The following is a 213450-nucleotide window of genomic DNA, read 5'->3' as shown; positions in this document are numbered from 1 at the left end:
GCCGCCAGGGTCACGCGAGGCAGATCCATTCCCTTGGCGAGCATCTGCGTGCCAACCAGCACATCCGCCTCGCCGGCTGCAAAACGCTCCAACAGGCGCCGATGACCGTCACGCCCCCCAGTGGTGTCCCGGTCGAAACGCAACAGCCTCAAGCCCTCGAGTTCCTCAGAGAGGCGTTCAAGAACCCTCTGGGTTCCAGCCCCGAAGGGCTTAAACGCCAGGGAGCCGCAGTGGCCGCAGGCACTGGTGATCTCAGCGCGATGGTCACACCAGTGGCAGCGCAGCCACTGGCGACCTGGGCGCTGGCCATGGACGGTCAGTGCCACATCACAGTGGGGACATTGCACCACCTCACCACAGCTGCGGCAGCTGAGAAAACTGCTGTAGCCGCGTCGAGGCACCAAGACCACCGCCTGCTCTCCACGCTCCGGCAAGAGCGCCAGTCGATCCATCAGTGGGCGACTGAGGAGGCGTCGATGGCCATCCTGCAGTTCCTGACGCATATCAATGACATGCACCGGCGGTAGAGGCTGACTGGAGATCCGCCGGCTGAGACGAGCCAGGGCCAGCGGTCCCCGGGGTTCCAGCTGAATCCAGGTTTCGAGGGAGGGGGTGGCGCTACCGAGCAACACCCGTCCCCCCAGTCGACGCACCCGCTCGAGGGCCAGGTCACGGGCGTGATAGCAGGGCATGGGGGACTCCTGCTTGTAGGAGCTGTCGTGCTCCTCATCAAGCACGATCAGGCCCAGAGGATCCAGGGGCAGGAACACGGCCGAACGAGTCCCCACCACCACGAGAGGCGTGGCGGTGTCGAGAGTGCGACGCCAGGCGCTGACGCGTTCCCGGTCGCTGCAGCCGCTGTGATACTCCAGAACCGACGAGCCAAAACGGCGGCGACAGCGATCCACCAATTGAGGAATCAGACCGATCTCCGGCGTGAGGACCAGGGCATGGCGACCAGCTGCGAGCTCGCGGGCCACCAGCTGGAGATACACCTCGGTCTTGCCGGAACCGGTGATCCCCCACAGGAGCATGCCGCCACCGGCGGGCTGCGGAGCAAAGGCTTCCAGTACCCGCTGCTGTTCCTCAGTGAGAACTTGGGGCAACTCGGGATCCAATGGAGCAGCCGGCTGTATCGCGGCAGCGGTGACAGCTGGAGCCAGGCGCAGCTCGCGACGGGCAGCTCCGCGGCGCTCCAAGGCCTGCATGAGCTGGGAGCCAAAACCTTCCTGCTGCAGCTGACGCTGCCATTCGCCACTCCTCTCGAGCAGCAACGCATGCAGTGCAGCTTGGCGAGGGGGTAAGCCCACGTCAGACAGGGGCAGCGCCTCCACCCACCAGATCCGACGCCCCGCCGAGGAGGGCTGGACCCGCTGGCCAAGCCAGCCCGGAGGCAGAGCCGCCTTCAGCATGCGGAAGGGGCTGGTGTGACAACGGATCGCCATCGCATCCAACCAATCCCTCCAGGCGGGATCGACGGCAGCGGGCTGAAGCAGCGCTTGCACCGCCTGAAGGGACGTGCCGAGATCGGCATCGGTCGAGGTTGCAAGACGGCGGGCAATCACCAGCCCCTGCATCGAGCGACCGCGCAGGGGAACACGCACCAGATCACCAGGCGCAACCCCGAGCCCAAGGGAGTCGGCGTATGTGAACGAGCGGCCATCGCGCCCCGCCTCGAGCCAGACATCCACCACCTCCACCATCAGCACGGCCAGCAGGTGCGGCCTGCAGGGTAGGGGTTGCAGGGGCTACAGGTTTTTCTTAAGATAAGGAAGTTGGACAGCGATGAGCTGTCGTCGGAACCGTGCAGAGTTCCGTCCAGAGGGAAGATACGAAGCTCGAGCCAGGAGTTCTCCTCCACTACGGCCGACCGGTCTGCGAAAGCCCCTGACAGCCCTGCCCTAGTCCCGATCCTGTTATCACCTTGTCGATTTCTGTTCAGCTTCGCACCTGTCACGCAAAGACGGGTGCGCTCTGAAATAGATCGCTGTCAGTGAGTGTGTCGCGTCCGCACTCATGTTGTGACGTTCCTGTAGTCCGCCTCGATTCCCCATCCGCCATGAGCCCTGCTGCGACCAAAACTGCTGCGGCCAAATCGGCAAAAGCCGCTGCCGAAACGAAGCCCGCCATCGTGATGCTGGCTGACGCCAGCGGCAAGGCGAAGGAAGTGAAACCCGCGGCCAAGAGCACAGCTACGAAGAGCACGGCTGCGAAGGCCAAGAGCACTGCTGTGAAGAGCACAACGGCCAAGTCCACAACCAAGGCGAAAAGCAGCAGCACCAAATCAGCGACTGCCAAAGCAACCGAGAGCAAGGCAGCTGCTGCCGCCGCAGGCAACAATCTCGATGCCGCTGCTGATGCACTCCTGGCTGCGGCCGGCGCTGCCCCTGCAGCCAAGACTGATAGCAAGGCCGGCAGTGATGCCGCCGAGACATCCACCGCAAAAGATGCCAAGGCCAAGGCCTTGGCCAGCATCAAGATTGGCCCCAAAGGGGTCTACACCGAAGACTCAATCCGGGTTTACCTCCAGGAGATCGGCCGCATCCGCCTGCTCCGTCCGGATGAGGAAATCGAGCTGGCCCGGAAAATTGCCGACCTGTTGCTGCTCGAGGAGCTGGCGGCTCAATTCGAAAGTGACAACGGTCGCCTGCCTGACACCAAGGAATGGGCAGCCCTGGTGGAGATGCCACTGATCAAGTTCCGCCGCCGGCTGATGCTTGGCCGACGGGCCAAGGAAAAGATGGTGCAGTCCAACCTGCGCTTGGTGGTGTCGATTGCCAAGAAATACATGAACCGGGGCCTCAGCTTCCAGGACCTGATTCAGGAGGGAAGCCTGGGTTTGATCCGGGCCGCTGAAAAATTCGATCACGAGAAGGGCTACAAGTTCTCCACCTATGCCACCTGGTGGATTCGTCAGGCGATCACTCGCGCCATCGCCGACCAGAGCCGCACCATCCGGCTTCCGGTGCACCTCTACGAGACCATCTCACGCATCAAGAAAACCACCAAGGTGCTCAGCCAGGAATTCGGTCGCAAGCCGACCGAAGAAGAGATTGCTGAATCCATGGAGATGACGATCGAGAAACTGCGCTTCATCGCCAAGAGTGCTCAGCTTCCGATCTCTCTGGAAACCCCAATCGGCAAGGAGGAGGATTCCCGTCTGGGCGACTTCATCGAAGCCGACATTGAGAACCCCGAACAGGATGTGGCCAAGAACCTGCTCAGGGAAGACCTGGAGGGGGTGCTGGCCACCCTCAGCCCACGGGAGCGTGATGTTCTGCGTCTTCGCTATGGCCTCGATGACGGTCGCATGAAGACCCTTGAGGAGATCGGACAGATCTTCGATGTCACCCGGGAACGTATCCGCCAGATCGAAGCCAAGGCCCTGCGCAAGCTGCGCCACCCCAACCGCAACGGCGTGCTCAAGGAATACATCAAGTAAGCGAGACTTTCAGTGGATCCGCGCCGCCCTCGGGCAGTGCGGATGCGTTACCGCATCAGTTTTGCTGCGATAACGATGGGCCCTCTGCCAAGGGCCCAATTCAGTTGTCTATTGATCAACGCATCCCTCTCGACAACACCTCTATGACCACGCGATTTGTCGTGAAAACGTTGCTGGCCATCTCCCTTCTGGCTACAGCGACCGCCTGTTCCCAGGGCAAAGACAGCTCCACCACCCCCCAGCAGCTCAATTGCGATCTGTCCAGCATGAGCGAACCCACTGATCAACGCGCCTATGCCGCGATGGTGGAAGATCCGATCAAGCCGTGCGTGAAAGCCGGCAAGCTGAAGGTTGAAGAGGCCAAGCAATACATGCTGGCCCAGAAACAACGTCTGAATCTCGAGAATCCGACCAAGACCATACGGTTTGACGCTTGGGTCAAAGCCAACAACATCAGCAAATAAGCGCAAGCCGGCCAAGGTCGCACTTGCAGGTCAGTCATCGCCACCCCTGAATCTGATTCAGAGGCGGTTTTTTATTGTCAGGCTGACACCACTAACGAGCGCTGAACCGAGATCAGCTGCTGTTGAGGCTTCAGCCCTCGATGCTCTCTGTGAATTCCTGAAAAGCACGCTTGAGCCGCTCCACTGGGGTCTCGGCCGGAGGGCACTCCTGGTTGGTGCGGATGGTGTAGGCCTGAATCAAACGAGGCTCAGGCTCAAGAATCGACGCGATCGCTCCCTTGAACAGCACCAGATTCTTCTGAGCCGTGAGGCCATCGAGAAACGGTGCGAGGACCCAACCGCCACCGGCCTGGGTGCCATCGGCTGCGGTCTTCGCCTCCACCAGCAGGGGCCTCAGGAGCTGGTAGGCCCTCTCACCATCACCGTCACTGGTCTGGCGAAGGCGGGCCATCACCAGCTGACCACTGGTGAGCAGGAGCAATCGGATCGTTCCCTCCGCCAGCACCGGAAGGAAGGCCTGGGCTTCCCCGGCACCTGATGGGACTGTCGAGGGACGTGCTGCTGCAGCTCCAGGCTCGGTGGAGCCAGCGTCATGACGCACTCCGTTGACCACGGGTCCCGGCATTACAGCGGATCAACTGTCTCGAATCGTAAAGCTGCCGCTGGCCACTGGTGCTTCATGCGTTGTCAAACAGCGGCCTGAATGGAGGGCCGACTGCGTAGTCTTAGCGGCTGCAATCCTTTATCCATGGCCCTCGAGCACCTGCGCATCGCCTCCCGCCGCAGCCAGCTGGCCATGGTGCAGACCAATTGGGTGAAGGCGGAGCTTGAGAAAGCCCACCCTGGTCTGGCGATCTCCGTGGAAGCCATGGCCACCCAGGGCGACAAGATCCTGGATGTCGCCCTGGCCAAGATCGGCGACAAGGGTCTGTTCACGAAGGAGCTGGAAGCTCAGATGCTGGTGGGGCGCGCCGAGATCGCCGTCCACTCACTCAAGGATCTACCCACCAACCTGCCGGAAGGCCTGATGCTGGGCTGCATCACTGAACGGGAGGATCCCGCCGACGCCTTGGTGGTGAACGCCAACAATGCCGACTACAAGCTGGAGACCTTGCCGGAGGGATCCGTGGTGGGCACCAGTTCCCTTCGCCGCCTGGCTCAACTGCGCCATCACTACCCGCACCTTGAGTTCAAGGATGTGCGCGGCAACGTGATCACCCGTCTGGAAAAACTGGATGCCGGCGACTACGACTGCCTCATCCTTGCTGCAGCTGGCCTCAGCCGGCTCGGCTTCGGGGACCGCATCCACCAGATCATCCCCAGCGCCATCTCCCTTCATGCCGTCGGCCAAGGCGCCCTTGGGATCGAATGCGTGGAAGGCAAGCCGGAGGTGCTGGAGCTGATCAAGGTGCTGGAACACGGCCCAACCGCCTCCCGCTGTCTGGCGGAGCGAGCTTTTCTGCGTGAACTCGAAGGCGGCTGTCAGGTGCCGATTGGCGTGAACACCTGCATCGAGGGTGACGAGCTGATCCTCACCGGCATGGTGGCCAGCCTTGATGGCCTACGTCTGATCCGTGATGAGCGTCGCGGAGCGGTCAGCAGCGCCGAGGACATTGGCAAGGGTCTTGCCGACGACTTGAAATCCCGCGGCGCAGGAGAGATCCTGAAAGAGATTTTTGCTTCGGTGCGTCCCGAAGCCTGACTTGATGTCTCTGCTGCACACAGCGGTCGGAATTTTCACCATCTCCAATCCGATCGGCAACCTGCCGATCTACCTGTCCTTCACGGATGGGAATAAGCGCAAAGACCGGGCCATTGCCCGCAGCAGTGCCGTCACCTTCCTGATCGCCCTACTGCTGGCCACCTGGCTGGGGAATGACCTGCTGGGCTTTTTCGGAATCAGCAGACCGGCCTTTCAGGTCGCCGGCGGCCTGATCGTTGTGCTGATCGGCCTCTCAATGCTGCGGTCCGAGCCATCCAAAGTGCACCACGACCCTGCATCGGTGGAACGCGACCAAGACTCCGCCGTCAAGGGAATCGTGCCCTTGGGCATCCCTCTGCTGGCGGGGCCTGGCACCCTCACCGTGGTGATCGCTGACCCTGCGGCCGCGAGCATGGGCGGCAAGCTGGGGCTAAGCCTGGTGGTGCTGCTGCTCACCGTGGTGGTGTATTTGATCTTCGACGCCGGCGAGATGCTGTCTTCAAAGATCAGCAGTTCAGCGCTGCAGGTGCTCACCAAGATCATGGGCCTGCTGCTCACGGCCATCGCCGTGCAGATGCTCTTCAGTGGCCTGAGCGCCGGCTTCCCTGTGCTGATGCAGCACGCTCTCAACGGGTGATCACCACCGGCGTGCCCACCTCCACCAGGTCGTAAAGCTTTTGCACGTGCGCATTCAGCATGCGCACACAGCCATTGGAAACGGCAGCACGGATCTTCACCCAATGGGGCCAGGGAGTGCCATGAATGCCGAACTGGTTCGGACCCTGTTGCAGGAAACCGATCCAGCGATGACCCAGGGGCGCCTTGGGTCCGGTGACCGGGTGCACCTTGCCTGACTTCGTGCTCTGGTATTGCGGGTTCTTCCGCATGTTCTCCACCTGAAAGACTCCGGCGGGAGTCGGCGTTTTTGGATCGCCGATCGCCACCGGCCAGGGCCCGAAGCGCTGACCGTTGCGAAGCACGCTGATGCGACGCTGACGCAGATCGAGATGGATCTGCGTGTCCTCAGCGACCGGAGCAAGCGCCATCGAGGCCGTACCGGGAGCTGCACTGCCCAGGAGAACAGCAGTGACAGCAGCAACAGAGCAGGCTCCCGGCCTGAAACAGAAGTGTTTCATCTCGAGACACTCAAGACTTACTGGTCTCAAGCTATTCATTGGTCAGATCAAAAACCGTCCACCATCGGAGGACTTTCTGAAGAAACCGAACAGCTGGTCACCGCAACGACAACGTCATCCAAAACCTGGGTGCTATATCGCGGCACCCGATTCCGATCAATGCCCCAGCAACTTCAGTGGACGGACGCGGAAGCGCGACTCTTTCTGCAGGCGATCAAAACCGTTGGAACAGCGGGAGGCGTGCTTTCACTGGAGTCGATCACGCTGGAGATGATGGAGGCCATTCAGCGCCATGTTCTGCATTCCTCAGTGGATCTCGAAAGCCTTGAGATTCGCCATCCTCCCGATTACCCCGCGCTGATCACGGATCGAAGCAAGCGGGAACAGCTGATTCAAATCCTCGTGCTTATTCCCTATGTGGACATGAACGTGGATCCACGCATGGTGGGCGTTGTGGACGATTTCGCATCATTCCTCGAAATCGCCCCTCAGACTCTGCAAGACCTGCACCAGGTGAGAGACAACCATCTCAGACGCTTGCTTCTCGACTACGGGCGCAGAAGCATGGGTGAATTTTTAGGACTGGACACTCCCTCTCGCTTCGTTCGCGGCGTCATCACGGCCGTCCATCAGGCCATCGGGGATGCGTCCATCGCCAGCAGGTATGCCACTCTCAGCACGTTCGATGAGGGAACTCTCGGCCACACGTTCTTTCACTGGTACCGAGACCGCGGCTGGGCCTTACCAGGGGAGCACAAGAGCACCTCAGAGCTTCTGGTGAATCACGACTGCTGCCACATCCTGGGCGGATTCAACACAGACAGTGCTGGAGAGATGAATGTGGCGGCCTTTCAGGCAGGTCTATTCACTGATGGATTCGGATTTGAATCCCTGCTGGAGGTGATTCTCGACTTCCACCTCGGCAAGGCTTTCAGCACGAGTAACAGCATCATCCCTCCGAAAACTGGTCAATTCATTCCTGATGCGGCGATGGCTGGATATGAAAAAGGCTTGGCCTGCTCCGTCAATCTCATTCAAGACCTTGATTTCTGGGCGGTCGCCGATCAACCCGTTGCGGAGTTGAGGGCGAAGTACAACATCCCAGCCACTCCCGGCCCCTTGCTGATCAAACCCTAAGAACGATCAAACCCAAAAAATGCCGCTCACGCTTTCGCGAGCGGCATCAAGGATGTGGGGGATCTCAGAGGTCTCAGAGCCTCAAGCCGACTCAGTCAACGAGCTTGGGATCGATCTCGGCCATGTAACGAGCCTCGCAGCTCTTGATGATCTCCACGGCCTTCTCAGGACCAAAGAAGCCATTGACGCTGCAGGTGCCAGGCTTCTTGAGATCCTTGTAGTGCTCCCAGTAGTAGGTGGTTTCCTTCTTCCAGTGCTCGCCGAGATCCTCGAAGCTCTTGATGTGATCCATGCGCTTGTCATCGGCCAGCACAGCGATCACCTTGTCGTCCACCTCGCCGCCATCATCAAAGGTCATGATGCCGATGATGCGAGCTTCCACCACGGATCCAGGGATCAGAGGCTCGGTCACGTTGACGATCTCAATGTCGAGGGGATCGCCGTCCTCGTCCCAGGTACGGGGAATGCAGCCGTAGGCGAAGGGGTAAGCCAGGGAGGAGTAGCCGACACGGTCCAGCTTCAGATGACCGGTCTCAGTGATCAGCTCATACTTGTTGATCGTGTTGGAGTTGAGCTCCACGATCGTGTTCAGGCGGAGCTCCGCCTCATCGGCGAAAGCCGGAAGCACATGCAGCAGGTTGGGCATGCTGCGGCTCGGGGCCTGGTCAAGGTTGGCCATGGGCAGGGAGGATCGGCGCGGCGCATCCTACGAACCACAGATCGCATCGTCCTCCCCCTAGGGTCGGCGGGCGATCAGAGCTGCTTCCATGGTCGAGATGTATCTCGCCGCACGACTCCACAACAGGATCAGCACAGACGAATACAGGGCCGTTCTGCTGCAGCAGAACCTTGACGAACAAGAGCAGAAGCTCAAGACCACTCTGTTGCGCCTGGTGGAAACGGGCAGTGTGCGCCTGGTCTGAATCCCACTCGGATTTCAGTTCAGCACTTGCAGCCGGCTGAGCCCTGTCTTGTTGATCCAACGAGCCACAGCCTCCGTATCGGTCCGACTTGGCAGGCAGATACAACCGCTTCCCGGCAGACAAGTGTGAATCCCGAGAGCGCTGCGGGTCGTGGAGAAGCGAGGGTTGAGGTCAATCCACCAGGAGCCTGCCCAACGCTCAGGCAGCCCCACGTTGTAGTTGCCCACCGGCAGCGGCGCTCCATTTCCGGGAGACCAACGCCGGTCGGATGTCTGAGCCTGGCGAGTACCACTCACCGCTGTCCAACTCGCCAGGGTCTGACCGGCCCGACGCACCTGCAGAAGCCAGCGTCGATGCCCGGAGGGGAGAGCCCCCTTGGAGCGTTGGAACACCAGTGTGTAACCGCTGGCTTCAGCTGCGAGCCCAGGCGGCAAAGAGGAAACGCTCAAAAGGATGGACAGCACCACCAGGGAACGCCAAGGCATGGAGCGATGCAGCGCGCAGTTGACTTCACCATGCTGGCGAATCTCCAGGCCTCTCGGGCGGAATCAGTCGCTGGTGGAATCAGTCGCTGGTGGAATCAGTTGGCGCTGAGTTCAGGTCACCACCAACGGAAGAAGAGCGAATTCTCAATTCAAACCCTCCCTCTCGCTCGAGATATTCCTCAACCGCATCCTTGACTAAGGAGAGCATTGTTCGGTCTCTCTGCAGCGCCAAAAGCCTGAGGGCTTTGTGCTGCCGATCATCAAGAGTCAGCGTGAGCCGAGGCATTCAGACTGATTGAAACCATCACCATAACGGCCCAAAGAAATGCAAAAAGATGCACATGCACTCATGCACCAAGGCATTCATGCAGCGCATCAATGGTCAAGCAGAACGCCGCACTTCGCGGATCACAGCATCAATGCATTGGGGACGGTTACGGATATAGGCATTGAACTCAATGGCCAGCAATCGAGCCTCAAATGCATCACTGGCATAAAAGCAAGTTTCCAATTTATGGCCATCAAAGTTTTTGTAGCGAACCGTGTAGGGGTCGAGCGTGGAAAGACAACGCATGGCCATGCCTCATGTGCAACTTCATCATTGCTCAATCACGAGCACAACCGCCAATACCTGGCCTTGGACTGCTGCTAACCCAAGGTTAGGAAATCAGAAGCAAGCACCTAAGCAAAGGACGATGCAGCAGGATCCTTGAGGTTTGACGCCTCAGCAATGGACGCCAGCTGGCTGATCACCACATTCTTTTTGATCTCGGCCTCGGCCGCCGCACTGGGGCTGGTGACGTTGCTGGTTGGCCTGCAGCGCACCTTTGCAACGGCACCGGAACTGGATGCCGAATCCACGGATTACGGCGGCGATCCGATCGACACCAGCCTCACAGTGGTGATTCCGGCTTTCAACGAAGCCGCCAACATTGAGGCCTGCCTGAGAACTGTGCTGACCAGCGCTTCTCCCTGCCAACGGTGGAAGGTTCTGGTCGTGGATGATGAATCGAGCGATGCAACCCTGGCGATCGCCAGGGCAGAAATGAGCCAACTCGAGTGCAAGAGCTCGGGCGAAAACCCTGAAGGCCAGGTGATCGCAGCGGGCCCGCGGCCAGAAGGCGAGCGCTGGGTGGGCAAGAACTGGGCCTGCAGCCAGGCGATGCATGAGGTCTCCAGTGGCTGGGTGCTGTTCATCGATGCCGATGTGCGCCTGGCCCCTGACGCCATCCGCCGCGCCCTGCATCAGGCGATCAGAGAGGAGGCGGATTTGTTCAGCCTTGCGCCCCGCCTGGTCTGCAGCTGCCTGGCGGAGTGGATGGTCCAGCCCATCATGGCCAGCCTGCTGGGCCTGGGGTTTCCGATTCAAGAAACCAATGAACCCGACTCCAGCGTGGCCTTTGCCGCCGGGCCCTTCATGCTCTTCCGACGGGAGGCCTATGTGGCCATCGGAGGCCACCGTGCCCTTGCCGCAGAAGTGGTGGAAGACCTGGCACTCGCCCGCCGCATCAAGCATGGGGGCTATCGACTGCGTTACCGCCTGGGGCTTGATGCCGTGGAGCTGCACATGTATGCCAGCTTCAGCGCCCTCTGGGAGGGGTGGAGCAAAAACTGGTTTCTTGGCCTCGATGGAAGCATCCTCAAAGCCCTCAGTGCCGGCGGTGTGGTTCTGCTGATGTTCAGCACGCCCTGGCTGATGGTTCCGGGTGCCCTGGTGATGGATCGACTCCTGCCGGCTGGCCCTCTACAGACCTGTTGGCAGGCCATCACCGTTGTGGGCCTGGTGGGTATCGGCCTGCAGCTGGGGTTGAGGCTCTGGACCCTGAAGCGATTCGCCCTACCGCTGAAGCATTGGTGGCTGATGGGCGCCGGCGGTCTGATCGTGGCCGGCTTGGCACCGACATCGGTCTGGCGCAGCCTCACCGGTCAGGGGTGGACCTGGAAGGGGCGATCCCTCAGCTCATGATCAGGGCTGGATCGCTTGAGCCTGGATCGCATCCACGGTGTGCTGGAGCTGGGCGATGTCATGGAGACCGTTGACGTCGAACCAAGGCGCCGTGGCCCAGTCGAACCCCTCACCAAACGTGTTGTCAGGCGCCACCACATACCAGTGGCAATCGGCATCCGGCACATCCACAGCGCAATGGGACCAGTCGTTGCTCCACTGGGGCACCTGCACCCAAAGCACCGCGGCCATCAGCACGCCAAACAGACTGCGGAGCATGGGTCCAACCATGAGACAGGTGGAGCCTAACGGGTGTTCTGGCCGATCCGAACCGGAGCTCAGGCCCAGGGTTCGCAGCGGTAGGTCTCAACCCCACCACGCCGCTGGCGGAACTCAGGATGATCGGGGTCCTGGGCCCTCCACCACCAGCGACCATCGGTGTAACTGGGGGCACCGGCGTTGTTGGTGCGGGGTAGCTGCAGGGTGACGCCCCGCCAATGAATGAGAACGCCATCCCCAGGCAAGGTGCCCGCAGCCGTGTTGGGGATCGCGTCGGCCAGAGCCCCCATGGCCTCCCGGCCCAGATCAATCATCTCAACGCTGAGCCGATCGCCCTCGCAGATCCAGTCGGCGGACACCGGGCTCGGAATCGCCAGCATCAGTGGCAGGGTGAGCGCAAGCGTCAAGACGGCGCAACAGCAGCGCTTCAGCAGGGAGCAATCCACAGCGGGCTCAAGGGCGCGACAGAGTGACAGTGTGGCCTTTCCAGCAATGCTCCCCTTCAGTCCGTTCTGTCCGATCAGTGCAGCGAAGATCGCCGGCCTGAAGGCCACGGTGATGCTGCTGCTCGTGCTTCTGATCAAGTCGAAACTGCTGCGCGTGAAGATGTCACTGCTCGGCTCCCTGCTCGGCCTGTTCATGCTCACCGGATTTCTGCTGAGCACGGGCCTGCTCACCCTGATCGCCGGTGGCGCCGTGGCCTACGCCGCAACTCGCAGCAAGTGATGAACGACTCCTCCAACCAGGCCACAGCCTCTCCAAGCCGCGAACAGATCCTGGCCGCCTCCTCCGGCTGGGTGGCCGCTCTGCTCAACGTGATTCCTGGCCTTGGAGCCGGCTATCTCTACCAACGACGCTGGAAGGCCTATTGGATCACCTCGATCCTGGCCAGCACCTGGTTCATCGCCGGAGCCGTTCTGGGCCAAAACGCTGAGGCCAGTGCTGAGGCTCAGAACCAGCTGGTGGGCCTGATCGGCCTGGTGCTGCTCGCAGCGATCACGGCGACTGAAGCGGGGCTGGCCGTGAAGCGGGTGCGTCGCAACCAGGGGTGAACAACCAGCAGGCCGCTGCCGCTGTGCTGCGGTTCTGGTTTGAAGACTGCCGGCCCCGTCAGTGGTTCCAACAAAACGATGCCTTTGATGGGGAGGTTCGCCGCCGCTTTGGGCCCCTGACCATGGAGGCCCTTGCTGGCCAACTGACGGCATGGGGAGAGGAGCCGGACAGCGGGCTTGCCCTGGTGCTGCTGTTGGATCAGTTCAGTCGACAGCTGTATCGGGATCAGCCAGAGGCCTTCAGCGGCGATGCAGCGGCCCTGGCCCTGAGCCGTCAGGCGTTGGCCTGCGGCTGGTTGTCAGACGAAGTATCGCGCCCGCGACGACAGTTCTGGTTGATGCCCTTTCTGCACAGCGAAACCCTCGCTGACCTGGAGGAGGGGATTCCATTGCTCGAGCGCTTCAGCGATCCTGCAACTGCCGCCGTGGCACGAAGGAACAGGGAGCTTCTCCTGCGTTTCGGCCGCTACCCCCATCGCAATGCAGCCCTGGGGCGACTCTCCACTGCCGAGGAGGAGAGCGATCTGCTGACGCGTCACTTGCCCCAGTGCGACTGCTGCGGCAAGGCAGGCCCCCTCCACTACCGCGTGCGCAGCGATGCACGGCCTGAGTGGCGACTCGCCTGCCCTGAATGCTGGGAACCCATCAGCCGACAGCCCGGCTACCGCTACGGCGGCACCCGCAAGGCCAACCGCCGTCAACGCAAACGTTGAGGACAGGCGTTGCACCCAGGCATCGGAATTCAACCGAAGGTTGAACCGTTCCAGCCCCAGCAGCTGGCTTGCACATCGTCAAAGCCGATGTAGATGCGATTGGCGGGAATACCCGTGCGGGTCTGGATGAGCTCACAAAATGCGGCGGTCATCGCCGGCGGCCGCAGGGCACCGATCGACTTGACCTCCACATAGGCACAGGGGTCAGCGCTACCGGCGAAGGTCATGGGCACACCGGTCTCCAGCAGAGTCATCACATAAGCCTCCGGCTTGCCGGTCTGCTCGGCCAGCGCCGTCGACAGCTCCTGCAACAGCGCCGAGCCGTCCTTGACGGCAGGCAACGAGGTGCGCACGTTGATCAAAGGCATGACAGGGGAGCCGCGATGGGGGAGATGCTGCCACGTTTCAGGCTGGAAGCCTCAGGCCTCTCGCCGGAAGATGCGCTCCAACTCAGCGCGGAACTCACGGCTGCTCATCGGCTCCCCCGCACGGCGGCGACGGTTGCGCTGCAACAGGGAAGCGATCCACCACACCTGCAGGGCCGCGAAACAGGCACCAAACAACAGGAGACTGATGGTGGGCGTATCAAGAGCGGTGAGCATCGGTGCGTTGTCTCTAGGGTGCCGATCAGGCCTGAATCATCGCGATGACTGCTCCTGAAGTGCGTCAGCAGGACAAAGACGAATGGAGGGACTTCATCCTGCGCGAACTGGTGAGTTTTCTCTCAGCTCGTAAAGAGGAGATCTACAGCAATTACGCCCAGCGCAGCCAGGGCCAACTCCCCCTGGAGACGATCGAAGCCGCCGGGCTGATGGATTTCGAACTGGCGGTCACCTTTCTGCAGGACAAACGCTCCGGCCTGGGCCGCGGTTTCCTTGGCATGAACCTGATCCCCTGAGTTCAGGCCGCTCCCAATCAGTCAGCGCCAAGTCAGTCAGCGCCAAAGAGTGCGCATGAATACTGATTGCCGCGGATGGCGCCGCGATCAACAGTGTTGATGAGCTTGATCGCAGCAAGGAGGTTGTCCATGACGCGCACCCAGCTGAAATCACCGGCTTCGAGGCCGGCAGCAACTGGCAGCGAGGAATGCCGGCTTCGCAATGACCGTCAGTCGTACTTCCAGATGGTGCAGGCGTTGGTGGAAGCGCAGTTTGTGCTCGCGGATCAGGAGCTGGCCCACCGGCTCTGGCAGGAAGTCGCCGATCGCGACATGGACACCGGCAGGATCATCCATCTGATGTACGGCTGCTGGTTCCACGAAAACCTCGAGGAGATGCGAGAACTGGACGACGCTTATCTGAAACTGGAGCTGTGCTGAATCACCCCACCGATGGTCTTCCAACCCAGTGATCCCCGCTTCTGGAAGGCCATCGTTGGCGTGATCTCCCTGGTGGTGGGTTGCGGCCTGGCTTGGCTGGTGCTGCAGATGTGATGGGCGATGACTTAGCAGCAAGCCTGCGAGCTCGAGCAGTTGTTGCAACAGACCGCTCATCGGTGCCAGAACGAAACAGCGTCTGAACGCTTCCATGACAATCACCGCCGCGCCAGGCACCAGGGCCCCAGAAGACACCCTGATCGATGCTCTGCGGGGGTGTCGACACCAGGGGGCACTGCTGGACCTTCGCGATCACCTGCTGCAGAACCCCAGCAACCCTCCGTTGTTTGATTGGATCTGCCAATTGCTGGTGGCACGCCGCATTTCAAGGGGTCTGGCCGCGCGCCTGCTCAGCCAATTGCACTCGGCGGTGCTGGAACGCTGAAAAACGAACCGCACTGTCGCCATCGCGACGACCGGACTGGTGCAGGGGACCAAGCATGGCTGGCAAATGCCCCATCCCCATGACCACCGAACAGGCGATCGAACTGATCGAAGGCGCTGTGGATTACAGCCGACAACGCAGCAGGGTGCTCACGAGCCGCGATCGACTGGCTGATGCTGAGGCGGTTCACCAGGAATTCGAGGAGTGGCTCCACCCCAAAGGCGAGACCCTGCCTCTGATGCCCTGCCCGTTACCGGAGGGCAAGTGAAGGCCTCCAGACACGGTCGCTTCAGCTGACCTCCACCCCTTTGCCCCGATAAAACGCGAACCGCTCACGGATCGATTCGGCGTCGGGCTTGGGGGTGTCGTAGGCCCAGACAACATTGGCGACCGCTTGATCTCCGACCACCACATCCCAGTAGCGGGCGGTTCCTTTCCAGCCACAGACCGTTGTGAGACTGGATTGCCGGAAGAATTCCTCACACATGGAGGAGCGGGGGAAATAGGGGTTCCCATCGACCATGACGATGTCATCGCTCTCGGCGATCACGGTTCCGTTGAAGATCGCCTTCATCAAACAGTCGCTCCATGGCAGCCGGTGCAGCGTAGGGCTGGAGCACGGGTGGCCGCCGCACGGGAGCCATCGCTAGACAAGGTCGAACAGACGCCAGACCCTTGGACTCCCGGTCATCGTCCGATCGAGCCTTGATCGAGGAGATCCGCACGCTTCACCTTGAGGCGTTCTCCCGGGAACCGCTCTACGGCCCCGAGGAAGCAGGCACGATCGCCGACCTGGCCGAGACGTTGATCACCGAAGGGCAGGCCAGTTTCACGTTGGAGCGGGAGGGAACCGTGGTGGCCCATGCCTGCTACACCCCGCTCACACTGATTGCAGCGCCCCAGCTCAAGACGTTGGTGATGGCACCGCTGGCCGTGCTCCCCGCCTGGCAACGGCAGGGTCTGGCCACAGAGTTGATGCGTCAGGCGGAAGAGACGCTGGATGCGGATGCGATCTTCGTGCTGGGCAATCCCCTGCACTACGCCCGGCGCTTTTCCACGCCCCACCAGGTGAGCACCCCCCAACCCACGGAGCATGGTGACTGCTGGTTTGCCCGGGCGCTGACGCCTGGTGTGCTGAAGGGCGTGAGGAGCGGTTCACGCATCGAAGGCGCCCTGAACAATCCGGAGCTTTGGTGAGTGCTGGCGCGCAACCGAACAACCTGACCGAACCCAGGCCGATTGGATCTGTGCGATGGTGGAGATGTGAAACGAGCTCCTTAAAGACGCTCGGACGCCAAGTGAGCCTGAATATCCACTCCATTCAGCGCGATCCAGATAACGCCAAACAGGTGAACCACGATGAAACAACACACCGCTCCCAGGCGCGGCCCCAAGCCGTTGCCTGCGCATGAATCCGCGAGCCGCCCATCAAGCGGTCCCCGTCAGAACCGACAGCAAATCCAACAGAGCATCAGCAACGGTCAACTGATCAGCTGGGATGAACTGTTAGGGCAGCGCTAAGGCGCTGCAACTGCGCCGCAAAGACGGGGCAAAAGCCCGCTGAACATCAATCAAACCAAGTCAATATCTACCTTTCAGGCAACTGATCGCGAACCATCATGCAGCCTGGCGGCGTCAATTTTGTTCTGCAGTTGAACGATGCCTTTAGCAAGTCACTGTGGATCGACACCGCCGCCTTATTTGCAACGATTAATCTTCGTACTCTCCTTGCAGCAGCTCTGCTTCGCTGGCCTCTACGCCAGCCAAATCCACCGCTGAATACTGATATCAAAGGAGATACAAGGCTGGGCATTCTCTCCACAGCCGTTTTTGCTGTCGTCCTGGCAGGTGCGATCAAACTCCATGCCATGGGCCTGACCAGGATTTATCTGGATCCAGGGGAGCATGGCTGGATCTACATCCCGATCAGTTATCTGATTGTTCTGCTTGTGCAGGACACAGTGTTCTATTTCATGCATCGACTGTTTCATCAGCCGACGCTGTATGGGTGGACGCATCGAGGCCACCATCGCTCCAAGCAGCCATCGCCCTGGACCTCCTTTGCGCTGGACCCGATCGAATCGCTCGTGCATTCCCTGCTGCTGGTGATGGTGGTGGTGCTGGTGCCGCTCCATCTCGCCACTGTTCTGGCCGTGCTCACCACCATGACCGCCTGGGCCATGGTGAATCACCTGAGCCCTGAGGTGCTGCCGCAGCGGTTTCCGCATCACTGGCTGGGCGCCTGGATCATTGGACCAGCGCACCATTCGATCCACCACAAGCATCAGAACAGGCATTACGGCCTCTACTTCACGCTCTGGGATCACCTGATGAACACCCAGGACCGGCGCTACCGCAGCAGGATCCGGGCGATGGCTGGGCGCTCAATGGACACGCCGTTCTGACTCTCGGCGCTTCCGCCCCTGGAGGCAATGCGCCTTAACACCGATTGCCCTGGTCGCCGGGAACACCAAAACTGTGTGCATCGAGATCGGAGGAGCCCATGACGGCCGACACTCCACCGGAGCAAAACCGAGAAGCAGCCTGACTTTCCGGCCCCTGCTCCAACAGTTTCCACCCATCCGTGAGGTTGGTCCTTCGGCAGGCAACGACTGTGCGCCACGTCGATCGACACTCCACTGCACCGCCCCAACCGTGTTCCACGGAGTAGGTGCCCCGGAGCTTCATCAACCCCACCTCTGGATCCCCTGGCCCCAGGCGCCAACAGCCAGTCGCTTCGCACAGAACGCGAACAAGGCCGTCCCTTCCCATCGGAGGGGGCGGCCTTTGCCCATCAAGGCAATGCAGGCATGCCACGCGACACCCCACCCCAGGACACAACACAGAAGTGGTTCCGGAGTCACCTACTCGATCGGGAGGTGGAACTTCAGGAGCTCTACGAGCTCCCGCAGGGTGAGCTGGATCTGCTGATGGCGGAAACCGCTGAGATCCGCTCCGACCTGGAAAACCGGGCTCGCAACTACGGCCGCTGGTGCACAGCGGGCTACATGCTCGAGCTGGCGCGGATCATTGATGCCAGACGCATCAGTGGGTGATGGCAGCCCCAGTGCTGACTGAGGTTCTGGCTGTGGTTCTGGCCACCACTCCGATCGTGATCCAGAGGGCGCGTGTGCTGTCGATCGGCGATGGAGACACGCTGCGCGTGAGCGAAGCCGGCCGCACACTCACCCTTCGCCTGGCGTGCATCGATGCACCGGAACGGGCCCAGGCTCCCTACGGCGCGCGATCCAAAGCAGCACTGGTGCGACTCGTCCCCGTGGGCAGCGAGCTCAGCATCCGGGTGCAAACGAAGGATCGCTATGGCCGCAGCGTGGCGGAACTGTTCAGCTCGGAAGGGCGCAACATCAATCTGGCGATGGTTCAACAGGGCCAGGCGTTTGTTTTCCACCGCTACCTGAAGCGTTGTGATCGCAAGGCCTATCTGGAGGCAGAGCGGCAGGCCCAACGCCAACGGCTGGGGGTCTGGAGCCAACAGGGCATCACCCGCCCCTGGATCTTCCGCACTAGAGAGTGAGGGCTTTGGCGCTGGAGGGCAGCTGAAGCGTGCGCCAGCTGCCGGAATCGGTGCTCACCTCCACACCGATGGATGACTGGATCGGATCAAAGGCGAGCAACAGGCTCCAGTGAATCGCTGCATCCAGGGCCTCCGGCAGCGAGGCGTATTCATCGTCGAGATGGGGATGGGGCTGCAGGGCGGCATCAATCAGCCTGTAGCGGCGCGGAGCTGACATGCGCGGTGGCGCCAGAAATGATCTTCAGCTTTGGCCGGGCCGACGATCGGCGCTGTATCAGAGAGCACGCCCTGGTGTGACGATTCCAGAAGCGTCAACCCTCCGCGGGCACTCAGTTGTATTCGCCGGGGGTTTCCTGCTTGGAGACAGTGACCCGGCCCACCTTCTGGCCGGAGAAGCGCAGCAGTTCATCACCGGAGAACTCATAACCAAGCCCGGCAGCGATCTTGGCGACATCGTCAGCGGTGGAGGCGGCCAGCACGGTCTGCCTGATCTGCGCATCGTCTTGCATGCGCACAAGGAACGCCTTCAACTGATCGAGAGCCATTGCACAAAAGGCAGCGTCAGCTGCGGCTGCAGCTGATCATCATCACCCCAACGGATCAATCAGCCCGTAGAGCAGGCTCAGCACCGCCAGCTGGGTGCGATCGCTGGCGCCGAGCTTGTCGGAGGCGTTGCTCACATGGGTTTTCACCGTTTCCGGCGAGATGCCATACAGATCACCGATCTCTTTGTTGGAGAGGCCGCGGGCCACGGCAGCAGCCACCTCCAGCTCCCTGGCGCTGAGCTCCTCCACCAAGGGCGGCAGGCCTGGCCTGGGGCTGCACTGAGCCGCCAGGCTGCGGATCGCTTCGGGGTAATACACCCTGCCTTCGGCGACGGCGTTGAGGGCCTGGATGAAATCGCTCTCACCACTGCCCATGCTCGATCTGAACATCACCGCATCGGCGTGGGCCTCCATGGCCTCCTGCACCACCTCCCGGGTTTCACGCTCCAGGAAGATCAGCAAGCGCGTGGTGGGCAGCTCTGCCTTCACGCGGCGCAGCAAGCTGATGCCGTAGCCCGCTTCGAGACCATCGCAGGCGATCAGCAGATCGGGCTGGGTGCGCAGCACCAACTGCAGACCCTCGTCTTCGGTGGTGGCGGCACCCACCAGGCCGGGGCGCACGGGCCCGGCCAGGGCAAAGGCCGAAAGGGTGAGGCGATCGGCCATCACAGCCACCAAACGCTGATCGGCCAGCAGACGCTCGGCCGTCTCGAGGGCCCTCAGGATGGATGGGGATCCGAGGCGAAGTTCCATCGGCCAGCAGCACTCACTTGCGGGTCACGCAGATGTAGATCGCGTGAATCACCGCCACAGGCCACATGATCGCCAGCAGAGGCAGCCCCAGCCCCCCGAAACTGAGCAACCAGAAGATCAGATTGAGCCAGAACGCACCGGTGAGCCCCACCTGAGTCGCCACCGCCAGGGGCGGAAGGATGAAGGCAATGATGATGCGAACAATGTCGCCGACAGTCATGGGATTGCAGCAGGCAACCCATTGATAGCCATCAACCGCGCCACTGTTCCGATCTGGCGCGCAGATTGCTGAAGCTGGGGGCGGCGCCGGCGTTGCCGCGGGTGATCGCGAGGATCAAGCCGCCGATCAGAGCCAGGTTCATGACAAAGCCCTGATCGATGGGGAAGGTGTGAAAGATCAGCGTGGTGGGCACCAGGAACACCAGCAGCAAGGAGGCACCGAGCACGGTGGTTTCACCAAACACCAGCAGAATCGCCCCCACAATCAGCACAGCGATCGCGCACACCAGCAGGACAGCAGCCAGGGGAGCAGGGATGCCCTTGGAGGCGATGAAGCCAGCGGTGCCGGCGAAATCGGTGAGCTTGCCGGGCAGGGCATTCACAAACACGGCGGCCATCAGCACACGGCCGAGGAAGTCGACAACCTTGGAAGCTTTCATGACGCAGGCAGGCCGCTCAGGCGGGATCTGTATCGGATGAAACCTTAAAGGCCGAGGCGGCTTAACCCACCAGGGCCAGCCAGGCGCCAGCGGCAGCAGCAAGCAAGCCACAGATCAGCGCCTGCAGCACGGTGGAGGAGGGATCCGGCTTCTCCCAGCGATCGATCGTGCGGCAGGCGATCGCATAACACTCGCCATTGCGATCGAGCTTGGCGAGGTAGCGCTCAATGAAGCGCTCATCCAACTCCAGCCGGTGGAGCTTGGCGCGGATCTGGTTGCGCTCGAACTGGGTCATGGGCGCTCTTCTAACCAACGGCCGCCAAGGGTCGTGGAGGACATCCCCCGAATGGGGGATGGGGGATGCCGAGCAGAATCAGGGCAGCCAGAGTTGGCCAACAGGAGCGAAGGCACCAGACCAGATGAGACAGCTGCTGATCCTTGGCGCCCTGGCAGTCGTTCCCCAACCAGCAGCCGCCCAACCAGCGCAGATCCAGTGCCCCGGGGCAACCACTCCGCAGATGCGCTACTGCGCTGAAAAGTCATGGGAGCAGTCGGACGCCCAGTTGCGCCAGAAGGTGGGCACGCGATTGATGGAGCAGTGGCACGAGGCCACCAAGGCGCTCTGCAGCCACGCCTACGCCCCCTACAAGGGCGGCGCAATCTATCCGCAGATGGTCGTCGGATGCGATGACCGCCTCAATCGCGCCTTGCTCAAGGAGTTCAGACGAAGAGCTTCTCCATGAGACAGCCCGGGCATTCATTCAACAGAGCTGCAGAGAGAGCAGGCCCATGCCAATCGCTAGCGTTGACAGCAATGACAGCACTGCTGGCAGTGATCAAGCCTTGGAAGAGGAGGTGCGCCCGATTCTTCATCAGGTGGTTGAACCCACGAAACCAGCAGCAACCACAGAATGATTGGGCTCACGCATTCACAACCATTTCGCCCGCCTCGGGGGCGTCGAGTTGGAACTGCCATCACGGAATGGCATCCCAACCGCTGCAAGCTTTGAGCCGTGATCGCCGCCACAGCTCTTGCCCATGACGGGCAACTGGAGACACGCAACACTGCTGATTTCGAAGCCATTTCAGCAACGGCCAATGCGTCCTCGGAATCGCCAGAGGCCGGGCTGATCCTGTCTTCCAGGCTGATCTCCAGGCAGCGCGCCAGGAAGTGGAAGCGCTCAGAGCCCGGCAGGCCCGGCCCAATGGCGACTGCAACCTGGAGGAGGCTGCTCTAGCGAATCGTCAGGCGAACTTGCGGGGATAAGGGGTGTTCCCGGCCAGTTCAAGGTTGATCTCACGGCAAATGTTCAGCAAAGCGCCGGTCCCCATATCGGGACCGTTGGGGCCATCGATGAAGGCCTGGAATTCAACGTCGCTGATGCCATCACGCACTTCCCAGATGCAGAAGGCAGGTCCTTCTAGACCAGTGGGGTTGAAACAATGGTTGTAGTAGCCAGCTTCAAGATTGCGGGTTACGGCTTCGTCCCAGCCACCACCAGGGGCCAGGGCCTTTTGAACGGTCTCAAACCATTTCTGTGAGGTTCCGGCACGGAATTCGTGCTGAACATGAAAAAAGCGGGATGACATTGGTTGATACGGGATGGGGATGAATGGGAAAGCGGTGAATCAACCAGCGATGGTGACGCCTTCCTTGGTCACGATCTCGACCACCTTGGCCATGTCGTGAAGATCCTTTTCGTTGGCCTTCAGGCTCTTGAACACGGATTCGACACCGCCAGGCTGACCAACCATCACGTAGCGGCAGAAGTCGCCATTGGGTGTGGGAGCGTGAACGACACCAGCCTTGACCTGATAGCAACCACCCGTTCCCACAACGGTGGTTTCACAATTGATGTTGAGGTTGAGCTCCCCTTCCAGCACAAGATAGGTTTCATCCCAGGCGTGGGTGTGAGGGGGCTGGCCCACCCCACCGGGTGTTGCGAATTCGGCCACGCTGTATTTTCCGTCGGTCTGCTCGGTGGTGAGGCGCAGGGTGATGGAGTCCCCCAGCACATTGCACACTTCTGGTTCTTGGTTCAGCGGGCCGGGCACGTTGATCTTGTCAAAACTCACTTCTTTGTAAAGGATTCGCTCGTTCAGCGCTGTAAAGCACCGAACAAAAGCATCACCAGCACAATGCCTGCCTCGGGGGCCTCGAGCTTAAGCTGCCATCTCGGAACGATTCGGCCCTGAGCAGCTGTGCTGAATCCGTGGCCGCATTCGCCCTTCGTGGCGATGACAACGTGCAACTGGCTTCAGCTCACACTCTGCATGAACAGATCGAGCCTCCGCTGACATTGGCCTGCTACGACCGATGGCTGAATCAAGATGATGAGCGCAAGCCACGGCATCACGCACACGATGAAGCGCATTGCACTGGGTGTGAGTTGGGCACTCCTCGTCGGCGGGGTCAACGACATCGCGGTGAGCCATGCCGCAAAGGCCATGGCCGCCGAGCCCTGGGTGAACTGCCTCTACAACAACAAAAGCATCGCCTGCCGGCGCACCTTTCTCTGCACCGGTGCCCCCTGCAACCGTTTCAAGCTGGAGTGGAAGGACGGCATCCATGACACCTACACACGGCTGAGGAACGGCGCAGCACGCAATGTGGGCTTCTACAAAGACCAACGGGGAGGGGAATGGATGCTTCGGGGGTATGCCGACAGCTTCGGACTTGTCAATCAAGCCAACGGGAACACCATCATCGTTGGCATGACGATGGAGGAATGCCGCAACAGTTCTGGCCTGAGCGATCTCTGCGGACCGAAACAGAATTTGGCCAGGGCTGAGCCCCAGCAGGCCTTAGCAATCCTGCTCAGACAGCTGGATGCCAAGCCCCTGGGCCTCTACGACGGTGTGCGTTTGCTGCGGATCAACAGGCAGGGGGGCGGCAGCCTCACCGTGACGGTGAGCTGCGAGCGCGAGCAGTGGCGGGTTCAGAACAGCGACAACCCACAAGGTCGCCCCAGCTTCTACAACAACCCCTTTCTCTCAGCGAAGGGCATCAGCCGCACCTGGGTGTGCACCGGGCCGGCCAGGGTCCTGGAGTGATGGATCGAAGAGCGCAGGATCACTGATCGAGGCGGATGGACGCCGAGTCAGGCAATGGATGAAAAAACTTCGTCCAATACAAGACAAAGCAAAGTGTGCCATCCGCTCGCCTCTCAATCACCCAATCCTCCCCTACCACAGCCTTAATCACACCCGAGCCCGAAGCAGGGCTTTCGCGATAGCGAGCCTGCCAATACACCGTGCCAGAAGCATGAATACGGCAGGGATCATCGCATAGGGCAGTGAGAGCAAAATCACCCAGCTGATGCGATTCGTCGATCCATTGTTGATGCAGCAAACGGTGCTCCTCGAGAGAGAAAGCTTGTCCATCAGGCGCATGAATCCGCGCATCGGGATGAGAGAACAGCCTGGCAATACTGCTTGCGCATTCATCGGATGCGACTCCGCAAAACCAATCCTTTGCAAGAGCAGAAACTTCGTCAACTGTGATGCAATCGGACATTGAAACAGCCTTGCAATCGACACCACATTGTCAGAGAGCGGAGCCAGCCGGACTGCCAGGATGGCTTCCACTTCGTGCATCAGCGCAACAGCAACTGCATGGCCCCACCCCAGCTCACCAGGGCAGCGGCCCGCGTCCTGCCGCAGTGTTGCAACCCACCTGGGAGCCAAGCAGTGCCCCGAGAGGAATCGCCCAGGAGCGGCCGTCATCCCGAGACATGGCGTAGGCCGCAGCACCACCACCGAGGCCACCGATCAGGCGACCGAGATTGCAGCGCTGCACCTGTTGCTCCGGCGTGAGTGCTGGAGCGCCGTAGGCCTGATAGTCATTGCTGTAGCTCGTGCCGTTGCTTTGGCCTGCATGGCTCCTCCACCAGGGGCGCGCCTCGACCATCGGGGGGAACAGGGCGCTAATGGTTGCGGAAACGCCAAGGCAGCAGACAGCCACTGGCCGCAGCCAACGGTGCTGAAACGCGGAAAAGGTCATGACGCTTGAGAGAGAGTGTGTGTGAGGAGGTCCAACAGATGCCATGCCTGTCGACCTACCACCAGCCAACTCCGAGCCGACGGCGGAAGGGTGACTGAACCTGGAGAAGAATCTGACCGGATCTATCCAGCGCCGATCCGCCGACGGCTAAACACCACCAGCGTGAGGGTGAACCCACGCCACTCACCAAGGTGGAGAAGAAGAACACATTGCAGAAGCTGATCACTTCGATGCCCTCGTCCATGGCGATCAACGCGCCGCGGAGCTGAAGCCACTTGAGGAGGGTGCTGTCGCTTCCCCTCAACAGAACAAACAGCGCAAGGCTCAGAGGGCCAGAAAGCTGCTGGAAGCGATCCTCCCCCTTCACCTGAATTCCGCTCACAATTGGGAGCCGGGTCTGCTGGCGCTCAAGGCTTCAGCTGATCCAGAAGGGTCTGGGTGAGCGCCAGCTCGCAGCGCGTCGTGAAGATGCCGTATCCCGTGCTCTTAAACGCGACAGATTTGGCATAGGCGCACACCTTGCGGCGTTCATCCCTGAATGCCGCGGCCTGTTCCGCGGGATCGGCACTGGTTTTGTAGAACCCGGTCAGGTTGTCGCGCCAGAGAGTCTGAAACACTTCACTGGGCACCTCTTTGGCCTCCTTGGCCACCCGGGCGAGGGCCTTCTCCAGGGTCTGGTCCATCGTTTTCAGCGCGGCGATCACACACACGGTTTCAGCCACGGTGCTTTGCGATGAGCTGCACACCTCCGCCGCTGGAGCCGGCAGCGGCACCAGGGGCACGACGGCAGCGGCGAACAGCAGGGGAAGTGAAGCGCGCACGATCGAACCCTTTGTTCAAACTGGCCACCATCTTGGCTGAGTTCTGCCAGAACTCAGATGCGGCATCTATGACTGAGCTATCTCCCCCTGCCACTGGGCCGATGCTCCGCAGCGTTTGTCTCACATCAGCTCTGATCGCCGGCTCCCTGGTGGTTCCAGCCAAGACCGAGATCGTGAAATCCTTCTGCGTTCTCTCCCGGCACGACCACACCATTCCAGTGGAGGAGTTCGACTGCGAGTTCCGGCAATCCCAGGGAACGGTGCAGGTCACCTCCCCACGCTGGTCGTTTCTGTTCCCGGCAGCCGAGCAGGGCAAGACCTTCCAGCGCAACAACACAATCGAGCGGATCCGGTTGACCAGGGAAGGGGCGTACACCCTCAGCATCTATCAGGGTGGCAAGCCGGCTCCGACAACAGCCCCCAAGGTGTCCAAGGCCTATCCCCTGCTGTGCTGGCTCAACACAGTCGCCTCCACCTGTAAGACCACACCAACGGCGAATGACGGCTTCCGCCTTGAGTTCTCCCATGCAGACAAACCCACCTACACCCTCACCCCGGTGGGGCCTGCCACAACTGATCGGCGGGAGATGGTCGACAGCACCGGCACCCGCTGGGCGATGAGCGGCCATCACTCCTTCCAGTTGGTGGAGATCGGTGGCTACGGCAACAAGATCGAGGTGAGCGCCCCCTGAGGCGCCTGCATCGCTTTGAGGCCGCGGGGATCAAGCGAGCGCACTGTGAATCAAAGCTTCTGACAGGCGCCATAACGCAGTCGCCAGCTCGTGATCGGCGCCTGCCGCACTCGTGGCCGTGGCCTCAAAGCGATGCAGACCCGGGCGCACCAGTTGGTTGCTCCAGTAGCTGAAGCCAGGGCTCGAAAAGGCAGCATCGGTGGCCAGATCAGCCAGCAACCGACCGGCCGTCGGCACCGATTCGGTGAGACGCAGCAGATCCCGTGCCACCAGCGCAAACAACGCCATCCCGAGAGGGTTGTTCTGGCGGTTGTAACGGAAGAAGCCTTCGCTGCTGCGGGGAATCACCAACCCAGGGCTCCAGCTGATCACCGGCATGGAGCCCTCCAGTTGCCGATCGAGCTCACGCCCCAGCAGCAGATTGCAGAGCTTGCTGTCTTTGTAGGCCTTGTCGCCATCGAAGCGATCACTGCCATCGAGCATCACGAAGCCGGCACCCGCCCGAAGCCCCGCCAGATCCCCCAGGTCAGCCGATTGGCCCACACGCCCTCCGCCGCTGGCGGGGTTGTGCACCTCCGAAGCGGTGATCACGATCCGAGGCTGCATCCCCGCTTGCAACAGCGGCAGCAGCCGAGTGGCGATCAACTGGTGGGCCAGCTGGTTCACAGCGAAGGTGATCTCAATCCCCTGGGGCGTGAACACGGGCGCCGCGGCGCCGGCACGCTGCTGGCCCGCATTCAGCACCAGGCCATCCAGGGGTTGTCCCTGATCCAGCAGTTGTTGACAGGCCCTGTCCACACTGGCAAGATCCGCCAGATCAACGGCGATGCAGGCGAGCTGACTGGGCGCCGCTCCAGCAGCAAGCAGCTGCTGCTCCGTCTGCTCGGCTCGCTCGGCCGTGCGACAGAACACCGTGAGCTGATGGCCGCTGCGAGCGAGACGCCGAGCCGCTTCCAGACCGATGCCCGAACTGGCGCCGGTGATCAGGAGTCGTTTCATGGCAACCACGGCCAGCGCAGACCCAGCGCTTCCGCCGGGTTCATCACGTGAGCATTCAAGGCGCGACCGATCAGCACCTGCGGTTCATCAGCGCGGATCGGGATCACCCGGTGCTGATGCGTACCGGCAGAATCCCTTCCCTTCACCACCCTGCGCCGAATCAGGGAATTGGCGGCCTCCAGGCCACACACATAGGCCCGCTCCTGACACAACCCCTTGGCGCCATGCTCGCGGCTGCCCATCCGCACCCAGTCGCCGGCGCACACGATGGAAGGCAACGCAGTCTCCAGGGGCGGCCTCTGACTGAAGCTCCCTGGTGCAAACAGCGACACCGACGCCGGATAGCGCCTCACCTCCGCCTCCAGCACCGTGGCGGTGTGAAAGGCGGGATTGGCCACCGGCAACAGCTCCCGCATCAACAACGCCACGATCTGCTGATCGCTGAGGGCCGCGATGGCCGAAGCGTTGTAGAAGTCGCTGGCAATCACCGATCCCTGGGGTTGCTCCCCGCCCCACAGGGCTGCTTCCTCCCCCTTCTGCAGCTGATCGAGCATGAAGAAGGTGCCACCGGCTCCCCGCAACGCCTCAAAACGGGAGAACACATTGGCGGGATCGGCAACCTCCACATAGGCATCGAGCCACAGACGCACCGACACCACATCAATGGCACCAAGCCTGCCGGCCTCGACAAGCTCCGGAACGGCAGCAGCACAGGCCGGCGAGGCCGTCATCAACGCGCCCATCCCCTTGGCGCCCACTGCCAGAACCACCGCATCCACCGCTTCAATCAGCCCCTGCTCACCCGTTTCAACCGAATGGGTTGCCACCGAAGCAACCGCCGAACCATCGGGCGTGAGGTTCAACCGCGTGGCCAGCGTGCCCCCCAGCACCCTCAGGCCGTGGTGCTCGACAAGCCTTCGGGCCAGGGGTGCCATCAACTGTTCGGCAATGCTCTTGCTCTTGATCCAGCGCACATCAAATGAATCCTGATGGGCGAGGGCGTAGTAGTAGAGCAGCTCCATCGTCACCGCCGCCGAGAGCTCTTCGGGCGGCTTGAACAGTCCCACCAGAAGGATCGGCCGCAGGAAGTCTTGGATCATGCGCTCGCTGATGCCCAGCTTCTCGAACAGGGCCTGGGCGCTGATCGCGTCGTAGCGCCGGAACACCTGCTCGCTGCGCTGCAGATCCAGCATGGCGATCAGCAGACCGGCGATGCTCAACCGATCGGCGATCGGCAGGCGTTTGAAGTTGGTGAGCGTTGCTGCCACCTGTCCCAAAGGGCTCGGCCACTGGGGCGCATCCCCGAACACCGGCGCCGTGGCCTCCAGACCATCGGGCGACCAGAAGGCACTGGTGGTGAATTCGGTGAAAACATCGCTGAGGCCGAGCTCGGCGGTGAGGGCATTGATGTTGGGGTAGTCCCTCCAGAAGCCACGGGTGCCGGCTTCAAACGGCTTACCGGTGGCGGTGATGAGCGACGTGCTGCCGGTGGGATCCGCCATCCCATCCAGCAGGGTCACACGCACTCCGGCTTCGCCGAGGGCCTTGGCCGCTCCCCAGCCAGCCCAGCCTGCGCCGATCACCACCACGTGGGAAGGCCTGGATTGTTCCGTCATCGCCATCACTCGAGCGAAAACTCCCTGCGCAGAGCCCGGGCATCCTGAATGCGCTGCGCCGAGGCCAGCTGACGCAAACGCGTGTTCAGCCAGGCATTCAGCCGGGTGGACGCCACCGATCGGTTGAGCAGCCGATCACTCGGTTCGGGCTCGCCGAAGGGAATGGTCATCAGAACCAGAGGGTGCTTGAGGCTAGGCAGATCCGTGCGGCGGCCCGACGGCGGCGTGCTCAGGGTGTGCAGGGGCCGTTGGCCGTCACCACCACTTCATCCCCCAACGACACGATTTTGAGCAGGGTTTTGAGGATCGGCTCCTTCACATTCAGGCAGCCGCCGGTGACCTTCTCGCCGACACGCGCCTCGTTGTTGCTGCCGTGAATCGCAAAGCTGTACCAGCGGAACTTGCCGTCGTAGTCGTTGAATCGGAACGGCTGCTTCACGCTGTCGATCGGCTCCAGGCTGATGTAGCCGATGCCGTATTCCCCCACCTCGCCATCGCCACTGAAATCGATCGCGCTCATGTTTTTGAACAGCATCGTCTTGAGCTCGGCTTCGCTCTTGCCCGATTGCTTGATGAGTTGCGGGGCCATCACGAACTGGTCCTGGCTCAGAATCGCATTCACCTTGAAGCGCCCCAGCGGTGTGTAGCCCTCCTCGAATCGGGTGCCGGCACAGGTGACGCCATAACGGCCGTAGCCCACTTGAAAACTGGTGGGCTGATTGCCACGCACCAACGTGCCTTTGCTTTTGGCCGGATCGTTCAGATCGATCGCAATCCGGATCGGACCGTCTAGCGGTTCAGCGCTGCCCGAGCCACCGCCTGGCTTTGCGCCATCCCGCCCGCCGCAGCCCACCAGCAGCAGAGCGAGAGCAACCAGCGCAAAGGGAACACGGCGGTCCATCCCGAAGCAACAACCTGAGTGGACCCATGCTGGCCAGGCTCAACCCGACCACCCCCTGTGGCAGCTGACGTTCTGGCCCAAAGACAACTGGCACTGTGCCAGTTCATCCAGGTAGTATTCCGCTGTGAGGAGAAAAAACTCTTCAGGGTGGAAACAAGGTCACACTCCTGAAGCGTTTTCGGAACCCCTGCCTTTCGGCGGGGGTTTTGTTTTATCTGCCCACAGCGTCAGCCGCGACCAACAAAAAAGAGGCCCCTTGCGGCAGCCTCTCGGAGGGTGTGAGGAGAAAAGCCCTGTGAGGAGCTTTCCTGCCCACAGTCATAGATCCCAGCCGTCCCTCTGGGGAAGTCCCCACATCAGCCGTAACGACCACACGGCGAACGGTGTTCGCTCCCTCAAGGCGCCTTCTGGAATCCAGGGCCAGGCTTGACGGGGATTCCGCCGTTGCAGAAGTTGGAGGCAAACACCTCCTGGTCCTGCACGGTCCAGGCGGGCTTGTTGGCCTGATACCAACGGATGCTGTCGAGATAACAGGTGTTCCAGCGAGCCGACTGTTCCGCAATCGGGCGCAGAGACACGGCAATCGACACCGCACTGGCCGTGGCGATAATCCCCAGCACCGGCATCAGATGGGCATTGATCATGTCGCGTGCTTTAGACATCGCCAAGAGGAATCAACTGGTCTCAGTCTCACTCCATAGCATCGACCAACACGGAAGCCGGGCCCATGCCAACGCGAGACGAGAGCAGCGCCGAGGTGATCACCGACTTCAGCCAATTTGCCGAGCGGGTGGATTACTCGCTGCTGGAGGCCCTACGTCCGGATCCCGAGGCCACCAGCGACGGCAACGATCACCGGCCTCGCCAGGTGCGTTCAGGCCATTACGTACCGGTCACGCCCACCCCCCTTCCTGAGCCCGAGTACGTAGCCCACAGCCAGGGGCTCTTCGCTGAGCTCGGACTCAGCGATGCCTTGGCCCACGACGCTCGTTTCCGCCGACTGTTTTCCGGGGATGCCTCAGTGGCCACAGGAGCGATGCGTCCCTGGGGCTGGGCGACGGGCTATGCCCTCTCGATCTACGGCACCGAATACATCCAGCAGTGCCCTTTCGGCACGGGCAACGGCTACGGGGATGGCAGAGCCCTGTCGATCGTGGAGGGAGTCTACGTAGGCCGGCGCTGGGAGATGCAGCTCAAGGGTGGCGGTCCCACCCCCTACTGCCGCGGAGCCGACGGCCGGGCGGTGCTGCGCTCCAGTGTGCGTGAGTTCCTGGCCCAGGAGTTCATGCACGCCCTCGGTGTGCCCAGCTCCCGCTCGCTCACCCTCTACATGTCGCGCGCCGAAACCGTGCGCCGGCCCTGGTACAGCCCCCAGTCACGCTCCTTCGAGCCGGATGTGATGGTCGACAACCCCGCAGCGATCAGCACCCGGGTGGCACCGTCCTTCCTGCGCGTGGGGCAGCTCGAGCTGTTCGCCCGCCGCGCCCGCAGCCAGGCCCACCCGGAGGCCATGGCCGAACTGCAGTTGATCGTGGACCACCTGATCGAGCGCAACTACCGGGCCGAGATCGATCCAGCGCTGCCGTTCTCAGAGCAGCTGCTGGAGCTGGCCCGACACTTCCGCGCAAGGCTCACGCGACTGGTCGCCGACTGGATGCGCGTCGGCTACTGCCAAGGGAACTTCAACAGCGACAACTGCGCCGCCGGCGGCTACACCCTCGACTACGGCCCCTTCGGCTTCTGCGAACTGTTCGATCCGCGCTTCCAACCCTGGACCGGAGGGGGTGAGCACTTCTCCTTCTTCAACCAAGCTGCGGCGGCCGAAGTGAATAACGGGATGTTCTGGCGATCCCTGCGTCCGCTGCTCGAAGGCAACCGTGAAGCCCTGACGGAGCTCGATGCGATCCACGAAGGCTTCGCCGCCGTGATGCAGCAGGAACTCGAAGCGATGTGGGCCCGCAAGCTCGGTCTCGCCATCTACGACGAAGAGCTGGTGAGCAAGCTGCTGCAGCTGCTGATCGCCTCCCGAGCTGACTACACCCGCAGCTTCCGGCTGCTGTCTGCCATTCCTGAGCAGGCCTCCGATCTTCACCCCAGCTTCTATGTGCCCAGCTCCAGTGAGCTCGATCAGCAGTGGGAGAGCTGGCTGCAGCAGTGGCGCAAACAACTCCATGCCAACGGCACCCTGGAGGAGACATCAGCCGCGATGCGTCGCGTGAACCCCGCCGTCACCTGGCGCGAGTGGCTGATCGCCCCCGCTTACCAGCAGGCCGAACAGGGAGACCACAGCCTGATCCAGGAGCTGCAGGAGGTGTTCAGCACTCCCTATGACGATCTCTCAGAAGACCGTGCCGCCCGTTACGACCGCCTGAGGCCCCGGGACTTGTTCAATACCGGCGGCCTCTCCCACTACAGCTGTTCGTCGTAATCAGACAGCCTTGGATCACAGCAATTGATCAAGAAAGGCAAAGGCTCACGCTGCAATTCAGCTGCGAGTCAACGGTCAAAAGCACAGCCATGCAGGGATCGCCATAGCTTGAAATGAGCTGTCTGTGGCTGATGTTCACTCTCGACAAAGCACGTCAGATTTTCCCAGAAACCCGCACGGCTGATGCCGTTCCAGCGATCACAGCACGCTTCAGGTTGCTCAGCCCTGAAGACCAACTGGCATTGATCTGGTTTGCCTATCTGGAAATGGGTCAAACCATCACCGTGGCAGCACCTGGCGCCGCACGGATGGAGTTAGCCAAGCCCACCCTCAATGAAATCCTTACCATGAGTCACGAGGAGCAAACCAAGGTGATGTGCGATCTGGCCGCGAAAGTGCATGCACCAATCTCAACGCGCTACGCCTACTGGTCTGTGAACGTCAAACTCGGATTCTGGTATGAACTGGGTGAATTGATGCGTAAGGGCAAAGTTGCGCCGATCCCATCCGGATACAAGCTTTCAGCCAATGCATCCTCGGTTCTTGAGGCCATTAAGAGCGTTGAGCAAGGTCAGCAGATCACCCTGCTTCGCAACTTCGTTGTTGACATGGGATTCGACCCAAACATTGATGACTACAACGTGATCGCCGAACCCATTATTGCCCCGACCCCGCTTGAACAACGCGAGAGCATTCTGATTCCTGGAGTGCTCAACCAAACCGTTCTGAGCTACATGCAGCTCCTGAACGCTAATGACTTCGATCAACTGATCGATCTTTTTCTGGATGACGCGGCCCTGCAACCTCCCTTTCAAAAGCCGATTATTGGCCGTGAAGCAATTCTTCGCTTCTTCAAGCGTGATTGCCAGAACCTGAAGCTGCTACCCAGGGGAGGATTCAGCGAACCAGCGGAGGGAGGCTTCAATCAGATCAAGGTGACCGGAAAGGTTGAAACCCCTTGGTTTGGCAAGGAGGTTGGCTTGAATGTGGCCTGGCGCTTCCTTCTAGATCAGAACAACAAAATTTACTTTGCTGCCATCGATTTACTCGAATCACCGGAAGAAGTAAGCAAACTCGGTGACAAGTAATCCAATCACAAGACCAGGCCCTGGATTGCGATGGACCCTACTGATTGGATCCACCTGGCTCCTATCTCTGATCATGGCAGTTTTTCTAACTGCGGATCACTTCAATCCCGTGATCACAACGGTCTTTGTGATCTTAAGAACATTCCTACAAACCGGTTTATTCATCCTGGCCCATGACGCCATGCACGGCAGCCTGACACCCGGCCAACCAAGCCTCAACCGACGGATCGGCAACTACTGCTTGTTGGCCTATGCAGGCCTTCATTTTGAATCCTGCCGCCTCAACCATATGCAACATCACCTTCAACCGGAATCGAGCGACGATCCCGACTACTGCGAACCTGACAAGGCCGCCATCCTCGAATGGTACGCACACTTCCTCTCCCACTACCTTGAGCCCAAACAATTCCTCAAACTGACACTGCTCTGGTTCAGCCTTTACCTCCTCATGGTGAACCATCATCAGCAGGCGATGGCCTCACTGATTCTGTTTTGCGTGATCCCGCTGATCCTCAGCTCCTGGCAGCTATTTATCGTCGGTATCTGGCTTCCCCATCGACCTGGAGATGACACAACCGACAAGCATGGAGCCCGCAGCCTCAATCTTCATCCGGCATTATCTTTCGCGGCCTGTTATCACTTTGGCTACCACTTTGAGCACCATCAATCACCCCATACACCATGGCATCAATTAGCAGAACTGCGCGCCAGCAACTCGGTCCAATCCAGCCGCACCCAGCACTGAGCTCACGATCCCTCCCACACAATCATGTCGGCTTCAGACTGGACTCTCCCTGACCAATACATTGCCAGTCAAGCCTTTGAGCTTGGCAAACAACGCTTGATCACAAGCCTAATCAACACTCTTCAGCGCGAGTCATCCCAACTAAATACCGCAGAATCAATCTGGAGATTGCATGATTTCCTGAGCAGCGCGAGGTATCAATATGAGGGACGTTCAGATTTTGAATTCAGCACCATCCTTTTCCATCTCGCAGACATGCTCAAGCACAATCTGATTAGCCTTGAAGATCTCAACGGGCTCGAGCAGTCCAAGCTGAGCAAGGTGATTGCGATGGCGATGTTCTGATTCGCCTAAAGGCAGGTTTGCTCAGAGGGCCTGTCCAAAGGCGGCGATCTCTGCTGGTGTGGGATTCATCGCGATCGCCAGCAGCAGCAGGTCGGCCGCCAGCAGCTGATCCCCCTCAGCGAGCAGCAAGCGTCTCAACAGGATCACATCGCCGTAGTCAGCGGCAGCGTTCCCACTAAGGAAACTCCGGGCCGTACCTCGGGCAACCACCAACTGGAGAGACATGCTCATGGCTTCAAGCTGGCACCGCCAAGGATTCCAGTGATGAGACAGCAGATTCTCAGCTGATTTGCTGACCAGGCCCGGGCCGCTAGGCCATCAGTGATTGGTAGGCCTCGCTGATGCGCCGGAAGGCCTCTGCCGAGCCACCCATATCCGGATGGTGCTGTTTCACCAGGCGCCGAAACGCCTGCTTGATCGCCTCCTGAGACGCCCCGGCCTGAAGGCCCAGCACTGCCAGAGGATCCGAACCGGAGGTCCAGGCCTGGGCGTTGCTCTGCCGGCGATCACTGCTGCGTTGATCCGTGCTGCGTTGATCCGTGCTGCGTTGATCCGTGCGGGTGCGCCGGCTGCTGTTCGGACGCAGCCGCTGGCGTAGCTCCGCCACCACCCGGGCCGGATCCTCATCAAGCCACTCACTGGCCCGCACGCCATAGAGCGCGAAGGCGGCCAGCACGGCCATGCCCTTCTTGGTGGCCCTGCGCCCCACCGCCGACAGCAGATCGGTGCCCAGGCCGCTCACCAGCCGGTCAAGGCGCTGCTGGAGACTGAGCTGCGGGTGGAAGCTGCTGCGGTTGAGTCGATCCACCAGAGCCTCCAGGCCGCTCTGACGCAGGTCAGTCCAGCCCGCTTGCTGGGCCATGGCCTCGCCCCAGCGACGCACCTGGTCAGCACTCACCCGCGGCGGCGGACTGGCGGAAGGCTCCTGCCATCGCGGGGACTGCACCCACTGCTGACGCCTCTGCCGCTCAAGCTCCCGCTGCAGCCGTCGCACCTCCCGGCGCAGGGCCTCATTCTCCGCGAGCAGTGCCGTGAGGTTGACGGTGACACGGGGATCGGCCCCCGGGTCCTGAACGCGCGATCGAGAGGTCGACCACTGGCGCGGATCAAATCCCATGGGGTGCGCTCACCAGGGCAGCAGCTCACCGTTGGAGTGCCAGAAGCTGCCGCTGGTTTCCAGGGTGAGTGCATCGATGCGCGCCAGCAACCCCTCGACCGCCTGCTCCGGGGCTATGCCATTGGGATTGAAGTTGATCATGCGGGTGCGTACGAGGCCAGGATGCAGGATCGCGACTGCAATACCGCGGGGATGGAGGTCAATCGCCAGCGATTTGCCGGCCATGGTCAAGGCCACCTTCGACATCCGGTAGCCATAGGAGCCCCCGGAGCTGTTATCGGCGATCGAACCCATACGACTGGTCATCAACGCCAGCTTGGCCCCCCGCGGCATCTGATCCAGCAGCGCCCGCGCCAGCAGCAACGGCGCCAGGGCATTCAGCTCGAACTGACGGCGGATCCCCTCCGGATCGAGATCCTCCAGCCCCATCGACTGCAGGATGCCGGCATTGAGAATCACCACATCAAGACGCTGTCCCTGCAGGCGGGCCACCAGTTCAGCGGGGGTCCCAGACTCGGCCAGATCCAGCCCCGCTTCAATTCGCACCCCCAGGGCCTCCAGCTCCCGCGAGGGCTCGCGGCAGACCGCAATCACCTGCTCACCTCGCGCTTGCAACTGCCGGCAATACTCCAGACCAATGCCCCGGTTGGCACCTGTGACCAGACACGCTGCCATCCAACCTCAAAACGCTGGCTTGCCGCTCCCATCCTGGGGGATCGCCCCATCTCTGATCAGTCCAATCACCACGAAGCTGCGGCCGGGATGATCGGCCGCCGTGACCCGGCAGGCATCACTGCGGCTGGAGGCCCGCACCCGCACTCTCTGTTCACCAGCCGCCGACAACAGGCAAACCTCATAGGACCCACGCATCACGCCTCCGGAGCGCACCCTCATCCGATGTTGTGGCACAGGCGAATTTCATCCCGCCGGAGAGATGTCGAAATGAAATTCCCCTGACGGAAGGATCACAGGCAGGCCTAAACCGAATCCATCCGCACGATTCCAATGGCGTTCATCAGCCGCATTTGTGCCACCTCCCGCGGGACCACCATTGATGCCGTCGGCAACGGCCGCTATCGGGTCTGCGATCGCCAGTCGCACTGCGCCGAAGTGGATGGGCTCTGGAAGGCCTATGAAACCCTCCGGCAGCAGGAGCAGCGGTCCGACTGAAGCCGCGGCCCTGCTCCTAGAAGCTCTGCTCGCTCTGGCCAGCGAAACGCCCCGCATAGTGTTCATCACCCTCCATGCGCTGGAAGATGAACTGACAGATGGGCGTGCCCGGGGTGACCGCCAAGGGCGCCGGCCCGAAATTACTCATCTCCAGCACCTGCTGGCTGTCGATGCCTGGCCCCATGAACGGTGCACTGATGTGCACCATCAATCCGAGGCGTGCAAACCGACTCCGCCCCTCCAGCCAACCGCATAGCCCCGGGCCGAGCTTGAGACGCTCGCGCGTGATACCCAGCACCGTCTCGCCCGGCATGATCAGGAAGTGCTGCCCCTCAGGGACCTCCAGCTTGTCGGTGAAGCTGCGGTAATCGGTGTGTTCGCGCACCTCAATCACTTCATGCACCTTGCGGAACACCCGGAAGGTGCTGGCCAGGGTGAGATCCACAGAGGCCGGTCCCACATGCTCGGCCGTGAACGGGGTGATCGTGATCTGGCCGTGATCCATCGCCTCGAGAATGGCCCGGCGCCCTAACACCACCATCGGAACCCTTTTTGGGCGCTCAGTTTATGGGCTTTGCAGGGGTGGCCATCATGGAGACATTCGATCAACGCCATGCCGCTGCGCCGAACCAAGCGCTGGAATCTGATGGCCGCTGTGGCCCTGCTGCTGGCGGCGATGCTGGCGGTCTCGGGGATCAGCCAGCTTGATCTTCAGCGCGGTGCCGACGCCGATCGCCTGCAGCTCAGCGCCCTGCCCCACCGCAGCAGCATCCGCCTGGAGCAGCAGCGGCGCGACGGCTGGAGCTCCCTGCGTAGCGATCGACTGTCAGAACGGGAGTTGCAGCAGGATGCGGAGAACGCCGCTGCCGCGACCTATCGCGTCACGGTCGGGGTCTACGCCACCAACACCTACGACCTCGACCTGAGCGTTCCCAGCTTCGCGTCAAACGGCTACATCTGGCTGCGCTGGAAGGAGCCGCTGCAGCGCTACCTCGAGGAGCAGCAGCTGGGACTTGAGGATCGCGTGATCCTGCTCAATCAGCTGCTCTCCGATGCCGATCCGGGACTCCAACCGATCGGCGACCCAGAACGTCTCGACGATGGCAGTTATTACCAGCTCTTCTCCTACCTCGGACGCTTCTACATCGATCGCGCCAGTTTCCGACGTTTTCCCTTCACCACTGTGAGCCTGCCGCTGGTGCTGGAGGCCGATGACGTTGACGGGGTGTTCGAGTACGCCAATCTGCGCTTTGTTCCGGATGTGAAGAACAGCGGTGTCGGCCTGTTCTCAGGAATCATCGGCTGGCTGAAACGGGGCTGGTCCATTGCGGAATATCGCCATCAATACGCCACCAACTTCGGCCTCGGCGGTCCAGCAGCGGCCTACAGCACCCTGGTGTACGACATCGCCTTTGGCACCTCCTCCTGGTCGGCGTTCTGGCGCCTGATCCTGCCGCTGCTCGTGGTGATGGCGATGGTGCTGCTGGTGTTCAAGGTGCGTCCTGATGAGCAGGATGCACGCGCCGGTATTCCCGTGACCGTGCTGCTCACCCTGGTGTTCCTGCAGCAGACCTACCGGGATGAACTACCCCAGCTGCCCTTTCTCACCTTCCTGGATCAGGTGTATGTGGTGGCCTATGTGGTCACCCTGCTGGCCTTCGTGCTCGTGATCTGGATCGGACGCCGCTACAACGAACTCGAGGCCATGCCCGAGGGGCCACAGCGCCAGGCGCTCGCCCACCGCCTGCACACCCTCGATGAACTCTGGCCGCTCAGCGTGGTGGGATTCACAACCGTGAGCGTGGTGCTGTGCTGGCTCACCCTGCCGCCCCTGAGCTGAGGGTCCGGCGCAAGAAGATTCAGCGCAAGAAGATTCAGCGGATCAGAGTGAGATCGGGGTACTGAGCCGTGAGCTTTCCGTTGCGGTCGTAGGTGTTCATCGCCATCCGGTTGCTGCCGTCGAGAGGGATGGCCAACTGCACCACGGCATCTCCGGTGTGGCAGGGCTTCGGGAACAGGGTGAGGCGCGCAACACCAACCACCAGATCGCTGGGCTCACTGGGGGGCACCAACTGATCTGGGAAGGTGCCGTTGCGGCCCCAGGGCAGAATCTCGACGCTGTAGTCGCTATCGCAGATTCCGTTCAAGGGTGTGCCCCAGCGGAGGCGAGTGGGCTCCACTGTCAGAATGTTTACAACAGCACGACCGGCCGTGCTGTTGGCCTTCCAACGGCCCAGATAAACGTTGTCGCCAGCCCATTCGTCGGGCTTGATCGGCTCCTTGACAGACCGAACGTTCGATTCAGCGCTGAGCCGATGGGCGCGCATCGAACCGCCGTAGATCGCCCCGATCAGGTAACCACTCGCCTGATAGGCGATGGCACTGCCGACCCCGGCGATCAGGGCCGCACTCAGCAGGGCGTGACCAGTGGAGCGACGCATGACCCTCGCTGGATTCAATCCAGCAAGGCTAGAGAGATCATCGGAAAGTGAATCGTCAGGAACTCAACGCCGACACACACCCCATGGCCGTTTGAGGTGACGATGGGACGCCCGATCCCAACCGCCCATGTCCGGCGGCACCATGGCCTTCCCGGAACACCACATCATCCAGGAGATCCTCGAGGCCTATGCCGGTCGGGTGGCCGCGGACGTGGCCGATGCAGCGGACGAGCGACAACCTCTGATCGAGTCCTTCCACATTCAGCTGCTCACCCTCAGCCCCCAGCAACTGGATGTGGTGCATCAGGAGTGGTGTCCCTGAGGCCGAACCCGCCGAACTGGCCCTAGAAACTCAGGCGACAGCGGGCGGCATGCATCTGAAGCTCACCGGAAGAACTGCCATTCATGGGGTTGTAGGCATAGGGCGCCCGGTTGCCGGAACCCAGCTCTGCGACGCCGCAGTCCATGCTGCGGCCGTCAATCTGCAGCGAAAACTCCTCGATGGGTATCCCGGATTGCTGAGGGCTCTGCCGGCGAATCTCCACAGGCGGTAAGGGCGGAATGGGTGGTGGGTCCACGCGTGCCCTGAGCGTCAATGCCAGCCAGCATGCCCCGGACAAAAGCGGTTGGCCACTGCCAGTGCCGTGGGGTCGTTGGTCACGGGCTGCCAACCCTTCGGGACTGACCGGGGGATGCGCACATCACCGAGTCGGTCAAAGGTGCGGTCCTGACAGTCGAGGTGATACGTGAAAAAGGAGCGGGTCGACCCCGCGGGCGTCCCGCCCGTGAGGCTCGGAGCCACATAGCCATCACGCCAACACCGGTTGCGCTCGCAGCGCACCGTGCCGGGGTTGCCTTGATTCAGCCGAGCAGGGATGGATGGCCACTCGATCACCGTGTGGCCGACGAATTCCAGATATCGATCACGACGACCACTGAGCACAATCGGTCGCACGGAGGCATCGTCGTAGCTGTAGGGGCTTGGTAGCGGCACGGCAACCATCTCCGCCATCGCTGCACCCTCCAGGCCGGGTAGCACCTGAAGCAGGGCCGCTGCAGCGGTCATCAAAGGCAGACGAGGCATCGGTCTTCGCTTGGGCCCTCACTGTCGATGGCACGGAGCCCAAAGATCTCCCCCAAATGGGGGAGGGTTGTGACCAGCTGCAACTCAGGCTGCGGTATCAAGGCAATGACATTCGGCAGCACGGCATCGATGGCGAGCGCAGTGTTTCCCCAGGCATCGCTCGGACAACTGCTGTTCACCCTGCTGTTACTCGGCCTCGTCGCGCTGGTGATCGGCGTCCCCATCGCCCGCCAACGTCGCCACGTGCAGCAGTTTCAGAAGCGCGTTCAGGAGCGCGACAAACCGGACTAGAGCTCAAACACCTTTACAACTCAAACACCTTTACAACTCAAACACCTTTACAACTCAAACACCTTTACAACTCAAACACCGTGCCCAACAGGCTGGCCGGATGATCCACCCCATCCGTGCGCAGCAATTCCAATTGCAGCAGCAGGACGACATGAGCCGAGAAGCGAAGCGCCGAAACGATCGCGAGGCCGAGGCAGAGAGGGCAGTGCATCAATCCCATGGATGCAGCTTCGAGCGGTTATCCCTCCGCTGACGAGAACCGTGCGATTTCTTGACCTTGCTGTGAAGCAAGGAGGCCACAGGGTCTCCGCGCTGCGGTCAGTAGTAACGCCCGGGATACTCCCCGGGATGGTCCACCCGCGTCACCCGCACGCCGGCCACGGATCGCCCTGAGAGGCGCAGAAGGTCGCTCCCCGAAACGGCATAACCCAACTCTTGGGCGAGCATGGCCACCTGATCCGCAGTGATCGCCTCCTGCACCTGCCGCCGCAACTGCGGATCGCGCGCCAGCCGCTGAAGAAACTGCTCGAGCGGATTCAGAGGCCTGCCATGCAATCAAGGTAGACCCTACAGACAGCGATCAGCCTTAACCCTTTCTCCCTTGCACAGCACCGATCTCCCGTCTTAGTACATGCGTACTGATTCCGGGGATCATGGAGGACTGGGACTTCATTGAGCAGGGCGAGCTGCGCAGCAGCCGCTGCGCCAGCGTCTGCATCACCTGCCAACACTTTCGCTACAGCTGCGATCAGCACTGCCGAACGCTGCTCGCGTGCGGACTTCGCCAGCGCCTCTTGCCCCAGGGAGACCATCTCACCCGCACCTGTTCGTTCTGGGCCCCCACCTGGCAGCAACAGGCGGGTTGGGCACCGGAGGTGGCCTGAGGAGTCAGCGCTCTCGCCAGCGATTCCAGGCCTTTCGATGCCATGGGGTGACGTCCTGCAGGGGAGGCGGCGGCCCTTGCTGGACCCGTTCCATCCGCTCCAACTCCGCACGCAGCTCACGCAACACGGGGATCAAAAGAAGCGCTGCAACGAGTCCCACCACCAGGAGCACCGGCAGCAAGGTGACCAGCCAGATCGCAGCCACGGTCGCAGCCACAATCCCGGCGAGCATGGCACTCAGTCGCCGCAGCCATCGCGGCCGGCTTCGCCCAGGAAGTTGCTTCATGGCAGCAGCGCGTTTGCCGTCACTCTGCCGCGGGCACGCCAGATCCAATCTCGGTCAGCGCCAGCCGTGAGGCAATGCGCCTTTACACCGATTGCCGATGTGTTCCAGGCGACCAAGACTGAGTGCATCGAGATCGGAGGAACCGGATGACGGCAGACACTCCACCTGAGCAACTCCTAGAAGCAAGCTGACTTTCTGGCCCCTGCTCAAACAGTTTTCACACCCAAAGAAGGGCTCGTCACCTCATCAGGTCATCAACGCCTGAACGACCCTCCACACCGCACCGCCACAGGTGCCCTTCAGAGTCAAAAGCCCCTCACCTGGAACCATGGCCCCAGGCGCCACCAGCCAGACGCTTCCTGTTTCCTTTCGCTTCACACACTGTCCTTCGCAACGGAGTTTCTTTCTGATTCGCGTTCAGTTCAGTCGATGACAGGAAACTGATGAACAAACGAGCGACGTAGGCCGTCTCTTCCATCCGGGAGGGGCGGCCTCCTTCGTGAGCAGTCAGCCCAGCCAGCATGGTCATCGCAGCCAGCCGGGACCATGCTTTGAACAAACGGAGCGGCTGCCACCTTGATCACCACCAGTGCTCCACCGCCGATCGCCGGCCGCGAAGACGAGCTCCGGGCCCTGATGGAACAGCCCGCGCTCACACCACTCATCTCCTCAGAGCGACCGCTGGCGTCGAGCCGCTCCGCCTTTGCCTGTGCGCTGCACATGCATCAGCCCACGATCCCAGCCGGGCCCGATGGAGCACTGATCTCCCACCTGCAATACATGCTCGACCACCCCGGCGAGGGGGATAACCACAACGCCGAGCCGTTTGCCCATTGCTACCGGCGAATGGCCGAGCTGATTCCCGAGCTGATCGGTGAGGGCTGCGAGCCGCGGATCATGCTCGATTACTCCGGCAACCTGCTCTGGGGTGCCACCCAGATGGGGCGTGAGGACATCACTGGCGCGCTCCGATTCCTGACCTGCGACCCGCAGATGCAGCGCCATGTGGAGTTTCTCGGGAGCTTCTGGAGCCATGCAGTGGCCCCCTCCACGCCGATCCCGGATCTGAAGCTGCAGATCAGCGCCTGGCAGCATCAGTTTGCGGCGATGTTCGGTGATGAGGCGCTGCAGAGGGTCCGGGGCTTCTCGCCACCGGAAATGCATCTGCCCAACCATCCCGACACCCTGTTCAGCTTCATCACCGCCCTGCGGGAGAGCGGTTATCAGTGGCTGCTGGTTCAGGAGCACAGCGTGGAAACCCTCAGCGGTTCCCCCCTGAACAGGGAGCAGTGCCTGCTGCCCAATCGCCTGGTGGCCCGCAATGCTTGCGGTGAGGAGATTGCGATCACAGCTCTGATCAAGACCCAGGGCTCCGACACCAAGCTCGTGGGTCAGATGCAGCCCTGCTACGAGGCACTGGGGCTTGATCGCCTCCCCCTCGGCACCAAAACGGTGCCCGCCCTGGTGACACAGATTGCCGATGGTGAGAACGGGGGCGTGATGATGAACGAGTTTCCCGAAGCCTTCCGGCAGGCCCATCGCCGACTCCGTGAGAACGGAAACGGCTGCATCGCCCTCAACGGCACGGAGTATCTGGCGCAGCTGGATGCCGCCGGAATCGACACCAGTGCATTCCCAACCATTCAGGCCGTGGGTCAGAGCCGGCTCTGGGAGGCGGTGGGATCGGCACCGACGCCGGCAGCTGTGCAGGCTGCGATCGAGCGACTGCAGCAGGCCGATCCCTCCTTGGCGATGGAGGGATCCTCATGGACCAACGATCTCAGCTGGGTGCAGGGATACGACAACGTTCTGGAGCCGATGCAGGAACTCAGCGCCCGCTTTCACGCCCGCTTCGATCATCTGCGCGATCAGGATCCAACAATCAGCCGACGCGCCGACTACCAGGAGGCCCTCCTGCATCTGCTGCTACTGGAAACCAGCTGCTTCCGTTACTGGGGGCAGGGCACCTGGACCGACTACGCCAAGGAGATTCACCGACGCGGCATGGCGCTGCTGGAGGGGCAATCCGGCTGAGGGGCGTCAGCCGGCCGTACTGGAGCGGCGACGCACCACCCGGCGCCCATCCGGGGTCTGCTCCACGGTCGCGTCACCAGCGGGGGTGGTGGTCACGTCCTCGCCCTTCGGCTCATCTTCGGGAGGTTCCATCTCCGCCACCAGACCCACAATCACCGCAGCCTGAATCTGATCGGCGAGATCACCGATGGTCATCAGCGCCTTGAGGGTGAGCTCCAGGCGGGAATCACGGGGCAAGCCGGGGCGCAGCTTTTTCACGCTGGCCCAGAGCTCCTGAGCCACTTCCTTCAGCAGGGCCTTGTCAGACATCCCTTCTCAACAATCAATCGCATCAACCTACCCGGCTGCGAATCAGCCTCGGAAGCAGCGAGAATGATCCGATGCCTCTCACCCTTGTGTATGACGGCGGCTGCCCGTTCTGCCGTCATTTCGCCCTGCGCAGTGAACTGCTCGGTGGCATCCCCGATCTGGTGATCCGCGATGGCCGCGCTGATCACGGGCTGCGACGGCAGCTCCGCGAGCAGGGCCACGACCTCAACAAAGGCGCCGTGCTGATGGATGGTGCACGGGTCTGGCATGGCAGTGAAGCGATCGCTGTGCTCTGCCGCCAGCTGACGCCGACTGACCCACTGCTTCAGTTGCTGCACGGACTCTTCCGCGACAGCCGCCGCGCCAACCTGCTCTATCCAGGCCTGCTCGCCGCCCGGCAACTCGCTCTCGGCCTGCAGGGCCTACCTCTGGATCCGGATCGAGCCTGAGCTCAGCTGATCCGCTCAGATCAGACGGCTGCCCCGGGAGGGCAGTGGCAGCGCCAAAACAATCAGAAGTCCGGTGCGCACCCTTGGCTTCAAGTCACTCCCCGTGATGGTCGTGGTCCGTATGGCATGACTCTGCAGGGCAGGACGATCCCGTCCATCATCGGTGGGGTATTCGTCAGGCGCGCTTCACGATGAACGGCAAGTTGCTGGTGGTGACCATCCTGCTGGCACTGGCCGGGGTCGCCGCGTATGAATACGTGCTTCTTCAGGGCCTTGCGCCTGCCTGAGTTGGCTCCCATGGTTTCGCGTCTGTTTTTCGCCCTTCTGCTGGTCACGGCATTGCTTCTGGGCCCTTCAACGGCCTGGGCCGCCGACCTGAAACTCAGCGCCGTGGAGCTGGCCCCCTGCGACGCTGCCGATCCCGGGGCCCAGCCGGGAGCGACAAGCGCCGGCAACCGCGGCAGCATCAGCAGCCCGGAGGGAGCGAGCTGCTACGTGCTCACGGGCACCGTTGAGAACCCCGGCCGCCGTCCCGTGGTCGATACCGACGTCTACGCGCGCATCCTCGACAGCAGCGGCGAACCGGTCCTGCAGAACCGCACACGGGTGGGGTCCATCGGCGATGTGGAACCTGGCTCCCATCCCTTCGCCTTGCGTCTGGCCGTGCCCACCGGCACCCCAGGCCCCTTTGAAGTGAAGAACGCCCGCGCGCGCGGCTTCAGTGCTCCGGTGCGCAGCCGTGCCGGCGACGACGAAGAGCTGCTGCCCCTGGAGCAGGGCGTGGTCAGCAGCCAACCCGCCCCCGCCCCCCGCTGACGCCTCGATGGACCTCGTTCTGTTTCTCTGCACGGGCAACTACTTCCGCAGTCGCTTTGCGGAGCAGTGGTTCAACCACAGGGCACGTCAGCTCGGACTTGATGACCAAGTGCAGGCCAGCTCAGCCGGCCTGGGGGTGAGGCCTGACAGCGGCAACGTCGGAGCGATGGCCAAGGAGGCTCTGGCGGCCCTGCGGGAGCGCGGATTGGAGCTGGATCCAGCGGATCTGGCCCTGCCCCATCAGGTGAGCCGCCAGGAACTCGAGCAGGCCAGCTGCGTCATCGCCGTGGACGCCGAAGTCCATCGCCCCATGGTGCAGGCCCTGTGCCCTGACTGGGAGGAACAGATCACGTTCTGGAGCGTGAAGGACCTGGGCGAGGGGGAGGCTGATGCCGACCCGATCGTCCAGCTGCAGGGGCGGGTGGAGCAGGTGCTGCAGTGCTGGCAGGTGCAGCTGAAACGCATCGACCAGCCCCTGCTCGATGCGGTTGCCACCGAAGCGCGCCAGCGCGAGCGCCTGCGACGCAACCACAACCTTCACCGGGAGAGCGACCTGGTTCAGAGGTTTCTCAATTCACTGCAGCCTGGCACCTACGTGCGCCCCCACCGCCACGTGCGAGCCGAAGTGGGCACCGGGTTCGAATGCTTCCTGGTGCTTCAGGGGGCGCTCGGGCTACTGGTCTTGGATGCTCAGGGCCATCTGTTGAGGCAGGAACGGCTGAGCGCCAAGGGCTCCCTACGGGGTGTGGAGCTGGCGGAGAACCAGTTCCACACCCTGGTGGCCCTGGAACCCGACACGGTGATGTTCGAACTCAAGCAAGGCCCCTATCTCCCCACCGCCGACAAGGACTTTCTGCCGATGTTCCCGCTCGAGGGGACCCCAGAGGCCCAGGACCAGGAGCAGCGCTGGCGGGATCTGTTCAACGGAAGCGGCCCCAGCTCAGAACAATGAGCCCTGGACCGGCGCCTCAGCGGGAGCGCGCAACGGTGTGAGCGGTCGGACCTGCCAGCCGACTGGATCCCACCCCAGCAGCAAAGGCTCGAGGGCACGCAGCTCGGCACCATCGCTCGGAGCCATCCAGGCCTCCTCCAGTCCCGCGGGAATGAGCACCGGCATCCGGTCGTGGAGGGGGCGGATCAAGGCGTTGGCCTCGGTGGTCAGCACGGTGCAGGTATCCACCTCACTGCCATCCGCACCGAGCCAGCGCTCCCAAAGGCCCGCGATCCAGAAGGGCTGACCGTCGTCCCGGGCGATCTGCTGGCCCTTCTCAAAAAAGCAGCTGGCCGGCAGCAGGCAGCGCCGGTGCCGCCAGGCCCCACGGAAGCTGGCCTTTTCGGCAACGGTTTCAGCTCGGGCATTGAACGGCCTTGGTCCGGTGGATGGGTCCTTGACCCAGGAGGGGATCAACCCCCAGAGCATCAGGGCGGCTTGGTCCTTGCCTTCCTCGCGGCGCAGGGCCAGCAGCGGTTCACCGGGGCGGATCAGATCCCTTGGGGCGTAATGACGGCGATGGTCCCCATCAAGACGCTCCAGCAAGGGAACCGGCAAGTTGGGGAGGGCTGTGCTCAAGGCATAGCGACCACACATCAAGCCAGCTCCCGGCAGCCAAAGGCCTCCTCATTCAAGGAGACCCAGATCAGCTGGCAGACCCCACGGTTTCCACATCGGCTTGAGAACTGGCAGCAAAGGAGGCCTCCAAGCGGGTCTGCTGTTGGCTGAGTTCAGGAGCCAATCGCCGCACGATCAGTTCATCGGCAGCGAAGCGTCCGGGGCCCACGGTCAGCACAGCAGCGGCACTGGCGAAATAGAGGCCGAGCAGCTCCAACAGATAGATGTTGAAACCGTTGATCACGATCGCGTGGTAGATCGCAACACTGATCGTGCCCAGAATCGCCAGCGCCCCGAAACGGGTGAGGAACCCCGTGATCAGAAGCCAGCTTCCGGCGATCTCGGAAAACGCCGCCAGATAGGAGAGGGTGATCGGGAAGGGAAGGTGAAGCGGCCGCACAAAGGCGTCAGCAAAGTTGTCGATATTGGCCAGCTTTTCGTAGCCGTGATGGATCAGCAGTGAGCCGGTGAAAACCCTCAGCACCAACAAGCCGAGGTCGGCAAGAAACGGGCGCGTCAGCAGAGTGCGCAACACAAGAGAACAAGCGGGTTTACAAAACGTAAGGAGACCTCCATGGCAGCCGTGGACGCCGGGTGGTGCTCGCGAATGATTGAGCAGAAGTACCTAGGCGGCAGGCGGCACCACAGCCGACGCTTCGGCGCGCCAGGATGCATCAAGAAACGAAACATTTTCTTGACATGAGTACGGAATCCTTTCTTGCCATCGTCCTAAGCATCGGCGCTGCCCTGGCCAGCATCAGTTTCTGGAAGTTCAGCAAGGCCGACGCCAGTGCAGGCAAGGCTGAATAAGCTCAGCCACCCTCTGTGACCCCCATGCCGAACGATTCCGACTACCGCTACGAACCCCTGGAGGCCTTTGGGGAGAGCCTCACGACGCGGCGCCCCTGGAACACTCAGGCCCTCGTGGGCGTTGAACGCCTCAACGGGCGCGTGGCGATGCTGGGCTTCGTTGCAGCTTTGATTGGCGAGCGACTCAGCGGCGTTGGCCCCGCCGGTCAGGTGCTGGCAGCCCTGCGCTGGTATCTGAATCTCGGCTGACCCATGCACGCCCCGGATCGAAAGGAACTCCTGGAACTCGAGCAGGGCGCACGCCGCCATGGAAGCGGCATCACGGCCACGGAACTCGTGGGCTGCTGGCGGCTTCAAACCGTCTGGCCCCGCACAACCGGTGAGGCCAACGGCATGAGCGGTTGGCTGCTCAGGCAGCTCCAGGCTCGCCTGGAGATCGTTATCGATACCGATGGCCAATTAAGCCTCAGCAATGCGGTGAATCTGGGCGCCCTGGAACTGCGCTTTCGAGGCCCCGGGCAACTGATCGGGGCTCGTCCTTTGCTGCGCTTCCACTTCACGACCCTCTGCCTCTCCCTGGGAAAGCAGGTCCTGATCGAGCGGGACCTGCCCGCCCCGACAGCCCAGAAGGAGCCTTTCTTCGCCCTGATTCATCGCGACCGCAACGGTTCACTGACGGCAAGGGGACGCGGCGGCGGACTGGCCCTTTGGACGCTCAGGGATTGAGCCGCTGCTCCCGCCAACCCTGCCCCTGCTCCCAGCAGCGGCGCAGGTGAGGGTGTGGCTTGAGATCCAGCTGCTCGACGCGATCGATCACCACCTGCAGCAATCGAAACGCCTCCGGCAGTGGGCTGCCATCAGGCAGTTGCTCGGGCCAGGGTCCCTCCGGCACGAACGAGGCCCCGGGAGCGGGCCAGCCCCACACCGCCCTCCCCTGGGGCGACATCCCCTGCCAGTGCTGCTCGAGGGCTTCGATCGCTTCTGCGGCCCCGATCACCCTGGCTGTCCCCCGCAGCCGGAACTGCTCCCGAGCCTTGCGAAAGAGCCAACAGAGCTCCACCCGTGGCTGCTGAATCAGATCCTGCGGCTTCTCGCTGCGGGCATCCGTGAGCAGATCGAGCTGGGCAGGCGCCGACCACCCCCGGAACACCAGGGTGCGCACCCGGGGGGTGCCATCACTGGCCAATGTGGCCAGCTGCAGCCATCCGCCCCCGGGGGCACGCCCCTCCCGCTCACGGGCAGCGCGCAACAACGGTCTCCAGGGAGGCAGCCCACCACTCACTGCCCCATCACTGCGTTGCGAGATGACGCTCACGCCTGCGAGAGCCAGGGCTCGAGAAACGCCAACGGGTCATGCATGGTCTCCGAGAAGCCGAGGATGCCGCGATCGCGATGGCAGTAGAGCAGGCTGTCGTCGGAATCAATCAGGAAGGTGCCGCCCCGCTGGGTGATGAAGGCGTCATCCGGCACATAGGTGCGCCAGTGGCGCAGCACCTCATTCATGTTGCGCAACCGCAGGGTCGCCAATTCAAAGGGCCGCTGAAAGCCGCTGCCTCCAGCGCGCTGAAACAAAGACGCCGGGAAAGCAGGCAGCACCCCTGTATCGATCACGGCGTCGTCGGTGAAACGCTGGGCCGCACGACGATCACCGACATAGCCCCGCAGCACCTCAGCCAGAGTGCCTGGTGACCCGAAGCCGGCACACATCAGCAAAAGCCCTGGCCAGGGTCCGCCCGGCGTCCTGAGACCTGCATAAAGCCCCAAGGAACGATGCAGCTGCGCATCAGGCACCACCTCCAGCGCCGTGGGCGGGAAGCCAGTGAACGCACAGAACCTCTCGGCGCCTGCCTCATCTCCGATGGCGATCGCCAGGAGGCTGATGCCGGCACGCCTGAGCCTGGGTAAGACGGGCACCAGGGCCTGGGCGTACTCCATCGAATCAAAGTCACCGAGCTGGCTGAGCAACAACACCAAACGGCGGCCCGTCTGGCAATCAGCCGTCTGCCGCAGGCGAATCAGCAAGGACTCCGGAGCCTGCATCAGCGGGGGGGCAACAACTCTCGCTCGCCTGTCACAACCGCAGAGCAAGGCGACTCGTCCAAGCGATCCAGTTGATGAGCAAATTCCCTGAGCTCCGCATCGAGCTCAAGCAGCATCACGGCCAAGGCCTGGGCCAGCTCGCAGCTGAAGGATTGCGACATGCCAGGTCTCAGGCGGGACTCATCCGTTGTAGAGGGCAGGCAGCCACTGCCGTGGCTGCCGTTGCGGCTCAGACACAAAACGGTCCAAAGCCAGCCGGATCACTGATGCTCCCGCTGCCAACGGCTGAGGTTGGCCGGGGAGAATTTGTGACCGTGACGGAGCGCCACCTTGGCGACGCAGGTGTTGTCGCTGCCGCAGCTCTCCACCTCACGACGAATCGTGTCGTTGCTCTGAGCCTTGGAGAGGAACGTCTCCAGTTGTTTCATCGACATGGTCATGCCAGCGATGGGACTCCCTACCGCTAGACACCGGGCGCGTGTAAGCGACGACACATCGCTTTTTCTTCTGATCAGGGGGTGCTGGGAGCTGCTCCCAGAAGTCTGTGTAAGAAGGCGCCCAAAACCAGCGGGGGGTCTCCCGGATCGATGATGTCCGCCACCTGCCAGATGTCGATGTCTTCTCCAGTGCGATCCATCCGGTAGCGGCCGTTCCTGGATGGGGTGAGGGCAGTGGCCTTCTGCAACAGCGCGAAGAGAGGCGGACATGGTTCGAGCGACAGAAGGCCAGCAATTAACAACGCAGTTGTAGACAACATCAATCTCCGTTACTAGACATTCTCTAACGAGAATCACCCTTTTGAGCACCCTCACTTGGCCTGATGACTACGTCTCTGCCGATGGAAGCGGCCTCAATACAGCGGCCTTGCTGAGTGATTTCGAAGCAAGCAGCGGTCTCAGTGATCTCAGCCCGGCGGAATTGGAGATTTTTGACGCCACCCTGGAAGCCACGGTCTGGTCCTACCCCCTGAATGAAACCTATCGCTACTACAACCTTGACACCGTTGTTCAGGCGCCAGCAAATGAACTCTTCAAGCCCGATTTTATTGCCAGCTGGTTGAACGAAAACTCAGCACCAGCACCGAATGCCTCGCTTCTGTACATGACTGCGTGGCTCGACCTCAGCCAAGGGGAGCAGGTGTTGCAACTACCGGCGAATCCTAATGGCAATTACTACGTTGTCGCCATTCTCGACAGCTATATCAACACCAACGGTTCGTTTGGGCCAAGGCTCCAAGGAAACAATCCTGATCCCCAGTACGTGCTACTGGCAGGACCAGACAGCGATTACTACCGCAACATTGCATCGGGAAGCAACAGCACACAAACCACTGTCATCACCGACCAGGCTGGCAACCAGACCACGATGCATGTGCTGCAGGTCGACACCCCGAAAGCCTGGATCACCGCTCGAATCGACACCAATAGCCTGGACCTCGATTCGATGAATGCCACCCGGGACTTCATCAATGGCACAGAGGGGGTGTCCGGAAGTGGCTTTCAACTCTCAACCCTCTCCCAGTTCATCTCCCATGGAACTGGATCAGTTCAATACTCCCCGCCGAAGCCGCCAACAGCCACTGGAGATGCAGCAGATCAGGCTCGCTCCGCCTGGCTGTCGGTCCCAACAAAGGCCAGCGACTTCTTCACTCAAGTGGGCGAGGCGCTGGCTCTCAACCCTGTCCCTTCCAAACTGGATCCCAGCTTCACTCCCCAGCCTTACCAAATCTGGACCGGCAACCAGAACGTTCTGCAGAACTCCGCAACGCCCTACCAGCCGCCCTCAGCGCTTGGGCCTGATGAAGTTGCTCTGCTCGACAGACGCTTCGCGACGATCGGCCTGAACCTGAGCACCGGCTTCTCCCAACCATCCAGCTGGACAGCCGAAGAGAAGGTTGTCTTCCAGAAGTCCTACACCTTCGCCCTTGAGCTGCTCGACAAAGCCACCAATGCCCAGGTCACAGGCACGCAAGGAGTGAACAACGGTTGGAACATCACCAATGACAATATCGGGGTCTACCCCAACACCTGGAGGTCGTGGCTGGTGCGTGCAGGCACCGCCATTGATGGTGGTGCGGCCAATATCCCTAATGATGCCGTCTATCCGACAACGCAGATCGACGAAGACGGTCATCAGCTCACGAGCACTTACAACTATCGAATCGCACTGCCACCCACGGCAGGCGAACCGCCGCTGAAAACCGAAACCTACGCGCCCGCTCAGGGCTTCTGGTCCTTCACGGTTTATCAACCGAATCCAGGCAATGCCTACCAACCCTTCCTGATTGAAAACGCAATCAGCAATACGACATATACCCCCCTCAACTCCACGGCAACACTCACAGCCGACGGCAGGCTGAGAACAACGAAGCCCGATAACTGGAATCAAGGCATCGGCAACAGAACTGCTGGTCAAGAAGGCAATGGAGTCGCCCTGTTGACAGGGTCCTCAAGTGCAGTGACCGGTCTGCAGCCCAACTCGATTTATTACGTGTACGGGGCAGAAGAGGACGGGGATGATTTGCTGCTCCAACTCGCATCCGACTATCAACCCAGCTACAGCTCCAACGGCATCCCTGTGGGTGGTGAAGGCTTAGCAGGCCCTGCGCTTTCCCTGAGTGGCACCACTGGCAGCAGTCTGTCGTTCGGCTGGATCAATCCCGTGGCCCAGCTCGGTTCTAATCAGCTGTCAGGGGAAACCAATGCCTCCACGACTCTGGTTACGGAGAGCGATGGCTCCATCAACCTCACCCTGTCGAACCTGACGCCGCCGGCCAACCTGGAGAACTGGCTCCCCACCCCTCTTGTCACCGGTGCCGGATCCTCCAATCCCCAGGCGGCCAGTGAGTTCCTGTTGATGGCCCGCTACTACTGGCCCTCGAGCGACACCGCCAATGGAGCCAAATCGGTTCTTGCCGACCCAACATCCTCCGATGTTTACGCGCCGCCAGCAGTCGAACGTTTGGGGCTGAACCGCATCCAAGCCTGGGATCTACTCACGAATCAGGCCGAAGCCCTGGTGAAGACCATCGATCCAACCTTCGGATCCACCAGTCCACTCGACTCCCCCTCACCCTTCAGCAGCGATGTGGTTGGAGCCTTGCTCGACCTCCGCTTTCTGCCTGATGCTCTTGATGGCCAGTTGGCCACGGTGAACTACGGCTATTCCCGCAACGCTGACTACAACAATCAACTCTTCTTTTACGCCATTGATGACGTGACTGGCAGTATCAATGGCCTCTCACCCTCAGACAGCAACTACCTCAACGAGGCCTGGTCACGCAGGCTGCAGCCAGGCGCGCCGATTGTTGCCGATTTTGATTCCACCAGTACAGGATCAATCCAACTCACAGCCGGCCAACTGTTCGCTCCGATCGTCAACAACGGCAAAGGCCAGATGTTCACCGCTTTCGACAGTGCCAATGCCAGCGACTATCGCCATTTCGATCTGCTCAGCGGTAGCAGCTTTGCCTTTGAAGATCTGCTCAATGGCGGCAATGAACATGACCGGAACGACGGCATCCTCGCCATCACCTCGATCGACCTCTCAGCTCCCTGACAGCGCCGGTGACAACCGGCTGAGCTTCGCCTCGAGATAGGCGAGAAACGGCTCGGCCGACAGGGGGCTTCCACTCACCTGCTCCACCAGCTGCTCCGCATTGAGGGCACGGCCGATCGGGTGCACATGCTCGCGCAGCCAGGCGAGCATGCCGCCGAGATCGCCACGGGCGAGGTGGTCTTCAGGGGCACCGATCGCCGCGGTCATCGCCCCGCTGAGCTGGGCACTGATGAGATGCCCCAGCAGATAGGAGGGGAAGTAACCGAACAATCCCTCGCTCCAGTGCACATCCTGCAAACACCCCTCAGCATCATCGGCAGGCTTGACCCCAAGCAGCTCCCCGTAGCGACGGTTCCATTCCTGCGGCAGATCGTCCACTGCCAGCCCCTGCTCCAGCAGCGCCAGCTCCAGATCCGTGCGGATCAGGATGTGTAGCCCGTAGCTGAGTTCATCGGCTTCCACGCGATTGCAGCCTGGCGCCATCGGATTCATTGCCCCCCAGAACTCCCTGGCCGACCCAAGCGGGGCACCCGCCGCGGCGAACCGTTCCCACCAGCGCTCAGCGAAGGGGAGGCTGCGGGCCACCCGGTTTTCCCAGAACAGCGACTGGCTTTCATGCACGGCCATCGACGTGGCCTGCCCTAGGGGCCAGGCGAACCACTGATGACTCGCGGTGGGCAACCCCTGTTCATAGAGCGAATGCCCCCATTCATGCGCCGTCGCCAGGAAACAGGAGAGCGGCTGACCAGCCACCACCCGGGTGGTGATTCGGAAGTCGCGGGGGCCAAGGGTGATCGAGAACGGATGCGGGGATGCGGCCACGCAGGTGATCGCCGGATCCCGACCCCAGTCCTCCAGGAGCTGATCACAGAGCTGCTGCTGAGTCGCGGCAGGCAGATCCCAGCTGAGGGATGTGGGCCTCGGGCCGCTGCGCAGCTGATCCAGCAGTTCCGGCAACCGCTGGCGCAAGGGCGCAAACAACTGCTGAAGTCGCTCCAGGCTGAGATCGGGCTCAAAGGGCTGGGCAAGGGTCTCCCAGCAGCTGCGTGGTTCCGCCAGCTGACGGGCCTGCTCCTGACGCAGGGACACCATGCGGGTCAAAGCCGGCGCAAACAGGCTGAAATCAGACCTGACCTTTGCCTGTTGCCATCGGTCGTAGCCCTCCGCCTTGGCGGTGGCCAGGGCGCTGACCAGATCTGGATCCAGGGCTTGCTGACGACGTAAGTCCTGCTCCAGCAGATCCAGATTGCGCCCGCGGGCCTGCAGTTCGTTGTTACCTGCAGCTCCTGCTGCTGCAACGGCAACGTGCCAGTCCTGCCGGGCTTCGGCGATCAGATCCGCATAGGACGCAGCGCTCTGACGGGCATGGAGCTGCCGCGCCAGCAAGGCCAGCTGCTCGCCACGCCAGGCAGCCCCTCCGCTGGGCATGCGCGTGTTCTGATCCCAGTAGAGCGTGCTCTGGATCGAACCAAGCAGGTTGGTCTCCCTCAGATGGGAGCCCAGGCGCTGCCAAGCGCTGCTACGACCGCTCACTCCGATCAACACCAAGGTCTCACCACCCTCTCAAACAGGCCGCGACTTAGCGCCGCAGGTCACGGGTGCGACGCCGAGCCTGCTGCTCGCTTGTCCACGTGGCCCAGCGACGCCACTCCACCTCACTGGCGGGCTGAACCGCTGCCACCAGGGCGTTATCGGTCCAATAGTCGGGGGAGTCCAGGGTTCCCAGATGGATCGGACAGGAGGGTCCAGCCTTCACAGCAACGCCTACAGATTGTCTTAAGACTGGCCCACGGTGAGACCGACCTGCAAGCCCTACTCCACGGTTTCGCCTTCCACGGAAATCTCGAAATCGATGCCGAATCGATGGGCCGTCGCCCGAAAGCGCCGAGCCAACTCGATAAAGAGCCTCTTCACAAGCGCCTCATCGAAGTCATAGATCTCGAGGTTGGCGGTCTTGGCCACGGCCTGCAAATCTTCGATCAGCTTCTCCACCCGCGGCGCAAACACCTTGCCGAACCGGGCCCGCCGCTCGGCGGAACTGTTGAAATCAGGCGTCTCCGCCATCGCGATTAGAAGAGAATCCGGGCAGTTTGGCCCATTCCCCTCGCAGCACCCCTGCAGCTCTCGAAGTGCCCCTGCCGATCGTCTACCACCCCCGGTACTCGGCCCCTCTGCCCAGCAGCCATCGCTTCCCGATGGCCAAATTCCGTCTGCTCCATGCCCTGCTGCTGCAGCGACGCTGGATCCGACCGGAACAAGTGCACACGCCGCTGAGCATCTGCCGGAAGGACATCGAGCGCGTCCACGGGCGCCAATACCACCAGGCCTTCAGTCGCAATCAGCTCGACCGCAGCGCCCTGCGGCGAATCGGTCTGCCCGCAAGCCGGGAGCTGGTGCAACGCACCTGGCTGGCCGTCGGGGGCACCTTGCTCACGGCAAGGCTGGCCCTGCGCCACGGCATCGCCTGCCATCTGGCGGGTGGCACCCATCACGCCCACCCCGGCTATGGAAGCGGCTTCTGCATCTTCAATGACTGCGCCGTCGCCGCTGCTGCTCTTCTGGCGGATGGCGTGGTGCGGCAGCTGATGGTGATCGATCTTGATGTGCACCAGGGGGATGGCACCGCCGCCTGCTTTGCCGCTGATCCACGCGTGTTCACCCTTTCAGCACACGCCCAAAGCAACTTCCCCCTGCGGAAGGGTGAAAGCGATCTCGACATTCCCCTGCCGGATGGCACCGATGACGAGCTCTATCAACAGGCCATTGGAGACCGCCTGCCTGAACAGCTTGATGCCATCCGACCCGACCTTGTGCTCTACAACGCCGGCATCGACCCCCACCGGGACGACCGCCTGGGCAGGCTGGCTCTGACGGATCAGGGCCTCCTGCAACGAGACAGGCTGGTTCTGGATGCCTGCCTGCGACGCTCGATTCCCGTCGCCACAGTGATTGGCGGCGGCTATGACTCCCTTGAACCGCTCGTGGAGCGGCATGCGCTGATCGTGCGAGCCGCCCTGGAGCAAGCGAGGCTCTATGCCATCTGAGCCGAACGCTTCACTTCCGACGGCAGTAGCCGCCGCCCACATTCATCCAGCCGGAGGGGCAAGGCTTGCCATTGGTTGGCTTCACCGTGTAGGTCACCAGACCCAAGGTGCTGCACTTGCCGTTGAACGTATCGACGTAGCCCATGGGGCACAGATCGGCGATTTTGGGCACCACACGCTGGGCATGCGCCCGGAAGGGAAGCCCGGCAATGGCCGCACCGAACAAGGCAAGCGTGAGGACAGTCCGGCGCATCAGAGCTGACGGCGGGTTGTGAGCGCAAGACTAGGTCTGATCCTCCGTGCGTCACCGCGATGGCCGCCACCCTGCTCAGCCCAGATGCATGCGCAGCACTCAGCCATCAGCTGCCTCTTTGGGCGATCGTCGATGGCAAGCTGACCCGCCAATGGACCTTCGCCAATTTCAGTGAGGCCTGGGGCTTCATGAGCCGGGTCGCCCTCCTAGCGGAGGCCATGAACCATCACCCCAACTGGAGCAACGTCTACGCAACGGTGACCATTCAGCTGCACACCCACGACCTCGGGGGACTCTCCAGCCTCGACCGAGCCCTGGCCGAAGCGATCGATCGCATCACTCCTGCCTGAGGCCTGCCAGCATGGTGGGCTGGACTCCGTCGGCTTCCCCCGCAGCGACCATGACAGCCACCCCAACCAGCACAGCGATTCAGGCCGGTGGCGTGCCGGTGACGATCCTCACCGGCTTTCTGGGGGCTGGAAAAACCTCCCTGCTCAACCACATCCTCAGCAATCAAGACGGCGTCAAGACCGCCGTCCTCGTGAACGAATTCGGCGAGATCGGCATTGATAACGATCTGGTGGTGAGCACCGGCGAAGACATGGTGGAGCTCAGCAACGGCTGCATCTGCTGCTCGATCAATGGCGAACTGCTGGAGGCGGTGGATCGGATCCTGGAACGACCTGACCCGGTGGACTATCTGGTCGTCGAAACCACTGGCCTGGCCGACCCTCTGCCCGTGGCCATGACCTTCCTGGGTAGCGAGCTGCGCGACCAAACCCGACTGGATTCGATCATCACCTTGATTGATGCTGAGAACTTCGGCCCCGAGGTTCTCGACACCGAGGTGGGGCGCTCCCAGGTGATCTACGGCGACATCCTTCTGCTGAACAAGACCGATCTCGTGGAGGAGGAGCGTCTGCAGGCGCTCGAGAAAAGCCTCAAGGAGGTGAAGAAAGACGCCCGGATCCTGCGCTCGGTCAAAGGTGAGGTTCCACTGCCGCTGCTGCTGAGCGTGGGGCTGTTCGAATCGGACCGCGTGGTCAGCGCCTCCAGCAACCCGAGCCTCGATCACAGCGACTGCGATCACGACCATGGCCATTGCAGTCATGACCATGAGCATGACCACGGGCATCACGATCACCATGATCATGATCACCACGGTCATGATCACCACGGTCATGATCACCACGGTCAGGGCAACGCCGATCATCTAGCGATCGAGGGTTACACCTCCCTCTCCTTCAGCAGCGATGGCCCCTTCGCCCTGCGCAAGTTCCAGAACTTCCTCGACAATCAACTGCCGGCGTCGGTGTTCCGCGCCAAGGGGATTCTCTGGTTCAACGAAAGTGATCGCCGCCACGTCTTCCACCTGGCTGGCAAACGCTTCTCCATCGATGACAGCGACTGGCCCGGCGAGCGCAAGAACCAGCTGGTCCTGATCGGTCGCGATCTCGATCACGCCCTGCTGCGCAAACAGCTGCAGGCCTGCGTGGCCAAGGATGCCGGTCAGGGCTTCGGCTGAACACCGCAGTAGGGCTGTCAATCGCAGCAGGGCTGTAAACCGCAGCATTGGTCACAGGCGGAATCCCGCGAAGGTGATTAGGGTGGCCTTCTACCGGGAGAGGGAATGGTTGAACTTCTCACTGCAGGCACCCTGCTCATCGCGCTAGGTGTTGCCTTCTGGCTTCTGGTGGATTCCGACGATGACAACAGTGGAGGCGGCCTGATGGAGCCCGCCCTGGTTCCGATTCCGGTTCGTCAGCAGCGCCGCTGAGCCCTGAGAGCCCCACCTCAAATCCCCGCCAAAGCGGGGATTTTTTTTGCCCGCCGCCGGAGAGGGCTATTGAGTATCATTCGCAACCAGCAACCATTCGCAAATGCGGATCAGTCTCAATAAAGCCCGGATGGGTCGCCTCTCAGCCTTTGCCTTGCTACTGCTCAGCTCAGGGCTACTGGCCTCCTGCGGCAACCGAAGCGAACAGGAAATCGGCGTGTACTCCGGTCGCCACTACAACACCGACCAGGCGCTCTACGACCGCTTCACCACCGAAACCGGCATCAAGGTGAAATTGCTGGAAGCGAAGGACGACGCCCTGATTCAGCGGCTTCGCTCCGAGGGATCGGAATCGCCGGCAGACGTGCTGATCCTTGCCGATGCAGCGCGCCTGGATCGTGCGGCCGACCTGGACCTGTTCCAAGCCGTGGATTCAGACAAGCTCAAATCGGCGATCCCGGCCGATCTGCGGGATCCAGCGAACCGCTGGTTTGGCCTCACCCGCCGCCTGCGTGCCCCAATGATCAACCCGGCGGCTCTGCAGCCCTCCGAGGTCGACAGCTACGAGAAGCTGGCCCAGCCCGCCCTCAAGGGCCGCCTCTGCCTGCGCAATCGCCGCAGCGTCTACAACCAGTCTTTGGTGGCCTTTGTGCTCGATCGCCAAGGAGAAGCAGCCACAGCCGCCTGGATCCGCGGCATGGTGACCAATCTGGCGCAGCCGGTCTTCAGCAGTGACACCCCCATGATCAGGGCCGTGGCCCAGGGGCGTTGCGGTGTCGCCCTGGCCAACAGCTACTACCTGGGCCGACTGCAGGCAGGCGACTCAGGGGAGACCGATCGCAGCCTCTCCACCAAGGTCAAGGTGGTCTGGCCCGACCCGGTTCACGTCAACATCACCGGGGCCGGCGTCACCCGCGGCAGTCGCCAGCCAGCGGCAGCCCGTCGCTTCCTTGAATTTCTTGCCTCCAATCAGGCCCAAGGGGGCTACGCAGCCGCCAACCATGAATATCCGATCAAAGGCTTTGGCGATGACCCAGTGCTGAAGGCCTGGGGTCCGTTCCGGCAAGCTGATGTTTCCGCCGCCCGTCTCGGTGAACTCAATGGCAAGGCGCTCGAACTGATGACGGCCAACGGCTGGCAATGAGCAGCTCAAGGCTGACCGCAACCCAAGGGGGGCCTTGGCGGCCTGGTCGGCGTCTGCTGAGCGCAGGCGCCCTGCTGCTCGCCCTGCTGGCGCTGTGGCCTGTGGCCGGGCTGCTGCGCGAGGGCCTGCAGGGGCTGACCAACGGTTCCGCCCGGCTTGGAGCTGACGGGGGCCTGCAGTTGCGGGGAACCACCCTGCTGCTCCTGGGCACAGCGCTCCTGGGAGGGCTGCTGGGAACAGCCAATGGCTGGCTCCTGGCGAACTGCCGTTTTCCGGGTCGACGACTGTTACGGATCGCCCAGCTCCTCCCCCTGGCCAGCCCCTCCTATCTGCTTGCCGCCACCCTGATCGACCTGGGAAGCCGCCAGGGCCTCCGCATCCATGGACTGGGATGGGGGGTTCTTGTGATGGCCCTCAGCACCTACCCCTACGTTTTTCTGCTCAGCACCGAGAGCTTCACGATCTGCGGGCGTCGCCAACTGGAGGCCTGCCGCTGCCTGGGGGTCGGCCCCTGGAACAGCTTCCGACGGATCGCCCTTCCCATGGCCCTCCCAGCCATCGGTGCCGGGATTGCCCTGATGGGCATGGAGGTGGTGAACGAACTTGGCGCCGTGCAGCTGCTCGGCATCCCCAGCCTCTCGGCCGGAATCCTCCAGGCCTGGCAAGCGGAGGGAAATCCCACCGGTGCCGTGGGTCTTGCCCTGATCACCCTGGCGATCGTGATGGTGTTGCTGGTGGGTGAACGGCGGTTGCGACGACGCAGTCGTCGCTGGTCGGATGGGGTGGCCGGCGGTGAATCACCCGCCTGGCCCCTGCAGGGTCAGCGCGCCTTTGCAGCCCAGGCCCTGGCCCTGGTCCCCCCACTGCTCAGCCTGGGAATCCCGCTGTTCTGGGCTGCTGTCAACGTTGATCAGCTGAAGTCAGGGCTCAGTGCTGAACTGTTGCTGCTGGCTGGACGCAGCCTCGGCCTTGCCCTCGCGGCAGCTGGGCTAGCCCTCACGGCAGCCCTGGTGCTGGCCATCGCCAAACGCTGGAGCAGCGCTCCATGGCTGCGCAGCCTGACCTTTCTCGCTGGCATGGGCTATGCCGTTCCCGGAGCTGTGCTCGCCCTCGCCCTGCTGCTCCTAGGCGGTCCCTGGCGTCTCGCTCCTCTGCTCTTGTTGCTCTGGGGCTACTGCGACCGCTTTCTGGCCGTCGCCAAAGGCGGGCTGGACGCTGCCCTGGAGCGCCTCTCCCCCAGCCTTGATGAAGCGGCCACAGGCCTGGGCTGCCGCTGGCCAGATGTGCTCCAGCGGGTGCATCTCCCCCTGCTGCGTGGCCCCATGGCGGTCGGAGCACTCCTGGTGTTCGTCGACACGGTGAAGGAGCTGCCCCTCACCTTCGCCCTGCGCCCCTTCGATTTCGACACCCTGTCTGTGCGGGTGTTTCAGTACGCCAGCGATGAACGGTTGGCCGCCGCCCTCTGGCCCGCTCTGATGATCCTGCTTCTGGGTCTTGTTGCCTCCCTGGCCTTGATCCCAGGCCTGGAACGGCAGCAGCGGGATCAAGCACCCAGCAGAGGTTGACCGTCGAGGCGCTGCACCACCACCACCCCTGGACGGGGAGGGCGCCCCGGCGCCTGTGAAGGCCAATTGGAACCCAAAGGCACCCGGCGAAGCTGCTCGATCGTGACGCCATCTCGGTCTTGAAGACGGTGGGCCTGATACTCCTCAGCACCGGCCAGACGGCGCCCGTTCACCTCACCGGGGTGCTGCACCGCCAGAAACAGGGCCCGCTCCTGCCGATCGAGGCAGACTCCGGTGAGCTCAGATTCCATCGGACCGATCGCAAAGCAAGCCGCTGACTCCCCATCCCCCAAACGGGGGATGAACCAGCAGCTGTTATTGCCGAATTGATCACTGGCGGCGGACTTCGTGGAGCGGTCCGTCACGATCCAAAGGTTGCCCCCGCGATCAATCGCCAGGTTGTCGGGGTTGGTGAAACCAAGTCCACCGGCCCAGGGCTCCCCTCCGGTCACGGCCATGCGCCAACGGAACCGGGAGGATTCATCACTCAGGCGCATGACCCAGCCATGGCCCCAACTGGCCTCACCCCTGGGACCGCTGAAGATCGCCGGGTCGGCACCGCCGCTACTGCCAGGAGCACCAGAGGTGAACGCCACCAGCAGATCCCCTGTGATCGGATCGATCTCCGTATCTTCCGGACGGGCCGTGGGGGTTCCACCGATGGCCGAGGCAGCCAGATGGGCATCAATCAAGATCGCGCCCTGCAAGGCCTCCCCATCGCCGCGATAGAGGTCCGCCAGGGTGGAGAACCGCCGGGCATAGGCAGCCACCGCCGCATCGTCACGGAACAGCTCGGCACCGGCGCGAGCACGGTCGGAATGGGGCAGTTCCACTGGACAGCTGAGGCCAGCCGCCTGAAACCGCCCTGGCGCAAACGGCTGCACCGATGTCTGCGGCAGCAAGGGCAACCATTCGCCGGTGCCATCAGCAGCAAAACGGGCCACCTGGAGCTCCCCCGCCTCCAGCAGGCGGGAGTTAGCGGGATCCTCCGGGCGCGTCACGCGCCCCTCACTCACGAAGCGGTAAAGGTGGCCACCCCTGCGGTCACAGCCGGAATAGACCACCAGTGGCTCACCGGCCGTGGCCCGAATCGCCACCGCCTCATGGCGGAAGCGACCCAGGGCCGTGTGCTTTCGCACAGTCGAGCCGGGATCCGACGGATCGAGCTCCACCATCCAGCCGTACTTGTTGCCCGCCAGCCCGTAGGGATTGCCAAGGCCTGCCAGGGCGCCGGCCCGGCAGACCAGTGGCATGGCCCCGGGTTCCGAGGCGCTGCCATCGGCGTACACAGCCTCCGGCACCTGCGACTGGAAGTTCTCCTCTGCACTCAGCACTGTGCCCCAAGGGGTGGTGCCACCGGCGCAGTTGGCGAAGGTACCGATCACCGCCACCCCTAGGCCATCGTCGTAACCCAGACGCTGGGGTGCTGCGAACACCGCCGTGGCCGGCCCTGTGGCCTGCAGGCGCTGGGCGGGATCTCGCCAGCCGGCCAGCCCATCCACCCGCCGTTCCCGGCGGTCAACGCTCCGTCGCCAGATCCCCTGACCATCGCGCTGCAGGTGGATCACCCCCACACCCAGATCCGCCATCGCCTGATCGGTCACCGCGCGGATCTGGCCCAGCAGAGGGTCATCGGCGGGGAGGCGGCTGGCATCGATCAGACCATCACGAGCTGCCAGGGCCGACACCAGTGCCTGCCAGGGCAAGGGCTGATCCACCACCTCTGCAAAGCCATCGACCCAGGGAAGCGGGCTGATGTATTCGAAGTTCACGACCAGAAGCGCCTCGTTCTCCCCACGCGGCACAAAGCCCAGGTAGTCGTTGTTGAAGCCAAAGCGACCCTGCGCCAGGGGATCCCCCCAGGCGGCGAGCAGATCGCTGCGAAACCCCTCCGGCACCACCAGACGATCCTCGATCGCCAGCTGCCGGTAATGCTGCTGCTGCTGAGGCGCCGCCAGACCATCGCTGCTCACCGGCAGGGGGGTCGGCACAGGCTGAAAGGGCCAGGTCCCGGCCTGCACTGTTTTGGTTTTCCCAAGAGTTTTCGCCAGAGGTTTCGGCACACCAAGGCTTTGGGCTTCGGTGCGACTGGCCAACAGTCCGGCCCCAGCGAGGCCGAGCAGGCTGAGCACAGAGCGACGGCGCATGGGGAGAGAAGCGAATCAGAAGGAGGGAACAGGCGGCAGGGCCACAGAGCTGCAAGCTGCAGTACGCCGTGGCGCCAGCACCGCAACCCAGCTTCGCTGAGCAGGATTGAAGTTGTCGTCGCTCACCAGCACAAGAGCCCGACGACCATCAGCCAGCCGCGGCCCCCAGGTCATGCCCTCCCAGTTGTCCGGCGGCAGACCTGAGGCCAGAAGATCCCAGCCCGCCAGTGGGCGAAGCGGTGGTGCAGCCGGTCCGTCCGGCCAAGGCAACCACTGCAGCTGAGCCGTCCAGGCAGAGGGCGGAACGTAGCTGCGCAGCAAGGCCAGGAGGCCACGCGGCTGTTTCAGGGTGAGCAGTTCGGTGAGCCCCTGAGAGCGCAAGCTGGCGCTTCCGGCAGGACCGATCGACAACCGGCCGAGCTCCTGCATCTGCCCATCGGGTGCGCGGCGGGCAAGCCGCACAACGTCGACATCGTCCTGTGTCCTGTCCTGTCTCAGAGGAGCCTCAGCCCCCAGGAGCAAACCGCCATAAGGGTCGCGGCTGAGCGCCTCCGGTCCCTTGTTCGACTCCAGGCCCCGACCGGGGGCAAAGCGCCAGGCCACTGGCAGGGCTGCCTCCTGCTGCAGACGACCATCAGCCATCGAGAAGCGCAGCAGCTGAGGAGGACGCTGGCCCTGCCAACGCTTGCTGCGCCTGCCCTCGCTCACGATCCAAGCCTGATCGCCCCGCAAGACAAGCCCCTCCCCATCGAAACGCCTGGGCAGGGGCTCACCGCCACCATCACGAAGGAGCAGACGCGTCCCCAGCTGCAGAGGCGTGCCGGCGCGGATCCAGCGGGCCACACCACCAAAGGGCACCAAATGCCCCTGGGGGGCATCACTGAGCAGCCAGAAACGATCGGCTTCCGGCTGGTAGGCAATCGCTGAGAACCCACCGAGGGGCAAGCCATCATCTGCAGCACGCGGCAACTCCTGCCTGCGGATCAATTCCCAGCCGGCCTCGGGCGGACAGGGCAGGATCAGGGAAAGCGGCACGGGATGCGTGGCCCATCATCACCACCATGATCACGGCTCGGGTGGCCGTCGCGATGCCTTCAGGCTCACAGTGCTCCTCAATGGCGGGCTGAGCGGTCTGCAGATCGTGGTGGGGATCGCCTTCGGATCCATCGCGCTGATCGGCGATGCCCTCCACAACCTCGGCGATGTGGCCGGCTTGCTGCTGGGCTGGGGGGCTGAGCACCTGAGCCGACGCCCACCCACCGAACGGTTCAGCTACGGATTCGGACGGTCCACCCAACTGGCGGCAGTCAGCAATGCGGTGTTGATCCTGATGGCGTCAGCGGTGGTGTGCGTGGAAGCCATTCAGCGCTTCGGCCGACCAGAACCGCTGGTGGCAGGCCCGGTGGCCTGGGCAGCCTCAGCCGGACTGGTGGTGAATCTCGTTTCAGCGCGGCTGTTTGGCCATCACCATCAGCATGACCTCAACCGTCGTGCCGCCGTCCTGCACCTGCTCAGTGATGCGGCGGTCTCGGCGGCCGTGCTGTTGAGCGCCCTGCTAGCGGGAGCCACGGGCTGGACCTGGCTGGATCCGCTCACCGGCCTTGGGGTCGGGCTGAGTGTGGCCTGGCTGGGGGTGCGGCTGCTGCGGGATTCGCTGGCCGAAAGCCTGGATGCGGTTCCGAACCGCATCGATGCCGATGCCGTGCGCGAAACGCTGCGAAGCCTCGGCGCCGTGGAAGCACTCCATCACCTGCACATCTGGTCGATGGGAGGCTCCCGGGTGGCCCTCACCGTTCATCTGGTCCGTCCGGCGGATCACGCCTGGAACGACGACCGCCTACTCCAGGAGGCCAACCATGCCTTGGCCGACCTCGGAATCAACCATTGCACGATCCAGATCGAGAGCCCGGCAAGTCCCTGTGCGAGGGAAGGCTGTTAATGCGTGAGAAGGCTGTTGATCAAAAAGCTCTGAACGCAACAACTGCGCCTCAGATGCTCTCCATATCGCGGCCCTTGGGCTCGATCCGGTAAATCCAAGTGACCACAGCACCGAGCAGGGAGGTCACCACCAACACCATCAGCAGCTTTTCCGTGCCCCACACCTGAAGCAGAGTGGGAAAAAAGAACGCAGTCAACACGGCACCAACCTTGCCGCTGGCCGCAGCGAAACCAGCCCCGAGGCCACGAATCTTGGTGGGGAACACCTCGCCTGCCAACAGATAGGTGGTGGCATTGGGGCCAAAGTTGGTCATGAACTGGAACAACAGGAACCCTGCGACCACCAGCGGCAGGTTGATGGTGGAGCCGCTGCCGCCAAGGCCCGCAATGAAGAGACCAGCCGCACAACCGACAAACCCCGTCACCTGAAGCGGGATGCGCCCCCAGCGATCCGCCAGCAGGATCGCCACAGCGATGCCCACCAGGAATCCCACATCGATCAACGCCGTGCCCCGGGCACCGATCATGTCGTTGTGAATCAGGGCCGAAACAGTGTGCTCATGGCTCTGGGCCCCAAAAGCCGTGGCGATGATCACCGGCGTGAAGATGCCGATCCCGTAAGTGGAGAGATCCTGCAGGAACCAGGGCACCGAGGTGAGGATCGTCGAACGCAGATATTTGCCCCGAAACAACTTGGTCCAGTCATGGCTGCGCTGCTGGGCGTCGATCTCCTCAAGGCGGTCCACACCGGCAAGGGTGAGGTTCTGACGATTCAGCAGTTTGCGCAGCTGCTTCTCTGCCTTCTCGGGCAGACCGCGGCTGACCAGCCAATGACTGCTCTCAGGCAGAAAGAGACGCCCCCAAATCACGGCAGCCACGGGCACCACCGGCACCAGGAAGAAAATCCGCCAGGCATCGAGCGCATCGGGCGATGACGCCATCGAGCCGAGCACAATCGATGCGATCGCCGTCCCGAGCACGGCACCGATGGCCTGGAAGCTGAAAGCGCCGAGCACCAGTCGGCCCCTGATCGAGGCCGGGATGCTCTCCGAAATCACCAGATGAGCCGTGGGATAGTCAGCCCCAAGCGACAGCCCGATCACAAACAAACTGGCGATCAACACGCCCTTCGAGGGCGCCGCTGAAGCCACCAAGAGCGCGATCAGCAGCAGCACCATCTCACCGATGAAAACGGGTTTGCGCCCAAGCCGATCAGCCAGCCCCCCCAGCAGCAGCGCACCCACGAGGATTCCGGCCAGGGTGGCCGCCGTCACCAGACCCTTGTCGAAATCGGTAAGGCTGAACTCCCTGGTGATCAGGGGTAATCCCACCCCCTGCATGAACACGATCATCCCCTCGAAAAACTTGCCCGCCGTGGCCAGGGACCAGACCAGCCACTGCATCGAAGAGAGCGGTGGGCCAGCCAGCGGCGACCCGTCATCCCAAACGGGAACATCCTCGATGTAAGCCTGAACGGAATGCTTGTGTTTCACGAGAAGCGCAACACCACCACGGCATGCTGCTCAGCGATCGCCAACCCGAAGCAAACCCCTGGTTAAGGGTCGGCGCTCATCGAGCACAACTGCGCCTGCCGCCAGTGCGTCGGCAAGGGTGACGATCAATCGATAGGACAGCGCCACAGCAAGAAGCGGCGCCTCCGGCACGATGGCCCCCAGGCGCAGAATCAGCACGGCCTCAAACACCCCGAGCCCCCCCGGGGCAGCGGGTACCACCAGCCCGACGGTCCAAGCCAGCGCGAAGCCCGCCAGCCAGACCCCGATCGGATGCCCATCCGCCAGCGCAAAGGCCTTCACGCAGCACCAGAAACCACCGAAACGGCAGAGCACGAACAGCAGCTCCATGGCCAGCGGCCCCCAGGGATACCCACGACGGCCACTGCCCAGGACACCAGGGTCTGCACCCCCGAGCTCCGGAGCGGCCCGCTGCAGCTGCTTCCACTTCGCCCGCTCCAGACGCTGCAGCAGTGGTTCCCGCCAACGGGGCAGCAAGAGCAGGGCCGGCAGGGGTGTCAGCAGGGCGAGCCCCCCCTGCCAGCCACCGAAGGGCACCCAAAGCAGGGCAGCCACGGCCATCAGCATCGGTTCCAACAGCACCGACACCAGGGCTCGGTTGGTGCCGAGCTTGGGCTGAAGCGCCCGCAGACGATCGAGGAAATGGAAGATGCCGCCGGGCAGGTACTTGAGCAGATTGCTGCGGAGGTAGAGAGGCACCAGGGCAAGGTCGCCGGGCCTGTGGCCAAGCCAGTCGATCAGGGTGCGCCACGCCAAGCCATTGACCACCAAGCTCAGCCAACTCAGGCCCAGCCCCAACACCAGCCACCACCAACCGCGGCTACTAAGCCTGAGCTCCCTGAGGCCTTGGATATGCCCCGCAAGCGCCCAAACAATGAAGGCCAGGCTTGCCAGAGTCACCCAGAGCCGCAGGCCTCCGGGCAGCCCCCGCTTGGTCTGAAACACCCGCTTGGCCTGGTCGAGCCAACGTTTCACCATTGCCAGTCCTCCTCGGGCTCAAAGCAGTCCGCCGCTGACAAAACCACCTGCCGAACTGCATCAAGGGTCTGACCCGACTGAAGGCTGAGCCGTCTGAGTTCGTCATGCTCCACCTTGATGGTGCAATCACCACCAGGCCGCCGCACCTGCTTGACACGCACGGCTCCCCAGGGGGAGGGGCAATGACCGGACCGGCGGGCGAGCACCCAGCGTCCCTGAGGACGCTCCCTCAATCCCAGGGTTGGGCTGTCGCTGAGCCACAACCGTCGCAGCAACGGAGCCTGGGAGGGATGCACCAAGGCGGTGACTGCCATTCCCTGGCGGCCCTTCTGCATCTGTATCGGAGTGGTGCTCACCTCCAGGGCACCCGCCTGACGCAGTCGCTCAGCCAGCACCGCCAGATCTTCTGGGGTCTGATCATCCAACCAGGCCTCCTGCTGAATCAGGTCCTGCCAGTGGGCCTCCGGTGCGGCGGCCGACTGGGTGGAGCAGCGAATCAGGCGCAACAGGTTTGGACGGTCAAGACGACGCTGGCCCAGCCCCACCCCCACCGCCTCCACGGTGAACGCTCGAGGCTCCTGAAAGGCATCAGCCAGCACCGCCATCAACGCCAGGCCAGTGGGGGTGGTGAGCTCTCCTTCAGGGCACTCCTCACCGCCCCGGAGCGGTAGGTGATGGCAACGGGCCAACTCCAACACCGCCGGCACCGGTACCGGCAAACGCCCATGGGCGGTGGCCACCGAACCACGGCCGGCCGGCGGCGGCTTACAAAGCAGGCGCTCCGGAGCCAGATGCAACAGAGCGGCACAGACCCCCACCACATCCACAAGGCTGTCGATGGCTCCCACCTCGTGGAAGTGCACCTGGTCCTCGCTCACGCCGTGAACTCTGGCCTCGGCCGCGGCCAGGGCCGCAAACACCGCCAGAACCCGATCTCTGAGGGGCATCGCCAGAGCGGCTCCCTCGATCAACTGGCGCAGATCCCCCCAGCGGCGATGGGGCTGCGGTTCAGAGGTGAGGTCCACCGCTAGGCGCAGACCTCGCAAACCACCGCTGCTGGCCTCTTCAACCCGGAGCTCAAAGGCATCGGTCAGACCGAGCACGGCCAAAGGTTCCATCACCACAGCCCTGGGCACGCCGAGATCCAAACAAGCCGCCAGGAGCATGTCCCCCGCCAGACCCGTGGGGCAGTCGACCAGAAGCTCAGCCATCGCTTAGGCCATCGCCACTGATCTCATCCGTGGCCTGGAGGCTGACGGGTCCTGCGAGCAGCTGATCGCGCAGCAGCTCGAGCTGAGGCTGCTCTCGCCTCAGCTGCTGATCCACCTCCCGTCGGGCGCGGCGTTGTTCCCGTTGCGCTGTGTCGACATCGTGGCCAGACAGCCCCCAGAGCCGTCCGAGCAAGGCCCGATCATCGGCTCCACCGCGGGCCTTGCCGTAGAGCAGGGTCTCCGCCGCGATTCCAGCCTGCAGCACGCGACTCCAGCGCCGCAGATCCTCCAAGGGCATACGCACCGACTCAGGCAAGGCGAATTCCGTGGCTCCATTGCTCCGGAGCCCCGCTTGCAGACAGGCGCGGGTCCCCACCAGCACCCGAAGCACGGGCAGGGCCTCCGCCTGCGCCACCAGCAAATGGCCCGCCTCGTGGCTGGCGATTCGGCGCAACCGAGCCCGACCACCTGGAAGGGATTCCGCCAGCAGATGGCCGCCCAGCCCTTGCCACTGATAGGCATCAAGGGTGAGCCCCAGCAAACCAGCACCAAGACCGAGGGCGATCCAGGCGGGGGAAAGCCCGAGCAGCGGACCAAAAACAGCCAGACCGGTGGCCCCGGCCACGGCCACTCCGGCACTGCTGGCGGAAACGGGCGATGACGCCATCAGGCGCGGGCCGGTGGGCGGCTCCGTCCTCCCCCCTTCCGAGCCGCTCCGCCCCGCCCTTTGCCACCTCTGGTCGGCATTGGAGCGATCACCTCATGGGACTCCACATGCAGATCCTGCCCCTGACGGCGCACCTGCAGGCTGACGAAGTGGCGCAGAACATCCAGAGGGATCTCCCCCTTGAGCTGCAGTTTGAACGGAAGGGGGCGACTGCCGTCAGCACGTGGCTGCTGACGCACTTTCACCACCAAATCTCCCGTCTCCGGTTTGGTGAAGATCAATTCACCGCGAATTGAAAAGTAATCATCTCCCTCCGGAAGTTGATCAGCAGCAGCGGAGTCTTCAGGAGCTTCCTGGCCGGAATCGCCCGATTGGAGGGTGCTGGGTTCCCAGATCCCAGCAATCTGAAGGTGCAGATGCCCCGCTTCTCGGGACCGGGGATACACCACCCAGAGGTGAGGCACATCCATGGCCAGATGACGGCGCATCAGCGTCAGCATCCGACCGAGCACGACGGCTTCAAGCTCATGGCCCTGGTCATCCACCAGCAGGCCCCGGGTGAACTGATCGTCATCTTCCGGCCGATAGGTGGCGCGGACGAGACCGATGGCCCGGTATTGGAGCGGTTCGGTGACCGGGGGGATCGGATGGTCGCGCATCAGAAAAAAGGGCATCCATAAGCCCATCACAACTGTAGCCAGCACAGGAGAAGCCCCCCAGACTGAAACCGCTTTCATCCACCCAGCCAAGCGACGTGGCAGCCCGGCAACACAGTCGAAAACAATGGTTCCCATGGGCATGGGGTGCCGGGCTGGTTCTGGTGGCTGGCTGCGGCTGGATGCTCACCCAGATGCTGCAACCGCCCCCGTTGCACTCCGCCACCAGAGCCCAGATCGACCGTGAGGTCCAGGAGCTACTGATCCGCCGGCGCAAAGGCAGCCTTGATGGCGTTGAGGAGCGAAGACTTCTTGAACGCTTGATCGCCCTCGGCCGACATCCCGAAGCGATCAGCCTGGTGCGTCAGCAGCTGGAAAAGCAACCGAAACACTGGCGCTGGCGACTGCTCTACAGCCAGCTGCTGCTGCGTGCAGGCCAGCGGCGAGCGGCCGACCAGCAGCTGAACTTGCTGCTACGGCTTCAGCCCAACGAGCCTGACGTGCTCCAGATGAAAGCGCTGACAGATCTCAACCAGGGCAAAGGCAACGAGGCCATCGAGCTGATCAAGGTCCGAGTGCAAAGCCTCCCGAAACAGCAGCGGGTGCCCCTCGGATTGCTGTTGGCTGATCTCCAGCGCCAGACCGGTTCGCTCACGGATGCATCTGGCACCTACCTGACCCTGGCCCAGGACGCGCCAAACGATGCGCGTCCTCTCCTGGCCCTGGCGCTGCTGAGACAAGACCAGGGGAAATCCGCCGAAGCGCAGGAGCTGCTTCATCAGGCAAGCAAGCGTCAGACAGCTCAGGAATCAAGCCAACGACCGCTTCAGGGGTTGGCCACGCGCTGGGCCTTGGAGTCAGCTCGCAGCACCACCCCAGTGCGCATCGCCATGCCGGTGACGATCAAGGGTGCGTCCATCAAGGACGCATCGCAGGACCAACAGCAGGATTCTCCGTTGCATACCCCTTGAGTGCGGCATCGATCGCATCGGCCGGATCAGTCGCGTCGTTCATGGAGGTGGCCTGCCGCAGGCGATTCATCAGATCCATGGGATTGGTTGCCTCGATAGGAGATCCGCTATCGCGGTTGCCGGGAACCGTGTTGTAGATCTCCTTTTCCTGCTGGGTCTGATACCCACCGAGAGGACTCTGCGCCTGGGCTGCACCCCCCAGGAACACAGCTGGTGTGAAGACAACCACCGCAACGGCGGCTTGCAGAGCCTGCAGCACTCGCAACATCGTTGACCTGCGACGGTGCGGCAATGCTAAGGGTCTCCAACCGCGTCGGAATGCCCATGCAGATCGCCAGCTGGAATGTGAATTCGGTGCGCACCCGCCTGGAGCATGTGCTGCACTGGCTGGATCAGGCCCAGCCCGATCTGCTCTGCCTTCAGGAAACCAAGGTCGATGACCCTCAGTTTCCCCTGGAGGCCTTCACAGCCAAGGGCTACCACGTGGAGATTCATGGCCAGAAGGCCTACAACGGCGTGGCCTTGGTGAGCCGCACCGGGCTTGACGATGTGCGCTGTGGTTTCAGCGCCGAACTGAAGGAGGACGAGGAGGCTCTGGAACTGGGGGAGCAGAAGCGGGTGATCAGCGGAATGCTCGATGGTGTGCGCGTGGTGAACCTCTATGTGCCCAACGGCTCGGGGTTGAAGTCAGAGAAATACCCCTACAAACTTCGCTGGCTGGCTTGCCTGCAGCGCTATCTGGCGGCCATTCAGGCGCGAGAGGAACCACTTTGCGTCGTTGGGGACTTCAACATCGCCCTCGAAGCGCGGGACATCCACGATCCAGATCGGCTCACCGGCGGGATCATGGCGAGTGAGCCGGAGCGGACAGCCTTACGGAGCGCGTTAGGCGACAACCTCCAGGATGTGTTCCGCGTCTTCGAACCAGAGGCCGGCCACTGGAGCTGGTGGGACTACCGGAGCGGCGCCTGGGATCGCGACAGCGGCTGGCGAATCGATCACATCTATCTCAGCCCGGAGCTGCTCGCCCTCGCCAGAGGCTGCGGCATTCACAAGCGGGAGCGCGGCCGTGAGCAACCGAGCGACCATGCACCCGTCATGGTGGATCTTTGCTGGCCTCCGGAGGACGATGAGGAGGACGACAACGGCTGGAATGGCTAGTAGGCGATCAGCTCCACCCCCTCCCCCTGGGCAGGGGCTGAAAGCGTGACGCGCCGGCGAGCGGACTCCGCGCAGCTGCTGGGAGTCGGGAAGATTTTGCCTGGGTTGGCCAGGCCACTGGGATCGAAGGCAAGCCGCAGTCGACGCATCGTGGCCAGATCCTCCGGAGAGAACATCCAATCGAGGTAACAGCGCTTGTCAGCACCGACCCCGTGCTCGCCGGTGATGCTGCCGCCCACCGCAAGACAGGCCTCCAAAATCGCTGCCCCCAGCGCCTTGACCTTGGCATCTACGCCGGGTGCATCCCGCCGATAGAGGATGAGGGGATGGAGATTGCCATCTCCGGCGTGAAAGACGTTGGCAACGGGCAGCCCATGCTCCTTGCTGAGCCCCTCAATCGCTGCCAGCACGCTCGGCAGGCTGCTTCGCGGCACGACACCGTCCTGCACGTAATAGGTGGGCGAAATCTGACCCACGGCCGCAAAAGCCGACTTCCGCCCCTTCCAGAGCTGGGCCCGATCGGCAGCATCATCGGCACGTCGCACCCCCCGGGCCCCTGCCTCCCGGCAGAGGGCATCGGACTGTTCAGCAGCCACTGCCACCTCCTCAGCCTGACCATCCAGCTCGATCAACAACACCGCCGCTGCATCACGGGGGTACTCGTCATACCCAAACAGGTCATTGACGGCGTTGATCATGAAGTTGTCCATGATCTCCATCCCCGCTGGCAGCACCCCAGCGGCCGTGACCCGTCGCACCGCCTCGCCGGCTGACTCCATGGTGGGGAAATCGGCCAGAAGCACCGAGACGGTCTCCGGAGCCCTCAATAAGCGCAGGGTGATCGCCGTGGCGATGCCCAAGGTGCCCTCACTGCCAATAAAGGCACCACGCAGATCCAGTTCAGCGGCATCACTCAATCCACGACCCAACCGTGTGACCGTGCCATCGGGAAGCACCACCTCGAGCGCGAGGACGTGATTGCTCGTTACGCCGTACTTCAGGCAGTGCACCCCACCAGAGTTCTCAGCAACATTGCCGCCAATGCTGCAAACCACCTGACTGGAGGGATCCGGGGCGTAATAAAAGCCATCCCCGGCCACGGCGCGGGTGACCCAGCTATTGATCACTCCCGGCTCCACCGTGATCGTCTGATTCGGCAGATCCACCGCAAGAATCCGACGCATCCGGCTGGTGACCACCAGCAGGGCCTCCCTCTCAACGAGCGCACCACCCGAGAGCCCGGTCCCACTGCCGCGGGCCACAAAAGGGATCCGGTGCTGATGGCAGCAACGCAGGATCGAAGCGACCTGTTCTCTGGTCCTGGGAAGCACCGCCAGGGGAGGAGCCTGACGATCGATCGTGAGTCCGTCACAGTCGTAAGCCAGCAGCTCCTGACGACGACGAACAAGGGCATCCGGTGGCAGCAGACGGCTGAGATCACTGTCTAGAGCTGCCCAGTCGTGTGACAAGGGATCCACCGATTTCGCAGCCAACCTAGGCATTGATGGCCCCTGCACGCCTCCCCTCGAGTCACAGATCAGACGCATCTGACCGTTTTGGGTCAGGATGGCCCACGGTTTGCATCAGCCCGTTGGCTCCCGTCCCCGTGACAGCTCCCACCTTGAACACCTCCCGCTCCCAGGCCATCTTCAGTGCCGCTCAGGCTCTGATGCCTGGTGGCGTGAGCTCTCCGGTGCGCGCCTTCAAGTCGGTGGGCGGCCAGCCGATCGTGTTCGACCGGGTGAAGGGCTCCTATGCCTGGGATGTGGATGGCAATAAATACATCGATTACATCGGCAGCTGGGGACCGGCCATCTGCGGCCATGCCCATCCCGAAGTGATCAGCGCCCTGCAGGAAGCCATCGAAAAGGGCACCAGCTTTGGCGCTCCCTGCGCCCTGGAGAACACCCTCGCCGAGATGGTGATCGAGGCAGTGCCCAGCGTCGAGATGGTGCGCTTCGTGAACAGCGGCACCGAGGCTTGCATGGCGGTGCTGCGTCTGATCCGCGCCTTCACTGGTCGCGACAAGGTGATCAAGTTCGAGGGCTGTTACCACGGCCACGCGGACATGTTCCTGGTCAAGGCCGGTTCAGGTGTGGCCACCCTTGGCCTGCCCGACTCACCGGGGGTGCCCCGCAGCACCACGGCCAACACGCTCACCGCCCCTTACAACGACCTGGAGGCCGTCAAGCAGCTTTTCGCTGAAAACCCCGATGCCATTGCCGGAGTGATCCTGGAGCCGATCGTCGGCAACGCTGGTTTCATCACACCAGAACCTGGGTTCCTGGAAGGGCTCCGGGAGATCACCAAGGAACACGGCGCTCTTCTCGTCTTTGACGAAGTGATGACCGGCTTCCGCATCAGCTACGGCGGCGCCCAAGCCCACTTCGGTGTCACGCCCGACCTCACCACCATGGGCAAGGTGATTGGTGGCGGTCTGCCCGTTGGTGCCTACGGCGGACGCCGCGAGATCATGGAGATGGTGGCTCCCGCGGGGCCGATGTATCAGGCCGGCACCCTGAGCGGCAACCCCCTGGCGATGACGGCCGGGATTAAGACCCTTGAGCTGCTGAAGCAACCCGGCAGCTACGAGAAGCTCACCGCCAGCACCGAACGCCTGATCCAGGGCATCCTCGAGGCGGGCCGTGAAGCTGGACTACCGATCACTGGCGGCAGTGTCAGCGCCATGTTTGGCTTCTTCCTCTGCGAGGGTCCGGTTCGCAATTTCGAAGAAGCCAAGGCAGCTGATACCGAGCGCTTCGGCCGCCTGCATCGCGCCATGCTCGAGCGAGGGGTCTATCTCGCACCGAGCGCCTTCGAGGCGGGCTTCACCTCTCTGGCCCATAGCGATGCCGACATCGATGCCACCCTCGCGGCCTTCCGCGAGAGTTTTGCCGAAATCGCCTGAGAGCTGAGATCCTGGCGCTGCCGATCGTGCCTCACTCATGCAGCGCCTTCTGACGCGCCTTCTGGCGACCTCTTCAATTGGGCTGCTCAACCTCTGCTGTCCAGCGCAGGCAGGACCAATCCAGACGCTGCTTGGGCTTCCTGAATGGGTGGACTTCAGCGTCGACTACACAACAGAACCCATGGGGGGGCTGCTTGGGGGTGAGAACCCATCAGCCGCTACCTGGTTCCAACAGACGGTCGTGGGACTGACGATCGGCAGTGGTCTGGGCAAAGACACAAGCAACTGGCGCGAAATCGACCACTGGCAGGTGAACCTGGAGCTCACCAACGCCGCCGGCGACCCTGACCTCGCCACTGAACTGGGCTCCTTCTTCAACCCTCAGACGGTCGTGAATCCGGTGGGCACCTGGATCACCCAGGCGAGTGTCAGCCGCAATCAAGGAGATGGCTGGTGGAGTGCCCAGGCGGGCCTGATGTCGATTGGCCCTCAGTTCCTGACGGCACCAGCCCTGGACAACTACACCAACGCCACCCTCAACAACACCCTGAACGTGGCGATTCCCGGGGTGCCAATCAACCCTTTCGTGGCTCCCGGGATCACCGTGGCTGCCCACAGCAGCTCCCTAGGGGATCTGCGCTACGGCTACTACAACCTGGATTCTGAAACGGCCATTGCCGCCAGCCTCGGCGTGGATCCCGGGCAGCCTGATGTGCGCGGCAGCGTCCAGGTGCTCGAGTGGAGTCTCAATCCTCTGGCCCATCGGAAGGAGCTGTTGGCGCCGATCGAAGGCAGGGATGGCACCACGGTGGCCAGACAGCTGCCAGCACCGCTGCTGCAGCTGGGCGGAATGCTCTCCAACACCGCCTGGCCAGGAAGCGCAGGCACAGAGCTGGGTGAAGGGTTGAACCGGATCGTGTATGGAACGATCACCTGGCCCGTCACCCTGCCGATCGGGATCGATAACCGCCTCTGGCTGGCTGGCAATCTCGGCCTTGATCCCGCCAAGAACCCTGTGCCGAGCTTCGCCGCAGGGGGCTGGCTCTCCCAAGGTGTCCTGCCCAATCGTCCGGACGATGTGCTTGCGCTGGGTATCACCCGCAACAGCTTCAGCCCAACACTCAACCCCGGACTGACCTACGAAGGCGTGATCGAACTCAACTACTCCATCAACATCTCTGAGGTGGTGCAGGTGCAACCACTGATGCAGTGGCTGATCAATCCCTCAGGCAGCGGCACTGTTCCCGGAAGCTGGATTGGTGGTGTGCAGGTCAATCTGAACCTGTGACCAGGATCACAGGTCGCCTTCATGGAAGTCAGCGGAGCAAGGTGAGCATGAGAGGCAGACTGCAACACACCTCATGCAAAGATGCGGCCGTTGACGGAGAGTTCCCTGTCGTTCATCTGCCTGGACAGCCGCCCCTGCTTCTTTCACTGCTTGCTGACAGCAGGCCTAGCGATCACTGCGGCAACAGCCGAAGCCCATGCTGAAAGTGTGACCCTGCTGCTTCAGAACGGCGACAAGCTGACGGGAACACTGATCACGGAAGACAGCACCGAAACCGTCAAGGTGATTCTTCACCCCAACCTCGGGCGACTGGAGATTCAGGTCTCAGACCTGAAACCGACCGCAAAACCATCCCCTTGGTCGGGCAGCTTGGCTCTCGGTGTCAATGGCAGTAATTCCGACAATGACTTCTCAGCAGGGGGGACGGCCAGCCTCGCTACGCGCTACAAAACCAACAACGAGGAGCTGAGCTTCTCCGCCCAGGCCCAGCTTGAACTCTCCCGAGACAACGGCGAGACAACAAACACAACAGACACCAATCAGGGTGATGCGAACTTGCGCTACACCCGCCAGCTCAGTCCCCGCTTGAATGCTTACGCCGCCAGCGTCTTTGATTACGACACACTCAATGACGTGGGTTCCAACACCCTGACGAACAGCGTTGGGCTTGGCATCGATGTCGTGAAGACCAAAACCACCACGATCAATCTGTCGGCGGGCCCATCACTCCAGAGCATCTGGGGTGGCAGCAACTGCGACACCTCGGCGACCTGCGGAGTCAACCTGGCGGGTGGCAGTGCTCGGGCCAGTTTGAACTGGACACCAAATCAACACTTCAACCTGCTGGTAAGCAATCAGTTCAACGGGGCCTACCTCAATGGCATCTCCCCAAGCAACACCTTCAGCGGCACCTTAAAGATTTTCCCTACTGGAAGCAAAAAGCTCTTCACTGCACTAACCGGAAAAACAATCTACAACTCGTTAACGCTACCGAAAGTCAACAACAGCTTCTCCGTGCAGGTGGGCACACAATTCAACTGAATTCAAACCAGGCTCTCTCAGCGATAGTTCTCAAACTGCAGGGGAACATCCAACTCCTCCTCCTTCGTTTTCAGCAACTGAATCGCCTGTTGCAAGTCATCCTTGCTCTTTCCGGTGATGCGCAGGCTCTCTCCCTGAATCGCCACCGTCACCTTCTTGAGTTCATCGCGCACAATCTTGCTCAGTTTCTTAGCAATCTCCTGACTGAGGCCTTTGCGCAATTTCACCACCTGCTTCACCCGGTTACCACCCACGGCCTCCGGCGTCTGGAAATCAAAGATCTTGAGGGAAAGATTGCGCTTCGTGGCCTTGGTACGCAGCACATCCTCCACTGCCTGGAGCGTCATATCGCTGGCGGTGGTGATCACCACCTCGGTTTCCTCCAGCTCAATCTCCGTTCCCGAGTCCTTCAGGTCGTAACGGGTACCGATATCCCGACGCACCTGGTCGAGGGTATTCACCAGCTCCTGGCGGTCGAAATCCGAGACCACATCAAAGGAAAAGGTGCTGGCCATGGCATTCATCCGGTTGCCCGCAGCTTAGAAAAGGGCACTGCAACCGGCCGCCGATGCCTTTGACCAGCCTGTTCACCGCCAGTTCCGCGGCACCCTATGCCTGGTCGGTGTTGCTTTCAGGGGCCGTTGTCGTCCTAAGCATCGTGCCCCTTGGAGCCGCCCGCTCCCAGGCGGATTTCACCATGGCCGACATGGGTGCGCCCCGGGCGATGTTCGAACGCCTGCCCATTTGGGGACGACGGGCCAGCTGGGCCCACCAGAACAGCTTCGAAGCCTTCACTCTCCACGCTCCCGCTGCCCTGCTCTGTGTGATCGCAGCTCTGCACAGCGGATCACTTCCCAACACCGCGATCACAGCGGCTTTGCTTCAGCCGCTCCTTCGTCTCCTCTACATCGGGGCCTACGTCGGCAATGTGCCGCCCCTCCGTGGTCTCTGCTGGGCCAGCGCCTTGCTATGCACAGGCACGCTGTATGTCGAAGGTCTCCGCGCTCTGCTCGCCACTGCCTGAAGCCTCAACGGGTAGCTATCAGGCCGCAAGTCCATCCAGCCCGGAGTCACCGGCTTCGGCCTGGGCAGCCCGATGGATCGCTTCGATCTCAGCAGCTGCCGCGCAATAGGCAGTCCAACCGAGCATGCGCCGACTGTCAGCCCGACCACGATCATCCACCGCGTCCATCACGATGCTTCCCTGTACCTCAGCCTTATCAAAGGCTGCCAGCAGAGGGATCTCAGCCCTGAGAACTTGCAACCCAAAATCCACCAGGATTGCCTTGGCTTCGTGGGCTTGCCGCTGCTTACGCGAGTCGACTTTCACCATCAACACACAGGCTGGCACCTCTTTGCTGCGCAACATTGAGGCCAGCTCAATCGTGAGTTCAACCGATCGAGCCTGCGGGGTTGTCGGCAGAACAATCAGATCAGATCCCTCAGACAACCTGTTCAACTCGTCATCCTGACTACTGGCCTGACCATCGGTCACAACGATGTCGGCAGCACGGGTCGCCTTGGCCGCCGCCTCGATGGGAACCACCGAGAAATCAAGCAACCCCCTGGCTCCATAGGCCGTCGCTGATCGATTGCGATCAGCATCAACAAGGCAGACATTGAATCCTCGTCTTGCCCAGACCGCAGATAAATGCACACTTGTGCAGGTTTTGGCGACCCCTCCCTTCTGACCAAAGACGGTGAGAAACATAAAAAACAACTGCTTTGCAGCAGCCTGATGCGCCTGAGTTTCGAAATCTTGTCTAGCGGTTTTTTCTAAAGCGTGCGTAGCACAAACAACCAACCACCACCCGCTCTCTATCCCTGCTGAAACTGCTTGAGTGCCGCCAGCAAGGAGGCGGGCGACTGGGGATCCACCATCAGCACACTGCCGGCTGGGGCCTCGGCCAACTGTTCACCCATCGCCATCCAATCCTTCGCCAACATCAACCGCATCGCTTCGGCAGCCTTCGGGTTCGCTTCCAGGGCACGGGCCAGCTCCAGGGCAGCCTCCGCCTTGGCTTTCGCCAGCAGTTCCTGCTGCTTCACCTGGGCTTCTGCATCGAGCAGCAGCGCTTCTTTCTGGGCCCGGGCATCCAGCACCAAAGCCTCCGCACGGCCGCGGGCCTCATTCAGCTGAGATTCCTTCTCGCCCTCGGAGCGCAGGATCGCCGCGCGCTTCTCCCGCTCCGCCGTCATCTGCGCCTCCATCGCCTGCTTCACACCCGGTGATGGATTGATGTCGCGCATCTCCACCCGGGTCACCTTCACACCCCAGGGGTCCGTGGCCTCATCCAGTTCCTTCAGCAACAACTCATTCACCTCACTGCGGGTGGTGAAGGTCTGATCAAGATCCAGCTTGCCCATCTCGGCCCGGATCTGGGTGAGCACCAGATTGACCATCGCCGCCTGAAGATTGTCGACGGCGTAATAAGCGCGGGGGTGCTCGAGCAGCTGCCAATACACCACGGCATCCACTTCGATCGACACGTTGTCGCGGGTGATGCAGAGCTGAGGGGGGATATCCAGCACCCGTTCCTTCAGCGATTCATGGCTCACCACTTTCTCCACCACCGGCAGCACGAAGGACAAGCCCGGCTGCAGTTCACGGTCGTATTTGCCAAGGCGCTCCACCAGACGAGAACGGCCTCCGCTGGTGACCTTGACGCTTCCGCTGCCCAACAGGGCAATCAACACCAGCGCCGGCAGACCGAGAAAGGCTTCCATCCCTTGAGCACCCACTTCCCGGACCCTACGGACAGTGCCTCGAGCCGGCAACACTCTGCCGATCAAGGCCGGGGACTGCAGAGTGGGGATTCAGAACCACAAACCGCCCGCCGATGCCCCCGTTCTGGATTCCACTGATCTGGCTCCTGATCGCTGGGGGACTTCTAAGCCTGGAATTGGCCCAACCCAGCTTCGACGGCTTGATGGTCGCGGCCCTTGCAGCACTGCTGCTCTCTCTGCTGACGGCCCTGACCCCTCTGCCTCTGCTGGTGCAGATTCTGTTGTTCCTGGTGCTGACCGTCGTCGGCACCATTTGGCTCAGCCGCTGGTCGGCTCGCCGCAATCCACGTCCTGGCCAGGAGCGCCAACGGGAGGATCTGGCTGAAGTGATCAGTGCTATCCCCCCGGGCGGCGAAGGTCGGGTGCGCTGGCATGGTCAGAGCTGGGCCGCCAGCTCCTTGGATCTCGACCAGGCAATCAGCCACGGCGACCAGGTGCTCGTCGTGGGGCGGGACGGTACCCAGCTGCAGGTCATCGCCCGTTTCCGGCCCTGAACGTCAGTCGAAGAACAGAAGACTCACAACCTTGCCCATGTCCTCCGCACTGCGGCAGCTGTTCAGCAGGGTTTCGCTGTCATGGAAGGCCAGACAGATCAGCTGGTCACAGCGGTTGATGATGTCCTGATTGCAGAGACTGCTGGCCATCGGCAGGGGCAGATCGTCATGCTCGGGCTTCTCAATCAGATGCAGCACCCGTTCGAGCTGATCGCGGATCTCCGGTGATTGCCGATCGAGGCTCTGGGGCAGGAGCACCGTGAGGCGCGCGGGGTCGACTTCGAGCACACCGCGGATGACCGCGGCGTTGACCCCCTGGGCTCCTGAGGTCATCAGGGAGTGCCCCTCCTGGGCCAGAGAGCGGGCGATCAGTTCGATCAGATGGATGGCCACCACTGGCACATGGCGGCTCCCAAGAATTGCGATCCGCCGTTTTCCCTTGTCCTGAAGCAGGGCCAGTTCCTGGGCCAGGGTGTCCACCCGATCGAGGGCAGGTAGGTCAAGGGAGCGGCTCAAGGACATCCCGCCGATTTGAAATTGAAACTAGCAGTGCCAAAAGGATTGTCAGGCCGACTGGTCGAGGGCGGAGAAAATGCGATCCAGTTGACAGTGCTCCTCCACGAGCCGGAAGGCATACGTGGCCTTCACCGCCTCATGCAGACGGACATGCCCGAAGGCTTGTTCAATCACTTCCACTGTGGCGAGCGTGTCGCTCTCCACCTTCAGGAGCGGCACCTCCAATTCATCGGCGCGACTGATCAGCTGGGGCAGGGGCTCGCCGGCACCGGTCAAGATCAGACACTGGGTGGACGCCTCAAGGGCGGCCAGCTGAATATCGGTACGATCCGCGCCCGTCACCACGGCCATGTTGCGGCGTCGACGGAAGAACTCCATGGCGGAGTTCACATTCATGGCGCCAATGCTCAGGGTCTCCACCAGGAGTTCAAGCCGCTCCTCACAGCAGATCACCCTTGCATCGAGACGACGCACGAGTTCTCCGACGGTGACACTGCGCAGCAGGGGCGAACGAGGCATCACGCCAAAGACCTGCAGGCCAAGCCCCTCGAGGGCGGGCACCACATGACGCTGGAGTTCATCCACTTCATCAGGGGTGACGGCATTCAGCACGATGCCCATCAGGCGATCACCGAGCTGGTCACGGGCCGCGAGCAGAGCATCAACGCTGCGGCTGTCCTGCCAAAGATGCACGAGCACCACCGGTGCCTGAAGGCCCTGGGCCAGCTGCACAAGGCTGAGTCCATAAAGCAGACCTTCGTGAAGACTGCCTGCTGCCTCCAGCAAGGTGACCCCGTCCTGATGCTGAGAGAGCTCGTTCCGCAGCTGAATGAAACCATCACCGGCGGCGAGCTGGCCCTGGGCGAGGCGTGCATCCGCCGTGACCGGCGACAGCAGATGCAATGAGGGGATCAGCTGACCATCACCAAGACCCAAGGTGCTGCCGACGAAGCGCACATCGTCATCGATGAGCGGATCGGGGAGCGGCCCTGCGGAGGGACTCCACTCGAGGCTGGTGGCCAGCGGTTTGCCGAACCGCACCTGGCGGCCACCACTCGCGAGGGCTCTAGCCAAACCCAGCACTAAGGCGGACTTCCCGCTGAAAGGTTCACAGGATCCGATCAGCAAGGTGTTGCCCATGACCCGACCCGGCGCGCTCTTGGTGTTGCAATGTAGAGGTCTTCGCCTCCCGCTTCCAGCAGCAACCACTGCCAGAAGCGATCGGGGAGCTCAAGCCGATCAGAACGATCACCGCTTTCCATCAACCAGTCCATCAGCTGATGGGCGGGAACGGAGAAGCGGTAGGCGAGCGGCGGCTCCGCCTCAATGTTGAGTGTGCAAGCGGTGATTTCCAGCGGTGCCCGGACCGGTTGCCAGCGCAGATCGAACCGGTGAGGAGAGGCCTCCATGAGACTCCGCACACCGCGGACCTCCCCCCCCGGCCAATAGGCCAGAACCCGCAGCAGGTCTTGCTCTCGACTGCGACCGCCGCAGTAGGGAGCGAACAAAGCCATCTGAGCATCGAGGGATGGTGTAGGCACGAATCCCGCCAATCCCCCAAAGCATGCCCCAAGCTGGAGCAATGGCCCAGAGCAGCTCCCTCCCATCCGCCGTCGACCACCAGCGTTGGCAGGGTCGCCGGATTGGCATCACCGGTGCCCAGGGAGCCCTGGGCCAGGCCCTGAGCCGTCGATTTCAGGCCCAAGGCGCGCACGTGGTGGGCCTGACGCACCGAGAGCCCCCCTGCAATGCGGCAAGCGCAACCACGGCAAGTCAGAGCTGGGTGCAGTGGCACTGTGGCCGCGAGCAGGAGCTCGCACCCGTTCTGGCCCAACTGGATCTGCTGGTGCTCAACCACGGGATCAATCCCGGGGCTGACCAGCGCAGCCTCACCCTCAATCGCGCCCTGGAGGTGAACGCCCTGAGCAGCTGGCGACTGCTCGAGCACTACGAGCGGATCGCCGCGGAGCTGCCTCCCGGCTCCGAGCCACGGGAGGTTTGGGTGAACACCTCGGAGGCGGAGATCCAGCCCGCCTTAAGCCCCGCCTATGAACTGAGCAAGCGTCTGCTCGGACAACTGGTGAGCCTCCGCTGGAGTGAGCATCAGCGCAGCCCAATCCCAACCTTGCGCCTACGCAAGCTCGTGCTGGGACCGTTCCGATCCGAACTGAATCCCATTGGCGTGATGTCAGCCGATTGGGTGGCGGGACAAGTGATCCTGCAGGCCGGGCTCGGACTGCCACTGGTGATCGTGACCCCAAACCCCCTGACTTATCTGCTGATGCCCCTGAGCGAACTAGGGCGGGCCGCTTACAACAGGCTGATCAGCAATCGCCCCGATCGGTGAGGATCTCGCAGCCATCGGAAGTGACCACGATCGTGTGCTCCCACTGCGCGGAGAGACTGCCGTCCTGGGTTACGACGGTCCAACGGTCTTTCAAGGTTCGACAGCGCTTGCTGCCTGCATTGAGAATCGGCTCCACCGCAAGCGTCATCCCCGGCCGCAGGGTCACGTTGGGCAACTCATCGGTGCGGAAATTGAACACGGACGGTTCTTCGTGGAGATTGCGGCCAACGCCGTGTCCCGTGTAGTCCTCCACCACGCTGAATCCATTCGCCTTCACGTGGTCTTCCACGGCACCTGCAATGTCAAGCAGCGTGTTGCCGGCCTTGATCTGAGCCAGTCCAGCCATCAGCGACTCCTGGGCAACACGACTGAGAGTGCGGGCTTGCTCAGGCACCTCGCCGACGCAGATGGTGACGCAGCTATCACCGTGGTAGCCCTCGAAATACGCACCGGTGTCGACCTTGAGGAGATCCCCCTTGCGGATCACCCGTTTGGCACTGGGAATGCCATGCACCACCTCGTTGTTGATGCTTGCGCAGATACTGGCGGGGAACCCGTGATAGCCCTTGAAACTGGGGGTAGCACCGAGCTCGCGGATCCGTCGTTCGGCGAGGGCATCGAGATCAGCGGTGGTCTGACCGGGTTCCACCGACGCCATGATCTCGCGCAGCACGGACGCCACGATGCTGCTGGCCCGGGCCATGATCTTCAGCTCGCGGGCTGATTTCACTTCCACACCACGGCGCTGCTGGATCCGAGGTCCAGTCGCCGTGGCCTTGGCACCGCCAGAGGCTGCCAGCAGGTCAGCAAACAGATTCATCAAACGTTGGCGGTAACCCGCGACAGATAGTCGATTCCGTCACGCTATCAATGTTGAACGCGAGGAGGAGGTTGATTGGTCTGGCTGCGCAGCATCCGCCAATGGCATCGCTGGCTGGCGCCCTTCGTTTTGTTGCCACTGCTGCTCACCGTTGGCTCAGGGGTGGGCTACCGGTTGGCAAGAGACTGGGCAGGTTTCAGTCGGGACCAGGTGCACTGGCTGATGGTGCTGCATGAAGGTGAGTGGCTGGGCCCCAAGCTGGAACCCGTGCTGGTGCTCCTGAATGGCCTTGGGCTCCTCTGGATGCTGATCACCGGCGCGACGATGCTCGTTCAGCAGTGGAGACGACCGTTCGGAACGGCATCAAGGAAGCAAGGGGAGGCGAAAGGGTAAGCTGGTTGTTTGGCGTGTTTACCCGGAGCTGGGATGGCAGCGGATCCGAAAGAGACCTCCCCGAAGGAGGAAGCCACTGAGGTGGTGACAACCGAGAGCGAGGTCACTGCCACCGCAGTGGAAGAGCCTGCAGCCGTTGCAGGCAAGCCTGAGACTCCTGCAGCAAAAGCAGTGGCCAAGCTCGGAGCAGAAGCTCTGATCCGGGAGTTTGAAGCCGCACAACTGAAATCCGAGCTTCCTGACATCTACGTGGGCGACACCGTTCGCGTGGGCGTGCGCATCAGTGAGGGCAACAAAGAACGTGTTCAGCCCTATGAAGGTGTTGTGATCGCCAAGCGCCATGGCGGCCTCAATGCCACCATCACCGTGCGTCGGATCTTCCAGGGCATCGGCGTGGAACGTGTGTTCATGCTTCACAGCCCCCAGGTGGCCTCCATCAAGGTGGAACGCCGCGGTAAGGTACGCAGGGCGAAGCTTTTCTATCTGCGAGACCGGGTGGGCAAGGCCACTCGTGTGAAGCAGCGCTTCGATCGCTGAGGCTCCGGCCTCGTTCAATCCAATGCCATCGCTTCGCGGTGGTCGAGGGGTCCATCGCCTTGCGCCGTTAGTTCAGTTGGTAGAACGCAGGTCTCCAAAACCTGATGTCGGGGGTTCAAGTCCTCCACGGCGCGTCCGATGACCCCTCATGCAGTTTCCCGGTTTTGAGCATGGAGTTGGATCTACAACCTGGTGATGTCGTCAAGGTGCTTGAGTCAGCCGCTCTCGGCTGGGTTCGTGCCCGTGTGATCCGTGTCAAATCCGGTGGTCGCGTGGTTGTTCAAAGTGACCAGGGTCGTGAATTCACTGCCCGCGGTAACCAGGTGCGCCTGATTGAACCCGCCGGCTTCCGACCCTGACGGATCGGAATTCAAATCTCACGAGGTTCTGCCGCCCGGCAGGACCTTTTTTATGCCTGGTTTATGCCGTCATGCCTTGGGTCTCCAGGGGTTGTTCCGGCTGCTGAACGCTCAACTCTTCAGCGACTGGCAAGGTCAACGTTGGCCAGAGGTCAGGATGACGCTCAGCCAGCTGAAGGCAGCGTTGCCGCAGAGAAGCCAGCAGCTTTTGGATGAGGGCTTCATCCTTCAAATCACGCCGGACCACCAGAGCTTCACCGCTGGTCAGCCCTAGGTGGTAATCCAGCCGCACCAACCCCGGCATCACATTCAGTGCCAGACAGTTGGCGTAGGTCAACGTCACCTGATCTTCCGTGCGCCCTTGCCAGAACTCCGGCCTGTAGCGCTTCATACGCACACGGATCCGCCAAAGACCCTGACGGCGAAGAATCGCCTCAGTGCGAGGGAACATCCCTGCCGGCAGGGCAAGGCTCGGGAAAGCGCTCAGATCCTCCTCGGTCAGTTCAGCCTGATGCGCCAAGGGGTGATCCACGGCAGCAACCAAATGGACTGCTGTGGCACAGAGATCAAAGACCGCAAGGTCTGGATCATCCACTGGCAGATCGGGTTGATAACTACCGATCCAGGCGTCGATCACCCGCTCCCGCAGGAGTTGCAGCGGGCGAGCCATACCCACATGGGTTGCGACTCCCCCCTCCCAGCCTTCGGGGAGAGGATCGAGGAAGGCTGGGACTGCCCAGCAATTGGCCTCAATCCGTGCAGGAGCCATGCCGTGGCGCAGTCGCGACAGTTGATGGACGCGACGCTCCATCAGCAGCAGGCCCTGGTCGCCCCGGAGCTGCCACTCCCCAGCCTGGCGATGGCACGACAGGCCGAAGAGCGCCAGGGTCTGACTGTTGTTACGCGACACCGTGCTCTGAGAACAGTGCAGGCGGGTGGCTGCCTGCTCGCCGGAACGCAGCCAAAGCTGGTAATCCAGCATCCTCAACGCATCAACCGAGAGCATCCGAAAGCCGAGCAACCAGTAGCGCTTCCTTTATGTCACCCGTGCCCCCCTTCATCTGAATCGATGAAGGCGAATTCGCCGATTCATTCGAGATCTGCATAAAACCAGCGCTCGATTGCCCTCGAGACCGATGAGTTGACGGAGGGCAGGGCGGAGGTCGATACTTTCTTGGTCGCGCAGGCGACACAGGTCAACCGCTCAGGGCATGAAGTCCTGTCGATGGTCAGCCTGGGACCGTAGTTCAATTGGTTAGAGCACCGCCCTGTCACGGCGGAAGTTGCGGGTTCGAGCCCCGTCGGTCCCGTTCCAAACCTTCTGCCAGCAGTGTCCGTTCGCGTTCGTCTGGCCCCCAGCCCCACGGGAACCCTTCACATCGGCACGGCTCGCACCGCGGTGTTCAACTGGTTATTCGCTCGGCGGATGGGCGGCTCCTTCCTGATCCGCATCGAAGACACCGATCGCGAGCGCTCCAAGCCGGAATTCACCGCCAACATCCTCGACGGCCTGCAATGGCTCGGTCTCGATTGGGATGATGAGCCCGTGGTGCAGAGCACCAGGATCGAGGAGCACCGGCAGGCGATCCAGACCCTGCTCGAACATGGTCTCGCCTACCGCTGCTACACAACGGAGGAGGAGCTCAATGCCCTGAGGGACCGTCAACGGGCGGCAGGCCAGGCCCCGCGTTACGACAACCGCCATCGCAATCTCAGCCCTGAACAGGAGGCCGCATTCCAGGCCGAGGGCCGAACTGCTGTCATCCGTTTCCGCATCGACGATGGTGCATCGATCACTTGGACAGACATGGTCCGCGGCGCCATGCGCTGGAGCGGTGCTGACCTCGGCGGCGACATGGTGATCGCCCGACGGGCCCCCGCCGATGCAATCGGCGATCCCCTCTACAACCTTGTGGTGGTGGTCGATGATGCCGCCATGGCGATCACCCACGTGATCCGCGGCGAAGATCACATCGCCAACACCGCCAAGCAACTGCTTCTCTACGAAGCCCTGGGCCTCGAAGCCCCCCAGTTCGCCCACACCCCGCTGATCCTCAATGCCGAGGGGCGCAAGCTCTCCAAACGGGATGGGGTGACCTCCATCAGCGACTTCCGTGCCATGGGCTACACCGCAGAAGCCCTGGCCAATTACATGACCCTCCTCGGCTGGTCCGTTCCCGAAGGGATGGAGGAGCGTTTCAGCCTCGCAGATGCGGCCTCCGTGTTCAGTTTTGAGCGGGTCAACAAGGCCGGTGCCCGCTTCGACTGGGACAAGCTCAACTGGCTCAATGCCCAGGTGCTGCATGGATGGCAGGCGCCGCAGCTGCTTATGGCCCTCTCCCCCCTCTGGCAGGCGCAGGGATGGACTTTGCCTGCGGATCAGGCCTGGCAGGAGGCCCTGGCTGAGCTGCTGGGACCGTCTCTCACCCTGCTGAACGACGGCATTGAGCAGGCGCGGCCCTTCTTCATCGAACCCGACCTGGAGGCCGATGCCCTGTCTCAACTGGACCAGGAGGGAGCTCGACCGGCGCTGGCAGCCCTCAACGCGTTGCTGGAGTCAGCCCCCTGGGATGGTTGCGACAGCGAGCGCGGGCAAGCACTGCTGAAAGAGGCGGTTGACCAGGCCGGGGTGAAGAAAGGGCTGCTCATGAAGAGTCTGCGCGCCGCCCTGCTGGGACGGCTTCAAGGCCCTGACCTGATGACCACCTGGGGGCTACTGGCCAGGATCGGGCACGACCGGCAACGCCTTCAGCGCTGCCTCTGAATCGGCAGCTGCGGAATCGGCATTCGCACCCACCGTTTCGTCCTCGTCAGCAGCAATCAGACCAAGCATCCGAGCCAGCGGTTGAGCGGTCAGTCCCTGGAGGCCAACGGTCATCAGGATCGTCAGAAAAACAAGGCCCTGGAGTCGTCCGGCACCCAGCACACCGGCCTGCTCCAGGCGGATCGCAAACAAAGACGCCACCGCCGCGGTGACGATGCCACGGGGTGCCAACCAGCTCAGGAACAATCGCTGTCGCCAGTCGAGTGGAAGGCCAACCGTGGCCACGCTGACCGCCACCGGCCGCACTAGCACCATGAGCACCAGCACACAGCTGATGCCTCCCCAGCCGAGCGGGCTTAGCTCCGCCCAGGAGACATCTGCGGCGAGGAGTGGGAACAACATCGTGATCGCCAGCCTTGCCAGCTCACGGATCAGAGCATCGAGCTGGGCCGCATCGGTGGAGGGCCTGCGGCCCACGACCACGCCAGCAGCCACAGAAGCGGGGAGCCCGGATTCGGGCAGCAGCCATTCGCAGGCCCCAAACATCAGAAAGAGAACCCCCAGGGTCAGCTGCAGGCGCAACCCCACCGCCGGATCCGGTTTGAGCCGTTGCAGCGCCTCTGACAGCAGCCAGCCGCAGGCCACACCAATCAACACACCACCACCCAGTCGGGAGAGCAAGCCAATGGCCAACTCCCGCCATCCATGCAAATCACCCAGCAACAACTCCAGCAGCAGCAGGGCCAGCACCGCCCCAACCGGCTCAAGCACCAGCCCCTCCGCCTCCAAGACATCCCCCAGAGGAGGGGCGAGCCGAATCTGCTGCACCAACGGCGTCACAACGGTGGGCCCTGTCGCCAGCACGATCGCGCTGTAAACCGCTGCCACCGACCAACCGAGCCCAGCCAGCCAGTGGGCTGCCAACAGGCCCGCAGCAAGCGAAAGCAGCAGACGGATCAGAGAGATCCGCAACACGGTCGTTTTGATCGTGTCTCCCGGCAGCCGCAGGTTCAGCCCACCGTCGAAAAGCACCAAGCTGACCAGCAGCCCCACCACCGTCTCGAGCCCCTGGCCGAGATCGAGCGGTTCCACCAGGCCTAGGCCGGAGCGGCCAATGAGCAGTCCAGAGAGGAGCAGTAGGACGACTCCCGGCAACCCCGAAAGTGCTGACAGGAGCCTGGCAGCGGCACCCGCGAACACGGTGACGCCCCAGAGCAGTCCCAGCCGCTCAGGCGTCATCGATCGAGGTGAACTGAGGTTCCACCCGAAGGCCTATGACTGCGTCGGGACGCACCACCAGATACTCCCCCTCCAGATCTCCGAGCGGCACGTTCACGAATCCCCCATTAGGGGAAGCATTCACCAGCCCCTGGTACCACTGCTGGAACTGCTCCAGGCTGGGGAAATGGACCATCTCGGTCTGTCCCCCCATCAGATGGAGGGACACCGCATAACGACGGGGTTGACGAGTCATCTGCGAACCGTACCTCCCTGAGCCCTCGGCACAGGATGACGAACCTGCGGCTCCTCTGCCTGGATCCAAGGTTGCAGCAGCTGGCCAGCAGGGAGGTAGAGGGGATGGCGGGGATAGCCCCCGCGTGTGAGACCGAGCACACCAGGGGGGCCCCCACCGCATGCCTGACGCTGGGGGAGCAGGCCACGCAGCAGCGCGAGCAGCCTCTGATCCCGGTCATGGAGTCCACCGGCAGCCCCCCAGCCCAGCCAGAGATCCCACTGCTGCGGCGCCAGAGACCAGCGACGTAACCAGGCCTTGAGCACGGCATCATTGGCCCGCCCTACCGGTTCTGCGCTGCGTCGCAGCACCGCTGGTGAAGGGGTCACCAGGGCAAAAAGATTGAGCACCACGAGCCGTCCGTAGCCCCAGGACCGAGCGAAGCCTTGCAGTCGCCGCAAGGTTGGGTCATCCCTCTCTCCATCCGCACGGGAGGGGTTGAGGCCGATGAAGATCAGGCTGGGGGCCTGGCCGCCACCAAGACTGCGGCTCAGGATCCAGCGGTAGCGCCTGCAGGCACTGAAGACAGTTCCACTGACAGCCGTCCCACTCTCAGCGCTCGAGCAGGGCAAGCGATGCCTCCAGAATCCGGCGGCTGGCCTGACCATCGCCGAAGGGATTCACAGCCCGGGCCATGGCCTCATAGGCCTTGGAATCACTCAGCAGCCGGGAGGCTTCAGCGGCAATCGTGGCCGCGTCAGTGCCAACCAGGCGAGCGGTGCCAGCATCCACAGCTTCCGGTCGCTCGGTGGTGCGTCGCAGCACGAGCACGGGCTTGCCCAGGGCAGGGGCTTCCTCCTGCAGGCCGCCTGAGTCGGTGAGCAGCAGCGTGCAGCCCTTCATCGCAGCCACCAACCGGTCGTAGTCGAGCGGTTCAGTGAGCACCACGCGCGGATGCGCCCCCAGCAGTGCCTGCAGAGGTTCACGCACGGTGGGATTGCGATGCAAAGGCAGAAGCAGGGCCGCATCGGGATGGTCCTCCAGCACCTGCAGCATCCCGGCAGCGATCGAAGCCAGGCGATCCCCCCAGTTCTCACGACGGTGGACCGTGGCGAGGATCACCCGCTGCCGCTCCCAATCGATGGGCAGATCGGACAGGAGGGGAGCCCGCTCGGCCATCCGCAGCAGGGCATCGATCACGGTGTTACCGGTCACCATCACCTGGCCCACCACACCGGAAGCTTTGAGATTGGCTTCGGAGCGCGTGGTCGGGGCGAAGTGCAGCTGGGCGACCTGGGAGATCAAGCGTCGATTGGCCTCCTCAGGAAAGGGATCCAGCAGGTTGTCGGTCCGCAAACCAGCCTCCACATGGCCCACGGGGATCTGCTCGTAAAACGCAGCAAGAGCAGCAGCGAAGGCCGTGGTGGTGTCCCCCTGCACGAGCACCAAGGCCGGGGGGAACGCCTGGAAGTCGTCGCGGAGGCCCTGAAGTGCTGCACAGGTCACATGGGTGAGGGTCTGACGCGGCGCCATCAGATCGAGATCGCGGTCGGCCTTCAGACCGAACAGGTCCATGACCTGAGTCACCATCTCCCGGTGCTGCCCGGTGAGGACCACACGGGTCTCCAGGCAATCGCAGGCCTGAAACTCCTGGATCACCGGGGCGAGCTTGATCGCTTCCGGCCGGGTTCCCAGGACGATCGTCACCCGCGGCAGACCTGCCATACAGCGCTAAAGCCGATGAATCAAGCCGGATCCTATCGGTGATTTCAGCCCCCCTCAGCAGCAACGACTTGCCAGATGCGCTGTGCTGGCGAAGCTGAAGGGAGGTCCTCGATCAGGAATGGGAGCCGCCGACCACACGCAGGATCAACAACAGGGCAATGCCCACGGACAGGCCAAGCATCGCCAAGCGTCCGTTCCAAATTTCCGCCTGAGGCGTAAAGCCACGACGCCAGGCGTTGAGCTCACCACCAGCCACCGTGCTGGGCCCAGGTCCGCCAGCGTCAGTTGAGGAATGATCCTGCTCAGAAGGAGCGGAATCAGGTCTAGGTGCTGATGCCATGACTCCGCTTCGGTGGAAGAAATTCTAAGGACGACGGATCAGAACGGTGGTGGCGAAGCCATGAGGGCATCCGCATCCTCCAGCGGCCAGCGGGCTGCCACGCCGAGGCCAAGGCGACTGGCCGCAGTGGAGCGTTGCAGGCGCTGGAGCGCTGCTGCTCCCACCATGGCGGCGTTATCGGTGCAGTAAGCGAGCGGGGCGATCTGGATCGATACCCCCAAGGCCTGGCCCCGGTCGGTCATGAGTGCACGCAGACGACGGTTGGCGGCAACCCCACCGACCATCACCAGGCGATGAAGGCCCTGGTCGCGGCAACAGCGCAGGCTCCGTTCCACCAACACATCGGCTACCACCTGTTCGAAGCTGGCCGCGAGATCAGCCCAGGGAGGCTCGGCGCCATCGGCGCGGCAGGCCTCCACCTGCCGCAACATCGCCGTCTTCAAACCGCTGAAGGAGAAGTCATAGGGGTAATAGCCACCACCGGGTTTCGACACCCGACCCTTGGGCAGCTGAAAGCGGGAGGAATCCCCGGCCACTGCCAAGGCCTGGATCGCCGGCCCACCTGGATAGGAGAGACCCAGAAGGCGAGCCACCTTGTCGAAAGCCTCGCCAGCAGCATCATCGTGGCTGCGGCCAAGCCGATGCATGCGCCCCTCCAGATCCACCCGGATCAGCTCCGTATGACCACCACTCACAAGCAACACCAGGTAGGGAGGCTCTGGCGGAGCCTCCCCAAGGGCAGCGGATGCGAGATGAGCCTCCAGATGGTGAATGCCTAGAAATGGCAATCCGTGGAGAGCCGCCAGGGTGCGCGCCGTGATCGAACCGACCATCAGCGCCCCCACGAGCCCGGGAGCAACGGTCGAGGCCACAGCATCCATCGCATCCATGGAGAGCCCCGAGGACGCCAGCGCTTGCTCGACAAGAAAGGGCAACGCCTCCACATGCCTTCGCGAAGCGATCTCGGGCACCACCCCACCCCACTGGGCGTGCTCCTCCACCTGGGAGCTGATGCCGTGGGCCAGAACCTCGATTCCTACGTCTGTCTGCCGCACGATGGCGGCGGCCGACTCGTCACAACTTGTTTCGAGGGCCAGCAGTGTTGTCATCCGGTTGGTCAGCCTCCCCTACTGTCCGCTAGTGACATCCTGCCGTCTGGGGCAGGCCCAACCAGGAATCGATCCGATGCGTCGTCTCTTTGCCCTTGCGCTTTCGGCCCTGCTCGTTTTCGGCTTCGCCCCCGTTGCCAAGGCTGATGTGGCAGGTCTCACCCCCTGCGCTGAAAGCGCCCGCTTCCAGCAGCGTGCTGCGGCAGCCACCACCCCCCAAGCCAAGGCTCGTTTCGAGATGTACAGCGAGGCTGTGTGCGGTGACGATGGCCTGCCTCACCTGATCGTTGATGGTCGCTGGAGCCACGCCGGTGATTTCGTGTATCCCGGCCTGATGTTCCTCTACATCGCAGGTTGCATCGGCTGGGCCGGTCGCGAATACCTGAAGGCCACCCGCGGAACCAAGGAGCAGTACACCAAGGAGATCCAGATCGATCTCCCCCTCGCTCTGAAGAGCTGCATCGCCGCGGCCACCTGGCCCCTGGCTGCCTTCGGCGAGCTCACCAGCGGCAAACTGCTGGAAAGCGACAACAAGGTCACCGTCTCGCCCCGCTGAGATCTCCGTTTTTATTCCATCCAAGCGCCCTGATCCGATGCAGAAATTCCTCACCACCGCTCCCGTCGTTGCCGCGATCTGGTTCACCCTGACCGCCGGCATCCTGATCGAGTGGAACCGATTCTTCCCCGATCTTCTCTTCCACCCGATGGGTTGATCGCCCTTCGAGGCATCGAGCCAATTCCATCACGATGAAAGGAGGGCGAAGCCCCTCCTTTTTTCATGGCTCACTCAATGGCTGTCCATCCTCAATGGCTGTGCATCCCCATCAGCCGCTCAAGTTCGGACAGAGCCTTGTCCAGATCAGCATTCACCACCACGGCATCAAATTCCGACTGAGCGTCCAGTTCCTCACGGGCCCGCGCTAGTCGGCGCTGAATCGCCTCCTCAGCCTCTGTTCCTCGCCCACGAATCCGCCGCTCCAGCTCCTCCAGGCTGGGAGGGGCAAGGAAAATCTGAAGCGCATCTGGAAGGCTGCGTCGCACCTGGCGGGCGCCCTCAAGCTCAATTTCCAGCAGCACTGGCACTCCTGCAGCTAGACGCTCCTGCACCGGCTGCCGGGGAGTTCCATAGCAATGTCCTGCAAACTCCGCCCACTCGAGTAAGCCGTCGGCTTGCACCAGGGCCTCAAACCCGGCCCGACTGTGGAAGAAGTAATGAACCCCCTCCTCTTCCCCCGACCGCGGCGATCGGGTGGTGGCGGAGACGGAGAGCCAGAGATTGGGATGACGCTCCCTCAGACGGGCCACCAATGTGCCCTTGCCGACACCACTGGGCCCGGTGAGCACCGTGAGCCTGGCGGATGTGTCAGGGGGGACCATGGATTGCTTCCGATCGACCCGCAGGGTAGGAAGGCATCCGCTCGGCAGAACTCGGCCGCCGCCATGGTCAAGCCCTTTCCGCTCAGTGCCTCGCCCCAGGTGATGGACCTCACAGCTCTACGGGCTGTTCTGAGCGACCTACGTGGACGCATCCTGCCCAGCCGCTTTGAGAAGGCCCAGCAGCCAGACGCCCATGGTCTCCAGCTGGGCTTTCGCACGCTGAAAGGCATGGTGTGGCTCGAGCTGAGCTGGCAGGCGGAGCAGGCCAGGCTGGTGCAGATCCCCCCCCCTCGGCGCGAAGGCAGTGGCAGCACCCTGGCGCAACAGATCCAGCACAGTCTGAAGCAGCTGGCTCTCGTCAGCCTCATGCAGGACGGATTCGAACGGGTGGTGCGCTTCGGATTCGCGCCACGCCCTGGAGCTGAGATCCAACGCTGGCTTGTGTTGGAGCTCATGGGCCGCCACAGCAATCTGATGCTTCTCGACGAACAGGAGCGAGTGATCGCCCTGGGACGACAGGTTCGTGATCACCAATCCAGGGTCAGACCGATCAGCACCGGTGATCCCTACCTACCGCCCCCACCGCTGCAAGGAATCCCTCCATCGACGCAGGAGAGTTTCGAACGCTGGCATGAGCGTCTGATGCTGCTGCCGGTTCCCCTCGGGGATGCGTTACGCCAGAGCTACCAGGGCATCAGCCCCGCCCTGGCACGGCAACTGGCGCATGACGACCCTGAAGTGTCGAAGCAGCGCCTCAACCAATCGGTGCAGGAGCTCAGCGAGCCGGAATGGCGTGCTCTGCACAGCCGCTGGTGCAGCTGGCTGTGGCAACTGGAGGATGAGCACTTCCAGTTACGGATCGATCGTGCGGGCCGTTACCAGGTCTGGTCAGGGGAGGAGGAAGCCAATCCGGAGGCTGAGGAGCCGCTCAGCCTCCGCCTGGGACGGCACTACCGGGACCAACTGGAACGCCGACAGTTGGAGCAGATCGCCAGAGAGCTGCGACAAAGCCTCGACCATTGGCGGGAGCGGGAGGAGCGGCAGCTCGCAGAGCAGTTGATGAAGATGAAAGAAACCGAGCAGGCCACCGCCCTGCAGCATCAGGCTGATGCTCTGCTCTGCCTGTCGGAACCGAAGCGCACACAAATCGATGAAGCCCAGAAGCTCTATCGGCGCGCGCGCAAGCTCCGCCGTGCGGTTCCCCAACTTGAAGAGCGTGAACGGCACCATCAGCAGCGATTGCAGCTGATTGAAGGGAGTGATGGCTTTCTCGAGGATCTCCTCACAGCCAGCTGGGACGAAGCCCTCGAGCGGGTGAAACGCCTGAAGGAACTGAAACAAGAGCTGGAGGAGCTGCTTCAGCCACGCCAACGCAGCAAGCGCACGGGCTCCCCCCAGCGTCGGGACGGCAGCCCGGAGCCCCTGGAACTGCGCAGTCCCGCTGGCCTCACCATTCAGGTCGGCCGCAATCACCGCCAGAACGATTGGATCAGCCTGCGCCAGGCACGGCCAGGGGACCTCTGGTTTCACGCCCAGGAATGCCCAGGCAGTCATGTGGTGCTCAAGGCTTCCACAGGCCTCGCCTGCGAAGCGGACCTAGAGCTGGCCGCCGATCTGGCCGCCCTGTTCAGCCGTGCCCGCCGGAACCGCAGGGTGCCAGTGGTGATGGTGCCAGTGGAGCAGCTGCAGAGGATCGCTGGCGCTGGCCCCGGCACGGTGCGTCACCGAGGCGGAGCCGTGCGCTGGGCGGAGCCGGAACGGGCGGAACAGCGACTGAGCGCCGGAGAACTTCTAGCCTGACTCCAGCCAGAACCTGCCCTCCTGAGCCCCGTCGACCCGAACGAGCCCAAAGCCGCGGCAGCCTCCCCCCAGGCTCCCCCTCCGCCCATTCGGATCAGCAGGCCTGCGGCTGAGCTGCCCGGCGATGTGGAGATGCCGCTGACGGATCACCTGGAGGAGCTGCGCCAGCGGGTACTGAAAAGCCTGCTGGCCGTAGTGATCGCAGCCCTGGGATGCCTGGTGGCGGTCAAGCCTCTGGTCCGCCTCCTCGAAGCGCCGGCGGGGTCGATTCACTTTCTGCAGCTAGCTCCCGGTGAATTTCTGTTCGTGTCGTTCAAGGTGGCTGGTTACACCGGCCTCACCCTGGCGCTGCCCTTCGTGCTGTATCAGGGCCTGGCCTTCGTACTTCCAGGGCTCACAAGGAAGGAGCGACGACTGATCGCGCCGGCAGTGGCGGGATCAGCTGTGCTGTTCCTGGCCGGTCTTGCCTTTGCTTGGTGGGCCTTGGTGCCGGCAGCCCTTCGCTTCCTTGTGAGCTATGGCGCTGATGTGGTCGAACCCCTGTGGTCGATTGAGCGCTATCTCGATTTCGTGCTTCTGCTGATGCTGGCGACCGGTCTGGCCTTTCAGCTGCCTGTGCTCCAGCTGCTGCTCGGTCTCTTCGGCCTGATCACCTGGAAGCGAATGCTGGCGGCCTGGCGATGGGTCGTGCTGGCAGCAGCCCTCGCCGGCGCCGTACTCACCCCGTCCACAGACCCGATCACAATGCTGCTGCTGGGAGGAGCGATCACCGCCCTGTTTCTTGTCGGCGTTGGACTGGTGGCCGTCACCCAGGGCTTCAAAGCAGAAACTCTTCCAGACGCTCAGCCCCCTGCAGCTGAAGGCTGAGTGCCTTGCCAAGCCGGGGACGATCCCTGGTGTTCTCCAGCCAGGTACGCACGGCATTGGCTTGGGCCAAGCGATTGACCACCTCGATCACCTCAGCAAGGTGCTCCCGATAGGCAGCTTCATCGAGGGGAAACGATTGCTGTTCCAGATAAGCCCACATCACCTGGACATAGAGCCGGCCCTGGCGAACGACCAACTGAAGGTCGTAACTCGCTTGCCAACGCTGGCGTAAACAGCCAATCACCTCCTCGACCGTCAGAGGCTCAGGGGGACTGGAGGGAGATTCTTCAAGCACGGAAACAGGCCGTCAACACACGTTAAAGCCCAGTCGTTGCAAAGCGTGATGGGCACTTCAACGTCCATAATGGACGCCATTCAGTGACGGTTGCCTCCGCCATGACCCAAGCCTCCTCGAGCGATGTGCCCGGAATGGGTCGTCGGCAGTTCATGAATCTGCTGACCTTTGGATCTGTGACCGGTGTTGCGCTCGGCGCGCTCTACCCAGTGGTGAACTACTTCATCCCGCCCCGGGCGGCAGGTGGCGGCGGCGGCACCACGGCCAAAGATGAGCTCGGCAACCCGATCACCGCGACTGGCTGGCTGAGCAGCCACCCCAGCGGTGACCGCAGCCTGGTGCAGGGCCTCAAAGGCGACCCCACTTATCTGATTGTTGAAGGCGACGACGCCATCGGCAGCTACGGAATCAATGCCATCTGCACCCACCTGGGCTGCGTTGTGCCCTGGAACAGTGGCGCCAACAAGTTCATGTGCCCCTGCCACGGCAGCCAGTACGACGCCACCGGCAAGGTGGTGCGTGGTCCCGCTCCCCTGTCCCTGGCCCTCGCCAACGTCAGTGTCGATAACGACAACGTGTTCGTGAGCCAGTGGACCGACACCGACTTCCGCACGGGCGAGAAGCCCTGGTGGGTCTGATTCGTTCAGCGCTTCCTCCCTCTCTCCCGTCTCCCTGCTCTGATGCGTCGCCTCCTCTCCCCTCTCCTCGCCGCTCTGATCGTCGGCGTTTCCGTCTTTACCGCTCCGGCCGCCAGCTGGGCCTACCCCTTCTGGGCTCAGCAGAACTACGCCAGCCCACGGGAAGCTACCGGCAAAATCGTTTGCGCCAACTGCCATCTAGCCAAGAAGCTCACCCAGGTGGAGCTCCCCCAGTCCGTGCTGCCTGACACCGTCTTCACCGCAGCCGTGAAGATTCCCTACGAGCAGGGCCTGCAGGAAATCGGCGCCGATGGCAGCCAAGTTCCTCTGCAGGTTGGTGCCGTTGTGCAACTCCCGGACGGTTTCACCCTGGCTCCCCAGGATCGCTGGACCGACGAAATCAAAGAAGAGACTGAAGGCGTCTATTTCACGCAGTACAGCGACGACCAGCCCAACATTCTCCTCGTTGGTCCTATCCCCGGTGACCAGCATCAGGAGATCGTCTTCCCGATCCTCTCGCCTGACCCTGCTGCCGACAGCAACATTCACTTCGGCAAATACCAGGTTTTCGTCGGTGGCAACCGCGGACGCGGTCAGGTCTATCCCACCGGTGAAAAGAGCAACAACACCATTTACACCGCTCCTGCAGCAGGCACCATTAGCGCCATTGCCCCTGGCGAAAACGGCGCCAGCATCGTCACGATCCAAGCAGCTGACGGCAGCACAACCGACGAAACCATCCCTGTCGGCCCAGAGCTCATCGTTGCCGTGGGTGACCAGGTCGAAGCAGGTGAAGCTCTGACCAACGATCCCAACGTGGGTGGCTTCGGCCAGATGGACGGTGAAATCGTTCTTCAGAACCCTGTTCGCATCTACGGTCTGCTTGCCTTCTTCGCCGCGGTTGCACTGGCCCAGATCATGCTGGTCCTCAAGAAGAAACAGGTGGAGAAAGTTCAGGCCGCTGAGGGCGTCTGATTTCCGTGTCACTCCTCGCGATGTTCACATCACCCGGGCCCGAGCTGTTCCAGCTCGGGCCTTTTGCCTTGCGCTGGTATGGCCTGCTGATTGCGCTCGCCGTCCTGATCGGTCTCAACCTCTCCAGCTGGTTAGCCCGTCAGCGAGACCTGGAACAAGGTCTGATCAGCGACCTACTGCCGATCCTGGTGTTGGCGGCCGTTATTGGCGCCAGGATTTATTACGTGGCCTTTGAATGGCGCAACTATCAAGGCGCCTGGTGGGAAGCGTTCGCCATCTGGCGTGGAGGTATTGCCATCCATGGTGCTCTGCTAGCGGGCACCATGGCCGTGATCCTGTTCTGTCGATGGCGGCGGCAGTCGTTCTGGGATGTGCTCGATGTACTGGTGCCATCCGTTGCCCTGGGCCAAGCGATCGGCCGCTGGGGCAACTTTTTTAACTCGGAGGCCTTTGGCGTACCCACTGATCTTCCCTGGAAGCTGTTCATCGCCTATCCGCAACGCCCGGCCGTCTTCGCTGATGCCGATTACTTCCATCCAACGTTTCTGTACGAATCAATCTGGAACCTGCTGGTGTTCGCCCTGCTGATGACCTTGTTCCTGCAAGGACGAAAGCGGCGCATCAATCTGCCGGCGGGAGCGCTCAGCTGCGTCTACCTGCTGGCCTACAGCCTTGGCCGGGTCTGGATTGAGGGACTACGCATTGATCCGCTTTGCCTCGGAGGTCAACCACCCTTCTGCGATGGAGGCTTGCGCATTGCCCAACTCATGAGCCTTGGTCTCATGGGACTTGCCGCTGTTGGGCTCTGGTGGCTGTATGGACGCAAACGGGCCTTGCCCGATCTTGGCTCCACTCGACGGGGAGATCCGGCATGAACAGCTCGGTCTCACCCAACCCTGCGCAAGTTTCAATCGTGGGTGCCGGACCGGGTGCCCCCGATCTTCTGACCCGAAGAGCCGAGGATCGCCTGCGGGCTGCAGAGGTGCTGATCTGGACCGACTCCTTGGTCTCACCGCAGATTGCAGCCCTGGCTCCAGAGAGATGCGAACGAATTCGCACCAGCACTCTCACGCTTGAAGAGGTGCTGCCACTGATGATCGAGCGGGCCCAGGCAGGCCTGCGGGTCGTTCGCCTGCACGATGGTGATCCCTGTCTTTATGGAGCTCTCGCTGAACAGGTCTGCGGCCTTGCTGATGCAGGCATTGACGTGGACGTGGTGCCAGGCCTCAGCGCCTATCAAGCCACCGCTTCAGCGCTGAGTGCTGAGCTGACCATCCCCGGATTGGTGCAGACCATCGTGCTCAGCAGAGCCGGGGGACGCACTGGTGTTCCAGAGCGGGAGCAACTCGCCAACCTGGCCCGCCTGCAAGCATCCCTATGCCTTTATCTGAGCGCCCGCCACGTCGATGAGGTGCAGGCCACGCTGATGGAGCACTACCCCGCCGACACCCCGGTCGCTATCGGCTACCGCGTCAGCTGGCCCGATCAGTGGCTTCAGGTGGTCCCACTCCAAGAGATGGCAACCGTCTCGAAACAACGGGACCTCATCCGCACCACGCTCTACGTGATCAGCCCTGCCCTCAAGGCCCAGGGGCAGCGATCCAAGCTCTATTCGCCAGACCACGATCACCTCTTCCGCCCTGGGCGTTGAAGCTGAGAATCACCTGCCGGTGGTGGTTTAAGATTCCTCTGTGCGGGCGATTAGCACAGTGGTAGCGCACTTCCTTCACACGGAAGGGGTCACTGGTTCGAATCCAGTATCGCCCATCTGAACGCTCGTCTTGGTGGACTGACAAGCGTTGCCATTCGGACTAATCTCCGGTCGAATGATTGTTTCACCCAGATGGGACCGGAGCAGAGTGAGCCTATCTCTCTGAAGCCGAGCCACGGCTCCGAGCAATCGATCTCTCCTTTGGAGCTGGCAGGTCAAGTCCTGCGGCGTGCACGTGAAGCCAAAGGGCTGACCATCCATCAGCTTGCCGCCTCTCTCCACATGGGAGACGAGCAACTCGAAGCCCTAGAGGCAGCTCAGCTGGACAATCTGCCCGAGCCGGTCTTCATCAAGGCGATGGTGCGTCGGGTGGCGAGCAAGCTGGGGATCGACCCGGAGCCCTTGGTGCAGGGCCTCAATAGCAGCCCGAGGCTGACAACCAGTACAGCAAGCCGTTGGGACACCCAGGAAACCCAAGACGCAAAAGCCGGCCCGAATCTGCTGCTGCCCCTCTCAGGGCTGGCAGCGCTGGCGGCTGGCCTGCTGGCAGCCTTTCATCTTGATCAGCTGGGGCCGATCGCCAGTAAGTTCGCCGCGATGCCCAGCGCTCCGGAACCCAAAGCGCAGCCGCAGACCACCTCCGGAACGGAGGAAGTCTCCGCTGAGCCATCAACCCCAACCTCGACAGCAAGCAAATCGATCGTTGTGCGCTCACAGGAGCCCAGTTGGGTGGTGATCCGTGATGGTGCCGGTGCTGTGCTGTTCGAGGGGACCCTGAACACCAGCAAAACCTTCAATGGGGAGCGGGGGCTAGAGATCTATGCCGGCCGGCCTGATCTTGTGTCAACAAGCCAGGAGGGCGTCAGCCAGGAGGGGACGCCGCTCGGGACCATTGATCAAGTGCGTTGGTACCGCCTTACTGCCGCACCGTCACGTTCTGAGCAAGCCCTGTGACCTCACGGAGCACTGGCTCACAGCTTTCCAGGCTCCATTGCTCCAGGCTGATGTTTTGATTCAGCCGCTCCGGGACCAGCTCCAGGCTCAAGACACGCCCGGAGACGTCCGCACGGATTGAAGCCACCACCGGTTCAGGACGCCGATCAAGGGCAGCCGCAAGACGCAGCAGCAGTGCCATCTCCGACACGGTGGTTCGATTGGCCCTCGACTGCAGAGCTTGCCAAGCCTCGTGGCGTTTCTTCGGCAAGCTGCGGCGGTGGTAACGAGCGATCGCAGCCACCATCAGATGCTCGGCTTCTGAGTACCCGAGAAGCTCCCCATGGCGAATCAGATACCAAGAGTGCTTGTGATAAGCACTCAGGTTGATGTGTTGGCCGCAGGTATGGAGCATCGCCGCAGCCCAGAGAAGGTCGCGCCCAGCACCACCGTCTTGATGCAGCTGACCGCCCGTTGAGTCATAGAGGCTCAGAGCATGGGAAGCCACCCGCTCCGCCCGCAGCTGATTAACAGCAAAGCGCTGCACCTGATGGATCACCGTGCGCTGACGGATGCTGCTCTGGAAGCTAAAACGGTCCTCAAGCAATCCATGCCTGAGCATCCAATCCACAATCAGACCCTCGCGCAGGGCCCGCTCACTGAGCACCATCTCGTCAACCGCCAGCATCTGCATGGTGGTCTGGAGAATCAAGGCCCCGGGAACAATAATTTCCGCGCGACGGTCATTGATTGGGGCCAAAGCGCGACGCTGTTCCGGAGTCATCGAGACCAGCTTTTCCACAACCCGGTCCAGCCGCTGGCGTGAAATCCGGTAGCCATGCAGCTTGAGGGGAGGACGCTCCTCTTCATTGGCCGCCAAGGCACCGATCGCCATCGCCGTGCCGCTGGTGGCCACCATCACGGGGGTCTCCCCTGGCTTAATCCGCCTCCTCACCTTGTCGACTGCAGGCTCAAGGGAGCCCTGAATGAAGGCCTGCAGAAAGGCCCGGCGCTGGGCCGGAATCGGATCATCCTTGACGAAATCGCGCTGCAGGCGAACTGCACCGACGCGGGTACTGGTGAGGGCCCGGGCATCACGCCCATCCGCCAAGATCAACTCGGTGGACCCCCCCCCGATATCAAGAAGTAAGTGGGGGCGATCGCCGAAGGGCATGCCGGAGAGCACCCCCAAATAAATCAGTCGAGCCTCCTCCGGCCCGCTGACCAGATCCACATCCAGGTCCAGCTCATCCTTAATTTGCTGAAGAAAGTCCCGCCCGTTTGGCGCCTCGCGAACGGCACTGGTTGCCGCTGTGACGATCTGCTCCACTTGATGGCTGGAGGCCAACTCCCGGAAGCGTCGGAGGGTCTCGAGGGCGCGGGTCATGGCCCCATCAGTGAGGTGACCGCTGTCAGGGTCCCGCTCACCGAGACGGGTCGTTGATTTCTCCGCAAGCTCAACGCTGAACGTGCGCAGGCTCGGATCCACAGCCGCCACGAGCAAGTGGGTGGAGTTGGTCCCGATGTCGATAGCCGCCACCCGGCGAATCCGACGGCCATGACCCTGCAGCCCCTGAGCGCTTTCCGTCATCTCCACTCCTGGGGGCTCCAACTCGTGCAGCGCGGTGGGCTCGGCAGCCGCCATGAAGCACCGGGAGAGCAAACAGCACCACTTTGCCACCGCCTAAGGTTTTGCAGCTGCTCAGCGCTGTGACCGGCCCGACCTCACGCCCGGCTCTCACCCCCTGGGTTCAACTGCTTCGCTGGAACAAACCGAGCGGAAGGCTGATACTGCTGATCCCAGCGGGCTGGAGCCTTTGGTTGTCTCCTGCAGGACCACCTCCTGCATCGCTTGTGCTGTTGATCCTGCTGGGAGGTCTGAGCGTGAGCGCTGCAGGCTGCATCGCCAATGACCTCTGGGATCGACGCTTCGACAGGGAGGTGGCCCGGACCCGAGAACGCCCCCTGGCACAGGGAAAGATCCCGCTGCAAGCCGCCTTCGTCGCCCTCGTGCTGCTGCTGCTTCTGAGCCTGCTGGTGGTGCTGGCTCTCCCTGACCGGCATCGCCTCACCTGCCTGGGGCTGGCGCTGTTGGCCCTGCCGCCCATTCTTCTTTACCCCTCAGCCAAACGCTGGTTCGCCTATCCCCAGATGGTGCTGGCCCTTTGTTGGGGCTTTGCAGTGCTGATTCCCTGGGCAGCCACCGGTGCTCCGCTTGTCGGATCGATCACCCTCGTGGGCTGCTGGCTGGCCACGCTGCTCTGGACCTTTGGCTTCGACACGGTGTACGCCATGGCGGATCGGACGGATGACGCCCGGCTCGGCCTGCGCAGCAGTGCTCTCAGTCTTGGGCCGCACTGTGTCGTCGCAGTGCGCTGCTGCTACGCCCTGGCGGCACTCAGTCTGGCCTTCGCGGCCTGGGGCGCTGGACTCGCTGCTGGTTTCTGGCTCTGCTGGTTTGTGGCAGCCATTGGCATGGAACGATCCACCAACGACCTGCGCAGCACCCAACCCCAGCCAATGGCCATCTACGGCACCCACTTCCGCCATCAGGTGTGGCTCGGCTCCTTGCTGCTGCTGGGGGTGATCCTCGGCAGGATCGGTTGACCGTTGCGGAGATCCCTGGTGCCGACTCGCGGATCCAGTCAGCTCACCCCACCCCTTCAAGGCGGTGATGCTGTGGCTGTGGTGGCGGCCAGCTCAGCCATCGACGATGCGAGCCGACTGCAGGAGGGGCTGGAGCTCCTCAGCTCCTGGGGCCTTCAGCCTTTGCCCTGGGATGCCAGCAAGCGACGCTGGGGCTACCTGGCCGGCACGGATGATCAGCGCCGGACGGATCTGAATCCCAGCCCGACAGCCCCACTGCTGGCCTGCGCCCGCGGCGGCTGGGGCGCTGCCAGGTTGCTGGAAGAGCCCATCCGATGGCAACCGGGCTGGCTGCTTGGCTTCTCCGACGTGACAGCCCTGCTTTGGGCGCGCTTGGCAGCAGGCATCGATGGAGGAATCCATGGCCCATTACTCACCACCCTCGCGGGAGAGCCTCTCTGGAGTCAGCAACGTTTACAGGATCTTCTGTTCGGGCGTGCGCTGCCCGATCTCCGGGGGGACACCTGGAGCGCAGCATCTATGGGCACGGGTGCAGTCCGAGGACCGCTCGTGGCGGCCAACTTGACCGTGGCCACTCACCTGCTTGGCAGCCCACACGTTCCTGCCCTGCAGGGGGCGATCCTCGTGCTGGAAGATGTGGCCGAGGCCCCCTACCGGCTCGATCGCATGCTCACCCAATGGCGCTTGCTGGGGTTGCTGCAGAAGCTTGGCGGTCTTTGCTTTGGCCGCTTTAGCGATTGCAACGACCAAGATCCCAAGCGCGGCGGCTTCAGCCTCGAGCAGGTCCTGCGGGAGCGCTGCAGCGACTTAGGCATTCCTGTGCTCAGCGGACTGCCCGTCGGACATGGCCCAGGGGGGAATGCCGCCTTGCCGATGGGGCGGCTCGCTGAACTCGATCCCGCCCAGGGCTGTCTCAGACTGCTCTAAGAGCCAGAACCGCCTCCGCGACGGTGAGATCGAAGGGAGTGGTGACTTTGATGTTGGCGGGTCCAGCATCAAGCACCTGCACGTGCCATCCCAAGCGCTCATAGAGGGACGCGTCATCCGTCACGCTCCATCCCCTCGCCAGGGCCTGGCGGTGTCCCTCCCGGAGCTGCTCAACCGCAAACCCTTGGGGGGTCTGGGCGGCCCAGAGCTCCGAGCGATCAGGAGTGTCAAAGATCAACCCTTCCGTGTTGACCCGTTTAATCGTGTCGGTCACGGGGGTGGCCGCAATCACCGCATCACCCGACTCCACTGCAGCTGCACAGCGATCGAACAAAGAGGGCTCCACAAGACAGCGAGCCCCGTCGTGAATCAAGACATGGGTGGCTGCTGCCGGCAGGGCCGCCAACCCTCGCTGAACCGACTCCTGTCGGGTGCTGCCCCCCTCGATCCAGACCACCGGCTTAGCGACACCTTCCATCAAAGGGGCGATCTCAGCACGATCCACCGGCTGACCGACAAGACCGATCCAGGCAATCGCCTTGGCTGCCAATGCAGCCTCCAAGGTCCAAGCCAGCACCGGTCGACCGGCAAGGGGCAGGAGCAATTTGTTGCGGTCTGCGCCCATGCGACGACCACTCCCGGCGGCGGCGATCAACAGATGCACAAGCGACTCCTGCAACAGGCAGGGTGAAACGTCCTCCATACAATCAGCACGCAACGACCTGTGACGCTGGTTCATGCGCGTTCTCGCCCTCAGTCCAGGGACCGTTCAGCAGCAACTCGAACGGCTGCCGGCCTTGGCGAGCCTTGCCGAGCAACTCGATGCGACGCTTCAGGTGGCCTGCCCTGCCAGTACCCGCCAGGTCTGGAGCCTGCTGGCGGCGGTGGACAAGGTGATCCCCTTCGAATTTGAGGCGGGCTCGACCCTGGCCGACTGGGCCAACCTTCTCGGATCCGTGCGCGAACCGGATTTCCAACTCAGCCTCAACTTCGCCGAAGGCCGTCAGGTGAACCTGATGCTCTCCATGAGCCACATCCCCACGCGGGTGGCCACGAGCGGCTTCTCCGCTACGACCACCGCTCGTCCTGGCGAAGGCTGGCTCGCCCAGCGTCAGGAGGGCTTCCTTCAGGCCATCGGCCTGAGCCTCAATGCAGAACGCTTCCGCCTGTCACTGCCAGCCAAAGCCCTTGAGGAAGCGCGGAGCCGCCAGCCAGCCGGAGATGGTCCGCTGCTGCTGTTGGCGGCAAGCGGAATCAGCAGTGACTGGCCCCCCGAGCAATGGCAGCAGCTGCCGGAAACGATCCGATCAAAACTGGCCAGTCTGCGCACCGTCGTGCTTCCACCTGGTGGATCTGTGACGTCGAGGGCCGCTCAGGTTGCCAGCGCCGATGTCGTGCTCAGCAGCTGCCCGATCACCCAACTCCTTGCCGTCTACAGCGGAGTGCCGCTCGTCGCCCTGGGAGCGGACGCAGACCAACTGCCCAGCCGAGAAGGTCTGCGGGTGGTTCAAGCCCCAGCTGGAGGGCTGACCAACCTCACCCCGCAGGATGTGCTGAACGCCCTGGGCTTCTAATGCCCAGCCAACGCCGCGGACCAGGTCATCCGTCGCGACGGCATCGGAGCCCGCTCCAACCGAGGCTGCGGATGCTGGCCAGACCTTGGCGCCTGCCGGTGCTGGCGCTTTCGGCGGTGATCTTGGCGGGTGCCGTTGGTTATCGCATCACCGAGGGCTGGGACTGGGGTGACTGCCTCTGGATGGTGCTGATCACGATCAGCACCATCGGTTACGGGGAGGTTGAACCCCTCTCGCAGGCTGGGCGGCTGGTGACGGTGCTGATCATCGCCGGCGGTGTGGTGGTCGTGCAGCTCTCGATCCAACGGGTGCTCGGACTGACAGAATCGGGCTACTTCCGACAGGTTCGCGAACTTCGTTTCCGCCGGGTTCTGCGTCGCATGCATGATCACGTGATCCTCTGCGGCTACGGCCGCATCGGCCGGGAGATCGGAGCGCAGCTCCAGCTCGAGAATGTTCCGGTGCTGGTGGTGGAAATGGATCCGGAACGCCGGCAAGCCGCTGAGGACAGTGGCCTTCGGGTGCTTCAGGCGGATGCCACCCTCGATGAGACCCTCCTGGAGGCAGGCCTGGAACGCTGCCGCAGCCTGGTCGCGGCCCTGCCAAGCAATGCCGCGAATCTCTATGTGGTGCTCAGTGCCCGCGGACTGGAGCCCAATTGCCGCCTGATTGCAAGGGCCGACAGCGAGGAATCGGCCGCCAAACTCCGGCTGGCGGGCGCCAGCGTTGTGGTCAGTCCTTACGTAGCTGGCGGCCGGATGATGGCAGCCACAGCCCTGCGGCCACTGGCGGTGGATTTCATGGAGCTGCTGGCCGGATCCAATTGCGAGATCGAGGAATTTCGACTCAGCCGTGATCCACTTCTGCTTCACAACCTGCCAGGGAGGAGCCTGGCAGAACTGGAACTCGGTCGGCGCACCGGCGCGATGGTGATTGCAATCCGTGATGGTGGACGACTGATCGCCAATCCGGGCGGTGATGTGACGCTTCAACCTGGCCAACTTCTGGTGGTGCTCGGCAGCAAACAGCAGCTCTGCGAATTGCGTGACCTCCTGGGCGAAGCCGTGGACATGGTCGAGACGATGGGGCGTTAGACACCGCAGCTCAGGGGGCTGGATCCGGGTGCTGCCTACGATCAGCCCCGGTTCTTCCCTCCATCGAGGCCTCGCCCATGAGTTCGCCCGCTCCCATGACCGGCCAGACAGCGATCGTGACCGGTGCCAGCCGTGGCATTGGCCGGGCTGTGGCCCTGACTCTCGCTGAAGCCGGAGCGGAAGTGGTGGTGAATTACGCCAGCTCTCCTGATGCCGCAGAGGCTGTGGTGGCTGAGATCACTGCGGCAGGAGGCAAGGCCTATGCACTGCAGGCCAACGTGGCGGACGAGGAGGCTGTTGAGGGGCTGATCAAAACCGTGCTGGAACGCAGCGGCCGTATCGATGTGCTGGTGAACAACGCGGGCATCACCCGCGATGGACTGCTGATGCGCATGAAGACAGAGGACTGGCAGGCCGTGATCAATCTCAACCTCACCGGCGTCTTCTTTTGCACCCGCGCCGTCACCCGACCAATGCTGAAACAGAAGAGCGGCCGGATCATCAACATCACCTCCGTTGTGGGGCTGATGGGGAATGCCGGCCAGGCCAACTACGCCGCTGCGAAGGCTGGTGTGGTCGGACTGACCCGCAGTGCCGCCAAAGAGATGGCCAGCCGGGGAATCACCGTGAATGCCGTGGCCCCAGGTTTCATCGCCACCGACATGACGAAGGATCTGAATGCCAAGGGCATCCTTGCCGCAATTCCCCTCGGCCAGTTCGGTACCCCTGAGCAGGTGGCCGGTGCCGTGCGTTTCCTAGCGGCCGATCCTGCCGCTGCTTACATCACCGGCCAGGTGCTTCAGGTCGATGGCGGCATGGTGATGGGCTGAACCATCGATCACTGAGTGACGGGAGCTCAAGACTCCAAAGGCTGGCCAAGTTCATCCCGCAGGCGACGGATCCGCTGCAGCAGTCGCAACCTGCGGCTGCGGGCAGTGGCGGTCAGAAAAATCCTCAGCGGCACGTAAACGAGGGCCATGGCGCCAGCCAGACCCGCCATCAACACGAAGAAGAGGGTCCCTGATTCATTCATTCCCGGACCATAACGAGCGACAACCAAGCGAGCACGATTGAAACGGCCTCGATTCGGCTTTCCCCACCAATCCGCGGATTCGAATGGTCACCTCCCTGTGGGACATTGACCTGCGGGTATCAGACCACCATGGCCAAACTTCTACGTTTTTCGGATGACTCCCGTGCCGCCCTCGAGCGGGGCGTGAATGCTCTCGCCGATGCGGTGCGCGTGACGATCGGCCCGCGTGGGCGCAATGTGGTGCTCGAGAAAAGCTTCGGCGCACCCGACATCGTCAACGACGGCGACACGATCGCCAAAGAGATCACCCTCGAGGATCCGTTTGAGAACCTCGGGGCCAAGCTGATCCAGCAGGTGGCGGCGAAAACCAAAGACAAAGCCGGTGACGGAACCACCACGGCGACCGTGTTGGCCCAAGCCATGGTCGAGGAGGGCCTGCGCAACACGGCAGCTGGCGCCAGCCCGATCGAGCTACGTCGTGGCATGGAGAAGGCCGTCGCTCAGGTGGTGGCCGGCCTCAAGCAGCGCAGCCAGAGCGTCTCCGGTTCTGCCATCCAGCAGGTCGCCACCGTCAGTTCCGGTGGTGATGAGGAAGTCGGCCGCATGGTGGCTGAAGCCATGGAGAAAGTGAGCGTCGACGGTGTGATCACTGTCGAAGAATCGAAGTCCTTGGCCACCGAGCTGGAAGTGACGGAAGGCATGGCCTTCGATCGCGGCTATTCCTCCCCCTACTTCGTCACCGATGGCGACCGTCAGGTGTGCGAATTCGAAAATGCACTCCTGTTGCTCACCGACCGCAAAGTGAGCGCCGTAGCCGACCTCGTGCCGGCGCTTGAGACCGTGCAGAAGACCGGCTCCCCGCTGGTGATCCTGGCCGAGGAAGTCGATGGAGAAGCCCTCGCCACTCTGGTGGTCAATAAGAACCGCGGTGTGCTCCAAGTTGCGGCAGTCAGGGCCCCCTCCTTTGGCGAGCGCCGCAAGGCAGCCCTTGCGGATATCGCAGTGCTCACGGGCGGCACGGTCATTAGTGAAGACCGGGCCATGACCCTCGACAAGGTGACCATCGCAGACTTGGGCCGAGCCCGTCGGATCACGATCACCAAGGAGAGCACCACGATTGTGGCCAACGATGACCACCGGGACGCCGTGGCAGCACGGGTGGCATCCATCCGCCGTGAACTGGAGAACACAGAGTCTGAGTACGACCGCGAAAAGCTGAATGAGCGGATCGCCAAGCTGGCCGGTGGCGTGGCGGTGATCAAGGTGGGAGCTCCAACGGAAACAGAGCTCAAGAACAAGAAACTGCGGATCGAGGATGCCCTCAATGCCACCCGGGCTGCCGTGGAAGAAGGCATCGTCGCCGGAGGCGGTTGCACACTGCTCCAGCTCTCCCGGGAACTGAATGCCCTAGCGGATCAACTCCTGGGTGATCAGCGCACCGGCGTGGAGATCGTGCAAAGGGCCCTGTCCGCTCCCCTGCGTCAGATCGCCATCAATGCCGGCGCAAACGGTGATGTGGTGGTTGAAGAGGTGCTCCGAAACAACCTTGGCTTCAACGCCATCACTGGAGCCTTCGAAGACCTGCTGCAGGCGGGCATTCTCGATGCGGCCAAAGTCATTCGCCTCGCCCTCCAGGATGCGGTCTCCATCGCCTCCCTCCTGATCACCACCGAGGTGGTGATCGCCGACAAACCAGAACCTCCGGCCCCCCCGGCTGGCGGCGGCGATCCCATGGGCGGTATGGGAGGCATGGGCGGTATGGGAGGCATGGGCGGTATGGGAGGCATGGGCGGTATGGGCATGCCCGGAATGATGTGATTCAGAGCTCAGAGGTAATGCACCAGCCGAGCATGCAAACGGCAGACCGTGAGCGCTTCCCGAGGGGGGCGCTTGCACAGTCTTCCGAGCTCTGCATTGAGCGCTTGCAGCTCTCCCATAGGCAGACCTGCAATCGGCATCCCCAAAAGCACCCCTCCAAGCAGAAGTGGCGCAAAGAAACGATGACCCATCGCCCATCTCACGCGTCTTGACCCATTCTGAGCACGGGACAGGATGGGCAGGTCGCTTTTAGATCGGTCTTCGCTTGCCTAGGGCGTTGCAGTACCCACGCACCTGAAGATCAACACCCGTGATCGCCGTGCCCACGACCACCAAGTCGGCTCCAGCGTCAAGGGCCTGCACGGCAGCATCGGCTGACGCGATACCACCTTCACAAATCAAGGAAACAGTCTCAGGCAGCTTCTCTCGCAAGGGCGCAAGCAGATTGAATCCAGGCGGTCGACAGCTCTGGGTCGCTTCCGTGTAGCCATACAACGTGGTTCCGACCCAGTGAAATCCCATGGCTGCAGCCCTCAAACCGTTGTCCACATTGTCGACATCGGCCATCAGAGGGGCATCCAGCTCAGATCGGGCCCTCTGCACGAGATCAGCGAGCTCCTCCCCATCGGGTCGCTGTCGCTCGGTCGCGTCGAGGGCAATCACATCGGCACCAGCCGCCCAGACGGCACGGATTTCCTCCCAGCGAGGGGTGATGTAAACGCTGCTGCCCGCAAAGGTGCGTTTCCAGAGGCCAATGATCAGCGCTTCAGGGCAGCGGCGACGGACGGCACCGATGTGCTCCGGACTCTCAAGGCGAACGCCTACAGCGCCGTTATCGAGACTCGCTTCAGCCATTGCTGCAATCACATCCGGATGGCGCATGGGCGAACCTTCCGGCGCCTGCACCGACACGATGAGGCCGCCGCGCAGGGTTGCCGGATCAGGAAAAGCCATGGTTCAGGAGGCCTTGGGCAGATCGCGGCCGTCGGATGGCAACCAACGACGCAGGCGCTTCAGGCTCGGCGGCGGGGGAGGAGGCAATTCGGATCGCTCCATCTCCGTCTTCGACGTGACGTTTGTGGTGCTGATCGGATCAGCGTTGCGGGGAAGGGGTTGGACCGTGGCGCTGACTGAATCAAAGCCGTCACGCAGGAGCGAGCGGAAGCGATTCAGCGCTGAATCCATGGGGGCCTGGTCAGGAACCTCCTCCAGATCCATCTGAGCAAGAACCGCTTCTTGCTGAAGCGGTTCCTGTTCGTTCGGCGCCTTCTCAAGAGCGTTCTCCTCGCTCAGGGCCAACGAAGGGCTGACCAGTCCTGGAGTCTCACGTGCAGGGGGCTCCACGGCAGACGATTGCTCCGTCTGAGGACCCCATGGCTTGGTGGCGGCAGCGGGAGCGGCCTCAGCCCCTTGCAGGCTGGCGACTCCAAAGCGATGCACCCATTGCATCTCCAGAAGAGCGATCACGCGTTGATCGCCCTGGTCGCGAGCAACCAGAAGACGCCGACGCAGGGACTCCTGACGTTGATGGGGCTGACGGAAGGAGAGATCGGTCACGGGGTCAGGCAAGTTTGCGATTCAACAGGGGACGGATCAGGAGAAACAGACCCGCGGTCAGGGCGGTGAGCACCAGCAGGCAGGTTGTGCCGCTGACCGACCCATAAGGAGCCTCCAGCAGAACTGCTGAGAGGTCGAGGGGGCCTGCATAGGCCGCCCGAATGGGCTCAATCGCGAAGGTAAGTGGATTCAGCGCCGCAAGCCAGCCCATCCAGGGCGGCATGAAGGAGAGCGGGGCCAGGGCGGTACTGGCAAACAGGAGCGGCAGATTGGCCACAAAGATCACAGCGATCAGCTCGATGTGCCCTGGCAACGCAAAGGCAAGCCCAAGACTGAGGGCCGTGACAGCAAACACCAGCAGCAACAGAGTGAGTAACACCAGAGCCAGGCCTGCTGTCCCGGGCCAGCCATAGCCCAAGAAGAAGGCAGTCACCATGATCGCCAGGCTCTGAACAAGGCTCAAGGTGGTGATGTACAGAACCGAAGCGAGCACGATCGAGCTGCGACTGCGCAGGGGGGCGACCAGCAGACGATTCAGAAAGCCGAATTCCCTGTCAAACATGACCGGCAAACCGGCGTTGAGCGCCCCACTGAAAGCGGTGAACACAATCACACCGGCGCCAAGGAAGCGCCCATAGCTCATCCCGCCAGGGAGGAGCCCCTCTGGCGCCCTTGAGAAAAGTGCACCGAATAACACCAGCCAGATCAGGGGCTGCAGCACGCCAGCGACCAGCGTGGAGGGACGGCGTTGCAACTGCAGGAACAGGCGCCGGGTCAGGGCCATGGTTTCCTGCAGCAGTTCAGCGAGCGCGGATGGTTCGGGTTGGGTCATCAGTGGAAGCAGGCGGGGAACAGATCAAGAACGAATGAACTCAACGCATGGACTGCTTGCGCTCCTGCTTGGGGTCGCGTTGACCAGCGACGGCAAGCTCCGCATCCATCAGGGTCCTGCCGGTCGCCTGCAGGTAAACGTCATCCAGGCTCGGCCGGCTCTGGGCGAGAGCAAAGACGGGCAAGCCCGCACCCTCGAGCTTGGCCCGCAGGCCTTGCAGAACTGACTCACCCTCAACAACAAGGTTGAGCGAATAACCCTGGGAACGGTTCACGACGATCTGCCGCACCCCCTCCACAGGTTCGAGCAGCGCGCAAAGCTGATCAGCCTCCTTCTGATCACTGAACTCCCTGACACGCAGGGTGACACGATCACCACCAAGCTGCTGCTTGAGGGCCTCAGGGGTGCCCTCCGCAATCACCCGGCCGGCATCAATGATGGCCATTGCATCGGCCAAAGCCTCTACCTCCTCCAGGTAGTGACTGCTCAGCAACACGGTGGTGCCTTGCTGGCGTAGTTCCCGCAACACCTGCCAGATCGCAGCGCGGCTTTCGATATCCAGACCGACCGTCGGCTCATCAAGAACCAGCACCCGAGGCTGATGGAGCAGTCCCGCTGCGAGATCGAGGCGGCGACGCATGCCACCGGAATAGGTCCCGCAACGACGGTCAATCCACTCCGCCATGGACAGCCGCTGCACGAGCTCTGCGATCCGTGCATCACGCACACCGCGTTGCAGGTGATACAAGTCGCCCTGCAGCTGAAGGAGTTCACGGCCGGTGAGGATCTTGTCGATCGCCACCTCCTGGGCGACATAACCCAGCAAACGCCTAACCCCTCGGGGATCCTTAAGGGCATCAACCCCTGCAACGCTCACACGGCCTGCGTCGGGGGCCAGCAGAGTGGCCAGGATCCGCAGGGTAGTGGTCTTGCCGGCTCCATTGGGTCCGAGCAACCCGTAAAGACAGCCCTCAGGAACCGTCAGGCTCAAGCCATCGAGAGCCTTGACCGCCCCGTAGGCCTTCTCAAGCTGAGTGAGCTCCAACACGAGCATCGGGCCTTTGCCTGCAGCGAATTGGGTGGAATCTAGGCAGAGGTGGGCGAGAGGCTCACAAGCCAGTGACCGATCGCAGCCTGGAGCTGGGCATCGAAGTGAGCCGCAGCAGGCAGACGGCTGATCACCAGCAGCAAACAGATCCCAAAGAGATAAAGAATCGACCAGCGGAACAGCCCCTTGGCCCGCTCGATGCTGTCGGGAGCAGCCGCCAGGTTCTCCACCATCTGCAGCAGTCGTCCATTAAATGGAAGCAACAGCAGCCCGTAGAGCAGCCCCCCTTCCGGTAAGGCGAGAACGCCAAGGGTGCTCAGCAAGACCGTGGCGAGGCCGTAGCGGCGAATCGCCCTGGCTGTGACCACAGGCCCCTTCACCACCGGCAGCATCGGGATTCCAACCGCCCGGTAGTCCTCGCGGAGCAGCAGTGCAAGGGCCCAGAAATGCGCGGGAGTCCAGACCATGACAAGAGCGAACAGCCACCAACCTCCAAGACCCACATGACCGGTGGCAGCAGCAGCGCCCACGAGGGGAGGAATCGCCCCGGCCACCCCGCCGATGACGATGTTCTGGGAGGTTCTCGGCTTCAGCAGGGCGGTGTAGAGAAGCACGTAGCTGCAAAGCCCGAGCAGGGAGAGGCCGGCGGCGAGACAATTCACGCCACTCACCAGCAGCAGAGCTGCGGCCAGCGTGCAGGACACAGCACCGAAGAAAGCGGCGGTGGGAGACAGACGTCCGGAGGGGAGAGCTCGCCCGCTGGTCCGTTGCATGCGTCCATCGAGCTCCTGTTCCCATAGGCAATTGAGAACTCCGGCTGCCGCAGCGGCAAGCGCACCGCCTCCCAGGGTGCAGGCCAAACGGGGGGAGGAGAGAGGCCACCCCTCCGTGAGGGCCATCCCGCCCAAGGTGGTGGCCAGCAAAAGAGGGATCAAACGGGGTTTTGCCACTTCCAGCCAAGCGGGCAACTTGACCCGCCGGCGTGAGGGCACGACGTCCTCGCGCGTGAGGGCAGCGGATGCAGGTGCGGTGGAACTAGCCATGCGCGGGCTCCAGGGTGGAGGGATCAAGGACAACGGGGAGCGGCCCCGGGGACAAGCAGGTCTGCCGGCGGCAAAGCAAGGCCGCCAGCAGGGCCACCAGAAGGGAGGCGACCAGTTGATGGGCAACAGTTACGGCCGGCTGAGAGAGCCCCAGGCGGAGTGTGAGGACCCCGAGGGTGATCTGGGTGCTGACAAGAGCAGCCAGCCCCAGCAGCAGCGGCCACTGACGCCGGGCCCAGCCCCCTGCCAGCAGAGCGATGGCCACAAAACCCAGCACACAGATCGCCACGGGGGTGGCTGCACTGCGATGCCAGTGCAGCCATTGGCAGGACTGCCCGGCCTCGAGGCAGCGTTGGGCAGCCCAGGAGGTAGCCATACGGCCTCCTAGCAAGCACTGGCTGGCGACGGCCAGAAGACTGAGCGCGGCGAGACAACGCCACCACAGGGGGGCAGCCTCGAAACGTGAACCGTGGGAGACCTGATCGCTCGATACCTTGGGCTCGATGGGAGCAAGCAACAGCTGACTGCTGCCACTGACCAAGGCCAGGAGGGTCAGAGCCAGGGCCAGATGAGCGGTCACAACGCCGGAAGGCAGAAGCTGAAGCACCGTGAGTGCACCCAGGCCTCCCTGGGCAAGCACCAAAACCAGCAACAGGGCACTCAGGGGAAGGAACCATCCCGGCAACTGCCGGCGCCACCACCAGGCAACAGCGAGCTGCACCACTAGAGCCATGCCCACCACGAAGGCATCGAGCCGGTGAAACCATTCCAGAAACACCTGCACATTCATCTGCCGCCCCGGCAAGAAAGAGCCGTAGCAAAGGGGCCAATCAGGGCAGGCGAGGCCCGCCTCCATGACGCGAGTGGCACCACCGATGACCACAAGTGCAACCAGGGCAACGACGAGATGACAGGCGAGCAGTGCCAACCGGCGACGGATCGGAACCAGGGATGAGCTGATCAAGGATCGATCCCTCCTGGTAGGGAGTGGTGTGTTTCCGGAACGTAGCGATTGCCGTCCTGCGTGCACGTTGTGTGGCCTACTGCAACACCAAGACCACACAAACGTCTCTCTTCCCTGACAAGAGACCGTCGCTTGTTTCAATGAACAATCGGGGGCAAGGGCTCAAAACCGAAGCCACACAAGGGCTTGCCTGGGAATTTCCAACCGTCTTAAGAATCCACGCGTGGTGATCACCCGGCAGCCTCCATAGCCTGAAACAACTCACGGATGAGCCGTGCCGATCCCTCCATCGATCATCACGCTTGTGCTGGGGATGATCCTGGTGCTTGGAGGCCTGTGGATCGGACAGAACGTCAACCTTCTGCCTGTTGATGCAAGCGCGAATGCGCCGATTTACGACGAACTTTTCCGTGTTCTCTTCAGCATCGGCACGATCTTGTTCCTTGGGATCGTTGGCTTGGTGGTCTTTAGCCTGATCCGCTTCCGCAGACGCTCTGGCGAGTTGTCTGATGGTCTTGCGATCGAAGGCAATCTTCCGCTCGAAATCTTCTGGACTGCCGTTCCTGCTGTTGTCGTGCTGTTCATCGGACTGTTCAGCTACGACATCTATGAACGCATGGGTGGAATGGCGCCCTTGGACCATGCCGCCATGGGACACGCCGCTATGGATCACGCCTCCTCGAACCAAGGAAGCGGTGCTGAACAACGGGTATGGGGTGGAATCGGCACACCGGTACTCACCGCATCCGAGCAGGGCACACCTGTATCACCTCTCCCAGTGGAGGTGACCGCCATGCAGTTCGCGTTCCTCTTTCGCTACCCAAAAGGTGACTTCATCTCAGGCGAATTGCATGTACCCGTCGGCCAACCCGTCAGCCTCAGCATGGAAGCCAAGGATGTGATCCATGCCTTCTGGGTCCCTGAATTCAGGCTGAAGCAAGACGTGATTCCAGGACAGCCCACCGTGTTGAACTTCACGCCTACCAGGGCGGGGCGTTATCCGATCGTCTGCGCCGAACTCTGCGGGCCTTATCACGGCGGCATGCGATCCACGGTGGTCGTGGAGGAACAGGACGCTTTCGACAACTGGTTTGCTCAGAACAACAAGATCACAGCCACTGACACATGACCGCCACTCTTCCAGCTCAAAGCGAGCATCCATCACCTTCCCTGCAACCGCAGGGCTGGCTGCGATATTTCAGTTTCAGCGTTGATCACAAAGTGATCGGCCTCCAGTACCTGGTGTGCGGCTTTGCGTTTTACCTGATTGGTGGCGCCTTAGCGGGAGCGATTCGCACCGAATTGGTCAGTCCTCTCTCCGACTTCATGCCCAGAGAGGTCTACAACCAGGTGCTCACCCTGCACGGAACGGTGATGATCTTTCTCTGGATCGTTCCCGTGGTGAACGGTGCTTTCGGTAACTATCTGATTCCCTTCTACGTGGGCGCACGGGACATGGCCTTTCCAAGGCTGAATGCCGTGGCCTTTTGGCTGATCCCTCCAGCAGGCCTGCTGCTGATCAGCAGTTATTTCATCACCGGTGCCGCCCAGTCAGGATGGACCGCCTATCCCCCTCTTAGCATCACAACCCCAGCCAGTGGGCAGATCATCTGGATCCTGAGCGTGCTTTTACTGGGGGGGAGTTCCATCTTTGGCGGGATCAATTTCATCGCGACGATCCTGAAGCTCAGGCGCCCAGGCCTCAAGATGATGCAATTGCCCATGTATTGCTGGGCAATGCTGGGCACCAGCATTCTCGTCGTGCTCTCCACCCCAGTGTTGGCTGGCACACTGATTCTCTTGAGCTTTGACATCGTCGCTCATACCGGTTTTTTCAATCCTGGACTGGGGGGCAACGTCGTGGTCTATCAACATCTCTTCTGGTTCTATTCTCATCCAGCGGTTTACATCATGGTGCTGCCTGCCTTCGGGCTGGTGAGTGAAATACTGCCGGTGCACTGCCGCAAACCTCTGTTCGGCTACGCCACCATGGTGGTATCAATCATGGCGATTGTTGTGCTGGGGCTGGTGGTCTGGGCCCATCACATGTTCACGAGTGGCACACCACCGTGGATGCGCCTTTTCTTCACGATCGCAACAGCCTTCATCGCCGTCCCGACGGGAATCAAATTCTTCAATTGGCTTGCAACTCTCTGGGGTGGACGCATCTCACTCAACAGTGCCGTGCTCTTTTCCTGCGGCTTCATCATCAATTTCGTGCTTGGAGGCATCACAGGCGTGGCACTCGCCCAGGTGCCATTCGACGTGCATGTGCATGACACCTACTTCGTTGTTGCGCACTTTCACTACATCGTCTACGGAGGCTCGGTGTTTGTGATCTTCGCCTCGATCTACCACTGGTATCCCAAGGTCACGGGCCGGCTGCTGAATGAGTCGATCGGCCGCCTGCACTTTTTGCTCACATTCGTCGGCTTCAACCTCTGTTTCGCCCCCCAGCACTGGCTCGGTCTCAACGGCATGCCCAGACGCGTGGCCGAATACGACCCGCAATTCGCCTTCATCAATCAATTGAGCAGTGTCGGAGCCTTGCTGATGGCGATCAGCACCCTTCCCTTCCTCTGGAACGTGATCATGAGTGCCTTCAACGGGGAAATCGCTGGAGACAATCCCTGGCGGGCCCTCACTCCGGAATGGCTCACCAGCTCGCCACCTCCAGTGGAGAACTGGGAAGGGGAAGCCCCTCTGGTAACCGAGCCCTATGGCTACGGCGTTCCGGCAGAACAACTTGATCTTCAGGCCGCCAGCGGCCGTGACCTCTGGAGCAACGGCCGATGACGACACTCACCCCATCCGAAACCGACCTGAACCTCGACCATGCCGGCGAGACACACGCCGATCACCGCATGTTCGGGCTAGCCACCTTCCTGGTGGCGGATGCCATGACCTTCGCGGGTTTCTTCGCCGCCTATCTCACCTTCAAGGCGGTGAATCCATTGCCGGCTGGCGCGATTTACGAGCTGGAACTGCCTTTACCGATTCTCAACACCGTGCTGCTGCTTGTGAGCAGCTTCACGTTTCACCGGGCCGGCGCCAATCTTCGTCGCAGCATGCATCAGCGCTGCCGTCTGTGGCTCCTGATCTCAGCGGCCCTGGGCTTCGCCTTTCTGGTCAGCCAGATGGTCGAATACTTCACATTGCCCTTCGGCCTAACAGACAATCTCTACGCGAGCACCTTCTATGCCCTCACAGGGTTTCACGGCCTTCACGTGACACTTGGAGCCCTGATGATTCTGATTGTCTGGTGGCAGTGCCGCACACCGTCAGGCCGAATCACAGCGCAGAACCACTTCCCCCTCGAAGCGGCCGAGCTCTACTGGCATTTCGTTGATGGCATCTGGGTGATTCTGTTTGTGATTCTCTACCTGCTCTGAGCCCCAAGGAGCTCAGGAAAGGCTGAATCGCTTGCCTGGGTTGCGATCTCCAGCCACAATTCATACAAATTCCATCGCTCAGATGCTGGTCGGTCAGGAACTGCTCGATAAGGCAAGGGCCCTCAGTAACCGTCCTGAGGATGAAATTGCTCGGGGTTGCGGATATGTCGGCCCAAGCGGCAGGGTGCTTCGCAAGAGTTTCTATCGCGCCCTTGTCGAAGCCAAGGGCTACAAACTGCCGTCCAATTCAGGCAGTGACGGCGGTGGCACCCGCGGACGCCAGGCTGAATTCCGCACACGGGTGCATGGCAATGGCAATCTGCTCATCGGCCATGCCTACACGCGACGATTGGGCTTGGAGCCCGGGCAGGAGTTCCGGATCGAGCTGCACCGCGACTCCGGTTCGATCTGGCTGCTGCCGCTCGATGAACCAGCAGCAGAACCACTGGGCGGCCAGGATCAGGAGAACGCCTGAGGCCTGGCCGCAGTGCTGATCAGGCCAGGGCCGGAGGGTCCTGGTCATCGTGAATCACCGAACTGAAGGCAATCAGTTCGATGCCACTGAACAGGAAGCTGATACCCACGAGGGTCCCCAGCACCCAGAGCAACCCCCAGAACTTGAGGGTGACGATCAGCAGGCCCAGGATGAAGGTGATCACGCCATTCGCGATCGCCCAGCCTGCGCCAGGACGGTTGCTGCTGGCCAGACCGCTGAAGAAGGCGACCACGCCTTCCACCAAGAAGACGATGCCGATCGCCAGAGCAAAAGCAGCTACCTGCTCCGCTGCCTCCACGGGATCGCGGAAATTGCTGATCATCGAGCCACCGGCCACGATGAACAGGGTCGACACCACAAGGCGCCAGAAGCACACCCAGCGGCCCATGCGTCCTGAGCGGGCCAGGTTGCTGATCCAGCCGACCAGTCCACCAATGAGGAAGAGCACGGCAATGACGCCGGTGGTCCAGAACGAAGCGATCACAGGGAAGATCAGCGCCAGGATCCCCAGCACAATCAGAAGAATGCCTTCGGCGATGGCGAAGGCTTTGAAGCTGCCCAGAGAATCGGGGCGCCCGTCGGCAGTCATGAAACGTTCGGAATGAACAACCACTGCAAGGTATTGACGATTTCAGCAATCGACCAGGACCTGTGATCGTTTCTCAGTGCCAGCCATGGCCTGCCAGCCAGGCAGCCGTGAGCTCCTCCCCAGCATGGGACCGCCCTGCGAGCAGGCGTTCGGTGTAGCGGGCGATCACATCCACCTCCAGATTGACCGCATCACCAGGTTTCAGGTCCCGCAGAGCTGTTGATGCCCAGGTATGGGGAATCACCGCGATCCAGAAACGCCGCCCCTCCTCGGCAGTGCCCGCCACCGTGAGGCTGATGCCATCCACCGTGATGCTGCCCTTTTCACAGATGTAACGCTCATGGCCGGGATCGCGCCAGCGCAACTCCACACGCCATGACTGGGGAAGAGCCTCCACCGCCATCACCTCGCCAGCCCCATCCACATGGCCAGTCACCAAGTGCCCCCCCAGCCGATCGGCCAGACGCAGCGCCGGCTCCAGATTCACTGATCCACCGCGGGACGCCTTCGCGCCAAGCGTGGTGCGCTGAAGGGTCTCCTCACTGACATCCGCCAGAAAACCGTCGGCAACCAGAGCCGCCACCGTCAAACAGACCCCATCCACCGCAACGCTGTCTCCAAGCTGCAAAGGAGCAAAGGGTTGGCAGCCGGTCACCAGCAGACCTGCACCACGCCGCTCCACTTGGCCCACTGCCTGCACCAGACCCGTGAACATCGCACCCACCTGCGGCCCCTCGCCTGGTCATAATCGAATCAGGGCAGGAGTGACAGTGGTTGAGATGCACGTCGCCGGAATTGCCCTGGATGCGGCCAGCCGCAGCCCGATCGTGCTGCTGCGCGATCCCTCCGGCAGGCGCCAGGTGCCGATCTGGATCGACCAGGCGCAGGCCCACAACATCATGGCCGGCATCCAAGACGAGCCCCCCCCGCGCCCCCTGAGCCACGACCTGATGGTGGCGCTGCTGGAGGCCGGTGGCCTCTCCCTGGAGCGGGTGATCATCCATGCGATTGAGGAGAACACCTTCCGGGCGGTGCTGAAACTCGGTGTGAGCGGAGCCGGGAGCGAACCGTCCGGCGACGCCACCGAAGGCGAAGGGGAGAGCGTCATGAAGGACGCTGACCAGGCAGAGGCCCAATCCCGCCCGGATGACGAAAGCGTCCAGAACACTGCCAATATCCAGGAGGTGGATGCGCGTCCCAGCGACGCCATTGCCTTGGCAATCCGCACTGGCAGCGGCATCTGGATGCTGGAGGAAGTCGTTGCGGAAGCCTCCATCCCAGTGGATGCCGAAGCCGATAGCGAGGAGCAAGACGCTTTCCGCCGCTTCCTCGATCAGGTGAGTCCCGCCGCTCTGGTCCGCCACCTCGAATCCCGCCAGCCAGAGGAAGGATCTGGGGCGGACCCTGCCCCCGAAGGATGACCACGGCGGTGCGACGCCCCTTCGGAAGAGGGCCCGCCGTCAGCTTGTTCACACTTGGAACGATGCGGGCGCTCGCCGCTCCGGATCAGATGGAAGCGATCGTGCGAGCCGCGATCGACGCTGGCATCAATCACCTTGAAACGGCACCCGCCTACGGCCCTGCTGAAACCTTTCTCGGCGCTGCTCTCTCCCGTCTGATGCACGAAGGACTGGCACCGGAGGGAGGCTGGCTGATCACCAGCAAGATCCTGCCGGGCGCGGGCTTGGCGGAGGGCCGCCGTCAGCTGCTCGCCAGCCTGAAACGACTGGGGCAGACCCGACTCGACAACCTGGCGGTGCACGGCATCAACCGGGAGGAGCACCTGCAATGGGCCCTTGAGGGGGACGGACGGGAGCTGCTGATCTGGGCCGAGGCGGAAGGACTGGTGGGCCAGGTGGGTTTCAGCAGCCATGGATCCCACGACCTGATCGCCAAAGCGATCGACAGCGGCGTCTTCGGCTTCTGCAACCTGCATCTGCATCTGCTCGACCCCAGCCGCCTGGATCTGGCCCGCGGAGCTCTCGCTCACGGGATGGGAGTGCTGGCGATCTCACCGGCTGACAAAGGCGGTCGGCTCTGGGATCCGAGCCCCACCATGGTGGAGGACTGCGCGCCCATCTATCCCCTCGAACTGGCCTACCGCTTCCTGCTGGCGGAGGGGATCTCCACCCTGACCGTGGGTGCCAGCCGTCCAGGGGAGCTGGCTCTGGTCAAACGGCTAGCCCATGCCGACGGCGCACTCACCAGCACGGAACAGGCGGTGCTTGATCGGCTTGGGATACGGAGGCGGGAGCGGCTCGGCAGCCAGCACTGTGAACAGTGCCGCGCCTGCCTGCCCTGCCCCAGGGAGGTGCCGATCCCCGAGCTGCTTCGGCTTCGCAATCTGAGGCTGGGGCATGACATGCAAGCCTTCTGCGAGGAGCGTTACAACCTGATCGGCCGTGCAGGCCACTGGTGGGAGGAGGTGGATGCCAGCCTCTGCAACCGCTGCGGCGACTGCCTGCCCCGCTGCCCTCACCAGCTCCCGATTCCCGAGTTATTGGCGGAGACCCACCAGTTGCTTGCAGCAGCACCAAGACGGCGCCTCTGGGGCTGATTCAGGGAGCGGCATCCCGCCAGCGCTGACTGAGCTGCTCAGCGGCCGCCGTCTTCAAGGGGGAAAGGCTCCAGCAACGAGCCCACACCGCCGCTTTCGGCAGCACGAGCGCACGAAAACTGGCCGGAACGGCATCTCGCTGTGCATCCAGAAGCTCCTCCGCAAGCGGCGGACGCCAGCCGCGCCCAAGAAGCGGTCGAAGCAAGGGTGTCCCCCAGGCATCCTCGACCCAGGCCTGGGGCAGAGGCTCACGGCTGGATGCGGGACGCATGAGCAAGGTCCAGTGCAACGGTGCACCGGAGTCGGGCAAGACGGCGCGCAAGCGAGGGTCCCGGCGAAGAGCCTGAATGCAGCGCTGAAGAGGAAGCACCGCCACCCTCGCCTTTCCCTGAAGCAACCAGTTCAGACCCTGCTGATCATCAAGGGTGAGCGCCGCGGAGCGCAGCCGGGCAAGGCTTTCCGCGCCAGGGATCTGATCGGCAAGCTCCATCACCAACCGTGGACTGGCGGGAAGCACCACCTGCCCCTTGAAGTCCGGGTCAAGCAGGAGCTGCCAACCGCGCTCCGAGGCACCATCCAGGCCATCCAAGCCCCGGAAGAGCATCACCCAGGGAGTGACAGCCACTGGAAGCACACGGGAGGCGCGCTCGGCCCCCAGCAACTCCAGGTAACGCCTGGCCTGCCCGGCCAGTCGAGCCTGAAGGGGCGCTGCTGCAATCGGTTGGAAGTCTGCATCCGTGGTGGTCGGCAACCAGCCATCGCTCAGAGCGAGCAGATCGGCGGAGCGGTCCAGACGCCAGGGGGCCACTCCCGAGCCCCCAGTCAGCTCCAAAGGCTCGAAACGCCAGGGCCTGGGCAATCGGCGACGCCACAGGGCCGGAAGGATCTCCGGAGCAGCCTGAAGCAGGGGAGCCGATGCACCACGCGTACAACCGGCAAGGGCTGTGAGCCCCAAAACGCCTCCGAGCTGCAGCACTTGGCGACGCCGGAGCCCTGGGGTCGAAGGAACGCGCAACCTGGTCATGGCCCGACCCTACTGGCGCTGCAGTCGATCCAAACCCTCTTCACAGCTCTCCTGAAGCTCAGCAGGACTGACGCCGCGCAACTGAGCCAGCAAAGCAAGCGCACCGGCGCCAACACCCTCCTTCACATGGCCATGCTCGTAATCCTGCAGGGCTTGGTGCCGACTGGCCACGAATCGCAGGCCACTGGTCAGGGCCAGGAGCTCCACCCCCATGGCCCCCTGCAGGCAGGTCAGCAGTCGGGAAAGTGCGGGCGGGCTCCCAGGCTGCAGACCCTCAAGCTGCTCGCTCCCCAGCCAGGCGGTGGTGCCAAGCACCACCTGAGCAGCCAAAGCCGCGCGTCCGCGAGGGGGCAGGGCCGCCAAGGCAAGCGCCAACACAGCCACCATCTGGCTGCCCCCACCCAGCAACAGGGGCTGACCGCTCTCCAAGGCCCCGACCAGCAGCCCCGCTGCTACGGCTTGAAAGGGATCCCCCACAGCCGCAAGAAGCAAGCCCGGGGTCGGAGCTGCCCCCAGATCAGCCCGCCTCAACCCCTCCGCCACCAGCCGCTGCTTCAACACCATGGGGGGATGCAAGGCGCTGCCTCCCACCAAACCGGCAACGGACAAGCCCAAACCCTGGAGCACCGCCTGCGCCGTGGTGGTGCCCCCCGGCACGCATTCCGCCAGCAGCAATGGACGCCGCAAGCCGCGACCAATCTGCATCCCCCGACTCCAGAGGCGCTCCACGCGTGTTGATGTCATGGCCTGGCCGCTACTCAGGCAGGCCGCCGGCCCCTCGATGAGGGGTTCCAGGCGCAGATGAACAAAAGGAGGCGGCTCCGCCAACCCGAGGGCCACCACCAGGGGCTGCAGACCAAGCCTCTGGCTGGCCACCCAGCTGATCAACGCCGGTGATACGCCTGCTGGCAGAGGCGGTAGGGGCCACTGGGGACGGTGGTCCGGTCCGTACAGCAGCAACTCGGCATCGGCGAGTGCGGTGTAGCGGCGTGAGGCGGCCGACGAGCCGGCCGCCGAAATGCCCTCCACCTCCGCAGTGGCCGTGGCCGCCAACAGCAACAACAGATCAGGCTGTTGGCTGGAATCGCGCCAGGGAGCGAGTGCCGACTCGATCCGCTCGGGCCAGGAGGCTGGCAGCGGCTGTGGGCTGAGCCATTGGCAGCCGACGGGCAGAGGCGGTGACGGGACGGACGCTGCCATGGCGACACCTCCTGGAGGGTTGGGTCTCAGAGGGGATCCAATGCCACCAACCCCTTGAGCTGAGGAGGGGGAGCGGGCACCGGAGCCTGTAGACGCGGAAAGATCCAATAGGCGAGCGCATGCAGAGCCAGCACATAAACCAGCTGTTGAAACAACACCAGGGCCAGGGCCATCAGCTGGACCTCCGCGAGATCGGGAGATAGAGGAAGCCTCAATAGATCCACCAGACGATCCAGCAATCCGGCCCCAGCGCGGGTGATCACGATCCAGAGGTTTTCACCCAGAAGCAGGGAAAGCGCCAGCACTCGCACGAGAAAACCCACCGCACCCAGCACGAGACCGATTCCCCAGCTCAGCCACCAGCTCCGCTGCTGACTCCAGCACCAACCCAGCCAGAGCGACAGCAGGCCGTAGGGGAACAGCATGAGCGGTCCCCGCACCGGTCCCATCAGAGCGGTCAGCAACAACAACGACACCGCCACCCCCTCGAGGCCGGCCCTCCAGCCACGACGAATGAGCAGCAGAGCAAGGGGCAGGGGCAGGGCCAGACGGAACAGGGCACCCCCCACCGGCAAGTAATACAGCGCCAGCCAGATCAGGGCAGCAGCAGCAGCCAGGTAGGAGGTTTCCATCATGCGCAAAGCCTGTCGGCGGCTTGTCGGCGCTGGGGAAGCGGATGACCGCGAGGGCGGCGTCACGGCGTGGCCCCCTTGCGCTCCGGGGTCACCGTCAGCCGTTCTGGGGGCTGGATCCGTTCAATCGTCTCCACCTCAAAGGCAATGCCCGCCTCGCGCAGGGACCGCGTGACCTGCTCGGCAGGAGCGGCTGGATCCGCCGAGGAGAGCCGCAGGATGATGCGGTAGGGCTGGGGAGCAGCCGATTGCGGCACGGGCTTGGGCTGCGACTGCAACGGTGCAGCAGGCTTCTCAGCGATCGGGGCAGACGTCGGCGCAGGAGCCTCCTGGCCAGTCTTGGCCGCAGACCCAGTCTTGGGCGGAGACGGCGGCTTGGGCCTGCTCGCACCATTCGCTGCCGGAGCCGATGCCGGGGCAGCTCCGGGGGAGTCAAAGCTGTCCGCAAGCTGGCGACCGAAGGGGGTACTGCTGCAGGCCTGCAGCAGTACCAGGGGCAGAAGCAACCAACCCAGGCGCCGCAGAGCCATCAAGTGTCTCCAGGTTTGATCACCCGCACGGCGCTGGCCCGCAGACGCCCCGTCTTCGTGGTGGCAGGGGGCTTCTTGGCTGCCGGTTTGGCGGCGGCTGCCTTGCGGCCGGTTGTGCTCTTGGTGGTGCTGCTCTTGGTGGAGCGCTTGCTCGTCTTCTTGCTGGAAGCCTTGGCCACCAGCAGCTCCATGGCCTCAGCCAGGGTGATGTCATCAGCTCCCTTGCCCTCCGGAAGGGACGCGTTGACCTTGCCCTGCTTCACATAGAGGCCATAGGGACCATCAAAGACCTGCACGGTCTCCTCCGAGCCCTCAGGCACCCCGAGATCCTTCAGAGCGGTGCGGCCACCGCGACCGCGTTTAGGCATGGCTAAGAGCTCCAGAGCACGGGAGAGGCCCACCATCAGCACGTCGTCCTCAGCCTTGAGGGAGCGATAGTCCTTCTCACCCTTGCTCTTATCCCAAACCACATAGGGCCCGAAGCGACCGAGACCTGCCTGGATCCGTCCGCCATCGGGATGCTCCCCGAGCAAACGGGGCAAGCGCAGCAGACCAAGCGCATCCTCGAGGGACAGCTCCTCCGGTTTCACCCCCTTCGGCAGGGAGGCCCGCTTCGGCTTGGGGTTCTCATCACTGACCTGACCGCGCTGAACGTAGGGGCCGTACTGCCCGAAGAGCAGATACACGAGATCACCAGTTTCCGGGTCCTCGCCAAGCGCTTCAGGTCCATCTGCCTTCTGCTTGAGGATCAGCTCAGCCCTCTCTGCATCCAGATCTGCAGGGGTGATTTCCTGAGGAAGCGTGGCCTTGATCAACTCCTCTTCACCGTCATCAGCGACCCGTTTGGCCTCGAGATACGCCCCGAAACGACCGATGCGCACCACGCATGGCAAGCCCTCCAGATCGATCGTGCGGGAGGCGCCAGCATCGATGTCTCCCTCGCGCTTCTGCACGAGAGATTCCAACCCCTCCTCCCCTTTGTAGAAGCCCTCCAGGTAGGGAAGCCACTGCACCTTGCCGGTCGAGATCTCATCCAGGGTGGATTCCATCCGGGCCGTGAAGCTGGTATCGACCAGGTCTGGGAAATGCTCCTCCAGCAGGGCGGTCACGGCAAAAGCGGTGAAGCTGGGGGTCAGAGAATTGTTTTGGAGCGAGGCGTAGCCACGATCCACGATCGTGCCGATGATGCTGGCGTAGGTGGAGGGGCGCCCGATGCCCTCCTTCTCAAGCATCTTCACCAAAGAGGCCTCGCTGTAGCGAGCTGGCGGCTGGGTCTGGTGACCGAGGGCCTCAACCTCCTTCGGCGTGGGGGAATCTCCGGTCTTCAGATCCGGAAGCAGCACCTCCTGCCCCTCGAGCGCGGCATCCGGGTCATCGCTTCCCTCCACATAGGCGCGGAAGAAACCAGCGAAATCGATCCGCTTGCCAATGGCTCTGAAACGGGCGTCCGCCACGGTCAGATCCACCGCCAGCATCGTCAGCCGGGCCTCAGCCATTTGACTGGCGACGGTGCGCTTCCAAATCAACTCGTAGAGGGCCAGATCCCTGCCATCGAGACCGGTTTCGGCAGGAGCACGAAAGCTCTCACCCGAGGGGCGAATGGCCTCATGGGCCTCCTGGGCATTGCGGGACTTGGTGCTGAACTGCCGCGGCGCCTTGCTCAGATAGTCCTTGCCGTAGCGACTCTCGACGCAGCTTCGCGCCGCGCTGATCGCCTGGTCGGAGAGATGCACCGAATCGGTGCGCATGTAGGTGATGAAACCGCGTTCGTAGAGGCCCTGAGCGCAGCGCATCGTCTCGCGAGCCGAAAGGCGCAGCTTGCGATTGGCTTCCTGCTGGAGGGTGCTGGTGGTGAAGGGCGGAACGGGCTTGCGCACGGTGGGCTTCTCTTCCACCGCCTCCACCAGCCAGGGGGAGGAGCGCACGGTCTCCACCAGGGTGCGGGCCTCCTGCTCGCTAAGCAGGCGCACGCTGCTGCCCTGCTTGAGGCCACCGGTGCTCTCGTCGAAGTCGTTGCCAGTGGCGATTCGCTGACCGGCGAGATGGGTGAGCTTGGCGTCAAACCCACCCCCTGCCTGCTCTAAGCGAGCCTTCAGATCCCAGTAGCTGCCACTGCGGAACGCCCGGCGGGCCCGCTCGCGCTGCACCAGCAGTCGCACCGCCACCGACTGCACGCGACCGGCGGACAGCCCCCAGGCCACCTTCTTCCAGAGCAGGGGGGAGAGGGTGTAACCGACGAGGCGATCGAGGATCCGACGGGTTTCTTGGGCATGCACCAGCTCCATATCGAGCTCTCGGGTCTCATCAAGGGCCCTGGAGATGGCCTCCTTGGTGATCTCGTGAAAGACCATCCGCTTGACGGGCACCTTCGGCGCGAGAAGTTGCAGCAGGTGCCAGCTGATGCTCTCCCCCTCCCGGTCTTCGTCCGTCGCCAGCAGGAGCTGATCCGCACCCTTCAGCGCATCTTTGAGCTCGCGCACCACCTTCTTCTTGTCCTTCGGCACCACGTAGAGGGGCTCGAAGTCGGCTTCGGTATTCACGCCGAGATTGGCCCATTTCTGCCCTTTTTGGGCCGCTGGAATCTCGCTGGCGTTGTTGGGGAGATCACGGACATGACCCATCGACGCTTCCACCCGGTAGCCCTTGGGGAGGAAACCACGGATGGTGCGGGCCTTCGTAGGGCTCTCGACAATGACCAGGGTGTTCGCCACAGGCGGCAAGTAACCGTCCCCTTCTTTATCGCACCGTGGCTCCGTCGGCAGCGAAACAGTCGAAATCCCGTGGTCCCGTTCGCCTCCCGGCAGCGCAGCTACAGTCGCCGCACAGGACGGATCCCACGCGCACCATGCCCGAGTTGGGTGCACTGCTTCTAACCACCCAGGCGATGGCCGCTCCGGGAGAGCTGCTCAATCTCGCTCTGAATGCCGGGGCCGTAGCCCCAGAAGGTGCTGTCTTACTGGCCATGCTGGCCACTCTCCTGGTGGATCTGGCCGGAGAACGCGTTGCTGTGCGCTGGGTTCCGCCGATCTGTTATCTCGGTCTCGGCGGCGCCCTTGTGCTGCTGGCGCTCCAGTGGAACGCCCCTCTGGAGCCCTCATTTTTGGGCGCATTCCTTTCGGACCGTCTGGCGATCGCCTTCCGTGCAGTTGTTGCCACCTCCACCCTGCTCTCGCTTCTGATCAGCTGGCGTTACGCCGAGAAGAGCGGCACTCCGGTGGGTGAATACGCCGCCATCCTTCTGGCCGCAACCCTGGGTGGAATGCTGCTCTGCGGAGCCACTGATTTGGTGAGTGTCTTCGTCTCCCTCGAGACCCTCTCCGTCGCCAGTTATCTGCTGTCGGGCTACATGAAGCGGGATGCCCGCAGCTCCGAGGCAGCTCTCAAGTACCTGCTAGTGGGATCCGCGGCCGCAGCCGTGTTCCTCTACGGCTCCTCTCTGCTCTACGGACTCAGCGGATCCACCAGCCTTGAGGTGATCGGCAATGCCCTGCTCACCAGCCCGACGCCCCTCGCAGCTCTGGCCCTGGTGTTTGTGCTCGCCACAGTGGCTTTCAAAATTGCAGCGGTACCCTTCCACCAGTGGACTCCTGATGTCTACGAGGGCTCACCAACTCCTGTGGTGGCCTTCCTGTCGGTGGGATCCAAAGCAGCCGGTTTCGCCTTGGCACTCAGGATCCTTGTGGGCTGCTTCGGCTCCTTTGACACCCAGTGGAAGCTGCTGTTCACGGTGCTGGCTCTCCTCAGCATGACCCTGGGCAACGTGGTCGCCCTGGCTCAAACATCGATGAAGCGAATGCTGGCCTACAGCTCGATCGGCCAGGCCGGCTTTGTGATGATCGGACTCGTCTGCGGCACCGAGGATGGTTTCGCAGCGATGGTGCTGTACATGGCGGCCTACCTGTTCATGAATCTGGGGGCGTTTGCCTGCATCATTCTTTTCTCAATCCGCACCGGCAGCGATCGGATCAGCGACTATGCCGGCCTCTATCAGAAAGACCCACTGATCACCTTGGGCCTGAGCCTCTGCCTTCTCTCCCTCGGGGGCATTCCACCGATGCTGGGCTTTTTCGGCAAGATCTACCTGTTTTTCGCCGGCTGGGCTGATCATCAATACCTGCTGGTTGTGGTGGGCTTGATTACCTCAGTGGTCTCGATTTACTACTACATCGGTGTCATCAAGATGATGGTGGTCAAGGAACCGCAGGAAGCTTCTGAAGCGGTCCGCGATTACCCACCCATCCAGTGGTCCACCCTTGGACTCCCTCCGCTCCGCTTCGCTCTGATCGCCTGTGTCCTGGTCACAGCAGTGGGTGGCATCCTCTCCAACCCTCTCTTCCAGTGGGCGAACAGTGCCGTAGCCGGCACTCCCCTGCTGCAACAGGCCATCGCCAGGGCAGGCCTTCACAGCATTGGCTGATCCAACAGCTCACCGGGAGGTCGCACGTCTCAGTGACGTCAGCAAGCTCTACGGCAGTGGAGAGGCAACGGTGCGAGCGCTCGACCACCTCGATCTCACCGTTCACCAGGGCGATTATCTGGCTGTGATGGGCGCGAGTGGATCCGGCAAAAGCACGGCGATGAACATCATTGGTTGCCTAGATCGACCCAGCAGCGGCAGCTACAGCCTGAACGGGGTCGCCGTGGAATCCCTCGATGACGATGCCCTGGCCGATCTGCGCAATCAGGAGCTGGGGTTCGTCTTTCAACAGTTCCATCTGTTGCCCCACGCCACAGCCCTCGACAATGTGATGCTTCCAATGATCTATGCGGGGGTTCCCGCAACGGAACGCCGCAGAAGGGCTGCTGAGGCCCTGGAGCGCGTTGGCCTCTCCGATCGCATGCAGAACCGTCCGAATCAACTCTCTGGCGGGCAACAGCAGCGCGTGGCTATCGCCCGGGCGATCATCAACCAACCAGCCCTGTTGCTGGCGGATGAACCCACAGGCGCCCTGGATTCACGCACCACGGACGATGTGCTCAATCTTTTTGATGATCTTCATCGCCAGGGAATCACCCTCGTGATGGTGACCCACGAGGACGAGGTGGCCGCCAGGGCTGAGACGGTGGCTCATTTCCGGGATGGCCGGGTGGAGCGCCTGGAACGGCAATCCAACTGAAGGTTGTTCAAGATCCTGATCCTGAGGCTGTCTAAGGTTCGGGAAGGATGATGCCTTCTGCATGCCAGACGCCGCAGCCTCCAGCACCAGGGTTCTGCTGGTCGACGATGAAACGCGGCTGACAGATCTGCTTCGACTTGAGCTCGAACTGGAGGGCTATTCGGTGCGGGTCGCCGGCGACGGGGCTAGCGGCTTGTTCAAGGCCCGGCAGGAGCCGACGCCGAATCTGATCGTTCTCGACTGGAATCTTCCCGATTTCTCTGGGGTCGACATCTGCCAGCGCATGCGCAGCAGTGGTGTCACGACGCCGATCCTGATGCTCACCGGCCACGACGACATCGCCGATCGCGTCAAGGCACTCGATGCTGGAGTCGATGACTACCTGGTCAAGCCCTTCTCAATCGAAGAGCTCATGGCTCGGTTGCGCGCGATGCAACGTCGCGCCGAATCCTTTTCCGCACCAACGGCCGGCGATCAGCCCCTGGTGCTGGAGGTCGCCGACCTACGCATGCATACCGGTACTCGCGATGTGAGCCGGGGCGAACGCTCCATTCAGCTCTCGGTGAAGGAATACGACCTGCTGCAATTTTTGATGCGCGGCCAAGGCCGTGTGCTCGAGCGGGCTGAGATCATGCGCGGCGTCTGGGGGGAGAACTTCTACGGCGACGACAACCTTCTCGACGTCTACATCCGTTATCTGCGCCAAAAGATCGAAGCGGATGATCGACCGAGCCTCATCCATACCGTGCGCGGCGTCGGTTTCATCCTGCGGGATGCCACCGAAACGCAATGATTCAGCTGCGTTTCCGCTCTAAGCCTTCCATCAGCTGAGCAATCAGCAAGGACACGGCATCGACCCCACCGGCCGTCAGCGGACGCAGATCAAGCTCGCCGGGATCGATCGCCACCCAGCCGCCCGCCTCCGGTCGGCGCAGCTCAAAATGCAAGTGAGGACCAGTACTCAGGCCCGTGCTTCCCACCCTGCCGATCACCTCCCCCTGGCGCACGGTCTGACCCGCCTTCACATAAATCTCTGAGAGATGGCCGTACAGGGTGCGCCGCAGCGGTTGACGGTGCTCCAATTCCACGGCGATGCCGTAACCACCTGCCAGTCCACTGCTGGTGACGGTTCCGGAGAGTGCCGCCACCACAGGGGTGCCCTCAGGAGCCGCCAGATCCTTACCGGCATGCATTAACCAATTGCCGATCACCGGGTGAAGACGCATGCCGAATTCACTGGTAGTGATCGCCGAGCCAATGATCGGGAACAACAGAGTCCGATCGCCGTTGCCGGGCAGCGGCAGAGGACGGGGCGACACGGCGAAAACCGATTCCAGTCGGAAACCGCCACCTCCACCGGCCAGCAACGCCGACACGGGCACCGTGATCGGTGGCAGTGGCTGACCATCCCCCCGAGCACGCCAAGCCACACGGGCATCCTCCGGGCGTCGCACGCGGCCGCGGAAAGCGACCCCAGCCGAACACTCCTGCTTGGAAAGGGCTCCGCTGCGGCAAGCCTGCTGCAGTGCCGGCACGTCAATCGGCTGGCCAATGGCCTCAGTCTCGAGCTGACGCCTCTCCAAAGGAGTAATGACCCGATTGCGCTCCAGACTCTCGAGGGAGCGATCAAATCGGAGTGGTTCCTGCACCTCCAACTGAGCCGGAGGCCGCAGCGGAGCCTGCACCGAAGGCCGGTCACCAGTGGTGTCAGGCGCCGCCGGCAGGGTCAGCAGCCAGGCAGCAGCAAGCCAGCGAGGGAGCACGCAGGAATCTCAGACGGCGAGACTCTAGAGATCGGCGGCCGGCTCAGCTGGCCATCGGGTCCAGCTGCTGGTCCGGGTTCCCTGACGCAGGCGCAAGGAACCATCAGCCGATAGCCCCTCCACCTCCCAGACCCCCGAACCACTGGGATCGCGGACCGTCCTGGTCCAGATCCGCTCCTCCACCCCCTGACACACCGCCTGGGGTGCAGCCGCCAACGCAATACTCCGATCGAGGGCCAGCAGCAACTCAGCCGTCCAGGCCTCGGGATCACAACGGCCGAGCGGCAACCATTGCCGCAGCGCCACCGCGCCATCCGGAACGGGATTGCAAACATTGAGCCCCACACCCACCCGGGCCAGGCGCAGCCTGCCTCCGCGGTGCACCATCCGTGGCAACACCCCCGCCAATTTGTCCTCGCCGATGAGTAGATCGTTGGGCCACTTGATCGCCACCGGCAAACCCTGACGCTCCAGACGTTCCGCCAGGGCCAGAGCGACGGCCAGTCCCAGGAGCCCCGGGGCCCCGTGATCAGCAGACCAGGGCAAGGCAGCACTGAGCCAGACCCCCCCCGCAGGCGACTGCCATCGACGCCCCCATTGCCCCTGACCATGGGTCTGCCGACGGGCGACCACGGCCCGTGGCACGCCACCCTGCCAGGGGGTCCGCGCCAGCCAACGACTCAATTCGATCTCGGTGCTCGCGCACACCGGCAGGACCCGCAGGCGCCAGGGGGTCAGACCGGCCTGGTGCCGGCGCCACGCCAGAGACGCCGACCCGCAGGGGCTCAGCACTGCTGACGCCACCAGGGCTCGAGTCGAGCCACAGCAGCTTCAAGCTCCTCCGCCGGCTGAACCAAGGCCAGCCGCAGCCAGCCGGCACCTGCGGAACCGAACCCCGATCCCGGAGTGAGCGCCAGGCCACCATGATCCAGGAGGGCTGCGGCTAGATCCTCATCACTCCAGCCACGCTCCTTGGCCCAGGGCGGCACCGGCAACCAGAGGTAAAGCGCCATCGAGGGAACCGGCGCCTGCCATCCAAGGCGCTGCAGGGCCGTCAGAGTGCGGTCCCGCCGTTCGCGGTAGACCGGCACAATCCGCCGCGGCCAATCCGGCACCTCGGTGAGGGCCGTGATCGCCCCCTGCTGGAGAGCGAGAGACTGGTTGAAGTCGACCACCCCCTTGAGCTGACGCAAGGCGGTGATCAGTGGCTCTGCCCCGACGGCGAACGCCAATCGAAAGCCCCCCAGGCACCATCCCTTCGACAGGGAGAAGAATTCAATGCCGCGCTCCCTCCAGCCTGCTGTTCGCAGCAGGGCTGGAGCCTCTCCGTCCAGGGCGAGATCGAGGTAGGGATTGTCATGGGCCAGCACCAGATCATGGCGGCGGGCACGGTCCATCGCCTCATCCAGCCAGATCTGCTCGCCGACCTGAGCGGTGGGGTTGTGGGGAAATCCCATCACCATCAGCCGAAGCTCATCCCAGATGGAAGGACTCAACTGATCCCAGCGAGGACGCCAGCCCTGGTCGGCCTCAAGGGCGAGCCGCTCGATCCGAGCATCGGCTAAAAGCAGTCCTCCCTGATGCGAGGGGTAGGAGGGATCGAGAATCAGACCGGCATCACCCGGGTTGAGCACGGCCAGGGGCAGATGGGCGGTGCCCTCCTGGGAACCCACCAACAGCAGCACCTCCCGATCGGGATCCACTTCAACCTCAAACCGCGACCAGCACCAAGCACGCACCGCCTCTCTCAGGGGACGTGTACCGGCATGAAGGCAATAGGTGGCACTGCCTGGACGCTGCAGAGCTGCGGCCATGGACGCAACCGCCTGAGGCGGAGGATCCAAATCGGTGGATCCGAGCGAAAGATCCACCAGGGGCAGCCTGCTGGCGGCAGCACTCTCGCGGTAGCGCTGCTTGCGCTGATCGTTGCGATCAAAGACGCCGCTGCCGAGGCGTTGAAGGCGTTTAGAGGTGAGCATCCAGGAAGGCCTGCAGCTGTGGCTTGGCGATGGCGCCCTCATGGCGTGCCAGCACCTCACCGTCCCGGAACAGGATCAGGGTGGGGATGCCCTGAACCTGATAGGCGTCCCGGGTTGCAGGATTGCCGTCCACTTCGAGCTTGCCCACCTGAAGCCGGCCGGAATAGGTCTCAGCCGCCCAGTCCATCAGGGGTGCCATCAGGCGACAGGGACCACACCAGGGAGCCCAGAAATCCACCAGCACAGTGGTGGGTGCCTGAAGCACCTCCTGGGCAAAGACGGCATCGGTGAAATCGGAGACGGCTTGAGCCACGGCGAAGGCACGAATAGCTCTGATCCTATGGGGACTCAGAGCTTGTCGATCGAGCGACGCAGCTCCTCGAGCTCTGCATCCACCTCTTCAACTTTCACCGGCTCCACATCAGCCGAAGCCGCTTCGGCTGATGGCAGAGCCACCGCCTCCGGACCTCCCTCCAGCCGCTGCCGCAAAGCCGCAAGCTCGTCGTCAACATCGTTTCCGCCCTCCAAGGCGGCGAACTGACTCTCGAGATCGGCCCCGGCGAGCTCGGCAGCGGCCTGGCTGCTGGCCTCCATCGCCTGCACCTTGTCCTCCATGCGCTCGAAGGCAGCCATGGCGGAATTGCTGCCGAGATTGCCCACGGCACTTTGGAGCTGCTGCTGGGCCTGGGCCGCCTGGGCTCGAGCCTTGAGCATGTCCTTTTTAGTGCGCGCCTCGGCGATCTTGCCCTCGAGTGCCACCAGGCTCTTCTTGAGGGTCTCCACCTGGGCATCCTGGCCTTGCAGCTGGCCAGAGAGGGACGTCGCAGTCTCTTGATAGGTCTTGCGTCGAGCGAGGGCCTCCCGGGCCAGACCGTCCTCGCCCTTCTTGAGGGCCAGCTCGGCACGCTCGTACCAAGTCACGGCCTGAGACTCAGCCTGTTCTGCTTGGTTGCGAAGTCGTTTTTGACTCGCAATCGCCATCGCCACCGCCTGGCGCAACTTGACCAGGTCGGCCTGCATGTCGGCCACAGACTGATCGAGGATCTTCACCGGATCCTCCGCCTTGCTCACCAAATCGTTGAGGTTGGCGCGCAGCAGACGACTGAGCCGATCAAATAAACCCATGGTTGGGACGAGCAGCGAGTGAGGCGGCCCCCGGAGGCTAGCGAGAGGAGGCGAGGGAGCTGACTAGCATGCCCCCATGGCAAGGGCACCCCAATCCCAGCGCCGCCGTTTCGGCCGCGGCGAACTGCTCCAGCCGCCTGCACCAGCACCGGCCCAAGCCCTCGCCAGCTGCCTGGAGGACTTGCAGCGGCACTGGCGGATGGAGGGATCCCTGGCTGCTATCTGGGAAGACTGGCCCCGGTTGGCAGGTTCCCAGTTGGCTCCGCATTGCAGGCCGCTCTCCCTACACAACGGTCTGCTGACGATCGGTGCCAGCCAACCCCAATGGCGACAGGCCCTCCAATACAGCCGGCCCCAGCTCATGGCCGCCTTGCGTAGTGCCGGGCACAGCATCAAGGACCTGCGCATCCAGCAGCACCATCCGGCCCAAAGAGCCGAATTGGAAAGCGAGGACGCTATCTGGCAACGCCATCCCAGCCGCATCGATGTGCATGGACTGGCCCGCTGCCCCCGCTGCCAGAGCCCTGCTCCGGCGGGGGAGATGGCCCTGTGGGGGCATTGCGGCTTCTGTCGACGTCTGGAACTGGCCGCTCCAGAGATCGCGTCAACCGATCAGTAGCGCTCCGGCCTGGGGCGACGCCAGTCAGGGGCGTTGCCGTCGGCCGCGAGGCGACGGGCCCGCTGCTCCAGACGGCGCCGATCGACCCGCCAGAGCTGGAAGATTCCATAGCGTCCCAAAAGCTGTGGCTCCAGGCCCCTCCAGTGCTCCCGCTCTGTGGTGCCCTGATCGATCAGCACCAACACGGTGGCGGGGGGGTGATCCGTCGGGCGCTCGACCGGCGTGCCGCTCCAGCCTCGCCGCTGCTCGAATCGCAACCGGTCCGCCAGGTTCACCAGGGCACCTTTGGATCGCCCCTCATAGACGACCACCTGACCGGTGTAGAAGTGCAGGGACGGTTTCATGGCTCCCACCATCGCCAACGGCTCCTGGGGCTGCTGACGCTGCTGCCTGAGCATCTCCGCCGCGGCCTCGCGAACGGGAAGCTGCCGCACCCGGTCTCCGAGGAAGATCATCGGCAACAGGGCCACCAGCTGAAACACCACAAGGGGCCCCTGCATCGCCAGCAATCCCTCAGGAACAGGCCTGCAGCGGGCCAACCAAAGCCCGAGAAGGGCAGCGACGCTGAAACAGACCGCTGCCCGTAACACGAGACCGCTGGCCAGCAACTCTGCAGGCAGGGTGGGCATCTCCGGATCCTGGATCAGCGGAACCCAGAGGGGCGATGCCCAGAGACCCGCCGCCAACACCAGGGTGAGTCCGACAGCAGCGATCCAGGCCCACCACTGGGCGGACCGGGAGCGCGTGGGGGCCGCCCGCAGAGAGAGAACGATCAGCAAGGCAGCTGCGGGGGTCGCTGGCAACCAGTAGCTGGGCAGCTTGGTGGCGGCCGACGTAAACAACAGCAGCACCGACAGCAGCCAGCAGGCAGCGAAAGCCTGGAGCGTCTGGTCGGGGCGGGCGTCAGAACGACGCAGAACCTGGCGGGGTATGACCTGCCATAGCCCGAGCAGCAGAAGCGGTGTGAAGGGGAGGGCGGCAATCAACATCACCGGACCAAAAAACCACCACGGCTGGAGGTGGTCATTCACCACGGAGGTGAAACGCTGGAGATTGTGATAGCCGAAAAAACTGTCCCAAAAGGGCTGCCCCTCCACCACCAGTTCCGCGACGTACCAAGGCACGCTGATCAGGGCGGTGATCAAGAGACCGGGGAGGGGGCGCAGCTGTCTCCAGAGTGAGGGGAGATCGCGACGCAACAACGCAAACAGTCCCAGGGTGAGTCCGGTCAGCACCACGGCAACCGGGCCTTTGGTCAGAACCGCGAAGCCCAGCCCCACCCAGGCAAGCCACCAGCGACGACCGCCAGTGACATGACAGCGCCACTGACAAAGCAGGCTGACAGCGAGGGTGCCGCTGAGCAGGGCATCACTGACGGCCGTGCGGCTCCAGAGGAGCACCAGGGGTGAGAGCACGAAGGCCAAAGCAACCGCAACAGCTGTACGACGCGGCTGACCATCCCCAGCCTGTGGATGCCTCATCACCGTATCGGCGAGCATGAGCATGGCCGCGATGGTCGCCAGTGCCGAAGGCAAGCGCGCGGCCCAGGTACCGAGAGAGTCCCACTGAGCCTGCCCTGGAAGGGCATAACCAAGACCCATCAGCCAGTACACAAGAGGAGGCTTGTCAAAGCGCGGCAAGCCATTCACCCGGGGCGTCAGCCAGTCGCCGGTGCGGGCCATGGCCCGCCCAGAGGCGGCGAATAAAGGCGGCGTTTCATCCACAAGGCCAGTGCCACCAAGCTGCCAGACGCAGAGGAGCAGCCCGAGGGCCAGAACCAGCAGCAGGCCGCGACGGCGTTGACGAGGCGAGAGCCGCGGCGTGGGGGTTGGCGACACTGCCGAGGGGGTCATGGGCATCGAGAGATGCTGCCATCCCCTGCCGCAAGGGTGAGATCCAGCCATTGCTCCACCCGCTCGGCGAACACGGCCTGACTGGCATGGGCCTCAACCCAGCGTCGGCAAGCCTGGCGATCGATTGCATCGACCTTTCGAGTCGCGGCCAACAACGCGTCGCGATCGTCGGGAGACACCAACCAGCCCGTCACTCCGTTCTGCAGCAGTTCTCCTGGCCCCCCGCGGTCATAGGCAACAACTGGCACTCCGCAGGCGAGTGCCTCAACCACCACGTTGCCGTAGGCCTCATTCCATTTGGGCGTGTTGATCAGGGCCCGGCAACGCCCCAGCTCCTTCTGGAGTTCTGCCGTCGGCAGGAAACCACGCCAAACAATCGTGCCGGGCGGCACAGCACGTTCCACCCGGGCGGCATAGGCGGGATCTTCGACCACACCCCACACCTGCAGTGGCTCCTGCAGGACAGCGGCCACGGCAGCAGCATCCTCCAGTCCTTTTTCAGGCGCGACCCGCCCTGCCCAGCCCAAGGCCCCCCCGGCTTCGAGCTGGAACTGATAGCGGCTGAGATCAAAGCCATTGCCGACCACCTGCGCCGCTGCCGGCAAGCTGAAATCGGCCGCCTGGCGATGGGTGTGGAAGGCAAGCCGTCGTTGATCCCAGCGGGCCAGGTCTGCGACCAACTGGTCCATGACCCGGGCCACGGACCCCATGCTGATCAGATGAAAAATCCTTGGCTGAACTCGGGGAGTGAGCCACAACGGCAACCAGTCGTAGCTGAAATTGAGCACGGCATCGGCCTCCTCCCCGAGCGCGAGGGCCCTCTCCCAGAGACGGGGCAGCACGGCATCGGGGGGAATCAGCACGGGGCCGTCGGCATCAGCGTGCTGCCAGCTGGGCTGGTCTCCGCCGGCAACGGTATGCAGAGCCACGCCATCACAACCCGCTGGGAGAGACGAACCCTCTGGTGCGACAAGCGTGAGGCGATGGCCACGCGCCTGCAGGCCCTGGGTCAAGGAGGCCAGGGTGAGCTCCACGCCTCCGCCCCGCCCACTGCCGAGATAACCGATCGGGGTGCTGACGAGCACGAGATCGCGAGGAGCGCTGGCCATCAGCCGGACTCTCCGGTTGAAACGAGGGGCGCGGGGCCAAGAGGCTCCCAAAGACGACGGCGCTGACTGACCAACACAACGGAGAGCAGCACGAGCATCACACCCACCCACTGAAGCGGTTCGAGCCGCTCCTGGAGCCAGAGTCCACCGGAGATGAGAGCAAACACGGGGGTGAGGAAGCCGAGGGTGGTGAAACCGGTGAGCTCTCGGCGAGTGGCGAACCAGAAAAAGAGCCCGTAGGCCAGGGCACTACCGAGAAGACTTGCGTAGGCCATCAGCCCCCACTGGGGAAGAGTCCAAGGCGGCAGGAAGGGGCGGCGGGCATCGGCAGCGTGAAAGAGCAGCAGAGGGATCCCCCCAAGAATCATGTGCCAACCGGTCACGGTGACGGGGTGACTGTCGCGGCAAGCGAAACGACTCAGAACGGTGCCCAGGGCCATGGCCACGGCCGCCGCCAGCATCCAAAGCGCCCCACCATCCAGCAGTCCGGAGGCGGGAACCGAGGCACCGAGCAACCACCAATGGTGGAGAAGGTCAGCCGGGACACCCAAACAGAGGATGCCAGCAAGACCCAGCAGCAATCCGATCCAGCCGACGGGATTGATCGCCTCGGCAAAGAGAGCCCTGGCCAGAAGGGCAACCATCAGAGGCTGGGAATCGATCAGCACGGAGCCGAGACCGGCACCGGTGCCTGCGAGTCCACGGGCCAGGCAGAACTGAAAGACGGTGGCATCCACCAGTGTGAAAAGCAGAAACCAGCCCAGATCGGCGGGCGCCACCCGAGGGGAGGCCCCGAGGAAGGGGAGACTCAGCAACAGGGCGACCCCAGCCGGCAGCAAACGCAGCGCCGCCACCAACAATGGCCCTCCTGAATCGAGGAGGGGCGCCATCGCGGCCATCGCCGTGCCCCAAAGAGCAAAGGGCAAGACCAGCAGAAGCCCGAGGCGGAGGGAAACCATGGGGCCATCCAGCAGGCTCCTTTTTAAGATCCGAACGACAACGGATGACGCATATGGTCTGGCCTTGGCGCCGCAAATCCCGCCGACGGATGGCGCGGATTGCCATCGAGGGCCCCATTGCGGCCACCACGCGACGGCGCGTGCTGAAGGCTCTTCGCGAGGTGGAGAAGAGAGAATTCCCCGCCCTGCTGCTGCGGATCGACAGCCCTGGAGGCACGGTGGGCGACAGCCAGGAGATCCATGCGGCGCTGCTGCGTCTGCGGGAGAAGGGCTGCCGTGTGGTGGCCAGCTTCGGCAACATCTCCGCCTCCGGTGGGGTCTATGTCGGAGTGGCCGCGGAAACGATCGTGAGCAATCCAGGCACGATCACCGGCTCCATCGGCGTGATTCTTCGAGGCAACAATCTCTCCAAGCTCCTGGAACGGATCGGAATCCGCTTCGAGACGGTCAAAAGTGGTGCCTTCAAAGACATCCTGTCCCCTGATCGCGCGCTCAGCAGCGAGGAACGACAGCTGCTGCAGGAGCTGATTGACAGCAGCTACGACCAGTTTGTGGAGGCCGTGGCACAGGGTCGAAATCTCGAGCCTTCAGTGGTGCGCGGCTTCGCTGATGGACGGGTGTTCAGCGGCGCCCAAGCGAAGGCACTCGGTCTGGTGGATGTCTTGGGTGATGAGGAGGCGGCCCGAACCATCGCAGCGGAACTGGCCGACCTGGATGAGGACTGTCGACCGGTGACCCTCGGCAAACCGCGCAAGCAACTGATGGGGCTGCTCCCAGGATCCGAATGGCTCAGCCGCCTGGGGTCGGCGCTGGAAAGCGAACTTCTGCTCTGCGGCCAGGCCCTCTGGCTGTATCGCCCATGAGCGAATCACTGCGATTGCAAGGGCTGCGTGGAGCGACCACCTGTCCGGCCAACACCGTTGACGCCATCGAGGCCTCGGTGCAGGAGTTGGTGACGGCGATGGTGGAACGCAACCGGCTCTCCCCTGAACGGATCGTGTCGGTCACCTTCTCGGTGACCGCCGATCTCGACGCCTGTTTTCCCGCAGCCATCGCCCGGCGCCATGCCGGCTGGGACAGCGTTGCTCTGCTCGACTGCCAGCAGATGGCGGTTCAGGGGGATCTAGCCCGCTGCATCCGTCTACTGGCTCACGTGTGGCTACCAGCCGATCAGACGCCTTGTCATGCCTATCTCGGCGAGGCCAGTCGGCTGCGACCAGACCGATCCGGTCACAACTGACAGCTCCAGGGCCGGCCCAGGGATCGTCGTTCCCGCGTTCAGGCTCAGGACAATCGATTTCATGACCTCCGCCGATGGCCGTCGCCATCCGCTTCCCGATGCACAACCGATTCATGACTCCCCTTCGACAGGCCCTTGGGGGCTTCGGCCTCGCCAGCGGTGTTGCAGCCGCAGGGCTTCTCGGGGGGGCTTCGCTCCTGGACGCCACTGCTCCACGCCAGGTTCAAGCTCAAGGAACGCCGGCCCTGCTGGAATTTCGCTGGGAGAACAGCCGCGACTACAGGAAGCTCTATTACTTCCAGAGCTCCACGATGCAGCTGGAGAAGGCGGAGTATTTCCTGATGCTCCGTCCGAAGGACCGCAAGACCGCGATCCTCAAGCTCAGCATCACGGTGCCCGATTACTTCAACTCAAAAATCACACCTGACAACCTGGCTCTCTGCCGCATGGAGCTTGGCGGCATGCTGTCGCGAAGCCGTTGCAAGGAGAAGCTGCCAGCGGTATTCGAGGTGAATGAGAAGCAGACGGCGATCGAGGTGTTCCCTGACACCCCCATCCCGACTGGCGGAACCTATGCGGTAGTGATGAACATCTTCAATCCCAATCGCGGTGGCATGTTCCAGTTCAATGCTCTCGCCCAGGCTCCCGGGGACGTTCCCGTGGCTGGCTATCTGGGCAGCTGGCTGATCGACATCGAATGAGCCGGGCATCCCGGCTGATAAATTATCGAATTGACGACAGGCCGGGCGCCGAAAATCCATGACCAAGAGAACACTCGGTGGCACCAGCCGTAAGCGCAAGCGCGTCTCCGGCTTCCGTGTTCGCATGCGTACCCACACCGGCCGCCGCGTGATCCGCAGCCGCCGCAAGCGTGGTCGGGCGCGGGTCTCGGTCTGAGCAACCGCTGAGCGATGGTTCTGCCGGCACCCATGCGCCTGCGGGGCCACCGCTGCTTCAACCGTCTGCACCGACGCGGTCGACGTCTTGATGGCGAGCACATGGTGCTCCGCGTGGTGCAAGCCGAACCCAGATTGCTGAATCCAGTGCTCCAACGCTGGGAACGGCAGGCACCTGAGTCGTGTCGCTGCCGCTGCGGCGTCGTGATCAGCAACAAGGTCAGCAAGCGCTCCGTGGTGCGGAACAAGCTGAGACGCCGCCTCCACGAGCACCTGCGCCGACGGCTTGAACAGGCTGCTGAGCAGGGTGACCAATGGCTGCTGATCAGTCTGCGGCCGGGAGTCCAGCTCCTCGAAGCCCCGCTGCTGGAAGAATGCGACAGATTGCTCAAGAACGCCGGCCTGCTGCCATGACCGCCTCCCTGTCCGAAGAGACCTTCTACGAGGGTGGTCCCGCCCGGGGAGATCTCCTCATCAATCTCCTGTTCGGCCTCACCCTGATCGGCCTGCCCTTTGCCGTTGGGGCCGTGGTGCGGGCCCTCTGGCTGCGCTTCACGATCACCAGTCGCCGAATCTCCGTCAGCGGTGGCTGGATGGGCCGCGACCGCAGTCAGGTGGTCTACAGCCAGATTCGGGAGGTGCGCAGCGTGCCCCGCGGATTTGGAGCCTGGGGCGACATGGTGCTGGTGCTCAACGATGGCTCCCGCCTCGAGATGCGTTCCGTTCCTCGGTTCCGCGAGGCAGAGGCCTATGTACTGCAGCGCATCCAAACGCGCAGCACCGCTGACAAGAGCGAGGATGCCAAGGGCTTCGCTGCCTGAGCTCCAACAATCCGCTGCCGCTGTTGCACACTGGCAGCACGTTTTGCCCCTCCCCAAGGACTGAACCAACGTGATCGGGTACATCTCCGACAACCTGCTGATCCCGATCCTGGATTTCTTCTATGGATTGGTGCCGAGCTACGGCCTGGCGATCGTGGCGCTCACGGTGGTGATCCGCCTGGCCCTCTTCCCACTGAGCGCCGGTTCAATCCGCAGCGCCCGGCGCATGCGCATTGCCCAACCGGTGATGCAGAAGCGCCAAGCCGAAATCAAGTCGCGCTTCGCTAACAACCCCCAGAAGCAGCAGGAAGAACTTGGAAAACTCATGAAGGAATTCGGCAGCCCGCTTGCGGGATGCCTGCCCCTGCTGGTGCAGATGCCGATTCTGTTCGCCCTGTTCGCGACCCTGCGCGGATCTCCGTTCGCGGATGTGCCCTACACCCTGAATCTGAAGGTGCTGCCGGCAGAGCAGATCGCTGCTGTGGAACCGAAGCCCTTCAACAGCGCCAGCCACTCGATCTTCATCAGCGAAACCAACCACGTGCCGGTGATCGCCAGCCTGCCTGGAGGCACGAAGCTCGGTGAGGGTGAGTCAGCCACGATCCAGCTGCAAACAAAGAGCGGAGAAAGCTTCAGCAACGTTCTCAGCGGCGTTGAGAACGGACAGACGTTCCTTCCGACCTGGTCGGTGACCAAGGGCGATTCGATCGTTTCGGTGTCTCAGGACGGAACGATCACGGCCCTTGCCGCGGGTGATGCCACGGTTGAAGGAAAGATTCCTGGCCTGGCAGCCCGGAGCGGTTTCCTCTTCATCAAAGCGTTAGGCCAGGTGGGCTTCTACACCGATGGCGCAATCAACTGGGATATCGCAATCCTTGTTGGAGCCTTCGGCCTCAGCCTGTTTGCGTCCCAGCTGCTCTCAGGCATGGGCATGCCCGCCAACCCCCAGCAGGCCACCGCCAACAAGATCACACCCGTGATGATCACTGGCATGTTCCTGTTCTTCCCCTTGCCGGCGGGCGTTCTGCTTTACATGGTCATCGCCAATATCTTCCAAGCGGCGCAGACCTTTCTGCTCACCCGCGAAACCCTGCCCGAGAACCTGCAGACGATCCTCGATGATCAGCTGCGTCAGCAGGCATCGACCGCCACTGCGGGGGCCTCTGGCTCTGCCGGTCAGGCGGGTCGTCTTCCCTTCGAGCCCAGGAGCAAATGATCCCAGGGCTCGAGCCCATCCCCCTGCGTGAACTTCAGGCTCTTGGAGTCGCGAAGGAATGGACTGTGGAGGGCAGTCTCGACGATCTGCCCAGCCTGACTCCCGTAAGGGGGCACCTTCAGGCCGAGCATCGCGGCAACGTTCTTGAGGTGGAGGGCTCCCTCGAAACGATTGTGACCCTCTGTTGTGACCGTTGCCTTGGTCAGTTCAACCATCGCCTGAGCGCGGAGGTGAAAGAACTGATCTGGCTTGGTGCCGAGCCAAGTGCCGACGCGATGACCGAGGCCGGTCTGGACATGGACGCCCCAGAGGGACTCGTGGAATCCCTTGATCCCCGCAGCCACTTTGAACCCGAGCGCTGGGTGTTTGAGCAGCTCAGCCTGCAGCTCCCGGTGGTCAACCGTTGCGGTTCAGAGTGTCCAGGCATGCCTGGTTCGTCAACGAACACCCGGAGCACAGACCCCTGCAGCACAGACGCCAGCAGCGAGGCCCTCGGCCAGGGAGCGATCGATCCCCGATGGCAGGCCCTGAAGCAACTGGCGGGCGGAGACGACGATGCATCCTGAATGGAGTGATCAGCTCGACCTGCTGATCCGGGCAGGGACGCCCCTGATCTGGATCCGCAGCACGGAGGAAGAGCGGGTTCAGGCGCTACTCGCCAGCGTGGTTCAACGGCTCCCTGGGCGGCAGCTCAGCAGCTGGGATTTCATCAGCGGACTGCAAGGAGCCCTCAACCAGGAAGGCACCGGAGCCCGGCAGCCGATGGCTGTACTCCAGTGGCTGCAGGATCTGGAGGCAAGTCGACCAACCCTGCTGCTGCTCAAAGACTTTCATCGCTTCTGCGACGACCCCGGCATCGCCCGGATGCTTCGCAATCTGGCCGTCGGCCTGAGGGAACGCCCCCACACCCTGGTGCTTTGCAGCGGAGCCTGGTCGCCGCCGGCGGAGCTGGAGGAATGCCTCACGCTTCTTGATCTCCCCCTCCCGCGGGAGGAGGAGATCAAGACCCTGCTCCAGTCGATCGCCAGGGCCGGGGGTCAGGGACTGGATGACGTGGTGCTTGAAGAGCTCACCCATGCCTGCAGTGGCCTCACAGAGGCCAGGGTGCGCCATGTGGCGGCAAGGGCCTTAGCCCAGCGGGGGCAACTGAGCCGTCTCGATTTGGACGATGTGCTGGAGGAGAAGCGACGCTGCCTGGCCCGCAGCGAAGTGCTCGAGTTTTGCCATACGGAAGCCGATCCAGCCGACATCGGTGGGCACGATGCCTTGAAGCACTGGCTTGAGCAGCGCCATCAGGCCTTCAGCGATGAAGCCAGACGCTTCGGCCTGCCCTTGCCCCGGGGCGTGCTGCTGGTGGGGCCTCAGGGGACAGGCAAGTCACTCACGGCCAGGGCCATTGCCCACAGCTGGGCCATGCCGCTGCTGCGCCTTGATGTCGGGCGGCTCTTCGCCGGCCTGGTCGGCGCCAGCGAAGCACGAACACGGGAAACGATTCAGCGAGCGGAGGCCATGGCCCCGTGCGTGCTCTGGATTGACGAAATCGACAAGGGCTTCGGCGGTGATGCCCGCAGCGATGGAGGTACCAGTCAGCGGGTGCTGGCCACGGTGCTCACCTGGATGGCGGAGAAACGATCGGCGGTGTTCGTGGTCGCCACAGCCAATGCGGTCGATCGTCTGCCGCCCGAGCTGCTGCGCAAGGGGCGTTTCGATGAGATCTTCCTGCTGGATCTGCCCGGAGTGGAAGAGCGGAGCAGCATCCTGACCCTGCATGTGGAGCGCCGCCGACCTGGCCTGACCCTGCCGCTCCAGACCGTGGTCGATCGCACGGAGGGCTATTCGGGAGCCGAACTCGAGCAGACGGTGATCGAGGCGATGCACCTTGCCTTCGCCGAACGGCGGGAGCTGGCGGAAAGCGATCTGATTCGTGCCGCGAACCAACTGGTTCCTCTCTCAAGAACGGCACGGGAGCAGCTGGATGCCCTGCAGCGCTGGGCCAGCAGCGGTCGGGCCCGGGCCGCATCCAGCAAGGGAGCCTCTTTGCATGTTGCGCAGGGTGAAGAAGCCTGACGCGGCGTAACGAAGCCTCAGACGTGGCAGGACAGCCTCCAACACGCTCCGTAAGTTCGCTGCAATACCGACAGAAGGGCCTTGAACCGTTCGAGCGATCTCACCAGCCAGCTGGCTGTGGCCTGCCTGGGAGCCGGCGTGATCACCACTGTGGCTGTCGCCCAAGGTCAGAACCCGATCACTGCCCTGGGAATCACCCTCTTTTCCGCCGTCGCAGCCGTGATGGTCGGCCAGGTCCTCTGAGCACCAGCACCTAGGCTGCCGGCGCCAGTTCCTCAACCGCCGTGCTCGACCAGCGCTTGGTGCGTGACAACCCCGACCTGATCGCCCGGGAGCTCGGTCGGCGGGGCATGGATGTGGACCTCACCGGTCTGCAGTTGATCGCCCAGCAACAGCGGGATCTCGAGGAGCAGCGCAGTTCCCTTCAAGCGGAAGGCAACCGCATCGGCAAAGAGGTTGGCCTGCGGATCAAAGCTGGGGCTGACCCCAAAGGCGAGGAAGTCGCGGAGCTGCGTCAGCAGGGCAATGCGATCAAGCAAAAGGTTGCGGTGCTCGAAGACGAGGAGAAGCAACTGAACACCCGCCTGCGGGATCAGCTGCTCACCCTGCCCAACCTGCCCTCAGCCGACTGCCCAGATGGGCGTGATGAGAACGACAACCGCGAGGTGCGTCGCTGGGGCACACCGCGAGAGCAGAGCGGACTGGAGGAGCATTGGGCGATTGCCGATCGCCTGGGACTGCTCGACACGGAGCGCTCGGTACGCATTGCCCAAAGCCGGTTCGTCACCCTGTTCGGCCAGGGGGCGCGCCTGGAAAGGGCCCTGATCAACTTCATGCTGGATCTCCACACCAGCAAGGGTTACCGGGAGGTGTTGCCACCCGTGCTGGTCAACACCGCCAGCCTCACGGGATCGGGACAGCTCCCCAAGTTTGCGGAGGAGAGCTTCCGCTGCGCTGACGATGACCTCTGGCTGACGCCCACCGCAGAGGTGCCGGTGACCTCCCTGCATCGAGACGAAATCATCCCGGCAGACCAACTGCCCCTGCGTTATGTGGCCTACAGCCCCTGCTTCCGCCGTGAGGCAGGCAGCTACGGCCGGGATACTCGGGGACTGATCCGCCTGCACCAGTTCAACAAGGTGGAGCTCTACTGGTTCGCCCACCCCGACCATTCAGCGGAGGCCCACGCCCAGATCACCGCCGATGCCGAGGCGGTCCTGCAGGCCCTTGAGCTTCCCTACCGGGTGCTGGAGCTCTGCACCGGCGATCTCGGTTTCTCAGCGGCACGCACCTACGACCTGGAGGTGTGGCTTGCTGGTGCAGGCGCCTACCGAGAGATTTCCAGCTGCAGCGTCTGCAGCGATTTCCAGGCACGGCGCTCCTCGATCCGCACCAAAGAAGACAAGAACACCCGTCTGGTGCACACTCTCAATGGCAGCGGCCTGGCCATCGGGCGCACGGTGGCGGCGCTTCTGGAGAACGGCCAGCAGAGCGACGGCAGCGTGAAACTACCGGCCGCGCTCGTGCCGTACTTCGGTGGCGAGCGTCTCCAGCCAGAATGACCCGATTGACCAAGGCGGTGTGAACGTTCTTGCAGCTCTGATCGCCCTGGGCCTCCTGGTGGTGATCCATGAAGCAGGCCATTTCTTGGCGGCCGTGGGCCAAGGCATCCGCGTCAATGGGTTTTCGGTGGGCTTCGGTCCGGCCCTGATCAAGCGACAGATTCGTGGCGTGACCTACGCGCTGCGCTTGCTTCCTCTGGGCGGCTTCGTGTCCTTCCCGGACGACGAGGAGGACAGCCCAATCCCAGCGGATGACCCGGATCTGTTGCGCAACCGTCCGATTCCCCAACGGGTCCTGGTGATCAGCGCTGGAGTGCTGGCCAATCTGGCTCTGGCCTGGTTGCTGCTGGTGGGCCAGTCGGCCTTCGCCGGACTTCCCGCCGACCCGGATCCAGGGGTCCTCGTGGTGGCAGTGCAGCCAGGGGAAGCGGCCGCCAAGGCAGGCCTGAAGGCTGGAGACAGGATTCTGCGACTGAATGACCAGCCCCTCGGCCCCGGCCAGGACGCTGTCCAGACCCTGGTGAATCGGATCCAGAGTGAACCTGGTCAGTCCTTGAAACTGCTGACCCGTCGCGATGCGGACTCTGAGCAGACCCTGGTCCTGATCCCAGAGGATCGTGATGGCCTGGGGCGGATCGGCGCTCAGCTGCAGGTGAATCGCATGGGCAGCCTGCGCCCGGCGAGGAGTCCGCTTGAGGCGATCCGCTTTGGCAGCGGTGAATTCACCGGCCTGCTTCGCAGCACCGTGGCGGGCTACGGCGGACTGATGACCCACTTTGGCCAGACCGCCCAGCAGGTGAGTGGCCCGGTGAAAATCGTTGAGATGGGAGCCCAGCTCAGCAGCCAGGGCCAGGGGGGACTTGTGCTGTTCACCGCCCTGATCTCTGTGAACCTGGCCGTGCTCAACGCCCTGCCCTTGCCCCTGCTCGACGGAGGCCAACTGGTGTTCCTGCTGCTGGAAGCTGTGCGAGGCCGCCCGCTGCCTGAGCGTTTCCAGATGGCCGTGATGCAATCAGGCCTGCTGCTGCTGCTGGGCCTGAGCCTGGTGCTGATCGTGCGTGACACCAGCCAGCTGCCCCTCGTGCAGCAGCTCAGCGGCCGTTGAGCCATGCGCGACCGGCCACAAGGTAAGGTTGTGGATTAGTTCGCCCGTTTATCTCGCCCGCATGGCTAAGAAGTCGATGATCGCCCGCGATGTGAAGCGGAAGAAAATGGTCGAGCGCTATGCGGCGAAGCGTGCGGCACTGATGGAAGCCTTCGACAAGGCAGCCGACCCCATGGAGCGTCTGGAAATCCATCGCAAGATCCAGGCCCTGCCACGCAACAGTGCCCCCACCCGCATGCGCAATCGCTGCTGGGCCACCGGCAAGCCCAGGGGCGTCTATCGCGATTTCGGTCTGTGCCGCAACCAACTGCGGGAACGGGCCCACAAGGGTGAACTTCCTGGCGTGGTCAAGTCCAGCTGGTGATTTTGTTCACTGCTGATGCGCTGGAGGCAACGAGTTGCCTCCTTTTTTTGTGGCCAGTCGTTCACGTCAAATGACAGAATGACGGTTGACAGAAAGACATAAACACACGTGCAAGGACAAACCCAGTCGATCTCCTTTGACGGACGGGAGATTCGACTGACGACAGGGCGTTTTGCCCCCCAAGCCGGCGGCTCGGTCATGATCGAGTGCGGCGACACTTCAGTGCTGGTGACGGCGACGCGCTCTGCCGGCCGCGAAGGAATTGATTTCCTTCCGCTGATCTGCGATTACGAGGAAAGGCTCTATGCCGCCGGTCGCATCCCTGGAAGCTTCATGCGTCGTGAAGGCCGCCCTCCTGAGCGGGCCACGCTGATCTCCCGGCTGATCGACCGACCGATGCGGCCCCTCTTCCCGGGCTGGCTCCGTGACGACCTGCAGATCGTTGCCACCTGCATGTCTCTGGATGAGCGGGTACCTGCTGATGTGCTCGCGGTGACCGGGGCCTCGATGGCGACCCTGCTGGCCGGAATCCCGTTCCATGGACCCATGGCAGCGGTGCGCGTGGGGCTGCTCGGCGATGACTTCGTACTCAACCCCAGTTATCGGGAGATCGAGCGCGGTGATCTCGATCTGGTCGTGGCCGGAACGCCCGAAGGGGTGGTGATGGTGGAAGCGGGAGCCAACCAGCTTCCTGAACAGGATGTGATCGAAGCCATCGATTTCGGCTACGAGGCTGTCTGTGAACTGATCAAAGCCCAGCAGGACATTCTCAAGCAGGCCGGGATCGAGCAGGTCATCCCACCGGCCCCCGAACAGGACAGCACACTTCCCACCTATCTAGAGAAGCAGTGCAGCAAGGCCATTGGTGAGGTGCTCAAGCAGTTTGAGCAAACCAAGGGCGAACGGGACGAGAAGCTCGATGCGATCAAGGCATCCACAGCCGAAACGATCCAGGGCCTCAAGGACGATGACCCGGTGCGGCTGGCCGTGAGCGCCAACGGCAAGGCCCTGCCCACCAGCTTCAAGGCCCTCACCAAGAAGCTGATGCGCCAGCAGATCCTCAAAGATGGCAAGCGCGTGGACGGCCGCAGCCTCGACCAGGTGCGTCCGATCAGCGCCGCTGCAGGAGTGCTGCCCAAGCGCGTGCATGGTTCCGGGCTCTTCCAGCGGGGTCTGACCCAGGTGCTCTCCACCGCCACCCTCGGGACCCCCAGCGATGCCCAGGAGATGGACGATCTCAACCCGAGCACCGAAAAAACCTATCTGCATCACTACAACTTCCCCCCCTATTCCGTCGGTGAGACCAAGCCGATGCGCTCCCCAGGCCGCCGCGAGATCGGCCACGGCGCTCTTGCGGAGCGGGCCATCATCCCCGTGCTGCCCGCCAAGGACACCTTCCCTTATGTGGTGAGAGTGGTGAGCGAGGTGCTGAGCTCCAACGGCTCCACCTCCATGGGCTCCGTCTGCGGCAGCACCCTCGCCCTGATGGACGCCGGCGTTCCGCTCAAGGCCCCGGTGAGCGGCGCGGCCATGGGTCTGATCAAGGAAGGCGATGAGGTGCGCATCCTCACCGACATCCAGGGCATCGAGGATTTCCTCGGCGACATGGACTTCAAGGTGGCCGGCACCGACAAGGGCATCACCGCCCTGCAGATGGACATGAAGATCACCGGTCTGGCCGTGAACACCATCGCCGAAGCGGTGAATCAGGCACGCCCGGCCCGTCTGCACATCCTCGAAAAAATGATGGAGGCGATCGACACGCCACGGGAGGGGCTCTCTCCCCATGCGCCGCGTCTGCTCAGCTTCCGCATCGATCCTGAGCTGATTGGCACGGTGATCGGACCCGGTGGTCGCACGATCAAGGGCATCACCGAGCGCACCAACACCAAGATCGACATCGAAGACAGCGGCATTGTCACCATCGCGTCCCACGACGGAGCTGCCGCTGAAGAAGCCCAGAAGATCATCGAGGGCCTCACCCGCAAAGTGAACGAGGGCGAGGTGTTCAGCGGCGCCATCACCCGGATCATTCCGATCGGTGCCTTCGTGGAGATCCTCCCCGGCAAGGAGGGCATGATCCACATCTCCCAGCTCTCCGAAGCTCGGGTGGAGAAGGTGGAAGACGTGGTGAAGGTGGGCGACGAGGTCACCGTGCGCGTCCGCGAAATCGACAATCGCGGCCGCATCAACCTCACGCTGCGCGGTGTTCCTCAGAACGGTGAAGAGCCTGAGCCTGAACCCGCTCCCACCCCCGTTGCTCCCCTCACCTGAGGGGCGCACACCTCAACCCTCCCTCAGACCTGAAAGCCAGGATCAATCGAGGCCATCGCCCGTGTCGCTTGCTCACAAAGCGCGGCATGGGCTTTTCCATGGCTAGCGATCAGGCAACCGGCCTGACGCACATCGCCGGTGTTGTAGGTGAGATCAGTCTGATCGGCATGGGTGAAGCGACCGCCGGCCGCCAGCAGCACCGCCTCGGGAGCCGCCATGTCCCAATCCTTGGGGGCGCTCTTGCCGGAGAGGGAGACGTAGAGATCGGTTTCGCCTCTCAGGATCGTGGCCACCTTGAAGCCAACGCTGCCCACGGCTTTGGAACCGCCGAGCTCGAGGGCCTCAATCAACCTGGCCAGACGGTCGTCGCGATGGCTGCGGCTGGCCACCAAGATCAGATCCGAAACCGCGGTTCTGTCGCTGAAACGTACGGGTGACCGCTCACCCTGACGGTCTTCACACCAGGCCCCCTCACCAACGATGCCGATCCAAAGCTCATCGGCTTCCGGCAGCAACACAACACCAAGTACCGGCCGCTTGTGACGCACCAGAGCCAGATGAACGGCGTATTCGCCTGTGCCCTGCAGAAAATCCTTGGTGCCATCCAGGGGATCGAGAATCCACAGCCATTCGGCCGGCACAGGTTGCCCCTCCGTGAGCTGCTCCTTAGCGGTCTCCTCACTGAGCAGCGTCCAGTCGGCATCGGGGAACGCGGCGAACAGGCCATCCAGCAACCACTTGTTCACGGCCAGGTCAGCCGCAGACACCGGGCCCTCCCCGCCGTCATCAACACTCAACGCCTGGGGAAAACCATGCGGGGGCTGCTCGCCGCGGGCATAGGCACGCAGGATGTCAGCGGCTCCCCAGCAGAGGGGACGCAGGGCCTGCAACAGGGCCTCCTGATCGATCCCGGCGGGCAAGGTCAGGGGGCTCGGCATCATGGAGATCTCTGGGCGGAGCCATTGTGAAGCAGCGGGCCGAACCGGATGCCGGAGTGCTCTACGTGGTGGGCACACCGATCGGACATCTCGGGGATCTCTCGCCTCGAGCCAAGGCCCTGCTGCTGGCGGTTGACACCATTGCCTGCGAAGACACCCGCCACAGTGGCCAGCTGCTGAGCAGTCTTGGATCGACAGCCCGCCGCTGCAGCTTTCATCAACACAACACCCGCACTCGCCTGCCCCAGCTGCTGGCAGAACTGGAGCAGGGCCGAAGCGTGGCGGTGATCAGCGATGCGGGCTTGCCGGGCATCAGCGACCCGGGCGAGGAGCTGGTCGCCGCCGCCCGCGCCGCCGGGCATGACGTGATTTGCATCCCTGGCCCCTGCGCGGCAACAACCGCCCTTGTGAGCAGCGGCCTGCCCAGCGCCAGGTTCTGCTTTGAGGGTTTCCTGCCTGCCAAGGGGCGGGAACGACGGGAGCGGCTGCAGCAGATCAGCGAGCATCCGTGCACCAGCGTTCTCTACGAAGCACCGCATCGCCTGGTGCAGCTCCTGGATGAGCTCGAGGAACTCTGCGGCCCGCAACGGCCACTGCAGGTGGCAAGGGAACTGACCAAACGCCATGAACAGCAGGTGGGGCCCACCGTGGAAGCAGCACGTCTGCACTTTCATGCCCAGGCGCCCCAGGGGGAGTTCACCCTGGTGCTGGGAGGCGCGCCCGCGCCACGCAAGGAGACGCATGATGACCAGTACTGGCGCGACCAATTGCAGGTGTTGATTGCAAGCGGTCTCAGCGCCAATGCCGCGGCCAAACAACTAGCCAGCGGCGGTGACCGCTCCAAGCGGGAGCTCTATGCCCTGCTGCACCAGGAGGAGCCCCCAAGCTCGACAGCCCACTCCAGCTCGACAGCCATCCCCGAGCGATCAGACTGTGCGCAGAGCGATCGGGACTGATGCTGCTACGGCTGCGCCTGCTACTGCTGAGCCTCGGGGGTTCCGGACTCTTGCTGCTGGTGCTCTGCCTTGGTGCCCAGAACCTCAACGAACGCCATGCGCTCAATCTTGGCTTCGGCCGCACGGCGCCACTGCCCTCCGGATTCCTCGTAGGCGTGAGCCTGGTCATCGGTGTGCTCAGTGGCGGCAGCCTGGCGGCTGTGCTGATGCCCACCAGAGAACCCTGAACGGACGACTCAGGTGTCGAGAGCGATCAGTGACCCATCCAGCACAAGCCTGGTGATGCCCCGAGCGACGAGATAGGAAGTGGTGCGTTCGAACACCTGGCTGTCGGGAATTTTGATCACGCGCTGATTGCGACCGCACTGACGCTTGGCAGTACGGGGACTGGCGAACAGGGCCAGAGACTGCCGTTCCTGATCTTCACTGGCGATCGCGCCGAGCTCTGGGAAATCACTGAGGGGCCTGGGATCCAGCTCCACCAGCTTGTCCACCAGCATGTAGACGCTCTCCGGAAGCACGCCAGGGCCGATCGGACGGCACTCGGCCGGGAGACCAGGATCCGCGGGGATCTGATCGGTGAGGACAGCCACCGTATGGAATTCCTGCTCCGGCTCGCTGCAGGAATCGGGGTCCCCTGGCTCGAGGTCGTCGCCAGGATCGGGATCATCGGCGAAATCGTCGGCGTCATCGAGGGCCAGGCTGGCGGGATCCTCCTCTGCGGAGACCTCAGCACTTGGCGTGTCTTCGGCAGGTGGAGCCAGCGTCGGCGTTGAAGCTTTCAAGAAGGGACGGGCTGCCCGCCCCTTCTTGAGGGCTTCGTACTCCTCAGGAGTGAGCGCGCTCCGAACCGTGCGGCTCACGGTGTTGGGGCTGCAACCGAATGCCTCGGCAAGCTGAGCACTGCTCTCGCCTGCGCGGTAGCGCTCCACCAGCTCCTGTTTCTGCCTGTCGCTGAGCCGGCTAGGCGCCATCTGCCATGGACTGCAAGCTCATCAGCTTAGGCGTTGCAGTCCGTGCCAGCTGCCAAGATGAGCCGGTGCTCCCTTAGCTCAGCTGGATAGAGCAGCTGCCTTCTAAGCAGCCGGTCGATGGTTCGAATCCATCAGGGGGCGTCTCAAAGTCCGCGTCACAGCCCGCAGCTGCCACGCCGTCAGGCGGTCACCCTGGGCAGTCAGCACCGTATATCTCTCCCGCAAGACTCTCCAGAACCGCCAGAGCCTCCAGGTCAGCCAAGGTCTTCTGCGCCTGAGCCACCATCGTCCGCCCATGCGGGGCGCACTCAGCAACGAGAGCCGCACCCTCTGACGCTTCAACCTTCACGCGCTCGATACAGGACCTGATCCGCTCGCTGATGCGTGTAATGACTTCTGTTTCTGCTGCCATTGCAGGGGTGATGCTGCTCAAGAGCAGGCGCTTAATCGCAGCATTGGCTGATTCAGGGGTGAGGTCTGACATGGCGCCATTGTCGTCAAGGCACAAGACTCTTTGCGCAATGAACGCTTTCAGCCTTTGAGAATCTTTGAAGGGTCACTAACCCAAAATCGTGATTTCAGACGATGACTGCTGACTAGTGACGCGCTGTGGTGAACGTGCTGAGCTTTGACGAGTCAGGGATGCCAAGATCTTGCGAAAGGCTTTGAACAATGCCATGGCGCGGTAGAGGCTCCTGCCATCAAACCGTTCATGGACTTTTTGGCAACCTCATGCTCACCAGCCATAACAACAGAGCTGTTGGTCACAGCAACAGCCGCTGAGCCCACTTTCCCTAAGCCTGACGTTGCACCATGGCCTGCTGATTGATCGATTTGGCTAGATTTTGAGCCACGCCTCCCCTGACGCCCCATGAGCATCGGCGAGCTGGTCACCATCAAGTTGACCCACCCCTTTATCAAGGGCATCAATCACTCCGCGATGACGGCTCCCCCGGGCCAGGAAGACCAGGCCCGCAGCTTTTACTCAGGCTTGCTGAAAATGGAAGAAGGGGCAATCCCTGCTCATCTTGGCAATCTGCAAGGACAAGTGAAGACAGGGCTCATCTGGTTTGTTTTTAATGACGCCATGATCCACATCGTTTTCGATGAGGCTCATACACCGATCCCCGCAGGCCGTCACCTCTGCTTTCAAATTGACAACCTGACCGCTCTTCATCAGTCACTAACAACCCATGGGCATCTGCCCTTTGGCGAAGAAAAGCTCTCAGACCGCGAACGCTTCTTTGTGAAAGATCCCTTTGATAACTGCCTGGAGTTCCTGGAGTTCCAACCATCAAGGGCTTGAACTCCATCACCCTTCAATCCCTGTCATGCAACTCCAGCAGGGGGGTGTTGAGCCATCAAAGGAAGTCGTAATCGTCCTCATGCTCATTGGAGAGCGCCTGCATCACCAGGGTCGACAGAGGGATCGCTAGAGCAGCGATGACGAGCAGTTCCATGCAAACTCTCCCTTGATTGATCGAAGTCAATCAGCCATCGCCTCTGGAGAGCGTGGCAACGGCAACCGAATCAGAGATCCGCAGGAAATGGCTGCTGCTGGGGACGCCATTGCCAGGTCTGAGAAAAGTCCACTCTCACCCCCTCACCTCTGAGCTTGATCAAGCGGGTGAGTGTCACGCTTCGACCGGGATCGCACTGCTGCTTGATCAGCACCTTGGGGCCCTGAAACACAAAGCGCTGATCCATGAACTGGTTCAGTGCCACTGCGGACACCCCCGTGCCAGAGGGCTGTTCGGTCAGATCGATCTGAAAGCGATCGCACTGAAAGGCCAAGGCCGCACCTGCCTGGGCGGTCACTGCGTCCCCTCGCTCCCGGCAGGGAATCAAGCCATGGTTGGCGAGCCGCAAGGAAGCCTGAGCAGGCAACAACGGCGTCCAGGTCTGACCCAATGGCAAATCACAGTCACCAGCGATCGCTGCATTGGCAGTTCCAACAGCTGCAACGGTGACCAGCAGCGCTGCCCCAAACCGGGGAAAACCGTTCATCAGCCCGCCATTCATCGGAATGATTTTAGGGCGCACCACTGGCTGCACTCTGCCAACGGCGGCAGGCTGAATCATCCGAGGGTTCGCGATGCCACTGGAAACACAACAGCTCGACGATGGGGCGATCAGGGTCTGCCTTCGGCAGGACGGAATCGAGGCCTGCACGGTGGTCAGCAGCTTCCATCTCGTGGAAGACAAGCGCCGGCAGCTTGAACTGAGCATCCAACGCAAGGCCGCCGCCGCCTTCAGCTGAGCGGGCTGAGCATCTCCCTGGCCACCATCACCACCAGGCTGCGCGCCTCCAGGGGCACCCCGGAGGGACTCCAGCTCTCCGGTTGCTCGGGCAGGTCATCTCCTGCTGGCAAGGCGGTGTCGATGAGGCGATGCCAGGGGGAGGCCGGTTCAGGCAGATCGAAATGCATCGCCTTGAAATAACTGTTGAAGCCAATCCAGAGCACCGCGCCACGGGTACCGCGCTGCAGGCTGGCGGCCAGGCAATGGGACCAGCTGGCCCAGTCGGGCTTGCCCAGTTCCACCCCATGCCACTGGCGCCACAGCTGATCAGGATCACCGGACCGCGGCAACGGTGATTCAGCGATCGGCTGGCTTGGGTTGATCAAATCCGCCATCTGCTGACGCAGGCGCAGCAAACGCTGCACATAGGTCTGCAGATCCCGATCGCAATGGTCATCGCCCCAGATCATCCAGCTCAGGGGGCTGTCCTGACACCAGGTGTTGTTGTTGCCCCCCTGACTACGCCCCACTTCATCGCCCATCAGAAGCATCGGCACACCCCGACTGAGCAGCAGAGACGTGAGCAGGTTGCGCTGTTGACGGCGGCGCAGGGCGGTCACCGCCCGATCGCTGCTTGGGCCTTCCACCCCGTGATTCCAACTGCTGTTGTGGTTTTCGCCATCGCGGTTGTCCTCCCCATTGGCGAGGTTGTGCTTGCCGTTGAAACTCACCAGATCCATCAGGGTGAAACCGTCATGGGCGGTGATGAAATTCACCGACCGCCCCAGGGTCAGGGGCCGACCACCGTTCAGATCCGGACTACCGCGCATTCGCTGACCGATCTTCCAGGTGCTGTTTTCATCTCCCTTCCAGAAGCTGCGTACGTCATCGCGGAAGCGTCCGTTCCAGGCTCCGATCCGCTCCGCCGGGAAGTCACTGAGCCGATAAAGGCCGCCACAATCCCAGGGTTCGCTCACCAACTTGAGATCACTGAGGAGCGGATCGGCTTCAATCGCCTCAAACAGGGGCGGATGGTCGAGGGGCTTGAGCCCCTCCCCACGACTCAAAGCGATGCCGAGATCAAAGCGGAAGCCGTCAATCCCCAGCTCGATTGCCCAGCAGCGCATCGACTCGAGGATCAGCTGCCGAGCCAGGGGGCGATTGGCGGCAATGCTGTTGCCGCACCCGCTCACATCGAGGTAATCGCCTTTGGCGTTCTGGTGGTAATAGAGCCGATCACCCACGCCCCGCCAGCTGAGCGTGGGGCCATGGTGGTTGCCCTCCGTGGTGTGGTTGTAGACCACATCCAGGAGCACCTCGAGGCCGGCATCGTGGCAAGCGGCCACGAGCTCTCGCACCTGCTGTCGAGCTTGAAGCGGATCGTCTCCATCGATGTAGCCATGGTGAGGAGCGAACCAGCTCAGGGGGCTGTATCCCCAAATGTTGTCGCGACCGATCGGAGCGTCCTGGGGATCAAAGGCCTGGATCGGCAGCAGTTCGATCGCTGTGACCCCCAGATCCTTGAGATAAGGAAGTTTGTCGATCACCCCTCTCAACGTGCCCCGACGCTCAGGGGCGACGCCGCTGTCACTGCGGCGGGTAAAGCCACCCACATGCAGCTCGTAGATGACGGTGCGATTCCAGGGGTGGCGTGGCCTGGGATGGGCATTGAAATCAAAGGCATCCCGCTCGCACACCACCGCCTTCAAGCAGCAGTCGGTGTTGGGGGAAGCGCCCGTCGCCGCAGCCCGGCGATAGACACCCCAGCCGCTGATCGCCCGCGCGCATGGGTCCAGCACCACCTTGGCGGGACGGAAGCCGTGGCCACCCGGCTCCAGCGGACCGAACACCCGGTAGCCATAACAGGCACCGGCCCGCAGGCCCTCCACCTCCACATGCCAGTAATCACCGGAGCGATGCTCGGGGCCGAGATCGATGATGCGCTCGGGCTGGGGGGCATCGCCATCGGCGAACAGCAACAGCTCCACCCGGTTGGCCGCCGGCGCCGCCAGGGAAAAGTTCACCCCTCCAGACGTGAGCGAACTGCCCAGGGGCCAGGGTCTGCCGCGCTGGATCGTGCTCAAGGATCCCCGACCGCAGGGCGCGGTCCTCACTGCGCTCAAACTAATGCTTGCGGCCGTTCCCATCAGCCCATGCCCCTTCCCTCGGTTCTGGAATCAGGACGTCCGCCGCAGCAGATCCGCCCCTTCTTATGGCTGTTTCCCCCCAATCGCGACTGTCGCGGAGGCTCCGCCTGGTGGCTTGACAGCGATCCGGAGCCGGTCTTGATCGACTGCCCGCCCCTGACCGAAAGCAGCCTCAAGGCCCTGCAGGAGCTGGCGGCAGGCCGGACACCCCGAATCGTTCTCACCAGTCGAGAGGGCCATGGGCGCGTGCGACGCCTGCAGGAACATCTGGGCTGGCCGGTGCTGGTGCAGGAACAGGAGGCCTATCTGCTGCCAGGCGTCGATCCGCTCGAGACTTTCGCAGACACGCACACCACCGCGGCAGGCCTGCGCCTGCTCTGGACGCCTGGCCCCTCTCCCGGCAGCTGCGTGTTGCATGCTCCACCCCCTTGGGATCTGCTCTTCTGTGGCCGTTTGCTCATCCCTGTGGCAGTGGGTCAGCTGGCCCCATTGCGCCATCGCCGCAGCTTCCACTGGCCGCGTCAGCAGCGCAGCCTCGAGCGACTGCGCGACTGGATTCCTCCAGATCAAAGTCCAGCACTGGCATCTGGTGCTGGGCTTGGCGCCCTGCGCGGCGAGCGACTCAGCCCCTGGGAGAGCTGGATGCCCTCAAGCCCGACGGCAGGTTTCGCAGACCCACCGTCGTAAAGCGTTGCGGCGCGGGGTCTTTCGGTTGCCGCACCGGCGCAGCCTCCATACGATTGGCGCGCTTGAACAAGCCCATGCGGATGTCGCCTTCCGCATCGCCAGCCCGCTTCCGCATCCCACGCCTCCTCACATGAACAAAGCTGATCTCGTCAACCTCGTTGCCGCTCGCACCGAGCTGACCAAGACCGACGTCTCCCTGGTGGTCGACGCCGCCATCGAAACCATCATCGATTCCGTTGTTGAAGGCAAGAAGGTCTCCATCCTCGGTTTCGGCTCCTTCGAGCCCCGCGAGCGTTCCGCCCGCCAGGGTCTGAACCCCAAGACCGGCGAAAAAATCAAGATTCCCGCCAAGCGCGTTCCCGCCTTCACCGCCGGCAAGATGTTCAAGGATCGCGTCCAGGGCTGATCCCATCCATCGTTCAGGATCGAAGCGGCCCCTTGGGGCCGCTTTTTTGATGGCCGATGGCATGCGCCCGACCCCTGAGCATCTAGAGCAATGGATCTCGGAAGGCCAGCGCCTGCGGAGTCAGGGCTATCGGGGTCGTTTCGCACCCACCCCTTCCGGACCGCTGCACCGCGGCAACCTGGCCACCGCCCTGCTCTCCTGGCTAGCTGCGCGCCATGAGAACGGCACCTGGCTGCTGCGCTTCGATGATCTCGATACGCCGCGTCTGCGCACCGGTGCGATCGACAGCGCCTGTGCAGATCTGCATTGGCTGGGATTGCACTGGGATGGCCCTCCGATCCTGCAAAGCCAGCGCCGGGGGCTTTACAACTCTGTGCTGTCCCATTGGCGTCGGATCGGAGACCTCTACCCCTGCCGCTGTAGTCGACGCCAACTGGCAGCCCAGCCGTTGTATCCCGGCACCTGCCGCAACCGCAGGCTGGACTGGGGCTGGCAACAGGCTCGCCTGCCGGCCTGGCGGCTCAGGGTTCCCGCGCCATTCTCGGAGCGCTGCGGGGATCTGGTGCTGCGCCGGGCTGACGGCTTCATTGCCTATCACCTGGCCACCGCCGTGGATGAGCTCGCTCTGGGCATCAGCGAGGTGGTGCGCGGGGCTGACCTTGCTGCAGTGCGGGAAGCCCAGGAGGCGGTCATCGCCGCCCTCACGCCGTTGGAACCGCCGCGCTACCGGCATGGGCCGCTGCTTTGCGATGCCAGCGGAGCAAAGCTGTCAAAACGGGATGGCAGCGAAGGGCTTGCGCCGCTGAAGGCCCACAGCATCCAGCCGGATCAGGTGATCGGACTGCTGGCCGCTGACCTGGGCCTGATCGCGCCAGGCTCGGCTCTCTCCGCTAAGGAGCTGCTCCAGGACGTGAATCACGACCCAACGAAGCTGAAGGCACGCCTCAACGCCAATTCTTCACAAAGGCTTCGGGATCACGGAGGTGGAATCTCTCCACACTGAAGTCAATTCACTTCAGATCAGGCATGGCCATCTGTTCGCGTTGCGGGGGGAGCGGCATCCAGCGGGTCTCCGATCAGCGGTTCCGCACCTGTCTCGACTGCCTAGGTCATGGCGACGGCCTAGGGCTGAAGGTCGATCAGGAGTCCCTGCGCTTTCCTCCGGGTGAACTGGGGATGACCGAAGCGTTCAGCGCAGCTGTTTCCGCTTCTGCTGCCAAATAAAGAAGGCAGCGGTGGCGACCACCGCCACCAGGGGCACCGTGGTGAACAGCAGCAGCGCGACGGCAGTCCAGTCGGTATACATCCGGTCAAGGAGAAAGCCGCTGCATCATCTCAGGAGATCGTTCCCACACGGCAAGCCTGCGGCCACCTGATCAAGATTGCTGAGGGTGGTGGTCGCGATCGCTTCCAGGGCCGCATCGGTCAGGAAGGCCTGATGGGCGCTCACCAGCACATTGGGGAAGGTGAGCAAGCGTTCAAAGGTGTCATCCCCGATCACTTCACCGCTGTGATCGGCAAAGAACAGGCCTCCCTCCTGTTCATACACATCCAGAGCGAGACCTCCGAGCTGACCGGCCTTGAGTGCGGCAATCACCGCCTTGGTATCGAGCAGACCGCCTCGACTGGTATTCACCAGCAGAGCCCCCCGGGGCATCATGGCCAAACGCTCAGCGTTGATCAGATGATGGGTGGCTGGCAGGAGCGGACAGTGGAGGCTGACCACCTGACTGTTGGCGAGCAGCTCCTCAAGACCCACGTATTGGATTCCCACGTCAGAAAGCCGCGGGTCCTGCTGGACAGGATCGCTGGCCATCACCTTCATGCCAAAGGCCCGAAGCAAAAGCGCGGTTGCGGCGCCGATCCTGCCGGTACCCACCACGCCTGCGGTCTTGCCATGGAGCTGCAGTCCCACCAGACCGCTGAGATCAAAGTTGTTCTCCCTGACCCGGTTGTAGGAACGATGCAGACGACGCCCCAAACAGAGCAGCAGAGCCAGGGCGAATTCGGCCACCGACTCAGGGGCATAGGAGGGCACATTGACGACGCGCAGCCCCAGCCGACGGGCAGCCTCCAGATCAACACTGTCGGCACCGGCGCAGCGCAGGGCGATCACCCGCACCCCGAACTGCGCCAATTGCTCCAGGGTGGCGTCACAGAGATCGTCATTCACGAAGCTGCAAACCGCATCACAGCCCTCGGCAAGCACCGCGGTCTCCGGGGTGAGTCGCTCGCGGCTGTAGACGAACACATGGTCGGAGCCCGCCTGCAGGGCACGCACAAAACTCTCAATGTCGTAGTGGCGAGCACTCGCCATCCACACCTTCATCGCTGGTGCCAGTCGCTCTCTCTCTGGTTTAGAGGCAAAACCCAGCCCTGTCGTTCAACAGCGCACCTTTCAATTCCGTGGCTGCTGATGGGGCTGGGACTGGTGCAGCCAACGGCGGTGCTAGCGGGGCTGACCACAAACCTGCTGCCATCGGCGCAGGACTGCCTGCAGACAGGCAGGGAAGCCAGCTGCCACCATGCGCTGGTGCTGGCTGAATCCCTGCAACGGAAGGCGGCAAGGACCGAGCGCAACAGCTGCCAGAGCATGACGCTGGGTCTCCAGGCCGACGTGCTCATGGTGCAGCTCAAGAACGGTCGAGGTGACAAAGCCTTCGACACGCTCCGCGACGTTCAACGCCACTGCCAGGGTCTCTAAGACAAAAAACCGCCACCATGGCAAGCAATCGTTGCTCTGCCGCCGTGCCACGCCCCTGCCCCCAACGACTGCTGCTGCTCCTCATCCTCTGGGGTTCCGCCGGCACTGGAGCCGCCCTGGCCCAAGTGAGCTTCGATGACTGCCAGCCGGTGGCCGGTGGAGGCATCACCTGCAACACCGTTCCTTATGGGAACACCCGCATGCAAATGATCGATGGCGAATATGGCCTCTTCAATCAGGCCAGTCCTGGCTGGGCTGAATACGACCCCTATGAGGGCTACGAGGACATGCTCGGAGGCAACCAGACCTGAGGGTTCAGATCTGATCCAACAGAGCTGAAGGACAAGCGGGCGGCGGGAATCGAACCCGCATCATCAGCTTGGAAGGCTGAGGTTTTACCACTAAACTACGCCCGCACTAATACACCCGAACCAGTCACCCTGAACAGGTGAGGCCACTGGATGTGTGCCCCAGCATTATGACGGTCCGCCTGCCACACCCCCTCGCTTGACCACCTCCAACGTTGCATCCGAGGGCTCCCGCCGCCGCCTGATGGTGGCCTACGGACTCGGCGATGCCGGAACCGGACTGGCTGCCACCCAACTGGGCTTCTACCTCTTTCCCTTCTTCACTTGCGCCGCAGGACTGCCTGCCTTCATCGCCGGCTCCCTGCTCACGGTGATCAAGGTTTGGGATGCGCTCAACGATCCCTTGATTGGCTGGATGAGCGATCACACCCAGAGCCGCTGGGGCCCGCGCTTGCCCTGGATGCTTGGCGCCGCCCTGCCCTTGGGGATCAGCCTGGCGGCGATGTGGTGGGTGCCTGAGGGCGACACCCTGCAGCGCACGCTCTATTACGTGGTGATGGCGATCCTGCTGATGACCGCCTACACGAGCGTCAACCTGCCCTATGCGGCCCTCTCCACCGAGCTCACCAGCGACACAGCCGTCCGCACCCGGCTCAACGCCGCCCGATTCACTGGGTCGATCATCGCTGGCCTCAGCGGCCTGATCGTTGCCTCGTTGGTGCTGAGCGACGGCGCCGATGGCTACCTGCGCATGGGCAGGATTACCGGCACGATTGCAGCTCTCGCAACGCTCGCCTGCTGCTGGGGTCTCGCCCCCTACGCCAAGAAAGCCCAGCGACCAGGTGGGCACGCCGAGCCTCCCCTGCAGCAACTGCGCCGGATTCGAGCCAATTCACGCTTCCTGATGGTGCTGGGTCTCTACTTGCTGCTCTGGTTCGCCCTGCAGCTGATGCAGGTGGTAGCTCTGATCTGGCTGGTGCAGGTGATCCATGTGCCACCAAGCCTCTCCACCTGGATCCTGCTTCCCTTCCAACTGAGCGCCCTGGTGGGCCTCCAGCTCTGGAGCCTGCTGTCCAACCGTCGCGGGCGCATCAAGGCCTTGCACTGGGGTGGTGGCCTCTGGATTGCCGCCTGCCTGCTGTCGATGCTCTTCCCGGTGCTTCCCGCTGGCGCCGATGCTGCCCAGCTCGCCCCGCTGATCGGCCTCATCCTGCTCGTAGGACTCGGGGCCTCAACCGCTTATCTGATCCCCTGGTCGCTGCTGCCTGACGCCATTGATGCCGATCCGGCCAGGCCCGCTGGCCTTTACACGGCCTGGATGGTGTTCGGGCAGAAGCTGATCATCGGCTTGAGCATGTCAGTCTTCGGCGCACTCCTTTCGCTCACCGGCTACATCTCGAGCGAAGCCTGCAGCGGGGCCCTCAGTTTCATCGAGCAACCAGCCACGGCTCTGCTCGCGATCCGTCTGTGCATGGGTCTGATTCCCGCCACACTCGTGGCATTCGGCCTGTTGGTAATGCGACGCTGGCCCGACCGCGGCGCCCATCTTCAGCACACCTGATCACGCGAGACCTTTGATGCAAGCCCCCCGCTGGTTACGACGTCTCGGCAGCAGCCTGCTGATCGGAGGCCAGGCCGTGACCGCCGCCTCCCGCGGCAAGATCAACACCATTGACCTCTTCGATCAGCTGCTGGAAGCGGGACCAAGCAGCTTTCTGATTGTGCTGATAACCGGTGTGGCCGCAGGCTCGGTGTTCAACATCCAGGTGGCCGCCGAACTGAGTGGGATGGGAGCTGGCTCCACTGTGGGTGGCGTGCTGGCCATCGGCCTGGCCCGGGAGATCGCACCCCTGCTCACCGCCACGCTGCTCACCGGCAAGGTCGCCACGGCCTACGCCGCCCAGCTGGGCACCATGAAGGTGACCGAACAGATCGATGCGATCACGATGCTGCGCACTGACCCGGTGGAATACCTGGTCGTGCCTCGACTGATCGCCATGGTGGTCATGGCACCGGTGCAGTGCCTGCTCTTCTTCGGCGTCGCCGTCTGGGCAGGCCAGATGACCAGCACGGCCTTCTACAACATCCCGCCTGCGGTGTTCTGGAACTCGGTGCGCACCTGGCTGCAGCCCGATGACCTGCCGTTCATGCTGATCAAGGCTCTGGTGTTCGGCCTTCAGATCGCTGTGCTCTCTTGTGGCTGGGGCCTCACCACCGAAGGAGGCCCGAAGGAGGTAGGAACCAGCACCACCGGTTCGGTGGTCATGATTCTGGTGACCGTGGCTCTGATGGATGTGCTGCTCACCGAACTCCTGTTCGGCTAAACCCTCCACCGTGATGAATCAAGACCATCCCAACCCAAACCTGGAGGCGGTCAGCCTCAGCGCCAACCCTCGCCTGCCGCTGCTGGTGCTGCTGTTCAGCCTGGCTTTGTTGCCGCTGCCGCTCAGCCCCTGGCCGACCCTGCCGGTGGCTCTGTTCAGCCTGTTTCTACTGCTGCAGACCTACAGCCTGCGACTGGAGTTCTGCCCCGACACCCTGGTGGTGTGGCGCGGCGGGCAGGAGCTGCGTCGCTTCCCCTACAGCGACTGGCAGGCCTGGCGCCTCTTCGCCCCATGGCTCCCTGGGCTGCTGTATTTCCGCGAAGTCAAGAGCATTCATTTCCTGCCGATCCTGTTTGATCCGCAACAACTGCGCGCCCAGCTGGAGCTGCGGGTGGGCGCCCTGGAGACAGGCAAGCCTTGAACTAATGGCACGTTCTCGTACCGCAGACGCAACAGTAAAGTTACGGGAACGTGTATCACCAGTCGGCCTTGCCGTGATCCGCTGAAATGGAGCCAGGACCGGTCTGCCATGCCTGACGACACCGACCTGAATCCCACCGACCTGCATCCCCAGGACGCGCAGGACGCTGGGACAGCACCATCCACGAGCGAAGCAGACGCCGCAGCCAAAGAACAGTTGATCCAACTGGCTCTCTCTGATCTGCAGGCGCGCCGCGCTGAGCTGGAAGAGGAGATCCAGACACTGAGTGCGCGCAAACAGCAGCTCGAGGGAGAGATCAACGCCAGCTTTGCCGGTCAGTCCGATGCGATCGCCCGCCGCGTGAAAGGCTTCCAGGAGTACCTGGGCGGCGCACTCCAGGGCCTGGTTCAGTCGGTGGACAACCTCGAACTGGTGATGCAGCCGGTGGTGGTGCAGCCCTCTCCCCTCGATCAGCAGGCCGCTGCCGCCACCACAGAGACAACTGAAGCCCCAGCCCCGGCCGCAGTTGCCGACACCTTCCGCCCAGACGAGACGCTGATCCGCAACAACCTCGAGCGCTTCCTCGGGCAACCCGATTTCTACGCCGATCCCTGGAAACTGCGCCGCAGCCTGGAAGCCCCCGACACAGCCCTGCTGCAGGACTGGTTCTTCAATCAGGGGGGGCGCGGGGCCCAGCCCAGCCGCGGCAGCCGCCCACGCAATGTGTTGCTGAGCGCAGCCCTGATCGCCATCATCGGCGAGCTCTATGGCGAACAGTTCCAGACCCTGGTGCTGGCAGGCCAGCCTGAACGACTCGGCGAGTGGCGACGCGGCCTCCAGGATGCGCTGGGTCTAAGCCGGGAGGATTTCGGCCCCAACAGCGGCATCGTGCTGTTTGAGCGGGGGGATGCGCTGGTGGAGCGAGCTGACCGCCTGGAGGAGCGGGGCGAGGTGCCGCTGATCCTGATTGATGCCGCCGAACGGGTGGTCGACATTCCCGTGCTTCAGTTCCCTCTCTGGCTGGCCTTCGCGGCCGGACCAGGCGAGACCTACGACGACGACGACCTGCTCTGATGGGCTTCCTCTCCTTGTTCCTGGGCTATCTGCTCGGCTCCATCCCCAGCGGCTTCCTCGCGGGACGCTGGTGCAAAGGCATCGATCTGCGCGAACTGGGCTCAGGCTCCACGGGTGCCACCAACGTGTTGCGCCAGGTGGGCAAGGGTCCTGCCCTGGTGGTGTTTGTGATCGATGTGGGCAAAGGTGCGGCGGCGGTCTTACTCGCCAGAGCCCTCGGCCATGGATCCGATCTGAGCGCCTGGCTTGAGGTGCTGGCCGGTCTGGCGGCCCTGGCCGGTCACATCTGGCCGGTGTGGCTGGGCTTCAAGGGCGGCAAGGCCGTGGCCACGGGCTTCGGGATGTTTCTTGGCCTGGCCTGGCCGGTGGGCCTGGCCTGCTTCGGGGTATTCATGGCCGTGTTCAGCCTGAGCCGAATCGTGTCGCTGGCCAGCGTGATCGCCGCCGTGAGCCTGCCCCTGCTGATGGTGAGCTACCCCGGTGGCAGCCCTCCCTACGTATTGATTGCCCTCATCGCCATGCTGCTGGTGCTCTGGCGCCACCGCAGCAACCTGCAGCGCCTGATCGACGGCAGCGAACCGAAGGTGGGACAAAAGCCGTGAGCGCCGCGGTGGGCGTGTTCCTGCGCGGGGGCCCGGTGTTCTACGGCAATGATCTGGGCACCGCCTGGCGCGCCTGGGGCGGTCTCAACGTCAAGTTCTGATCACTCGCTTTGCTGGGGGCTTCAGATGAGCTCCCCGCAGCAGGCCGCAAACGCAGCGCTGGGATCTTCAGCTTTGGTGATCGGCCGGCCGATCACCAACTGACTGGCACCTGCTGCAATCGCCTCGGCGGGCCCCATCACCCGGGCCTGATCGCCCACCGCTGCCCCTTTGGGGCGAATCCCCGGCGTCACCAAGGCAAACGGCTCGGGGTGCTGGGCCCGCAATGCCGCGGCCTCCAGCGGTGAGCACACACAGCCGCCGATGCCGGCAGTCGCCGAGAGCTGCGCCAATGCCGGCACCCGTTCGGCGATGGCCTGGGCAATGGCGATCTCCCGTTGCAGACGCTGCTCCTCCCAGCTGGTGAGCACCGTCACCGCAAGCAAGGTGGGCACGGGTTGGCCAGCGCTTTGGGACCCTTCCACCGCCGCGGCCTGGGCGGCCTGCAACGCTTCGCTGCCGGCGCAGGCATGCACGGTGATCAGCTCCGCCCCCAGCGCCGCTGCCCGCCGGCAAGCCCCGGCCATGGTGGCAGGGATGTCGTGAAATTTGAGATCCAGAAACACCCGCAACCCCTGCCCCCGCAGCTGGGCCACCACCTCAGGGCCCGCCTGCACAAACAGCTCCAGGCCCACCTTCACCCAGCGCAAGCCCTCCACATGGCCAGCCAACGCCAGGGCCTGATCAGGCACCATGCCATCGAGAGCCACGATGATCCGATCAGCCGGATGGGCGGAAAGCAACGGTGCCAAGACAGAGCAGCAGACTCCCCCCATCCTGAGGGGGCCCCGGTTGCGGCACCATGCTTCCCCGCATCGTCCATCCAGAGCAGCTGCAGGGATACCGCTTCAGCGATCGGGACCACTGCCGACTGGCCCTGCTCAGTGCCCCCTGCGACGGCAGCGATGCCAGCTGTGACCCTGCTGCCTCACCCTCACTCTTCCTAGAGATTCACGACCCCTGTGACCGAGTGCCTCCCCACCCCCCTGGATGCGGAGGATCTGGAGGTGCTCCGCACGCTCTGATTAAGCCACCAAACGGCGGAAGGTCTTCTTGCCCAGCTGCAGCACCTTGCCGGCCAATTGATCGGGGCCTGCAAATTCCTGATTGGGATCGCTGAGCTTCTCGCCATCGAGCTTCACGCCGCCACCCTGGATCTGACGGCGGGCTTCACTGCTGCTGGCGCAGATGCCAACGGCGCTGAGCAGATAAAAGGCCTTAGCAGGGAAGTTCACCTCCGCCAGAGACGCCTCCGGCACCTCCGCCGCCGCATCACCGGCGCCCCCAACCAACGTGGCCGCGTCGGCCTGAGCCTTCGTGGCCGCCTCGATCCCATGGCGGCTGGCGGTCACCGCCAGGGCCATCGCCTTCTGCTTCTCGCGGGGATTGTCCGGCAAAGCGTTCAAATCCAGATCAGTAAGCAAGGTCACGTAGTCGTTGATCGCCCCATCGCCCACCTTCTCGAGCTTGGAATACATCGAGAGGGGATCGTCCTCGAGGCCAACGGTGTTGCCCAGGCTCTTGCTCATCTTCTGGACACCATCAAGACCCACCAAGATCGGCAGCAGCAACCCGAACTGGGTGCCTTTGCCGAAATGGCGCTGCAGGTCACGGCCCATGGCCACATTGAATTTCTGATCCGTGCCCCCGAGCTCCACGTCAGCCTCCACCGCCACCGAGTCGTAGCCCTGCAGTAGTGGATAGAGGAACTCATGCAACGCGATGGGGGTGCCGCTGCCATAGCGCTTGGAAAAGTCGTCCTTCGCCAGCATCTGGCCCACGGTGGCTGTCCCCAGCAGGCCGATCACCTGAGGTAGATCCAAGCCCTCCAACCACTCACTGTTGCGGCGCACCTCAAGCCGGCCCGGGGTCTCGAAATCGAGCAGGGCCCGCTCCTTGGGCTGCCCTTGGCCGAGCTGACGCAGGTAGGTGGTGGCGTTGGCTTCCACCTGCTCCTTGCTGAGCTGCACCCGCGTGGCGCTCTTGCCGGTGGGATCGCCGATGCGTGCTGTGAAGTCACCAATGATCAACACCGCCGTGTGGCCCGCATCCTGGAAAGCCCGCAACTTGCGGAACAAAATGCTGTGTCCCAGGTGGATGTCGCTTCCGGTGGGGTCGATGCCCAGCTTGATGCGCAGGGGCCGGCCGGCCTTGTCGGCTGCCTTAAGTCGGGCGTCCAGAGCTTGATCCGGGTCGGAGGGGTCTCCGGCCGGGAAGAGATCGGCCATGCCCCGCGCCAGCCAATGCGGCAGAGAAGAAGAGGCATCAGCCATGGCAGAGGAGCACTGAATCCGTGCGGATCGTACGGGGCCAGCCAGCCCACTTCCCCCGCTCCTCCGTCAGGAGGGCGGCTGATCCAGCTGGCTCTTCATGCGCTCGAGGGTTTGATTCATCTGCTCGAACATCTGCTCGGGAGTGATCCCGAACTGACCGAGCTGGGTGCGGAGCTGCTCCACGGTGAGCTTGGCCTGGAAGTCTTCCGAGAGCTCGAAGCGCTTCATAAACACCCGATAGCGCCCCATCAGCTCCTCCATCGTGTCGATGAACTTCTTCTTGCCCTCCCGGTCAAACTTTCCGTAGTCAGAGCCGAGCTGCATCAGTTGCTGATAGTCGCCGAACAGCCGCTTGGCCTCCTCCTGCACGATCTCGGAGTCGAAGAACGCCATGGCCCGCTGATCAACTGAGAGCGAGTCTGAACAATTCCGCCGTCTCTTAACAGTGCGGATCCCTGCCCCCTGAACGGGGTGAACATGGGAGCAATGCCACCTGCGGCGCATCGCCGCGGCCTTGCGTGGATTTCAGCCAAAGAATTCCCACCCTGCAGAATCGCGTGCGTGAAGGCCATCGCCTGCTCCGACGCAGCCGAACGGCGATCGCCACCGCCGATCGAATCTTGCTCACCAGTTGGGTGAGCCTGTTTGAAGGTCTGGGCCCACTGGTCACAGCAGCCACCAGCGAGGAGGAATGCCTGCAAAGCCTCGGCAGCAGCGAGGCAGACCTACTGCTCTGCACGGATCTCCTGGAAGCGGGCAGCGGCGTCAGCCTGGTGCGTCGAGCCAGGGTGGCGTATCCGCAGCTGAAGATCCTGATGCTGATCCAGCGGCCGATCGTGCGCACGATTCTTGAGGCGATTGATGCCGGATCTGATGGGCTCTGCGCCCACCAAACCGCCGGTTCAGGCACCGTGTTTGCCGCCCTCAACGCGATCGACAGCGACGATCAATACATCGATCCGATGATCAGCGGCGTTCTTCGTCACGGTCGACTGGGGAAAGGCTCAGACCAAGGCCCCCTTGCGGAGCTCAGCCTGCGGGAGGAAGACGTGCTGCGGGGGCTCTGCCGGGGCATGAGCAACCGGGAGATCGCGGATGCCCTTGTGGTGTCCATCGACACTGTGAAATCCCACGTCGGCAGCGTGCTGCGCAAACTACCGGCGAAAGACCGCACCCATGCGGTGGTGATGGCCTTCCGCGATGGACTGGTGGAGCTGCCAGCCCGGCCGCCCCGCTGGCAGGGACCGAGGGAGTCTGGGTAAGGTCCTGCGGGAAGCAACCGGGAGGCAGCAGCGATGACCCGCGGCCACTGGCTCGATCCGCTGGCCCGCAAGGTGTTGCAGGCCATGGGTGAGTTGCCGCCCGAACCATCGGCACGGCCAGCCCCAGCAGCCCCCCCCGAGCCACCCAGCTGGGTTGTGGATGTGAACCGGGCCAGCGCCTCCCAGTGGCGACAACTGCCTGGCTGCAGTGAGGCCATGGTGGATCTGCTGCTGCGTCTTCAGCGGGGAGGCGTGCAGTTCAGCCAGGCTGAGGATCTGATTCAGTTGCTCGATCTGCCTCCCGAGCTAGCGGAGCGCTGGCGCCCCCACCTGGTCATCCATTGGTATGGGGATGCCCCCCCCCAGCCCCCAGCTCCCCCTCTCGATCTCAATGCTGCTGCTCCGGAGCGACTCACGGCGGCGTTGCTCTGGCCTGCCGATCGCCTTCAGCGGCTGATCCAAGAACGCCGCCGTCGCCCCTTCGACAACCTGGCCGACCTGCAGGAACGGCTCTGCCTGCCGCCGGAAGTGGTGGAGCAACTGATTGGCCGGGTCCGCTTCGGGGAGCGGCGACCTGGCCCCAGCCTGCCTCCTGGCTGCTGAACGATGCCACCAGAACCCCGTCAGGGTGATCTCTTCGCCCAGAGTCCGCCTGAAGGAACGGTCACCAACGAACCACAGCTCGCCCTCAGCGCATCGGTCCTGCGCGACTGGCAGAGGCGGATCCAGCGCCACCAGGCCCCCCTCTTCGCTGCCCCCGCCGGGCCAGGCTCTGTGCAGCAGACCCAGTTGTTCGCCAGCACCGAGCCCCTCGAGCGGTTCGCACCCCTGACCCTGCAGCCCCTTCCCCTCAGCTTCTGGCGCTGGCCGGAAAGTCCCCATCAGGGACCGGCGATCTACTTGGTGATGGATCGCCCCGAGGATCTGAGCACCCCAATCCTTCTCTATGTCGGCGAAACCGTGGCGGCCGATCGCCGCTGGAAGGGCGAGCACGACTGCAAGAGCTATCTCGCGAGCTACAGCGAGGCGCTCAGCGCCGTGGGCCTGCGCGGCCAAACCAGCATCCGCTTCTGGGGGGATGTTCCGAGCGAGACCCGCAGCCGAAGGCGTCTGGAACAACAACTGATCCAAACCTGGCTGCCGCCGTTCAACAAGGAAACCCGTGAACGCTGGGCCACACCGTTCAATGCCGATGGCTAACCCTGCAGCAGCAGCAGATCAGGCCGGATCCGTAGCATCGCGACAACCGTCTTGACGCCATGCAGTTCTCGCTATCGCCGGCCAACCTCTCGGCCTGGAGCGGATCCGTCCTGGTGGTCGGCGTCCATGAACAGGATCCCCAGGGTCTGATCGGAGAGCTGGAGACGCGCCTGGGGCTCGCGATCGCTCCCTGGCTTGAGCGGCAGCGCTTTCAGGGCAAGGGAGGCGAACTGGCCAAACTCCAGCTGCTGCGCCCTGAAATCAGCAGCCTGATCCTCGTGGGACTGGGTGCTGCCGCCAGTCCACAACTCCCGGCCCTGCGTCAGGCGGCCGCCAACGCCGCCAAGGCCTGCAACGCAGAAAGCGGCAGTGTCGGCGTTCTACTGCCCTGGAGCGAGCAACCGGCCCAGGCAACAGCCGAGGCCTTATCCGTCGCTGAAGCGATCCGCCTAGCGCTTTACAGCGACGTTCGCTTCCGCAGCAAACCAGACCCCCGCACCCTGCCAGAGCGATTCGAGCTGCTCGGCACGCTTCCGGCGGACACCGCCAGTGCCCTGGAGCGTGTCGGTGCGATCTGCGCGGGGGTCGAACTCGCCCGTGAGCTTGTGGCCGCACCACCGAACAGCGTCACCCCTGCTGCCCTGGCAGACAGTGCCGCGACCATCGCCCAGGCCCATGGCCTCGAGCTGAAAGTGCTTGAACGTGCGGACTGCGCCAAGCGGGGCATGGGGGCCTATCTGGCCGTCAGCCAGGGCTCAGATCTCGATCCGAAATTCATCCACCTCACCTACCGCCCGAACGGTGCGCTCCGCAAGCGACTGGTGTTGGTGGGCAAGGGCCTCACCTTCGACTCAGGCGGTTACAACCTCAAGGTGGGCGCCGCCCAGATCGACATGATGAAGTACGACATGGGCGGCAGCGCCGCCGTGATCGGAGCGATGCGCGCCATCGCCGAACTGCGCCCCGAGGGGGTGGAGGTGCACATGCTGGTGGCCTCCTGCGAAAACATGGTCAATGGTTCAGCGGTGCATCCCGGTGACATCGTGACCGCATCCAACGGCACCACGATCGAAATCAACAACACCGATGCGGAGGGGCGCCTGACCCTCGCCGATGCCCTCGTGTACGCCAGCGAGCTCAAGCCCGATGCCATCGTGGACCTCGCCACCCTGACGGGCGCCTGTGTGATCGCTCTTGGCGAGGAGATCGCCGGCCTCTGGAGCGACCACGACGATTTAGCCGATGGCCTGCGGCAAGCGGCCGAGCAGGCCGGTGAGGGGCTCTGGCGGATGCCGATGCAGTCCAGCTACCGGGAGGGGCTGAAATCGCTGCTGGCGGATCTCAAGAACACCGGACCTCGTCCGGGTGGTTCGATCACAGCGGCCCTGTTCCTTCGCGAGTTCGTTGACCGGGAGATTCCCTGGGCCCACATGGATATCGCAGGCACGGTCTGGAGCGACAAAGGTCGGGGTCTCGACCCTGCAGGTGCCACGGGGTATGGCGTGCGCACCCTGGTGAACTGGATCTGCGGCGGTGGCGCTGGGGCTAACGCCTAAATTCCCAGCGAGACCGACAACGACTTCATGGCCTCCCGCCCGTTTCGCTGGTATTTGAGGGCACAGCTGGGAATCCTGCTGCTGCCGGCTGGGCTGTGCCTCTTCGGAGAAGCGCTGTCCCGACGCATTCTGCAGAGCCTTGGCAAGGATGGGGGCCCCTGGTTTTGGTACGGAACCCTCAGCCTGGTCTGCATCAACGCTGGAGTGGGCTTGATGATCGAAAGCGGTCTGCTGCGGGGGTATCCCCGCAGCAAGGCTGACTAGGAAGCAGCCGCAGACATGGAGCGATCTTCCTGAGGCGATGGGTGCACCAGCCTCAGACTCGTCGGGCACTCGAGCGCATGGATCTGCCAGCGCGCCCGCTCCGAAAACGAGGCCATCACCCGCTCGAGATCATCGGATGCCTGCTTTGGTGACGGATACGGACCAATGTGTCGGGTCAAAAGACCGTCCTTGATGGTCAGCAGATACATACATCTCCTCCCTCAATTCTCTGACAGATGGTAATCAGAGTGGCTGGGGGTTGGAATGGGGGAAAACCCGCACCTTCACTGAGAAGTGGCTGAGCCTTTTGATACAGCGGTCTTTAGATTTTCCACTGATTTCCCTTTCAACTCCACGGCTTGCCGGTGCGAGCACGCGCCCCCCACACGGCATCCAGGCGTCGGTCTCGACCACAGGCGGTCCGATAAAAGCGGTAACGCAGCGGATTCCGCTCCGCGTAGTTCTGGTGATACCCCTCAGCCGGCCAGAAACGCACGGCCTGGCGCATCTGAACCTTGAGACGATCCACCGGTTGTTTCAGCTCCCGGGCCGCTGACGCTGCACTCTGACGGGCCTGCTCCTCCTGCTCTTTGCCACGGGTAAAGATCACAGGCCGATAGGAATCACCACGGTCGCAAAACTGCCCACCCCCATCGAGGGGATCCACATTGCGCCAGTAGCTGCGCAGCAAGGTGGCGTAGGAGATCTTGCCGGGATCAAAGCGCACCCGCACCGACTCCTGGTGGCCCGTCCGCTCACCACTCACCTGCTCGTAGGTCGGTTGCTGCACATGGCCACCGCTGTAACCACTCTCAGCAGACAGCACACCGGGAAGGTGTTCGAGATCATGCTCCAGGCACCAGAAGCAACCTCCGGCAAACACGGCCTCCTGAACCGGCGCCGCCAGGGCAGGGCGACCGGCGCCACCGATGGTCACCAGCAACAGCGAGACCAGAACAACACTCCGAAGCACCGCCCTGCCCCAGGCGGACCCTCTCCGTTGAACAGCCCACGACCACCGCTTCATTTCAACAGTGGCTCCAGAATCGCCGCCGCCGCCCGGTCGGTCACCCCAGGCTCCCCAAGGGTGTTGCGCAAGCGCTTGTAGCCATCGAGCATGCGCTCCCGGGCCGCCGATGGCTGCAGCAGGGGCAGCGCCTGCTCCACAAAGGCTTCTGCCGTGAACTCACCTTGCAGCAGCTCGGGAACCAGCCGCTCTTTGAGCAGCAAATTGACGGGTGAGATGTGGTCCACCTGAAAGCGAAGCACATATTGAGCGACCAGGGCGGTGAGACGACTCACCCGATAGCCCACCACCTGGGGAACATCCTGCAAGGCGAGTTCGAGATTGATCGTGCCCGACTTACCGAGGGCCAGATCAGCCGCAGCAAAGAGGCTGGGCTTCAGGGCATCTGCCTCAGCAGCGGGCACCACCCGACCTCGGACACCAGCCTCTGCCAAGGCCTTGCGTAAGGGCTCCTCAAAGGCGCGCAGCCCCGCCGGCACCATCACGTCCAAGGCTGGATCGATCGCCTGAAGCCGCGCAGCAGCCTCCACCAGCACCGGCATCAAGTAGCGCAGCTCCTGAGGTCGAGAGGCCGGCAGCAGCAGCAGCAGACGCCCATCGTCACCGGACAGCCCCAAAGCCTGACGAGCCTGCTGACGTTCCGGACGACGGGCAGCAAGATCCAGCAGTGGATGGCCGACCCAGGTCACCTGGGCACCTCGGGCGGCATAGAACTCGGCCTCAGCTGGAAAGATCGCCAGGATCCGGTCGGTGAAGCGCAGCAGTCGGGTCGTCCCCCCGTCTCCAAGTCGCCAGGCCCATTCCTGAGGGGCGATGTAGTAGTTGATCGGCACCGCCGGAAGCCGCCGACGCAGGTTGAGGCCCAGGCGCACGTTGGCTCCCATGTAATCGATCAACACCACCGCATCAGGCGGGCGCGCTTCCAGAACTTCATTGACCCGAGCTTGGAGCCGCAAGGTGGGCAAGACCAGCGGCAGAGCCTCCCAGAGGCCGATGGCCCCCATCGGCGCCGTATCCGCCAGCAGCTCAGCGCCCGCCGCCTGCATGCGCTCTCCGCCAAGGGCGAGCACCTCAAGGGAGATTCCACGGGCCTGAGCCTGGCGATGCAGGGCTTCGATCAGCAGGCTCCCCTGCAGATCACCGGAGACCTCCCCGGTGCTGATGAGCACTCGCACCATCAGCGACCGATCGCAGCCGGCATGGGCCCGCGGCGACCCTGGCTAATCGACGCTTCCAGGAAGCTGCAGAGGTGATCAGCAGCGGGAAGAAGCTCCTGAGCACGGGCCTGCTTGAGGCTTTCCGCGATCACAAGATCAGAGCGATAGATCAGCGTCCAGATGTCCTGGAGCTGACGCAGCTCCTCCCCTCCTTGCCGCTGATCGAGGCCCCGGCGACGCAGACCGACGCGGTTCAATCCACGCACACGACCGGGGTGCCCCTCCACCAAGCAGTAAGGAGGCACATCGCGATCCACTCGGGTCATGCCGCCAACCATGGCCAATCCACCGATGTGAACGAACTGATGGATGCCAAGACAGCCGCCGATCACAGCCCGATCCTCGATTTCCACATGCCCAGCTACCTGGATGCCGTTCGACATGACGATGTCATTGCCGAGCAAACAATTGTGGCCGAGATGGCAGTAGGCCATCAACAGATTCCTGTCACCGATCCGGGTCATCTCACCCTCATCGGTGGCACGGTTAATCGTCACGCATTCCCGAATCGTGTTCTGATCTCCGATCACCACCTCGGTCGGGGCACCGCGGTATTTGAGGTCCTGAGGCTCTTGCCCCAGACAAGCACCGGGATAGATCCGGTTGTCAGCGCCGATGCTGAGCCGACCATCCAGCACGGCATGGGGGCCGACCCAGGTGCGCGCTCCGATCGTGACCTCAGGGCCCACAACGGCACCGGGTCCAATCACCACGCCCTCGGCCAGTTCGGCCCGGGGGTCAACAGCGGCCAGGGGATGGATCTGCACAGGGCGATCTTCGCTGATCAAGGAAGTGGAAGGGGTCTCCGGCATCACGATCAATCCATGAGGGAGAACATCAGCTCACCTGAACAGACGAGCTGGCCATCCACCGTGGCTTCCGCTTTCACCTTGCCGAAACGCTGACGCTTGAGACTGAGCAGCTCACAGCTGATGCGTAGCTGATCTCCGGGAACAACGGGACGACGGAAGCGGACACCATCGATCCCAGCAAAGACAAACAACCCCTTGGGCAACTCGGGCATCTGGGTGACGATCAGGCCACCCACCTGGGCCATCGCCTCGACAATCAACACCCCTGGCATCAGCGGCCGCTCGGGGAAATGCCCCTGAAACTGAGGCTCATTGAGGGTCACGTTCTTGATCGCAACGGCCCGCACTCCCGGTACATGCTCCAGCACCCGATCCACGAGAGCGAAGGGATAGCGATGGGGCAGCAGCCCCATGATCTGCTCACTGGTGAGCACAGGCTCAGACGATGCAGCCGTGGCGGGGGTGACGGTCAAAAGATTCAGCAGCGGGTGGAGGACGGGCTGGCGAGAGCAGCGGCCAGATCGGTATGCAGGCCGTGGGAGCCCCGGTAAACCAGAACCTGAGCCCGAGGGAAACCCACCAGGGCCAGATCTCCGATCAGGTCCAAAAGCTTATGGCGCACCGGTTCATCCGCGAAGCGCAGGGGGGGATTGAGCCAGTGATCTCCATCGCAGACCAGGGCATTGTCGAGAGCCCCACCCTGAATCAGGCCCGCCGCCCGCAGCTGCTCAACCTGATCACGGAAGCCGAAGGTCCTAGCGGGCGCGATCTCGTCCACAAACCGCTCCGGAGTGAGGGTCAGCGCCAGCTGCTGACGGCCGATCGCGGCCTGGGGGAAATCGATCACCCCAACCAACTGAAAAGCCTCTGCAGGGGTTGCTGAGATCACACTGGCCCCCCGATGACGAACGATCGACTGCTCCAACCTGGGGCGCTCCAATCGGGGTGATGCCGCAGGAACGATGCCCGCTTCGGCGATCGCCTCCACCCAGCCTTGGGCCGATCCGTCCAGCAGGGGGATTTCAGCGCCACTCACCCGCAGGTGCACGTGGGTGAGACCTGTGCCTCCTAGGGCCGCCAGCAGATGCTCCACTGTGGCGAGGCGCCGCGTCCCCAACTCCAGGGTCGTGCAGAGCTGGCTGTCTCGCACCTGAGAGGGCGCGAGGCTGAGTCGCTCTCCGGATGCACCGTCCTCCTCCCAGGACACCTGGATGCCGGCCTGTTCGGAGGGGCACAGGGTCACCGACACCATGGCGCCGCTGTGCAGACCCACCCCGGAGCGGGCAACAGGAGCCGCGAGGGTCCAGGCCCCGTCGTAATCAGCCGGCCATCGGCCCATCAGAACTTCCAGCCCACACCAAGGTTGAAACGCCAGTCGCCGGTGAAGTCTTGACTGGCCACCTCCAGACGCATGGGGCCCACTGGAGTGGTGACGATCACACCGGTACCGACCGAGAATCCCGAGCCGGGCTTGTTGAGCAGATTGCCGGGCTGACCAGGCACATTGGCCTGGGAACCGAAGTCGGTTCCTGCATCCACAAACAATTCACCAGCAAAGATGCTGATGATCGGGAATCGATACTCAATCGTGGCCTCACCAAAGCTGCGACCCACAGCCAGATCGCAGTCGTACCAACCACGCACCGAGTTAGAGCCGCCGAGACAGAAGGCTTCGTAGGGAGGCAACTGACCGAGCACCGTTCCGGCCTTGAGCTGCACACCGATAGCCTGCGGACAATTGGCCTTCTCACCGGGCTTTGGACGACAACCCTTTGAGAATTTCAACCAGTTCACCGGGAAAAACTGGGTGTAGCTAGCCCTGAGGCGGTTGAAGGTAGGCGAGTTCTCACCGACGGAAACGAATTGTTCGGTGCCAAAGCTGAAGAAATTTCCCGATGTTGGATTGCGGGGGTCATTCAGCTTGTTGTAGGTGGCAGCAAAGCGGACGCCAGCCAGATTGTTCTCTGTCGCACAGTCACTCGAACTGCTGTAAGCGATACAGATCACCTGGTCATTGGGAACCCGATCGTTGTTGATGTTTTGGTTGGGGACGCCGTAGGGCCTTGTATCACCAGCGAAATTGATCGGACGGACGTTCTGCACGTTCAGGCCGACAAGCACGTTCCAGGGAACTGACTTGTAGGGGTCTCCACCGTTCAGAGGACGAGCGAAGATCAGATTGCCGCCAACACGCTGCAAGGCGACCGAATCACCTTCGTAATCAAACCAGCTGTACTCAGGAAACTGGCTATCAGCATTCGTGACGTTATTAAACTTTCGACCGGCAGGATTATTGCTGGAGTTGATCTCGTAGGCGTACTTCGAATTGTTGTTAACGTAGTCATCGACAGTAACAATTCCTCCGTTGTTCTGGCTCTGGAACACCTGGGGCACTTCCCGGCTCAGGAAGATCGAGGTTCGGAAGGATGTGCGGTACTTATCGCCCTTAATCCAGGGATCGGTGAACGTGAAGTTCGCCAGGCCGCCGTACTGGCCATAGGTGAGATTGAGCGCAAGGTTCCAGGCCCGTCCAAACAGGTTGCTGTCTTGCAGCTGCACTTGGCCGAACACACCCTGGCTCTGGCTGTAGCCGAGACCGCCGGAGAGAGAACCAGTGGACTGTTCGACGATGCCGAGGATGATGGTCACCTGACCTGGCTCCGCAGGCACCGGCTTCAAGGTGACCTTGACGTCACTGAAGAGAGAGGTGCCGTACAGGCGCTTGATGTCACCCTCCAGCTGATTGCGGTTAAAGGCCTCACCCGGCTTGATCGAGATCTCTCGGGAGACCACCCAGGGCTTGGTCTTGCCTTTGATTGGCTGGCCCTTGTCGTTGGTGGTCTCCCCTTCCTTATTCAGGAATTGCACCTCAACACCAGCCACGGTGCCGATCACCACCTTCAGCTGCACCGCCCCTTCTGGGCTGACGCGACTGGGGCCCGAGACCCTGGCCAAGGAGTAGCCCTGCTTGGCATACCAACCCTGCAGCTCCTTCATGCGCAGCTGCAGTTCGTTGAGATTCAACGTGCGCCCGTAATCCGAGCTGAAGGTCTCCTCAATGACCTCAGGCTTGATCTTGTCGTCGGCAGGCTCCAGCTCCACCTTGGTCAGCACAGGATTCGGCACCACCTGCACAACCAGCTGCACGCCCAAGGGACCGTTGATCGGCTCAATGCGCACATCGGAGAACCAACCAGTGGCATAGATCGCATCGAGATCGGTCTTGAGTTGATCGCGGGTGACGCGGCTACCCGGACGCACGGTCATCGCGTCGTAGGCGGCAAGTTCAAGCCGCTCCTGTTCCGGGTGGCCAGCAATTCCCTCGATCACCACCTCACTGATCAGCACTCGGGGCTGGGCAGGCTCCTCAAGACCAGACGGATCCTGAGCGGGCTGTTGGGCAGCGGGTTGCTGGGAGGGGGTCTCCTCCACCTGGATCTGCTCAGCCTCCAGCTGTTGCACCTCAACAGCCCCCTCGGGCTGCTGTGCTGGGGCATTTCCCTGAGCCCTGGCAGGCACAGTCGCAATCAGGGGCATGGCCAACGCAATGCCGAGGGCTCCTCGCCGAACGGCATCCGTGGTTCGGCCTGAGGAGAAGTTCACCATGGAAGGAGCAGCGGTCGGCTGCATACAGCCGCAAACGTCCGCAGACCTTACCTGTAGTTGCGGGGATTCGGGCAGGCCCCTTGGACCCGTTTGCAGACCTCCCCGTAGGCCTCGATGACGCCGCCGAGGTCCTGGCGGAAGCGGTCCTTATCGAGAATCCTTGCCTGCGGATCCTGGGTGCGCAGGTCCCAGAGCCTGCAGGTATCAGGACTGATCTCATCCGCCACCAGCAGTTCACCCTGGCCGTTGCAGCCGAGCTCCAGCTTGAAATCCACCAGCTGCAGCTCAAGCCCCTGGAAGAAAGGAATCAGGGCTGCGTTGACCCGCCTGGCCAGTGTCTCCATCTCCCGATGCCGCTCCCGAGTGACCAGCTGCAGCAGCTCAAGCCTGGCCTCAGTGAGCAGAGGGTCCCCCAGGCTGTCGTCCTTGTAATAGAGATCCAACAGAGCCGGTTCCAACGAGGTTCCCGCAGGGATCGGTGTCTGCTTACAAAGGGACCCCGTGGCCACGTTGCGCAGCACCACCTCCAGGGGGATGACCTCAACGCGCTGCACGGCCATCCAGGTTTCATCCAGGAGCCCCAGGTAGTGGGTGGGAATCCCCGCCCGCTCCAGCAGTTCAAACAGACGAGCGGAGATCTGGCAGTTCAGGCGTCCCTTGTCCTCAAGCTGTTCGCGCTTGAGCGCATTGAATGCGGTCGCATCATTCTTGAACTCCACCAGCACCACGTCCTCTCGGTCTGAGGCGAAGACACGCTTGGCCTTGCCTTCGTAAAGCAGCGGACCGGGAATAACGCTCATGGGCGGATGGGCGAGGCGGACGGTGAAACCGGTCCCAATTCTCCCAGGGCGGCATGCCCTCCTGGAGCACGGGGAGAGCGGAGCTGCCGCTCCAGATCCGGATCGTCCTGGAGCAACTCCCAGAGGGTGAAACGGTCATCGACCCTGGTAGCTAAGCGCTCCAGCCGCTGCCGGGCGCGCTGGCCATCACCTCCGGCCTCCAGATTGAGGCGCAACTGCAACCTGAGCAGATCTTCAGCAAGCGACCAGGCCTGCTCCGCGGCAGCCTGATCGAGGGCTGCCTCCAACAGGCTGTCGGTGCGCTCCTGCCCTAGACGCTGGACCCACACCGCCACCTGCCCATAGCGCTGGGCAGCCACCACCCCGGGGGTCCTTCCGGCAAGAAGCACCTCCGCTGCCCTGTCGAGATGGCCAGCGCTCGCCTCGTATTCAGCCAGAAGATCCAAGGCGGAACGGGTGAGGGGCTCCCCCCCCTCCGGCTGCGCCACCACAAGCTGTTCAGCATCAAGAGCGGCGAGATTCCCCGCCGCCAGGCGGCGCAGGGCCAGGGCTGCTCGTTCGTGGTCGAGCGCTGCTGAGGCCGCCCGCCAGGAGAGCAACAACCACTCACGTCGCTGCTGGCCGGGCCCAGGGCCGAAGCGATTGAGCACCGTCTGGGCACTATCAGGCGCCCTACAAAAGATCAGGGCCTGGGCATTGGCCATCACCACCGGGAAGGGTTGCGGCGCGGGCCTGACCAACATCAGACGATCCCTGAGTTGCTGCAGGCGACCATCCAGCCCGAACCTTGCCGCATCCACACAAGCGATGGTCAGTTCAGGTAATCCGCCCTGAAGCAGAGCCCTTTGATAAGCCAGCTCCGACATCGGCTCTGCAGGCGGCTGGGGAGCGGGCTTGGCCGCAGGCTGCACCGGGAGCGGTGCGGCAGCAAGCAGCAGGGTGAGGGGCAGGGAGGAGATCCCCATCGGGACAGCCGTCAACAAAGATGGAAGGGATTCGCGCTGTGGCGCGAACGCCCCTGCGAAACCGTTCAAACCTAAGGGGCTCCTCCCGTCTGCTTGTCTGCCATGGCCATCTCCCCCTCCCGTCCCCAGACCCTGCCACCTCTCCAGCGGGTGCTCGTGGTGGGCAGCGGCGGAAGGGAGCAGGCCCTCTGCTGGACCCTTGAGCGCTGCCCAGAGATCGAAACGGTGTGGGTCAGTCCGGGGAACGGCGGCCCCTTCGGCCGCAAACAAGCCATCGCAGAGACCGATAGCTCCGGGCTTCTAACCCTCTGCCGCGACGAGGCGATCGACCTGGTGGTGATCGGACCCGAGGCCCCATTGGCGGCCGGCCTGGCCGACAGCCTTCGGGAGGCGGGGCTGGCGGTGTTCGGCCCCAGCGGCGCCGGCGCCCAGCTCGAGGCGAGCAAAGCCTGGGCCAAACAGCTGATGCAGGAGGCCGGGGTCCCCACCGCAGGGCACTGGGCCGTCGCCAGCGAAGAGGAGGGGATGGAGGTGCTGGCCAGCCTGGAAAGGCCTCTGGTGGTCAAGGCCGATGGCCTTGCCGCCGGAAAGGGTGTGACGGTGGCCGACACGGTGGAAGCCACCGCCGCGGCCATCCGTGATGCCTTCAACGGCCGGTTCGGATCCGCCGGAGAACAACTGGTGCTGGAAGAGCGACTGCAGGGGCCGGAAGTGTCCGTCTTCGCCCTTTGCGACGGGGAGCGCCTCTTGATCCTTCCCCCCGCCCAGGACCACAAACGCCTGCTGGAAGGCGACCAGGGGCCCAACACCGGAGGCATGGGCGCCTATGCCCCTGCACCCCTCCTGGATGCTGCTGGTCTTGAGGAGGTGCGACGACTGGTGCTGGAGCCCACCCTCGGGGCCCTGCGTGCCCGGGGCATCGACTACCGGGGCGTGATTTACGCAGGGCTGATGCTCACCGCTGATGGTCCCCAGGTGATCGAGTTCAACTGCCGCTTTGGCGATCCGGAATGCCAAACGCTGATGCCACTCATGGGTCCGGAACTGGCCAGGGTGCTGCAGGCCTGTGCCCTCGGCCGACTGGACCTGGCCCCTGAGCTCAAGATCAGCAATCGCTGCTCCGTCTGCGTGGTGGCTGCCGCAGCCGGCTATCCGGATTCCCCCAGAAAAGGGGATCCCATCGAGGACAGGCTGACGCCGACTGAGTCACAGCAACTGTTCCATGCAGGCACCAGTCGTACCGCCGAGGGCCAACTCCTTACCGCCGGCGGTCGGGTGCTGACGATGACGGCTCAGGGGGATGACTTCGACACGGCTTTTGCTGCCGCGTACCAGGCCCTGGATCGCATCGCCTTCGATGGCATGCAGTTCCGACGGGACATCGGCCACCAGGTGCGTCAGTCCTAGGCTCAGCCGACGCGCGCCTGCGGGATGGCCAGCAGCTCTTCAGCCGCCAACGGCACCGAACCACCAGCGTCGGGATGGTGGCAGAGCATCCGCCTTTGGTGGGCGGAGTTCAGCCTCCAAACCAAGCTCTTGGCCATCGCCACCCTGGTGGTGAGCCTGATGATGACGGGCATTACTTTTTTTGCCCTGAATGGGATTCAACGGGATGCGGTACGCAATGACACCCGTTACGCCCGCGATCTAGGCCTGCTCCTGGCCGGCAATGTGAGCGAACTGGTCGCGGAAGGGCGCGATCGGGAACTGGCCAACGTGGCCGAACAGTTCTGGCGCTCCAGCCAAAGTCTTCGCTACATCTTCTTCGCCGATCCGGACGGCATCGTCTACCTGGGCATCCCGATCAGCGGCAGCAGCAACGATCCCGTCAGTGAACTGCGACTGAGCAGGCGCCTCGAACTGCCGGCCGAATTGCGCAATCGCCCCCAAAACCCACTTGTGCGACAGCACCTCACCCCCCAGGGACAGGTCACCGATGTGTTCGTGCCCCTGCTGCGCGAGGGTCGCTATCTCGGGGTTCTGGCCCTGGGGGTGAATCCCAATGAAACCGCCCTGGCCAGCGCGGCCCTCACCCGAGAGGTCACGGTCGCGGTGTTCATCTCCATCTGGGTTCTGGTGATCCTTGGCGCCGTGTTCAACGCGCTCACAATCACCCGACCGGTCAAGGAGCTGCTGCGCGGTGTGCGCTCCATTGCCTCCGGAGACTTCCAGGCCCGCATTGCCCTGCCCGTGGGCGGGGAACTGGGCGAACTACTCGATGGCTTCAATGCCATGGCGTCCCAGTTACAGGCTTACGACGCCGCCAACATCGAAGAACTCACCGCTGCTCAGGTGAAGCAGGCCTCCCTGATCGCCACCATGGCCGACGGTGCAATCCTGCTGGATGCGGAGGGGCGAATCGTGCTCGCCAACCCCACCGCGCGCCGGTTGTTCCGATGGGAAGGACGCAAGCTCGAAGGCCGGGATCTTCTGGATGAACTGCCTCACCTGTTGGCGATCGAACTGCACAGTGCCCTCGATTCACTGATCAACGGCATCAGCGACAGCGAGGATCTACGCCGAAGCATCGAGGAACCGGCCCGCACGCTGCGCATCGTGCTCCAGTCGGTGCGGGATGCCAGTGGCGAATCCCTCAAGGGCATCGCCGTGACCCTTCAAGACCTCACCCGTGAGGTGGAGCTGAATGCAGCCCAGAGTCGATTCATCAGCAACGTCTCCCATGAACTGCGTACTCCCCTGTTCAACATCAAGAGCTATGTGGAGACGCTCTATGACATGGGCGATCAGCTCACCGACGAGGAGAAAATCGAGTTCCTAGGGGTAGCCAACGCCGAAACCGACCGGCTGACCCGCCTGGTCAACGACGTGCTGGACCTCTCAAAACTGGAATCCAATCGGCCCGTTCAGTTCGAACCGATGGCACTCAGCCCGGCGCTCGAGCAGACCCTGCGCAATTACCGACTGAATGCCGACGACAAGGAGGTGAAGTTGGAGCTTGATCTACCGATGGAATTGCCTGACATCCTCGGCAACTGGGATCTGCTCCTGCAGGTGCTCGACAATCTGGTCGGCAATGCCCTGAAGTTCTCCCGCAAGGGTGGAACTCTGGCCTTGCGGGCTTACACCTGGCCCGACAGCTGCTTTGTCTCTGAACTGCCGAGTTCGACTGCAGCGGCCCTGGTGAAGGCTGTTGGTCAGGAAGAGGCTGTTGGTCAAGAAGAGGCTGTTCGCAATGACGAGCCGGCCCCCCACTGCGAGCTGGTCTCCCCCCTTCCGCGGGTGAGGATCGAAGTGGCCGACACCGGCTGCGGCATCAACGCCGCTGATCAGCAGAAGATCTTCGACCGCTTCTATCGCGTCGAAAATGCTGTGCATTCAGAGGTCGGCACCGGCCTGGGGCTATCGATCGTGCGCGGCATCATCGAGAAGCACGGCAGCACGATTCGGATGGTGAGCGAACCGGAGGTGGGCACAACCTTCTGGTTCGATTTGGCTTTAGCCCAGAGCGATGAGGCTGAACTGCAACTGCAGTCGGATCGACAAAAGCGCTTGCAGGAGCAGGAGCTGGAGGAAAAGCTGAGCGCCTGAGGGTGTCAGCGTCCAGGGCAATGTTCAGCCGGCCGCCTTCAGTCGTCGGAGGTCACACCGCGAACGATCCTGGAGAGCTCACTGCGTTCGTCCGTGGTGACCCGATGGGGCACACCGGAGATGATCCGCTCGAAGTTGGAGAAGGAATCCTTGATTTGAGGTCCGTTTCCGGTGATCACAAACTCGCGGATGCCCTTGTCATGCCAAGAACCGCGCATCTTGAACACGTTCAAGGCACGAGCCATCTCGCCACGGATTTCCACGTACTGCAGCAGCAGGATCGTGTCGGTAATCGTGGAGATATGGGAGTCGGTGATCGAATGGCTTCCCATGAACTCCTCGGAGGTGTTGGTGAAGAAGCCGGCGATTTCCTCCTGTTTGGCATAGCCGGTCACGCCGATCACAAACTGCCTGAAGGCGTTGTGACTCACACCTCGCGCCAGGGCCGAAAGGGAATCGATCGCCATCCGTGAGGGCTTGAACTGACTGATCTCCGTTTTGATGATCTGAAGGTGGTCTTCCAGGCCTGTGGATTCGGGATAGGCGCAGATGATCTTGAGCAGCCCGTCCTGCTCCATCTGCTCGAAATCAATGCCCCAACTCGTGGCGTTACGCAGCAACTGCGCCCGCGACTCCTCGTAGGCGAACAGAATAGCCCGCTCCTTATTCCTGCATGCGTCCTCGATGAACTTCGAAACCAGCAGGGTCTTACCGGTGCCCGTGGCACCGGTGGCAAGGATGATCGAATCCTTGAAGAACCCGCCGCCGCACATCTCATCGAGACGAGGCACCCCGGAGCTCAACCTCACGTTTGAGGAGCGCTGGGTCAGTCGCATCGCTCCGAGCGGGAAGATGCTGATGCCGTGGGCACCCATCGTGAATGGGAACTCTCCCTTCATGTGGGTCGTGCCACGCAGTTTGAGGATCTCCACGGTGCGGCGACGCCGTTCCCCCTCGAGCACGTTGCGGAGGATCACCACGTTGTCAGAGACAAATTCCTCCACCCCGTAGCGAGCAATTGGACCGTATTCATCGATCCGCTCGGTCGTCATCACCGTGGTGACACCAATCTCTTTGAGCCGTGCGATCAGGCGGAAGATCTCACGACGCACCACGAACACGGCGTCGTATTGCTGGAACACCGCGGTGATCGAGTCGATCGCTACCCGTTTCGCCTTGTACTTGCGGATTGCGTAATGAATCCGCTCGATCAGACCAGAGAGGTCGAAGCTGCCGGCCACATCCTGCCCATCGGGATCAGGGGAGGCATCGAGGATGAACAGCTTGTCCTGCTCAACCATCTCCTGGAGATTCCAACCGAAGCTGGCCGCGTTGCGGAGGATATCGAGGGGCGATTCCTCAAAGGTGACGAAGATCCCCGGCTCGTCGAAATGGGCGATGCCGTTGTGGAGGAAGTGGAGGGAAAACACCGTCTTACCGGTGCCGGAGGTGCCGCTGATCAGGGTGCTACGACCGATCGGCAAGCCTCCCTGGCAGACGTCATCGAAGCCCTCGATCCCTGTCGGGAGCTTCTGCACCTGCATCTGGGGTGAGCTGCTGGAGCTGGAGATCTGCATGACGCCGACGTTCTGTTGGAACGCTAAAGAGATTTCAGCGGTTCACCCGCATCAACACAGCCCCGCTTAAGAATCTGTGCTGTCTGTGTCGGCATCTTCCAACGCATCCATGAACGTGGAGGTCAGCCCGCTGTCGGTGAGTTCGTCATAGAGCAGGTCCAGCCCGATCAGCACCCGTTCGCGGTCGGAGAGGTCACCGATGATCCGTCGAACCGGAGGAGGCAGGATCTTGGACAGCGTTGGCGTGGCCAGGATCTTGTCCTCTTCCGCGAGCTGCGGATTCTTGAGCACATCAATCACTTTGAGGGCATAAACCCCCTGAAACTCGGTCTCAAGGATGTTGCGCAGGGTTTTGAGCGCCCGCATGGAATTGGGCGTGTTCCCGGCGACGTAGAGCTTGAGGATGTAGGTCTTGCGTGGGCTCATGGCGACACCTCCCGATCGGTGGCAACAACTGTGTCCTTGCGCTGGAGGGCTGCCGTGGAAACAAGGGGCACATCTGGAGGGATCGAACGTCGATACATCTCACAGAGGTGCGCCATCACGTCCAGGAGGGCCAGTCGATAGTCCTGAAGGAAATCGTTTTTGTGCCCTTCAAGTCTGAGCTGCTTCCAGAAGTCGTCAATGAGGTTCATATGAATCTCCACGGCGCGGGTGATCGGCAGATCACCGAAAAAGGCCGTGTTCACAAAGCTCTCTAGGGCCTGGTTCGCTGCCGCCGGATCGCGGAAGTAGCTGAGCAGCAGATCCCTGTAGGTGCGCTGCAGCGACTTGAGCAGTTCCGCCTGTTCATCCGGGGGGAGATGGCTCAGAAAGCGGGAAGGATCCCGCTTGTAGAACACACCCAGGTAACCGAGCCGCTCCTGAAGTCGACTGGACAGACGCCAGGCACTGGCCTCCACCGCTTCGCCACCTTCGACATCAACGGCACCACCACCCTGGCGGTCATCCTTCTGGCCCTGGCGCAGAAACCGGGAAATGGCGGCATCAACGTTGTAACCGAGCTGCTCAAGCTGATCGACCGGCAGATGCACCTCTTCCGGGTGGTAATCCACGTGGCCCATCACCTCGCCCACCACCACGGCGGGGAACAGCAATCCCGCCCGGAGCAGTGATTCGCGCACCTCACCGGTGAGCAGCGACTGTTCGATCACCACCGCATCGACGGCTTCTCGCTGCCTCTCCAGCACCGACTCCACATCGACGTCTCCGCCATCGAGGCCAAGATCCACCGGCGTGTAGCGATTCTCCGGCAACCACTGGCGGCTGGCCTCAATCAGCTTGGGCGTCCTCAGCAGCAGAGCAATGGTGAGGGCCGGGCCGGTCATCCAGCGGAACAGGGGTCCATATGCTGAATCTTGACGAAGAGCGCTTCGAAGGGCGAGTATCTTTGTTTGTCTTTCGATTGCGGTACAGGCCCAATCGACGTCCGATCTTTCCCAACAATGGGGACCGTTGGACATCGAGCCTGGCCGCGTCACTTCCAGCCCATGGCAGACCCCAGCAACGAGACCTACGCGATTGTCGAGGCCTCCGGCCAGCAGTTCTGGCTGCAGCCCAATCGTTATTACGATCTGGACCGGCTTCAAGCTGCGGTGGACGACACCGTCACCCTCGAGAACGTTCTACTCGTGAAGGATTCCAAGGGCACAACCCTTGGCCAGCCCTATGTGAAGAACGCCTCCGTGGAGCTCAAGGTGATGGACCATCGCCGCGGCCCCAAGGTGATCGTTTACAAGATGCGCCCCAAGAAGAAGACCCGTCGCAAGAATGGTCACAGGCAGGAGCTCACCCGGGTGATGGTCCAGTCCATCTCCGTTGGCGGCAAGGCCATCAGCTGACCGATCCCATCAACGCCCGAACCACATTCCGACTTCCCCATGGCACATAAGAAAGGCACAGGCTCCACTCGTAACGGCCGCGACTCCAATTCCAAGCGTCTTGGAGTCAAGGCCTATGGCGGCGAAACCGTCACGGCTGGCTCGATCCTGATCCGTCAGCGCGGCACCTCCGTGCTCCCCGGCCTCAACGTGGGTCAGGGCAAGGACGACACCCTCTTCGCCCTCACCGATGGCATCGTGACCTTCGAGACCATCCGTCGCGGCCTGCGCAACCGCAAGCGCATCAGCGTCGCTGCCGCCAACTGAATCCAGCGGTTGCCTGACGCAGAGTCAGCAGCAGACCGACCAGCGTGAGCCCCAGGACCAACACGGTTCTGGGGTTTGGCTCATGCATCACATGCCTGATTTCTAGGGGCAAGGCCATCACGAACACGGCCACCAGCAGCCATTCGCCCCAATGTCGCCCCACCCAGGTGGCCCATGCAGCCAGCAGGATCAAGGCGGCGTAAAAGCCACTCACAACGGCCAGCCGTCCCAACCGTGTCGGACCGAGCATTAGGGCCTGATCGGCCGCTTGCACAAGCAGCTCACGGTTGGAGGCTCCCCAGATCTCAGCGAAATGGGAGATCTGATCAAACTCTCGACTGCCCGCCAGGGCAGCCATGCTCACCAGCAAGAGGAGCAAGGCAATCAGAACTTTTTTGATCACGATCAGACGGAGCAGCCACTGACCTGAGCCGGATGGGCGTTGCATCCTGGATCGTTGGAGGAACTCAGGCCGGACGGTAAGCCCTCGTTGTGATCAGCCAAGGGTGAAACACCTCGATAAAACGAGACTGCAGGGTGCGGAAGAAACGCTCCACCAGCTGTGGATCATCGAAGTGGAAGGGATATTCGCCTTCATGCCCCTTGAAGAAATACCAATTGAGCAGTGCGGTGGCGCCGGGCGCCATCAGCCCGTGAAACTCCAGCAATTGAGCGGAAGGATCCGGCAGATGCTCCAAAACATCAAGGCAGACAACCGTGTCGAATTGCAGCGGCCCTGAACGCGATGGGTCGCCATCCTGGGCGGTGCAGTCGCTGAGGGCACGGTGCACCGACAGGCGATCGGCGAGCCCAAGGGAGGCCGCACGGGCTGCAACAAACGCCCGGTTGTGGGGATTGAGATCCACGAACCAGACGTGATCAACCTGCGGCAGGGCTGCCGCAGCAAGGGCATGGGTGCCGATGCCACCACCGAAATCCAGCACCCGACCGCGGGCAAACTGCTGCTGGAGCCGGAGGGTATCGGCGATGTAATCGGCGCTGCTCAGGTGCCAGGCGGCCAGCTCCAGCAGATGGCCCGTGCCGACGGTGTCTTCATAAAAAGAGGCTGCATCCTCTGGCTGGAAGGCCCCGGGATGGAGGGCTGCGAGATCGTCCTTACCAACGGGCAGACGGGCTTCCAACTCCTCCACCGAGCAGTTGAGCTGACGAGCGAGATGGCGGCGTAGATCAAAGCCGTCGGCAAGAAAAGCAGCCACATCGATCGAGGGAGCTCTGCTGACCGGCTGCATGGGCAATGGATCTGGTGGGAGCAACCTAAACGCCGGGCCTGGATGCCACATTCATTGACGTGCCGTCGAGCAGGTTGGCGTGGAAGGCCCCCTTGGGTTTGTGGTGATTGACAAGCCGGCGGGACTCACCTCCCATGCCTGCGTTTCCCGCCTGCGTCGCCAGCTGGGAACCCGCCGGGTCGGCCATGGCGGCACCCTCGATCCAGCGGTGACCGGGGTCCTACCAATCGCCGTCGGACAAGCCACCCGGCTGTTGCCCTACCTCGCTGGAGAGAAGACTTACCGCGGATCGATCCAGCTGGGACGACGCACCACGACGGATGACCTGGAAGGAGAGCTCCTGGAGGATCAGCCCTGGCCCCAGCTCAGCATCCCTGAGCTAGACGTTCAGCTTGAGAACTTCAGGGGGGCCATTGATCAGCGCCCGCCTCAGGTGTCCGCCGTGCATGTCGATGGGGAGCGCGCCCATGCCAGGGCCCGCCGAGGTGAGTGGATGGATCTGCCGCCCCGACCGGTCACGATCCACCGTCTGGAACTGTTGCGTTGGGATTCCGCATGCGGCGTTCTGGAGCTGGAGGTGCACTGCTCCGCCGGTACCTACATCCGCTCCCTCGCCCGTGACCTTGGCGAGCGACTGGGTTGCGGTGGATGCCTGGCAAGCCTGCGTCGGGTGCAGGCCATGGGATTTCGAATCGAACAAGCGGTTCCTTTAGCGGATGGGGAGTGGACTGCCGAGCTGATCCCACCTCAGCAGCCCCTGGCCGATCGACCGCAGCGGATCGCCTCCGAGTCGGAGGTGGAAGACTGGCGCTGTGGACGGCGCCTCAGCCTCCAACCCGAGGTGAGCGCAGGACCGGTGGTCGTCCTCGATGGCGAGGGCCGCATGATCGGTCTCGGTTTGCACGAGGAACCGGGAAGCCTTCGCCCAAAGGTGGTCTTCGACGCCCGGGGATGAGTTCACGCCATGGGCTCGGTACCCTGCACAGCCAGGGAACACGCAAACAGGCAAGCGATGGCCGGCCACAGCAAATGGGCCCAGATCAAACGCACCAAAGCAGTGGTGGATGCCAAGCGCGGTGCCGTTTTCACCCGCATCGGTCGCGAAATCACAGTGGCTGCCCGCAGCGGCGCTGATCCAGCTGGCAACTTCCAGCTGCGCACTGCGATCGCCAAGGCCAAGACCGCAGGAGTGCCTGCCGCCAACATCGAACGGGCGATCGCCAAGGGATCGGGCCAGGGAGGAGCGGCGAACCAGCTGGAAGCCATCCGCTACGAGGGCTATGCCCCAGGAGGTGTGGCTGTGCTGGTGGAGGCGCTCACGGACAACCGCAACCGCACCGCCGCCGACCTGCGCCTGGCCTTCAGCAAGAACGGCGGCAACCTCGGGGAGTCGGGCTGCGTCAGCTATCTCTTCGACCACCGCAGCGACGTGCGCATCCAGGCAGACACGCTGTCGGAAGAGACGCTCCTCGAGGCACTCCTCGAACTCGATGCTGAGGGCTACCAGCTGGAGGGAGAGAACCAGGCGGTGGTCCACGGCGGCTTCGAAAGTCTCGAGGCCCTGCAGGATGGGCTACGGGATCAGGGCTGGACCGTGCTCGAGTGGGAGCACTGCTGGCATCCCCTCACCGCTGCTCCTGTGGACGATGAGGACACCGCCAGACAGTGCCTGAAGCTGCTGGAGGTCCTGGACAATCTTGATGACGTCAGCAGCGTCAGTACAAACCTGGAACTTCCTGAGGCGCTTCAGGCATCGCTGTCGCTCTGACCAGCGCCAAGGCCTCAGCGTCAGCCCATACCCAGAGACGGGGATGCTGCCGCAACCAGCTCGCCGGCACCGCCGGCGTGGGCTCTGCACAGAGCACCTTCTGCAGGATGGCGGCCTTGGCCGCACCGGTCACCACCAGATGCACCTCGCCGGCCGCCAGGATCTCGCCCAGCCCGATGGTGATCGCCTGCAGGGGAACCCCCCGCGGATCAGTGGCGAAGTCCTCCGCGTTCTGGCGACGGGTGGCATCACTCAGCTGCACAACCCGACAGCGCACCGCATCGCTGCAGGGGGGCTCATTGAACCCCACATGGCCATTGATGCCGAGACCGAGCAGCTGAATCCCTAGGCCCCCAGCCATCTGCAGCGCACTGGCGTAACGCTCGGCCTCCGCCTCAGGATCAGACGCCGCCCCATCCGGCAAGCGGAGCTGATCGCTTCGGAGTGCCAGTGGCTCTCCCAGGTGCCGCCGCATGGTGGCGGCAAAACTGGTCTCTGCAGCAGCAGTCAGACCGACGTATTCATCAAGGTTGAAGCTGAGCCAGCCCTGCCGCAACCGCTCGAAATCCTTCTGGGGCCACGAGCGCAGGCGCTGCACCAACAGCCGATAAAAGGGGTCCATGGTTCGACCTGTGGCCAGCCCCATGGGCTGCGGAGCGGGCTCAGCCAGACGCTCCCGCAGCCGCTGCTCCCAGTGATCCACCAAGTCCTCCATCAAGAGGGCTGAATCCGACCGGGTGATGAGCCTGAAAGGATCCATGGGCACGGGGCAGCGCGACGTGATCAGCCCCTCCAGGCTGGCTCGACTTGAGGTAGGCGTGCCACCGCCGGATCGTCACTGGGGCGGAAGGGCCGAATCTCCACACCTTGGTAGTAGTGCTGCAAGATCTGCCGAAATTCAGCCCCCTGCTCCGCCAGCGCCCGCGCCCCCCACTGACTCATGCCCACACCGTGGCCGTAGCCACGACCGCGAACTTCCAGCACCGGCTGAGGACGACGACGACGCAGACGCAGCTGCTGCGGGAGGGGAGGAGGGGGCGACAGCTGCTCGGAGATCCCATCACCATCGGGATCCACCAGAAACCCAACCCAGCGGGAAGACAACTGCGAGGGGGGCGTCGAGGGTAAGGGTGCCCCCTCCACCTCCCCAGCAGCCAGCCAGTTGAACTCCACCATCGTGCTCTTCAGCCCCAGGCGCTGCCGCAGTTCGCTGCCACTGATCCGAAGCACCCCCACCGGGCCACGCACCCGTAGCGCCCGCACCCGTCCTGTCGTGCTGCTTTCCAGAACCTCCAGGTGCTCCACGCCACCGGTCTCTCGAAACGCACGGCGGAGCTGGTCTGCATCGAAACGCGTCTCCCAGCGATGCACCGGGCTCTGCTGATCGTGATCGGGAACACTCACCAGATAGGGCAGCTGGGAGCGCCAGACCTCGCCACTGGCTTCGGTGGCACCACCGGAACTGCTGTGAAAAACGGCATTGATCAACTGGCCGGCATGCACCAACACCAGCGAGCGGGTGCTTTGCACCGCCTCCACCGTGCGGGGTGTTTGCGATTCCAACCCTCGATACACCTGGCTGGCCACAGTCGCCTGCACATCAAACAGCCCAGCTCGCCCCCGCTGACGCAGGGCGTAGGTGCGAGCGGCAACAGCCTGCGCCTGCAGGGCTGCCATCGGCCACTCCTGGGGCATTTCACTGCCCACAACACTGGGGAGATAGTCCTCAATCCCCAGGTGATTCACCACCGCAATCCGGCCCTTGTGAACCAAAAGCCGCAAGCTGCCCCCATAGCGCCGCTTCCCCAGCCAGAGACCGCGGGGATCGTCCGTTTCAAGACGGAGCTGGGCGGAGGTGGGAAGCCGTCGTCGCATCGGTCGATCCGCCGGGGCACCGGCTTCCTCCATCACCAGGCTGAGTCCTCCAGAACTGAGCTCGATCTGTAAACGCGTCAGGTCGATGCGGTCCAGATCCGGCCCGGTTAACCGGAAGGGGCGATCAGCATCAGCCCGCAGGGAGATCTGCTCGCTCTCCTGCAGCAACACGCGAATGTCAGGCTCCCTGGCCGCCACCACCGCTTGGTGAGTGCCCCCCAGGAGCAGCAGGCCTGAGGAAAGCCCGAGCGACGACAAGCCAAGGGAGACAAGAGGCTGCAGCCTGACCACAACCAAAGGCATCCAAGGCAGCCCAGTGTGCCGCGCAAGGGCGCAGCCATCCAGGGGGGTGCCAGGTTTAATGAAGGAGACCAGCAGGTTGAGAGCAACAGACCGTGCAGGTCACCTTCCTCGGGACAAGTTCCGGTGTTCCCACCCGGGCCCGCAATGTTTCCGCCGTCGCCCTGCGGCTCCCCCAGCGTTCAGAGCTCTGGCTGTTCGACTGCGGCGAGGGCACGCAGCACCAGTTCCTACGCAGCGACCTGAGGCTGTCACAACTGCGGCGGGTGTTTGTCACCCATATGCATGGGGACCATGTCTTCGGACTGCCAGGACTGCTTGCCAGCCTGGGATTGGCCGGCAGCAGCTCTGGGGTGGATCTCTATGGCCCCGATCCCCTGGAGGCGTATCTGCAAGGAGTGCTGCGCACCAGCTCCACCCGGATCGGATATCCACTCGCGGTGCATCGTGTGAAGGAGGCGGCCGAAGCGGGAACCTTGGTGCTCGAGGATGACGACATCCTGGTTCGAGCGACCCCCCTCAACCACCGGGTACCGGCTTACGCCTATCGGATCGAACAGAAACCCCGCGCCGGTCGATTCGATGTGGATCAAGCCAAGGCATTGAAGATCCCCCCTGGTCCGATCTACGCGGCCCTCAAACGGGGTGAGACCGTCACCCTGGAGGACGGTCGCTGCATCGACGGGCGCACCCTCTGCGGTCCGGATCGCCCCGGAGTGAGCATGGTTTATTGCACCGACACCGTCTTCAGCGAAGCGGCTGTGGAGCTCGCCCGCGGCGCCGACCTGCTCATCCATGAGGCGACCTTCGCCCACAGCGAAGCGGAGATGGCCTTCCAGCGGCAGCACTCCACCAGCACGATGGCCGCCCAAACGGCTGCCGAAGCAGGTGTGAAGCAGCTTGTGCTCACCCATCTGAGCCCCCGTTACGCACCAGGGAATGCCATCACCGCGGATGACCTGCTCGCTGAGGCGCAGGCGATTTTTCCCGAGACCACCCTGGCCAAAGACTTCCTCACCCTCGAGGTGAACCCGACGAATTGAGGGCTCGGCTGCAACAGTTCATGATCAGCTGCGCTCTGAGCCGGGCGGATGGCCTCCCCCCCGTGATACAAGAACCTGGTGCGGTGTACCCGTCAGATCCTGGCGTCCTCCATGGCCTCTCTTTTCAATTCCCTGCGACGGTCCCTGAGCCGGCTGCTGCTCGTGCTGCCCGTGCTGATCGGTCTCGCCTTCAGCTCTCCGGTTCTGGCAGCCCAGTGGGATGCCGAAACGCTCACCGTTCCCGCCGATGCCAACGGCGATCTGGTGACGTTCAGCGAACAGGAGATCAAGTCCGGCCGCAAAGTCTTCAACACCAGCTGCGGCACCTGCCACGCCGGTGGCATTACCAAGACCAACCACAACGTTGGTCTTGATCCCGAGACCCTGGCCCTCGCCACCCCGGCACGCGACAACGTCGACGCCCTGGTGGATTACATGAAGGACCCCACGTCCTACGACGGTGAGTACAGCATCGCTGACGTGCATCCCAGCATGCGCAGCAGCGACCTCTTCGTTCAGATGCGCGACCTGACCGATGAGGACCTGCGCCTGATGGCGGGCTACATCCTGGTGGCCCCGAAAGTGCAAGGGAACCAGTGGGGCGGCGGCAAGATCTACTTCTGATCCGAACGATCACCGGGCATCCAGGAGATGTCGTTGAACCGCCCCCTAGGGGGCGGTTTTTTCATGCTTCTGTCGCCGCTGGAGCCGGGTAGAGATTGGCAGGATCGAGGGAGCGTGGATGGCGGCTGTACCACCACTCCTGAAGCTCGGAACTAAACCGCACGGAGAAGAGGGTCAAGACGGTGGCCGTCGGGCGGGAACCGGGCTGCAAGAGCTCCACGGCATAAGAGGGGCAGCGACGGGCCGCAAGATCGGGCACAAAGCGGCGGCCGACCCGACGCCAGCTGGGCTCCTTGCTGCGCCAGACGAGGCGACAGCAGGGCCAGGGAAGCTCTTCACGGTCAAACAAACGGCAGCAGGGGCCAATGACCCGGAAGCTGTATTGCCCCCCCGGGCTCGTGTGCACCGTGCCGTGCTCAAGCAGCTCTGTCATCCAACGACCGGGGCTTTGAAAACGCTGACACGCTGCCAGCAAAAAGCCACCCCTTGGGGTGGCTGATGGACAGTCGTTCGGAAGGCGAACGATCGCAGGGTCGAACTCAGTAGAGCTCTTCCTCGGCGTGGGTCTTGATGGTGCAGTCGGAGGTGGGGTAGGCCACGCAGGTCAGCACGAAACCGGCTTCGATCTGATCGTCGTCCAGGAAGCTCTGGTCGGACTGATCCACGGTGCCAGCGGTGATCTTGCCTGCGCAGGTGGAGCAAGCGCCTGCACGGCAGGAATAGGGGAGATCGATGCCCTGCTCTTCAGCGGCGTCGAGGATGTACTGATCGTCGGGCACCTCGATGGTCTTGTTCAGACCTTCGCTCTCGCTGATCAGAGTGACCTTGTAGGAAGCCATGGATGGTTGGAGTGTGCAAGATCCGAAAAGATCGAATCCGCAGGACCGCACTTATCTACATCGGCTTGGGCCAATGACAGGCGCTTCCTTGAAGCATTTCCGCCAAGGCCAATCAAACGGCGACCAACAGATAAGGCTGGCTTATTAGGCAGCGCGTCGACGGATCTCAAGCAACCCCCAGCGCCCCTGGGCCGTCTGAGCGGTCACCTGCCAGCCCAGATCGTCCAGCACCGCCGTCAACCGTGCCGCCTGATCCACCAGAAGGCCACTCAGCAGCGCTCGACCTTGCGGACGCAGAACGGACTGAAAACGGGGAGCCAGGGCTTCGATCACAGGCGCCAGGATGTTGCAAAGCAGCAAGTCAGCTGGCTGCCCCTCCAGCAGCTGCTCAAGGGTTTCCACCGACCCCTGACGGACCTCCAGCCGTTCAGCCAGCGCTCCGCTCAGGCTGGCGTTATCGCTGGTGGCCCTGACGGCCAGGCTGTCCGTGTCCACCGCCAACACCGCCTCAGCGCCCAAGCCCAGGGCTGCGAGCCCCAGGATGCCGCTGCCACAACCGAGATCCGCCACCCTCAAACCCAGGGGGGGCTGCTCCTCCAGCGCTTCGAGGCAGAGTCTGGTGGTGGGATGACTGCCCGTCCCAAAAGCACTCCCTGGGTCCATCCGCAGCACGAGGCGATCGGCGTGCTCCGGGGGCACCTCAAGCCAAGCAGGCAGGATCAGCAAGCCACGGCCCACAGGATCGGGCTCCCAGTGCTGCTTCCAGGTGAGACTCCAGTCCTCATCGTCGAGCTCAATCCAACTCGGCTGAGGGAGGGCAAGGCCGAAGGTGGAAGCCAGAGGCTCCAGGGCAGCGATGAGTGCAGCGCGCTCGTCCAGGGGCCATTCCGGCGCCGGCAGCCAAAGCTGAAGGGTGCGCCGATCGGGGGTTTCCGGCGCATGTTCCACAGACAGACGATGCAGACCGAGACTGTCGAGCTTCCAGAGGAGTGACTCCTCCAGTTCAGGCGCCAGTGGCAACGAAAGTCGCCACCAGCGCAAAGGAGCGGAGCCTGTCATGGGTTGATTGCGCTTAGAGCGTCACGGGATGGGCTTCCTGAATGCCATTGATGGCATGAATGGTGGCCAGAAGGCTGGGAGGGATCGGATCATCGATGCTGAGCACCATCACCGCATCACCGCGCACGATCCGGCGCCCCACTTGCATGGAAGCGATATTCACGTTGTGCTCGCCGAGCAGGGATCCGAGATGGCCAATGATTCCAGGCATATCCCGATGCCTGGTGAAGAGCATGTGACGGCTCGGAGGCACATTGACCGGGAATTCATCAATGCTGGTGACCCTCAGATCACCGTCGGCAAACACGGCACCGGTCACGCTGTGGCCACCCTGCCCGCCTCGGGTGGTGAGCTGAAGGGATCCACCGGCAAAATCGCGGCTGGCATCGTCCTTCACCTCCAGAACGTGAATGCCCCGGCTCTTGGCCTCCAGCGCCGCATTCACATAGTTGATGCGATCGCCGAGGGCACTCGAGAGAAGCCCCTTCAAAGCGGCAACCACGAGAGGCTGAGAAGGATGCTCAGCGAACTCACCTTGAAGCCGCACCTCCAGCTCCTGAACCTGCCCTCCTGAGAGCTGGCTGACCAGCAGGCCCAGCGTTTCCGCCAACTGCAAATGGGGCTTAAGCCGCTCCATGATTTCGGCACTCAGACCGGGAATGTTCACGGCGCTGCGAGCCGGGAGCCCCAGCAGCACATCACGGATCTGCTCCGCCACATCGATCGCCACGTTTTCCTGGGCCTCCTCGGTGGATGCCCCCAGGTGAGGCGTCAGCACCAGCCCTCGCTCCACAGACCGGAGAGGGGAGTCAGCGGCGAGAGGCTCGCTGGCAAAGACATCCAAACCGGCTCCGGCAATCACTCCGTTGTCGATCGCTTCGGCCAGGGCCGACTCATCCACGATGCCGCCACGAGCGCAGTTCACGATGCGAGCGGTGGACTTCATGCTGCGTAGCAGCTCGGCGTTGACGAGGTTCTCAGTGTCCGGAGTCCGGGGGATATGCAGGGTGATGTAGTCCGCGCTGCGAAACAGCTCATCCAGCTGGGTGAGGCGCACCTGCATCTGCTGGGCGCGGTCGGCGGAGATGAACGGGTCGTAAGCGATCACATCCATCCCCATCGCCTTGGCCACGCGGGCCACATGGGAGCCGATCTTGCCCAGACCGACAACACCGAGCGTTTTTTTGTAGAGCTCGTTGCCAACGTATTTCTTGCGGTCCCAAGCGCCATGGCGCATCGAGGCATGGGCCTGGGGTACGTGGCGAGACAGGGAAAGCAGCAGGGCCAGAGCGTGCTCCGCTGCGGCAATGGTGTTGCCCTCCGGCGAGTTCACCACCAGCACCCCTCGCTGGGTGGCGGCCGGCACATCGACGTTGTCAACACCAACGCCGGCACGGCCAATGATGCGTAGACGATCGGCGGCCGCGATCACATCCGCGGTCACCTGGGTGCCTGAGCGGATCATCAGGGCGTCGTAGTCACCAATAATCGCCTTGAGTTCTTCAGCGCTAAGCCCGGTGCGCTGATCAACCTGGGCCACCTGACCAAGGATGTCGATCCCTGCCTGATCAATGGGATCGGAAACCAGAACTTTCGTCATCAACCGGCAGGAGAGAGCCGTGGGCCACTGTAGAGAGCGACCCGCGATGCCCTTGTTGCCCAGCGGACCGCTGCACGGCTTCGCCCAGGAGCATCACGCCGAAGCAGCGGTTTCGTCCAACCCTCCGCACAGACTTTCGTCAGCAGCCCGGGACACAGCGCCTCCAGCGAAACCTGAAGAAAACATTTAAGATTGTTGGGACAGGTTGGTGGTCGCCATGTTTCCTCGCCTTGCTCAGCAATATCGATCGGTGGTCAAGGACCTGGTGATGAGCCTCCAGGCTCTGGCCACCAGCCTCAAGAAGCGTGGAGTCACGGCCACCTGCTACGTCTGTGATGACGGTCGGGATGACCATGGGGCCTCGTTTGTGGCCCAACTGGGAGACCAGCACATGGTGCGTTTTCTGGTCTCTGATTTCGGGATTAGTTGGGTGGAATCCCGCAATGGTCGCGAACTAGTGAAACTCGAAGGCGCTGAGGCCATCCAGGAGCTCCAGAGGGTGACACAGTTCCTGCAGCAGCCGACTGAGGAGTCCGTTCGCGAGACGGTCAAGACAGCCCAGCGATGAGCAGACGGGGGGAGCCGACGCTCCCCCGCTGATCGATCAAGCTGCCGAGCTGTCGTCCGTCGCGGAGGCCTTAGGAGCAGCCGAAGCACTCCTGGCTGCAGCAGCAAGAGGGCGCATCGAGTTGGCCGTCACCTCAGATCCCTCCGTAAGCTTCTGACGGACAAGCACCTCAATGGCATCCTTCGCCTCAGGGTTCTGCTCAAGCCAGGTGATGGTGTTGTCACGCCCCTGACCTATGTTGTCGCCCTCGTAGCTGTACCAAGCACCCTTACGGGTCACCACGCCGGTCTCTTCGGCCAGATCGAGCAAGCAGCCCAGGGTGCTGATGCCGCGGCCAAACAGGATGTCGAACTCGGCGATGCGGAATGGAGGAGCGACCTTGTTCTTCGCCACCTTGACCTTGGCCCGGATGCCGTACTCCTCGGTGCCGCGCTTGAGCGTTTGGATACGACGAATATCCAAACGCACCGAGGCATAGAACTTCAGAGCATTACCACCGGTGGTGGTTTCAGGGTTCCCGTAGGTGACACCGATCTTGAGGCGCAACTGGTTGAGGAAAATCACCGTGCAACCGGACTTGCCGATGTTGCCGGTGATCTTGCGCATCGCCTGGCTCATCAGCCTGGCCTGACTGCCGACAGCCAGATCACCCATCTCCCCTTCGATCTCCGCCCGAGGCGTCAGGGCGGCGACGGAGTCGACGACGACGATATCGACGGCGGCGGAGCGGACGAGCTGATCGACGATCTCTAGGGCCATCTCACCGGTATCCGGCTGAGAGACCAGCAGATTCTCGATATCAACGCCCAGAGACGCTGCATAGACCGGATCCAGAGCGTGCTCCGCATCCACAAAAGCCGCCACACCGCCGCGGCGCTGCACCTCGGCAATCGCATGGAGGGTCAGCGTGGTCTTACCCGAGCTTTCCGGCCCGTAGACCTCGACCACCCGTCCTTTCGGATAGCCACCACCAAGGGCGAGATCGAGGGTGAGTGCGCCGGTGGGGATCGTTTCGACCCGCATCCGGGAGGCATCTCCCAGACGCATGATCGAACCCTTGCCGAAATTTCGCTCAATTTGGCCAAGCACCAGATTGAGGGCTTTGTCTCTCTCTCCGGGGCGAGAGTCGGGACCGGGGGTCGGGGAGGATTTCACGTCGACTGGCATGGATGGAAACGGTAAGGGGCTGACGGGCGCTGACGACCACGGGCCGGGACAGCACAGAAAGCGCTGCGACCGGGACGACCGACGCCGGACAGACCATTCAGTGCCCTGCTAAACGCCATCTGTCCCATGTAGTACAGATGTACGTTAACGAATCAGGGCCAGCTCGCCAAGGGGGACGCAAACAGCTCCGGCTCAAGCCAATGCACTCCATCCGGCAACCCATGGCGATCCTGGGGCTTCAGGTATCCCCAGCTGACCAGGTAGCAGGGAAGATCGTCCAGCCCGGGGGTGCGATGCACAGCTTCGAGGGTGGCGCGGCGATCCTCGATGAACCCTCGCAGTCGGCGAACGGCACGCAGCTGGAGCAGCACCTCCGGCTTACTGCCATCTTCATGGCCATGCAGCAAAGCAGGCTGGAGATCGAGAGCGTCAAGGAGCTCTGCGGCAAAGGCACGGCCCTTGGTCGTGAGCACTGACCAAGCGACCCCCTCCGACTGAAAACGGCGAAGTCGGTCAACCACACCAGGGAACGGGCGATGCAACGCCAACCAGGAGGTCCTGTCCTTGGCGACAGCCTCCCGTCGCACCTGCTCCAGCGCCTGCTGAAGCACAGCGGGCTGCCAGCCTCGGGCCTCGAGCGACCGCTCGGTTCTACGGAGATAGTCAGCAGTGTCCTGGGGGGCACCGAGGAGCCGCAAGGGACTCTCCGCATCCATCAGCTCAGCGGCGAGGAGGACCATCTCCCAACCGTGATGAACCCAGGGACGACTGGAGCGAAACAGGGCGGGCAACTCAACAGGGAGCGCTGCTTCAGCGGCGGGGCCGATCAGACGAATGGAGGCTTGCCTGGCCGCCCACCAGTACTCCTCCATGCCATCGATGATCACGCCATCGAAATCGAAGACCAACAACGGAGAGTTGGACACGATCGAACCGGAAAAACTGGGCCGCTAGGATTCGAACCTAGGAATGGCGGGACCAAAACCCGCTGCCTTACCACTTGGCGACGGCCCATTGACTCCGAATCAGTGGCTACCCGCGGCAGCTCTGAACGGCGTTTGAATAGTTACCCACAGCGGAGTGACCTTCGTCAATCCATTCCTTCCGCAAAAGCACGCTGAGGGGACCGTCATCAGGGCGGAAACACCCGCAGTCGCTGTTGATCCGCCTGGCCGAACACATCGCTACGGAGGCGGTAACGAGCGATGAGATCGGCCTGCATGCGCCGAACTTCCTCGTTACGAGGCAAGAGTTCCACCGGACGCCCCTGGGGCACAACCACCTGCTCGACCGCCAGGCGACACTCCTCCAATGCGGCGAACGCATCCGCCTGATCATCAGGCAAGGCGGGGGCTTCATGAGCAAGCCGGCGCGAGAGCAACCGCTCGAGGGCCCGCTCCACCTGAGGCAGGGTGTCGGCCTTGATCACCAGAATCGGCACCCGCGCCTCCCGGGCCTGGCGGCGCAGGTCTGGTTGACGGCCCAGCCCTTGCCGAACACTGAGAACCACATCAGCCGCAGATAGATCGTCCACAAGCCGCACGGGCCAGCGATGGCGACGACTGGCCTCCTCCACCAGTCGGGGGGTGAGACCACAGCAGATCACCTGAAGAACATCCGGCGTCGAGGCAGCTTTGTGGGCTGCTTCGTGGGCTGCTTCGTGGGCTGCGTCTGAGGCTGGTTCCGAACCCAGTGCGGGCTGCCGTTGGTCCGAGACGTGACTGGGATCAGGCATCGGCACCATGGCGAGCCGTGGCGGCTCCCGAAGGTCCCGAGGTGGCCGAAGCCGCACCGCAAGGCCGGTGCCCTTGTCAGGCAATGGATCGCATCGGCGAACGGATCCATCAGAAGAGAGCTCCCGCTCTTCTGGCCGAGGGGTCTGCCCCCGCAGCAGGAGATCCACCGTGCGACCGACATCGGCATGCACCGCCCAGCGATGCCGGCTATGCATCTCAACGGCCAGGGGAAAGGTGGGCTCGGCCGCCCGCTCCAACACCGTTTTCTGACTGCGGCGCCGACGCGCTTCCTCGTCTCCAAGGGTGACCGATTCAATGCCGCCCACCAGATCACAGAGGGTCGGATTTTTAATCAGGTTCGCCAGGGCATTGCCGTGGGCGGTCGCCACCAGCATCACCCCCCGTTCCGCAATGGTGCGGGCCGCCTGCGCTTCCAGTTCAGTGCCGATCTCATCGATCACGATGACCTCGGGCATGTGGTTCTCCACGGCTTCGATCATCACCTGGTGCTGAAGCTCAGGACGGGCCACCTGCATGCGTCGGGCCCGGCCGATCGCAGGATGTGGGATGTCGCCATCGCCGGCGATCTCGTTGCTGGTGTCGATGACCACCACCCGCTTCTCCAGCTCATCGGCCAGCACCCTGGCGATCTCCCGAAGGGCCGTGGTCTTGCCCACACCAGGACGCCCCATCAGCAGGAGGGACTGACCGCTGTCGAGCAGATCCCGCACCATCGCCACGGTGCCAAAGACAGCGCGACCAACCCTGCAGGTGAGCCCCACCACGTCGCCGCGACGGTTTCGGATCGCACTGATGCGGTGCAGGGTGCGTTCAATCCCAGCCCTGTTGTCAGCACCGAACTGACCAAGCCGCTCCACCGTCGCCTGTAGATCGTCCCTGAGCAGACAACGCTCCCCAAGGGGCAGTGAGCGGCCCGGATATCGCGCTTCGGGCACCCGACCCAGATCGAGCACCACCTCAAGCAACTGCTCGCGCGAGGACTCCGTCTGCAGAGCAACCTGCACCTCAGCCGGCAACAGAGCCAGCAAGCGATCAAGATCGTCAGTGATCCGCTCGGTGCTCATGCGCCTCGGCCCACCACCATTCACCCAGCCATGAAGGCCTTCTAGCAGGCTTCCGGACCAGTGTGACGCTGCAACCAGGGTCGAATCAGCGCGCGGGCGCTAGCCAGTGCTCGTGACCAACCCTCAGGCCAGTCCCGCAAGTTCCGCCCTCGCTGCTGCGCCTCCTGGAGCCATGGCTGCACCAGGGTGCGGGCTTTCCCTCCGAAAGCCACCCCAGCCGGTGCTGAGTCAACCCCCTCAGGCAGCTGGGTGATTGTGGCCTCATTGGTGCCACCGGCCAGCTGCAGCGGGCCGGGGGGAGCGAACGGGAGCAACTGCTGCCACAGCTTCACAGCGGCTCGGGCCGTGCCGCTGCCCACATCCCCCGACATGGGTCGACCATCCAGTTGCCATAGAGGGCGTTGGCCGCAGGCACGCAGAACGGCGTGGCGCATCCAAAGCTCCCGTGCCAGATCGTCGACCGTGAGGCCATGGCCTTCCAGCCCACAGCTGACAGCCAAGCGTTTGAAGGGCACCTCCGCCTGCATCACAGGCGCCAGAGTGGCCTGAAAGGCAGCGATCCGACCAGGGGCCGTGTGGATCTCAAGGGCATCGGGCCGCAGCTCCCGAAGCAGGGCGGCCAGGTCGTCGCGGCCGATGATCGAATCGCGGCTCGTGATCAGGGCTAGAGGACAGGCGGGCAGACAGCGACCACAGCCATAACAGCGGTCAGGGAGAACCCCCACAAACTGATCAATCGCCAGTGCTGGGCAAACCCGCTCGCAAGGCCGCGTGCAATCGGGAGGGCAGCGCCCCGGATCAAATTCGGCCTTACGGAAATGAGCATCGCTGCCATCGCTGACGCTCACCATCAGCCATGGGCGACTGCCGATCTGATCCTCAGCCCAGGCCAAACCCTCCCGTGCAGCGAGCACGACGGCAGGATCAGCAGCCACATCCACGCAATGCACACCGGCAACGGCGTAGAGCGCACACAGATCAGCGATCGAAGGCAAATCCGTGTTGCTGGCCCCGCAGATGAGCTTGACCCAGCGTCCCTGCGCCAGGGCTCGCTCACCGGCATCGCCGCCCCCAGCAGCGATGGTCATGGGGTGGCTCAGGCCCCCAGCAAACGGGTCATGGGCTGCCAACGCAAAGCTCGGGCACCACCCATCTCCACCACCACCTTCAAGCGCGGCTCCCGTCGACAGAGCGCGCAGAGGGAAAGCAGCTCGGAGCGAGACAGGACCTGACCTTCAAGCAACCAGAGCACCACAGGCTGATCGCCCAGCATGCGCTCACCGAGCAGAGGCATGACCTCCTGCACCTCACCGACAGCGGCACCGCGCCCAACGCTCTGATGACCGAGGTGCGGCGGACGGACGCCATGCTTTTGGAAGAGGAAGACCTCCGGATCACCCAGGCCACGCGCCGTTGTGATGTGGGTGCGATAGCCAGCTGCCCGCAAACGACGCAACAAACGCGTCTCGGCACCACCTTCAAGAGGAGCATGGACAGCCATGCAGCCCTCAGCCTCGAGCTCGCGGCGGAATCCCCGTCCAGAGAGCAGCAGCGGCATGAACCCAGAACAGCTTTGGGGAGTCTGGCAGCAGGAGGAGGCTTGAGGGGACGGGGAACCGTCGTGGTGTAAGTTTTTTGTTTGCTCCGTGTTTCTGTGCCCGTCCGCTAGCCGGGCCTCCAGTTCACAGAGCAGGTCCGGCGATTGCGCCGGATCCCCAGGCCAGTGCAACCCCTGCCTTCGGGCACGTTGCCGGGAAACTGACCGGTCACTTCCGGACAAGTCCCAGCCAGCTGATTCGCTCGCTAGCCCCATTCCGAATCACGTCCCCTCAGGCGACGCGTTCCCGGCCATGACTGCGTTACTTCGATCAGCGCCCCCAGGCCCCCTTCCTTCTCGGATGGAGGTTGTCCACGCTGGCGTTTCTACCCCCCATGTCCATCGGCATCCTTGGGAAGAAGCTGGGTATGTCCCAGCTCTTCGACGAGCAAGGCAGAGCCGTCCCGGTCACCCTGATCGAGGCGGGCCCTTGCCGCATCACCCAACTCAAAACAAATGACACGGATGGCTATGCCGCCGTGCAGATCGGTTTTGGCGAAACCCGCGAAAAACTGATCAACAAGCCCGCTAAGGGTCACCTCGCCAAATCCGGCGAGGATCCGCTGCGCCACCTGAGCGAGTACCGCGTCGATGACGTGGCCGGACTCGAGCTCGGTGGTGCCATCACCGTTGGTGATTTCGAAGCGGGCCAAAAGGTGGACGTGAGCGGCGACACCATGGGTCGCGGTTTCGCCGGTTATCAGAAGCGCCACGGGTTCAGCCGCGGTCCGATGACCCACGGTTCCAAGAACCACCGCGAACCGGGTTCGACCGGCGCCGGCACGACACCGGGCCGCATCTACCCCGGCAAGCGCATGGCCGGCCGCTATGGCGGCAAAAAAATCACCACCCGTGGGCTCACGATTCTGAAGATCGACAGCGAGCGCAATCTGCTGGTGGTGAAGGGTTCCGTCCCGGGCAAGCCGGGCTCCCTGCTCAACATCCGGCCCGCCAAGCGTGTGGGTGACAAGCCCGCCAACGGAGGTAAGTGATGGCCAACTGTGTTGTTCGTGACTGGCAGGGCAAGGAAGCCGGCAAGGCAAGCCTTGACCTGAAGGTGGCCAAGGAGACCACCGCCCTAGACCTGATGCACCGTGCCGTCCTGCGTCAGCAGGCCCACAGCCGTCAGGGCACCGCCAGCACCCTCACCCGGGCGGAAGTCCGCGGTGGCGGTCGCAAGCCCTACAAGCAAAAAGGCACCGGCCGAGCCCGCCAGGGTTCGATCCGTACGCCTCTGCGTCCAGGTGGCGGCATCGTCTTCGGACCGAAGCCCCGCAGCTACAACCTTGCGATGAACCGCAAGGAGCGTCGCCTGGCCTTGCGCACCGCGCTGATGGCCCGCATCGAAGACCTCACGGTGGTGAAGGATTTCGGCAGCTCTCTGGAAGCACCGAAAACCCGTGAGATTACCGATGCGCTCGGTCGCCTCGGCATTGCCGATGGAGCCAAGGTGCTGATCATCCTTTCCAGCCCCTCTGAGGTGGTGCGCCGCTCGGTGCGCAACCTGGAGAAGGTGAAGCTGATCGCCGCCGATCAACTCAACGTCTTCGATCTTCTCAACGCCAACTCCCTGGTGATGGGCGAGGACGCACTCGCAACGATTCAGGAGGTCTACGGCGATGACTGAGCGCTTCACCGGACGTCTGGCCGATGTGATCCGCCGCCCGCTGATCACCGAAAAGGCCACCCGCGCACTGGAACTCAACCAGTACACCTTTGAGGTGGATCACCGCGCAGCCAAGCCCGACATCAAGGCTGCCGTTGAGCAGCTCTTCGATGTCAAGGTCACGGGCATCAGCACCATGAACCCGCCGCGGCGCAGCCGTCGCGTCGGTCGCTTCGCCGGCAAGCGTGCCCAGGTGAAGAAGGCCGTGGTGCGCCTGGCCGAGGGCAACTCCATCCAACTCTTCCCTGAGTCCTGAGGGGTCTGAAACGTCATGGCAATTCGTACTTTCCGCCCCTACACCCCCGGTACCCGCACCCGGGTGGTCACCGACTTCAGTGAGGTCACCGGCCGCAAGCCGGAACGTTCCCTTGTGGTGGCCAAGCACCGTCGCAAGGGACGCAACAACCGCGGTGTGATCACCTGCCGCCATCGCGGTGGTGGCCACAAGCGTCTGTATCGCGTTGTGGATTTCCGCCGCAACAAGCACGGCGTGCCCGCCAAGGTGGCCGCCATCCATTACGACCCCCACCGCAATGCGCGGCTGGCCCTGCTCTTCTATGCCGATGGTGAGAAGCGCTACATCCTGGCTCCGGCCGGTGTGACGGTCGGCCAGACCGTGGTCTCGGGACCTGAGGCACCGATCGAGGACGGCAACGCAATGCCGCTCTCGGCCATTCCCCTGGGCTCCAGTGTTCACTGCGTCGAGCTCTATGCCGGTCGTGGTGGCCAGATGGTGAGAACCGCTGGTGCCAGTGCCCAGGTGATGGCCAAAGAAGGCGACTATGTCGCCCTCAAACTGCCCTCCACCGAGGTGCGCCTGGTCCGACGTGAGTGCTACGCCACCCTCGGCGAAGTGGGCAACTCCGAGATCCGCAACACCAGCCTGGGCAAGGCAGGTCGCCGTCGCTGGCTGGGACGTCGTCCTCAGGTCCGCGGCAGTGTCATGAACCCCTGCGACCACCCCCACGGTGGTGGTGAGGGTCGGGCACCGATCGGCCGCTCCGGTCCTGTCACCCCTTGGGGTAAGCCGGCCCTGGGTCTCAAGACCCGCAAGCGGAACAAGCCGAGTAACAAGTTCGTCCTCCGCAAGCGTCGTAAGACGTCCAAGCGGAGCCGTGGCGGACGCGACTCCTGATGTTGTTCACCGATCTGTCGTTCGCCTAATCCGCCATGGGACGTTCACTTAAAAAAGGCCCTTTCATTGCTGACAGCCTGCTGCGCAAGGTTGAAAAGCAAAACGCCGCCGACGACAAGTCGGTGATCAAGACGTGGTCTCGGGCCTCCACCATCCTGCCGATGATGATCGGCCACACCATTGCCGTTCACAACGGCAAGACCCACGTGCCGGTCTTTGTGACCGAGCAGATGGTGGGTCACAAGCTGGGCGAATTCGCCCCCACCCGCACCTTCAAGGGCCACATCAAAGACAAGAAAGGAGGCCGCTGAGACCATGACCACGTCATCCCCAACGGCCACCACCGCCCGGGCACACGGTCGCTTCATCCGCGGCTCTGTGTCCAAGGTGCGCCGTGTCCTCGACCAGATCCGCGGCCGCAGTTATCGCGACGCGCTGATCATGCTCGAGTTCATGCCCTATCGCTCCACCGGCCCGATCACCAAGGTGCTTCGGTCGGCTGTGGCCAATGCCGAGCACAACCTGGGCCTTGATCCCTCCTCCCTGGTGATCTCCCAGGCCAGTGCCGACATGGGCCCTGCCATGAAGCGGTATCGGCCCCGCGCCCAAGGTCGCGCCTACGCGATCAAGAAGCAGACCTGCCACATCAGCATTGCTGTGGCAGCTCAGACCGACTCCTGACCCCCGAGCACACCGACTGATGGGACACAAAATCCATCCAACCGGCTTACGCCTGGGGATCACCCAGGAGCACCGGTCCCGCTGGTACGCCTCCAGCAAGAGCTATCCGACTCTTCTCCAAGAAGACGATCGGATCCGCAAGTTCATCCACAAGAAATACGGCGCTGCCGGCATCAGCGATGTGCTGATCGCTCGAAAGGCCGACCAGCTTGAGGTTGAACTCAAGACAGCACGCCCCGGCGTGCTGGTCGGCCGCCAGGGCAGCGGCATTGAAGAGCTGCGTAGTGGCATTCAAAAGACCGTCGGAGATCTGAGCCGTCAGGTACGGATCAACGTGGTTGAAGTCGAGCGTGTCGACGCTGATGCCTTCCTGCTGGCCGAGTACATCGCCCAGCAACTCGAGAAGCGCGTGGCGTTCCGACGCACCATCCGCATGGCCGTGCAACGGGCCCAGCGGGCTGGTGTGCTCGGCCTGAAGATCCAGGTGAGCGGCCGCCTCAATGGCGCCGAGATCGCCCGAACCGAATGGACGCGTGAAGGACGTGTGCCCCTGCACACCCTCCGCGCCGACATCGATTACGCCACCAAAGTGGCCAGCACCACCTACGGGGTGCTGGGCATCAAGGTGTGGGTGTTCAAAGGCGAAGTGCTGGGCGACGAGGCCCGGCAGCAACTGCCTGTGGGGGCAACCCCACGGCGTCGGGCCGGTCGCAGGCCCCAACAGTTCGAAGACCGCTCTAACGAGGGTTGAACAGGAGGCCTGAACCATGCTGAGTCCAAAACGCGTCAAATTCCGTAAGCAGCAGCGCGGCCGCATGCGCGGCATCGCCACCCGAGGCAACACCATTGCCTTTGGTCAGTTCGCGCTGCAGGCACAGGAGTGTGGCTGGATCACCTCGCGCCAGATCGAGGCCAGCCGTCGTGCCATGACCCGTCACGTCAAACGTGGCGGCAAGATCTGGATCCGGATCTTCCCCGACAAACCGATCACGATGCGCCCCGCTGAAACCCGTATGGGTTCCGGTAAGGGCAACCCAGAATTCTGGGTGGCCGTGATCAAGCCGGGGCGGGTGCTCTTCGAGATGGGCGGTGCCGAAATCACCCCCGAGATCGCACGGGAGGCCATGCGCCTGGCGCAGTACAAGCTGCCCGTGAAAACCAAGTTCATCTCCCTGGACGACCAGGAGAAAGCCGCCGCTGGCAGCGATGCCAAGGCAGCGTCCACCGCAACCGTGGAGGCCTGACCATGGCACGCCCCAATGCTTCCGAGCTGCGCCAGCTCACCGACGCAGACATCAACGAGCAGATCGACGGCCTTCGCCGCGAACTGTTTGATCTGCGCTTTCAGCAAGCCACCCGGCAGCTGAGCAATACGCACCGCTTCAAGCAAAGCCGCATCAAGCTGGCCCAGCTGCTGACGGTGCAAGCGGAGCGTCAGCGCTCCGCCGCTTCCTGACCCCCTAAGGAGAACCAGACATGGCAACCAAGGAAAGGGTCGGCACCGTCGTCAGCGACAAGATGGACAAAACGGTGGTGGTTGCGGTGGAGAACCGCTTCCCTCATCCCATCTACCAGAAGACGGTCAGCCGCACCACTCGCTACAAAGCCCACGACGAGGACAACAGCTGCCGCGTCGGCGACCGGGTTCGGATCACCGAAACCCGCCCACTGAGCCGTCACAAACGCTGGGCAGTCGCCGAAGTGCTCAGCCACAGCGCCAAGGCTGAGGAGGCCGCGAAATGATTCAGCAGGAAACCTATTTGACCGTCGCTGATAACAGCGGCGCCAAGCGCATCCAGTGCATCCGCGTGCTGGGCAGCAACCGTCGCTACGCCCATGTCGGTGATGTGATCGTGGCCGCTGTCAAAGACGCCATGCCCAACATGGGCGTGAAGAAGTCCGATGTGGTCAAGGCTGTGGTGGTCCGCACCAGGCACACCCTCCGTCGCGACACGGGTAACTCGATCCGCTTCGACGACAACGCGGCCGTGATCATCAACGCGGACAACAATCCGCGGGGCACTCGCGTCTTCGGACCGGTTGCCCGGGAATTGCGCGAGCGCAACTTCACCAAAATCGTCTCCCTTGCTCCGGAGGTGATCTGAGATGGCAACCGCAACTCCCAAAACCAGCACGAGCGAGCGCATCAAGATGCGTCTGCGCAAAGGTGACACCGTTCAGGTGATCACCGGCAAAGACAAGGGCAAGACCGGTGAGGTGCTGCGCACCCTGCCAAACGAGAACCGCGTGATCGTGCAGGGCATCAATCAGCGCACCCGCCACGTCAAGCCCACCCAGGAAGGTGAAAGCGGTCGGATCGTCACGGAAGAGGCCTCACTGCATGCCTCCAACGTGATGCTCTACTCCACCGAAAAGAAGGTCGCCAGCCGCGTTGAAGTGGTGATCGAAAAAGACGGCACCAAGAAGCGCCGCCTCAAGAAAACCGGCGAAGTGATCGATTGATCACCCGGCCCGTCTTCTGACCAAGTCCAGAAGTCCTCATCCCCCAGCCATGTCACTCAAACAGCGCTACAGGGAGACCATTCAGCCCAAATTGCTGAAAGACCTGAGTCTCTCCAACATCCACGAAGTCCCCAAGGTGGTGAAAGTCACCGTCAACCGGGGTCTCGGCGAAGCCGCCCAGAACGCGAAGTCCCTTGAGGCCTCCGTGACGGAACTGGCGCAGATCACCGGCCAGAAGGTTGTGGTGACCCGTGCCAAGAAGGCCATCGCCGGCTTCAAGATCCG

The 213450-nt window shown here is 62.9% G+C and carries 270 protein-coding genes and 6 tRNA genes (2 of these 276 only partly in view); 140 read left to right on the top strand and 136 right to left on the bottom strand.

All coding sequences use genetic code 11. The annotated features are described in order from the left end of the window. A protein-coding gene (priA, locus tag CWE16_RS08395) for a replication restart helicase PriA (RefSeq protein ID WP_131594895.1) crosses the window boundary here: on the bottom strand, positions 1 to 1703 show its 5' portion. 520 nt of this gene lie to the left of the window's left edge; the window shows 1703 of its 2223 coding nt (coding positions 1–1703); its start codon is at positions 1701 to 1703; its stop codon lies beyond the left edge, outside the window. A gap of 356 nt (positions 1704 to 2059) precedes the next feature. On the opposite strand from priA, the gene rpoD reads away from it, so the two are divergent. Next, positions 2060 to 3442, top strand: a complete 1383-nt coding sequence (rpoD, locus tag CWE16_RS08390) for an RNA polymerase sigma factor RpoD (protein ID WP_131594593.1) — start codon at positions 2060 to 2062, stop codon at positions 3440 to 3442. A gap of 143 nt (positions 3443 to 3585) precedes the next feature. Next, a complete protein-coding gene (locus CWE16_RS08385) occupies positions 3586 to 3906 on the top strand; it encodes a hypothetical protein (RefSeq protein WP_131594591.1) in 321 nt (106 codons plus the stop codon). A gap of 130 nt (positions 3907 to 4036) precedes the next feature. Here the strand turns inward: CWE16_RS08385 and CWE16_RS08380 are convergent, their stop codons facing one another. Continuing rightward, positions 4037 to 4531 carry a DUF6561 domain-containing protein gene (locus tag CWE16_RS08380; RefSeq protein WP_131594590.1) on the bottom strand — a complete coding sequence of 165 codons (495 nt, stop codon included), beginning with the start codon at positions 4529 to 4531 and terminating at the stop codon, positions 4037 to 4039. A 123-nt stretch (positions 4532 to 4654) separates the two neighbouring features. Here CWE16_RS08380 and hemC point away from each other — a divergent pair, with 123 nt between their 5' ends. Beyond that, positions 4655 to 5608: a hydroxymethylbilane synthase gene (gene hemC, locus CWE16_RS08375; RefSeq protein WP_131594587.1), complete on the top strand. Its 954-nt coding sequence runs from the start codon at positions 4655 to 4657 to the stop codon at positions 5606 to 5608. A 4-nt stretch (positions 5609 to 5612) separates the two neighbouring features. Next, positions 5613 to 6245 carry a MarC family protein gene (locus tag CWE16_RS08370; RefSeq protein WP_131594585.1) on the top strand — a complete coding sequence of 211 codons (633 nt, stop codon included), beginning with the start codon at positions 5613 to 5615 and terminating at the stop codon, positions 6243 to 6245. Here CWE16_RS08370 and CWE16_RS08365 read toward each other — a convergent pair. After that, positions 6235 to 6744: a L,D-transpeptidase gene (locus CWE16_RS08365; protein ID WP_131594583.1), complete on the bottom strand. Its 510-nt coding sequence runs from the start codon at positions 6742 to 6744 to the stop codon at positions 6235 to 6237. The two genes, CWE16_RS08370 and CWE16_RS08365, sit on opposite strands and share 11 nt — an antisense overlap. A gap of 159 nt (positions 6745 to 6903) precedes the next feature. Between CWE16_RS08365 and CWE16_RS08360 the strand changes: the two genes are divergently transcribed. Then, complete coding sequence (locus tag CWE16_RS08360) at positions 6904 to 7881, top strand: hypothetical protein (RefSeq protein WP_131594581.1); 978 nt, start codon at positions 6904 to 6906, stop codon at positions 7879 to 7881. Between the two features lie 91 nt (positions 7882 to 7972). Here the strand turns inward: CWE16_RS08360 and CWE16_RS08355 are convergent, their stop codons facing one another. Continuing rightward, positions 7973 to 8560 carry an inorganic diphosphatase gene (locus CWE16_RS08355; protein ID WP_131594579.1) on the bottom strand — a complete coding sequence of 196 codons (588 nt, stop codon included), beginning with the start codon at positions 8558 to 8560 and terminating at the stop codon, positions 7973 to 7975. A gap of 88 nt (positions 8561 to 8648) precedes the next feature. Between CWE16_RS08355 and CWE16_RS12150 the strand changes: the two genes are divergently transcribed. After that, entirely contained in the window at positions 8649 to 8804 is a 156-nt protein-coding gene (locus CWE16_RS12150) for a hypothetical protein (RefSeq protein WP_164498725.1), read from the top strand. Between the two features lie 14 nt (positions 8805 to 8818). On the opposite strand, the gene CWE16_RS08350 is transcribed toward CWE16_RS12150, so the two are convergent. Together CWE16_RS08350 and CWE16_RS08345 are read right to left on the bottom strand one after the other, a co-directional pair. Continuing rightward, a complete protein-coding gene (locus tag CWE16_RS08350; RefSeq protein ID WP_131594577.1) occupies positions 8819 to 9289 on the bottom strand; it encodes a hypothetical protein in 471 nt (156 codons plus the stop codon). A 382-nt stretch (positions 9290 to 9671) separates the two neighbouring features. Continuing rightward, the gene (locus CWE16_RS08345) at positions 9672 to 9863 is read right to left on the bottom strand and encodes a hypothetical protein (protein WP_131454501.1); all 192 of its coding nucleotides are present in this window, start codon (positions 9861 to 9863) and stop codon (positions 9672 to 9674) included. Between the two features lie 156 nt (positions 9864 to 10019). Between CWE16_RS08345 and CWE16_RS08340 the strand changes: the two genes are divergently transcribed. Then, the gene (locus CWE16_RS08340) at positions 10020 to 11255 is read left to right on the top strand and encodes a glycosyltransferase (RefSeq protein ID WP_131594575.1); all 1236 of its coding nucleotides are present in this window, start codon (positions 10020 to 10022) and stop codon (positions 11253 to 11255) included. Here CWE16_RS08340 and CWE16_RS08335 read toward each other — a convergent pair whose 3' ends face one another. Both CWE16_RS08335 and CWE16_RS08330 read right to left on the bottom strand, forming a co-directional pair. Further along, positions 11256 to 11513: a hypothetical protein gene (locus tag CWE16_RS08335; protein WP_131454503.1), complete on the bottom strand. Its 258-nt coding sequence runs from the start codon at positions 11511 to 11513 to the stop codon at positions 11256 to 11258. Positions 11514 to 11572: 59 nt separating this feature from the next. Next, positions 11573 to 11893, bottom strand: a complete 321-nt coding sequence (locus tag CWE16_RS08330; protein ID WP_131594893.1) for a hypothetical protein — start codon at positions 11891 to 11893, stop codon at positions 11573 to 11575. A 112-nt stretch (positions 11894 to 12005) separates the two neighbouring features. Here CWE16_RS08330 and CWE16_RS08325 point away from each other — a divergent pair, with 112 nt between their 5' ends. The 3 genes from CWE16_RS08325 to CWE16_RS08315 are packed head-to-tail and all read left to right on the top strand — an operon-like array spanning position 12006 to position 13278. Further along, positions 12006 to 12239, top strand: coding sequence for a hypothetical protein (locus CWE16_RS08325; protein WP_131454798.1), 234 nt, complete (start codon positions 12006 to 12008; stop codon positions 12237 to 12239). Beyond that, complete coding sequence (locus CWE16_RS08320; protein WP_131454504.1) at positions 12239 to 12565, top strand: hypothetical protein; 327 nt, start codon at positions 12239 to 12241, stop codon at positions 12563 to 12565. Before CWE16_RS08325 ends, CWE16_RS08320 begins: the two co-directional genes overlap by 1 nt. After that, positions 12562 to 13278: a DUF924 family protein gene (locus CWE16_RS08315; RefSeq protein WP_131594573.1), complete on the top strand. Its 717-nt coding sequence runs from the start codon at positions 12562 to 12564 to the stop codon at positions 13276 to 13278. The genes CWE16_RS08320 and CWE16_RS08315 overlap by 4 nt, the downstream gene beginning before the upstream one ends. A gap of 29 nt (positions 13279 to 13307) precedes the next feature. Here CWE16_RS08315 and CWE16_RS08310 read toward each other — a convergent pair whose 3' ends face one another. Continuing rightward, complete coding sequence (locus CWE16_RS08310) at positions 13308 to 13646, bottom strand: phenylpyruvate tautomerase MIF-related protein (RefSeq protein WP_131594571.1); 339 nt, start codon at positions 13644 to 13646, stop codon at positions 13308 to 13310. A 51-nt stretch (positions 13647 to 13697) separates the two neighbouring features. Continuing rightward, positions 13698 to 13880 (bottom strand): hypothetical protein, encoded by a 183-nt coding sequence (locus tag CWE16_RS08305; RefSeq protein ID WP_131454507.1) that lies wholly within the window; start codon positions 13878 to 13880, stop codon positions 13698 to 13700. A 44-nt stretch (positions 13881 to 13924) separates the two neighbouring features. Between CWE16_RS08305 and CWE16_RS08300 the strand changes: the two genes are divergently transcribed. The 4 genes from CWE16_RS08300 to CWE16_RS08285 all read left to right on the top strand — a co-directional run bounded on the left by CWE16_RS08300 (position 13925) and on the right by CWE16_RS08285 (position 15306). Continuing rightward, positions 13925 to 14176, top strand: coding sequence for a hypothetical protein (locus CWE16_RS08300; RefSeq protein WP_131454508.1), 252 nt, complete (start codon positions 13925 to 13927; stop codon positions 14174 to 14176). A 129-nt stretch (positions 14177 to 14305) separates the two neighbouring features. Continuing rightward, on the top strand, positions 14306 to 14596 hold the full coding sequence (locus tag CWE16_RS08295; RefSeq protein ID WP_131594569.1) for a hypothetical protein: 291 nt from the start codon (positions 14306 to 14308) through the stop codon (positions 14594 to 14596). A gap of 208 nt (positions 14597 to 14804) precedes the next feature. Beyond that, the gene (locus CWE16_RS08290) at positions 14805 to 15038 is read left to right on the top strand and encodes a hypothetical protein (RefSeq protein ID WP_131594567.1); all 234 of its coding nucleotides are present in this window, start codon (positions 14805 to 14807) and stop codon (positions 15036 to 15038) included. Between the two features lie 79 nt (positions 15039 to 15117). Further along, positions 15118 to 15306 (top strand): hypothetical protein, encoded by a 189-nt coding sequence (locus tag CWE16_RS08285; RefSeq protein WP_131454511.1) that lies wholly within the window; start codon positions 15118 to 15120, stop codon positions 15304 to 15306. A gap of 21 nt (positions 15307 to 15327) precedes the next feature. On the opposite strand, the gene CWE16_RS08280 is transcribed toward CWE16_RS08285, so the two are convergent. Then, the gene (locus CWE16_RS08280; protein ID WP_131594565.1) at positions 15328 to 15612 is read right to left on the bottom strand and encodes a DUF427 domain-containing protein; all 285 of its coding nucleotides are present in this window, start codon (positions 15610 to 15612) and stop codon (positions 15328 to 15330) included. Between the two features lie 101 nt (positions 15613 to 15713). Here CWE16_RS08280 and CWE16_RS08275 point away from each other — a divergent pair, with 101 nt between their 5' ends. The 4 genes from CWE16_RS08275 to CWE16_RS08260 all read left to right on the top strand — a co-directional run bounded on the left by CWE16_RS08275 (position 15714) and on the right by CWE16_RS08260 (position 18573). Further along, a complete protein-coding gene (locus CWE16_RS08275) occupies positions 15714 to 16235 on the top strand; it encodes a GNAT family N-acetyltransferase (protein ID WP_161567581.1) in 522 nt (173 codons plus the stop codon). Positions 16236 to 16657: 422 nt separating this feature from the next. Next, positions 16658 to 17443 (top strand): sterol desaturase family protein, encoded by a 786-nt coding sequence (locus tag CWE16_RS08270; RefSeq protein WP_236629652.1) that lies wholly within the window; start codon positions 16658 to 16660, stop codon positions 17441 to 17443. Positions 17444 to 17848: 405 nt separating this feature from the next. Continuing rightward, a complete protein-coding gene (locus tag CWE16_RS08265) occupies positions 17849 to 18094 on the top strand; it encodes a hypothetical protein (protein ID WP_131454513.1) in 246 nt (81 codons plus the stop codon). Then, complete coding sequence (locus tag CWE16_RS08260; RefSeq protein ID WP_131594561.1) at positions 18094 to 18573, top strand: thermonuclease family protein; 480 nt, start codon at positions 18094 to 18096, stop codon at positions 18571 to 18573. The genes CWE16_RS08265 and CWE16_RS08260 overlap by 1 nt, the downstream gene beginning before the upstream one ends. Here CWE16_RS08260 and CWE16_RS08255 read toward each other — a convergent pair. From CWE16_RS08255 to CWE16_RS08230, 6 genes are all read right to left on the bottom strand, one after another. Beyond that, positions 18563 to 18790, bottom strand: a complete 228-nt coding sequence (locus tag CWE16_RS08255; protein WP_131594560.1) for a hypothetical protein — start codon at positions 18788 to 18790, stop codon at positions 18563 to 18565. The two genes, CWE16_RS08260 and CWE16_RS08255, sit on opposite strands and share 11 nt — an antisense overlap. A 112-nt stretch (positions 18791 to 18902) precedes the next feature. Further along, a complete protein-coding gene (locus tag CWE16_RS08250) occupies positions 18903 to 19118 on the bottom strand; it encodes a Nif11-like leader peptide family natural product precursor (RefSeq protein ID WP_131594558.1) in 216 nt (71 codons plus the stop codon). 42 nt (positions 19119 to 19160) lie between these two features. Continuing rightward, positions 19161 to 19871 (bottom strand): response regulator transcription factor, encoded by a 711-nt coding sequence (locus CWE16_RS08245; protein WP_131594557.1) that lies wholly within the window; start codon positions 19869 to 19871, stop codon positions 19161 to 19163. Between the two features lie 13 nt (positions 19872 to 19884). Next, positions 19885 to 20091 carry a YqaE/Pmp3 family membrane protein gene (locus CWE16_RS08240; RefSeq protein WP_131454519.1) on the bottom strand — a complete coding sequence of 69 codons (207 nt, stop codon included), beginning with the start codon at positions 20089 to 20091 and terminating at the stop codon, positions 19885 to 19887. A gap of 31 nt (positions 20092 to 20122) precedes the next feature. Then, on the bottom strand, positions 20123 to 20530 hold the full coding sequence (locus tag CWE16_RS08235; protein ID WP_131594555.1) for a DoxX family protein: 408 nt from the start codon (positions 20528 to 20530) through the stop codon (positions 20123 to 20125). A 61-nt stretch (positions 20531 to 20591) separates the two neighbouring features. Beyond that, positions 20592 to 20825 (bottom strand): hypothetical protein, encoded by a 234-nt coding sequence (locus CWE16_RS08230; RefSeq protein WP_131594554.1) that lies wholly within the window; start codon positions 20823 to 20825, stop codon positions 20592 to 20594. A gap of 124 nt (positions 20826 to 20949) precedes the next feature. Here CWE16_RS08230 and CWE16_RS08225 point away from each other — a divergent pair, with 124 nt between their 5' ends. Beyond that, entirely contained in the window at positions 20950 to 21273 is a 324-nt protein-coding gene (locus CWE16_RS08225; protein ID WP_131594552.1) for a lysozyme inhibitor LprI family protein, read from the top strand. Between the two features lie 502 nt (positions 21274 to 21775). Here CWE16_RS08225 and CWE16_RS08215 read toward each other — a convergent pair. Together CWE16_RS08215 and CWE16_RS08210 are read right to left on the bottom strand one after the other, a co-directional pair. Then, the gene (locus CWE16_RS08215; protein ID WP_131594551.1) at positions 21776 to 22120 is read right to left on the bottom strand and encodes a hypothetical protein; all 345 of its coding nucleotides are present in this window, start codon (positions 22118 to 22120) and stop codon (positions 21776 to 21778) included. 39 nt (positions 22121 to 22159) lie between these two features. Further along, positions 22160 to 22585, bottom strand: coding sequence for a cupin domain-containing protein (locus CWE16_RS08210; protein WP_131594550.1), 426 nt, complete (start codon positions 22583 to 22585; stop codon positions 22160 to 22162). 309 nt (positions 22586 to 22894) lie between these two features. On the opposite strand from CWE16_RS08210, the gene CWE16_RS12275 reads away from it, so the two are divergent. Further along, the gene (locus CWE16_RS12275) at positions 22895 to 23584 is read left to right on the top strand and encodes a hypothetical protein (RefSeq protein ID WP_236629651.1); all 690 of its coding nucleotides are present in this window, start codon (positions 22895 to 22897) and stop codon (positions 23582 to 23584) included. Between the two features lie 147 nt (positions 23585 to 23731). Here CWE16_RS12275 and CWE16_RS08195 read toward each other — a convergent pair whose 3' ends face one another. The 4 genes from CWE16_RS08195 to CWE16_RS08180 are packed head-to-tail and all read right to left on the bottom strand — an operon-like array spanning position 23732 to position 25354. Then, positions 23732 to 24127 carry a hypothetical protein gene (locus tag CWE16_RS08195; RefSeq protein ID WP_131594548.1) on the bottom strand — a complete coding sequence of 132 codons (396 nt, stop codon included), beginning with the start codon at positions 24125 to 24127 and terminating at the stop codon, positions 23732 to 23734. A gap of 34 nt (positions 24128 to 24161) precedes the next feature. After that, a complete protein-coding gene (locus CWE16_RS08190; protein ID WP_131594546.1) occupies positions 24162 to 24533 on the bottom strand; it encodes a glycine zipper 2TM domain-containing protein in 372 nt (123 codons plus the stop codon). 55 nt (positions 24534 to 24588) lie between these two features. Further along, on the bottom strand, positions 24589 to 24915 hold the full coding sequence (locus CWE16_RS08185) for a hypothetical protein (protein WP_131594544.1): 327 nt from the start codon (positions 24913 to 24915) through the stop codon (positions 24589 to 24591). A 25-nt stretch (positions 24916 to 24940) separates the two neighbouring features. Continuing rightward, positions 24941 to 25354, bottom strand: a complete 414-nt coding sequence (locus CWE16_RS08180; protein WP_161567579.1) for a lysozyme inhibitor LprI family protein — start codon at positions 25352 to 25354, stop codon at positions 24941 to 24943. Positions 25355 to 25455: 101 nt separating this feature from the next. Between CWE16_RS08180 and CWE16_RS08175 the strand changes: the two genes are divergently transcribed. Beyond that, positions 25456 to 26046 carry a hypothetical protein gene (locus tag CWE16_RS08175; RefSeq protein WP_131594540.1) on the top strand — a complete coding sequence of 197 codons (591 nt, stop codon included), beginning with the start codon at positions 25456 to 25458 and terminating at the stop codon, positions 26044 to 26046. Positions 26047 to 26076: 30 nt separating this feature from the next. Here the strand turns inward: CWE16_RS08175 and CWE16_RS08170 are convergent, their stop codons facing one another. The 5 genes from CWE16_RS08170 to CWE16_RS08155 form a co-directional block, all read right to left on the bottom strand. After that, on the bottom strand, positions 26077 to 27045 hold the full coding sequence (locus CWE16_RS08170) for an SDR family NAD(P)-dependent oxidoreductase (protein ID WP_131594538.1): 969 nt from the start codon (positions 27043 to 27045) through the stop codon (positions 26077 to 26079). Further along, complete coding sequence (locus CWE16_RS08165) at positions 27042 to 28667, bottom strand: hydroxysqualene dehydroxylase (protein ID WP_131594536.1); 1626 nt, start codon at positions 28665 to 28667, stop codon at positions 27042 to 27044. The genes CWE16_RS08170 and CWE16_RS08165 overlap by 4 nt, the downstream gene beginning before the upstream one ends. Continuing rightward, complete coding sequence (locus CWE16_RS12145) at positions 28667 to 28831, bottom strand: hypothetical protein (RefSeq protein ID WP_201737979.1); 165 nt, start codon at positions 28829 to 28831, stop codon at positions 28667 to 28669. The genes CWE16_RS08165 and CWE16_RS12145 overlap by 1 nt, the downstream gene beginning before the upstream one ends. A 59-nt stretch (positions 28832 to 28890) precedes the next feature. Continuing rightward, positions 28891 to 29562, bottom strand: a complete 672-nt coding sequence (locus CWE16_RS08160; RefSeq protein ID WP_131594534.1) for a L,D-transpeptidase — start codon at positions 29560 to 29562, stop codon at positions 28891 to 28893. 395 nt (positions 29563 to 29957) lie between these two features. Next, positions 29958 to 30224, bottom strand: coding sequence for a hypothetical protein (locus CWE16_RS08155; protein ID WP_131594532.1), 267 nt, complete (start codon positions 30222 to 30224; stop codon positions 29958 to 29960). A gap of 65 nt (positions 30225 to 30289) precedes the next feature. Between CWE16_RS08155 and CWE16_RS08150 the strand changes: the two genes are divergently transcribed. From CWE16_RS08150 to CWE16_RS08135, 4 genes are all read left to right on the top strand, one after another. After that, positions 30290 to 31990, top strand: a complete 1701-nt coding sequence (locus CWE16_RS08150; protein ID WP_131594530.1) for a protein adenylyltransferase SelO family protein — start codon at positions 30290 to 30292, stop codon at positions 31988 to 31990. A gap of 131 nt (positions 31991 to 32121) precedes the next feature. Continuing rightward, a complete protein-coding gene (locus tag CWE16_RS08145) occupies positions 32122 to 33078 on the top strand; it encodes an orange carotenoid-binding protein (protein WP_131594528.1) in 957 nt (318 codons plus the stop codon). A 109-nt stretch (positions 33079 to 33187) separates the two neighbouring features. Next, on the top strand, positions 33188 to 33823 hold the full coding sequence (locus CWE16_RS08140; protein ID WP_236629650.1) for a fatty acid desaturase: 636 nt from the start codon (positions 33188 to 33190) through the stop codon (positions 33821 to 33823). A 24-nt stretch (positions 33824 to 33847) separates the two neighbouring features. Further along, entirely contained in the window at positions 33848 to 34168 is a 321-nt protein-coding gene (locus CWE16_RS08135) for a hypothetical protein (RefSeq protein WP_131594524.1), read from the top strand. Positions 34169 to 34189: 21 nt separating this feature from the next. Here CWE16_RS08135 and CWE16_RS08130 read toward each other — a convergent pair whose 3' ends face one another. From CWE16_RS08130 to CWE16_RS08115, 4 genes are all read right to left on the bottom strand, one after another. Continuing rightward, complete coding sequence (locus CWE16_RS08130; protein WP_201737978.1) at positions 34190 to 34399, bottom strand: hypothetical protein; 210 nt, start codon at positions 34397 to 34399, stop codon at positions 34190 to 34192. A 79-nt stretch (positions 34400 to 34478) separates the two neighbouring features. Continuing rightward, positions 34479 to 35285, bottom strand: a complete 807-nt coding sequence (locus tag CWE16_RS08125; RefSeq protein ID WP_131594520.1) for a J domain-containing protein — start codon at positions 35283 to 35285, stop codon at positions 34479 to 34481. Between the two features lie 9 nt (positions 35286 to 35294). Next, on the bottom strand, positions 35295 to 35960 hold the full coding sequence (locus CWE16_RS08120; protein WP_131594518.1) for an SDR family oxidoreductase: 666 nt from the start codon (positions 35958 to 35960) through the stop codon (positions 35295 to 35297). 6 nt (positions 35961 to 35966) lie between these two features. Then, the gene (locus tag CWE16_RS08115; protein ID WP_131594516.1) at positions 35967 to 36179 is read right to left on the bottom strand and encodes a hypothetical protein; all 213 of its coding nucleotides are present in this window, start codon (positions 36177 to 36179) and stop codon (positions 35967 to 35969) included. A gap of 111 nt (positions 36180 to 36290) precedes the next feature. On the opposite strand from CWE16_RS08115, the gene CWE16_RS12140 reads away from it, so the two are divergent. Further along, entirely contained in the window at positions 36291 to 36455 is a 165-nt protein-coding gene (locus CWE16_RS12140) for a hypothetical protein (RefSeq protein WP_201737977.1), read from the top strand. Between the two features lie 16 nt (positions 36456 to 36471). Here the strand turns inward: CWE16_RS12140 and dcd are convergent, their stop codons facing one another. After that, complete coding sequence (gene dcd / locus CWE16_RS08110) at positions 36472 to 36996, bottom strand: dCTP deaminase (RefSeq protein ID WP_131594514.1); 525 nt, start codon at positions 36994 to 36996, stop codon at positions 36472 to 36474. 72 nt (positions 36997 to 37068) lie between these two features. On the opposite strand from dcd, the gene CWE16_RS08105 reads away from it, so the two are divergent. Beyond that, on the top strand, positions 37069 to 38295 hold the full coding sequence (locus tag CWE16_RS08105; RefSeq protein ID WP_236629649.1) for a hypothetical protein: 1227 nt from the start codon (positions 37069 to 37071) through the stop codon (positions 38293 to 38295). Between the two features lie 34 nt (positions 38296 to 38329). Here CWE16_RS08105 and CWE16_RS08100 read toward each other — a convergent pair whose 3' ends face one another. Then, positions 38330 to 38896 (bottom strand): hypothetical protein, encoded by a 567-nt coding sequence (locus CWE16_RS08100; RefSeq protein ID WP_131594512.1) that lies wholly within the window; start codon positions 38894 to 38896, stop codon positions 38330 to 38332. Positions 38897 to 39023: 127 nt separating this feature from the next. On the opposite strand from CWE16_RS08100, the gene CWE16_RS08095 reads away from it, so the two are divergent. After that, positions 39024 to 39218: a hypothetical protein gene (locus CWE16_RS08095; protein WP_131594511.1), complete on the top strand. Its 195-nt coding sequence runs from the start codon at positions 39024 to 39026 to the stop codon at positions 39216 to 39218. Positions 39219 to 39240: 22 nt separating this feature from the next. Here the strand turns inward: CWE16_RS08095 and CWE16_RS08090 are convergent, their stop codons facing one another. Continuing rightward, the gene (locus CWE16_RS08090; protein ID WP_131594509.1) at positions 39241 to 39474 is read right to left on the bottom strand and encodes a hypothetical protein; all 234 of its coding nucleotides are present in this window, start codon (positions 39472 to 39474) and stop codon (positions 39241 to 39243) included. Positions 39475 to 39488: 14 nt separating this feature from the next. Beyond that, positions 39489 to 39980, bottom strand: a complete 492-nt coding sequence (locus CWE16_RS08085) for a hypothetical protein (RefSeq protein ID WP_131594507.1) — start codon at positions 39978 to 39980, stop codon at positions 39489 to 39491. A gap of 69 nt (positions 39981 to 40049) precedes the next feature. Between CWE16_RS08085 and CWE16_RS08080 the strand changes: the two genes are divergently transcribed. Further along, entirely contained in the window at positions 40050 to 40271 is a 222-nt protein-coding gene (locus CWE16_RS08080) for a hypothetical protein (RefSeq protein ID WP_236629648.1), read from the top strand. A gap of 64 nt (positions 40272 to 40335) precedes the next feature. Here CWE16_RS08080 and CWE16_RS12020 read toward each other — a convergent pair whose 3' ends face one another. Further along, a complete protein-coding gene (locus tag CWE16_RS12020; RefSeq protein WP_161567578.1) occupies positions 40336 to 40491 on the bottom strand; it encodes a hypothetical protein in 156 nt (51 codons plus the stop codon). Between the two features lie 98 nt (positions 40492 to 40589). Continuing rightward, positions 40590 to 40826, bottom strand: a complete 237-nt coding sequence (locus CWE16_RS08075; protein WP_236629647.1) for a Nif11-like leader peptide family natural product precursor — start codon at positions 40824 to 40826, stop codon at positions 40590 to 40592. 98 nt (positions 40827 to 40924) lie between these two features. Here CWE16_RS08075 and CWE16_RS08070 point away from each other — a divergent pair, with 98 nt between their 5' ends. Next, on the top strand, positions 40925 to 41155 hold the full coding sequence (locus CWE16_RS08070; RefSeq protein ID WP_131594503.1) for a hypothetical protein: 231 nt from the start codon (positions 40925 to 40927) through the stop codon (positions 41153 to 41155). Positions 41156 to 41159: 4 nt separating this feature from the next. Here CWE16_RS08070 and CWE16_RS08065 read toward each other — a convergent pair whose 3' ends face one another. Next, the gene (locus CWE16_RS08065; protein ID WP_131594501.1) at positions 41160 to 41441 is read right to left on the bottom strand and encodes a hypothetical protein; all 282 of its coding nucleotides are present in this window, start codon (positions 41439 to 41441) and stop codon (positions 41160 to 41162) included. A 636-nt stretch (positions 41442 to 42077) separates the two neighbouring features. Here CWE16_RS08065 and CWE16_RS08060 point away from each other — a divergent pair. Beyond that, complete coding sequence (locus CWE16_RS08060; RefSeq protein WP_236629666.1) at positions 42078 to 43475, top strand: glycosyl hydrolase family 57; 1398 nt, start codon at positions 42078 to 42080, stop codon at positions 43473 to 43475. A 6-nt stretch (positions 43476 to 43481) separates the two neighbouring features. Here CWE16_RS08060 and CWE16_RS08055 read toward each other — a convergent pair whose 3' ends face one another. After that, positions 43482 to 43784, bottom strand: coding sequence for a TIGR03894 family protein (locus CWE16_RS08055; RefSeq protein WP_131594499.1), 303 nt, complete (start codon positions 43782 to 43784; stop codon positions 43482 to 43484). A 71-nt stretch (positions 43785 to 43855) separates the two neighbouring features. On the opposite strand from CWE16_RS08055, the gene CWE16_RS08050 reads away from it, so the two are divergent. The 3 genes from CWE16_RS08050 (at position 43856) to CWE16_RS12410 (ending at position 46001) form a co-directional block, all read left to right on the top strand. Next, positions 43856 to 44233, top strand: a complete 378-nt coding sequence (locus tag CWE16_RS08050) for a DCC1-like thiol-disulfide oxidoreductase family protein (protein WP_131454551.1) — start codon at positions 43856 to 43858, stop codon at positions 44231 to 44233. Between the two features lie 297 nt (positions 44234 to 44530). Next, complete coding sequence (locus CWE16_RS08045) at positions 44531 to 45049, top strand: hypothetical protein (protein WP_131594497.1); 519 nt, start codon at positions 44531 to 44533, stop codon at positions 45047 to 45049. A 7-nt stretch (positions 45050 to 45056) separates the two neighbouring features. Continuing rightward, positions 45057 to 46001, top strand: coding sequence for a WbuC family cupin fold metalloprotein (locus CWE16_RS12410; protein ID WP_330848544.1), 945 nt, complete (start codon positions 45057 to 45059; stop codon positions 45999 to 46001). On the opposite strand, the gene CWE16_RS08030 is transcribed toward CWE16_RS12410, so the two are convergent. After that, entirely contained in the window at positions 45990 to 46637 is a 648-nt protein-coding gene (locus tag CWE16_RS08030; protein ID WP_131454554.1) for an SOS response-associated peptidase, read from the bottom strand. The genes CWE16_RS12410 and CWE16_RS08030 overlap by 12 nt on opposite strands. Positions 46638 to 46686: 49 nt before the next feature. Further along, entirely contained in the window at positions 46687 to 47193 is a 507-nt protein-coding gene (locus CWE16_RS08025; RefSeq protein WP_131594495.1) for a DoxX family protein, read from the bottom strand. Between the two features lie 299 nt (positions 47194 to 47492). Between CWE16_RS08025 and CWE16_RS08020 the strand changes: the two genes are divergently transcribed. Next, positions 47493 to 47717 (top strand): chlorophyll a/b-binding protein, encoded by a 225-nt coding sequence (locus CWE16_RS08020; protein ID WP_131594493.1) that lies wholly within the window; start codon positions 47493 to 47495, stop codon positions 47715 to 47717. A gap of 3 nt (positions 47718 to 47720) precedes the next feature. Then, positions 47721 to 48194: a hypothetical protein gene (locus CWE16_RS08015; protein WP_131594491.1), complete on the top strand. Its 474-nt coding sequence runs from the start codon at positions 47721 to 47723 to the stop codon at positions 48192 to 48194. On the opposite strand, the gene CWE16_RS08010 is transcribed toward CWE16_RS08015, so the two are convergent. The 5 genes from CWE16_RS08010 to CWE16_RS12015 all read right to left on the bottom strand — a co-directional run bounded on the left by CWE16_RS08010 (position 48184) and on the right by CWE16_RS12015 (position 50193). After that, positions 48184 to 48783, bottom strand: a complete 600-nt coding sequence (locus tag CWE16_RS08010; protein ID WP_236629646.1) for a pyridoxamine 5'-phosphate oxidase family protein — start codon at positions 48781 to 48783, stop codon at positions 48184 to 48186. The genes CWE16_RS08015 and CWE16_RS08010 overlap by 11 nt on opposite strands. Further along, positions 48780 to 49508, bottom strand: coding sequence for a peroxiredoxin-like family protein (locus CWE16_RS08005; RefSeq protein WP_131594489.1), 729 nt, complete (start codon positions 49506 to 49508; stop codon positions 48780 to 48782). The genes CWE16_RS08010 and CWE16_RS08005 overlap by 4 nt, the downstream gene beginning before the upstream one ends. Next, the gene (locus tag CWE16_RS12135; RefSeq protein ID WP_201737976.1) at positions 49508 to 49669 is read right to left on the bottom strand and encodes a hypothetical protein; all 162 of its coding nucleotides are present in this window, start codon (positions 49667 to 49669) and stop codon (positions 49508 to 49510) included. Before CWE16_RS12135 ends, CWE16_RS08005 begins: the two co-directional genes overlap by 1 nt. Positions 49670 to 49768: 99 nt before the next feature. Further along, positions 49769 to 49942, bottom strand: coding sequence for a Nif11 family protein (locus CWE16_RS08000; RefSeq protein ID WP_131454559.1), 174 nt, complete (start codon positions 49940 to 49942; stop codon positions 49769 to 49771). 77 nt (positions 49943 to 50019) lie between these two features. Next, positions 50020 to 50193: a hypothetical protein gene (locus CWE16_RS12015; RefSeq protein ID WP_161567577.1), complete on the bottom strand. Its 174-nt coding sequence runs from the start codon at positions 50191 to 50193 to the stop codon at positions 50020 to 50022. A gap of 113 nt (positions 50194 to 50306) precedes the next feature. Here CWE16_RS12015 and CWE16_RS07995 point away from each other — a divergent pair, with 113 nt between their 5' ends. After that, entirely contained in the window at positions 50307 to 53066 is a 2760-nt protein-coding gene (locus tag CWE16_RS07995) for a DUF1254 domain-containing protein (RefSeq protein ID WP_131594487.1), read from the top strand. On the opposite strand, the gene CWE16_RS07990 is transcribed toward CWE16_RS07995, so the two are convergent. The 3 genes from CWE16_RS07990 to CWE16_RS07985 are packed head-to-tail and all read right to left on the bottom strand — an operon-like array spanning position 53055 to position 55130. Then, positions 53055 to 54611: a carboxypeptidase M32 gene (locus tag CWE16_RS07990; protein WP_443081613.1), complete on the bottom strand. Its 1557-nt coding sequence runs from the start codon at positions 54609 to 54611 to the stop codon at positions 53055 to 53057. The genes CWE16_RS07995 and CWE16_RS07990 overlap by 12 nt on opposite strands. 34 nt (positions 54612 to 54645) lie before the next feature. Beyond that, entirely contained in the window at positions 54646 to 54822 is a 177-nt protein-coding gene (locus CWE16_RS12010; RefSeq protein WP_161567576.1) for a hypothetical protein, read from the bottom strand. A gap of 56 nt (positions 54823 to 54878) precedes the next feature. After that, a complete protein-coding gene (locus tag CWE16_RS07985; RefSeq protein WP_131594483.1) occupies positions 54879 to 55130 on the bottom strand; it encodes a hypothetical protein in 252 nt (83 codons plus the stop codon). Positions 55131 to 55195: 65 nt separating this feature from the next. Between CWE16_RS07985 and CWE16_RS07980 the strand changes: the two genes are divergently transcribed. After that, complete coding sequence (locus tag CWE16_RS07980; RefSeq protein ID WP_131594881.1) at positions 55196 to 56110, top strand: histone deacetylase family protein; 915 nt, start codon at positions 55196 to 55198, stop codon at positions 56108 to 56110. A 10-nt stretch (positions 56111 to 56120) separates the two neighbouring features. On the opposite strand, the gene CWE16_RS07975 is transcribed toward CWE16_RS07980, so the two are convergent. Next, entirely contained in the window at positions 56121 to 56363 is a 243-nt protein-coding gene (locus CWE16_RS07975) for a hypothetical protein (RefSeq protein ID WP_131594481.1), read from the bottom strand. 59 nt (positions 56364 to 56422) lie between these two features. Here CWE16_RS07975 and CWE16_RS07970 point away from each other — a divergent pair, with 59 nt between their 5' ends. The 5 genes from CWE16_RS07970 (at position 56423) to CWE16_RS07955 (ending at position 60849) form a co-directional block, all read left to right on the top strand. Continuing rightward, positions 56423 to 56713: a 4a-hydroxytetrahydrobiopterin dehydratase gene (locus CWE16_RS07970; RefSeq protein ID WP_131454562.1), complete on the top strand. Its 291-nt coding sequence runs from the start codon at positions 56423 to 56425 to the stop codon at positions 56711 to 56713. Positions 56714 to 56763: 50 nt separating this feature from the next. Then, the gene (locus tag CWE16_RS07965) at positions 56764 to 57888 is read left to right on the top strand and encodes a CobW family GTP-binding protein (protein ID WP_131594479.1); all 1125 of its coding nucleotides are present in this window, start codon (positions 56764 to 56766) and stop codon (positions 57886 to 57888) included. A gap of 105 nt (positions 57889 to 57993) precedes the next feature. Further along, complete coding sequence (locus CWE16_RS12130) at positions 57994 to 58140, top strand: hypothetical protein (RefSeq protein WP_164498731.1); 147 nt, start codon at positions 57994 to 57996, stop codon at positions 58138 to 58140. A gap of 103 nt (positions 58141 to 58243) precedes the next feature. Then, entirely contained in the window at positions 58244 to 59284 is a 1041-nt protein-coding gene (locus tag CWE16_RS07960) for an extracellular solute-binding protein (protein WP_131594477.1), read from the top strand. Beyond that, positions 59281 to 60849, top strand: a complete 1569-nt coding sequence (locus tag CWE16_RS07955) for an ABC transporter permease (protein ID WP_131594475.1) — start codon at positions 59281 to 59283, stop codon at positions 60847 to 60849. Before CWE16_RS07960 ends, CWE16_RS07955 begins: the two co-directional genes overlap by 4 nt. On the opposite strand, the gene CWE16_RS07950 is transcribed toward CWE16_RS07955, so the two are convergent. Further along, the gene (locus CWE16_RS07950; protein ID WP_131594473.1) at positions 60828 to 62996 is read right to left on the bottom strand and encodes a PhoX family protein; all 2169 of its coding nucleotides are present in this window, start codon (positions 62994 to 62996) and stop codon (positions 60828 to 60830) included. The genes CWE16_RS07955 and CWE16_RS07950 overlap by 22 nt on opposite strands. 15 nt (positions 62997 to 63011) lie before the next feature. After that, positions 63012 to 64031 carry an esterase-like activity of phytase family protein gene (locus tag CWE16_RS07945; RefSeq protein ID WP_236629645.1) on the bottom strand — a complete coding sequence of 340 codons (1020 nt, stop codon included), beginning with the start codon at positions 64029 to 64031 and terminating at the stop codon, positions 63012 to 63014. A 7-nt stretch (positions 64032 to 64038) separates the two neighbouring features. Here CWE16_RS07945 and CWE16_RS07940 point away from each other — a divergent pair, with 7 nt between their 5' ends. Continuing rightward, the gene (locus tag CWE16_RS07940) at positions 64039 to 64935 is read left to right on the top strand and encodes a cation diffusion facilitator family transporter (RefSeq protein WP_131594471.1); all 897 of its coding nucleotides are present in this window, start codon (positions 64039 to 64041) and stop codon (positions 64933 to 64935) included. A gap of 49 nt (positions 64936 to 64984) precedes the next feature. Here CWE16_RS07940 and CWE16_RS07935 read toward each other — a convergent pair whose 3' ends face one another. The 5 genes from CWE16_RS07935 to CWE16_RS07915 are packed head-to-tail and all read right to left on the bottom strand — an operon-like array spanning position 64985 to position 69981. Then, positions 64985 to 66427, bottom strand: a complete 1443-nt coding sequence (locus tag CWE16_RS07935; RefSeq protein ID WP_131594469.1) for an MFS transporter — start codon at positions 66425 to 66427, stop codon at positions 64985 to 64987. Positions 66428 to 66457: 30 nt separating this feature from the next. After that, positions 66458 to 67444 carry a lysylphosphatidylglycerol synthase domain-containing protein gene (locus CWE16_RS07930; protein WP_131594467.1) on the bottom strand — a complete coding sequence of 329 codons (987 nt, stop codon included), beginning with the start codon at positions 67442 to 67444 and terminating at the stop codon, positions 66458 to 66460. After that, positions 67438 to 68655: a LarC family nickel insertion protein gene (locus CWE16_RS07925; RefSeq protein ID WP_131594465.1), complete on the bottom strand. Its 1218-nt coding sequence runs from the start codon at positions 68653 to 68655 to the stop codon at positions 67438 to 67440. The genes CWE16_RS07930 and CWE16_RS07925 overlap by 7 nt, the downstream gene beginning before the upstream one ends. Continuing rightward, the gene (locus CWE16_RS07920; RefSeq protein ID WP_131594463.1) at positions 68648 to 69322 is read right to left on the bottom strand and encodes a hypothetical protein; all 675 of its coding nucleotides are present in this window, start codon (positions 69320 to 69322) and stop codon (positions 68648 to 68650) included. Before CWE16_RS07920 ends, CWE16_RS07925 begins: the two co-directional genes overlap by 8 nt. Beyond that, positions 69322 to 69981, bottom strand: a complete 660-nt coding sequence (locus CWE16_RS07915; protein WP_131594877.1) for a hypothetical protein — start codon at positions 69979 to 69981, stop codon at positions 69322 to 69324. Before CWE16_RS07915 ends, CWE16_RS07920 begins: the two co-directional genes overlap by 1 nt. A 161-nt stretch (positions 69982 to 70142) precedes the next feature. Here CWE16_RS07915 and CWE16_RS07910 point away from each other — a divergent pair, with 161 nt between their 5' ends. Beyond that, complete coding sequence (locus CWE16_RS07910) at positions 70143 to 70949, top strand: tetratricopeptide repeat protein (protein WP_153188431.1); 807 nt, start codon at positions 70143 to 70145, stop codon at positions 70947 to 70949. Here CWE16_RS07910 and CWE16_RS07905 read toward each other — a convergent pair. Continuing rightward, positions 70897 to 71217 carry a hypothetical protein gene (locus tag CWE16_RS07905; protein WP_236629644.1) on the bottom strand — a complete coding sequence of 107 codons (321 nt, stop codon included), beginning with the start codon at positions 71215 to 71217 and terminating at the stop codon, positions 70897 to 70899. The two genes, CWE16_RS07910 and CWE16_RS07905, sit on opposite strands and share 53 nt — an antisense overlap. Positions 71218 to 71273: 56 nt before the next feature. Between CWE16_RS07905 and xth the strand changes: the two genes are divergently transcribed. After that, on the top strand, positions 71274 to 72110 hold the full coding sequence (gene xth, locus CWE16_RS07900) for an exodeoxyribonuclease III (protein WP_131594873.1): 837 nt from the start codon (positions 71274 to 71276) through the stop codon (positions 72108 to 72110). Here xth and CWE16_RS07895 read toward each other — a convergent pair. Continuing rightward, a complete protein-coding gene (locus CWE16_RS07895) occupies positions 72107 to 73579 on the bottom strand; it encodes an FAD-linked oxidase C-terminal domain-containing protein (protein ID WP_131594460.1) in 1473 nt (490 codons plus the stop codon). The two genes, xth and CWE16_RS07895, sit on opposite strands and share 4 nt — an antisense overlap. A gap of 137 nt (positions 73580 to 73716) precedes the next feature. On the opposite strand from CWE16_RS07895, the gene hemL reads away from it, so the two are divergent. The 3 genes from hemL (at position 73717) to CWE16_RS07880 (ending at position 77347) form a co-directional block, all read left to right on the top strand. Continuing rightward, positions 73717 to 75018, top strand: coding sequence for a glutamate-1-semialdehyde 2,1-aminomutase (hemL, locus tag CWE16_RS07890; RefSeq protein WP_131594458.1), 1302 nt, complete (start codon positions 73717 to 73719; stop codon positions 75016 to 75018). A gap of 37 nt (positions 75019 to 75055) precedes the next feature. Continuing rightward, the gene (locus CWE16_RS07885; protein ID WP_131594456.1) at positions 75056 to 76306 is read left to right on the top strand and encodes a carbohydrate porin; all 1251 of its coding nucleotides are present in this window, start codon (positions 75056 to 75058) and stop codon (positions 76304 to 76306) included. Between the two features lie 90 nt (positions 76307 to 76396). After that, complete coding sequence (locus CWE16_RS07880) at positions 76397 to 77347, top strand: DUF481 domain-containing protein (RefSeq protein WP_161567575.1); 951 nt, start codon at positions 76397 to 76399, stop codon at positions 77345 to 77347. A 17-nt stretch (positions 77348 to 77364) separates the two neighbouring features. Here CWE16_RS07880 and CWE16_RS07875 read toward each other — a convergent pair whose 3' ends face one another. Then, positions 77365 to 77862, bottom strand: a complete 498-nt coding sequence (locus CWE16_RS07875; RefSeq protein ID WP_131454578.1) for a YajQ family cyclic di-GMP-binding protein — start codon at positions 77860 to 77862, stop codon at positions 77365 to 77367. 53 nt (positions 77863 to 77915) lie between these two features. Here CWE16_RS07875 and CWE16_RS07870 point away from each other — a divergent pair, with 53 nt between their 5' ends. After that, entirely contained in the window at positions 77916 to 78371 is a 456-nt protein-coding gene (locus tag CWE16_RS07870) for an MAPEG family protein (protein ID WP_131594452.1), read from the top strand. A gap of 18 nt (positions 78372 to 78389) precedes the next feature. On the opposite strand, the gene CWE16_RS07865 is transcribed toward CWE16_RS07870, so the two are convergent. Together CWE16_RS07865 and CWE16_RS07860 are read right to left on the bottom strand one after the other, a co-directional pair. Next, on the bottom strand, positions 78390 to 79058 hold the full coding sequence (locus CWE16_RS07865) for a ParA family protein (RefSeq protein WP_131594450.1): 669 nt from the start codon (positions 79056 to 79058) through the stop codon (positions 78390 to 78392). Between the two features lie 107 nt (positions 79059 to 79165). Beyond that, entirely contained in the window at positions 79166 to 80074 is a 909-nt protein-coding gene (locus CWE16_RS07860) for an SPFH domain-containing protein (protein ID WP_131594448.1), read from the bottom strand. A 113-nt stretch (positions 80075 to 80187) separates the two neighbouring features. Here CWE16_RS07860 and CWE16_RS07855 point away from each other — a divergent pair, with 113 nt between their 5' ends. Next, positions 80188 to 80628 (top strand): NfeD family protein, encoded by a 441-nt coding sequence (locus tag CWE16_RS07855; protein WP_131594446.1) that lies wholly within the window; start codon positions 80188 to 80190, stop codon positions 80626 to 80628. A gap of 3 nt (positions 80629 to 80631) precedes the next feature. On the opposite strand, the gene CWE16_RS07850 is transcribed toward CWE16_RS07855, so the two are convergent. Genes CWE16_RS07850 through ebsA form a run of 3 tightly spaced genes read right to left on the bottom strand, consistent with a single transcriptional unit; the run spans position 80632 to position 82685 of the window. Further along, positions 80632 to 81150, bottom strand: a complete 519-nt coding sequence (locus tag CWE16_RS07850; RefSeq protein ID WP_131594444.1) for a DNA recombination-mediator protein A — start codon at positions 81148 to 81150, stop codon at positions 80632 to 80634. A 42-nt stretch (positions 81151 to 81192) separates the two neighbouring features. Further along, entirely contained in the window at positions 81193 to 82284 is a 1092-nt protein-coding gene (locus CWE16_RS07845; RefSeq protein WP_131594442.1) for a phosphotransacetylase family protein, read from the bottom strand. After that, complete coding sequence (gene ebsA, locus CWE16_RS07840; RefSeq protein ID WP_201737975.1) at positions 82266 to 82685, bottom strand: type IV pilus biogenesis protein EbsA; 420 nt, start codon at positions 82683 to 82685, stop codon at positions 82266 to 82268. The genes CWE16_RS07845 and ebsA overlap by 19 nt, the downstream gene beginning before the upstream one ends. A 41-nt stretch (positions 82686 to 82726) precedes the next feature. Between ebsA and CWE16_RS07835 the strand changes: the two genes are divergently transcribed. After that, entirely contained in the window at positions 82727 to 83491 is a 765-nt protein-coding gene (locus tag CWE16_RS07835) for an SDR family oxidoreductase (RefSeq protein ID WP_236629643.1), read from the top strand. Here CWE16_RS07835 and map read toward each other — a convergent pair. After that, complete coding sequence (gene map, locus CWE16_RS07830; RefSeq protein ID WP_131594438.1) at positions 83469 to 84311, bottom strand: type I methionyl aminopeptidase; 843 nt, start codon at positions 84309 to 84311, stop codon at positions 83469 to 83471. The genes CWE16_RS07835 and map overlap by 23 nt on opposite strands. A 75-nt stretch (positions 84312 to 84386) precedes the next feature. On the opposite strand from map, the gene CWE16_RS07825 reads away from it, so the two are divergent. The 4 genes from CWE16_RS07825 to CWE16_RS07810 all read left to right on the top strand — a co-directional run bounded on the left by CWE16_RS07825 (position 84387) and on the right by CWE16_RS07810 (position 85600). Further along, entirely contained in the window at positions 84387 to 84704 is a 318-nt protein-coding gene (locus CWE16_RS07825; RefSeq protein ID WP_131594436.1) for a PepSY domain-containing protein, read from the top strand. Positions 84705 to 84737: 33 nt separating this feature from the next. Then, positions 84738 to 85241: a 50S ribosomal protein L19 gene (gene rplS / locus CWE16_RS07820; RefSeq protein WP_131454587.1), complete on the top strand. Its 504-nt coding sequence runs from the start codon at positions 84738 to 84740 to the stop codon at positions 85239 to 85241. A gap of 61 nt (positions 85242 to 85302) precedes the next feature. Beyond that, positions 85303 to 85375, top strand: a tRNA-Trp gene (locus CWE16_RS07815). 36 nt (positions 85376 to 85411) lie between these two features. Further along, positions 85412 to 85600 (top strand): hyperconserved protein Hcp, encoded by a 189-nt coding sequence (locus CWE16_RS07810; protein ID WP_006043540.1) that lies wholly within the window; start codon positions 85412 to 85414, stop codon positions 85598 to 85600. 61 nt (positions 85601 to 85661) lie between these two features. On the opposite strand, the gene CWE16_RS07805 is transcribed toward CWE16_RS07810, so the two are convergent. Next, entirely contained in the window at positions 85662 to 86582 is a 921-nt protein-coding gene (locus CWE16_RS07805; protein ID WP_236629642.1) for a LysR family transcriptional regulator substrate-binding protein, read from the bottom strand. A 254-nt stretch (positions 86583 to 86836) separates the two neighbouring features. Here CWE16_RS07805 and CWE16_RS07800 point away from each other — a divergent pair. Together CWE16_RS07800 and gltX are read left to right on the top strand one after the other, a co-directional pair. After that, positions 86837 to 86910: transfer RNA gene (locus tag CWE16_RS07800), tRNA-Asp, on the top strand. Positions 86911 to 86930: 20 nt separating this feature from the next. Continuing rightward, positions 86931 to 88364 carry a glutamate--tRNA ligase gene (gltX, locus tag CWE16_RS07795; RefSeq protein WP_131594432.1) on the top strand — a complete coding sequence of 478 codons (1434 nt, stop codon included), beginning with the start codon at positions 86931 to 86933 and terminating at the stop codon, positions 88362 to 88364. Here gltX and CWE16_RS07790 read toward each other — a convergent pair. The 6 genes from CWE16_RS07790 to tsaD form a co-directional block, all read right to left on the bottom strand. Further along, positions 88314 to 89603 (bottom strand): cation:proton antiporter, encoded by a 1290-nt coding sequence (locus tag CWE16_RS07790; RefSeq protein WP_131594430.1) that lies wholly within the window; start codon positions 89601 to 89603, stop codon positions 88314 to 88316. The two genes, gltX and CWE16_RS07790, sit on opposite strands and share 51 nt — an antisense overlap. Beyond that, positions 89593 to 89838 carry a hypothetical protein gene (locus tag CWE16_RS07785; RefSeq protein WP_131454591.1) on the bottom strand — a complete coding sequence of 82 codons (246 nt, stop codon included), beginning with the start codon at positions 89836 to 89838 and terminating at the stop codon, positions 89593 to 89595. Before CWE16_RS07785 ends, CWE16_RS07790 begins: the two co-directional genes overlap by 11 nt. Then, the gene (locus CWE16_RS07780; RefSeq protein ID WP_236629641.1) at positions 89835 to 90449 is read right to left on the bottom strand and encodes a DUF1643 domain-containing protein; all 615 of its coding nucleotides are present in this window, start codon (positions 90447 to 90449) and stop codon (positions 89835 to 89837) included. The genes CWE16_RS07785 and CWE16_RS07780 overlap by 4 nt, the downstream gene beginning before the upstream one ends. Next, positions 90430 to 91542 carry a non-hydrolyzing UDP-N-acetylglucosamine 2-epimerase gene (gene wecB / locus CWE16_RS07775; RefSeq protein WP_131594426.1) on the bottom strand — a complete coding sequence of 371 codons (1113 nt, stop codon included), beginning with the start codon at positions 91540 to 91542 and terminating at the stop codon, positions 90430 to 90432. The genes CWE16_RS07780 and wecB overlap by 20 nt, the downstream gene beginning before the upstream one ends. A 112-nt stretch (positions 91543 to 91654) precedes the next feature. Then, positions 91655 to 91882: a high light inducible protein gene (locus CWE16_RS12265; RefSeq protein ID WP_236629640.1), complete on the bottom strand. Its 228-nt coding sequence runs from the start codon at positions 91880 to 91882 to the stop codon at positions 91655 to 91657. A gap of 38 nt (positions 91883 to 91920) precedes the next feature. After that, complete coding sequence (gene tsaD, locus CWE16_RS07765; protein WP_131594424.1) at positions 91921 to 92991, bottom strand: tRNA (adenosine(37)-N6)-threonylcarbamoyltransferase complex transferase subunit TsaD; 1071 nt, start codon at positions 92989 to 92991, stop codon at positions 91921 to 91923. Between the two features lie 76 nt (positions 92992 to 93067). Here tsaD and CWE16_RS07760 point away from each other — a divergent pair, with 76 nt between their 5' ends. Then, positions 93068 to 93547 (top strand): Photosystem I reaction center subunit III, encoded by a 480-nt coding sequence (locus tag CWE16_RS07760; RefSeq protein ID WP_131594871.1) that lies wholly within the window; start codon positions 93068 to 93070, stop codon positions 93545 to 93547. A gap of 37 nt (positions 93548 to 93584) precedes the next feature. After that, on the top strand, positions 93585 to 93704 hold the full coding sequence (gene psaJ, locus CWE16_RS07755) for a photosystem I reaction center subunit IX (RefSeq protein WP_007101790.1): 120 nt from the start codon (positions 93585 to 93587) through the stop codon (positions 93702 to 93704). Positions 93705 to 93795: 91 nt separating this feature from the next. On the opposite strand, the gene gmk is transcribed toward psaJ, so the two are convergent. Next, on the bottom strand, positions 93796 to 94368 hold the full coding sequence (gmk, locus tag CWE16_RS07750) for a guanylate kinase (RefSeq protein ID WP_131594422.1): 573 nt from the start codon (positions 94366 to 94368) through the stop codon (positions 93796 to 93798). A 63-nt stretch (positions 94369 to 94431) separates the two neighbouring features. Here gmk and CWE16_RS07745 point away from each other — a divergent pair, with 63 nt between their 5' ends. Both CWE16_RS07745 and tatC read left to right on the top strand, forming a co-directional pair. Next, on the top strand, positions 94432 to 96168 hold the full coding sequence (locus tag CWE16_RS07745; protein WP_131594420.1) for an NFACT RNA binding domain-containing protein: 1737 nt from the start codon (positions 94432 to 94434) through the stop codon (positions 96166 to 96168). Between the two features lie 132 nt (positions 96169 to 96300). Then, on the top strand, positions 96301 to 97035 hold the full coding sequence (gene tatC, locus CWE16_RS07740; protein WP_131594869.1) for a twin-arginine translocase subunit TatC: 735 nt from the start codon (positions 96301 to 96303) through the stop codon (positions 97033 to 97035). On the opposite strand, the gene CWE16_RS07735 is transcribed toward tatC, so the two are convergent. Continuing rightward, positions 96986 to 97330 (bottom strand): DUF3067 family protein, encoded by a 345-nt coding sequence (locus tag CWE16_RS07735; RefSeq protein WP_131594418.1) that lies wholly within the window; start codon positions 97328 to 97330, stop codon positions 96986 to 96988. The two genes, tatC and CWE16_RS07735, sit on opposite strands and share 50 nt — an antisense overlap. Positions 97331 to 97431: 101 nt before the next feature. On the opposite strand from CWE16_RS07735, the gene petC reads away from it, so the two are divergent. The 6 genes from petC (at position 97432) to CWE16_RS07705 (ending at position 101608) form a co-directional block, all read left to right on the top strand. Continuing rightward, complete coding sequence (gene petC, locus CWE16_RS07730; RefSeq protein ID WP_131454599.1) at positions 97432 to 97968, top strand: cytochrome b6-f complex iron-sulfur subunit; 537 nt, start codon at positions 97432 to 97434, stop codon at positions 97966 to 97968. 42 nt (positions 97969 to 98010) lie between these two features. Beyond that, the gene (gene petA / locus CWE16_RS07725; protein ID WP_131594416.1) at positions 98011 to 98943 is read left to right on the top strand and encodes a cytochrome f; all 933 of its coding nucleotides are present in this window, start codon (positions 98011 to 98013) and stop codon (positions 98941 to 98943) included. 20 nt (positions 98944 to 98963) lie between these two features. Next, positions 98964 to 99818 carry a prolipoprotein diacylglyceryl transferase gene (lgt, locus tag CWE16_RS07720; protein WP_131594867.1) on the top strand — a complete coding sequence of 285 codons (855 nt, stop codon included), beginning with the start codon at positions 98964 to 98966 and terminating at the stop codon, positions 99816 to 99818. Beyond that, positions 99815 to 100594, top strand: a complete 780-nt coding sequence (gene cobM / locus CWE16_RS07715) for a precorrin-4 C(11)-methyltransferase (protein ID WP_131594414.1) — start codon at positions 99815 to 99817, stop codon at positions 100592 to 100594. Before lgt ends, cobM begins: the two co-directional genes overlap by 4 nt. 44 nt (positions 100595 to 100638) lie before the next feature. Then, positions 100639 to 100710: transfer RNA gene (locus tag CWE16_RS07710), tRNA-Val, on the top strand. A 76-nt stretch (positions 100711 to 100786) separates the two neighbouring features. Further along, positions 100787 to 101608, top strand: coding sequence for a helix-turn-helix domain-containing protein (locus tag CWE16_RS07705; RefSeq protein WP_131594412.1), 822 nt, complete (start codon positions 100787 to 100789; stop codon positions 101606 to 101608). Here CWE16_RS07705 and CWE16_RS07700 read toward each other — a convergent pair. Then, a complete protein-coding gene (locus CWE16_RS07700) occupies positions 101571 to 103178 on the bottom strand; it encodes a Ppx/GppA phosphatase family protein (RefSeq protein ID WP_236629664.1) in 1608 nt (535 codons plus the stop codon). The two genes, CWE16_RS07705 and CWE16_RS07700, sit on opposite strands and share 38 nt — an antisense overlap. 119 nt (positions 103179 to 103297) lie before the next feature. On the opposite strand from CWE16_RS07700, the gene CWE16_RS07695 reads away from it, so the two are divergent. After that, entirely contained in the window at positions 103298 to 104194 is an 897-nt protein-coding gene (locus CWE16_RS07695) for a 4-hydroxybenzoate polyprenyltransferase (protein WP_131594408.1), read from the top strand. Between the two features lie 15 nt (positions 104195 to 104209). Then, positions 104210 to 105121, top strand: coding sequence for a S66 peptidase family protein (locus tag CWE16_RS07690; protein ID WP_131594865.1), 912 nt, complete (start codon positions 104210 to 104212; stop codon positions 105119 to 105121). Here CWE16_RS07690 and ispD read toward each other — a convergent pair. Next, positions 105108 to 105785 carry a 2-C-methyl-D-erythritol 4-phosphate cytidylyltransferase gene (gene ispD / locus CWE16_RS07685; RefSeq protein ID WP_131594863.1) on the bottom strand — a complete coding sequence of 226 codons (678 nt, stop codon included), beginning with the start codon at positions 105783 to 105785 and terminating at the stop codon, positions 105108 to 105110. The genes CWE16_RS07690 and ispD overlap by 14 nt on opposite strands. A gap of 73 nt (positions 105786 to 105858) precedes the next feature. On the opposite strand from ispD, the gene CWE16_RS07680 reads away from it, so the two are divergent. From CWE16_RS07680 to fabG, 3 genes are all read left to right on the top strand, one after another. Beyond that, the gene (locus CWE16_RS07680) at positions 105859 to 106695 is read left to right on the top strand and encodes a glycosyltransferase family 9 protein (protein ID WP_131594406.1); all 837 of its coding nucleotides are present in this window, start codon (positions 105859 to 105861) and stop codon (positions 106693 to 106695) included. 71 nt (positions 106696 to 106766) lie between these two features. Further along, the gene (locus tag CWE16_RS07675) at positions 106767 to 107789 is read left to right on the top strand and encodes a potassium channel family protein (protein ID WP_236629639.1); all 1023 of its coding nucleotides are present in this window, start codon (positions 106767 to 106769) and stop codon (positions 107787 to 107789) included. A gap of 77 nt (positions 107790 to 107866) precedes the next feature. Further along, complete coding sequence (fabG, locus tag CWE16_RS07670) at positions 107867 to 108619, top strand: 3-oxoacyl-[acyl-carrier-protein] reductase (protein ID WP_131594402.1); 753 nt, start codon at positions 107867 to 107869, stop codon at positions 108617 to 108619. Positions 108620 to 108645: 26 nt separating this feature from the next. Here fabG and CWE16_RS07665 read toward each other — a convergent pair whose 3' ends face one another. Continuing rightward, complete coding sequence (locus CWE16_RS07665) at positions 108646 to 108849, bottom strand: hypothetical protein (RefSeq protein ID WP_236629669.1); 204 nt, start codon at positions 108847 to 108849, stop codon at positions 108646 to 108648. A 102-nt stretch (positions 108850 to 108951) separates the two neighbouring features. Between CWE16_RS07665 and groL the strand changes: the two genes are divergently transcribed. Next, entirely contained in the window at positions 108952 to 110640 is a 1689-nt protein-coding gene (gene groL / locus CWE16_RS07660; RefSeq protein ID WP_131594400.1) for a chaperonin GroEL, read from the top strand. A gap of 8 nt (positions 110641 to 110648) precedes the next feature. Here the strand turns inward: groL and CWE16_RS07655 are convergent, their stop codons facing one another. Genes CWE16_RS07655 through CWE16_RS07625 form a run of 7 tightly spaced genes read right to left on the bottom strand, consistent with a single transcriptional unit; the run spans position 110649 to position 116084 of the window. Further along, complete coding sequence (locus tag CWE16_RS07655; RefSeq protein WP_131454610.1) at positions 110649 to 110831, bottom strand: hypothetical protein; 183 nt, start codon at positions 110829 to 110831, stop codon at positions 110649 to 110651. A 58-nt stretch (positions 110832 to 110889) separates the two neighbouring features. Next, a complete protein-coding gene (locus tag CWE16_RS07650) occupies positions 110890 to 111594 on the bottom strand; it encodes an N-acetylmannosamine-6-phosphate 2-epimerase (RefSeq protein WP_131594398.1) in 705 nt (234 codons plus the stop codon). A 3-nt stretch (positions 111595 to 111597) separates the two neighbouring features. Then, positions 111598 to 112197 (bottom strand): hypothetical protein, encoded by a 600-nt coding sequence (locus tag CWE16_RS07645; protein WP_131594396.1) that lies wholly within the window; start codon positions 112195 to 112197, stop codon positions 111598 to 111600. 4 nt (positions 112198 to 112201) lie between these two features. Continuing rightward, the gene (locus tag CWE16_RS07640) at positions 112202 to 113029 is read right to left on the bottom strand and encodes an ABC transporter permease (protein ID WP_131594394.1); all 828 of its coding nucleotides are present in this window, start codon (positions 113027 to 113029) and stop codon (positions 112202 to 112204) included. 40 nt (positions 113030 to 113069) lie between these two features. Further along, positions 113070 to 114083: an ABC transporter ATP-binding protein gene (locus tag CWE16_RS07635; protein ID WP_131594392.1), complete on the bottom strand. Its 1014-nt coding sequence runs from the start codon at positions 114081 to 114083 to the stop codon at positions 113070 to 113072. A 32-nt stretch (positions 114084 to 114115) separates the two neighbouring features. Then, on the bottom strand, positions 114116 to 115120 hold the full coding sequence (locus tag CWE16_RS07630) for a heme o synthase (RefSeq protein WP_131594390.1): 1005 nt from the start codon (positions 115118 to 115120) through the stop codon (positions 114116 to 114118). Next, on the bottom strand, positions 115113 to 116084 hold the full coding sequence (locus tag CWE16_RS07625; protein WP_131594388.1) for a COX15/CtaA family protein: 972 nt from the start codon (positions 116082 to 116084) through the stop codon (positions 115113 to 115115). Before CWE16_RS07625 ends, CWE16_RS07630 begins: the two co-directional genes overlap by 8 nt. Positions 116085 to 116358: 274 nt before the next feature. On the opposite strand from CWE16_RS07625, the gene CWE16_RS07620 reads away from it, so the two are divergent. The 4 genes from CWE16_RS07620 (at position 116359) to CWE16_RS07605 (ending at position 119951) form a co-directional block, all read left to right on the top strand. After that, positions 116359 to 117213, top strand: a complete 855-nt coding sequence (locus CWE16_RS07620; RefSeq protein ID WP_131594386.1) for a cytochrome c oxidase subunit II — start codon at positions 116359 to 116361, stop codon at positions 117211 to 117213. Continuing rightward, positions 117210 to 118880 (top strand): cytochrome c oxidase subunit I, encoded by a 1671-nt coding sequence (gene ctaD, locus CWE16_RS07615; protein ID WP_131594384.1) that lies wholly within the window; start codon positions 117210 to 117212, stop codon positions 118878 to 118880. Before CWE16_RS07620 ends, ctaD begins: the two co-directional genes overlap by 4 nt. Next, complete coding sequence (locus tag CWE16_RS07610) at positions 118877 to 119476, top strand: cytochrome c oxidase subunit 3 (RefSeq protein WP_131454619.1); 600 nt, start codon at positions 118877 to 118879, stop codon at positions 119474 to 119476. Before ctaD ends, CWE16_RS07610 begins: the two co-directional genes overlap by 4 nt. A gap of 82 nt (positions 119477 to 119558) precedes the next feature. Then, entirely contained in the window at positions 119559 to 119951 is a 393-nt protein-coding gene (locus tag CWE16_RS07605) for an AbrB family transcriptional regulator (protein WP_131594382.1), read from the top strand. 19 nt (positions 119952 to 119970) lie between these two features. Here CWE16_RS07605 and CWE16_RS07600 read toward each other — a convergent pair whose 3' ends face one another. Both CWE16_RS07600 and CWE16_RS07595 read right to left on the bottom strand, forming a co-directional pair. Further along, positions 119971 to 120561, bottom strand: coding sequence for an HdeD family acid-resistance protein (locus CWE16_RS07600; RefSeq protein ID WP_131454621.1), 591 nt, complete (start codon positions 120559 to 120561; stop codon positions 119971 to 119973). A gap of 73 nt (positions 120562 to 120634) precedes the next feature. After that, on the bottom strand, positions 120635 to 121276 hold the full coding sequence (locus tag CWE16_RS07595; protein ID WP_131594380.1) for a riboflavin synthase: 642 nt from the start codon (positions 121274 to 121276) through the stop codon (positions 120635 to 120637). Between the two features lie 64 nt (positions 121277 to 121340). On the opposite strand from CWE16_RS07595, the gene CWE16_RS07590 reads away from it, so the two are divergent. Then, a complete protein-coding gene (locus CWE16_RS07590) occupies positions 121341 to 121982 on the top strand; it encodes a bifunctional nuclease family protein (protein ID WP_131594378.1) in 642 nt (213 codons plus the stop codon). Next, on the top strand, positions 121979 to 123118 hold the full coding sequence (locus CWE16_RS07585) for an aldo/keto reductase (RefSeq protein WP_131594376.1): 1140 nt from the start codon (positions 121979 to 121981) through the stop codon (positions 123116 to 123118). Before CWE16_RS07590 ends, CWE16_RS07585 begins: the two co-directional genes overlap by 4 nt. Before the next feature lies 1 nt (position 123119). Here the strand turns inward: CWE16_RS07585 and CWE16_RS07580 are convergent, their stop codons facing one another. The 5 genes from CWE16_RS07580 to topA all read right to left on the bottom strand — a co-directional run bounded on the left by CWE16_RS07580 (position 123120) and on the right by topA (position 129215). Next, entirely contained in the window at positions 123120 to 124142 is a 1023-nt protein-coding gene (locus CWE16_RS07580; RefSeq protein WP_131594374.1) for an ABC transporter substrate-binding protein, read from the bottom strand. 9 nt (positions 124143 to 124151) lie between these two features. Continuing rightward, entirely contained in the window at positions 124152 to 125342 is a 1191-nt protein-coding gene (locus tag CWE16_RS07575; protein ID WP_131594372.1) for a nicotinate-nucleotide--dimethylbenzimidazole phosphoribosyltransferase, read from the bottom strand. Positions 125343 to 125368: 26 nt separating this feature from the next. Then, positions 125369 to 125974: a DUF2232 domain-containing protein gene (locus CWE16_RS07570; protein ID WP_236629638.1), complete on the bottom strand. Its 606-nt coding sequence runs from the start codon at positions 125972 to 125974 to the stop codon at positions 125369 to 125371. 62 nt (positions 125975 to 126036) lie between these two features. Next, complete coding sequence (locus tag CWE16_RS07565) at positions 126037 to 126504, bottom strand: hypothetical protein (protein WP_131594368.1); 468 nt, start codon at positions 126502 to 126504, stop codon at positions 126037 to 126039. After that, entirely contained in the window at positions 126504 to 129215 is a 2712-nt protein-coding gene (gene topA, locus CWE16_RS07560; RefSeq protein ID WP_131594366.1) for a type I DNA topoisomerase, read from the bottom strand. Before topA ends, CWE16_RS07565 begins: the two co-directional genes overlap by 1 nt. 134 nt (positions 129216 to 129349) lie before the next feature. On the opposite strand from topA, the gene CWE16_RS07555 reads away from it, so the two are divergent. From CWE16_RS07555 to CWE16_RS07545, 3 genes are all read left to right on the top strand, one after another. After that, a complete protein-coding gene (locus tag CWE16_RS07555) occupies positions 129350 to 130921 on the top strand; it encodes an NAD(P)H-quinone oxidoreductase subunit N (RefSeq protein WP_131594364.1) in 1572 nt (523 codons plus the stop codon). Next, on the top strand, positions 130914 to 131621 hold the full coding sequence (locus tag CWE16_RS07550) for an ABC transporter ATP-binding protein (RefSeq protein WP_131454631.1): 708 nt from the start codon (positions 130914 to 130916) through the stop codon (positions 131619 to 131621). The genes CWE16_RS07555 and CWE16_RS07550 overlap by 8 nt, the downstream gene beginning before the upstream one ends. A gap of 61 nt (positions 131622 to 131682) precedes the next feature. Further along, the gene (locus CWE16_RS07545; RefSeq protein WP_131594362.1) at positions 131683 to 132414 is read left to right on the top strand and encodes a response regulator transcription factor; all 732 of its coding nucleotides are present in this window, start codon (positions 131683 to 131685) and stop codon (positions 132412 to 132414) included. 1 nt (position 132415) lies between these two features. Here the strand turns inward: CWE16_RS07545 and CWE16_RS07540 are convergent, their stop codons facing one another. The 5 genes from CWE16_RS07540 to CWE16_RS07520 are packed head-to-tail and all read right to left on the bottom strand — an operon-like array spanning position 132416 to position 136488. Next, the gene (locus CWE16_RS07540; RefSeq protein WP_131594360.1) at positions 132416 to 133384 is read right to left on the bottom strand and encodes a M23 family metallopeptidase; all 969 of its coding nucleotides are present in this window, start codon (positions 133382 to 133384) and stop codon (positions 132416 to 132418) included. Between the two features lie 24 nt (positions 133385 to 133408). Beyond that, a complete protein-coding gene (locus tag CWE16_RS07535; RefSeq protein ID WP_236629637.1) occupies positions 133409 to 134188 on the bottom strand; it encodes a biotin--[acetyl-CoA-carboxylase] ligase in 780 nt (259 codons plus the stop codon). Continuing rightward, the gene (locus tag CWE16_RS07530) at positions 134170 to 135363 is read right to left on the bottom strand and encodes an aminotransferase class I/II-fold pyridoxal phosphate-dependent enzyme (protein ID WP_131594358.1); all 1194 of its coding nucleotides are present in this window, start codon (positions 135361 to 135363) and stop codon (positions 134170 to 134172) included. The genes CWE16_RS07535 and CWE16_RS07530 overlap by 19 nt, the downstream gene beginning before the upstream one ends. Continuing rightward, a complete protein-coding gene (trxA, locus tag CWE16_RS07525; RefSeq protein ID WP_131594356.1) occupies positions 135350 to 135676 on the bottom strand; it encodes a thioredoxin in 327 nt (108 codons plus the stop codon). The genes CWE16_RS07530 and trxA overlap by 14 nt, the downstream gene beginning before the upstream one ends. 35 nt (positions 135677 to 135711) lie before the next feature. Continuing rightward, positions 135712 to 136488 (bottom strand): PspA/IM30 family protein, encoded by a 777-nt coding sequence (locus CWE16_RS07520; protein ID WP_131594354.1) that lies wholly within the window; start codon positions 136486 to 136488, stop codon positions 135712 to 135714. A gap of 76 nt (positions 136489 to 136564) precedes the next feature. Between CWE16_RS07520 and CWE16_RS07515 the strand changes: the two genes are divergently transcribed. Beyond that, on the top strand, positions 136565 to 137107 hold the full coding sequence (locus CWE16_RS07515; protein ID WP_131594352.1) for a DUF721 domain-containing protein: 543 nt from the start codon (positions 136565 to 136567) through the stop codon (positions 137105 to 137107). On the opposite strand, the gene CWE16_RS07510 is transcribed toward CWE16_RS07515, so the two are convergent. The 3 genes from CWE16_RS07510 to CWE16_RS07500 are packed head-to-tail and all read right to left on the bottom strand — an operon-like array spanning position 137101 to position 141028. Further along, positions 137101 to 138966, bottom strand: coding sequence for an ArnT family glycosyltransferase (locus CWE16_RS07510; RefSeq protein WP_443081611.1), 1866 nt, complete (start codon positions 138964 to 138966; stop codon positions 137101 to 137103). The genes CWE16_RS07515 and CWE16_RS07510 overlap by 7 nt on opposite strands. Further along, entirely contained in the window at positions 138957 to 140069 is a 1113-nt protein-coding gene (locus CWE16_RS07505; RefSeq protein WP_131594348.1) for a glycosyltransferase family 4 protein, read from the bottom strand. Before CWE16_RS07505 ends, CWE16_RS07510 begins: the two co-directional genes overlap by 10 nt. Next, the gene (locus tag CWE16_RS07500) at positions 140069 to 141028 is read right to left on the bottom strand and encodes a DMT family transporter (RefSeq protein WP_131594346.1); all 960 of its coding nucleotides are present in this window, start codon (positions 141026 to 141028) and stop codon (positions 140069 to 140071) included. The genes CWE16_RS07505 and CWE16_RS07500 overlap by 1 nt, the downstream gene beginning before the upstream one ends. 53 nt (positions 141029 to 141081) lie before the next feature. Between CWE16_RS07500 and sppA the strand changes: the two genes are divergently transcribed. The 14 genes from sppA to CWE16_RS07435 all read left to right on the top strand — a co-directional run bounded on the left by sppA (position 141082) and on the right by CWE16_RS07435 (position 152573). Then, positions 141082 to 141891 carry a signal peptide peptidase SppA gene (gene sppA / locus CWE16_RS07495; RefSeq protein ID WP_131594859.1) on the top strand — a complete coding sequence of 270 codons (810 nt, stop codon included), beginning with the start codon at positions 141082 to 141084 and terminating at the stop codon, positions 141889 to 141891. Next, positions 141888 to 142268 carry a chorismate mutase gene (gene aroH, locus CWE16_RS07490; RefSeq protein ID WP_131594344.1) on the top strand — a complete coding sequence of 127 codons (381 nt, stop codon included), beginning with the start codon at positions 141888 to 141890 and terminating at the stop codon, positions 142266 to 142268. Before sppA ends, aroH begins: the two co-directional genes overlap by 4 nt. A gap of 113 nt (positions 142269 to 142381) precedes the next feature. Next, positions 142382 to 142969, top strand: coding sequence for a DUF2808 domain-containing protein (locus CWE16_RS07485; protein ID WP_131594857.1), 588 nt, complete (start codon positions 142382 to 142384; stop codon positions 142967 to 142969). 58 nt (positions 142970 to 143027) lie between these two features. After that, positions 143028 to 143165, top strand: a complete 138-nt coding sequence (rpmH, locus tag CWE16_RS07480; RefSeq protein WP_131454642.1) for a 50S ribosomal protein L34 — start codon at positions 143028 to 143030, stop codon at positions 143163 to 143165. A gap of 14 nt (positions 143166 to 143179) precedes the next feature. Beyond that, complete coding sequence (locus tag CWE16_RS07475) at positions 143180 to 143578, top strand: ribonuclease P protein component (RefSeq protein ID WP_131594342.1); 399 nt, start codon at positions 143180 to 143182, stop codon at positions 143576 to 143578. Beyond that, entirely contained in the window at positions 143575 to 143985 is a 411-nt protein-coding gene (locus tag CWE16_RS07470; protein ID WP_131454644.1) for a PH domain-containing protein, read from the top strand. Before CWE16_RS07475 ends, CWE16_RS07470 begins: the two co-directional genes overlap by 4 nt. Before the next feature lie 70 nt (positions 143986 to 144055). Continuing rightward, positions 144056 to 145201 carry a membrane protein insertase YidC gene (gene yidC, locus CWE16_RS07465; protein ID WP_131594340.1) on the top strand — a complete coding sequence of 382 codons (1146 nt, stop codon included), beginning with the start codon at positions 144056 to 144058 and terminating at the stop codon, positions 145199 to 145201. Continuing rightward, on the top strand, positions 145198 to 145767 hold the full coding sequence (locus tag CWE16_RS07460) for a YceD family protein (protein WP_131594338.1): 570 nt from the start codon (positions 145198 to 145200) through the stop codon (positions 145765 to 145767). Before yidC ends, CWE16_RS07460 begins: the two co-directional genes overlap by 4 nt. Beyond that, the gene (locus CWE16_RS07455) at positions 145757 to 147268 is read left to right on the top strand and encodes an AAA family ATPase (RefSeq protein ID WP_131594336.1); all 1512 of its coding nucleotides are present in this window, start codon (positions 145757 to 145759) and stop codon (positions 147266 to 147268) included. The genes CWE16_RS07460 and CWE16_RS07455 overlap by 11 nt, the downstream gene beginning before the upstream one ends. Before the next feature lie 81 nt (positions 147269 to 147349). Continuing rightward, positions 147350 to 147511: a hypothetical protein gene (locus tag CWE16_RS12125; protein WP_164498732.1), complete on the top strand. Its 162-nt coding sequence runs from the start codon at positions 147350 to 147352 to the stop codon at positions 147509 to 147511. Positions 147512 to 147552: 41 nt separating this feature from the next. Beyond that, entirely contained in the window at positions 147553 to 148830 is a 1278-nt protein-coding gene (gene serS, locus CWE16_RS07450; protein WP_131594334.1) for a serine--tRNA ligase, read from the top strand. 19 nt (positions 148831 to 148849) lie between these two features. Then, a complete protein-coding gene (gene rseP / locus CWE16_RS07445) occupies positions 148850 to 149935 on the top strand; it encodes an RIP metalloprotease RseP (protein ID WP_131594332.1) in 1086 nt (361 codons plus the stop codon). Between the two features lie 61 nt (positions 149936 to 149996). Then, positions 149997 to 150299: a 30S ribosomal protein S14 gene (gene rpsN / locus CWE16_RS07440; protein WP_131454650.1), complete on the top strand. Its 303-nt coding sequence runs from the start codon at positions 149997 to 149999 to the stop codon at positions 150297 to 150299. A gap of 108 nt (positions 150300 to 150407) precedes the next feature. After that, positions 150408 to 152573, top strand: a complete 2166-nt coding sequence (locus tag CWE16_RS07435; protein WP_131594330.1) for a polyribonucleotide nucleotidyltransferase — start codon at positions 150408 to 150410, stop codon at positions 152571 to 152573. Between the two features lie 23 nt (positions 152574 to 152596). Here CWE16_RS07435 and CWE16_RS07430 read toward each other — a convergent pair whose 3' ends face one another. Then, entirely contained in the window at positions 152597 to 153514 is a 918-nt protein-coding gene (locus CWE16_RS07430; protein ID WP_131594328.1) for a 3'(2'),5'-bisphosphate nucleotidase CysQ family protein, read from the bottom strand. 23 nt (positions 153515 to 153537) lie between these two features. Between CWE16_RS07430 and rsmI the strand changes: the two genes are divergently transcribed. After that, positions 153538 to 154467: a 16S rRNA (cytidine(1402)-2'-O)-methyltransferase gene (gene rsmI / locus CWE16_RS07425; RefSeq protein ID WP_131594326.1), complete on the top strand. Its 930-nt coding sequence runs from the start codon at positions 153538 to 153540 to the stop codon at positions 154465 to 154467. Beyond that, positions 154467 to 154694, top strand: coding sequence for a hypothetical protein (locus tag CWE16_RS07420; protein ID WP_131594324.1), 228 nt, complete (start codon positions 154467 to 154469; stop codon positions 154692 to 154694). Before rsmI ends, CWE16_RS07420 begins: the two co-directional genes overlap by 1 nt. 9 nt (positions 154695 to 154703) lie before the next feature. Here CWE16_RS07420 and CWE16_RS07415 read toward each other — a convergent pair whose 3' ends face one another. Next, positions 154704 to 155441, bottom strand: a complete 738-nt coding sequence (locus tag CWE16_RS07415; protein ID WP_131594316.1) for a helix-turn-helix domain-containing protein — start codon at positions 155439 to 155441, stop codon at positions 154704 to 154706. A gap of 67 nt (positions 155442 to 155508) precedes the next feature. Here CWE16_RS07415 and CWE16_RS07410 point away from each other — a divergent pair. Next, positions 155509 to 155582, top strand: a tRNA-Arg gene (locus CWE16_RS07410). 730 nt (positions 155583 to 156312) lie between these two features. Next, positions 156313 to 156747, top strand: coding sequence for a glyoxalase (locus tag CWE16_RS07400; protein WP_131594311.1), 435 nt, complete (start codon positions 156313 to 156315; stop codon positions 156745 to 156747). A gap of 224 nt (positions 156748 to 156971) precedes the next feature. Here CWE16_RS07400 and CWE16_RS07395 read toward each other — a convergent pair whose 3' ends face one another. Further along, entirely contained in the window at positions 156972 to 157448 is a 477-nt protein-coding gene (locus CWE16_RS07395; protein WP_131594309.1) for a hypothetical protein, read from the bottom strand. Positions 157449 to 157536: 88 nt separating this feature from the next. Here CWE16_RS07395 and CWE16_RS12005 point away from each other — a divergent pair, with 88 nt between their 5' ends. Continuing rightward, entirely contained in the window at positions 157537 to 157701 is a 165-nt protein-coding gene (locus CWE16_RS12005) for a hypothetical protein (protein WP_161567574.1), read from the top strand. Here the strand turns inward: CWE16_RS12005 and CWE16_RS07390 are convergent. Then, complete coding sequence (locus tag CWE16_RS07390; RefSeq protein ID WP_236629636.1) at positions 157694 to 159766, bottom strand: glycogen debranching protein; 2073 nt, start codon at positions 159764 to 159766, stop codon at positions 157694 to 157696. The two genes, CWE16_RS12005 and CWE16_RS07390, sit on opposite strands and share 8 nt — an antisense overlap. Before the next feature lie 69 nt (positions 159767 to 159835). Here CWE16_RS07390 and CWE16_RS07385 point away from each other — a divergent pair, with 69 nt between their 5' ends. The 3 genes from CWE16_RS07385 (at position 159836) to gluQRS (ending at position 161925) form a co-directional block, all read left to right on the top strand. Beyond that, positions 159836 to 160516, top strand: coding sequence for an MBL fold metallo-hydrolase (locus CWE16_RS07385; RefSeq protein WP_131594305.1), 681 nt, complete (start codon positions 159836 to 159838; stop codon positions 160514 to 160516). Between the two features lie 130 nt (positions 160517 to 160646). Beyond that, on the top strand, positions 160647 to 160922 hold the full coding sequence (locus CWE16_RS07380) for an HU family DNA-binding protein (protein ID WP_006043393.1): 276 nt from the start codon (positions 160647 to 160649) through the stop codon (positions 160920 to 160922). A gap of 49 nt (positions 160923 to 160971) precedes the next feature. Further along, positions 160972 to 161925, top strand: a complete 954-nt coding sequence (gluQRS, locus tag CWE16_RS07375) for a tRNA glutamyl-Q(34) synthetase GluQRS (protein ID WP_131594303.1) — start codon at positions 160972 to 160974, stop codon at positions 161923 to 161925. 327 nt (positions 161926 to 162252) lie between these two features. On the opposite strand, the gene CWE16_RS07370 is transcribed toward gluQRS, so the two are convergent. After that, positions 162253 to 163239, bottom strand: coding sequence for a 2-hydroxyacid dehydrogenase (locus CWE16_RS07370; protein WP_330848541.1), 987 nt, complete (start codon positions 163237 to 163239; stop codon positions 162253 to 162255). Between the two features lie 99 nt (positions 163240 to 163338). Between CWE16_RS07370 and CWE16_RS07365 the strand changes: the two genes are divergently transcribed. Further along, on the top strand, positions 163339 to 163626 hold the full coding sequence (locus tag CWE16_RS07365) for a hypothetical protein (RefSeq protein ID WP_131594299.1): 288 nt from the start codon (positions 163339 to 163341) through the stop codon (positions 163624 to 163626). Positions 163627 to 163643: 17 nt separating this feature from the next. Continuing rightward, positions 163644 to 163937 (top strand): lactate dehydrogenase, encoded by a 294-nt coding sequence (locus CWE16_RS07360; RefSeq protein ID WP_236629635.1) that lies wholly within the window; start codon positions 163644 to 163646, stop codon positions 163935 to 163937. A gap of 34 nt (positions 163938 to 163971) precedes the next feature. Here the strand turns inward: CWE16_RS07360 and CWE16_RS07355 are convergent. Next, positions 163972 to 164042, bottom strand: a tRNA-Gly gene (locus tag CWE16_RS07355). A gap of 136 nt (positions 164043 to 164178) precedes the next feature. On the opposite strand from CWE16_RS07355, the gene CWE16_RS07350 reads away from it, so the two are divergent. From CWE16_RS07350 to plsY, 5 genes are all read left to right on the top strand, one after another. Next, positions 164179 to 165495, top strand: coding sequence for an MFS transporter (locus tag CWE16_RS07350; RefSeq protein WP_131594853.1), 1317 nt, complete (start codon positions 164179 to 164181; stop codon positions 165493 to 165495). Positions 165496 to 165511: 16 nt separating this feature from the next. Further along, positions 165512 to 166258 carry an MlaE family ABC transporter permease gene (locus CWE16_RS07345; RefSeq protein ID WP_131454667.1) on the top strand — a complete coding sequence of 249 codons (747 nt, stop codon included), beginning with the start codon at positions 165512 to 165514 and terminating at the stop codon, positions 166256 to 166258. Positions 166259 to 166271: 13 nt separating this feature from the next. Continuing rightward, on the top strand, positions 166272 to 166679 hold the full coding sequence (locus CWE16_RS07340) for a DUF3119 family protein (protein WP_131454668.1): 408 nt from the start codon (positions 166272 to 166274) through the stop codon (positions 166677 to 166679). 108 nt (positions 166680 to 166787) lie between these two features. Then, positions 166788 to 167753 carry a DUF3086 domain-containing protein gene (locus CWE16_RS07335; RefSeq protein ID WP_131594297.1) on the top strand — a complete coding sequence of 322 codons (966 nt, stop codon included), beginning with the start codon at positions 166788 to 166790 and terminating at the stop codon, positions 167751 to 167753. Next, positions 167753 to 168355, top strand: coding sequence for a glycerol-3-phosphate 1-O-acyltransferase PlsY (gene plsY, locus CWE16_RS07330; RefSeq protein WP_131594295.1), 603 nt, complete (start codon positions 167753 to 167755; stop codon positions 168353 to 168355). Before CWE16_RS07335 ends, plsY begins: the two co-directional genes overlap by 1 nt. A 122-nt stretch (positions 168356 to 168477) precedes the next feature. Here the strand turns inward: plsY and pyrF are convergent, their stop codons facing one another. From pyrF to CWE16_RS07310, 3 genes are all read right to left on the bottom strand, one after another. Beyond that, a complete protein-coding gene (gene pyrF / locus CWE16_RS07325) occupies positions 168478 to 169206 on the bottom strand; it encodes an orotidine-5'-phosphate decarboxylase (RefSeq protein WP_131594293.1) in 729 nt (242 codons plus the stop codon). A gap of 273 nt (positions 169207 to 169479) precedes the next feature. Next, positions 169480 to 170727: a tyrosine--tRNA ligase gene (gene tyrS / locus CWE16_RS07315; RefSeq protein ID WP_131594291.1), complete on the bottom strand. Its 1248-nt coding sequence runs from the start codon at positions 170725 to 170727 to the stop codon at positions 169480 to 169482. A 66-nt stretch (positions 170728 to 170793) separates the two neighbouring features. Continuing rightward, the gene (locus CWE16_RS07310) at positions 170794 to 171120 is read right to left on the bottom strand and encodes a DUF1825 family protein (protein WP_131594289.1); all 327 of its coding nucleotides are present in this window, start codon (positions 171118 to 171120) and stop codon (positions 170794 to 170796) included. Between the two features lie 125 nt (positions 171121 to 171245). Between CWE16_RS07310 and CWE16_RS07305 the strand changes: the two genes are divergently transcribed. From CWE16_RS07305 to CWE16_RS07285, 5 genes are read left to right on the top strand one after another with little or no spacing between them, the layout of a single operon-like run. After that, positions 171246 to 171989: a response regulator transcription factor gene (locus CWE16_RS07305; RefSeq protein WP_131594287.1), complete on the top strand. Its 744-nt coding sequence runs from the start codon at positions 171246 to 171248 to the stop codon at positions 171987 to 171989. A 33-nt stretch (positions 171990 to 172022) separates the two neighbouring features. After that, positions 172023 to 172592, top strand: a complete 570-nt coding sequence (locus CWE16_RS07300; protein ID WP_131594285.1) for a general secretion pathway protein GspK — start codon at positions 172023 to 172025, stop codon at positions 172590 to 172592. Between the two features lie 3 nt (positions 172593 to 172595). After that, positions 172596 to 173189 carry a GIY-YIG nuclease family protein gene (locus CWE16_RS07295; protein WP_131594283.1) on the top strand — a complete coding sequence of 198 codons (594 nt, stop codon included), beginning with the start codon at positions 172596 to 172598 and terminating at the stop codon, positions 173187 to 173189. 59 nt (positions 173190 to 173248) lie between these two features. Next, positions 173249 to 174745: a leucyl aminopeptidase gene (locus tag CWE16_RS07290; RefSeq protein WP_131594281.1), complete on the top strand. Its 1497-nt coding sequence runs from the start codon at positions 173249 to 173251 to the stop codon at positions 174743 to 174745. Positions 174746 to 174772: 27 nt separating this feature from the next. After that, positions 174773 to 175009 (top strand): hypothetical protein, encoded by a 237-nt coding sequence (locus CWE16_RS07285; RefSeq protein ID WP_131594279.1) that lies wholly within the window; start codon positions 174773 to 174775, stop codon positions 175007 to 175009. Here the strand turns inward: CWE16_RS07285 and CWE16_RS12260 are convergent. The 9 genes from CWE16_RS12260 to CWE16_RS07240 all read right to left on the bottom strand — a co-directional run bounded on the left by CWE16_RS12260 (position 175006) and on the right by CWE16_RS07240 (position 183436). Continuing rightward, entirely contained in the window at positions 175006 to 175218 is a 213-nt protein-coding gene (locus CWE16_RS12260; RefSeq protein WP_131454680.1) for a hypothetical protein, read from the bottom strand. The genes CWE16_RS07285 and CWE16_RS12260 overlap by 4 nt on opposite strands. 137 nt (positions 175219 to 175355) lie before the next feature. Then, a complete protein-coding gene (gene msrA / locus CWE16_RS07275) occupies positions 175356 to 176036 on the bottom strand; it encodes a peptide-methionine (S)-S-oxide reductase MsrA (RefSeq protein WP_131594276.1) in 681 nt (226 codons plus the stop codon). After that, positions 176033 to 177214 (bottom strand): lipid-A-disaccharide synthase, encoded by a 1182-nt coding sequence (gene lpxB / locus CWE16_RS07270; protein WP_131594274.1) that lies wholly within the window; start codon positions 177212 to 177214, stop codon positions 176033 to 176035. Before lpxB ends, msrA begins: the two co-directional genes overlap by 4 nt. Next, the gene (gene lpxA, locus CWE16_RS07265; protein ID WP_131594272.1) at positions 177214 to 178065 is read right to left on the bottom strand and encodes an acyl-ACP--UDP-N-acetylglucosamine O-acyltransferase; all 852 of its coding nucleotides are present in this window, start codon (positions 178063 to 178065) and stop codon (positions 177214 to 177216) included. The genes lpxB and lpxA overlap by 1 nt, the downstream gene beginning before the upstream one ends. A 5-nt stretch (positions 178066 to 178070) precedes the next feature. Then, complete coding sequence (gene fabZ / locus CWE16_RS07260) at positions 178071 to 178478, bottom strand: 3-hydroxyacyl-ACP dehydratase FabZ (protein ID WP_131594851.1); 408 nt, start codon at positions 178476 to 178478, stop codon at positions 178071 to 178073. 65 nt (positions 178479 to 178543) lie between these two features. Beyond that, on the bottom strand, positions 178544 to 179404 hold the full coding sequence (gene lpxC / locus CWE16_RS07255) for a UDP-3-O-acyl-N-acetylglucosamine deacetylase (protein ID WP_131594270.1): 861 nt from the start codon (positions 179402 to 179404) through the stop codon (positions 178544 to 178546). Further along, on the bottom strand, positions 179404 to 181671 hold the full coding sequence (locus CWE16_RS07250; protein ID WP_131594268.1) for a BamA/TamA family outer membrane protein: 2268 nt from the start codon (positions 181669 to 181671) through the stop codon (positions 179404 to 179406). Before CWE16_RS07250 ends, lpxC begins: the two co-directional genes overlap by 1 nt. A gap of 47 nt (positions 181672 to 181718) precedes the next feature. After that, positions 181719 to 182471, bottom strand: a complete 753-nt coding sequence (purC, locus tag CWE16_RS07245; protein ID WP_131594266.1) for a phosphoribosylaminoimidazolesuccinocarboxamide synthase — start codon at positions 182469 to 182471, stop codon at positions 181719 to 181721. Then, positions 182468 to 183436, bottom strand: a complete 969-nt coding sequence (locus CWE16_RS07240) for a hypothetical protein (protein WP_131594264.1) — start codon at positions 183434 to 183436, stop codon at positions 182468 to 182470. Before CWE16_RS07240 ends, purC begins: the two co-directional genes overlap by 4 nt. Positions 183437 to 183538: 102 nt before the next feature. On the opposite strand from CWE16_RS07240, the gene purD reads away from it, so the two are divergent. Both purD and CWE16_RS07230 read left to right on the top strand, forming a co-directional pair. Next, positions 183539 to 184843, top strand: a complete 1305-nt coding sequence (purD, locus tag CWE16_RS07235) for a phosphoribosylamine--glycine ligase (RefSeq protein ID WP_131594262.1) — start codon at positions 183539 to 183541, stop codon at positions 184841 to 184843. Between the two features lie 24 nt (positions 184844 to 184867). After that, a complete protein-coding gene (locus CWE16_RS07230; protein ID WP_131594260.1) occupies positions 184868 to 186985 on the top strand; it encodes a HAMP domain-containing sensor histidine kinase in 2118 nt (705 codons plus the stop codon). A 38-nt stretch (positions 186986 to 187023) separates the two neighbouring features. Here CWE16_RS07230 and kaiC read toward each other — a convergent pair whose 3' ends face one another. From kaiC to CWE16_RS07215, 3 genes are all read right to left on the bottom strand, one after another. Continuing rightward, complete coding sequence (gene kaiC, locus CWE16_RS07225) at positions 187024 to 188562, bottom strand: circadian clock protein KaiC (protein ID WP_131594258.1); 1539 nt, start codon at positions 188560 to 188562, stop codon at positions 187024 to 187026. A 66-nt stretch (positions 188563 to 188628) separates the two neighbouring features. Then, on the bottom strand, positions 188629 to 188988 hold the full coding sequence (gene kaiB, locus CWE16_RS07220) for a circadian clock protein KaiB (protein WP_131594256.1): 360 nt from the start codon (positions 188986 to 188988) through the stop codon (positions 188629 to 188631). Then, complete coding sequence (locus CWE16_RS07215; RefSeq protein ID WP_131594254.1) at positions 188985 to 189890, bottom strand: circadian clock protein KaiA; 906 nt, start codon at positions 189888 to 189890, stop codon at positions 188985 to 188987. The genes kaiB and CWE16_RS07215 overlap by 4 nt, the downstream gene beginning before the upstream one ends. Positions 189891 to 190052: 162 nt before the next feature. Here CWE16_RS07215 and rplU point away from each other — a divergent pair, with 162 nt between their 5' ends. Both rplU and rpmA read left to right on the top strand, forming a co-directional pair. After that, positions 190053 to 190403, top strand: a complete 351-nt coding sequence (gene rplU, locus CWE16_RS07210; protein WP_131454693.1) for a 50S ribosomal protein L21 — start codon at positions 190053 to 190055, stop codon at positions 190401 to 190403. Between the two features lie 39 nt (positions 190404 to 190442). Further along, positions 190443 to 190709 carry a 50S ribosomal protein L27 gene (gene rpmA / locus CWE16_RS07205; RefSeq protein ID WP_131454694.1) on the top strand — a complete coding sequence of 89 codons (267 nt, stop codon included), beginning with the start codon at positions 190443 to 190445 and terminating at the stop codon, positions 190707 to 190709. On the opposite strand, the gene CWE16_RS07200 is transcribed toward rpmA, so the two are convergent. Both CWE16_RS07200 and CWE16_RS07195 read right to left on the bottom strand, forming a co-directional pair. After that, the gene (locus tag CWE16_RS07200; protein WP_131594252.1) at positions 190687 to 191157 is read right to left on the bottom strand and encodes a DUF2127 domain-containing protein; all 471 of its coding nucleotides are present in this window, start codon (positions 191155 to 191157) and stop codon (positions 190687 to 190689) included. The genes rpmA and CWE16_RS07200 overlap by 23 nt on opposite strands. 19 nt (positions 191158 to 191176) lie before the next feature. Continuing rightward, complete coding sequence (locus CWE16_RS07195; RefSeq protein ID WP_131594250.1) at positions 191177 to 191959, bottom strand: class I SAM-dependent methyltransferase; 783 nt, start codon at positions 191957 to 191959, stop codon at positions 191177 to 191179. A 79-nt stretch (positions 191960 to 192038) separates the two neighbouring features. Here CWE16_RS07195 and truB point away from each other — a divergent pair, with 79 nt between their 5' ends. Next, positions 192039 to 192914, top strand: a complete 876-nt coding sequence (truB, locus tag CWE16_RS07190) for a tRNA pseudouridine(55) synthase TruB (protein WP_131594248.1) — start codon at positions 192039 to 192041, stop codon at positions 192912 to 192914. Positions 192915 to 192971: 57 nt separating this feature from the next. After that, positions 192972 to 193727, top strand: coding sequence for a YebC/PmpR family DNA-binding transcriptional regulator (locus tag CWE16_RS07185; RefSeq protein ID WP_131594246.1), 756 nt, complete (start codon positions 192972 to 192974; stop codon positions 193725 to 193727). Here the strand turns inward: CWE16_RS07185 and CWE16_RS07180 are convergent. After that, the gene (locus tag CWE16_RS07180) at positions 193675 to 194442 is read right to left on the bottom strand and encodes a glucosamine-6-phosphate deaminase (RefSeq protein WP_131594849.1); all 768 of its coding nucleotides are present in this window, start codon (positions 194440 to 194442) and stop codon (positions 193675 to 193677) included. The two genes, CWE16_RS07185 and CWE16_RS07180, sit on opposite strands and share 53 nt — an antisense overlap. Before the next feature lie 68 nt (positions 194443 to 194510). Beyond that, positions 194511 to 195905 carry a SpoIID/LytB domain-containing protein gene (locus tag CWE16_RS07175; RefSeq protein WP_131594244.1) on the bottom strand — a complete coding sequence of 465 codons (1395 nt, stop codon included), beginning with the start codon at positions 195903 to 195905 and terminating at the stop codon, positions 194511 to 194513. A 92-nt stretch (positions 195906 to 195997) separates the two neighbouring features. Between CWE16_RS07175 and CWE16_RS07170 the strand changes: the two genes are divergently transcribed. Both CWE16_RS07170 and psbV read left to right on the top strand, forming a co-directional pair. Next, positions 195998 to 196945 carry a ribonuclease Z gene (locus CWE16_RS07170; RefSeq protein WP_131594242.1) on the top strand — a complete coding sequence of 316 codons (948 nt, stop codon included), beginning with the start codon at positions 195998 to 196000 and terminating at the stop codon, positions 196943 to 196945. 111 nt (positions 196946 to 197056) lie between these two features. Then, entirely contained in the window at positions 197057 to 197569 is a 513-nt protein-coding gene (gene psbV, locus CWE16_RS07165; protein ID WP_221625470.1) for a photosystem II cytochrome c-550, read from the top strand. Positions 197570 to 197630: 61 nt separating this feature from the next. Here psbV and CWE16_RS07160 read toward each other — a convergent pair whose 3' ends face one another. From CWE16_RS07160 to serA, 4 genes are all read right to left on the bottom strand, one after another. Next, positions 197631 to 198002 (bottom strand): hypothetical protein, encoded by a 372-nt coding sequence (locus CWE16_RS07160; RefSeq protein ID WP_131454702.1) that lies wholly within the window; start codon positions 198000 to 198002, stop codon positions 197631 to 197633. Positions 198003 to 198108: 106 nt separating this feature from the next. Further along, on the bottom strand, positions 198109 to 198408 hold the full coding sequence (locus tag CWE16_RS07155) for a ferredoxin (protein WP_131454703.1): 300 nt from the start codon (positions 198406 to 198408) through the stop codon (positions 198109 to 198111). A 144-nt stretch (positions 198409 to 198552) separates the two neighbouring features. Continuing rightward, positions 198553 to 199467 carry a 50S ribosomal protein L11 methyltransferase gene (gene prmA, locus CWE16_RS07150; protein ID WP_131594240.1) on the bottom strand — a complete coding sequence of 305 codons (915 nt, stop codon included), beginning with the start codon at positions 199465 to 199467 and terminating at the stop codon, positions 198553 to 198555. A 13-nt stretch (positions 199468 to 199480) separates the two neighbouring features. Continuing rightward, on the bottom strand, positions 199481 to 201067 hold the full coding sequence (gene serA / locus CWE16_RS07145; protein ID WP_131594238.1) for a phosphoglycerate dehydrogenase: 1587 nt from the start codon (positions 201065 to 201067) through the stop codon (positions 199481 to 199483). A gap of 217 nt (positions 201068 to 201284) precedes the next feature. On the opposite strand from serA, the gene CWE16_RS07140 reads away from it, so the two are divergent. Continuing rightward, positions 201285 to 201635, top strand: a complete 351-nt coding sequence (locus CWE16_RS07140) for a DUF1815 family protein (RefSeq protein WP_131594236.1) — start codon at positions 201285 to 201287, stop codon at positions 201633 to 201635. Positions 201636 to 201671: 36 nt separating this feature from the next. Here CWE16_RS07140 and recA read toward each other — a convergent pair whose 3' ends face one another. The 6 genes from recA to CWE16_RS07110 all read right to left on the bottom strand — a co-directional run bounded on the left by recA (position 201672) and on the right by CWE16_RS07110 (position 207181). Beyond that, positions 201672 to 202802 carry a recombinase RecA gene (gene recA / locus CWE16_RS07135; RefSeq protein WP_131454707.1) on the bottom strand — a complete coding sequence of 377 codons (1131 nt, stop codon included), beginning with the start codon at positions 202800 to 202802 and terminating at the stop codon, positions 201672 to 201674. A gap of 152 nt (positions 202803 to 202954) precedes the next feature. Further along, a complete protein-coding gene (locus tag CWE16_RS07130) occupies positions 202955 to 203728 on the bottom strand; it encodes an HAD family hydrolase (protein WP_131594234.1) in 774 nt (257 codons plus the stop codon). A gap of 16 nt (positions 203729 to 203744) precedes the next feature. After that, positions 203745 to 203816 (bottom strand) — tRNA-Gln (locus CWE16_RS07125). Between the two features lie 118 nt (positions 203817 to 203934). Then, entirely contained in the window at positions 203935 to 205623 is a 1689-nt protein-coding gene (locus CWE16_RS07120; RefSeq protein ID WP_131594232.1) for an AAA family ATPase, read from the bottom strand. A gap of 41 nt (positions 205624 to 205664) precedes the next feature. Further along, entirely contained in the window at positions 205665 to 206711 is a 1047-nt protein-coding gene (locus CWE16_RS07115; protein ID WP_131594230.1) for a Light dependent period protein LdpA domain-containing protein, read from the bottom strand. Positions 206712 to 206719: 8 nt separating this feature from the next. Further along, complete coding sequence (locus CWE16_RS07110; RefSeq protein ID WP_131454711.1) at positions 206720 to 207181, bottom strand: NAD(P)H-quinone oxidoreductase subunit N; 462 nt, start codon at positions 207179 to 207181, stop codon at positions 206720 to 206722. A 374-nt stretch (positions 207182 to 207555) separates the two neighbouring features. Between CWE16_RS07110 and rplC the strand changes: the two genes are divergently transcribed. The 13 genes in view from rplC to rplE are tightly spaced (at most 49 nt apart) and all read left to right on the top strand, a layout consistent with a single transcriptional unit that may run on beyond the window. Continuing rightward, positions 207556 to 208212, top strand: a complete 657-nt coding sequence (gene rplC / locus CWE16_RS07105; RefSeq protein WP_131594228.1) for a 50S ribosomal protein L3 — start codon at positions 207556 to 207558, stop codon at positions 208210 to 208212. After that, complete coding sequence (gene rplD / locus CWE16_RS07100) at positions 208212 to 208847, top strand: 50S ribosomal protein L4 (RefSeq protein WP_131454713.1); 636 nt, start codon at positions 208212 to 208214, stop codon at positions 208845 to 208847. The genes rplC and rplD overlap by 1 nt, the downstream gene beginning before the upstream one ends. Continuing rightward, entirely contained in the window at positions 208840 to 209142 is a 303-nt protein-coding gene (locus CWE16_RS07095) for a 50S ribosomal protein L23 (RefSeq protein WP_131454714.1), read from the top strand. The genes rplD and CWE16_RS07095 overlap by 8 nt, the downstream gene beginning before the upstream one ends. A 15-nt stretch (positions 209143 to 209157) precedes the next feature. Beyond that, complete coding sequence (gene rplB / locus CWE16_RS07090) at positions 209158 to 210021, top strand: 50S ribosomal protein L2 (RefSeq protein WP_131454715.1); 864 nt, start codon at positions 209158 to 209160, stop codon at positions 210019 to 210021. 35 nt (positions 210022 to 210056) lie between these two features. Then, the gene (gene rpsS / locus CWE16_RS07085) at positions 210057 to 210332 is read left to right on the top strand and encodes a 30S ribosomal protein S19 (RefSeq protein WP_006042208.1); all 276 of its coding nucleotides are present in this window, start codon (positions 210057 to 210059) and stop codon (positions 210330 to 210332) included. A gap of 4 nt (positions 210333 to 210336) precedes the next feature. Next, a complete protein-coding gene (gene rplV / locus CWE16_RS07080) occupies positions 210337 to 210702 on the top strand; it encodes a 50S ribosomal protein L22 (RefSeq protein ID WP_131454716.1) in 366 nt (121 codons plus the stop codon). Positions 210703 to 210721: 19 nt separating this feature from the next. Further along, positions 210722 to 211453, top strand: a complete 732-nt coding sequence (gene rpsC / locus CWE16_RS07075) for a 30S ribosomal protein S3 (RefSeq protein ID WP_131454717.1) — start codon at positions 210722 to 210724, stop codon at positions 211451 to 211453. 16 nt (positions 211454 to 211469) lie between these two features. Beyond that, a complete protein-coding gene (gene rplP / locus CWE16_RS07070) occupies positions 211470 to 211946 on the top strand; it encodes a 50S ribosomal protein L16 (RefSeq protein WP_131454718.1) in 477 nt (158 codons plus the stop codon). 2 nt (positions 211947 to 211948) lie between these two features. Continuing rightward, complete coding sequence (rpmC, locus tag CWE16_RS07065; protein WP_131454719.1) at positions 211949 to 212158, top strand: 50S ribosomal protein L29; 210 nt, start codon at positions 211949 to 211951, stop codon at positions 212156 to 212158. Between the two features lie 20 nt (positions 212159 to 212178). Beyond that, the gene (rpsQ, locus tag CWE16_RS07060; protein ID WP_131454720.1) at positions 212179 to 212445 is read left to right on the top strand and encodes a 30S ribosomal protein S17; all 267 of its coding nucleotides are present in this window, start codon (positions 212179 to 212181) and stop codon (positions 212443 to 212445) included. Further along, positions 212442 to 212807, top strand: coding sequence for a 50S ribosomal protein L14 (gene rplN, locus CWE16_RS07055; protein WP_131454721.1), 366 nt, complete (start codon positions 212442 to 212444; stop codon positions 212805 to 212807). Before rpsQ ends, rplN begins: the two co-directional genes overlap by 4 nt. A 1-nt stretch (position 212808) precedes the next feature. Next, entirely contained in the window at positions 212809 to 213165 is a 357-nt protein-coding gene (gene rplX, locus CWE16_RS07050; protein WP_131594226.1) for a 50S ribosomal protein L24, read from the top strand. A 49-nt stretch (positions 213166 to 213214) separates the two neighbouring features. Then, positions 213215 to 213450, top strand: the start of a protein-coding gene (rplE, locus tag CWE16_RS07045) for a 50S ribosomal protein L5 (RefSeq protein ID WP_131454723.1). The gene runs 304 nt beyond the window's last position; 236 of the gene's 540 nt are visible here — the first part of the coding sequence; it begins with the start codon at positions 213215 to 213217; its stop codon lies beyond the right edge, outside the window.

Source organism: Synechococcus sp. BS55D, assembly GCF_004332415.1.
Taxonomy (GTDB): Bacteria; Cyanobacteriota; Cyanobacteriia; order PCC-6307; family Cyanobiaceae; genus Synechococcus_C.
This window is presented reverse-complemented; position numbering and strand designations above follow the sequence as displayed.

Excerpts from the sequence above, each read along its gene's own strand:
- CWE16_RS07985 (WP_131594483.1), bottom strand. The coding sequence starts at position 55,130 with ATGGCGGAGACGCCTGATTTCAACAGTTCCGCCGAGCGGCGGGCCCGG.
- rplX (WP_131594226.1), top strand. The coding sequence starts at position 212,809 with ATGGCAACCGCAACTCCCAAAACCAGCACGAGCGAGCGCATCAAGATG.
- CWE16_RS07790 (WP_131594430.1), bottom strand. The coding sequence starts at position 89,603 with ATGACGCCTGAGCGGCTGGGACTGCTCTGGGGCGTCACCGTGTTCGCG.
- CWE16_RS07520 (WP_131594354.1), bottom strand. The coding sequence starts at position 136,488 with ATGGGTTTATTTGATCGGCTCAGTCGTCTGCTGCGCGCCAACCTCAAC.
- CWE16_RS12020 (WP_161567578.1), bottom strand. The coding sequence starts at position 40,491 with ATGGGATTGATGCACTGCCCTCTCTGCCTCGGCCTCGCGATCGTTTCG.
- CWE16_RS08290 (WP_131594567.1), top strand. The coding sequence starts at position 14,805 with ATGACAATCACCGCCGCGCCAGGCACCAGGGCCCCAGAAGACACCCTG.
- rpsN (WP_131454650.1), top strand. The coding sequence starts at position 149,997 with ATGGCTAAGAAGTCGATGATCGCCCGCGATGTGAAGCGGAAGAAAATG.
- rplD (WP_131454713.1), top strand. The coding sequence starts at position 208,212 with ATGGCCAACTGTGTTGTTCGTGACTGGCAGGGCAAGGAAGCCGGCAAG.
- rpsQ (WP_131454720.1), top strand. The coding sequence starts at position 212,179 with ATGGCAACCAAGGAAAGGGTCGGCACCGTCGTCAGCGACAAGATGGAC.
- CWE16_RS07250 (WP_131594268.1), bottom strand. The coding sequence starts at position 181,671 with ATGGTGAACTTCTCCTCAGGCCGAACCACGGATGCCGTTCGGCGAGGA.
- CWE16_RS07395 (WP_131594309.1), bottom strand. The coding sequence starts at position 157,448 with ATGAACGGTTTTCCCCGGTTTGGGGCAGCGCTGCTGGTCACCGTTGCA.
- CWE16_RS08105 (WP_236629649.1), top strand. The coding sequence starts at position 37,069 with ATGCCGCTGCGCCGAACCAAGCGCTGGAATCTGATGGCCGCTGTGGCC.
- CWE16_RS08265 (WP_131454513.1), top strand. The coding sequence starts at position 17,849 with ATGCCACGCGACACCCCACCCCAGGACACAACACAGAAGTGGTTCCGG.
- CWE16_RS08310 (WP_131594571.1), bottom strand. The coding sequence starts at position 13,646 with ATGCCTTTGATCAACGTGCGCACCTCGTTGCCTGCCGTCAAGGACGGC.
- aroH (WP_131594344.1), top strand. The coding sequence starts at position 141,888 with ATGAGCGAATCACTGCGATTGCAAGGGCTGCGTGGAGCGACCACCTGT.
- CWE16_RS07335 (WP_131594297.1), top strand. The coding sequence starts at position 166,788 with ATGCCTGACGACACCGACCTGAATCCCACCGACCTGCATCCCCAGGAC.
- CWE16_RS07810 (WP_006043540.1), top strand. The coding sequence starts at position 85,412 with ATGGAGTTGGATCTACAACCTGGTGATGTCGTCAAGGTGCTTGAGTCA.
- CWE16_RS08125 (WP_131594520.1), bottom strand. The coding sequence starts at position 35,285 with ATGGGATTTGATCCGCGCCAGTGGTCGACCTCTCGATCGCGCGTTCAG.
- wecB (WP_131594426.1), bottom strand. The coding sequence starts at position 91,542 with ATGGCAGGTCTGCCGCGGGTGACGATCGTCCTGGGAACCCGGCCGGAA.
- cobM (WP_131594414.1), top strand. The coding sequence starts at position 99,815 with ATGAACAGCTCGGTCTCACCCAACCCTGCGCAAGTTTCAATCGTGGGT.
- CWE16_RS07590 (WP_131594378.1), top strand. The coding sequence starts at position 121,341 with ATGCACGTCGCCGGAATTGCCCTGGATGCGGCCAGCCGCAGCCCGATC.
- rpmC (WP_131454719.1), top strand. The coding sequence starts at position 211,949 with ATGGCACGCCCCAATGCTTCCGAGCTGCGCCAGCTCACCGACGCAGAC.
- CWE16_RS07195 (WP_131594250.1), bottom strand. The coding sequence starts at position 191,959 with ATGCAGCCGGTCAGCAGAGCTCCCTCGATCGATGTGGCTGCTTTTCTT.
- CWE16_RS07965 (WP_131594479.1), top strand. The coding sequence starts at position 56,764 with ATGACAGCCACCCCAACCAGCACAGCGATTCAGGCCGGTGGCGTGCCG.
- psaJ (WP_007101790.1), top strand. The coding sequence starts at position 93,585 with ATGCAGAAATTCCTCACCACCGCTCCCGTCGTTGCCGCGATCTGGTTC.
- lpxC (WP_131594270.1), bottom strand. The coding sequence starts at position 179,404 with ATGGGCCGATGGCCGGCTGATTACGACGGGGCCTGGACCCTCGCGGCT.
- fabG (WP_131594402.1), top strand. The coding sequence starts at position 107,867 with ATGAGTTCGCCCGCTCCCATGACCGGCCAGACAGCGATCGTGACCGGT.
- petC (WP_131454599.1), top strand. The coding sequence starts at position 97,432 with ATGACCCAAGCCTCCTCGAGCGATGTGCCCGGAATGGGTCGTCGGCAG.
- CWE16_RS07565 (WP_131594368.1), bottom strand. The coding sequence starts at position 126,504 with ATGGCTCTGCGGCGCCTGGGTTGGTTGCTTCTGCCCCTGGTACTGCTG.
- fabZ (WP_131594851.1), bottom strand. The coding sequence starts at position 178,478 with ATGGGGCTGCTGCCCCATCGCTATCCCTTCGCTCTCGTGGATCGGGTG.
- CWE16_RS08370 (WP_131594585.1), top strand. The coding sequence starts at position 5,613 with ATGTCTCTGCTGCACACAGCGGTCGGAATTTTCACCATCTCCAATCCG.
- CWE16_RS08240 (WP_131454519.1), bottom strand. The coding sequence starts at position 20,091 with ATGACTGTCGGCGACATTGTTCGCATCATCATTGCCTTCATCCTTCCG.
- CWE16_RS08000 (WP_131454559.1), bottom strand. The coding sequence starts at position 49,942 with ATGTCGATGAAACAACTGGAGACGTTCCTCTCCAAGGCTCAGAGCAAC.
- CWE16_RS07610 (WP_131454619.1), top strand. The coding sequence starts at position 118,877 with ATGACGACACTCACCCCATCCGAAACCGACCTGAACCTCGACCATGCC.
- CWE16_RS08280 (WP_131594565.1), bottom strand. The coding sequence starts at position 15,612 with ATGAAGGCGATCTTCAACGGAACCGTGATCGCCGAGAGCGATGACATC.
- CWE16_RS07295 (WP_131594283.1), top strand. The coding sequence starts at position 172,596 with ATGCCACCAGAACCCCGTCAGGGTGATCTCTTCGCCCAGAGTCCGCCT.
- CWE16_RS07640 (WP_131594394.1), bottom strand. The coding sequence starts at position 113,029 with ATGACCCAACCCGAACCATCCGCGCTCGCTGAACTGCTGCAGGAAACC.
- xth (WP_131594873.1), top strand. The coding sequence starts at position 71,274 with ATGCAGATCGCCAGCTGGAATGTGAATTCGGTGCGCACCCGCCTGGAG.
- CWE16_RS07700 (WP_236629664.1), bottom strand. The coding sequence starts at position 103,178 with ATGACGGAAAGCGCTCAGGGGCTGCAGGGTCATGGCCGTCGGATTCGC.
- serA (WP_131594238.1), bottom strand. The coding sequence starts at position 201,067 with ATGACGAAAGTTCTGGTTTCCGATCCCATTGATCAGGCAGGGATCGAC.
- CWE16_RS08175 (WP_131594540.1), top strand. The coding sequence starts at position 25,456 with ATGCTCCGCAGCGTTTGTCTCACATCAGCTCTGATCGCCGGCTCCCTG.
- CWE16_RS07850 (WP_131594444.1), bottom strand. The coding sequence starts at position 81,150 with ATGTCCTTGAGCCGCTCCCTTGACCTACCTGCCCTCGATCGGGTGGAC.
- msrA (WP_131594276.1), bottom strand. The coding sequence starts at position 176,036 with ATGAAGCGGTGGTCGTGGGCTGTTCAACGGAGAGGGTCCGCCTGGGGC.
- CWE16_RS07885 (WP_131594456.1), top strand. The coding sequence starts at position 75,056 with ATGCAGCGCCTTCTGACGCGCCTTCTGGCGACCTCTTCAATTGGGCTG.
- CWE16_RS07835 (WP_236629643.1), top strand. The coding sequence starts at position 82,727 with ATGGCCCAGAGCAGCTCCCTCCCATCCGCCGTCGACCACCAGCGTTGG.
- CWE16_RS07240 (WP_131594264.1), bottom strand. The coding sequence starts at position 183,436 with ATGGGGATCTCCTCCCTGCCCCTCACCCTGCTGCTTGCTGCCGCACCG.
- CWE16_RS08250 (WP_131594558.1), bottom strand. The coding sequence starts at position 19,118 with ATGGCTCTCGATCAGTTGAAGGCGTTCCTTGTGCGCATGCAAGACGAT.
- prmA (WP_131594240.1), bottom strand. The coding sequence starts at position 199,467 with ATGACAGGCTCCGCTCCTTTGCGCTGGTGGCGACTTTCGTTGCCACTG.
- CWE16_RS08145 (WP_131594528.1), top strand. The coding sequence starts at position 32,122 with ATGTTCACTCTCGACAAAGCACGTCAGATTTTCCCAGAAACCCGCACG.
- rpoD (WP_131594593.1), top strand. The coding sequence starts at position 2,060 with ATGAGCCCTGCTGCGACCAAAACTGCTGCGGCCAAATCGGCAAAAGCC.
- rplN (WP_131454721.1), top strand. The coding sequence starts at position 212,442 with ATGATTCAGCAGGAAACCTATTTGACCGTCGCTGATAACAGCGGCGCC.
- CWE16_RS12140 (WP_201737977.1), top strand. The coding sequence starts at position 36,291 with ATGGCGTTCATCAGCCGCATTTGTGCCACCTCCCGCGGGACCACCATT.
- CWE16_RS07655 (WP_131454610.1), bottom strand. The coding sequence starts at position 110,831 with ATGGGTCATCGTTTCTTTGCGCCACTTCTGCTTGGAGGGGTGCTTTTG.
- CWE16_RS08155 (WP_131594532.1), bottom strand. The coding sequence starts at position 30,224 with ATGTCTAAAGCACGCGACATGATCAATGCCCATCTGATGCCGGTGCTG.
- CWE16_RS07095 (WP_131454714.1), top strand. The coding sequence starts at position 208,840 with ATGACTGAGCGCTTCACCGGACGTCTGGCCGATGTGATCCGCCGCCCG.
- purC (WP_131594266.1), bottom strand. The coding sequence starts at position 182,471 with ATGAGCGTTATTCCCGGTCCGCTGCTTTACGAAGGCAAGGCCAAGCGT.
- CWE16_RS07915 (WP_131594877.1), bottom strand. The coding sequence starts at position 69,981 with ATGCGCGACCATCCGATCCCCCCGGTCACCGAACCGCTCCAATACCGG.
- tatC (WP_131594869.1), top strand. The coding sequence starts at position 96,301 with ATGCCGCTGACGGATCACCTGGAGGAGCTGCGCCAGCGGGTACTGAAA.
- CWE16_RS07545 (WP_131594362.1), top strand. The coding sequence starts at position 131,683 with ATGCCAGACGCCGCAGCCTCCAGCACCAGGGTTCTGCTGGTCGACGAT.
- rplV (WP_131454716.1), top strand. The coding sequence starts at position 210,337 with ATGACCACGTCATCCCCAACGGCCACCACCGCCCGGGCACACGGTCGC.
- plsY (WP_131594295.1), top strand. The coding sequence starts at position 167,753 with ATGGGCTTCCTCTCCTTGTTCCTGGGCTATCTGCTCGGCTCCATCCCC.
- CWE16_RS12130 (WP_164498731.1), top strand. The coding sequence starts at position 57,994 with ATGGTTGAACTTCTCACTGCAGGCACCCTGCTCATCGCGCTAGGTGTT.
- CWE16_RS08070 (WP_131594503.1), top strand. The coding sequence starts at position 40,925 with ATGGAGGACTGGGACTTCATTGAGCAGGGCGAGCTGCGCAGCAGCCGC.
- CWE16_RS07865 (WP_131594450.1), bottom strand. The coding sequence starts at position 79,058 with ATGTTTCTCACCGTCTTTGGTCAGAAGGGAGGGGTCGCCAAAACCTGC.
- CWE16_RS07650 (WP_131594398.1), bottom strand. The coding sequence starts at position 111,594 with ATGGCTTTTCCTGATCCGGCAACCCTGCGCGGCGGCCTCATCGTGTCG.
- CWE16_RS07635 (WP_131594392.1), bottom strand. The coding sequence starts at position 114,083 with ATGCTCGTGTTGGAGCTCACTCAGCTTGAGAAGGCCTACGGGGCGGTC.
- CWE16_RS07500 (WP_131594346.1), bottom strand. The coding sequence starts at position 141,028 with ATGGTTTCCCTCCGCCTCGGGCTTCTGCTGGTCTTGCCCTTTGCTCTT.
- CWE16_RS08190 (WP_131594546.1), bottom strand. The coding sequence starts at position 24,533 with ATGACCTTTTCCGCGTTTCAGCACCGTTGGCTGCGGCCAGTGGCTGTC.
- CWE16_RS12265 (WP_236629640.1), bottom strand. The coding sequence starts at position 91,882 with ATGGCATCAGCACCTAGACCTGATTCCGCTCCTTCTGAGCAGGATCAT.
- CWE16_RS08065 (WP_131594501.1), bottom strand. The coding sequence starts at position 41,441 with ATGAAGCAACTTCCTGGGCGAAGCCGGCCGCGATGGCTGCGGCGACTG.
- rplC (WP_131594228.1), top strand. The coding sequence starts at position 207,556 with ATGTCCATCGGCATCCTTGGGAAGAAGCTGGGTATGTCCCAGCTCTTC.
- CWE16_RS08115 (WP_131594516.1), bottom strand. The coding sequence starts at position 36,179 with ATGAGGGTGCGCTCCGGAGGCGTGATGCGTGGGTCCTATGAGGTTTGC.
- CWE16_RS07200 (WP_131594252.1), bottom strand. The coding sequence starts at position 191,157 with ATGCAACGCCCATCCGGCTCAGGTCAGTGGCTGCTCCGTCTGATCGTG.
- CWE16_RS07290 (WP_131594281.1), top strand. The coding sequence starts at position 173,249 with ATGCAGTTCTCGCTATCGCCGGCCAACCTCTCGGCCTGGAGCGGATCC.
- CWE16_RS07370 (WP_330848541.1), bottom strand. The coding sequence starts at position 163,239 with ATGGCGAGTGCTCGCCACTACGACATTGAGAGTTTTGTGCGTGCCCTG.
- CWE16_RS08270 (WP_236629652.1), top strand. The coding sequence starts at position 16,658 with ATGCAGCCTGGCGGCGTCAATTTTGTTCTGCAGTTGAACGATGCCTTT.
- CWE16_RS07310 (WP_131594289.1), bottom strand. The coding sequence starts at position 171,120 with ATGGCGTTCTTCGACTCCGAGATCGTGCAGGAGGAGGCCAAGCGGCTG.
- CWE16_RS08230 (WP_131594554.1), bottom strand. The coding sequence starts at position 20,825 with ATGACCCAGTTCGAGCGCAACCAGATCCGCGCCAAGCTCCACCGGCTG.
- CWE16_RS07460 (WP_131594338.1), top strand. The coding sequence starts at position 145,198 with ATGATCCCAGGGCTCGAGCCCATCCCCCTGCGTGAACTTCAGGCTCTT.
- CWE16_RS08340 (WP_131594575.1), top strand. The coding sequence starts at position 10,020 with ATGGACGCCAGCTGGCTGATCACCACATTCTTTTTGATCTCGGCCTCG.
- CWE16_RS07870 (WP_131594452.1), top strand. The coding sequence starts at position 77,916 with ATGCCTTTGACCAGCCTGTTCACCGCCAGTTCCGCGGCACCCTATGCC.
- CWE16_RS08060 (WP_236629666.1), top strand. The coding sequence starts at position 42,078 with ATGGAACAGCCCGCGCTCACACCACTCATCTCCTCAGAGCGACCGCTG.
- CWE16_RS07505 (WP_131594348.1), bottom strand. The coding sequence starts at position 140,069 with ATGGCCAGCGCTCCTCGCGATCTCGTGCTCGTCAGCACCCCGATCGGT.
- CWE16_RS07475 (WP_131594342.1), top strand. The coding sequence starts at position 143,180 with ATGGTTCTGCCGGCACCCATGCGCCTGCGGGGCCACCGCTGCTTCAAC.
- CWE16_RS07515 (WP_131594352.1), top strand. The coding sequence starts at position 136,565 with ATGGCAAGGGCACCCCAATCCCAGCGCCGCCGTTTCGGCCGCGGCGAA.
- CWE16_RS08260 (WP_131594561.1), top strand. The coding sequence starts at position 18,094 with ATGGCAGCCCCAGTGCTGACTGAGGTTCTGGCTGTGGTTCTGGCCACC.
- CWE16_RS07380 (WP_006043393.1), top strand. The coding sequence starts at position 160,647 with ATGAACAAAGCTGATCTCGTCAACCTCGTTGCCGCTCGCACCGAGCTG.
- psbV (WP_221625470.1), top strand. The coding sequence starts at position 197,057 with ATGGCCTCTCTTTTCAATTCCCTGCGACGGTCCCTGAGCCGGCTGCTG.
- CWE16_RS07955 (WP_131594475.1), top strand. The coding sequence starts at position 59,281 with ATGAGCAGCTCAAGGCTGACCGCAACCCAAGGGGGGCCTTGGCGGCCT.
- CWE16_RS07385 (WP_131594305.1), top strand. The coding sequence starts at position 159,836 with ATGCCCCTTCCCTCGGTTCTGGAATCAGGACGTCCGCCGCAGCAGATC.
- CWE16_RS12145 (WP_201737979.1), bottom strand. The coding sequence starts at position 28,831 with ATGACCATTCCCTTCGGCGAGCCCGAACCGAGTGATCGGCTGCTCAAC.
- CWE16_RS08085 (WP_131594507.1), bottom strand. The coding sequence starts at position 39,980 with ATGCCTCGTCTGCCTTTGATGACCGCTGCAGCGGCCCTGCTTCAGGTG.
- CWE16_RS07570 (WP_236629638.1), bottom strand. The coding sequence starts at position 125,974 with ATGGAAACCTCCTACCTGGCTGCTGCTGCTGCCCTGATCTGGCTGGCG.
- CWE16_RS08160 (WP_131594534.1), bottom strand. The coding sequence starts at position 29,562 with ATGGACCGCCGTGTTCCCTTTGCGCTGGTTGCTCTCGCTCTGCTGCTG.
- CWE16_RS12410 (WP_330848544.1), top strand. The coding sequence starts at position 45,057 with ATGGACCTCGTTCTGTTTCTCTGCACGGGCAACTACTTCCGCAGTCGC.
- CWE16_RS08385 (WP_131594591.1), top strand. The coding sequence starts at position 3,586 with ATGACCACGCGATTTGTCGTGAAAACGTTGCTGGCCATCTCCCTTCTG.
- CWE16_RS07180 (WP_131594849.1), bottom strand. The coding sequence starts at position 194,442 with ATGGAGGACTTGGTGGATCACTGGGAGCAGCGGCTGCGGGAGCGTCTG.
- CWE16_RS07455 (WP_131594336.1), top strand. The coding sequence starts at position 145,757 with ATGCATCCTGAATGGAGTGATCAGCTCGACCTGCTGATCCGGGCAGGG.
- CWE16_RS08360 (WP_131594581.1), top strand. The coding sequence starts at position 6,904 with ATGCCCCAGCAACTTCAGTGGACGGACGCGGAAGCGCGACTCTTTCTG.
- CWE16_RS07470 (WP_131454644.1), top strand. The coding sequence starts at position 143,575 with ATGACCGCCTCCCTGTCCGAAGAGACCTTCTACGAGGGTGGTCCCGCC.
- CWE16_RS07575 (WP_131594372.1), bottom strand. The coding sequence starts at position 125,342 with ATGGCAGCGTCCGTCCCGTCACCGCCTCTGCCCGTCGGCTGCCAATGG.
- CWE16_RS08365 (WP_131594583.1), bottom strand. The coding sequence starts at position 6,744 with ATGAAACACTTCTGTTTCAGGCCGGGAGCCTGCTCTGTTGCTGCTGTC.
- CWE16_RS12150 (WP_164498725.1), top strand. The coding sequence starts at position 8,649 with ATGGTCGAGATGTATCTCGCCGCACGACTCCACAACAGGATCAGCACA.
- CWE16_RS08350 (WP_131594577.1), bottom strand. The coding sequence starts at position 9,289 with ATGCCTTGGCGTTCCCTGGTGGTGCTGTCCATCCTTTTGAGCGTTTCC.
- CWE16_RS07120 (WP_131594232.1), bottom strand. The coding sequence starts at position 205,623 with ATGAGCACCGAGCGGATCACTGACGATCTTGATCGCTTGCTGGCTCTG.
- CWE16_RS07300 (WP_131594285.1), top strand. The coding sequence starts at position 172,023 with ATGACCCGCGGCCACTGGCTCGATCCGCTGGCCCGCAAGGTGTTGCAG.
- CWE16_RS07760 (WP_131594871.1), top strand. The coding sequence starts at position 93,068 with ATGCGTCGTCTCTTTGCCCTTGCGCTTTCGGCCCTGCTCGTTTTCGGC.
- CWE16_RS07585 (WP_131594376.1), top strand. The coding sequence starts at position 121,979 with ATGACCACGGCGGTGCGACGCCCCTTCGGAAGAGGGCCCGCCGTCAGC.
- tsaD (WP_131594424.1), bottom strand. The coding sequence starts at position 92,991 with ATGACAACACTGCTGGCCCTCGAAACAAGTTGTGACGAGTCGGCCGCC.
- CWE16_RS08285 (WP_131454511.1), top strand. The coding sequence starts at position 15,118 with ATGACCACCGAACAGGCGATCGAACTGATCGAAGGCGCTGTGGATTAC.
- CWE16_RS08095 (WP_131594511.1), top strand. The coding sequence starts at position 39,024 with ATGTCCGGCGGCACCATGGCCTTCCCGGAACACCACATCATCCAGGAG.
- gmk (WP_131594422.1), bottom strand. The coding sequence starts at position 94,368 with ATGGTCCCCCCTGACACATCCGCCAGGCTCACGGTGCTCACCGGGCCC.
- CWE16_RS08150 (WP_131594530.1), top strand. The coding sequence starts at position 30,290 with ATGCCAACGCGAGACGAGAGCAGCGCCGAGGTGATCACCGACTTCAGC.
- CWE16_RS07400 (WP_131594311.1), top strand. The coding sequence starts at position 156,313 with ATGAGCATCGGCGAGCTGGTCACCATCAAGTTGACCCACCCCTTTATC.
- sppA (WP_131594859.1), top strand. The coding sequence starts at position 141,082 with ATGGTCTGGCCTTGGCGCCGCAAATCCCGCCGACGGATGGCGCGGATT.
- CWE16_RS07785 (WP_131454591.1), bottom strand. The coding sequence starts at position 89,838 with ATGACTCGTCAACCCCGTCGTTATGCGGTGTCCCTCCATCTGATGGGG.
- CWE16_RS08195 (WP_131594548.1), bottom strand. The coding sequence starts at position 24,127 with ATGCACGAAGTGGAAGCCATCCTGGCAGTCCGGCTGGCTCCGCTCTCT.
- CWE16_RS08320 (WP_131454504.1), top strand. The coding sequence starts at position 12,239 with ATGAACGACTCCTCCAACCAGGCCACAGCCTCTCCAAGCCGCGAACAG.
- tyrS (WP_131594291.1), bottom strand. The coding sequence starts at position 170,727 with ATGGCTGATGCCTCTTCTTCTCTGCCGCATTGGCTGGCGCGGGGCATG.
- CWE16_RS07950 (WP_131594473.1), bottom strand. The coding sequence starts at position 62,996 with ATGCGCCGTCGCTCTGTGCTCAGCCTGCTCGGCCTCGCTGGGGCCGGA.
- CWE16_RS08380 (WP_131594590.1), bottom strand. The coding sequence starts at position 4,531 with ATGCCGGGACCCGTGGTCAACGGAGTGCGTCATGACGCTGGCTCCACC.
- CWE16_RS08325 (WP_131454798.1), top strand. The coding sequence starts at position 12,006 with ATGCTCCCCTTCAGTCCGTTCTGTCCGATCAGTGCAGCGAAGATCGCC.
- CWE16_RS07110 (WP_131454711.1), bottom strand. The coding sequence starts at position 207,181 with ATGCCGCTGCTGCTCTCTGGACGGGGATTCCGCCGCGAGCTCGAGGCT.
- CWE16_RS07115 (WP_131594230.1), bottom strand. The coding sequence starts at position 206,711 with ATGACCATCGCTGCTGGGGGCGGCGATGCCGGTGAGCGAGCCCTGGCG.
- rpmA (WP_131454694.1), top strand. The coding sequence starts at position 190,443 with ATGGCACATAAGAAAGGCACAGGCTCCACTCGTAACGGCCGCGACTCC.
- CWE16_RS07630 (WP_131594390.1), bottom strand. The coding sequence starts at position 115,120 with ATGGCTAGTTCCACCGCACCTGCATCCGCTGCCCTCACGCGCGAGGAC.
- purD (WP_131594262.1), top strand. The coding sequence starts at position 183,539 with ATGGCCATCTCCCCCTCCCGTCCCCAGACCCTGCCACCTCTCCAGCGG.
- CWE16_RS07530 (WP_131594358.1), bottom strand. The coding sequence starts at position 135,363 with ATGCTCACCTCTAAACGCCTTCAACGCCTCGGCAGCGGCGTCTTTGAT.
- gluQRS (WP_131594303.1), top strand. The coding sequence starts at position 160,972 with ATGGCCGATGGCATGCGCCCGACCCCTGAGCATCTAGAGCAATGGATC.
- CWE16_RS07340 (WP_131454668.1), top strand. The coding sequence starts at position 166,272 with ATGAATCAAGACCATCCCAACCCAAACCTGGAGGCGGTCAGCCTCAGC.
- rplP (WP_131454718.1), top strand. The coding sequence starts at position 211,470 with ATGCTGAGTCCAAAACGCGTCAAATTCCGTAAGCAGCAGCGCGGCCGC.
- CWE16_RS08225 (WP_131594552.1), top strand. The coding sequence starts at position 20,950 with ATGAGACAGCTGCTGATCCTTGGCGCCCTGGCAGTCGTTCCCCAACCA.
- CWE16_RS07345 (WP_131454667.1), top strand. The coding sequence starts at position 165,512 with ATGCAAGCCCCCCGCTGGTTACGACGTCTCGGCAGCAGCCTGCTGATC.
- rplB (WP_131454715.1), top strand. The coding sequence starts at position 209,158 with ATGGCAATTCGTACTTTCCGCCCCTACACCCCCGGTACCCGCACCCGG.
- CWE16_RS07365 (WP_131594299.1), top strand. The coding sequence starts at position 163,339 with ATGGGGCTGGGACTGGTGCAGCCAACGGCGGTGCTAGCGGGGCTGACC.
- CWE16_RS07430 (WP_131594328.1), bottom strand. The coding sequence starts at position 153,514 with ATGATGCCGAGCCCCCTGACCTTGCCCGCCGGGATCGATCAGGAGGCC.
- rpmH (WP_131454642.1), top strand. The coding sequence starts at position 143,028 with ATGACCAAGAGAACACTCGGTGGCACCAGCCGTAAGCGCAAGCGCGTC.
- CWE16_RS07920 (WP_131594463.1), bottom strand. The coding sequence starts at position 69,322 with ATGGCGTCATCGCCCGTTTCCGCCAGCAGTGCCGGAGTGGCCGTGGCC.
- CWE16_RS07175 (WP_131594244.1), bottom strand. The coding sequence starts at position 195,905 with ATGCCTTTGGTTGTGGTCAGGCTGCAGCCTCTTGTCTCCCTTGGCTTG.
- rplU (WP_131454693.1), top strand. The coding sequence starts at position 190,053 with ATGGCAGACCCCAGCAACGAGACCTACGCGATTGTCGAGGCCTCCGGC.
- lgt (WP_131594867.1), top strand. The coding sequence starts at position 98,964 with ATGTTCACATCACCCGGGCCCGAGCTGTTCCAGCTCGGGCCTTTTGCC.
- CWE16_RS08330 (WP_131594893.1), bottom strand. The coding sequence starts at position 11,893 with ATGCTGGCGATTCCGAGCCCGGTGTCCGCCGACTGGATCTGCGAGGGC.
- CWE16_RS12275 (WP_236629651.1), top strand. The coding sequence starts at position 22,895 with ATGAAGCGCATTGCACTGGGTGTGAGTTGGGCACTCCTCGTCGGCGGG.
- CWE16_RS07155 (WP_131454703.1), bottom strand. The coding sequence starts at position 198,408 with ATGGCTTCCTACAAGGTCACTCTGATCAGCGAGAGCGAAGGTCTGAAC.
- CWE16_RS07555 (WP_131594364.1), top strand. The coding sequence starts at position 129,350 with ATGCCCGAGTTGGGTGCACTGCTTCTAACCACCCAGGCGATGGCCGCT.
- CWE16_RS07845 (WP_131594442.1), bottom strand. The coding sequence starts at position 82,284 with ATGGGCAACACCTTGCTGATCGGATCCTGTGAACCTTTCAGCGGGAAG.
- rpsC (WP_131454717.1), top strand. The coding sequence starts at position 210,722 with ATGGGACACAAAATCCATCCAACCGGCTTACGCCTGGGGATCACCCAG.
- CWE16_RS07930 (WP_131594467.1), bottom strand. The coding sequence starts at position 67,444 with ATGGTGAAACGTTGGCTCGACCAGGCCAAGCGGGTGTTTCAGACCAAG.
- CWE16_RS07215 (WP_131594254.1), bottom strand. The coding sequence starts at position 189,890 with ATGACCGGCCCGGCCCTCACCATTGCTCTGCTGCTGAGGACGCCCAAG.
- lpxA (WP_131594272.1), bottom strand. The coding sequence starts at position 178,065 with ATGCCGGAGACCCCTTCCACTTCCTTGATCAGCGAAGATCGCCCTGTG.
- CWE16_RS08215 (WP_131594551.1), bottom strand. The coding sequence starts at position 22,120 with ATGTCATCCCGCTTTTTTCATGTTCAGCACGAATTCCGTGCCGGAACC.
- CWE16_RS12135 (WP_201737976.1), bottom strand. The coding sequence starts at position 49,669 with ATGTCGCAATCCTTCAGCTGCGAGCTGGCCCAGGCCTTGGCCGTGATG.
- CWE16_RS08335 (WP_131454503.1), bottom strand. The coding sequence starts at position 11,513 with ATGCTCCGCAGTCTGTTTGGCGTGCTGATGGCCGCGGTGCTTTGGGTG.
- hemC (WP_131594587.1), top strand. The coding sequence starts at position 4,655 with ATGGCCCTCGAGCACCTGCGCATCGCCTCCCGCCGCAGCCAGCTGGCC.
- kaiC (WP_131594258.1), bottom strand. The coding sequence starts at position 188,562 with ATGCAGATCTCCAGCTCCAGCAGCTCACCCCAGATGCAGGTGCAGAAG.
- CWE16_RS07925 (WP_131594465.1), bottom strand. The coding sequence starts at position 68,655 with ATGGCTGAGCTTCTGGTCGACTGCCCCACGGGTCTGGCGGGGGACATG.
- CWE16_RS08120 (WP_131594518.1), bottom strand. The coding sequence starts at position 35,960 with ATGGCAGCGTGTCTGGTCACAGGTGCCAACCGGGGCATTGGTCTGGAG.
- CWE16_RS08255 (WP_131594560.1), bottom strand. The coding sequence starts at position 18,790 with ATGTCAGCTCCGCGCCGCTACAGGCTGATTGATGCCGCCCTGCAGCCC.
- CWE16_RS07600 (WP_131454621.1), bottom strand. The coding sequence starts at position 120,561 with ATGACTGCCGACGGGCGCCCCGATTCTCTGGGCAGCTTCAAAGCCTTC.
- CWE16_RS07680 (WP_131594406.1), top strand. The coding sequence starts at position 105,859 with ATGCGCGTTCTCGCCCTCAGTCCAGGGACCGTTCAGCAGCAACTCGAA.
- CWE16_RS07805 (WP_236629642.1), bottom strand. The coding sequence starts at position 86,582 with ATGCTGGATTACCAGCTTTGGCTGCGTTCCGGCGAGCAGGCAGCCACC.
- dcd (WP_131594514.1), bottom strand. The coding sequence starts at position 36,996 with ATGGTGGTGTTAGGGCGCCGGGCCATTCTCGAGGCGATGGATCACGGC.
- CWE16_RS08165 (WP_131594536.1), bottom strand. The coding sequence starts at position 28,667 with ATGGCGATGACGGAACAATCCAGGCCTTCCCACGTGGTGGTGATCGGC.
- kaiB (WP_131594256.1), bottom strand. The coding sequence starts at position 188,988 with ATGAGCCCACGCAAGACCTACATCCTCAAGCTCTACGTCGCCGGGAAC.
- CWE16_RS08100 (WP_131594512.1), bottom strand. The coding sequence starts at position 38,896 with ATGCGTCGCTCCACTGGTCACGCCCTGCTGAGTGCGGCCCTGATCGCC.
- CWE16_RS12260 (WP_131454680.1), bottom strand. The coding sequence starts at position 175,218 with ATGTATCTGCTGACCATCAAGGACGGTCTTTTGACCCGACACATTGGT.
- CWE16_RS07675 (WP_236629639.1), top strand. The coding sequence starts at position 106,767 with ATGCTGGCCAGACCTTGGCGCCTGCCGGTGCTGGCGCTTTCGGCGGTG.
- map (WP_131594438.1), bottom strand. The coding sequence starts at position 84,311 with ATGAATCTGTTTGCTGACCTGCTGGCAGCCTCTGGCGGTGCCAAGGCC.
- CWE16_RS07140 (WP_131594236.1), top strand. The coding sequence starts at position 201,285 with ATGTTTCCTCGCCTTGCTCAGCAATATCGATCGGTGGTCAAGGACCTG.
- ctaD (WP_131594384.1), top strand. The coding sequence starts at position 117,210 with ATGACCGCCACTCTTCCAGCTCAAAGCGAGCATCCATCACCTTCCCTG.
- CWE16_RS07485 (WP_131594857.1), top strand. The coding sequence starts at position 142,382 with ATGACTCCCCTTCGACAGGCCCTTGGGGGCTTCGGCCTCGCCAGCGGT.
- CWE16_RS07905 (WP_236629644.1), bottom strand. The coding sequence starts at position 71,217 with ATGTTGCGAGTGCTGCAGGCTCTGCAAGCCGCCGTTGCGGTGGTTGTC.
- CWE16_RS07360 (WP_236629635.1), top strand. The coding sequence starts at position 163,644 with ATGGCAAGCAATCGTTGCTCTGCCGCCGTGCCACGCCCCTGCCCCCAA.
- lpxB (WP_131594274.1), bottom strand. The coding sequence starts at position 177,214 with ATGGTGCGAGTGCTCATCAGCACCGGGGAGGTCTCCGGTGATCTGCAG.
- CWE16_RS07855 (WP_131594446.1), top strand. The coding sequence starts at position 80,188 with ATGCCCCCGTTCTGGATTCCACTGATCTGGCTCCTGATCGCTGGGGGA.
- CWE16_RS07420 (WP_131594324.1), top strand. The coding sequence starts at position 154,467 with ATGCTGCTACGGCTGCGCCTGCTACTGCTGAGCCTCGGGGGTTCCGGA.
- CWE16_RS08045 (WP_131594497.1), top strand. The coding sequence starts at position 44,531 with ATGGTTTCGCGTCTGTTTTTCGCCCTTCTGCTGGTCACGGCATTGCTT.
- CWE16_RS08130 (WP_201737978.1), bottom strand. The coding sequence starts at position 34,399 with ATGAGCATGTCTCTCCAGTTGGTGGTTGCCCGAGGTACGGCCCGGAGT.
- CWE16_RS12005 (WP_161567574.1), top strand. The coding sequence starts at position 157,537 with ATGCCACTGGAAACACAACAGCTCGACGATGGGGCGATCAGGGTCTGC.
- CWE16_RS07595 (WP_131594380.1), bottom strand. The coding sequence starts at position 121,276 with ATGTTCACGGGTCTGGTGCAGGCAGTGGGCCAAGTGGAGCGGCGTGGT.
- CWE16_RS07875 (WP_131454578.1), bottom strand. The coding sequence starts at position 77,862 with ATGGCCAGCACCTTTTCCTTTGATGTGGTCTCGGATTTCGACCGCCAG.
- CWE16_RS08030 (WP_131454554.1), bottom strand. The coding sequence starts at position 46,637 with ATGTGTGGTCGCTATGCCTTGAGCACAGCCCTCCCCAACTTGCCGGTT.
- CWE16_RS08170 (WP_131594538.1), bottom strand. The coding sequence starts at position 27,045 with ATGAAACGACTCCTGATCACCGGCGCCAGTTCGGGCATCGGTCTGGAA.
- CWE16_RS07605 (WP_131594382.1), top strand. The coding sequence starts at position 119,559 with ATGCTGGTCGGTCAGGAACTGCTCGATAAGGCAAGGGCCCTCAGTAAC.
- CWE16_RS07510 (WP_443081611.1), bottom strand. The coding sequence starts at position 138,966 with ATGCCCATGACCCCCTCGGCAGTGTCGCCAACCCCCACGCCGCGGCTC.
- CWE16_RS08235 (WP_131594555.1), bottom strand. The coding sequence starts at position 20,530 with ATGAAAGCTTCCAAGGTTGTCGACTTCCTCGGCCGTGTGCTGATGGCC.
- CWE16_RS07160 (WP_131454702.1), bottom strand. The coding sequence starts at position 198,002 with ATGACAGAGCTGCTTGAGCACGGCACGGTGCACACGAGCCCGGGGGGG.
- CWE16_RS08295 (WP_131594569.1), top strand. The coding sequence starts at position 14,306 with ATGACGCGCACCCAGCTGAAATCACCGGCTTCGAGGCCGGCAGCAACT.
- CWE16_RS07350 (WP_131594853.1), top strand. The coding sequence starts at position 164,179 with ATGGTGGCCTACGGACTCGGCGATGCCGGAACCGGACTGGCTGCCACC.
- rplS (WP_131454587.1), top strand. The coding sequence starts at position 84,738 with ATGGCAGCGGATCCGAAAGAGACCTCCCCGAAGGAGGAAGCCACTGAG.
- petA (WP_131594416.1), top strand. The coding sequence starts at position 98,011 with ATGCGTCGCCTCCTCTCCCCTCTCCTCGCCGCTCTGATCGTCGGCGTT.
- CWE16_RS07580 (WP_131594374.1), bottom strand. The coding sequence starts at position 124,142 with ATGACCAGGTTGCGCGTTCCTTCGACCCCAGGGCTCCGGCGTCGCCAA.
- recA (WP_131454707.1), bottom strand. The coding sequence starts at position 202,802 with ATGCCAGTCGACGTGAAATCCTCCCCGACCCCCGGTCCCGACTCTCGC.
- CWE16_RS07860 (WP_131594448.1), bottom strand. The coding sequence starts at position 80,074 with ATGGAAGCCTTTCTCGGTCTGCCGGCGCTGGTGTTGATTGCCCTGTTG.
- CWE16_RS08135 (WP_131594524.1), top strand. The coding sequence starts at position 33,848 with ATGTCGGCTTCAGACTGGACTCTCCCTGACCAATACATTGCCAGTCAA.
- CWE16_RS07745 (WP_131594420.1), top strand. The coding sequence starts at position 94,432 with ATGGTCAAGCCCTTTCCGCTCAGTGCCTCGCCCCAGGTGATGGACCTC.
- CWE16_RS07415 (WP_131594316.1), bottom strand. The coding sequence starts at position 155,441 with ATGGCGCCTAGCCGGCTCAGCGACAGGCAGAAACAGGAGCTGGTGGAG.
- CWE16_RS07705 (WP_131594412.1), top strand. The coding sequence starts at position 100,787 with ATGGGACCGGAGCAGAGTGAGCCTATCTCTCTGAAGCCGAGCCACGGC.
- groL (WP_131594400.1), top strand. The coding sequence starts at position 108,952 with ATGGCCAAACTTCTACGTTTTTCGGATGACTCCCGTGCCGCCCTCGAG.
- CWE16_RS08305 (WP_131454507.1), bottom strand. The coding sequence starts at position 13,880 with ATGCTCACCGCTCTTGATACGCCCACCATCAGTCTCCTGTTGTTTGGT.
- CWE16_RS08245 (WP_131594557.1), bottom strand. The coding sequence starts at position 19,871 with ATGGAACTTCGCCTCGGATCCCCATCCATCCTGAGGGCCCTCGAGACG.
- CWE16_RS08020 (WP_131594493.1), top strand. The coding sequence starts at position 47,493 with ATGCCGAACGATTCCGACTACCGCTACGAACCCCTGGAGGCCTTTGGG.
- CWE16_RS07185 (WP_131594246.1), top strand. The coding sequence starts at position 192,972 with ATGGCCGGCCACAGCAAATGGGCCCAGATCAAACGCACCAAAGCAGTG.
- CWE16_RS08345 (WP_131454501.1), bottom strand. The coding sequence starts at position 9,863 with ATGCGTTGTCTTTCCACGCTCGACCCCTACACGGTTCGCTACAAAAAC.
- CWE16_RS08015 (WP_131594491.1), top strand. The coding sequence starts at position 47,721 with ATGCACGCCCCGGATCGAAAGGAACTCCTGGAACTCGAGCAGGGCGCA.
- CWE16_RS07975 (WP_131594481.1), bottom strand. The coding sequence starts at position 56,363 with ATGCGCCGGACTGTCCTCACGCTTGCCTTGTTCGGTGCGGCCATTGCC.
- CWE16_RS07230 (WP_131594260.1), top strand. The coding sequence starts at position 184,868 with ATGGCCAGCAGCTCTTCAGCCGCCAACGGCACCGAACCACCAGCGTCG.
- CWE16_RS07285 (WP_131594279.1), top strand. The coding sequence starts at position 174,773 with ATGGCCTCCCGCCCGTTTCGCTGGTATTTGAGGGCACAGCTGGGAATC.
- CWE16_RS08300 (WP_131454508.1), top strand. The coding sequence starts at position 13,925 with ATGACTGCTCCTGAAGTGCGTCAGCAGGACAAAGACGAATGGAGGGAC.
- CWE16_RS07960 (WP_131594477.1), top strand. The coding sequence starts at position 58,244 with ATGCGGATCAGTCTCAATAAAGCCCGGATGGGTCGCCTCTCAGCCTTT.
- rpsS (WP_006042208.1), top strand. The coding sequence starts at position 210,057 with ATGGGACGTTCACTTAAAAAAGGCCCTTTCATTGCTGACAGCCTGCTG.
- CWE16_RS07970 (WP_131454562.1), top strand. The coding sequence starts at position 56,423 with ATGGCCGCCACCCTGCTCAGCCCAGATGCATGCGCAGCACTCAGCCAT.
- CWE16_RS08050 (WP_131454551.1), top strand. The coding sequence starts at position 43,856 with ATGCCTCTCACCCTTGTGTATGACGGCGGCTGCCCGTTCTGCCGTCAT.
- CWE16_RS08005 (WP_131594489.1), bottom strand. The coding sequence starts at position 49,508 with ATGCAGGCTCCGGAGTCCTTGCTGATTCGCCTGCGGCAGACGGCTGAT.
- CWE16_RS08355 (WP_131594579.1), bottom strand. The coding sequence starts at position 8,560 with ATGGCCAACCTTGACCAGGCCCCGAGCCGCAGCATGCCCAACCTGCTG.
- CWE16_RS08055 (WP_131594499.1), bottom strand. The coding sequence starts at position 43,784 with ATGTCTGACAAGGCCCTGCTGAAGGAAGTGGCTCAGGAGCTCTGGGCC.